Source organism: Chryseobacterium sp. C2(2020), from assembly GCF_014218915.1.
Lineage (GTDB): Bacteria > Bacteroidota > Bacteroidia > Flavobacteriales > Weeksellaceae > Chryseobacterium > Chryseobacterium mucoviscidosis.
This window is the reverse complement of the sequence record NZ_JACLCT010000001.1, coordinates 57,672-277,111: the sequence shown is the minus strand read 5'-3', so window position 1 is coordinate 277,111 and position 219,440 is coordinate 57,672. Positions and strand designations below refer to the sequence as shown.

At 36.0% G+C, this 219,440-nt stretch carries 209 protein-coding genes, 1 tRNA gene, 2 pseudogenes and 1 riboswitch (1 of these 213 only partly in view); of the genes and pseudogenes, 129 read left to right on the top strand and 83 right to left on the bottom strand.

Going from position 1 to position 219,440, the window contains the following annotated elements; genetic code table 11:
• Window positions 1–493: 493 nt before the first annotated feature.
• The 5 genes from H6W52_RS01285 (at window position 494) to kbl (ending at window position 9,640) form a co-directional block, all read left to right on the top strand.
• Window positions 494–1,408 (top strand): AEC family transporter, encoded by a 915-nt coding sequence (locus H6W52_RS01285; protein ID WP_116097918.1) that lies wholly within the window; start codon window positions 494–496, stop codon window positions 1,406–1,408.
• An 858-nt stretch (window positions 1,409–2,266) separates the two neighbouring features.
• On the top strand, window positions 2,267–4,714 hold the full coding sequence (gene priA, locus H6W52_RS01280) for a primosomal protein N' (protein WP_116097920.1): 2,448 nt from the start codon (window positions 2,267–2,269) through the stop codon (window positions 4,712–4,714).
• 159 nt (window positions 4,715–4,873) lie between these two features.
• The gene (dacB, locus tag H6W52_RS01275; RefSeq protein ID WP_116097922.1) at window positions 4,874–6,346 is read left to right on the top strand and encodes a D-alanyl-D-alanine carboxypeptidase/D-alanyl-D-alanine-endopeptidase; all 1,473 of its coding nucleotides are present in this window, start codon (window positions 4,874–4,876) and stop codon (window positions 6,344–6,346) included.
• An 87-nt stretch (window positions 6,347–6,433) separates the two neighbouring features.
• Window positions 6,434–8,356 (top strand): M1 family aminopeptidase, encoded by a 1,923-nt coding sequence (locus H6W52_RS01270; RefSeq protein WP_116097924.1) that lies wholly within the window; start codon window positions 6,434–6,436, stop codon window positions 8,354–8,356.
• Between the two features lie 87 nt (window positions 8,357–8,443).
• Window positions 8,444–9,640 (top strand): glycine C-acetyltransferase, encoded by a 1,197-nt coding sequence (kbl, locus tag H6W52_RS01265; RefSeq protein WP_116097926.1) that lies wholly within the window; start codon window positions 8,444–8,446, stop codon window positions 9,638–9,640.
• A gap of 65 nt (window positions 9,641–9,705) precedes the next feature.
• Here kbl and H6W52_RS01260 read toward each other — a convergent pair whose 3' ends face one another.
• Genes H6W52_RS01260 through H6W52_RS01250 form a run of 3 tightly spaced genes read right to left on the bottom strand, consistent with a single transcriptional unit; the run spans window position 9,706 to window position 11,300 of the window.
• On the bottom strand, window positions 9,706–10,128 hold the full coding sequence (locus H6W52_RS01260; protein ID WP_116097928.1) for a DUF1573 domain-containing protein: 423 nt from the start codon (window positions 10,126–10,128) through the stop codon (window positions 9,706–9,708).
• 7 nt (window positions 10,129–10,135) lie between these two features.
• Complete coding sequence (locus H6W52_RS01255) at window positions 10,136–10,954, bottom strand: hypothetical protein (RefSeq protein ID WP_116097930.1); 819 nt, start codon at window positions 10,952–10,954, stop codon at window positions 10,136–10,138.
• Window positions 10,926–11,300 carry a hypothetical protein gene (locus tag H6W52_RS01250; protein ID WP_116097932.1) on the bottom strand — a complete coding sequence of 125 codons (375 nt, stop codon included), beginning with the start codon at window positions 11,298–11,300 and terminating at the stop codon, window positions 10,926–10,928. Before H6W52_RS01250 ends, H6W52_RS01255 begins: the two co-directional genes overlap by 29 nt.
• Window positions 11,301–11,408: 108 nt before the next feature.
• On the opposite strand from H6W52_RS01250, the gene H6W52_RS01245 reads away from it, so the two are divergent.
• The 5 genes from H6W52_RS01245 to gldG all read left to right on the top strand — a co-directional run bounded on the left by H6W52_RS01245 (window position 11,409) and on the right by gldG (window position 15,502).
• Complete coding sequence (locus H6W52_RS01245) at window positions 11,409–11,780, top strand: helix-turn-helix domain-containing protein (protein ID WP_116097934.1); 372 nt, start codon at window positions 11,409–11,411, stop codon at window positions 11,778–11,780.
• A 91-nt stretch (window positions 11,781–11,871) separates the two neighbouring features.
• Window positions 11,872–12,312: a hypothetical protein gene (locus H6W52_RS01240; RefSeq protein WP_116097936.1), complete on the top strand. Its 441-nt coding sequence runs from the start codon at window positions 11,872–11,874 to the stop codon at window positions 12,310–12,312.
• Between the two features lie 123 nt (window positions 12,313–12,435).
• Window positions 12,436–12,984, top strand: a complete 549-nt coding sequence (locus H6W52_RS01235) for a CopD family protein (RefSeq protein WP_116097938.1) — start codon at window positions 12,436–12,438, stop codon at window positions 12,982–12,984.
• Window positions 12,985–13,098: 114 nt separating this feature from the next.
• Window positions 13,099–13,827, top strand: coding sequence for an ABC transporter permease (locus tag H6W52_RS01230; protein WP_116097940.1), 729 nt, complete (start codon window positions 13,099–13,101; stop codon window positions 13,825–13,827).
• A gap of 4 nt (window positions 13,828–13,831) precedes the next feature.
• On the top strand, window positions 13,832–15,502 hold the full coding sequence (gene gldG, locus H6W52_RS01225; protein WP_116098071.1) for a gliding motility-associated ABC transporter substrate-binding protein GldG: 1,671 nt from the start codon (window positions 13,832–13,834) through the stop codon (window positions 15,500–15,502).
• Window positions 15,503–15,532: 30 nt separating this feature from the next.
• On the opposite strand, the gene H6W52_RS01220 is transcribed toward gldG, so the two are convergent.
• The 9 genes from H6W52_RS01220 to H6W52_RS01180 form a co-directional block, all read right to left on the bottom strand.
• A complete protein-coding gene (locus H6W52_RS01220) occupies window positions 15,533–15,850 on the bottom strand; it encodes a type II toxin-antitoxin system RelE/ParE family toxin (protein WP_116097942.1) in 318 nt (105 codons plus the stop codon).
• Between the two features lie 3 nt (window positions 15,851–15,853).
• Window positions 15,854–16,090, bottom strand: coding sequence for a hypothetical protein (locus H6W52_RS01215; protein WP_116097944.1), 237 nt, complete (start codon window positions 16,088–16,090; stop codon window positions 15,854–15,856).
• Window positions 16,091–16,273: 183 nt separating this feature from the next.
• Window positions 16,274–16,882 carry an HNH endonuclease gene (locus tag H6W52_RS01210; RefSeq protein ID WP_116097946.1) on the bottom strand — a complete coding sequence of 203 codons (609 nt, stop codon included), beginning with the start codon at window positions 16,880–16,882 and terminating at the stop codon, window positions 16,274–16,276.
• Between the two features lies 1 nt (window position 16,883).
• Window positions 16,884–18,026 (bottom strand): AAA family ATPase, encoded by a 1,143-nt coding sequence (locus tag H6W52_RS01205; RefSeq protein WP_116097948.1) that lies wholly within the window; start codon window positions 18,024–18,026, stop codon window positions 16,884–16,886.
• A gap of 165 nt (window positions 18,027–18,191) precedes the next feature.
• Complete coding sequence (locus H6W52_RS01200; RefSeq protein ID WP_116097950.1) at window positions 18,192–19,013, bottom strand: DUF2314 domain-containing protein; 822 nt, start codon at window positions 19,011–19,013, stop codon at window positions 18,192–18,194.
• 1,071 nt (window positions 19,014–20,084) lie between these two features.
• The gene (locus H6W52_RS21415; protein ID WP_194304367.1) at window positions 20,085–20,159 is read right to left on the bottom strand and encodes a zinc-ribbon domain-containing protein; all 75 of its coding nucleotides are present in this window, start codon (window positions 20,157–20,159) and stop codon (window positions 20,085–20,087) included.
• A gap of 141 nt (window positions 20,160–20,300) precedes the next feature.
• Complete coding sequence (locus H6W52_RS21410; RefSeq protein WP_194304367.1) at window positions 20,301–20,375, bottom strand: zinc-ribbon domain-containing protein; 75 nt, start codon at window positions 20,373–20,375, stop codon at window positions 20,301–20,303.
• A gap of 139 nt (window positions 20,376–20,514) precedes the next feature.
• Entirely contained in the window at window positions 20,515–20,829 is a 315-nt protein-coding gene (locus tag H6W52_RS01185; protein ID WP_116097952.1) for a hypothetical protein, read from the bottom strand.
• 30 nt (window positions 20,830–20,859) lie between these two features.
• Window positions 20,860–21,288 (bottom strand): DUF4268 domain-containing protein, encoded by a 429-nt coding sequence (locus tag H6W52_RS01180; protein WP_116097954.1) that lies wholly within the window; start codon window positions 21,286–21,288, stop codon window positions 20,860–20,862.
• Between the two features lie 140 nt (window positions 21,289–21,428).
• On the opposite strand from H6W52_RS01180, the gene H6W52_RS01175 reads away from it, so the two are divergent.
• From H6W52_RS01175 to H6W52_RS01150, 7 genes are all read left to right on the top strand, one after another.
• A complete protein-coding gene (locus H6W52_RS01175; RefSeq protein ID WP_087711044.1) occupies window positions 21,429–21,836 on the top strand; it encodes an RrF2 family transcriptional regulator in 408 nt (135 codons plus the stop codon).
• Between the two features lie 89 nt (window positions 21,837–21,925).
• Entirely contained in the window at window positions 21,926–22,618 is a 693-nt protein-coding gene (locus H6W52_RS01170; protein WP_116097956.1) for a phosphoadenylyl-sulfate reductase, read from the top strand.
• 16 nt (window positions 22,619–22,634) lie between these two features.
• The gene (gene cysD, locus H6W52_RS01165; RefSeq protein ID WP_116097958.1) at window positions 22,635–23,543 is read left to right on the top strand and encodes a sulfate adenylyltransferase subunit CysD; all 909 of its coding nucleotides are present in this window, start codon (window positions 22,635–22,637) and stop codon (window positions 23,541–23,543) included.
• An 8-nt stretch (window positions 23,544–23,551) separates the two neighbouring features.
• Window positions 23,552–23,683 carry a hypothetical protein gene (locus H6W52_RS21300; RefSeq protein ID WP_262889717.1) on the top strand — a complete coding sequence of 44 codons (132 nt, stop codon included), beginning with the start codon at window positions 23,552–23,554 and terminating at the stop codon, window positions 23,681–23,683.
• A 128-nt stretch (window positions 23,684–23,811) separates the two neighbouring features.
• A complete protein-coding gene (locus tag H6W52_RS01160) occupies window positions 23,812–25,053 on the top strand; it encodes a sulfate adenylyltransferase subunit 1 (protein ID WP_116097960.1) in 1,242 nt (413 codons plus the stop codon).
• 120 nt (window positions 25,054–25,173) lie between these two features.
• Window positions 25,174–26,058: a sulfite exporter TauE/SafE family protein gene (locus H6W52_RS01155; protein WP_116097962.1), complete on the top strand. Its 885-nt coding sequence runs from the start codon at window positions 25,174–25,176 to the stop codon at window positions 26,056–26,058.
• A 92-nt stretch (window positions 26,059–26,150) separates the two neighbouring features.
• Entirely contained in the window at window positions 26,151–26,441 is a 291-nt protein-coding gene (locus H6W52_RS01150) for a putative quinol monooxygenase (RefSeq protein WP_087711034.1), read from the top strand.
• Window positions 26,442–26,600: 159 nt separating this feature from the next.
• Here the strand turns inward: H6W52_RS01150 and H6W52_RS01145 are convergent, their stop codons facing one another.
• Window positions 26,601–27,401, bottom strand: coding sequence for a T9SS type A sorting domain-containing protein (locus H6W52_RS01145; RefSeq protein WP_116097964.1), 801 nt, complete (start codon window positions 27,399–27,401; stop codon window positions 26,601–26,603).
• 96 nt (window positions 27,402–27,497) lie between these two features.
• On the opposite strand from H6W52_RS01145, the gene H6W52_RS01140 reads away from it, so the two are divergent.
• The 9 genes from H6W52_RS01140 (at window position 27,498) to H6W52_RS01100 (ending at window position 37,357) form a co-directional block, all read left to right on the top strand.
• Complete coding sequence (locus H6W52_RS01140; RefSeq protein ID WP_116097966.1) at window positions 27,498–29,615, top strand: TonB-dependent receptor plug domain-containing protein; 2,118 nt, start codon at window positions 27,498–27,500, stop codon at window positions 29,613–29,615.
• A gap of 14 nt (window positions 29,616–29,629) precedes the next feature.
• Window positions 29,630–30,718, top strand: a complete 1,089-nt coding sequence (locus tag H6W52_RS01135; RefSeq protein WP_116097968.1) for an HmuY family protein — start codon at window positions 29,630–29,632, stop codon at window positions 30,716–30,718.
• 26 nt (window positions 30,719–30,744) lie between these two features.
• The gene (locus tag H6W52_RS01130) at window positions 30,745–31,620 is read left to right on the top strand and encodes a hemin ABC transporter substrate-binding protein (protein ID WP_116097970.1); all 876 of its coding nucleotides are present in this window, start codon (window positions 30,745–30,747) and stop codon (window positions 31,618–31,620) included.
• Complete coding sequence (locus H6W52_RS01125; protein WP_116097972.1) at window positions 31,604–32,647, top strand: FecCD family ABC transporter permease; 1,044 nt, start codon at window positions 31,604–31,606, stop codon at window positions 32,645–32,647. Before H6W52_RS01130 ends, H6W52_RS01125 begins: the two co-directional genes overlap by 17 nt.
• Window positions 32,644–33,414, top strand: a complete 771-nt coding sequence (locus H6W52_RS01120; protein ID WP_108410348.1) for a heme ABC transporter ATP-binding protein — start codon at window positions 32,644–32,646, stop codon at window positions 33,412–33,414. Before H6W52_RS01125 ends, H6W52_RS01120 begins: the two co-directional genes overlap by 4 nt.
• Before the next feature lies 1 nt (window position 33,415).
• Window positions 33,416–34,066: a class I SAM-dependent methyltransferase gene (locus H6W52_RS01115; protein ID WP_116097974.1), complete on the top strand. Its 651-nt coding sequence runs from the start codon at window positions 33,416–33,418 to the stop codon at window positions 34,064–34,066.
• A gap of 4 nt (window positions 34,067–34,070) precedes the next feature.
• Window positions 34,071–35,099 carry a hemin-degrading factor gene (locus tag H6W52_RS01110; RefSeq protein WP_116097976.1) on the top strand — a complete coding sequence of 343 codons (1,029 nt, stop codon included), beginning with the start codon at window positions 34,071–34,073 and terminating at the stop codon, window positions 35,097–35,099.
• Between the two features lie 528 nt (window positions 35,100–35,627).
• On the top strand, window positions 35,628–36,500 hold the full coding sequence (locus H6W52_RS01105; RefSeq protein WP_116097978.1) for a ChaN family lipoprotein: 873 nt from the start codon (window positions 35,628–35,630) through the stop codon (window positions 36,498–36,500).
• 227 nt (window positions 36,501–36,727) lie between these two features.
• Window positions 36,728–37,357, top strand: coding sequence for a peptide deformylase (locus H6W52_RS01100; protein WP_116097980.1), 630 nt, complete (start codon window positions 36,728–36,730; stop codon window positions 37,355–37,357).
• 11 nt (window positions 37,358–37,368) lie between these two features.
• Here the strand turns inward: H6W52_RS01100 and H6W52_RS01095 are convergent, their stop codons facing one another.
• From H6W52_RS01095 to H6W52_RS01075, 5 genes are all read right to left on the bottom strand, one after another.
• Entirely contained in the window at window positions 37,369–38,241 is an 873-nt protein-coding gene (locus H6W52_RS01095) for a hypothetical protein (protein WP_116097982.1), read from the bottom strand.
• A 410-nt stretch (window positions 38,242–38,651) separates the two neighbouring features.
• A complete protein-coding gene (locus H6W52_RS01090; RefSeq protein WP_116098075.1) occupies window positions 38,652–39,773 on the bottom strand; it encodes a lactonase family protein in 1,122 nt (373 codons plus the stop codon).
• Between the two features lie 335 nt (window positions 39,774–40,108).
• Window positions 40,109–40,531, bottom strand: coding sequence for an organic hydroperoxide resistance protein (locus H6W52_RS01085; RefSeq protein ID WP_116097987.1), 423 nt, complete (start codon window positions 40,529–40,531; stop codon window positions 40,109–40,111).
• Complete coding sequence (locus H6W52_RS01080) at window positions 40,532–40,966, bottom strand: MarR family winged helix-turn-helix transcriptional regulator (RefSeq protein ID WP_076393251.1); 435 nt, start codon at window positions 40,964–40,966, stop codon at window positions 40,532–40,534.
• A gap of 23 nt (window positions 40,967–40,989) precedes the next feature.
• Window positions 40,990–41,622, bottom strand: coding sequence for an NAD(P)H-dependent oxidoreductase (locus tag H6W52_RS01075; RefSeq protein ID WP_087711009.1), 633 nt, complete (start codon window positions 41,620–41,622; stop codon window positions 40,990–40,992).
• 182 nt (window positions 41,623–41,804) lie between these two features.
• Here H6W52_RS01075 and H6W52_RS01070 point away from each other — a divergent pair, with 182 nt between their 5' ends.
• Complete coding sequence (locus tag H6W52_RS01070) at window positions 41,805–42,557, top strand: SDR family oxidoreductase (RefSeq protein WP_116097989.1); 753 nt, start codon at window positions 41,805–41,807, stop codon at window positions 42,555–42,557.
• 16 nt (window positions 42,558–42,573) lie between these two features.
• Here the strand turns inward: H6W52_RS01070 and H6W52_RS01065 are convergent, their stop codons facing one another.
• From H6W52_RS01065 to H6W52_RS01015, 11 genes are all read right to left on the bottom strand, one after another.
• Window positions 42,574–42,885, bottom strand: a complete 312-nt coding sequence (locus H6W52_RS01065) for a hypothetical protein (protein ID WP_123891957.1) — start codon at window positions 42,883–42,885, stop codon at window positions 42,574–42,576.
• Window positions 42,886–42,950: 65 nt separating this feature from the next.
• Entirely contained in the window at window positions 42,951–43,910 is a 960-nt protein-coding gene (locus tag H6W52_RS01060) for a protein-glutamine glutaminase (protein ID WP_087711003.1), read from the bottom strand.
• A 797-nt stretch (window positions 43,911–44,707) separates the two neighbouring features.
• Entirely contained in the window at window positions 44,708–45,436 is a 729-nt protein-coding gene (lipB, locus tag H6W52_RS01055) for a lipoyl(octanoyl) transferase LipB (protein ID WP_116097993.1), read from the bottom strand.
• Between the two features lie 32 nt (window positions 45,437–45,468).
• On the bottom strand, window positions 45,469–46,203 hold the full coding sequence (trpA, locus tag H6W52_RS01050) for a tryptophan synthase subunit alpha (protein ID WP_116097995.1): 735 nt from the start codon (window positions 46,201–46,203) through the stop codon (window positions 45,469–45,471).
• A 363-nt stretch (window positions 46,204–46,566) separates the two neighbouring features.
• Window positions 46,567–47,745 (bottom strand): tryptophan synthase subunit beta, encoded by a 1,179-nt coding sequence (gene trpB, locus H6W52_RS01045; protein ID WP_076393265.1) that lies wholly within the window; start codon window positions 47,743–47,745, stop codon window positions 46,567–46,569.
• Window positions 47,735–48,298 carry a hypothetical protein gene (locus H6W52_RS01040; protein ID WP_185216378.1) on the bottom strand — a complete coding sequence of 188 codons (564 nt, stop codon included), beginning with the start codon at window positions 48,296–48,298 and terminating at the stop codon, window positions 47,735–47,737. The genes trpB and H6W52_RS01040 overlap by 11 nt, the downstream gene beginning before the upstream one ends.
• Window positions 48,299–48,492: 194 nt before the next feature.
• Window positions 48,493–49,167: a phosphoribosylanthranilate isomerase gene (locus tag H6W52_RS01035; RefSeq protein WP_116097999.1), complete on the bottom strand. Its 675-nt coding sequence runs from the start codon at window positions 49,165–49,167 to the stop codon at window positions 48,493–48,495.
• Window positions 49,168–49,176: 9 nt separating this feature from the next.
• Entirely contained in the window at window positions 49,177–49,956 is a 780-nt protein-coding gene (trpC, locus tag H6W52_RS01030) for an indole-3-glycerol phosphate synthase TrpC (protein WP_116098077.1), read from the bottom strand.
• A gap of 180 nt (window positions 49,957–50,136) precedes the next feature.
• The gene (gene trpD / locus H6W52_RS01025) at window positions 50,137–51,123 is read right to left on the bottom strand and encodes an anthranilate phosphoribosyltransferase (RefSeq protein ID WP_116098079.1); all 987 of its coding nucleotides are present in this window, start codon (window positions 51,121–51,123) and stop codon (window positions 50,137–50,139) included.
• 38 nt (window positions 51,124–51,161) lie between these two features.
• Complete coding sequence (locus tag H6W52_RS01020) at window positions 51,162–51,773, bottom strand: anthranilate synthase component II (RefSeq protein WP_116098001.1); 612 nt, start codon at window positions 51,771–51,773, stop codon at window positions 51,162–51,164.
• Between the two features lie 157 nt (window positions 51,774–51,930).
• A complete protein-coding gene (locus H6W52_RS01015) occupies window positions 51,931–53,355 on the bottom strand; it encodes an anthranilate synthase component I family protein (RefSeq protein WP_116098003.1) in 1,425 nt (474 codons plus the stop codon).
• Window positions 53,356–53,894: 539 nt separating this feature from the next.
• On the opposite strand from H6W52_RS01015, the gene H6W52_RS01010 reads away from it, so the two are divergent.
• From H6W52_RS01010 to rlmF, 3 genes are read left to right on the top strand one after another with little or no spacing between them, the layout of a single operon-like run.
• On the top strand, window positions 53,895–54,116 hold the full coding sequence (locus H6W52_RS01010) for a hypothetical protein (RefSeq protein ID WP_116098005.1): 222 nt from the start codon (window positions 53,895–53,897) through the stop codon (window positions 54,114–54,116).
• Window positions 54,116–54,490 carry a c-type cytochrome gene (locus H6W52_RS01005; protein ID WP_076393273.1) on the top strand — a complete coding sequence of 125 codons (375 nt, stop codon included), beginning with the start codon at window positions 54,116–54,118 and terminating at the stop codon, window positions 54,488–54,490. The genes H6W52_RS01010 and H6W52_RS01005 overlap by 1 nt, the downstream gene beginning before the upstream one ends.
• Window positions 54,491–54,493: 3 nt before the next feature.
• Window positions 54,494–55,405: a 23S rRNA (adenine(1618)-N(6))-methyltransferase RlmF gene (gene rlmF / locus H6W52_RS01000; RefSeq protein WP_185144407.1), complete on the top strand. Its 912-nt coding sequence runs from the start codon at window positions 54,494–54,496 to the stop codon at window positions 55,403–55,405.
• Between the two features lie 69 nt (window positions 55,406–55,474).
• Here rlmF and H6W52_RS00995 read toward each other — a convergent pair whose 3' ends face one another.
• Window positions 55,475–57,181, bottom strand: a complete 1,707-nt coding sequence (locus H6W52_RS00995) for a beta strand repeat-containing protein (RefSeq protein WP_185216376.1) — start codon at window positions 57,179–57,181, stop codon at window positions 55,475–55,477.
• Window positions 57,182–57,411: 230 nt separating this feature from the next.
• On the opposite strand from H6W52_RS00995, the gene lysS reads away from it, so the two are divergent.
• From lysS to H6W52_RS00980, 3 genes are all read left to right on the top strand, one after another.
• A complete protein-coding gene (gene lysS, locus H6W52_RS00990) occupies window positions 57,412–59,109 on the top strand; it encodes a lysine--tRNA ligase (protein WP_116098011.1) in 1,698 nt (565 codons plus the stop codon).
• Window positions 59,110–59,194: 85 nt separating this feature from the next.
• A complete protein-coding gene (locus tag H6W52_RS00985) occupies window positions 59,195–59,935 on the top strand; it encodes a hypothetical protein (RefSeq protein WP_116098013.1) in 741 nt (246 codons plus the stop codon).
• Window positions 59,936–59,993: 58 nt separating this feature from the next.
• Window positions 59,994–60,812, top strand: a complete 819-nt coding sequence (locus H6W52_RS00980; protein ID WP_116098015.1) for an OmpA family protein — start codon at window positions 59,994–59,996, stop codon at window positions 60,810–60,812.
• A 54-nt stretch (window positions 60,813–60,866) separates the two neighbouring features.
• On the opposite strand, the gene H6W52_RS00975 is transcribed toward H6W52_RS00980, so the two are convergent.
• Together H6W52_RS00975 and H6W52_RS00970 are read right to left on the bottom strand one after the other, a co-directional pair.
• Complete coding sequence (locus tag H6W52_RS00975; protein WP_116098017.1) at window positions 60,867–61,871, bottom strand: cytochrome d ubiquinol oxidase subunit II; 1,005 nt, start codon at window positions 61,869–61,871, stop codon at window positions 60,867–60,869.
• Entirely contained in the window at window positions 61,868–63,211 is a 1,344-nt protein-coding gene (locus H6W52_RS00970; RefSeq protein ID WP_116098019.1) for a cytochrome ubiquinol oxidase subunit I, read from the bottom strand. Before H6W52_RS00970 ends, H6W52_RS00975 begins: the two co-directional genes overlap by 4 nt.
• A 232-nt stretch (window positions 63,212–63,443) precedes the next feature.
• Between H6W52_RS00970 and gyrB the strand changes: the two genes are divergently transcribed.
• From gyrB to H6W52_RS00945, 5 genes are all read left to right on the top strand, one after another.
• Window positions 63,444–65,378 (top strand): DNA topoisomerase (ATP-hydrolyzing) subunit B, encoded by a 1,935-nt coding sequence (gene gyrB, locus H6W52_RS00965; protein WP_087710974.1) that lies wholly within the window; start codon window positions 63,444–63,446, stop codon window positions 65,376–65,378.
• Window positions 65,379–65,514: 136 nt separating this feature from the next.
• Window positions 65,515–67,407, top strand: a complete 1,893-nt coding sequence (locus tag H6W52_RS00960; RefSeq protein WP_116098021.1) for a DUF3857 domain-containing protein — start codon at window positions 65,515–65,517, stop codon at window positions 67,405–67,407.
• Window position 67,408: 1 nt separating this feature from the next.
• Window positions 67,409–69,343, top strand: coding sequence for a transglutaminase-like domain-containing protein (locus tag H6W52_RS00955; RefSeq protein ID WP_116098023.1), 1,935 nt, complete (start codon window positions 67,409–67,411; stop codon window positions 69,341–69,343).
• A 78-nt stretch (window positions 69,344–69,421) separates the two neighbouring features.
• Complete coding sequence (locus H6W52_RS00950) at window positions 69,422–70,243, top strand: RsiV family protein (protein ID WP_116098025.1); 822 nt, start codon at window positions 69,422–69,424, stop codon at window positions 70,241–70,243.
• A gap of 43 nt (window positions 70,244–70,286) precedes the next feature.
• Complete coding sequence (locus tag H6W52_RS00945) at window positions 70,287–71,138, top strand: diacylglycerol/lipid kinase family protein (RefSeq protein WP_116098027.1); 852 nt, start codon at window positions 70,287–70,289, stop codon at window positions 71,136–71,138.
• 202 nt (window positions 71,139–71,340) lie between these two features.
• Here the strand turns inward: H6W52_RS00945 and H6W52_RS00940 are convergent, their stop codons facing one another.
• Both H6W52_RS00940 and ggt read right to left on the bottom strand, forming a co-directional pair.
• A complete protein-coding gene (locus tag H6W52_RS00940; RefSeq protein WP_185216375.1) occupies window positions 71,341–72,621 on the bottom strand; it encodes a dicarboxylate/amino acid:cation symporter in 1,281 nt (426 codons plus the stop codon).
• Window positions 72,622–72,891: 270 nt separating this feature from the next.
• The gene (ggt, locus tag H6W52_RS00935; protein ID WP_116098031.1) at window positions 72,892–74,577 is read right to left on the bottom strand and encodes a gamma-glutamyltransferase; all 1,686 of its coding nucleotides are present in this window, start codon (window positions 74,575–74,577) and stop codon (window positions 72,892–72,894) included.
• Between the two features lie 91 nt (window positions 74,578–74,668).
• Here ggt and H6W52_RS00930 point away from each other — a divergent pair, with 91 nt between their 5' ends.
• Together H6W52_RS00930 and H6W52_RS00925 are read left to right on the top strand one after the other, a co-directional pair.
• Window positions 74,669–75,634 carry an NAD-dependent epimerase/dehydratase family protein gene (locus tag H6W52_RS00930; RefSeq protein ID WP_076393298.1) on the top strand — a complete coding sequence of 322 codons (966 nt, stop codon included), beginning with the start codon at window positions 74,669–74,671 and terminating at the stop codon, window positions 75,632–75,634.
• An 85-nt stretch (window positions 75,635–75,719) separates the two neighbouring features.
• Window positions 75,720–76,472 carry a polysaccharide deacetylase gene (locus tag H6W52_RS00925; RefSeq protein WP_116098033.1) on the top strand — a complete coding sequence of 251 codons (753 nt, stop codon included), beginning with the start codon at window positions 75,720–75,722 and terminating at the stop codon, window positions 76,470–76,472.
• Window positions 76,473–76,538: 66 nt separating this feature from the next.
• Here H6W52_RS00925 and H6W52_RS00920 read toward each other — a convergent pair whose 3' ends face one another.
• Complete coding sequence (locus H6W52_RS00920; RefSeq protein ID WP_116098035.1) at window positions 76,539–77,744, bottom strand: metallophosphoesterase; 1,206 nt, start codon at window positions 77,742–77,744, stop codon at window positions 76,539–76,541.
• A 68-nt stretch (window positions 77,745–77,812) separates the two neighbouring features.
• Window positions 77,813–78,880, bottom strand: coding sequence for a 3-oxoacyl-ACP synthase III family protein (locus tag H6W52_RS00915; protein ID WP_116098037.1), 1,068 nt, complete (start codon window positions 78,878–78,880; stop codon window positions 77,813–77,815).
• A gap of 103 nt (window positions 78,881–78,983) precedes the next feature.
• On the opposite strand from H6W52_RS00915, the gene H6W52_RS00910 reads away from it, so the two are divergent.
• The 8 genes from H6W52_RS00910 to H6W52_RS00875 all read left to right on the top strand — a co-directional run bounded on the left by H6W52_RS00910 (window position 78,984) and on the right by H6W52_RS00875 (window position 85,507).
• Complete coding sequence (locus H6W52_RS00910) at window positions 78,984–79,553, top strand: hypothetical protein (RefSeq protein ID WP_087710953.1); 570 nt, start codon at window positions 78,984–78,986, stop codon at window positions 79,551–79,553.
• Between the two features lie 3 nt (window positions 79,554–79,556).
• On the top strand, window positions 79,557–80,288 hold the full coding sequence (ubiE, locus tag H6W52_RS00905; protein ID WP_076393308.1) for a bifunctional demethylmenaquinone methyltransferase/2-methoxy-6-polyprenyl-1,4-benzoquinol methylase UbiE: 732 nt from the start codon (window positions 79,557–79,559) through the stop codon (window positions 80,286–80,288).
• 3 nt (window positions 80,289–80,291) lie between these two features.
• Entirely contained in the window at window positions 80,292–81,074 is a 783-nt protein-coding gene (locus H6W52_RS00900; RefSeq protein ID WP_087710951.1) for a porin family protein, read from the top strand.
• A gap of 138 nt (window positions 81,075–81,212) precedes the next feature.
• A complete protein-coding gene (locus tag H6W52_RS00895; protein WP_076393320.1) occupies window positions 81,213–81,515 on the top strand; it encodes a hypothetical protein in 303 nt (100 codons plus the stop codon).
• Window positions 81,515–81,805, top strand: a complete 291-nt coding sequence (locus tag H6W52_RS00890; protein ID WP_076393322.1) for a cell division protein ZapA — start codon at window positions 81,515–81,517, stop codon at window positions 81,803–81,805. Before H6W52_RS00895 ends, H6W52_RS00890 begins: the two co-directional genes overlap by 1 nt.
• Before the next feature lie 240 nt (window positions 81,806–82,045).
• Entirely contained in the window at window positions 82,046–83,611 is a 1,566-nt protein-coding gene (rny, locus tag H6W52_RS00885) for a ribonuclease Y (protein ID WP_185144408.1), read from the top strand.
• Window positions 83,612–83,905: 294 nt separating this feature from the next.
• On the top strand, window positions 83,906–85,147 hold the full coding sequence (locus H6W52_RS00880; RefSeq protein WP_116098041.1) for an MFS transporter: 1,242 nt from the start codon (window positions 83,906–83,908) through the stop codon (window positions 85,145–85,147).
• A 171-nt stretch (window positions 85,148–85,318) separates the two neighbouring features.
• Window positions 85,319–85,507, top strand: a complete 189-nt coding sequence (locus H6W52_RS00875) for a hypothetical protein (protein WP_087710944.1) — start codon at window positions 85,319–85,321, stop codon at window positions 85,505–85,507.
• A gap of 254 nt (window positions 85,508–85,761) precedes the next feature.
• Here H6W52_RS00875 and H6W52_RS00870 read toward each other — a convergent pair whose 3' ends face one another.
• The 4 genes from H6W52_RS00870 to H6W52_RS00855 form a co-directional block, all read right to left on the bottom strand.
• Entirely contained in the window at window positions 85,762–86,703 is a 942-nt protein-coding gene (locus tag H6W52_RS00870) for a YeiH family protein (RefSeq protein WP_116098043.1), read from the bottom strand.
• Window positions 86,704–87,165: 462 nt separating this feature from the next.
• Entirely contained in the window at window positions 87,166–88,047 is an 882-nt protein-coding gene (locus H6W52_RS00865) for a LysR family transcriptional regulator (RefSeq protein WP_116098045.1), read from the bottom strand.
• A 90-nt stretch (window positions 88,048–88,137) separates the two neighbouring features.
• The gene (locus tag H6W52_RS00860; RefSeq protein ID WP_116098047.1) at window positions 88,138–89,442 is read right to left on the bottom strand and encodes a voltage-gated chloride channel family protein; all 1,305 of its coding nucleotides are present in this window, start codon (window positions 89,440–89,442) and stop codon (window positions 88,138–88,140) included.
• A gap of 30 nt (window positions 89,443–89,472) precedes the next feature.
• Window positions 89,473–89,540: riboswitch (Fluoride riboswitch) on the bottom strand.
• Between the two features lie 78 nt (window positions 89,541–89,618).
• On the bottom strand, window positions 89,619–90,086 hold the full coding sequence (locus H6W52_RS00855; RefSeq protein ID WP_116098049.1) for an acyl-CoA thioesterase: 468 nt from the start codon (window positions 90,084–90,086) through the stop codon (window positions 89,619–89,621).
• Between the two features lie 114 nt (window positions 90,087–90,200).
• On the opposite strand from H6W52_RS00855, the gene H6W52_RS00850 reads away from it, so the two are divergent.
• Window positions 90,201–90,554, top strand: a complete 354-nt coding sequence (locus H6W52_RS00850) for an arsenate reductase family protein (RefSeq protein WP_116098051.1) — start codon at window positions 90,201–90,203, stop codon at window positions 90,552–90,554.
• 645 nt (window positions 90,555–91,199) lie between these two features.
• Here the strand turns inward: H6W52_RS00850 and H6W52_RS00845 are convergent.
• The 4 genes from H6W52_RS00845 to idi all read right to left on the bottom strand — a co-directional run bounded on the left by H6W52_RS00845 (window position 91,200) and on the right by idi (window position 93,996).
• The gene (locus H6W52_RS00845) at window positions 91,200–91,709 is read right to left on the bottom strand and encodes a hypothetical protein (RefSeq protein WP_116098053.1); all 510 of its coding nucleotides are present in this window, start codon (window positions 91,707–91,709) and stop codon (window positions 91,200–91,202) included.
• A 206-nt stretch (window positions 91,710–91,915) separates the two neighbouring features.
• Window positions 91,916–92,992, bottom strand: a complete 1,077-nt coding sequence (gcvT, locus tag H6W52_RS00840) for a glycine cleavage system aminomethyltransferase GcvT (RefSeq protein WP_116098055.1) — start codon at window positions 92,990–92,992, stop codon at window positions 91,916–91,918.
• A gap of 15 nt (window positions 92,993–93,007) precedes the next feature.
• Window positions 93,008–93,484, bottom strand: coding sequence for a hypothetical protein (locus H6W52_RS00835; RefSeq protein WP_116098057.1), 477 nt, complete (start codon window positions 93,482–93,484; stop codon window positions 93,008–93,010).
• Window positions 93,484–93,996, bottom strand: a complete 513-nt coding sequence (idi, locus tag H6W52_RS00830; protein WP_116098059.1) for an isopentenyl-diphosphate Delta-isomerase — start codon at window positions 93,994–93,996, stop codon at window positions 93,484–93,486. The genes H6W52_RS00835 and idi overlap by 1 nt, the downstream gene beginning before the upstream one ends.
• 286 nt (window positions 93,997–94,282) lie before the next feature.
• On the opposite strand from idi, the gene H6W52_RS00825 reads away from it, so the two are divergent.
• Both H6W52_RS00825 and H6W52_RS00820 read left to right on the top strand, forming a co-directional pair.
• Window positions 94,283–94,690, top strand: coding sequence for a phosphoheptose isomerase (locus H6W52_RS00825; RefSeq protein WP_076393358.1), 408 nt, complete (start codon window positions 94,283–94,285; stop codon window positions 94,688–94,690).
• A gap of 92 nt (window positions 94,691–94,782) precedes the next feature.
• A complete protein-coding gene (locus tag H6W52_RS00820; protein WP_116098061.1) occupies window positions 94,783–95,742 on the top strand; it encodes a D-2-hydroxyacid dehydrogenase in 960 nt (319 codons plus the stop codon).
• A gap of 71 nt (window positions 95,743–95,813) precedes the next feature.
• On the opposite strand, the gene mscL is transcribed toward H6W52_RS00820, so the two are convergent.
• A complete protein-coding gene (gene mscL / locus H6W52_RS00815; RefSeq protein ID WP_116098063.1) occupies window positions 95,814–96,260 on the bottom strand; it encodes a large conductance mechanosensitive channel protein MscL in 447 nt (148 codons plus the stop codon).
• 206 nt (window positions 96,261–96,466) lie between these two features.
• On the opposite strand from mscL, the gene H6W52_RS00810 reads away from it, so the two are divergent.
• Window positions 96,467–97,981 (top strand): NAD(P)H-hydrate dehydratase, encoded by a 1,515-nt coding sequence (locus H6W52_RS00810; RefSeq protein ID WP_116098065.1) that lies wholly within the window; start codon window positions 96,467–96,469, stop codon window positions 97,979–97,981.
• Between the two features lie 272 nt (window positions 97,982–98,253).
• Here H6W52_RS00810 and lgt read toward each other — a convergent pair whose 3' ends face one another.
• The 6 genes from lgt to H6W52_RS00780 all read right to left on the bottom strand — a co-directional run bounded on the left by lgt (window position 98,254) and on the right by H6W52_RS00780 (window position 104,041).
• A complete protein-coding gene (gene lgt, locus H6W52_RS00805) occupies window positions 98,254–99,120 on the bottom strand; it encodes a prolipoprotein diacylglyceryl transferase (protein ID WP_116098081.1) in 867 nt (288 codons plus the stop codon).
• A 436-nt stretch (window positions 99,121–99,556) separates the two neighbouring features.
• Window positions 99,557–99,799: a membrane protein insertion efficiency factor YidD gene (gene yidD / locus H6W52_RS00800; RefSeq protein WP_185144409.1), complete on the bottom strand. Its 243-nt coding sequence runs from the start codon at window positions 99,797–99,799 to the stop codon at window positions 99,557–99,559.
• A gap of 283 nt (window positions 99,800–100,082) precedes the next feature.
• Entirely contained in the window at window positions 100,083–101,240 is a 1,158-nt protein-coding gene (locus H6W52_RS00795) for a hypothetical protein (protein ID WP_116098067.1), read from the bottom strand.
• 42 nt (window positions 101,241–101,282) lie between these two features.
• Window positions 101,283–101,852, bottom strand: coding sequence for a DUF6705 family protein (locus tag H6W52_RS00790; protein WP_185216372.1), 570 nt, complete (start codon window positions 101,850–101,852; stop codon window positions 101,283–101,285).
• 46 nt (window positions 101,853–101,898) lie between these two features.
• On the bottom strand, window positions 101,899–102,465 hold the full coding sequence (locus tag H6W52_RS00785; RefSeq protein ID WP_116098214.1) for a DUF6705 family protein: 567 nt from the start codon (window positions 102,463–102,465) through the stop codon (window positions 101,899–101,901).
• Window positions 102,466–102,490: 25 nt separating this feature from the next.
• Window positions 102,491–104,041 carry a hypothetical protein gene (locus H6W52_RS00780; RefSeq protein WP_123891962.1) on the bottom strand — a complete coding sequence of 517 codons (1,551 nt, stop codon included), beginning with the start codon at window positions 104,039–104,041 and terminating at the stop codon, window positions 102,491–102,493.
• 224 nt (window positions 104,042–104,265) lie between these two features.
• Between H6W52_RS00780 and H6W52_RS00775 the strand changes: the two genes are divergently transcribed.
• From H6W52_RS00775 to H6W52_RS00765, 3 genes are all read left to right on the top strand, one after another.
• Window positions 104,266–104,661, top strand: a complete 396-nt coding sequence (locus H6W52_RS00775; RefSeq protein WP_116098210.1) for a helix-turn-helix domain-containing protein — start codon at window positions 104,266–104,268, stop codon at window positions 104,659–104,661.
• A 207-nt stretch (window positions 104,662–104,868) separates the two neighbouring features.
• Window positions 104,869–105,543: a DUF6261 family protein gene (locus H6W52_RS00770; RefSeq protein ID WP_116098208.1), complete on the top strand. Its 675-nt coding sequence runs from the start codon at window positions 104,869–104,871 to the stop codon at window positions 105,541–105,543.
• A gap of 388 nt (window positions 105,544–105,931) precedes the next feature.
• Complete coding sequence (locus H6W52_RS00765) at window positions 105,932–107,209, top strand: replication-associated recombination protein A (protein WP_116098206.1); 1,278 nt, start codon at window positions 105,932–105,934, stop codon at window positions 107,207–107,209.
• A gap of 412 nt (window positions 107,210–107,621) precedes the next feature.
• Here H6W52_RS00765 and H6W52_RS00760 read toward each other — a convergent pair whose 3' ends face one another.
• From H6W52_RS00760 to H6W52_RS00740, 5 genes are all read right to left on the bottom strand, one after another.
• A complete protein-coding gene (locus tag H6W52_RS00760) occupies window positions 107,622–108,062 on the bottom strand; it encodes a hypothetical protein (protein ID WP_116098204.1) in 441 nt (146 codons plus the stop codon).
• Between the two features lie 117 nt (window positions 108,063–108,179).
• On the bottom strand, window positions 108,180–110,378 hold the full coding sequence (locus H6W52_RS00755) for a DUF2339 domain-containing protein (RefSeq protein ID WP_116098202.1): 2,199 nt from the start codon (window positions 110,376–110,378) through the stop codon (window positions 108,180–108,182).
• Window positions 110,379–110,494: 116 nt separating this feature from the next.
• Complete coding sequence (locus H6W52_RS00750; RefSeq protein ID WP_116098201.1) at window positions 110,495–111,229, bottom strand: hypothetical protein; 735 nt, start codon at window positions 111,227–111,229, stop codon at window positions 110,495–110,497.
• A 325-nt stretch (window positions 111,230–111,554) separates the two neighbouring features.
• Window positions 111,555–112,403 carry a prephenate dehydratase gene (pheA, locus tag H6W52_RS00745; protein ID WP_116098199.1) on the bottom strand — a complete coding sequence of 283 codons (849 nt, stop codon included), beginning with the start codon at window positions 112,401–112,403 and terminating at the stop codon, window positions 111,555–111,557.
• Between the two features lie 102 nt (window positions 112,404–112,505).
• Window positions 112,506–112,916, bottom strand: coding sequence for an acyl-CoA thioesterase (locus H6W52_RS00740; protein WP_116098197.1), 411 nt, complete (start codon window positions 112,914–112,916; stop codon window positions 112,506–112,508).
• Between the two features lie 138 nt (window positions 112,917–113,054).
• Between H6W52_RS00740 and dnaA the strand changes: the two genes are divergently transcribed.
• The 4 genes from dnaA (at window position 113,055) to H6W52_RS00720 (ending at window position 116,261) form a co-directional block, all read left to right on the top strand.
• Window positions 113,055–114,509, top strand: coding sequence for a chromosomal replication initiator protein DnaA (dnaA, locus tag H6W52_RS00735; RefSeq protein WP_076393394.1), 1,455 nt, complete (start codon window positions 113,055–113,057; stop codon window positions 114,507–114,509).
• A gap of 96 nt (window positions 114,510–114,605) precedes the next feature.
• Window positions 114,606–115,055 carry a low molecular weight protein-tyrosine-phosphatase gene (locus H6W52_RS00730; protein ID WP_116098195.1) on the top strand — a complete coding sequence of 150 codons (450 nt, stop codon included), beginning with the start codon at window positions 114,606–114,608 and terminating at the stop codon, window positions 115,053–115,055.
• A 2-nt stretch (window positions 115,056–115,057) separates the two neighbouring features.
• Window positions 115,058–115,558 carry a nuclear transport factor 2 family protein gene (locus H6W52_RS00725; protein ID WP_116098193.1) on the top strand — a complete coding sequence of 167 codons (501 nt, stop codon included), beginning with the start codon at window positions 115,058–115,060 and terminating at the stop codon, window positions 115,556–115,558.
• A 4-nt stretch (window positions 115,559–115,562) separates the two neighbouring features.
• Window positions 115,563–116,261 (top strand): SAM-dependent methyltransferase, encoded by a 699-nt coding sequence (locus tag H6W52_RS00720; protein ID WP_116098191.1) that lies wholly within the window; start codon window positions 115,563–115,565, stop codon window positions 116,259–116,261.
• A 97-nt stretch (window positions 116,262–116,358) separates the two neighbouring features.
• Here the strand turns inward: H6W52_RS00720 and H6W52_RS00715 are convergent.
• Window positions 116,359–116,502: pseudogene (locus H6W52_RS00715) on the bottom strand (GxxExxY protein); the annotation flags it as partial.
• Between the two features lie 175 nt (window positions 116,503–116,677).
• Here H6W52_RS00715 and H6W52_RS00710 point away from each other — a divergent pair.
• A complete protein-coding gene (locus H6W52_RS00710) occupies window positions 116,678–117,745 on the top strand; it encodes a DUF2891 domain-containing protein (protein ID WP_116098189.1) in 1,068 nt (355 codons plus the stop codon).
• A gap of 189 nt (window positions 117,746–117,934) precedes the next feature.
• On the opposite strand, the gene H6W52_RS00705 is transcribed toward H6W52_RS00710, so the two are convergent.
• Window positions 117,935–118,408, bottom strand: coding sequence for a DUF962 domain-containing protein (locus H6W52_RS00705; RefSeq protein WP_087710910.1), 474 nt, complete (start codon window positions 118,406–118,408; stop codon window positions 117,935–117,937).
• 70 nt (window positions 118,409–118,478) lie between these two features.
• Here H6W52_RS00705 and H6W52_RS00700 point away from each other — a divergent pair, with 70 nt between their 5' ends.
• The 5 genes from H6W52_RS00700 to H6W52_RS00680 all read left to right on the top strand — a co-directional run bounded on the left by H6W52_RS00700 (window position 118,479) and on the right by H6W52_RS00680 (window position 124,861).
• A complete protein-coding gene (locus H6W52_RS00700; RefSeq protein WP_116098187.1) occupies window positions 118,479–119,324 on the top strand; it encodes a helix-turn-helix domain-containing protein in 846 nt (281 codons plus the stop codon).
• An 89-nt stretch (window positions 119,325–119,413) separates the two neighbouring features.
• The gene (locus H6W52_RS00695; RefSeq protein ID WP_116098185.1) at window positions 119,414–120,724 is read left to right on the top strand and encodes a TolC family protein; all 1,311 of its coding nucleotides are present in this window, start codon (window positions 119,414–119,416) and stop codon (window positions 120,722–120,724) included.
• 22 nt (window positions 120,725–120,746) lie between these two features.
• Entirely contained in the window at window positions 120,747–121,853 is a 1,107-nt protein-coding gene (locus H6W52_RS00690; RefSeq protein WP_116098183.1) for an HlyD family secretion protein, read from the top strand.
• Between the two features lie 93 nt (window positions 121,854–121,946).
• Window positions 121,947–123,539 (top strand): MFS transporter, encoded by a 1,593-nt coding sequence (locus H6W52_RS00685; RefSeq protein WP_116098181.1) that lies wholly within the window; start codon window positions 121,947–121,949, stop codon window positions 123,537–123,539.
• A 617-nt stretch (window positions 123,540–124,156) separates the two neighbouring features.
• On the top strand, window positions 124,157–124,861 hold the full coding sequence (locus H6W52_RS00680; RefSeq protein WP_116098179.1) for a class I SAM-dependent methyltransferase: 705 nt from the start codon (window positions 124,157–124,159) through the stop codon (window positions 124,859–124,861).
• Window positions 124,862–125,107: 246 nt separating this feature from the next.
• Here H6W52_RS00680 and metG read toward each other — a convergent pair whose 3' ends face one another.
• Window positions 125,108–127,144, bottom strand: coding sequence for a methionine--tRNA ligase (gene metG, locus H6W52_RS00675; RefSeq protein WP_116098177.1), 2,037 nt, complete (start codon window positions 127,142–127,144; stop codon window positions 125,108–125,110).
• A gap of 332 nt (window positions 127,145–127,476) precedes the next feature.
• Between metG and H6W52_RS00670 the strand changes: the two genes are divergently transcribed.
• From H6W52_RS00670 to guaA, 23 genes are all read left to right on the top strand, one after another.
• Window positions 127,477–130,203: a SusC/RagA family TonB-linked outer membrane protein gene (locus H6W52_RS00670; protein WP_116098175.1), complete on the top strand. Its 2,727-nt coding sequence runs from the start codon at window positions 127,477–127,479 to the stop codon at window positions 130,201–130,203.
• A gap of 5 nt (window positions 130,204–130,208) precedes the next feature.
• Complete coding sequence (locus H6W52_RS00665; RefSeq protein WP_116098173.1) at window positions 130,209–131,792, top strand: RagB/SusD family nutrient uptake outer membrane protein; 1,584 nt, start codon at window positions 130,209–130,211, stop codon at window positions 131,790–131,792.
• A gap of 19 nt (window positions 131,793–131,811) precedes the next feature.
• Window positions 131,812–132,891 (top strand): SusE domain-containing protein, encoded by a 1,080-nt coding sequence (locus tag H6W52_RS00660; RefSeq protein WP_116098171.1) that lies wholly within the window; start codon window positions 131,812–131,814, stop codon window positions 132,889–132,891.
• Between the two features lie 102 nt (window positions 132,892–132,993).
• Window positions 132,994–135,153, top strand: a complete 2,160-nt coding sequence (locus H6W52_RS00655) for a glycoside hydrolase family 97 protein (RefSeq protein WP_116098169.1) — start codon at window positions 132,994–132,996, stop codon at window positions 135,151–135,153.
• 57 nt (window positions 135,154–135,210) lie between these two features.
• Window positions 135,211–135,690, top strand: coding sequence for a DoxX family protein (locus tag H6W52_RS00650; protein ID WP_076393441.1), 480 nt, complete (start codon window positions 135,211–135,213; stop codon window positions 135,688–135,690).
• The gene (locus tag H6W52_RS00645) at window positions 135,687–136,046 is read left to right on the top strand and encodes a hypothetical protein (protein ID WP_116098167.1); all 360 of its coding nucleotides are present in this window, start codon (window positions 135,687–135,689) and stop codon (window positions 136,044–136,046) included. Before H6W52_RS00650 ends, H6W52_RS00645 begins: the two co-directional genes overlap by 4 nt.
• Before the next feature lie 33 nt (window positions 136,047–136,079).
• Window positions 136,080–137,933, top strand: a complete 1,854-nt coding sequence (locus tag H6W52_RS00640) for a glycoside hydrolase family 13 protein (RefSeq protein WP_116098165.1) — start codon at window positions 136,080–136,082, stop codon at window positions 137,931–137,933.
• 99 nt (window positions 137,934–138,032) lie between these two features.
• A complete protein-coding gene (locus H6W52_RS00635; protein WP_116098163.1) occupies window positions 138,033–138,545 on the top strand; it encodes a nuclear transport factor 2 family protein in 513 nt (170 codons plus the stop codon).
• Entirely contained in the window at window positions 138,545–140,047 is a 1,503-nt protein-coding gene (locus tag H6W52_RS00630) for an MFS transporter (RefSeq protein ID WP_116098161.1), read from the top strand. The genes H6W52_RS00635 and H6W52_RS00630 overlap by 1 nt, the downstream gene beginning before the upstream one ends.
• A complete protein-coding gene (locus H6W52_RS00625; protein ID WP_116098159.1) occupies window positions 140,016–140,252 on the top strand; it encodes a hypothetical protein in 237 nt (78 codons plus the stop codon). Before H6W52_RS00630 ends, H6W52_RS00625 begins: the two co-directional genes overlap by 32 nt.
• A gap of 607 nt (window positions 140,253–140,859) precedes the next feature.
• Complete coding sequence (locus H6W52_RS00620) at window positions 140,860–141,762, top strand: branched-chain amino acid transaminase (protein ID WP_116098157.1); 903 nt, start codon at window positions 140,860–140,862, stop codon at window positions 141,760–141,762.
• Window positions 141,755–143,440, top strand: coding sequence for a dihydroxy-acid dehydratase (gene ilvD / locus H6W52_RS00615; protein WP_116098155.1), 1,686 nt, complete (start codon window positions 141,755–141,757; stop codon window positions 143,438–143,440). Before H6W52_RS00620 ends, ilvD begins: the two co-directional genes overlap by 8 nt.
• Before the next feature lie 22 nt (window positions 143,441–143,462).
• On the top strand, window positions 143,463–145,202 hold the full coding sequence (gene ilvB, locus H6W52_RS00610) for a biosynthetic-type acetolactate synthase large subunit (RefSeq protein ID WP_116098218.1): 1,740 nt from the start codon (window positions 143,463–143,465) through the stop codon (window positions 145,200–145,202).
• 10 nt (window positions 145,203–145,212) lie between these two features.
• A complete protein-coding gene (ilvN, locus tag H6W52_RS00605) occupies window positions 145,213–145,803 on the top strand; it encodes an acetolactate synthase small subunit (protein WP_076393459.1) in 591 nt (196 codons plus the stop codon).
• A 333-nt stretch (window positions 145,804–146,136) separates the two neighbouring features.
• Window positions 146,137–147,618, top strand: a complete 1,482-nt coding sequence (ilvC, locus tag H6W52_RS00600) for a ketol-acid reductoisomerase (RefSeq protein WP_116098153.1) — start codon at window positions 146,137–146,139, stop codon at window positions 147,616–147,618.
• 138 nt (window positions 147,619–147,756) lie between these two features.
• Complete coding sequence (gene ilvA / locus H6W52_RS00595) at window positions 147,757–149,025, top strand: threonine ammonia-lyase IlvA (RefSeq protein ID WP_116098151.1); 1,269 nt, start codon at window positions 147,757–147,759, stop codon at window positions 149,023–149,025.
• Window positions 149,026–149,137: 112 nt separating this feature from the next.
• Window positions 149,138–149,866 (top strand): pirin family protein, encoded by a 729-nt coding sequence (locus tag H6W52_RS00590; RefSeq protein ID WP_116098149.1) that lies wholly within the window; start codon window positions 149,138–149,140, stop codon window positions 149,864–149,866.
• 204 nt (window positions 149,867–150,070) lie between these two features.
• Window positions 150,071–150,622: an NADPH-dependent FMN reductase gene (locus H6W52_RS00585; protein ID WP_116098147.1), complete on the top strand. Its 552-nt coding sequence runs from the start codon at window positions 150,071–150,073 to the stop codon at window positions 150,620–150,622.
• Between the two features lie 281 nt (window positions 150,623–150,903).
• Window positions 150,904–151,896, top strand: coding sequence for a phosphoribosylformylglycinamidine cyclo-ligase (gene purM / locus H6W52_RS00580; protein WP_116098143.1), 993 nt, complete (start codon window positions 150,904–150,906; stop codon window positions 151,894–151,896).
• A gap of 62 nt (window positions 151,897–151,958) precedes the next feature.
• Window positions 151,959–152,525, top strand: coding sequence for a phosphoribosylglycinamide formyltransferase (gene purN / locus H6W52_RS00575; RefSeq protein WP_116098142.1), 567 nt, complete (start codon window positions 151,959–151,961; stop codon window positions 152,523–152,525).
• 412 nt (window positions 152,526–152,937) lie between these two features.
• Complete coding sequence (gene purH / locus H6W52_RS00570; protein WP_076393472.1) at window positions 152,938–154,455, top strand: bifunctional phosphoribosylaminoimidazolecarboxamide formyltransferase/IMP cyclohydrolase; 1,518 nt, start codon at window positions 152,938–152,940, stop codon at window positions 154,453–154,455.
• Window positions 154,456–154,572: 117 nt separating this feature from the next.
• A complete protein-coding gene (gene purD / locus H6W52_RS00565) occupies window positions 154,573–155,811 on the top strand; it encodes a phosphoribosylamine--glycine ligase (RefSeq protein ID WP_076393473.1) in 1,239 nt (412 codons plus the stop codon).
• Between the two features lie 209 nt (window positions 155,812–156,020).
• The gene (gene guaA / locus H6W52_RS00560) at window positions 156,021–157,550 is read left to right on the top strand and encodes a glutamine-hydrolyzing GMP synthase (RefSeq protein ID WP_116098141.1); all 1,530 of its coding nucleotides are present in this window, start codon (window positions 156,021–156,023) and stop codon (window positions 157,548–157,550) included.
• Window positions 157,551–157,840: 290 nt separating this feature from the next.
• On the opposite strand, the gene H6W52_RS00555 is transcribed toward guaA, so the two are convergent.
• Complete coding sequence (locus H6W52_RS00555; protein WP_123891961.1) at window positions 157,841–158,155, bottom strand: hypothetical protein; 315 nt, start codon at window positions 158,153–158,155, stop codon at window positions 157,841–157,843.
• A gap of 48 nt (window positions 158,156–158,203) precedes the next feature.
• Between H6W52_RS00555 and H6W52_RS00550 the strand changes: the two genes are divergently transcribed.
• A complete protein-coding gene (locus H6W52_RS00550; RefSeq protein ID WP_116098138.1) occupies window positions 158,204–159,703 on the top strand; it encodes a carbon-nitrogen hydrolase family protein in 1,500 nt (499 codons plus the stop codon).
• A 38-nt stretch (window positions 159,704–159,741) separates the two neighbouring features.
• Here the strand turns inward: H6W52_RS00550 and H6W52_RS00545 are convergent, their stop codons facing one another.
• Window positions 159,742–159,891: a bacteriocin-like protein gene (locus tag H6W52_RS00545; RefSeq protein WP_165763002.1), complete on the bottom strand. Its 150-nt coding sequence runs from the start codon at window positions 159,889–159,891 to the stop codon at window positions 159,742–159,744.
• Window positions 159,892–160,829: 938 nt separating this feature from the next.
• Here H6W52_RS00545 and H6W52_RS00540 point away from each other — a divergent pair.
• Window positions 160,830–162,476, top strand: coding sequence for an ABC1 kinase family protein (locus H6W52_RS00540; RefSeq protein WP_116098137.1), 1,647 nt, complete (start codon window positions 160,830–160,832; stop codon window positions 162,474–162,476).
• A gap of 89 nt (window positions 162,477–162,565) precedes the next feature.
• Here H6W52_RS00540 and H6W52_RS00535 read toward each other — a convergent pair whose 3' ends face one another.
• Together H6W52_RS00535 and H6W52_RS00530 are read right to left on the bottom strand one after the other, a co-directional pair.
• Window positions 162,566–165,205, bottom strand: coding sequence for a hypothetical protein (locus H6W52_RS00535; RefSeq protein WP_116098136.1), 2,640 nt, complete (start codon window positions 165,203–165,205; stop codon window positions 162,566–162,568).
• A gap of 52 nt (window positions 165,206–165,257) precedes the next feature.
• Window positions 165,258–165,437 carry a hypothetical protein gene (locus H6W52_RS00530; protein WP_116098135.1) on the bottom strand — a complete coding sequence of 60 codons (180 nt, stop codon included), beginning with the start codon at window positions 165,435–165,437 and terminating at the stop codon, window positions 165,258–165,260.
• 59 nt (window positions 165,438–165,496) lie between these two features.
• Between H6W52_RS00530 and H6W52_RS00525 the strand changes: the two genes are divergently transcribed.
• The 5 genes from H6W52_RS00525 to H6W52_RS00505 all read left to right on the top strand — a co-directional run bounded on the left by H6W52_RS00525 (window position 165,497) and on the right by H6W52_RS00505 (window position 170,359).
• Window positions 165,497–166,240, top strand: a complete 744-nt coding sequence (locus H6W52_RS00525; protein WP_116098134.1) for a helix-turn-helix transcriptional regulator — start codon at window positions 165,497–165,499, stop codon at window positions 166,238–166,240.
• A gap of 101 nt (window positions 166,241–166,341) precedes the next feature.
• Window positions 166,342–167,706: a flavin monoamine oxidase family protein gene (locus H6W52_RS00520; protein ID WP_116098133.1), complete on the top strand. Its 1,365-nt coding sequence runs from the start codon at window positions 166,342–166,344 to the stop codon at window positions 167,704–167,706.
• Window positions 167,707–167,757: 51 nt separating this feature from the next.
• Complete coding sequence (locus tag H6W52_RS00515; protein WP_116098132.1) at window positions 167,758–168,630, top strand: GyrI-like domain-containing protein; 873 nt, start codon at window positions 167,758–167,760, stop codon at window positions 168,628–168,630.
• A 57-nt stretch (window positions 168,631–168,687) separates the two neighbouring features.
• Window positions 168,688–169,992, top strand: a complete 1,305-nt coding sequence (locus H6W52_RS00510; RefSeq protein WP_228457500.1) for an agmatine deiminase family protein — start codon at window positions 168,688–168,690, stop codon at window positions 169,990–169,992.
• Between the two features lie 46 nt (window positions 169,993–170,038).
• Window positions 170,039–170,359: a hypothetical protein gene (locus tag H6W52_RS00505; RefSeq protein WP_116098129.1), complete on the top strand. Its 321-nt coding sequence runs from the start codon at window positions 170,039–170,041 to the stop codon at window positions 170,357–170,359.
• Here H6W52_RS00505 and H6W52_RS00500 read toward each other — a convergent pair whose 3' ends face one another.
• Complete coding sequence (locus H6W52_RS00500; RefSeq protein WP_116098127.1) at window positions 170,360–170,707, bottom strand: winged helix-turn-helix transcriptional regulator; 348 nt, start codon at window positions 170,705–170,707, stop codon at window positions 170,360–170,362.
• A 112-nt stretch (window positions 170,708–170,819) separates the two neighbouring features.
• On the opposite strand from H6W52_RS00500, the gene H6W52_RS00495 reads away from it, so the two are divergent.
• The 3 genes from H6W52_RS00495 to H6W52_RS00485 all read left to right on the top strand — a co-directional run bounded on the left by H6W52_RS00495 (window position 170,820) and on the right by H6W52_RS00485 (window position 173,653).
• Window positions 170,820–171,584, top strand: a complete 765-nt coding sequence (locus tag H6W52_RS00495; RefSeq protein ID WP_116098125.1) for a type 1 glutamine amidotransferase domain-containing protein — start codon at window positions 170,820–170,822, stop codon at window positions 171,582–171,584.
• Window positions 171,585–171,614: 30 nt separating this feature from the next.
• Complete coding sequence (locus tag H6W52_RS00490) at window positions 171,615–172,229, top strand: NADPH-dependent F420 reductase (RefSeq protein WP_116098123.1); 615 nt, start codon at window positions 171,615–171,617, stop codon at window positions 172,227–172,229.
• Between the two features lie 71 nt (window positions 172,230–172,300).
• Window positions 172,301–173,653, top strand: coding sequence for a DEAD/DEAH box helicase (locus H6W52_RS00485; RefSeq protein WP_116098121.1), 1,353 nt, complete (start codon window positions 172,301–172,303; stop codon window positions 173,651–173,653).
• Window positions 173,654–173,686: 33 nt separating this feature from the next.
• On the opposite strand, the gene H6W52_RS00480 is transcribed toward H6W52_RS00485, so the two are convergent.
• From H6W52_RS00480 to H6W52_RS00445, 8 genes are all read right to left on the bottom strand, one after another.
• Window positions 173,687–174,121 (bottom strand): lipocalin family protein, encoded by a 435-nt coding sequence (locus H6W52_RS00480; RefSeq protein ID WP_116098119.1) that lies wholly within the window; start codon window positions 174,119–174,121, stop codon window positions 173,687–173,689.
• A gap of 106 nt (window positions 174,122–174,227) precedes the next feature.
• Window positions 174,228–175,193 (bottom strand): tetratricopeptide repeat protein, encoded by a 966-nt coding sequence (locus H6W52_RS00475; protein ID WP_185144410.1) that lies wholly within the window; start codon window positions 175,191–175,193, stop codon window positions 174,228–174,230.
• Window positions 175,194–175,213: 20 nt separating this feature from the next.
• Entirely contained in the window at window positions 175,214–175,867 is a 654-nt protein-coding gene (locus H6W52_RS00470; protein WP_116098115.1) for a GDSL-type esterase/lipase family protein, read from the bottom strand.
• A 77-nt stretch (window positions 175,868–175,944) separates the two neighbouring features.
• Complete coding sequence (locus H6W52_RS00465) at window positions 175,945–176,406, bottom strand: lipocalin family protein (RefSeq protein ID WP_087710843.1); 462 nt, start codon at window positions 176,404–176,406, stop codon at window positions 175,945–175,947.
• Window positions 176,407–176,600: 194 nt separating this feature from the next.
• Complete coding sequence (locus H6W52_RS00460) at window positions 176,601–177,764, bottom strand: iron-containing alcohol dehydrogenase (RefSeq protein ID WP_116098113.1); 1,164 nt, start codon at window positions 177,762–177,764, stop codon at window positions 176,601–176,603.
• A gap of 368 nt (window positions 177,765–178,132) precedes the next feature.
• On the bottom strand, window positions 178,133–178,711 hold the full coding sequence (locus H6W52_RS00455; protein WP_116098111.1) for a hypothetical protein: 579 nt from the start codon (window positions 178,709–178,711) through the stop codon (window positions 178,133–178,135).
• A gap of 33 nt (window positions 178,712–178,744) precedes the next feature.
• Window positions 178,745–179,149 carry a hypothetical protein gene (locus H6W52_RS00450; protein WP_087710837.1) on the bottom strand — a complete coding sequence of 135 codons (405 nt, stop codon included), beginning with the start codon at window positions 179,147–179,149 and terminating at the stop codon, window positions 178,745–178,747.
• A gap of 114 nt (window positions 179,150–179,263) precedes the next feature.
• Window positions 179,264–179,794, bottom strand: coding sequence for a hypothetical protein (locus H6W52_RS00445; RefSeq protein ID WP_116098109.1), 531 nt, complete (start codon window positions 179,792–179,794; stop codon window positions 179,264–179,266).
• 92 nt (window positions 179,795–179,886) lie between these two features.
• On the opposite strand from H6W52_RS00445, the gene H6W52_RS00440 reads away from it, so the two are divergent.
• On the top strand, window positions 179,887–182,421 hold the full coding sequence (locus tag H6W52_RS00440) for a phosphoenolpyruvate carboxylase (protein ID WP_116098107.1): 2,535 nt from the start codon (window positions 179,887–179,889) through the stop codon (window positions 182,419–182,421).
• Between the two features lie 108 nt (window positions 182,422–182,529).
• Window positions 182,530–183,030: a hypothetical protein gene (locus H6W52_RS00435; protein WP_076394544.1), complete on the top strand. Its 501-nt coding sequence runs from the start codon at window positions 182,530–182,532 to the stop codon at window positions 183,028–183,030.
• A 134-nt stretch (window positions 183,031–183,164) separates the two neighbouring features.
• Here H6W52_RS00435 and H6W52_RS00430 read toward each other — a convergent pair whose 3' ends face one another.
• Both H6W52_RS00430 and H6W52_RS00425 read right to left on the bottom strand, forming a co-directional pair.
• Window positions 183,165–183,434, bottom strand: a complete 270-nt coding sequence (locus H6W52_RS00430; RefSeq protein ID WP_123891960.1) for a hypothetical protein — start codon at window positions 183,432–183,434, stop codon at window positions 183,165–183,167.
• Window positions 183,435–183,439: 5 nt separating this feature from the next.
• Window positions 183,440–184,210: a hypothetical protein gene (locus tag H6W52_RS00425; RefSeq protein ID WP_116098103.1), complete on the bottom strand. Its 771-nt coding sequence runs from the start codon at window positions 184,208–184,210 to the stop codon at window positions 183,440–183,442.
• A gap of 573 nt (window positions 184,211–184,783) precedes the next feature.
• On the opposite strand from H6W52_RS00425, the gene H6W52_RS00420 reads away from it, so the two are divergent.
• On the top strand, window positions 184,784–186,412 hold the full coding sequence (locus H6W52_RS00420; RefSeq protein WP_116098101.1) for an NADP-dependent glyceraldehyde-3-phosphate dehydrogenase: 1,629 nt from the start codon (window positions 184,784–184,786) through the stop codon (window positions 186,410–186,412).
• 301 nt (window positions 186,413–186,713) lie between these two features.
• Here H6W52_RS00420 and H6W52_RS00415 read toward each other — a convergent pair whose 3' ends face one another.
• Complete coding sequence (locus tag H6W52_RS00415; RefSeq protein WP_116098099.1) at window positions 186,714–187,544, bottom strand: alpha/beta fold hydrolase; 831 nt, start codon at window positions 187,542–187,544, stop codon at window positions 186,714–186,716.
• Between the two features lie 130 nt (window positions 187,545–187,674).
• Here H6W52_RS00415 and H6W52_RS00410 point away from each other — a divergent pair, with 130 nt between their 5' ends.
• The 5 genes from H6W52_RS00410 to H6W52_RS00390 all read left to right on the top strand — a co-directional run bounded on the left by H6W52_RS00410 (window position 187,675) and on the right by H6W52_RS00390 (window position 192,421).
• Complete coding sequence (locus tag H6W52_RS00410; protein WP_076394552.1) at window positions 187,675–188,178, top strand: RNA polymerase sigma factor; 504 nt, start codon at window positions 187,675–187,677, stop codon at window positions 188,176–188,178.
• A gap of 10 nt (window positions 188,179–188,188) precedes the next feature.
• The gene (locus H6W52_RS00405) at window positions 188,189–189,007 is read left to right on the top strand and encodes a hypothetical protein (protein ID WP_116098097.1); all 819 of its coding nucleotides are present in this window, start codon (window positions 188,189–188,191) and stop codon (window positions 189,005–189,007) included.
• 97 nt (window positions 189,008–189,104) lie between these two features.
• A complete protein-coding gene (locus tag H6W52_RS00400) occupies window positions 189,105–191,117 on the top strand; it encodes a M4 family metallopeptidase (protein ID WP_116098095.1) in 2,013 nt (670 codons plus the stop codon).
• Between the two features lie 189 nt (window positions 191,118–191,306).
• On the top strand, window positions 191,307–191,807 hold the full coding sequence (locus H6W52_RS00395) for an RNA polymerase sigma factor (RefSeq protein ID WP_108409771.1): 501 nt from the start codon (window positions 191,307–191,309) through the stop codon (window positions 191,805–191,807).
• A gap of 17 nt (window positions 191,808–191,824) precedes the next feature.
• A complete protein-coding gene (locus H6W52_RS00390; protein ID WP_087710821.1) occupies window positions 191,825–192,421 on the top strand; it encodes a hypothetical protein in 597 nt (198 codons plus the stop codon).
• A 48-nt stretch (window positions 192,422–192,469) separates the two neighbouring features.
• Here the strand turns inward: H6W52_RS00390 and H6W52_RS00385 are convergent, their stop codons facing one another.
• Both H6W52_RS00385 and H6W52_RS00380 read right to left on the bottom strand, forming a co-directional pair.
• Window positions 192,470–193,033, bottom strand: coding sequence for a YdcF family protein (locus tag H6W52_RS00385; protein WP_116098093.1), 564 nt, complete (start codon window positions 193,031–193,033; stop codon window positions 192,470–192,472).
• A 3-nt stretch (window positions 193,034–193,036) separates the two neighbouring features.
• The gene (locus tag H6W52_RS00380; RefSeq protein ID WP_241277891.1) at window positions 193,037–194,518 is read right to left on the bottom strand and encodes a S41 family peptidase; all 1,482 of its coding nucleotides are present in this window, start codon (window positions 194,516–194,518) and stop codon (window positions 193,037–193,039) included.
• Between the two features lie 844 nt (window positions 194,519–195,362).
• Here H6W52_RS00380 and H6W52_RS00375 point away from each other — a divergent pair.
• Window positions 195,363–196,460, top strand: a complete 1,098-nt coding sequence (locus H6W52_RS00375) for an MBL fold metallo-hydrolase (protein WP_116098089.1) — start codon at window positions 195,363–195,365, stop codon at window positions 196,458–196,460.
• Between the two features lies 1 nt (window position 196,461).
• On the opposite strand, the gene H6W52_RS00370 is transcribed toward H6W52_RS00375, so the two are convergent.
• Complete coding sequence (locus tag H6W52_RS00370) at window positions 196,462–196,749, bottom strand: GNAT family N-acetyltransferase (RefSeq protein ID WP_087710810.1); 288 nt, start codon at window positions 196,747–196,749, stop codon at window positions 196,462–196,464.
• A 268-nt stretch (window positions 196,750–197,017) separates the two neighbouring features.
• On the opposite strand from H6W52_RS00370, the gene H6W52_RS21140 reads away from it, so the two are divergent.
• The 5 genes and pseudogenes from H6W52_RS21140 to H6W52_RS00350 all read left to right on the top strand — a co-directional run bounded on the left by H6W52_RS21140 (window position 197,018) and on the right by H6W52_RS00350 (window position 200,781).
• Complete coding sequence (locus H6W52_RS21140) at window positions 197,018–197,224, top strand: hypothetical protein (protein ID WP_194304365.1); 207 nt, start codon at window positions 197,018–197,020, stop codon at window positions 197,222–197,224.
• A gap of 24 nt (window positions 197,225–197,248) precedes the next feature.
• Window positions 197,249–197,419, top strand: coding sequence for a hypothetical protein (locus H6W52_RS21135; RefSeq protein WP_194304364.1), 171 nt, complete (start codon window positions 197,249–197,251; stop codon window positions 197,417–197,419).
• A gap of 119 nt (window positions 197,420–197,538) precedes the next feature.
• Entirely contained in the window at window positions 197,539–198,432 is an 894-nt protein-coding gene (locus H6W52_RS00360; protein ID WP_116098087.1) for a helix-turn-helix domain-containing protein, read from the top strand.
• Window positions 198,433–198,520: 88 nt separating this feature from the next.
• A pseudogene (locus H6W52_RS00355) lies at window positions 198,521–199,515 on the top strand (aldo/keto reductase).
• Window positions 199,516–199,590: 75 nt separating this feature from the next.
• Window positions 199,591–200,781, top strand: coding sequence for an MFS transporter (locus tag H6W52_RS00350; protein ID WP_108408941.1), 1,191 nt, complete (start codon window positions 199,591–199,593; stop codon window positions 200,779–200,781).
• Window positions 200,782–201,160: 379 nt separating this feature from the next.
• On the opposite strand, the gene H6W52_RS00345 is transcribed toward H6W52_RS00350, so the two are convergent.
• Both H6W52_RS00345 and H6W52_RS00340 read right to left on the bottom strand, forming a co-directional pair.
• Complete coding sequence (locus tag H6W52_RS00345) at window positions 201,161–202,258, bottom strand: hypothetical protein (RefSeq protein ID WP_185216370.1); 1,098 nt, start codon at window positions 202,256–202,258, stop codon at window positions 201,161–201,163.
• Between the two features lie 15 nt (window positions 202,259–202,273).
• Window positions 202,274–202,726: a T9SS type A sorting domain-containing protein gene (locus H6W52_RS00340; RefSeq protein ID WP_185216368.1), complete on the bottom strand. Its 453-nt coding sequence runs from the start codon at window positions 202,724–202,726 to the stop codon at window positions 202,274–202,276.
• Window positions 202,727–202,888: 162 nt separating this feature from the next.
• Here H6W52_RS00340 and tpx point away from each other — a divergent pair, with 162 nt between their 5' ends.
• From tpx to H6W52_RS00260, 16 genes are all read left to right on the top strand, one after another.
• On the top strand, window positions 202,889–203,386 hold the full coding sequence (gene tpx / locus H6W52_RS00335) for a thiol peroxidase (RefSeq protein WP_087710793.1): 498 nt from the start codon (window positions 202,889–202,891) through the stop codon (window positions 203,384–203,386).
• A gap of 120 nt (window positions 203,387–203,506) precedes the next feature.
• The gene (locus H6W52_RS00330) at window positions 203,507–204,718 is read left to right on the top strand and encodes a DUF763 domain-containing protein (RefSeq protein ID WP_116098844.1); all 1,212 of its coding nucleotides are present in this window, start codon (window positions 203,507–203,509) and stop codon (window positions 204,716–204,718) included.
• Window positions 204,719–204,881: 163 nt separating this feature from the next.
• Window positions 204,882–205,472, top strand: coding sequence for a Crp/Fnr family transcriptional regulator (locus H6W52_RS00325; RefSeq protein ID WP_116098843.1), 591 nt, complete (start codon window positions 204,882–204,884; stop codon window positions 205,470–205,472).
• Between the two features lie 76 nt (window positions 205,473–205,548).
• On the top strand, window positions 205,549–205,956 hold the full coding sequence (locus H6W52_RS00320; protein WP_116098842.1) for a VOC family protein: 408 nt from the start codon (window positions 205,549–205,551) through the stop codon (window positions 205,954–205,956).
• 357 nt (window positions 205,957–206,313) lie between these two features.
• Window positions 206,314–206,745 carry a VOC family protein gene (locus H6W52_RS00315; RefSeq protein WP_116098841.1) on the top strand — a complete coding sequence of 144 codons (432 nt, stop codon included), beginning with the start codon at window positions 206,314–206,316 and terminating at the stop codon, window positions 206,743–206,745.
• A 75-nt stretch (window positions 206,746–206,820) separates the two neighbouring features.
• Window positions 206,821–207,234, top strand: coding sequence for an SRPBCC family protein (locus tag H6W52_RS00310; RefSeq protein WP_116098840.1), 414 nt, complete (start codon window positions 206,821–206,823; stop codon window positions 207,232–207,234).
• Window positions 207,235–207,275: 41 nt separating this feature from the next.
• Window positions 207,276–207,521, top strand: a complete 246-nt coding sequence (locus H6W52_RS00305; protein ID WP_228457498.1) for a hypothetical protein — start codon at window positions 207,276–207,278, stop codon at window positions 207,519–207,521.
• 148 nt (window positions 207,522–207,669) lie between these two features.
• Window positions 207,670–208,536, top strand: a complete 867-nt coding sequence (locus tag H6W52_RS00300) for a VOC family protein (protein WP_116098838.1) — start codon at window positions 207,670–207,672, stop codon at window positions 208,534–208,536.
• Window positions 208,537–208,651: 115 nt separating this feature from the next.
• Window positions 208,652–209,485, top strand: coding sequence for an SDR family oxidoreductase (locus tag H6W52_RS00295; protein WP_116098837.1), 834 nt, complete (start codon window positions 208,652–208,654; stop codon window positions 209,483–209,485).
• 39 nt (window positions 209,486–209,524) lie between these two features.
• Window positions 209,525–209,953, top strand: a complete 429-nt coding sequence (locus H6W52_RS00290) for an SRPBCC domain-containing protein (protein WP_116098836.1) — start codon at window positions 209,525–209,527, stop codon at window positions 209,951–209,953.
• Window positions 209,954–209,971: 18 nt separating this feature from the next.
• Window positions 209,972–210,418, top strand: a complete 447-nt coding sequence (locus H6W52_RS00285; protein ID WP_116098835.1) for an SRPBCC family protein — start codon at window positions 209,972–209,974, stop codon at window positions 210,416–210,418.
• Window positions 210,419–210,520: 102 nt separating this feature from the next.
• The gene (locus H6W52_RS00280; protein WP_116098834.1) at window positions 210,521–210,979 is read left to right on the top strand and encodes a hypothetical protein; all 459 of its coding nucleotides are present in this window, start codon (window positions 210,521–210,523) and stop codon (window positions 210,977–210,979) included.
• Between the two features lie 274 nt (window positions 210,980–211,253).
• Complete coding sequence (locus tag H6W52_RS00275) at window positions 211,254–211,808, top strand: RNA polymerase sigma factor (protein ID WP_228408211.1); 555 nt, start codon at window positions 211,254–211,256, stop codon at window positions 211,806–211,808.
• Between the two features lie 13 nt (window positions 211,809–211,821).
• Entirely contained in the window at window positions 211,822–212,163 is a 342-nt protein-coding gene (locus H6W52_RS00270; protein WP_116098833.1) for a hypothetical protein, read from the top strand.
• A gap of 86 nt (window positions 212,164–212,249) precedes the next feature.
• Complete coding sequence (locus H6W52_RS00265; protein ID WP_116098832.1) at window positions 212,250–212,522, top strand: hypothetical protein; 273 nt, start codon at window positions 212,250–212,252, stop codon at window positions 212,520–212,522.
• 420 nt (window positions 212,523–212,942) lie between these two features.
• On the top strand, window positions 212,943–213,590 hold the full coding sequence (locus tag H6W52_RS00260) for a J domain-containing protein (protein WP_116098831.1): 648 nt from the start codon (window positions 212,943–212,945) through the stop codon (window positions 213,588–213,590).
• Window positions 213,591–213,880: 290 nt separating this feature from the next.
• Here H6W52_RS00260 and H6W52_RS00255 read toward each other — a convergent pair.
• The 3 genes from H6W52_RS00255 to H6W52_RS00245 form a co-directional block, all read right to left on the bottom strand.
• Window positions 213,881–213,952 (bottom strand) — tRNA-Arg (locus H6W52_RS00255).
• An 88-nt stretch (window positions 213,953–214,040) separates the two neighbouring features.
• Window positions 214,041–215,807: a TonB-dependent receptor gene (locus tag H6W52_RS00250; RefSeq protein WP_116098830.1), complete on the bottom strand. Its 1,767-nt coding sequence runs from the start codon at window positions 215,805–215,807 to the stop codon at window positions 214,041–214,043.
• A gap of 106 nt (window positions 215,808–215,913) precedes the next feature.
• Window positions 215,914–218,877 (bottom strand): tetratricopeptide repeat protein, encoded by a 2,964-nt coding sequence (locus H6W52_RS00245; protein WP_116098829.1) that lies wholly within the window; start codon window positions 218,875–218,877, stop codon window positions 215,914–215,916.
• Between the two features lie 249 nt (window positions 218,878–219,126).
• Between H6W52_RS00245 and H6W52_RS00240 the strand changes: the two genes are divergently transcribed.
• Window positions 219,127–219,440, top strand: the 5' portion of a protein-coding gene (locus H6W52_RS00240) for an APC family permease (protein WP_116098828.1). It continues 1,357 nt past the right edge of the window; 314 of the gene's 1,671 nt are visible here — the first part of the coding sequence; the start codon lies at window positions 219,127–219,129; the stop codon falls past the right edge of the window.

The window sequence follows — 219,440 nt, the reverse complement described above, 5'->3', positions numbered from 1 at the left end:
GTCATCAGCTTTGATGAAGATTTCTATCAATAGATTTTCGTCAAAAAGCATATCTTTGTTTTTCATGAGGTGTTTTAGTATTTGTTCAATTCTAAAATATTAATTTTAGACATTAAGCACCTCATGTTTTTCTCCGAATTCACGTTAATATTACCAGAAGTTTTACTATTTATTCTCATAATAATTACGATAAGAAATTTGTGGTATATAACAGGAAATATGACGAAACAAAAAATCCAAATAGATTTTTCTTCACCCAAAAAGCTAAATTTGAAAATTTAGGCACTTTTTATCCATCGATCTGGAAATTGTCGGGTAAAAAACAAAAAATAATAGAACAAAATTTCATTTTAAAACTTCTGAGTTTGCCTACAACGGTTATTATTATACCCATCTTTTTATTTTTGAAATTTTTACCTTTTATTTCAAAAAAATTATTTCGAAACGATTATTAATCATTATCAACCGTAAATTTGCACAATAATTCAAAACTATGGTAAATTTTGTTCTGATTGCAGTGTGCATTATCGCGGGAATGGTTTTCAAAGCAACAAAATCCATCCATCCCGATGCGCATAAAGGAATCAACACCTGGATTCTCTATCTTGCACTTCCGGCGGTTTCATTCAAATATTTACCGAAAGTTCACTGGTCGGCAGAAATGCTGTTTCCGGTGGTGGCGACTTTTCTTACGGCAGTTTTTTGCTTTTTCTTTATGATGTTTTACAGCAAAAGCAAAGGCTATTCACGGCGTTCCCGAAGTACTCTGGAACTCGTAAGCGGCTACAGCAATACTTCGTTTATCGGTTTTCCGCTCATTTCGGCTTTTTACGGAGAAAGTTTACTGAGTATTGCCATTATCTGTGATCAGACCATGTTTTTTGCACTTTCAACATTAGGAATTATTGCCGCTTTAAAAGGCGGAAGCAAATCCGGAAAGATCAGCGCAGCATTTATTCTGAAAAGATTGGTTACATTTCCGCCATTAATTGGCTGTATTGCTGCATTGATTCTGTCTCAATTCGTCGATTTCACTCCTGCAGAACCTTTTTTCGATAAATTAGCAGCCACAGTTAGTCCGTTGGCTTTATTTTCAGTCGGATTACAACTGAAATTCAATGGCTGGAAAAAACTGATTCCCCAAATGTCGGTTTCCATGTTTTACAAACTTATTCTGGCTCCGGCAATAACGCTCGGATTAGCACTTTTACTCGGAATAAAAGGAAATATTGCCAGAATTACCATCTTCGAATCGGCAATGCCTACAGTCGTTACCTCAAGCATTATTGCGGAGCAGTACCGATTAAATACAAAACTTACCAATTTAACGATCGGCTTCAGCATTATTGCAGCTTTTTTTACTTCCGCAGTCTGGTTTTACATTATCGATTATTTTTTTAGTGGATAATAGCAACTATTGTTTTAATGTAAAAACTATACAAAAAGATAAGTAGCAATTTAGCCAAAACGTATGCTGAATTTCAGTTAAAATTAATTTTGATTAGCAATCTTTACATTGAACTAAAGCTTAACTTTCTTAAACTCTCAAACTCTCAAACCCTCAAACTCTTAAACCCTTCAACATTTTTTTGGAGCTTTTTCCGGCTTTCCACTGTATCTTTTGGGTTACGGGCTCCGCTTCGCTCCGCCCGCAACCCAAAAGGATGCCGTTGCAATCCGGGCTAAATAAAAGTCATATCGACGAATAGCGCGACGAAACAATCTCCAATTGAACCGATAAATTTTAAAAATTTTGTATGGTTTAGATTCTTTCAGAACGACAAACTTGATGTTCATTTTTATAAAAATTGTTTAAAGTAAAATGGTAGAAAACTCTATAGAGTTTTATCTGTGTAGACATCATATTCGGAAGATATTCAGCGTTCCGTAGGAACAACGCTATCTTTAGACTATTTATCGTATTTACAGATATCAATCCTACGGATTGATGGATAGATTCATTCTTATTTCCACACAGATTCAGCTCCCAAAGAATCAAAACTCCTTTTGATAATAAGCTTTAAATATATCATCTCATTTGCTGAGTCAAACGCCTTTGCGAACGAAAAATATGCTCAACCAGATAAGGAAGTTTTGTGATCATTTCATTCGCTGAGTGAAACGCCTTAGCGAACGAAAAATATACATAATCATTTAAAGAAAATCTTAGCGGTCATTGCGCTTAAAAGGATCCCATAAAAACACACCATCAAAAAAATTGCAGTTCACAAAAGAAAAAATTAATTTTACACTTTAAATTTTTCCCTTGAACTACGCCCAGATTGTTTTACCGTTAAACCTAAAAGGATCTTTCACTTATAAAGTTCCTGAAGAACTGCAAACAGGAATTCAGACAGGAATGAGGGTTTTGGTTCCTTTTGGCGGCAAAAAAATCTATACGGGAATTGTTTTTGAACTTCACAACAATGCGCCTGAAACTTTCGTAGCAAAAGAAGTCATCAGTCTTCTCGACGATCAGCCGATTGTTCCGCAGGAGCAGATTAACTTCTGGAACTGGCTTTCCGACTATTACTTGTGCGGTTTGGGAGAAATTTACCGTTTTGCGTTTCCTTCGTCTTTGAAACTTGAGAGTGAAACCTACCTGAAACTGAAACCGAATGTGAAAGTTGACTTTGAAAACCTCGATGTTAACGAAATGTATCTCATTCAGGCTTTGGAAGTAAGGCAATTGATTAATCTGACTGATATTGAAGCATTTATTCCTAAAAAAGATATCATTAAAACTGTCAATTCTTTAATTGATTTGCAGTATATTGAAATCGACGAAAAAATTGCCGAAAAATACAGAGCGAAAGAAGTTGCCTACGTAAAAATCAATGATGAGGTTTTACAGCGGCAAAATCTTACGGAAATACTTTTATCCTTAAAAAGAGCGCAAAAGCAGAAAGACCTTTTCCTCCATATTTTAGAAAAGCAAACCGAAAATCCTGATTTACCCATCAAAAAATCAGAACTTTTTGAAGACGGATATTTCGGAAGTTCGCACTTTAAGGCTTTGGCAGATAAAAATCTGGTCGAAGAATATTATATGCAGAAAGACCGCATCGAAAGCTATGAAGGTGAAATAGAAGAGATCGAAGAACTTTCGGAAGCCCAGAAAGAAGCGAAAAATGAAGTGGATGATGCCTTTGAAGAAGGGAAAAATGTCCTGCTTCACGGGGTAACTTCTTCCGGAAAAACACATATTTATTTAGAAAAGATCGAAGAATGCATCAGCGAAGGAAAAAATGTACTGTTTTTACTTCCCGAAGTTTCTTTAACTAAACAGATCACTCAGCGATTAGAAAAAAAATACGGAAGACAACTTGGGTTTTACCATCAGAAACTTACAGATTTTGAGAGGGTGGAAGTCTGGAGAAGAATCAGACAGAATGATATTAAAGTTTTAATCGGAACACGGAATTCTCTGTTTTTACCTTTCCAGAATGTTGGGTTGGTTATTGTGGATGAAGAACACGATTCTGCGTACCGTCCGAGAGAAGTTTCTCCTTATTTCAATGCAAAAGATGCGGCGTTGGTTTTTGGGAATTTTTATGGAGCAAAAGTCATTTTAGGCTCTGCAACACCTTCTGTGGAAAGCTATTACAACGCCAGAAAAGATAAAATGAAATATGTTTTTCTGGAAGAGCGCTTTGGAAATGTCAATCTTCCTGAATATGAACTGATTAATTTCAAAGAAGCTCAGGAATCCCAAAAAGTTTCCGGAAATTTTTCTTTACAGCTTATTGACGAAATTAAAAAAGTGTTGGAAGAAAAAAATCAGGCAATTGTTCTTCACAACCGCCGTGGTTACGCCAATGTTGTGGAATGCGAAACCTGCGGTTACGTAAATTACTGTTCCAACTGCGATGTGGTGATGACGTATCATAAAGCTGCCAACGAAATGAAATGCCATTACTGCGGACAGAGAGCCTCAAAACCCAAAGTTTGCCCGAAATGTCATTCGGAAAATCTAAACGAAAGAGGAGTAGGAGTAGAGCAGATCCATGAAGAAGTATCTAAATTATTTCCCGATCAGGAAGTAGACAGAATGGATGTGGATTCCATGAGAAAGAAATTTGCCTACGAGAAATTATATGAAAAAATTGAAGATCGGGAGACCGATATCGTTGTCGGGACACAGATGATCTCAAAAGGTCTGGATTTTGATCACATCGAGCTGGTTGCCATTCCGAAAGCGGATTCCTTATTATATGTTCAGGATTTCAGAGCCGAAGAAAGAGCTTATCAACTCATTACTCAGGTTTCCGGAAGAGCGGGAAGAGTTTCCGGAAAAGGAAAAGTGTTAATACAGACTTTTAATCCGGATCATTCTGTTTTTCAGTTAATTAAAATGAATAGCCCGGCAAAAATTTACAAATATATTTTAACGGAACGCCAGAAATTCCATTATCCGCCTTTTACAAAGCTTATTATGATAGAACTGAAGCACAGGAGAGAGGATAAAGCCAACCGCGCTTCCCAGTTTTTAGGATCCATCCTTAGAAAATATCTTCCCGAAGATTGTGTTCTGGGTCCGGAAAAAGCTCAGATTGCGCGACTTAACAATCTTTATCAGTTCCAGATCATGCTGAAACTTCCCAAAGGAAAAAAGTATGATGAGTATAAAAAGAGAGTTTTAACAAGTCTGAAAGAATTCGATGAAATTACAGCGTACCACAGCATCAGAAAAGACGTTTTTGTAGATTTTTAACAATTTTTAACAAACTTTATACTCTTTTTATAATAGTCTACTGAACTGCCATACAACAATATTTTCTACATTTGATCGTTGATTATATGTTTGGTGTTTTACATTTCAATTTAACCCGTTGATTTTTAAACCATCCAAACTATAGCAAAAGAAAAATAGATGGTAAATTTCAGAAAGTATATTTCAGGTGTTGCGGTGCTGGCTTCAGGATTTTTTCTTGCACAGTCTACCGTTTCTACAGTTCTGTATTCTCCGGCTTACGACAATCAGAAGAGCAGTTTAAACTTACCTTCTCCCATCACTTCCATGGTGGAAAAAACTATTTTGTCGCCGAAAGAACTTGTAGACATTAATGTAAACACTATGATGACCGATCCTGTGCTGAAAAATGCAACTTGGGGATTCGTAGTGTACGACCCGAAAACGAAGAAAGTAATTTCTTCGTATAACGAAAATACTCCTTTGGTTCCAGCTTCCACAACGAAATTATTAACTACCGAAACAGCAATGAACATGCTGGGCGAAAGTTATCGTTGGAATACCCAATTAGAGTATTCAGGAACAGTGGACGAAAACGGAGTGTTAAACGGAAATCTTTACATCGTCGGAAGTGGAGACCCTTCTTTAGGAACCAATAAAGGCGGAGCTTGGGCTTACAGAGACATTATTACAGATTTCAAAGAAGGACTTTCTCGTGAGGGAATCAAAAAGGTAAATGGAGACATTATTATCCAGACAGCGCTTTTCAAAGGCAATATTTCGAAGCTTCCGGAAAATGTTGTGTGGTTGGAAAACAATAATTACTATTTGCCGGTTGGTACAACGAAAGAGATCAATCCTGCCAATGAAAAACTGATTGTAAAGAAAGGAAACAACTTTTCAACCGATAAGAAATTTTTCTACGTTTCTCCGTACAACAACCAGATGGTGTATGCAGATAAATACGAAGGCGACGGAATTTTAACAACAAAATTACCCGATGCTCCGGCTTATCTTGCAAACTCTTTCAAAACAACTCTCGTAAAAAGCGGAATTCCGGTAACAGGAAAAGTGACTCCGAAAATGACGGATGCGAATCCTGAAGCCAGAAAATTAGTTTCGGTTTACAAATCTCCTACTTTAGCGGACATTATTTATTATACCAATCAGCACAGCGATAACGGTCTTGCTGAAGCATTGTTAAAAACGGTTGGTTTTCAGAGTCTTGGAGACCAGACCACAGAATCCGGAAGAAAAGTAGTAACGGAACATCTTAAAAATGAAGGTTTCGATATGCTTGGTTTAAATTATATCGACGGAAGCGGACTTTCGAGAAGCAATAACGTAACGCCGATTGCACAGGCAAAATTCTTAACCTCTTTAATGGATGAAAAATATTACAAAACATATTTAAATTCATTGCCGATTGGAGGACAGTCCGGAACGTTGAAAAGAATGTTCAACGGACTTGGAAACGGACAGGTTTTTGCAAAAACAGGAACGCTGAATAAAGTAAAAACATTAGCAGGATACATGAAAACGAATACAGGAAAAACGCTGGTTTTCTCTTTAATGGTGAACAACTACGCAGGATCTGTAGACATGGTAAAGAAAAGAATGGAAAAAATTCTTGAACCTGCTTTAGATTTATAGAATTGTTAAAATTTAACGAATAATAAAACCTTTTAATCATCGATTGGAAGGTTTTTTTATATCTTTGATATATTTTTTAAATTCAATATGAAAAAGTTTTACTTTTTAGTTTTGTGTATGCTTACTTTTCAGCAAATAAGTGCTCAAAACGATAATGTCGAAAGAAAAGTGATGATGGCGAAAGAAATGAAATCTTTCGCTCACAAAATGGCAGTCGGAAATGTCAACCCGAATACCCTGAATTACGATCTCCAGTATCAGAGGCTGGATCTTACCATTAATCCGGCGGTGTATAATGTTTCGGGTTCCGTCACTTCTCATTTTAAACCGAATCAGAGTGTAAGCTCTATTTATTTTGATCTGGATAATCAGATGACGGTTTCGGGAGTGCAGTATCACGGAACGCCGCTTACTTTTCAGCAGTTGTCTACCAAAGAACTGAAAATCAACTTTCAGTCTGCTCTTGCGGCGAATGTTCTGGATTCTTTAACAGTTACGTATTCAGGAGCGCCTTCAACAACCAACAACGCTTTTTTTAACGGAACACAGGGTGGAACTGCGGTTTTATCCACTTTAAATGAACCTTACGGAGCGCAGGACTGGTTTCCTACAAAACAAAGTCTGAACGACAAAATCGAAAGAGTAGATATAAAAGTAACCACCCCTTCACAATACAGCGTTGCTTCCAACGGAAAGCCCATGTCTGAAACCATTTTAGGAAATGGTCAGAAACTGACGTTCTGGAGAACACAATATCCGACTGCAGCATATCTTATCGCTCTTTCCATCACCAATTTCGTAAAATTAACAGATACAATGGGAAATCCTCCTTTTCCGTTCATTAATTATATCTTTCCGGCAACGTCTACGAATACAACAAGTATGAATAACATCAACTGGACAAAAACGGTGATGAATACTTTTGAAACCTACTTCGGACCTTATCCTTTCAGAAATGAAAAATACGGACACATGGAATTTCAGGCGGGTGGCGGAATGGAACATCAGACCATGTCTTCCATGGCTGGATGGAGCAGAAGTCTCATTGCCCATGAGTTGGCTCACCAGTGGTTTGGCGACAAAGTAACCTGCGGTGCGTGGAACGACATCTGGCTGAATGAAGGTTTTGCCACTTTTGGAGAACATGTGGCGAATGAAAAATTGCTGATGACAAATACAGATTTTTTAAATTATCTGCTGACTCAGAAAAACTTTGTTACAGGTTCGCCAACAGGAAGTGTATATGTTGCTGATGCCAATCTTACCAGTGTAGGAACTATTTTCAGCAGCAGACTGTCTTATTCAAAAGGGGCTTATGTACTGAGAATGCTGAAATGGATTTTGGGAGATGCCGTATTTTATCAGGCAATTCAGGATTACCATTCCAGACCTAATTTGGCTTATAACTATGTAAGAACTCAGGATCTGAATGCGTCTTTATTAACGTCTACCGGAAAGGATTTTACAGAATTCTTCAACGACTGGATTTACGGACAGGGGTATCCTACGTATGACATCCGTTGGAAGCAGGTAGGAAATACCGTTACTTTCAGAGCATCTCAAACCCAGAGCAGTTCAACGGTAAGTTTCTTCGAAATGCCTTTACCGATCAAAGTAAACGGAACAGGAGGGCAGGTTGCTTATTTTGCGTTGAATAATACAAACAACAACCAATATTTTACGCAGTCGGTAACATTTCCGGTGGCAAGTGTAGAATTTAATTATGAATATCAGATTCTGGACAGAAATTCTACGATAACTCAGGATAATACATTGGGAACTGCAGATTTAGTTAAAGAAGAATTTGCTTTATATCCGAATCCGGCTAAAAATGAACTGAACTTAAAAGGCATTACAAAACCTACAGATTTCACTATTTACTTCACAGACGGTAAATTAGTGAGACAGGGAATTTATCAGCCGGAGAAATCAATCAATATTTCAGAACTGTTTCCGGGAATGTATATTTTTAAAATCAACGATAAGAACGTGAAGTTTTTAAAGAAGTAAAAATATAAGGCAATAAATAACAAAGCTGTTTCATCATGGTGAAACGGCTTTTTTTATTAAATTAGCACATCCTAAAAATTATTAGAAATGATCTCTAAAAAGTATCTTGAAAATTTACAGAACGAACTTCAGAATATTGAAAACGACGGACTTTACAAAAGAGAAAGAATCATCACTTCTCAGCAGAGTGCCGAAATAGAAGCCAACGGAAAAAAGCTGCTGAACTTCTGTGCGAACAATTATCTGGGATTATCCAACCATCCTGAAGTGATGAAAGCTTCACAGGAAATGATAGAATCTCACGGTTACGGAATGTCTTCGGTTCGTTTTATCTGCGGAACTCAGGATATCCATAAACAACTGGAGCAGAAAATTGCAGACTTTTTAGGCCTTGAAGATACCATTTTGTATGCTGCCTGTTTTGATGCGAACGGTGGAGTTTTCGAACCTTTATTTACGGAAGAAGACGCGATTATTTCAGATGAACTGAACCACGCTTCCATTATTGATGGTGTTCGTCTGTGTAAAGCAGCGAGATACCGTTACAAAAACAATAATATGGAAGATCTGGAAGCTCAGTTAATTGCAGCTTCCGAAAAAAATCACCGTTTTAAAATCATCGTTACAGACGGCGTTTTCTCAATGGACGGAATTGTTGCAGATCTGAAAGGAGTTTGTGATCTTGCCGACAAATACGATGCTTTGGTAATGGTAGATGATTCTCACGCAACAGGTTTCATCGGAAAAACAGGTCGCGGAACGCACGAAGCCAACGAAGTGATGGGTAGAGTAGACATCATTACTTCTACACTTGGAAAAGCTTTAGGCGGTGCTTTAGGAGGATTTACTTCCGGTAAAAAAGAAATCATTGATATGCTGAGACAGCGTTCAAGACCGTATTTGTTTTCAAACTCTTTGGCTCCGGGAATCGTGGGAGCAGCTTTGAAGGTTTTGGACATGATTTCTGAAGATACTTCTCTTCGCGATAAAGTAATGGAAAATGCAAAATATTTCAGAGCGGAAATGAAATCTAAAGGTTTCGATATTCCGGATGGTGATGCTGCCATTGTTCCCGTAATGCTGTACGATGCTCCTTTGGCTCAGAAAATGGCTGAAAAGTTAATGGACGAAGGAATCTATGTCATCGGATTTTTCTATCCTGTGGTTCCGAAAGGAAAAGCGAGAATCAGAGTTCAGCTTTCTGCAGCACATACGAGAGAACATCTTGATAAGGCAATTGCTGCGTTTGAAAAAGTTGGAAAAGAATTAGGCGTAATTTCTTAAAAGTAGGCATAATACTGAAAAATACAGTTGGCAAAAACAAATTTCAGTTTTTGCCAACTTAAATTTTAACTTTTTCTATATCCTTCTACATAGAAAACTCTTTTAAAAGGGTAAAATGTACCATAAACTGTTATTGGCAAATAAAAGTTTCCAATTTCATTAATAGCCATATTTACAGTGATTTTTTGTTCCTTATTAGGCTGTAAAACACTGTCGTACTTCGGCATTTGTATGCATGAGCATGGAGGTTTTATAAATAATGATTTTAGGATTTTGTTCCCTGTATTTTTAATTATAAAATCTATTGTCTTATGATTTCCTTCTATTGTGTCTAAATCTATATTCGAAGGAAGTTCTATCTTCGTAAGTTCACTTGTTGGAGTCTTCCAAACTTTTGTAAAGTGAAGATCTGGAATTATGTTCTTATTTTCAGAAGTTTTATTGCAGGAAACTAAATAAAATAAAAACAAAGCGATTATTTTTTTCATTTTTGTGTTATTGTAAAATTTTTAATTCATAATAATATCCATTAAGATTAAGACTTTTCCAGCCTTCATTCGGATAATATTCCAGCAGATCACTGTCTTTATTTATTTGGAAAAAAGTACTGTCTTCCAAGGATTTTTGAAAAAATACCACAAAAAAACCTTCTTTAGGATATTTTATTGTCTTGGGCAAAACAAATTCCCACCGAACAACTTTATCTTTTTTCTTTATTTTAAGATCTGATATTTTACTTTCGAAAGCTATCAGTTCTTCATTATTGTCTGGCAATCCATTTTTGTTACCTAAAAGTTTTACTTTTATAGTAATATTATCATTATGAGGTCTTAAATTCGGATCAGCTACAGGAAAAATACTAAAAGACTTAATATAAGTTTTTTTCTTTGTATTAATTTTTACAAATGTTGCAATCTCGTTATTTGGGAAAATTACCGCATAAGCATTTTTTTTCGTACTCTTTAGCGCTTTTTCTTTTTTAGCGGAGGTGTTTTCATAGCTTACCTTTACCTCTTCAATAGTTTTTGTATTATCAAAGAAAATCAAAGAGTCAGGATTAGAGTAAAAGTCTAAAAGTTTATTATCATAGAAAATCTTATCATTTTTTTTAAATTTAAATGACTTAAGAGCATTTGATTTTAACGATGTATTTTTCCCATCTCTTGATATCGTAACAGAATCAAATTTTTTATAGTCAGAATTTCTAAGAATAATCTGTGCCTTTCCTGAAAAAAGGATAAAAAACATAACAGAGAAAAATAATTTCTCTGTCATTGCTTTTATTTTAGCAAAAATGGTTTGCTGATGTTTCATGGAATTCATGTTCTACAGTTCCTACACCTATCCAAAACACATGGTATTCATAAGTTCCTACACAATCACATTGAAAAGTACCATCTGCTTGTTGTTGTCCTCTTGTACAGCTGTAGCTAATCAAATCTCCTGTTCCCCAAAATGGTCTTCTGTCCGTTTCAGATGAAGAACTATCTCCTGTGTTTTGCGCAAAAGCAAATACAGATGCTAATGCCAATGCTCCGATAATTATTTTTTGTTTCATGATTTCTAAATTTAAAGTTAATAATTTTGTTTTAGAAAACATTTGTGCACTTGTGTTTTTCTGATGTAAATATGAAATGATTTTTTCAAATAGTAAAATCATATTTCGGGTTTTTTGTGAAAAAATATTTAATTGACTTCCAATTGATTATGCATAAATGCTCTTTTTTTGAATAGAAAAACACTAATTTTGTTACAAACCACACATTTTATGAACCAGGAAATAACAGAGAAGATAAAAAAAATAAGAATTTCTAAAGGCTATAATCATCAGGATATGGCTGATAAACTGAACATTACCAGATCTGCTTATCAAAGGTTAGAATCTGGTGAAACGTATTCTTGGGCTAAGTATTTTGAAGAAATAATGGGTGTTCTGGAGACGAATCCAAAAGAGTTTTTTTCAGATATTGGAAAGAAAATTTTTAATCAGACGAATGAAAGTGGTTCTATCGGGTATGTAGAAACTTTGCATCAAGAAAATAAAGAAATTTCAGACAAATTGCTTCAAGCAAAAGATGAGCAGATTGCATTACTGAAAGAACAGGTTGAGTTCCTGAAAAATCAGCTTTTGAAGCAGTAATAAATTATAATAAATTTGTTAAAAAATAAAACGCCTCTACAATTGTAGAATAAAAACAGAATTTCTATATTTACGGAAATTCTGTTTTTTTATGCAAAAAATATCCCTCATTTCACTGATTGTTTTATTATTGGCTTCCTGCAACACCAAGATGAATCAGTACATCAAAGACGAAAAGAATGTAAGTAAACGACATGGCAAATGGAAGGAAGAATATTCTTCGGATGAAGGAACGCTGATTGCCATCGGAAAATATAAGAACGGTGAAAAAGTCGGGATCTGGAAAACCACATTGAATAATAAGCTTTTTCAGAAAGATAAAATAAAAAAGAACATTACAAAGACCAAAATATACCATCAGAACGGAAACCTGATGCAAAGCGGACAGTCTAAAATGGATGTCTCTAAAAATGAACGCCACTGGTATTACTTCGGAGACTGGAAATTTTACAACGAAAAAGGAAATCTCCAATACATAAAGAAGTATGAAGATGGTAAAAAAGTAGACAGTATTTCATTCGAAAAACACTAAGCCTGAAAATCCCTCAGCTTTTTAATATAAAATAATGAACATAACAGAATAAAAGCAAGATTTATTCTGTTTTCTAATAGATATTTTTGTCATTAACATTATATTTGCCATTAATTTTTCAGAATGCTTTACACTATAATAAAAGCGCTTCATATTATCTTCATGGTAAGCTATTTTGCGGGAATTTTTTATCTCGTAAGAATTTTTGTGTACTATAAAGATACCGATGAATTTGCGGAAGAAAAGAAGAAAATCCTCAGAGAACAATATACGTTTATGGCCCGAAGGCTCTGGAACATCATCACCGTTCCTGCCGGAGTAATTATGACGGTTTGCGGACTGACAATGATTTTTCTGAATCTCGGATTGATGAAAATGCCATGGTTTCATTTAAAACTAACCTTCCTGATCGGTTTGGCAGTCTATCATTACTGGTGCTGGAAAAAAGTTTTAAAACTGAAAGAACTCAATGGAAGTACACTTGAAACCGCCAATATAAAACTGAGACAGGCAAATGAAATCGCTACTTTCATTTTGTTCCTTGTCGTTTTCACCGTGATTTTAAAAGCTCAGGTTATTGAATACTGGTGGCAATTAATCGCCGGATTTTTCGTTCTGGTATTTTTAATCATGATGACGGTGAAGCTGGTAAATAAGAATAAGAAAAAATAATGATTCGGTTGATGGTTGTTTGTTTATAGTTGCTGAATAGATTTTTACATCAAAAAAAGTCAGCTAAAACAATCAACAATCAACTAAAAACAATCAACATTTGACAATAAAACTATGATTGCAATTTTAAAAAAAGAACTTTGGAGCTACTTCGGAAACTGGAGCGCGTGGGTAATCATCGCTGCTTTCAGTCTGATCGCGACGCTGTTTCTGTTTTTTTTCGACAACGACTCCAACATTTTTGAGATCGGAATGGCTTCTCTGCAAAGTTATTTCGTTCTGGTTCCGTGGTTACTGATGTTTATTATTCCCGCACTTTCCATGAAAACTTTTGCGGAAGAGCAGCAGACCGGAACCTTAAACTGGCTGTTTTCCCAACCGCTGAAAGTTTCAGATCTGGTTTTCGGTAAGTTTCTTTCGGTTTGGATCGTAGGAATTTTATGCCTGATTCCATCGTTAATTTACCTTTACACGGTTTATGTTTTGGGCGTTCCTGCCGGAAATGTAGATGTGGGAATGACGTTCGGAAGCTACATCGGCTTAATTATTTTAATTGCAACATTTTCCGGAGTGGGAATTTTGGCTTCTTCGCTTTCCCAAAACCAGATTATGGCTTATCTGTTGGGCGTTTTCATGTGTTTCATCATGTATTTCGGGATCGAGCAACTGGCAAGTTACAAATTGCTGGGAGGTGCAGATTTTATTTTACAGAATGTCGGTTTTTACCAGCACTTTTTAGGCTTTACAAGAGGTCTTATTGATTTTAAGGATGTGGCTTATTTTGCTTTAATCATCGGTGTTACATTAGTTTTGTCCAATCATTTCATTAATAAAAAGAAGTAGAATGATGAAGAAGATACAGTTCAAATCTCCGTTAGGAATTTTACTTTTCGTGGTGTTACCATTGGTTATTATTCTTGCTATTTCAGGAATAAGATTGGATTTAACCAAAGAAAAAAGATATACGCTTTCCGATAATACTGTTAAGGTTCTGGAATCGGTAAATAAACCTTTGGTAGTCGATGTTTATCTGGAAGGAGACTTTCCGGCAAGTTTCAAGCAGCTTCAGAGCGAAACGAAATTTATGCTGGAAGAATTCAGAAAAATTAATCCGAAGATCGATTTTAAATTCATTGATCCTATTAAAACCAAAATGTCTAAAGATACTTTGATGGCGATGGGAATGCAGCCTTCCATGCTTCCGGACATCAAAGACGGCAAAGTTTCTCAGATCATGCTCTTTCCTTATGCGGTTGTGAAATACGACAAAAGGGGAGTTTCCATTCCTTTGGTGGTTCAGCAGACAGGAATTGATGCCGATCAGCAGCTTACGAAATCCATTGAAAATTTAGAGTACAATCTGGTTTCGAACATTAAAAATATTGCGGCGCATAAAAGAAAGAAAATCGGGATTCTAGTGAATCAGGATGAGCTGAATCCAAGAGAATTTCAGGGGTTCATGCAACTGGCAACGGAAAGTTATGATGCAGGTCCTATTATTCCTAAAAATCAGACCGAACTTACCATCGCAGATATTCCGACCTTAAAGCAAATGAACGCTTTGGTGATCGCAAAACCGAGAAAAGCTTTCACGGACGGTGAAAAAGTAATTCTTGACCAATACATCATGAACGGCGGAAAAACATTGTGGATGATTGATGCCGTAAATGCGGAAATGGATACATTGATGAGGTCTCAAAAAGTGATGCCTTTTCCTGTAGACATTAACATGACGGATTTTTTCTTCAATTATGGAATCAGGATCAATCCGGCTTTGGTGAAAGATGTGAAGAAATTTGCGCTGTTGAGATTGGTAACGGGAGAAGTGAGCGGAAATCCGCAGTACACCAGTCTTCCGTGGCCGTATTTTCCTTTGGGAATCGCAGAAAACAACAATCCGATTACGAAAAATATCAATCCTGTAAAGTTTGAGTTCCCGACTTCTATCGATACATTGGGCGGAAGAAAAAATATCAAAACGAACGTTCTTTTTGAATCCAGTGAAAGAACTTTATTAAAGCAGGTTCCAAATTATGTGGATCTCAAAGAAATTTCCAGTGTCGACAGTCTCGGACAAATGGAGAAACCAAGCACACCGAAGATTTATGCAGTATCTTTAGAAGGAAAGTTCAATTCTGCATATGCTTCAAGAATCGAAAGAAAATCCTATCCGAATTTTAAAAGTTCGAGCCCTGAAAATAAAATGATCGTGATCGCCGACGGAGACGTAGGAAGAAATAAAGTTCTGAAAGGAGAACCGCTTCCTTTAGGCATAGATTTGCTTACTAACGAACAGTTTGGTAACGAACAGTTCCTGAGAAATGCATTAGATTATCTTCTGGACGACAGCAATCTTATGGATCTCAGAAACCGAAACATTGAAGAAAGGCTTCTTGACCGACAGAGAATTACGGAAGAGAAAAACAACTGGCAATGGTTTAATTTGCTGCTTCCTTTAGTGATTATCGGTATTTTGGGAGGGTTGTTCTTCTGGCTGAGAAAGAAGAAGTTTGGATAAAATAAAAAGAGAAGTTTTTGCTTCTCTTTTTTATTTTATATTCCGTTTTTCATTAATCATTGTAGTTGGATTTTGCCTTGCGTCAAATACATCATTTATGATTATATATTCGTGATTCAGTTTGTAAATGATTTTATAATTACCGCTTAGAATATATCTATGTTGTTGATTTAGCTTTTCCAAATGAAGTTCAAGTTGACCGGATTGTGGATTTTGAATTAATTGTTTTGTCGATTTAAAGATTTGTTTTCGAATTTTATGGGCTATATTTTTGTTGGCTTTGGAAGCATAATAGTCGAAAATGATTTTTAAATCTTCAATAGCAAATTCAGTCCAGATTATTTTCATATTCTACCATTTAGCTGACTGATTTTCCAAATCTTCCTGAGTCCTGAATCTTCCGTTTTTAAAATCTTCTTCAGATTTTTCAATACGGTTTATTAAAGTTTCAATACTAAAAGTGGAATCAGAATGATCTTCTTTTTCCAGCTTCGATAAAATATATTCTTCAATTTTGTCAAAAAAACTTTCATCCTGTAACTGAGCAAGATAAGTGATAAGATTTAATTTTCTGGTTTGAAGATCCATAACTGATGTATTTGAATCAAAATTACAAATTAAATTTTAATATTGAATTTCTAATTGACAACTGGCAATGGTTTAATTTGCTGCTTCTTTTAGCCATTATCGGTATTTTGGGAGGTTTGTTCTTCTGGCTGAGAAAGAAGAAGTTTGGATAAATGATATAAAAAAGAGAAGTTTTTTGTTTTTTTATACATCTTTTAAAATTTCATTTAATGATTCGAAAATATCTAAAGGAATACTATCTGTATTATCTTCTAGATTTTTATTAACTCCTTGAATTTCATTAAAGGTACTTCTTTCGATTCTATCTAACGAAAAATAAGTATATGTAAATTCTCCTTTAGGTGTTTTAGGAAGATACTTAATAAATTTTTTATCATCCAAAGTTGCATTCACATAATGCATATTAGCTTTATAAACATCAAAGTTAGGATGAATAAATTTATAATTTGTCTTGTCGGTGAAGTCTATCTTTGCGGTTAATATATCAATAATAAAATCTATTTTTTCTTTTTTTATTTTCATATTGCACCTTTTGCATGATAAGCTCAAATTCATATAATTAAAAGTTAAATCTCTAAATTTTGACTTAGGAAGAATATGTTCAATATCTATTATCATATCAAATTCATCTTCCATTCCTCTATTACAATAACAACATTGTTCTTGCCAAAATACTTTTAATGTATGTTTTATTTTATCACGGATGGGTTTAAGTTCATCATCTGACCAATCTAATATTTCTTTACTTAAATATTTTTGTATGATCTCTTTTTCTGTGCTATTAAAATTCATTTTATTCAAAATTTTGTTTTGCCAGCTTTTTTACTTCATTTAAAGCATTTTTTTGCTTTTGATCATACGAATTTGAAATATATCCATCAATCATTGATAGAAAATCATTTATTTTAATTTTATTTTCATTTAAAAGATTAAATTTAGTTATTATTAAATCCGAAAGAAAGCGATTTTCTGGAGTAGTAATTTCGTAATAATTTTCATAAATTTCTTCTACATTTTTTGTTTTATTATGTATCAGCTGAAAAGTGTTTTTTATATTTTTGAAGATATTGGTATGATTACTGTGAGTTAAAGCGCCATTTATAATTATAGGAGAGTGGGAAGCTATAATTATCTTCGGTTGAAAAAAATAAAATAAATCAAGTAGTTTCTTTGTATATTCGATTTGCCATTTTGGATGTAGACTATTTTCAGGTTCATCTATTAAAATTACAGTATTTTTATCAATATGAGCTGTAATATAAATTAAAGAAGTTAATAATGATAATTCTCCTGAGCTAGCTTTATCTAATTCAATTTCGTTATGTCCTTTATGTAAAAAAACTTTTATTTTTTTTAAAACTCCAATTTTTTTTAGAATTGATTCTTGATTTAGTAAGAAAAGAATGTATATATCGTTATTGATTTTATTATTAAGTTCTCTTAAATCTAGTGTGAATCGTTTGATAAAATGCATTTCGTTAAATAAATTTTCTATCTGAAAGCTTGATAAAAATCTATTATTTTGATAAAACTCAGAAGATCTCAATAATTCAAAGGAATTTTCATTAATACCGATGATTTCTAAAGATATTTTAGGATGGAATTTTATGTACTCAAAAGTATTTATCAAATTATATAATACTTTTGAGTCTGGTTCTGATTCTAATATTTTTACAACTTTTTTTATTGAATTTTTTGCTATTCTTTTACCCGATGCAAATTTTAAAGATTGAAAATTAGTGTGATTTATATCAAATTTATCAAAAATAGTATTTGCAATAGCAATAACATTTCTATCTTGTTTCAAATGTACTTTTGCTAAATTTTTTAGATATGTGCTTTTACCGCTTCCATTTTCTCCGACGAGAATATTTATATCCTCGTCAGACTGTGATTTTGAATTTAATATAGTTGGTCCATGAATGAGAAGTAACATAGTTTTAGTTTTATCCAAATATAAAAAAAAGATATAAACTTTTAATTATCAACTAAAAACTCCTAAAGTTCCCTGAAAATAATAACTCGTCTACCTAAACAATTTATGATACAACAGAAACGCTAAATCTTAATCCTAAAAAACTGATCTTAAAGAAAAATAAAATCAATCTTCCAAAACAGAAATAATATGTTCCCAATTCAGTTGTCGGGCAAAGTCCAAAGCTGTTTTTCCGGATTTTGTCTTTAAATTTTTATCCCCTCCTGCTGCAAGAATCACTTCCACAGAACTTAGATTTCCGGCAATTGTTTCCGCATGAAGCATAGAGTAGCCGTTAATATCCTGACCTGTAATCTCATCCGGATTTTCGCTGACGAATTTTACCAGCTCTTCCTTCATATTTCTGCTCATCGGATGCTCCACAAGATTTTCAGGATGCTCTTTCTGTTCGTAGACAATATCAATATCATTAAAATCTCCGAAATCCATTTGCCATGCATTGTCATGCGCTTTTCTTTCCGCCGGAGACATATCCGAACGCATTTTCTGGATCGTAAATCCGCCATAAGCTTTCGGAGGAAGAGATTCTGAAGAAGATGAAAACAGTTTTGAAAGTCCTTTCGTTTTTTTTGCGCGTTGCGGCATGGCAAAAAGCCAGTCGCTGATTTCGTTTACAGGAATTTCCACATAATCTCCGGCTTCAACATTGGTGAGTTTATTCGGTTTGTTGATGAGGTAGCCTTTGATAAGATCGCCATCGAAATGGATGTCATTGATCCACATATGTTCTACAATAGGTGAGTCTGAAGAAGGATCTTCCTGAGAAAAAGCCACTTTCACGCATGAAACACTCAGTGCCGGAATAATTCTTCTGTATTCCCAAGATTGCTCTCTCCAGAAATATTTAAAAGTTTCCTGCGCTTTTTTATAAGCTTTAGACATTTCAGGATCTGCTGCGTCTGCGAAAAATATTTTATTTTCTGACATTTTTGTTTTAATTATTAGTTTTTATTTTGACCAAAATACAGAAAAATATAAGATAAGGTTGAATTTTATACAAAAATCTGTTTAAACTTTTTATTTAACCGCAAAAGCCGCAAAAGATGAACTAAACGTTTATTGAAAGTTGGTGATTATAAATAAGAAGATAACAACAGTTTTTAAAAATCTTTGATTTTTATTCTTTTAAGCGCTTTGATTATTCTTGAAATTCGCTTTATCATTATCTTTTGCATCTTTTGCGGTTAATTCTGAAATTAGTTTAACCACAATTTTAAAAATATTTAAGCGGCTTCCGATCCTGATTTGGATTAAAAATTCACGACTCACCTTCTTGACACAAAACTAGCCTTGAAATCTATTTTCAAGCTTCGCGAAGCAAATTTCATTTGCCTTTGCCTTCTCAAAATTATACTTATGAAAATATAATCTTTGCGTTGAAAAAGATCAAATTGAGAAAATTCCTTAAATTTTTCTTTTGTTACGCATTTCGGGCAGAATGTAGCGGTTTCCGTCCGGTAAGGTTTTCCGCAGTTCAGAATTTAAATAAGCTAATTTAAACTTAATAAGATCTATTTTCAAGCTTCGCGAAGCAAATTTCATTTGCCTTTGCCTTCTCAAAATGGTATTGATAAAAATAAATCTTTGCGTTGAAAAAATCAAATTGAAAAAAGTCCTTAAATTTTTCTTTTGTTACCACATTCAGGACAGAATATAGCTATTCTCTTTCTATAATGTTTTCGCATTTCAGAATCTAAATAGCTAATTTTAAATTAAATAAGATCTGTTTTCAAGCTTCGCGAGTCAAATTTCATTTGCCTTTGCCCTCTCAAAATTATACTGATAAAAATAATCTTTGCGTTAAAAAAATCAAATTAAGAAAAGTCTTTAAATTTTCCTTTTGTTACCGCATTTCAGAATCTAAATAAGCTAATCTTAATTTGATAAGACCTATTTTGATGCTTTGTGCAGCAAATTTCATTTGTCTTTGCCTTCTCAAGATTGTATTGGTAAAAAATAATCTTTGCGTTTAAAAAAAATCCAAATTGAGAAAAGTCCTTAAATTTTTCTTTTGTTACCGCATTTAGGACAGAATGTAGCGGTTTCCGTCCGGTAAGGTTTTCCGCAGTTCAGAATTTAAATAAGCTAATTTAAACTTAATAAGATCTATTTTCAAGCTTCGCGAGGCAAATTTCATTTGTCTTTGCCTTCTCAAGATTGTATTGGTAAAAAATAATCTTTGCGTTTAAAAAAAATCCAAATTGAGAAAAGTCCTTAAATTTTTCTTTTGTTACCGCATTTAGGACAGAATGTAGCGGTTTCCGTCCGGTAAGGTTTTCCGCAGTTCAGAATTTAAATAAGCTAATTTAAACTTAATAAGATCTATTTTCAAGCTTCGCGAGGCAAATTTCATTTGTCTTTGCCTTCTCAAGATTGTATTGGTAAAAAAATAATCTTTGCGTTGAAAAAATCAAATTGAGAAAAGTCCTTAAATTTTTCTTTTGTTACCGCATTTCGGACAGAATGTAGCGGTTTCCGTCCGGTAAGGTTTTCCGCAGTTTTCACAGTCAGGACCATACATATCAATGAAATGATGCATGATGGCATTAGGATTTGTTTCTTCAAAACCGGTTAAATTATTGTAATAATCCAGCAGTTTTTTGAAATTTTCGTTTAAAGGCGTTTTTCTGGCTGTTTTAACTTCCTGAAATCCTTCAGCTAATAATTTCGAAGCAATTTTTCCCTCTTCTTCATCAAGCATAGGAACATCCATTCTGCACCTCCAGCAATATCTTATTTTCATGATATGTTTTTTTTCTTTAGGAACTATTCACTAAACATCCTTTATAAAATCCTCATATTCATAATAAAACCGCTCGAAACCATCCATTTTTTCAACAAAAAATTCAAAAGCTTCCTGCCATGTATTTTTATTGAAAACAGAAATACCGTGCTTTTCAACCCAGATTCGGCTGATAACCTTTCCGTTTTCCAGCGTATAAAATTCTTCCTTGTGAAAATCGCCAATAAAATCCTTCAGAATATCTTCCAGTGACCATATTTTGTTGTAGTACGCATCTCTGAAAACTTCATCCTTCATTTCGATATCCAGAGAAACTTCCGCTTTTTTCTTATCCGCATAAAATTTAAACGACATATCCTTGATTTTGGTATCGTACAAAATCCATTTTCTTGGAAAAGACTTTCCGAAAGCCGTCCAAAACTCTTTCTTTAACTGCTGTGCTTCCTGTTTACTGAACATGAGGCAAAAATAGGGATTTTGGCCGGAAGAAGGAAGCGAGAAGAGGGAAGTAATACGATCCCTGAAAACTTCCAGCATCCATCTTCTAACTTCCGATCTCCTTATTATACATATCAAACAATTTTCTTATTTTTGTAGTAATGCTGTCTAAAAAATCTCAATACGCTTTCAAGGCACTGTCATATCTTGTAGAAAAGAGAAATGACGGACCAATTCTTATTTCCGAAATTGCCGAACACAAGAAAATTCCTTTAAAGTTTTTGGAAAATATCCTGCTTGAGCTTAAAAAAGCGGACATTCTCGATAGCAAAAAAGGAAAAGGAGGAGGCTATTTTTTCAAAGAAAAGCCGGAAAATGTAAAGCTGGCGAAAATTATTCGTCTCGTGAACGGACCCATCGCACTGCTTCCTTGTGTAAGTTTAAATTTTTACGAAAAATGCGACGACTGCAGTGAAGATCATTGCGGTTTGCACGACGTTCTGATCGAAGTTCGCGACGCTTCGCTGAATATTCTGGAGAAAAGAACGTTAATGGATTTGGTAGATTAATCAGATCCTTTTTTTTAAAATAATTAGTCTACTTTTTTGGTAGGATAATTATTTTATCTGATATTTGCATTACTTCAAATGAACAAAATATGATTTCAAAAGAAGATGCAGAGTTACTGAAACAGCTTTCCGCAGAAGAGGGACTGAAATTTATTTCTTCAAAAATTTCGGAAGGTATTGTTTTCTCCACATCGCTCGGTCAGGAAGATCAGGTAATCACGGATATGATTTTCAAAAATCATCTGCCGGTAAAAGTGTTCACGCTTGATACAGGAAGACTTTTTTACGAGCACTACGAGTTGCTTTCCCAGAACAATTCCCGATACAAAACAAAAACCGAAGTCTATTTTCCGGAAAGTTCAGACGTGGAAAAATATGTGAATGAAAAAGGAATCAACGCATTTTATCATTCCATAGAAAACAGAAAAGAATGCTGTTTTATCCGTAAGGTTAAACCTTTAAACCGCGCGTTGGAAAATGCAAAAGTCTGGATTACAGGATTGCGCTCCGAACAGTCTGAAAACAGAGAAAATATGCCGGTTATAGAATGGGATGAAGATCGTAAACTTTACAAATATAACCCCTTAATTCACTGGAATTACCAGAATGTTTTAGATTATCTGAAAGAAAATAAAGTTCAGGAATTGTCTTTACACAAAAAAGGATTCATCAGTGTAGGTTGCCAACCCTGTACAAGAGCAATCGAAGAAGGAGAAAATCCGCGCGCCGGACGATGGTGGTGGGAAAGTTCACAGAAAGAGTGCGGTCTGCATTCTCATTAATTCAAAAAAATAAAAAATGACGACACATACGTTAGATTATCTGGAGCAGTTGGAAGCAGAAAGTATCTACATTATGAGGGAAATTGCTGCTCAGTTTGAAAAACCTGCGCTGCTTTTCAGTGGCGGAAAAGATTCTATCACTTTGGTTCATCTGGCAAAAAAAGCTTTTGCTCCGATGAAAATACCTTTTCCGTTGGTGCATATCGATACAGGACATAACTTCCCTGAAGCCTTGCAGTTCAGAGATTATTTAGCAGAAAATATCGGCGCGGAACTGATTGTAAGAAAAGTGGAAGATACCATTAAAGCTAAAAATTTAACCGAACCGAAAGGAAAATTTGCTTCCAGAAACTGGCTGCAAACCCACACTTTATTAGATACAATTGAAGAATTCGGGTTTGATGCATGCATTGGCGGAGCGAGAAGAGATGAAGAAAAAGCAAGAGCCAAAGAACGTTTTTTCTCTGTGCGGGATGAATTCGGACAATGGGATCCGAAGCTGCAGCGTCCGGAATTGTGGAACATCTACAACGGAAGAATAAACAAAGGTGAAAACGTAAGAGTTTTCCCGATTTCGAACTGGACGGAACTTGATGTCTGGAATTATATTAAAAAAGAAAATATCCAGTTGCCATCCATTTACTTCGCACATGACCGTGAGGTGATTGAATATGACGGACAGTTAATTGCCGTATCAGATTTTATTCAGATTGATGAAAATGATACGATTGTTAGTAAAAAAGTACGTTACAGAACCGTCGGAGACATGACCTGTACCGCCGCAGTAGAAAGTGCTGCCGAAACCTTGGATGAGGTAGTGAATGAAATCACTGCATCCAGAATTTCCGAGCGCGGCGAAACCCGAATCGACGATAAAGTGACGGAAGCTGCAATGGAAGACAGGAAGAAAGGAGGTTATTTTTAGGCTGGAAGTTGGAGGCAGGAAGATGGAGGCTGGATGTTGGAAGATGGAAGATGGAAGATGGACGTTTTGTAATAAGTTTTCAGTCTCAGCCTGAATCCCAACCTTTATATTTAGGCAGGAAGTTGGAAGATGGAAGCTAGAAGTTGGAGGCTTGATGTTGGAAGATGGAAGTTTTTGTAGTAAGCCTTTAATCTTAATCTTAATCTTAGCCTAAACCTTAACCTCACTCTCAACCTCACTCAATTACTCATTATTAATAAAAACAAACGTGGACATATTAAGATTTATAACGGCAGGAAGCGTAGACGACGGGAAAAGTACCCTGATCGGAAGACTTCTGTACGACAGTAAAAATATATTGATCGATCAGCTTGAAGCGCTCGAAAAACAGTCAAAAAATAAAAACGAAAACGGAGTAGACCTTGCTATTTTAACGGATGGTTTAAGAGCAGAAAGAGAGCAGGGAATTACCATCGATGTTGCGTACCGCTACTTTTCGACGCCGAAAAGAAAATTTATTATTGCGGATGCACCGGGACATATTCAGTATACAAGAAATATGATTACGGGAGCTTCCAATTCACAACTGATTGTTATTCTGATTGATGCAAGACAAGGCGTGATTGAACAGACAAGAAGACACTCCATTATTGCGTCTTTATTAAAGATGAAAAATGTGGTGGTTGCCATCAATAAAATGGATCTCGTTGAGTATTCTGAAGAAGTTTTTAAAGATATAAAAGCTCAGTATGAATCGGTTGCAGAAAAACTAGGGTTAAAAAATGTAAATTATTTCCCGATTTCGGCATTTCATGGCGACAATATTGTTGAAAGATCAGAAAATATGGCTTGGTATGAAGGTTCTACGCTGTTAGATTTCCTCGAAACGGTTGAAATCAATTCAGATCAAAACTTTCAGAGTCCGAGATTTCAGGTTCAGTATGTCATTCGCCCGCAAACGGAGGATCTGCACGATTACAGAGGATACGCAGGAGAAGTTCTTTCGGGAATTTACAAAAAAGGTGACGAAATTACCGTGCTTCCTCAGAATATTCAGACCAAAATTTCAAAAATAGAAACAGGAGGCAAAGAAGTGGAATTTGTTTTTGCCAATCAGCCCGCTGTTTTGCATGTTGAAGATGATATCGATATCAGCAGAGGTGATTTTTTAGTAAAAACCGAAAGCCTTCCGAAGGTTGAAAATGAAATTGAAGCCGTTGTCTGCTGGCTGGATAAAAAGGAATTAAACGAAGGAAACAAATATTTCATTCAGCACAAAAGCAAACTTTTAAAAGCGATTATCAAAGAAATTGAATATAAAATAGACGTTAATACTTTAGAAAAAACGCCGGTTTCTGAAAGCATAAAATTAAACGAAGTCGTAAAAGTCCGTTTAAAAACAGCTTCACCCCTGGTTTTCGACAGCTTTGAAGAAAGCAATGCAACAGGCAACGCTATATTGATCGACGAGACAGGCAATTCAACGGTGGGAGCCGTAATGATTTTGTAAATTAAACAAACATAATCTGAGTCATTTAGGAAAGATTTAAAAAGGTAAGCTGATTTAAGTGAATTTTCTTAGCTGCATAAATATTTCAGTAATGGTTTAAAACGATAGAAAACAGAAAAAATGGTTATTTCAAGAAAAGTTCAGTTCAGGTTAAATGTATTTTTTGTGACGATCGCACTTCTGTCGGTTGTTGCCTTTACCATGTATGAACTGGGCTATCTGGATGATCTGTTCACTGTTTTAGCCAAAGACAATTACATTTTCTACTGGATGATGTTGGTGGGAGTTTTGGCAGAAATCGTTGCAGGATCAATGGGAATGGGATACGGCGTAATTTGTACGACCACGCTTTTGTTTCTCGGAATTCCGCCTCATGCGGTGAGCGCAAGTATTCATTCTGCGGAAAGCTTTACAACGGCAGCCGGAAGCATCAGTCATATCAGACTGAAAAACGTAAGCAAAAGTCTGGTGAAAAGACTCGCTATTCCTGCGGTTTTCGGAGCAGTGATCGGGGCGGTTTCACTCACATATCTCGGAGAATATTATTCAAAAATTACCAAAACAATTATTTCCTTCTACACATTATATCTGGGAATTCAGATTTTATCCAATGCTTTTAAAAATAAGCAGGACAAAAAATTAAAACGGAAAACAAATTTAACGCGTTTGGGAGTGATCGGTGGTTTTATCGATTCCTTTGCCGGAGGAGGATGGGGACCTTTGGTAACAGGAACTTTAATTAAAAATTCCTTTACGCCGAGATTTGCAGTGGGAAGTTCTACGGTAGCAAAATTTATTTTAACCTTAACGGCAGCCATTACTTTTATTTTCACATTGGGAATTCAGCACTGGAATATCATTCTCGGTCTTCTGATCGGAGGAATTTTTACCGCTCCTTTTTCTGCGATGTTAACGGCAAAACTTCCTGTGAAAAGTATGTTTCTCGTCATCGGAACTCTGGTCATCGTGATGAGCTCAATTACCATTTACAAATCTGTTTTTTAGTGATAAAATCTGTTAAATGTGGAAAAATAAAAGCATGAAATATCTTTTCGGTTTTGAAAATATTCTACATTTACACCACTAAAAAAATAACAATGAACATAAACGTAGTTGCGCTTTTCAGATTTAATGAGAATTATCTGATGGAAGCAGTTGAACTTTTTCAGATTCTGGTAAGAGAAACCAGAAAAGAAGAGGGATGTCTGCAGTATGACCTTATTGAAGACAAAGATAACAAAGGAACTTTTTTCATGGTGGAATTGTGGGAAAGTGAAGAACACCTGAACCGCCACAACGGGCAGGATCATTTGCTGAATTTCAGAAGAGACGTTTCTAAAATGCTGGAAAGTTCTACTCAGGTATTTAAAGGATTTAAAACTCTGTAAACTGTAAGAAGAAAGTTAGTCACTTAAAAATAACTTTACTCTTCCTGAGGGAAGCATAAAACTAAAAGGCTGTTCACTATTGCGGACAGCCTTTTATTAGAAAAAATAGAAAGTATTATCAATAAAGCTCCTGTGAACTTTTGTGATCCTGTGAAAAGTTTATTTTTTAATGAATTTTGATTTTACGATTTCTCCTTCCGCCGTTTCAATCAAGATGTAATAAACTCCGGTTTGAAGCGTACTGATGTCAAACGATCTTCCGGATAATTTTCCTTCGGCTGTTTTCTGACCTCCCGCTGAATAGATCTGAATTTTTTTCGGTTCTTTTTTAGCAACAAACTGCAAAACGGTATTGTCGGAATTTACGGCAAACTGTACACTTTCCTTTGATTTTGCCTGATCTGAAACCGTAAGTATCGAACTTACCGCGTAAGAAATATCATCCAGTTGAATCGCTGTGTGATTAAGACTTCCCACAATCTTAAATGCGATGTACTGCTTATTGGATGCAGGAATCGGTACGGAATACTGCGTGTCTGTTGAAGTAAGCGTAATCGTATTTCCAATCTTTGTAAAACTTGCCATATCTGCTGTTGTAACGCCGTCCACAAATCCAACTTCAATGGTTCCGGTGCTTCCTGCGGAAGATCCTGCTGTAAGGGAAGATTTAAACGTAAGTGTCTGACTTCCATTAGGTGCAACAATTTGCGGAGCAATAGCATAACCCGGTGTATTCGTTGTAAAAAAGCTGTAATACTGGATATGTTTGTCCGCAGCATTCGAATTGTCAACATATACCCACGGTCCGGAACCACTTTGTACACGGTTCCAGTTATTTTGTGGCCATGCTGCGCCTGTTCCTGCCGTAAAAGATTCAAAATTTTCATTAATCGTTGTTACCTGTGCATTTCCCGAAATCGCTGTAAGCAGTAAACCTCCAATAAGTAGTCCTAGTTTCATAACATTATTTTTATTTAGAATTATTCTACAAAATTATATAATTATTTTTAATTGTTCTAAATAAAATATTATATTTGTCAAAAATTTTTTGATCCTATGAAGAAGAAATTGCTTTCTGTTCTTGCTTTAACGATGATTTTGTGGATGGACGCGCAGAAAAAAGATTCTGTAAAGCTGGAAAAAATTGAAGAAGTTGTCCTTACCGGACAGTATACTCAGCAATCCATTAATAAATCAATTTATAAAGTGGAGGTCATCGATGCGCAGCAGATCAAAAATATGGCAGCAACCAATGTGGCAGATGTTTTAAACCAAAGCTTAAACATTCTGATTACTTCAGACCGCAATTCCGGAAATTCAACGGCGAGTTTACTGGGACTGGGTGGAGAATACACCAAGATCCTGATTGACAATATTCCTGTGGTGGGAGATGTAGGACTGGGAAACAATATAGATCTCACCAAGCTCAATATCAATAATGTAGAACGTATAGAAGTGGTAAGAGGTTCAATGGGAGTGGATTACGGAAGCAATGCCGTTGCCGGAGTCATCAATATCATTACCAAAAAAAGCACTCAGAAAAAATTAACGTTAAATGCTTCTGTTCAGGAAGAAACCGTAGGAAAAGAATACAACTGGTACAAAAAAGGAGAGGGAAGACATATCCAAACGCTGAATGCAGGATATAACTTAAATGAAAACTGGTACATCGGAGCCAATATCAATCATAACGATTTTCAAGGATTCAAAGGAACGCAGGAAGGGTATAAATATTTTGAACAGGACGGAAAAAGAGGATATCTGTGGCAGCCGAAAGATATTCTGAATATCGACGGAGTGATCCGATACAGTAAAAATAAAACTTCTGTTTTCTATAAGTTCGGCTTCGTTAATGAAAAGCTCAATTTCTACAGCCCGATTGTTTCAGAACTTTATTTAGGAGAGGGAAACAGAACCTATACTTCTGCCGACAGAGATTATCTCACCACAAGATACGTCAATCAGTTAAATGTTCAGACCAAATTAGGCAGCATCAATTATACCGGTGATTTTTCATATCAGACTCAGGACAGAAAATACAGAGATTTTACCTATGATATTCCGAACAGGAAAGTAATGGGAACGAAAGAAGCTTATCAGTCCTATAACAAAGCAGATGTCATCTATTCGCGAGGTGTTTTCAGCAATTTTCTTGATGATAAAAAAATAGATTTCCAGTTGGGTTATGAACTCGATCATACCAAAGGATACGCAGGTTTTATTGCAGGAGATTTTGCAGGAAATAATGTAGACCGAAAAATTTTCAACTACGCCAATTTTATTTCTGCGGAATGGAATCCTACAGACTGGCTTTCATTAAGACCCGGTTACCGTTTGGCGCTGAGTGATAAATTTGATACACAGCACAATTATTCCTTAACGGTAAGAGGTAAAATTGATGATTCCAGTAATATCCGACTCGTTGCAGGAAGCGCGAACCGGTTTCCGAATTTTGATGAACTCTACACCTACTTTGTCGACAGCAACCACGACATCAGAGGAAATGAAGATTTAAAACCGGAAGAAGGAATCACGATCTCTTTAAACGGAGACAAAAAATTCACCACCAGTTCAGGATGGAATGTTCAGGTAGGAGCAAGCGCAACGTACATGGATCTCAAAAACAGAATAGAAGTTCTGCAGATCAATCAGAGTCCGTTGCAGTACAAATACATCAATATCAACAAATTCAGATCATTACTTTTTGAAGCTAATTTTAAACTTCAGAAAAACCAGTTCAGCCTTGCAGCCAATGCCTCTTATTATGGCATCGGAAAAGAGCTCTTTTCGGGAACTCTGGTTTCTCCAGATGATTTCTTTTATACAGTCGAAGGAAATTTTGCTGCAAACTATACCCTCCCAAAAACCGGAACCAATGTTTCGTTGTTTTACAGACACGTTGGGAAACTTCAGATGTTTGTCTTAGACAGTCAGGATATTGCCCATCCTTTTTATTATGTGGGAGAGCGCGGCAACTTTAACATGATGGATTTCGTCGTAAGTCAGCCCTTTTTCAAAAATCATTTTGAACTCAGTGCAGGAATTAAGAACATTTTTGATGTTTCATCCGTAAGAGACACCACCGTTGCAGGAACCGCACACGGAACCACCGATCCGAACTCGAATCTTTTCTACGGCAGAAGCTATTTCACCAGACTAACCTACAACTTTTAAAAATAATCATTGAAATGAAAAAAATACTGCTTTACCTCTTCATCGGGACATCATTCATCACCCAGTCCTGTATTAATGATAATGAAGATCCGGTTGCCATATCAAAAATTGAAGGTTCCATCGTGAATCCTACCGTTGGCGGACCTACACAGCCCAATCAGGTCTGGTTTGATCTGGGAACGGATTCTGAAGTGCTGACCAAAAGAACCGATTGGGATCTCGCTTTGTATTCAGGAAGCAATTTTAAAGTCATTCTTAATTCTTCTCTGATGATGGCAGCAGGAAAAATCCCGAATGCTACAAATATCGATTTGGTCACAGAAGCTGAGGTTTCCGGTTTGCAGGATCTTGTACAGGTTGCGAATTTTAATCCTTCCAACACCATTTATATTGATGATGTGAAAGGAAACTTTCCTTCAGGCTATACCGCAATTGAAGAAATTAATCCCAATGAATCTGAAAATGCAGTATACCTTCTGAACATGGGAAAAGGAATTTACACAGGAAATGTTCCTGCGGGAAGCGTTACCACAGCCGGAGAAAGCAGAGGATGGATGAAAATTCAGATCTCGAGAACTTCAAACGGAGGATATAAAATAAAATACGCCCCATTAAATTCTGCCTCTCACAAGGAATTAACCATCAATAAAAACTCCGCTTACAACTATAATTTCGTCAGCCTGAAAAATGAAAAAGAACTCTTCATTCAGCCTGAAAAAAAGAAATGGGATCTTTGCTTTTCGGTGTTTACCAATACCATTGCAGGAGCAGGAAGTTATGTGTATGCAGACTTTATCACCATCAATAATTTAGGTGGAGCGGGAGCTTATGAAGTAAAAGCTTCAGGAACCACAACTGGGGTTGAAGCCTACAATAATTTTAAAGTTTCGGATATCGATCAGTCGAAATTCATTTATAACGATCAGCGCGTTATCGGAGGAAACTGGAGAGAAGTCGGACCTTCCGGATATCAGGTGAAAGGTGATGTATTTTATGTCATCAAAGATCCGGACGGATATTATTTTAAGCTGAGATTCACCAGACTTACGAGCAGCAGCGGCGAAAGAGGCTATCCGCAGTTCGAATACAAACCCTTGTTCTAAAAATTTAAATCAAATAAAAAGATATCATGAAAAAATTCATTCTTGCCGCATCTGTATTAATGGCAGTCTATTCCTGCAAAAAAGAAGGAGCTGCTACTGAAAATAAAACAGAACAAAGCTCTGAAGCTCCAAAATCTGCTCATAAAATCGTAACGCTGAACGGCGGAATCACTGAAATTGTAGCCGTTTTGGGTCACGAAAAAGAAATCGTGGGAACCGACGTGACAAGTACTTTTCCCGAATCTCTTAAATCGACAGCTAAAGATCTGGGACACGTAAGATCAATGACCATCGAGCCTATTATGGCGGTTTCTCCCACCTTAATTTTAGCTTCCGATAAAGACATCAATCCTGAACTGATGGGGAAAATTAAATCTTCCGGCATCAAAACAGAAATTTTTAAACAGGAATTTACCGTCGACGGAACTAAAAAGCTAATCGCAGAAGTGGCGAAAGCAGTCGGAAATACAGATTATCAGAAACTGAATGATAAAATTGATGCCGATCTGAAACAGATTCAGCCGATTGCCAAAAAACCAAAAGTCCTGTTCATCTACGCAAGAGGAAATATGCTTATGGTTTCAGGAAAAAATACACCGATGGCTTCTTTAATTGAAATTGCAGGCGGACAAAATGCCGTTAATGATTTTGAAGATTTCAAACCTTTAACGCCGGAAGCGGTTGTAAAAGCAAATCCCGATGTACTATTCTTCTTCACAAGCGGATTGCAGGGAGCGGGAGGAAACGAAGGCGCGCTAAAAATGCCGGGAGTTTCCCAAACCAATGCCGGAAAAAATAAAAAAATTATTGCCATGGACGGCGGTCTTGTTTCCGGTTTCGGACCAAGATTAGGACAGGCAGCAGTAGAATTAAACCAACTTCTGATTGAAAGCACCAGGTAAATTATCCGTTTACATCATCATAAGCACCGTACTGCTTTGCATCATCGCAGTATGGTCGCTTAACACCGGGGTTTACGATTTCGGAGGTCAGTCTGCATTCGCTGTTTTACAAAAAATAATGAACGGAGATCAGTCAATCTCAATGAGCGATAAATATGTAGTCTGGGACGTAAGAGCAGCCAGAATTGTGATGGCGATCCTTATTGGAAGTATGTTGGCGGTTTCCGGAACCGGTTTGCAGGGATTGTTCAGAAATCCTCTGGCAACGGGAGATTTAATCGGGCTCACTTCCGGAGCAACCCTGCTTGCCGCCATTACCATCGTTTTGGGAGGATATTTCAGAGAATTTCTTCCTGAAGCCGTACAGTTTTCATTGGTGGGCATTGCTGCTTTTATCGGATCTTTTATTTCCATGCTTCTGGTGTACAGAATTTCAACCAGCGGCGGTAAAACCAATGTCGTGATGATGTTATTATCGGGAGTTGCCATTACAGCGATCGGATTTTCCATTACAGGTTTCCTGATTTACATCTCGAAAGACGACCAGTTAAGAGATTTAACGTTCTGGAATTTAGGAAGTTTAGCCGCTGCAACATGGACGAAGAATATCATTTTGGGAATCGTATTGGTTATTTCATACACGGTTTTACTGCCAAAAGGTAAAGCGTTGAATGCAATGATGTTAGGCGAAAAAGATGCAGAGCATTTGGGAATTAATGTAGAAAGATTAAAAAAGCAGATCATCCTTATTACGGCTTTAATGGTGGGAAGCTGTGTGGCATTTTCAGGAACCATTGGTTTTGTAGGGCTTATCGTTCCATATATTTTAAGATTTTTGTTTAAATCAGACTATGCCGTTATTTTACCGTTATCCGCAGTTTGCGGAAGTATTTTGCTGTTGACGGCAGATACTTTCAGCAGAAGTATTGTGGAACCTTCAGAACTTCCGATCGGGATTTTAACTGCCTTAATGGGAGGTCCTGTTTTCATTGCGATTTTAATTAAATTTAAAAAATCACTGTTATGATAAAAGCGCATCAGATCAGTTATCAGCATAAAACCTTTCATATTCTGGATTCGGTGGACGTTCATCTGGAATATGGCGAATTTCTGGCAATTGTCGGTCCGAACGGAGCAGGAAAATCGAGCCTCCTGAGTATTCTTGCCAATGAAATTAAATCTGAACAGCAGATTGTATTTAAAAACAGACATATCAACGACTGGAATGTGAAAGAGCTTTCAAAACACAAAGCCAAATTTTCACAGCACAACAGCAACGATATTCCGCTGGAAGTAAAAGAGGTCGTGATGATGGGACGTTATCCGTACTTCGATGCACAGCCTAAAACAGAAGACCATGAATCGACAAACCGAATGATGAATGAAACGGATATTCTGCATTTAAAAGAAAGAGAATACAACACTTTATCGGGAGGCGAAAAACAGCGCGTTCATCTTTCGAGGGTTTTTGCGCAGCTTCAGAACGAAATTGCCCATAAACTTGTTTTTTTAGATGAACCTTTAAATAATTTAGACATTAAACATCAGTACAAAGCATTGGAAATCATTAAAAATTTCACCAAAAAAGCCAATTCTGCCATTGTTGTTCTTCATGATCTCAATCTTGCCGCACAATATGCCGATAAAGTTTTATTAATGAAATCAGGAAAAGTTGCCGCATACGGAACTCCGGAAGAGGTTTTCACCGCTGAAAATATCCGAGAAGCCTACAATTTTCCGTGTACGATCTGCAATCATCCGGTAACTTCGCACCCAATGATTATTTTTGGATAATATGGATACAGAAAAACTGAAAATATTAGCACAGAATCTCGCCCATCCTCAAGGAGAAAAAGGAATCGAGATCGGCGAAATGATGAATGAAACCAACATCGGAATGACGTTGGAAAGCATACAGACCCTTTTAATAGAAGACAACGAACACATTCTGGAAATAGGTCATGGAAATGCGGGGCATGTCAGAAATATTTTAAACAAAGCCATTGATGTAAAATATACCGGAATTGATATTTCGGAAACCATGCATCACGAAGCCTTAAAACTGAATAAAAATTTTGAAAATCAGGCTGAATTTATCCTGTATGAAGGAACAGAACTGCCTTTTGAAGACAAAACATTCGATAAAATATTTACCGTAAACACTGTTTATTTCTGGGAAAAACCAACAGATTTCCTCAATGAAATTTACAGAGTTCTGAAAGACAGCGGAACATTTGTTCTCACTTTCGGACAGCGGGATTTCATGGAAAAACTTCCTTTTACGCAGTTCGGTTTTACGTTGTACAATACCGATGAAATGGAGGAAACCGTTTCCAAAAGTTATTTTAAAAGAATGAAAATTTCCGAACGGCAGGAAGAAGTAAAAAGCAAAACCGGAGAAGAAACCATCACAAGAAATTATACAATTTTAACCATTAAAAAATAAATAAATGAGCACATTAGTAAACGATCTGAAGGAAAAATGGGAAGCTCTTAAAGCTGAAAATCCGCATCTGAGAATCCGAAATGCCGCAGCAGAACTGGGAGTAAGCGAAGCGGAACTGTTGGCAACCAGCGTAGGAGAAGGCGTAACCGTTCTGAAGCCGGAATTCCAGAATATTTTAGCGGAAGTGGAGCAGTTAGGAAAAGTAATGGCGCTTACACGCAACGAAGAGTGCGTTCACGAAAGAAAAGGAGTGTATCTGAACGGCGATTTCAGCAGTCCTCATGCACAGCTTTTCGTGGGAGAAGATATTGATTTAAGAATTTTCCTGAATCACTGGAAATTAGCTTTCGCAGTGGTGGAAGGAGATAAAAAAAGCCTTCAGTTTTTCGGAAAAGACGGTTTGGCGCTGCATAAAATTTACCTTACCAAAGACAGCAACGAAGCTGCATTCGATGAAATGGCAGAAAAATATAAAGCAGAAGAGCAGAACGGATCTTTCGATTTTGAAAAAGCAGCTCCGAAAGCAGAAGAAAAACCGGATGCCGAAATTGATGTGGAAGGCTTTCAAAAAGCATGGACAAATCTGAAAGATACCCACGATTTCTTTATGATGACCCGAAAATTCGGAGTGAGCAGAACGCAGGCGTTGAGACTGGCTCCTGAAGGTTTTGCAAAGAAAATTGAAAGCTCAAAAGTCGTAAACGTACTGGAAGACGCATCGGAAAAAGAACTTCCGATCATGATTTTTGTCGGAAACAGAGGAATCATCCAGATTCATACAGGAAACGTGAAAAAAACACTTTGGCATCAGCAATGGTTCAACGTGATGGATCCCGATTTCAATCTGCATCTGGACGTAACCAAAATTGCAGAAGCATGGATCGTGAAAAAACCGACGGAAGACGGAGAAGTGACCGCCATTGAAGTTTTCAATAAAGAGGGCGATTTTATCGTTCAGTTTTTCGGAAAAAGAAAACCCGGAATCCCGGAATTGCAGGAATGGAAAGACCTCGTTGCCGATCTTGAAAAATAAATTGAAATAGTTAGATAGTTTCTTTAAGCCGTTTTGTTTTTTACAGGCGGCTTTTTTTAATTTAAACGCAAATGGCACGAATGGTTTCACAAATGATACGATATTTAACGCGAAGAACGCGAAGTCTTTTTGATCTAATTGAGCATATTTTTCGTTCGCAAGGGCACTTCGTTCAGCAAATGATAGAACTAGCCACTCAGCTAAGACATTGCCAAATGCAATCATAAAACGTTCGCTTAATAACAGATGAAATCTGAATAACCTTGCTTACTTTAAAATATTTACCTTAAAATATCTACTTTGCGTTAAAATAAATCAACGTTACATTGTGTCATTCGTGAAACAATTTGTGTAATTCGTGTTTAAAAAAAGCTTCGCGCTAAAATAAACAATAGATCATTAAAAAATTAAAGTTTTATAGCGATATTAGTGATGCCATTTGTGTCATTCGTGTTTAAAAAAACAACAAAAAATTAAAATTATATCGTGATATTTGTAAAGCCATTCGTGTTTAAAAACAAAATTAAAATGAAAAACCTTTTCACTGCCTTTTTTCTTACTGTTTTCTGTTCATTTCAGGCACAGCAATTTAAAGCCTATCAGTTTTACGACAAAAAAGGAAAATCAGTAAAGCCCGAAAAACTCATCAGACAACTGGCTGATTACGACGTGGTTTTCTTTGGTGAAAATCATAATAATTCCATCAACCACTGGTTACAGCTTAAAGTGACGGAAGGTTTGTATACTCAGAAAAACGGACAGCTTATTTTAGGTGCTGAAATGTTCGAAAGGGACAATCAGCCACAACTGAATCAATATCTCAACGGGAAAATAGACGCGAAAATACTGAAAGATTCCGCAAGACTCTGGAATAATTTCACGACCGATTATAAACCTTTGGTTGATTTTGCCAAAGCAAAAAAACTGAATTTCATCGCAACGAATATTCCCAGAAAATACGCTTCCCAAACCGCCAAAGAAGGTCTGGAATCTCTGAATAATTTATCTGAAAAAGAAAAATCTTATATCGCACAACTTCCCATAAAAGTAACACTAGAAACGCCGGGTTACCCTGAAATGAAAGCGATGATGGGCGATCACGCAGACGGAACCAAAGTGATGAATTTTATTTCCGCTCAGGCAATAAAAGACGCGACTATGGCAGAATCTATCCTGAAAAATCTGCAATCCGGAAAAACATTCATCCATTACAACGGAAACTACCACAGCAAGGAATTTGGCGGAATTTACTGGTACATTAAACAAAAAAATCCGAACCTGAAAATGGCGGTGATTTCTGTTTTTGAATCGGATGATCCTGAATTAAAAGTTCCTGAGAAAGATTACATTCCCACCGATTTTAATCTTATCATTCCCAGTGATATGACGAAAACGTATTGAGAAAGAGCCAGGTAAAAAGTGAAAAGTAAAAAGCTATGTTTTCATTTAGATTAAAAGTGTGTGAGAATTTAAACAGATTCTTCCTTCGTCAGAATGACAATGAGTCGTTTAAAAGACAATGAGGTCTGCATATTTTTTATTGCTTTTTATCAAAAATTCAATTGGGTTTTAACCAAAATATACAAAACTTAGCCTGCAATATTTATCTTTGCAAAACATTCAGAAAAATGAAAAAAATATCCCTTCTTTTCATCCTTTTCATCGGTTTGATGAATGCTCAAAAACTGACACCAAGCGAAATTTCCATGATCAATCAGGGAGATAAAAATTCTGCATTGCCGATTTATCAGACCACAGACGAAAATCAGCACAAAACATTATTAAACCTTTCCGCAGAAATCGATCCGTTGGATAAAAACACGGCAGTTTTGGTCAGCAGAATGAAAGAATCTTTACTTTCCACCGATGGCGGAGTGGGAATTGCCGCACCACAGGTCGGAATCAACAGAAAAGTAATCTGGGTTCAGCGTTTTGATAAAAAAGGTGAACCGTTGGAATATTTCATCAATCCTGTCATTGTGTGGAGATCAGAATTACAGAATTTAGGTCCCGAAGGCGATCTTTCGATTCCCGATTTCAGAGATCAGTTTTACCGAAGCAAAGTCATTCAGCTTGAATATGTCGATTTAAAAGGTCAGAAATATTCAGAAATTGTGGAAGGTTTTACAGCCGTTATTTTCCAGCACGAAATCGATCATCTTTTCGGAATTTTAATTTCAGACAAAAAAGAAAAAGAGAAAAACGACTCTTATCAGAAAGTAGATGCTTTTAAGAAGAGCGATTCAGGGATGAGGTAATTTTACTGATATTATTCTATCTTATAAGTATAATTTTTATGTAAATCGACTTTAAAATTTTTACCATTTAAAATTCCTGAAATTGTTTCCATATTATCCTCCTGAATTTCTTTTATTCCCAAATCAAATTCTTTGTGATGATTAGGACAAAAAACAATTAAGTTTCCTAAAATACTTTTCCCTCCTTTAAAAACCAGTTTTATATGAGCAACTTCAACATAATTCACGCCTTTTTTGGTAGGAATAGTTGAATTACATTCTGGAAATTGACACTTATAATCAACAAGTTTTTTTAATGATTCTACTATTTTTTTATCTTTTCGTAATATTTTATCAATTTCCTGTACTTTTCTTTCTGGATTAATAAAAAGCATTTTACTGTTTAATTCTCTAATTTCTTTATAATGAGATATCTTCGGATTAGCTTGAGAAAAAATTCCTTTGTTGTCTTTGATGTATGAAAATAATTTTAGCGAGAAATCATTCTTAGTAATATTTTGAAATCCGATTCCAAAATTCCCGCAAAATTTTTTAAAGCTTATAAAATCAGGAAGATTATTGAGCAAAATTGGTTTTTTTAAATCTTGACCTGTTCCGATAACAATTATTCTGTCTAAATTTTCTTCATAATCTTCGATTTTAAAGCAACTCCATAAATAATAATTTTTAATTTTATTTTCAGTTTTTCCTACAATTAGAAAACAAATTCCATTAGTTGCTTTTTTAGCTGTCTTCTTTTTGGTATAAATCCAAGAATCATGTTCTTTTATATCATCATTAAGAGTAATTTCTGAGATTAAAGAATTAAAATCTGTCTTTTCAGTTGGAAAACATCTCAGTTTATCAGCATTATGATATTGAATGTAAAAGTTATTCTGGTTCATTAGTTTTTAAATTTTGTTGTTATCTAAATTTACAGAGTTTTTTTGTTATGAAGTCTGTTTAAACTTTTATTTAACCGCAAAAGCAACAAAAGATGAACTAAACTTTTATTTAAAGCTTTGATTATTACTTTGTATTGATTCTTCGAAACAAAATACTGAAGTTTAAAAAGAACTTATCTGCAAAAGATTCTTCATTTCATAATGCTTCGCAAAATTTCATTCTGAATGACAGTTCTGAAACTAAAATTATAAGTTGGTTTAAACTAATTTTAAAATCCTGCAAAGAGAAAAAATCTTTGATTTTTTTAACTTATGTGCTCTTTTTTTTCATTTAAGTAGTAAACTTAAACAACTAAAGTATTAAAATCTTTTGCATCTTTTGTGGTAAAAAAGCTTAAACAAGTTTATGATCAATATCTTCTGATCTGCACATTAGAAACATTTCTGATCTTAATTTTTCTTCCGGCTTTTTTCAGCAAACCGGTTTCAGGATTTCTTTTAAAAACCGTAACATTATTTGTTGCCGTATTGGCGGTGATTAAAAATTGTCCGCTTGGATCGAGATTAAATGTTCTCGGATGTTTCCCTTTTACAGACTGATAGCCGATTGTTTTCAGGCTTCCATCGTCCTGAATCGAAAAAATAGCAATATTATTTTCTTTTCCTCGGTTGGAAGCATACAAGAACTTTCCGTCCGACGAAATATGAACATCAGAACTTTCAAAATCTTCTTTATACATTTTAGGATGGGTAAAAATCCTCTGAAACGGTTTCAGGTTTCCGTTTTCGTAAGCATAAACACTGACTGCACCGCCCATTTCTTCAATACAGTACGCGAATTTTCCATTCGGATGAAAGGTAAAATGTCTCGGTCCCGCTCCTAAAGTTGTTTTTACAAAAGGAATTTCAGCTTCCTGCAAAGGTGTATTTTTTTCATTGTTAAAACGATAAGCGCGAATTTTATCCGCTCCGAGATCAGGCAGAAATAGATAATCAGAATCCGGAGAAAAAACGGTGGAGTGGATGTGCGCACGATCCTGTCTGTCGGGATTTACACTTCCTTCTGAAAATGGGATATTCTGCACAAAAGATTTAAGAGTTCCGTTTTCTGAGATCGGGTAAACAGAAACACTTCCTTCCGTATAATTTCCGTTAACGAGCCATTTTCCGCTTGGATGAACCGTCAGGTAAACCGGATTTTCACTACCGCTGATTTGTTTACTGATGAACTGTAAAGTCTTTTTATCGGGATTAAATTCAAAACTGCTTACACTTCCGCCGTTCTTTGTTTTGCTTTCCGTACACGCAAAAAGATATTTTCCGTCTGGTGACAAAGCTAGAAAAGACGGATTTGAAATCCCCGAAACAGAAGCAATTTTTGATAATTTTCCGTTTTGCGTGTTCAATTCGTACACATAAATTCCCTCCGTTTCTTTTTCCCAGTTAAAAGAACCGAAAAAAACATACGTATGTTGAGCATACAACTGAAGACAGCTAACAATTGTGATGAATAAGATGAAAAGCTTTTTCAAATGATGATGGTTTTTAAAGAAATTCTGTTTAAACTTTTTTACCGCAAAAGATGCAAAAGATTGTAACACTTTAGTTGTTTAAGTTTACTACTTAAATGGGAAAAAGATAACATAAGTTTAAAAAAATCAAAGATTTTTTCTCTTTGCAGACTTTTGAAATACCTTGAATAAATCCAATAAGTACCTTTTGCGGTTAAATTTAAAATTAGTTTACAACAAACATATAAACGTTTTTCGGATGAAACAAATTTCTGTTTAAAGTTTCTTATCCTACTAAACAAAAAAATCTGCTTCCAAAGAAACAGATTCTGATATTTATACCGTAAAACGCTGAATTAGTTGTTTGTAACTGAAAGTTTTACTTCGATATTATTTCTTGTCGCATTAGAGTACGGACAGATTTGGTGCGCTTTTTCTGTTAAAGCCTGTGCTTCCTCAATAGAAACTTCAGGAATATTCACATCAAGCTGAACCGCCAATCCGAAACCGCCGTTTTCCAATTGTCCGATGCTTACTTCCGCCGTTACTGTAGTTTCTCCGGTTTTTGCTTTAGACAAAGAAATTACTCGGTTCAGTGCGCTGTCGAAGCATGCAGAATATCCTGCTGCGAAAAGCATTTCCGGGTTGGTAAAATCGTCATTGGCTCCGCCTAAAGCTTTAGGCATTTTCACGTCCAGATCAAGAACTCCGTTTTCACTTTTTACGTGTCCGTTTCTTCCTCCTGTTGCAGTTACTTTTGTTGTATACAAAGTTTTCATTTATTTTTCTATTTTAGTTAATATTTTTTGAACATTTTCTTTCAGAGCTTTCCAGTCTTCTGGCGATGCTCCGATTTTCTGAAATAATTTTTCCGGAATTCCGCAGGCTTTTTCCTGTAAATTTCTGCCGGATTCTGTGATGAAAACTTCCACCACACGTTCATCTTCTTTTTTTCTTTTTCTTTCGATAAATCCTTTATTTTCAAGTCTTTTAAGAAGCGGAGTAAGCGTTCCGCTGTCCAGATACAGCTTTTCTCCGATGCTGTTCACCGGAAGTCCGTCATGTTCCCAAAGCACCATCATCACAAGATACTGCGGATAGGTAATATCCAGCTCATCGAGAAAAGGACGGTAAAGCCCCGTAATTTCTTTCGCAATAACATATAAAGGAAAGCAGAGCTGGTTTTCTAATTTTAAAAATTCGGGATTTTCCATGATTTCTGAAAAATGAAGAGGTTTTATTTTTTGATGATGAATTCTTCCATCGGAATTCTTACTTTTTTCATGTGCGACAGCCAGTCGTTTTTCTCGTCTCTGTATCCTAAATACAGTAAGCTCACACTTTTTAAGCCTAAATCTCTCAAGCCCAGAATTTCATCCACCACTTCATTGCTGAAACCTTCTGCAGGAGTGCTGTCTACTTTAAGTTCCGCAGCCTGAGCCATAGCAAGTCCTAAAGCAATATACGTTTGTCTTGCGGTATGCGCGAAGTGTTCTTCTGGAGTCTGCGCACCGTAGATTTCTTTAATTTTATCGGTGTAGCTTGAAAATCTTCCTCTCGGCAAATCTCTTACATCGGTGTGATGATCGTACACTTTATCGATTTTCTCATCGGAATAGCTGTCCCATGCCGCGAAAACCAAAACATGAGAAGAATCTCTCATCACTTCAGGATTCAATGCTCCCTGAACCATTTTTTCTTTTAATTCCTGATTTTCCACTACGATCACACGGAAAGGCTGTAATCCTGAAGAAGTAGGAGCGAGTCTTGCGGCTTCTAAAATTTTATTTAAATCTTCTTCTGATACTTTTTTTGTTGGATCGTATGCTTTTACAGCGTGTCTCCAGTTTAAATCTTCTATTAATGACATTTTGTTAATTTTTTAATTTGAATACTATGATGCAAAAATATTGCCAAATTAAATTGCGTGCAATTTAATTTTGTTAAATTTAATTTAAAAATTTTTAAAACCTTCTTAAAACATCGCAGGAATCGGATTTTTTCTGAAGACTGAACTTTCCATTTTTGCTGAAGAATTTTAAACCAAAAACAATGCAGAGATTTAAAAACAAAACCACTCTGATTACAGGCGGAACCAACGGAATGGGATTCGCAACAGCACAACAGTTTATAGAAGAAGGCGGAAAGGCAATCATCACCGGAAGAAGTGAAGAAAATGTAAAAAATGCCGTAAATAAACTAGGCGAAAATGCTTTCGGAATTGTTTCGGATGCCGGAAAAATAAGCGATCTGATGAATCTTAGAAATGAAGCTGAAAAATTAACGGAACATATTGATCTGGTGTTTGTAAATGCAGGATACGGAAGATTTTCTTCGATTGAAAATGTGGATGAACATCATTTTGATGAGCTTTTCAATATGCTGGTAAAAGGCAGCTTTTTTACTGTTCAGCAGATGCTTCCTTTAATGAAAGAGGGGAGTTCGGTTGTGTTTAATACTTCTTTTGTCACAGAATTCGGAATGTCCAATTTTTCGGTGTATTCTGCGGCAAAAGCGGCTGTGCAGTCTTTTATTAAAACTTTCGCAACTGAATTGACGACTAAAGGGATCCGCGTAAACGGAATCAGTCCGGGACATATTAAAACCAATATTTTTAATAATACGGGTTTAAATTCAAAACAGATTGATGAAGCCGTACAAAATATTATTCCTGCCATTCCTTTTAAAAGACAGGGAGAACCTTCGGAAATTGCAAAAGCGGTACTTTTTCTTGCTTCTGATGAAGCATCTTATATTCACGGAGCGGAACTGAGGATTGATGCCGGAATATCTGTAATCAAATGATAATGAGATGAAAAGATTATTTTGCGTCTTTGATCTGTCTGATAATATTGGTTTTATTTTCAATGCCAATATCATATTTTTTACTTTTCTTAAGACTTAAAGTTGCCTTTTCGATAAGATGGATATAATCCTGAGATTTTTTTGAAAGATAGAAAACCTGCGCGCTGATTCCTATGGAAACACGGGCAAATTCCTGTGGTCGATCCGGATCATCCGTAATATCACTAATCACCGAATTGTTGTACCATGTAAGATTCTGTGAACTTTGATTGCCGGAGCAGGAAATGATCATCATTATTATGAAGAGGATATAGGTTAAGATTTTCATGAAAATATAATTTAAAAAAGCTCCTGCAAAGTAACAAATAATTGCAGGAGCTATATAAAGATTTGTTAGAATCCGCAGCTTGCTACACTTGGAGCCGGAACAGGAGAGCATCCGGACAATGTTGAAAATGTTGTCAGTACACAATTTGTATTTATATAATTGTTGTCATAAAGCAGCGAACCGGACGGGCTTCTGTAATATACATTTCCTGCCGTATTGGCATAAGACGAAACAGAGGCTGAACCACAGCTTGTATTTACGCAGGCATTTCTCCATGTAATATCGGTTACCGGACCGGATGTGAAAAGGGAAGGATCTATAATTCTTTTCTCCACCACACCGGAAGCATTTTTAAAGCTTACCAAGATGGCTACGTGATATCCCCACGAAACACAGCATGTTCCAGTAGAAGCTTTCAGGTTTCCGTAGACGAATTGTTTTTCGCAGTCATAACCTGCATTCAGAAGGATCTGTCTCATTTTATGAGCTCTTGCATAACATCCGTCCACCGCATATCTGAACGTGATGCATGGTGAAGAAGCTGTAGAAGTTCCGCAGGACTGATTTTTGATCTGTGTGAAAAGATTGTTCAGAGTCGCCAGATTCGGAATTACACTTACTGCTTTGCTCGTTTCGCTTTGAGTTTCTTTGGTGAAGATGGATTTGAAGTAAGTAACATCTTCATCGGTTGCTTTTTCAACTTTGGCAATTTCGTTGGAATTTTTTTTCAGAAAAACATGAACCGGAGTTTCATTTTCGACCGCTGATTGAATCATTGAGATGAAGGCTTCATTTTCTTTGCTGTCTTTAATTTCATAGAACTGCGCAGAAATGATGAAAGAAACTTTCAGGACATTGCCTTCTTTTTGAATCCCTACCGGAATAGTGCTGCCAAAGTCTCTCATGGCATTTTCATTGGTTTCTTTTACAACAAGATTCGGATCCTGATTGGCACTGGAATCTGAACAGGCATTAGAGGAAAGTACCATCACAAATGCCATTGCGGATAGCAGAAATTTTTTCATAGTTTTAATTTTTGTGGTTAATGATGTGCAGTTTTGTTGTTAATAGTTCACTGCGTTGTGATTTTAAAAGTAATAAAAAATTGAATATAAAATTCAAAATTTTTAAGAAATTTTATTAGGCATTCAGATTACCGATGAATACTGGAAAAATTAAATTGGGCGAAAGTATTTAACGTGAGTTCGATGAAATTAATGGGTCATAAATTGATCATGTTTTATCAATCTCATGGAACTTTAGTCTGATGTGAAGATTACAGTCAAGGTTAGGTTGGGCAAAATTGATGATAAGCTTTGTCTGAAGCCTGTTTGTTTTTCTATTTAAGGTGAGTTCGGGATAAGTCTTCTTAACCGCAATAAACAAAGAGATTCAATTATCAGGAATTCAGCTTTTAAGATATACAAAGGCGTAAAACTTATCAAAGTAATACCATTTTTGTCTTTTTTACATAAACGAAGTGCCTTTGTTTAGATTGCAAACTTTCAATAAGTAGAAAAATCTTTTGTTTTTCTTTGCGATAAATCAATACAATACTAAATCTATTATCTAAATTTATTTCTTATTCCGAACTCAGGTTATTTAAGTTCTTTATAGTAAAGTCTTTGCTCCTTTAGGAGCAGAATCTGTGTAGAAATAAGAATCAGTTCATCAATCAATCCGTAGGATTGATATCTGTAATTCTCAATAAATTTTCTAAAGATAGCGTTCCTACGGAACGCCGAACGTACGTCTAATATTGATTTTTTAATTAAAAATCCCTGCACATCGCAATATGCAGGGAAATGTTATTTAGTAAAAATTACTTAGCAATAAGTTCCGCTTCGAAAACCTCCGTAAAATGCTTTCTTATTTTAGCCTTAATATCTTCCATTTCTTCAGGAGTGAGTTCTCTTTCCAGTTCTCTTTTTAAGGAAGTTACCTGTTTGTCTTTAATTCCGCACGGAATGATGTATTCAAAATAACGCATATCCGTATTAACATTTAAGGCAAATCCGTGTAAAGTTACCCAGCGGGAAGCTTTTACCCCCATAGCGCAGATCTTTCTTGCATAAGGTTTTCCCACATCCAGCCAGACTCCGGTTTCTCCTGGAGAACGTTCGCCTTTCAATCCGTATTCGGCAATGGTTCTGATGATGACTTCTTCCAGATTTCTCATGTATTTATGAATATCCGTGAAGAAATTTTCAAGGTCTAAAATAGGATAGCCTACAATCTGTCCGTAACCGTGATACGTAATATCTCCACCGCGGTTTACCTTTACGAAAATGGCATCGATTTCTTTCAGTTTATCAATTCCGGCAAGCATATTTTCTTCATGTCCGCTTTTTCCCAGCGTATACACATGAGGATGTTCCACGAGAAGAAAATGATTTGGCGTTTCGCTGTGCTGTTCCGCAGGAAGATCGCGGTTTTTAATTTTCAGATCTATGATGTTTTTCATCAGAGATTCCTGATAATCCCACGCCGACTGATATTCCCGCGTTCCTAAGTCTTCAAATTCTACTACTTTATTCTGAATTGTATTCATATCATTTTTTGAATACACAAATTTAGTGATTTTTAGGCTTTAATGGAATGGATGAAATCTATAGCTTTGGTCTTCCAGTCTCTATTTTGAAGTAAAATGTTGACGAAAGCAGTTCCGATGATTCCGCCATCCGCTTTTTCGGTTACATTTTCGAAGTCTTCTTTTGATTTGATTCCAAAACCGATCATCACCGGATTTTGTAAAGGAAGTGAAGCTAATCTTGAAAGATATTCCTCGTTTTTGAGAACAGCCTGATCGTTTCCGGTGGTTGAAGACGAACTTACCGCATACAAAAATCCGGAACTTAAGGAATCGAGGTATAAAATTCTTTCGTCCGAAGTTTCGGGAGTCACCAGAAAGGTGAAATTCAGATGGTATTTTGCTAAAACTTTCTGATAGTTTTTCTCGAATTCAATGGGAGGGAGATCGGGAATAATTAATCCTGAAACTCCGCTTTCCGAACATGCTGCACAGAATTCTTCAAATCCGAAACGCAGCACCGGATTGATGTAGCCCATCAAAATTAAAGGAACTTTTATTTCGTTTTTAATGGATTTCAATTGTGAGAACAGTTTTTCGATGGTCATTCCGTTTTTCAGGGCTAATTCATGAGCCTGCTGAATAACGGGGCCGTCTGCAACTGGATCTGAATACGGCATCCCGATTTCGATCATCTCTGCGCCGGAATCCTGAATTACCTGTATGATTTCAGCAGTATTTTCCAGTTCGGGAATTCCTGCGGTGAAGTATATATTTAGTTTTTTCATTTAAAAATGCTTTTTAATGATGTCATTTCGTAAAATCTGCTTAAAATGTTTTTTATTTTAACCGCAAAAGGTGCAAAAGATATTTATGATGTATGATTATAATATATTTTAAGCTTTCAAAAGTGTAAAAAATCAAAGATTTTTTGAAAGCTGTTGTGATCTTTTTATTGATAAACACTAATCATTTAGTTTATCTTTTATGACTTTTATGGTTAAATAAAGTGTAAGTTCATCAGTTCTTTTTAATGACAAAAATTATTTTTGATGTTGACGATGCGATCCGGCTTGAACGGAGCTCTTTTTGTGCAGCAAAGCGGAACAAAAAAGCGGGAGTGGAAGACGGAAATTATCGCCCGAATTATTTTACAAATGTTTCAAATATGTTTCCATATCTTTATCTCCGCGACCGCTGAGACAAATGACTACAATATCGTCTTCGTTGAATTTCTTTTTGTCGAAAACTGCGAGCGCGTGAGAACTTTCCAGAGCGGGAATGATGCCTTCGAGTTTGGTGAGCTCAAATGCTGATTTCAGGGCTTCATCGTCGTTGATGCTGAAAAATTCTGCTCTTTGTTCCCTGAACAAATTGGCGTGAAAAGGTCCGATTCCGGGGTAATCCAGTCCTGCGGAAATGGAGTGGGGCTCGATAACCTGTCCGTCATTGGTCTGCATCACAAGGCTTTTGCTTCCGTGAAGAATGCCTAAAGTTCCCAGAAAAGTCGTTGCGGCAGATTTTCCGGATTCTACACCGAAACCTCCTGCTTCAGCAGCAATAATTTTCACGTCTTTTTCGTTTACAAAATGGTAAAAAGCGCCTGCTGCATTGCTTCCGCCGCCAACACAGGCAATGATGTAATCCGGATTTTCTCTTCCGGTCTGTTCCAGAAGCTGTTCTTTTATCTCTTTTGAAATCACACTCTGAAATCTCGCCACAAGATCCGGAAAAGGATGCGGACCGACCACACTTCCGATCACGTAATGAGTGGTCACGGGATTGTTGATCCAGTCTCTTAAGGCTTCATTTACAGCGTCTTTCAGGGTTTTGGAACCTGAAGTTGCGGGAACGACTTTTGCGCCGAGCATTTTCATTCTTGCGACATTGGGAGCCTGTCTTTGGATATCGACTTCACCCATGTAAACAATGCATTCCAGTCCTAAAAGCGCGCAGGCTGTAGCGGTGGCAACGCCGTGCTGTCCGGCTCCGGTTTCGGCAATAATTCTGTTTTTACCAAGACGTTTTGCCAACAAAACCTGTCCTAAAGCGTTATTGATTTTGTGCGCTCCGGTGTGGTTGAGATCTTCTCTTTTTAAATAAATTTTGGTGTTGTATTTCCGGCTTAAATTTTTCGCAAAATACAATGGCGTTGCACGACCAACGTAATTTTTTAACAAATCCTGATATTCCTGTTGAAAATCTTCAGATTCAATGATGTCAAGATAGTTTTTTTGAAGTTCCTCTACATTCGGGTAGAGCATTTCCGGGATGAAAGCGCCTCCGAATTCTCCATAATATCCGTGTTCGTCGGGGTTTCTATAATTCATTTTGTAATGTATTTATTAATGAAAGGTTATAATCAAACTGCTGTTTGCTGATCTGTTTGTTTTGGTGCAGCAAATGCAGTTTTGCGGTTAAATCTATTAAAATATTTAAATTCAGTTTCGAGTTGTACATGGTAATCGCAATTTCAAGATTATCAATGAGATAATAAGAATCGAATTTCTCATACAGGCAGAAAATTTTACAGTAAACGATTCCGAAATCATATTTTACACTGGCTTTTACGTTGCTGTCGAGCAATTTATCGGCAATCACGACCAAATGATAGCTGTCCCAGAAATGAATGGTTTTAAAGAAATATTCAACATCTTCTTTGTGAAAATTTTTAATGATTTCGATGAAATCACTTAATAATCCTCCGATGTACCAATATTCTGTATTACTGTCATTTTCAGAGACAAAATTATGCAGTCTTTCTACTTTTTCATTTTCAAATTTTTGAGAAAACAGGACTCTGTGAACGGATTTTCCGATCTCTTCAAGATTTAATTTCTTAAATTTCAAAAGCTTCAGTTTTCTCGAATAATATTTTTTCAATGTTTTTTGTTTTTTTATTATTGATTATCCGTTATTGATCATAATGCTTAATTTTAACGCAAAGAATCGCTAAGATTCTTTTATATACCAACTGTTTTTAAGTTCGCAAAGGCGTTTCACTCAGCAAAGAACTCAAAGGTTTTCTAATTATGACAAATTACGGACAATCATTTTTATTGTGTTTTAATTGATGATCAGATCAGTTTTTCTTTAAATATTTTTATCTGATTGATGTTTTTAACTCCGGGTTCTGTTTCAAACCTCGAATTGATGTCCAGAGCAAAAGGCTTTTGTTTTAAAATGCTTATGTTTTCTGTATTTTCTTCTGAAATTCCGCCACTTAAAAAATAGGGAAGGGGAATTTCAATGTCGTTTAACAGATTCCAGTCGAAGGTTTTTCCTGTTCCTCCAAATGATTTTGAATCGGTGTCGAAAAGAATATAATCGTTTGTTTGCGCATATTGATTGATTGTTTTCTGAAGCTCATCAGAGTTTTGGTTTCCGATTCGGATTACTTTGATGATTTTGATTTCAGAATTTAATTTTTTTCTTAATTCTGTAATAAAATATTCATCTTCATCGCCGTGAAGCTGTATGAAATTCAGTTTTGCTTTTTCTGCTGTTTCAACTATTTTTTCTAAGTTTTCATTTACGAAAACGCCGACTTTCCCTGAATGTTTAATTTCTGAAATCTGTTCTGGATTCAAATGTTTCAAAACATACCTGAGCGATTTTTCATAAAAGATAAAACCAAGAAAGTCTGTCTGTAAAGATATTAACTTCTGAATCTGATCAGATTGCGTTAATCCGCAGACTTTTAGCTTCGGAGCAGTTTTATTCGTCAATAGATTGTTGTCTGTTGATTTCATACCAGATTTTTAAATTCCTGTATTCGTAATAAATTCAGCCAGCTTTTTTCCGGGATTTTCATGTTTCATAAAATATTCGCCCATCAGAAATCCGTCGAAACCTTCATTTTTTAAGTATCTGAAATCTTCTTCGTTGTAGATTCCGCTTTCGGCAACAGACAGAATGTCTTTCGGAAGCTGATTTTTCAAATTAACCGAATGTTGAAGATCTACTTTAAAATCTTTTAAATTTCTGTTGTTAATTCCCACAAGATCAATGTTTTTGTGGATGTGTTTCAGCTCTTCTTCGGTATGAATTTCCAGTAAAACTTCCAATCCCAACTCGTGAGAAAGTTCTGTAAATTCTGAAACCTGCTGCGGTGAAAGACAGGCTGCAATCAATAAAATAACATCTGCACCGATGCTTTTGGCTTCATAAAACTGATATTCATCGATCATGAAATCTTTTCGCAGAATAGGAATATTTACAGAATTTCTTACATTCAGAATATCCTCAGAACTTCCTCCGAAAAAATCACGATCCGTTAAAACAGAAATTCCGCTCGCCCCGAACTTTTCATATGCGGAAACCACTTCTAAAGGTGAAACTGTATCATTAATAATTCCTTTTGAGGGTGACTGTCTTTTGTATTCAGCAATGATTCCGCTTCTCTTTTTTAAGCTTTCTTTCAGTGAAAAATTTTCTCTTCCGAAAAATTCAGATTCCTTCAATGCTGAGACTGAAGTATTTGATTTCGAGAAGGAAACCTCTTCTTTTTTTCTTTGTATGATTTTATCTAAAATATTCATCTTTCTTTTTAATTTACTATTCATTGTCATTTCGAACGTAATGAAATGAAGTGAGAAATCTGTTTTTAAATGTAGTTATGTGTACCTAAAGTTTTCAGCATATTCTGTGTTTTTATAGATTCTTCACTTCACTGCGTTTCGCTCTGAATGACAAAAGACCGATAATGAAATGAAAAAGTATTATTCCAAAAGAAGTTGTAGACTTCTTAATGCTTTTCCTCCATGTAAACTTTCTTTCGCCATCAAAAGACAATCTTCATAGCTTCCGAATTTATCGGTATGATAAAGGGCGACGGCTGCATTTGCCAATACAACGGCATTCTGTTGTTCCGTTCCTTTTCCCTGAAGAATATTTCTGAAAATTTTTGCCGTTTCCTGAGGCGTTTCTCCTGCTTTTATGCTTTCATGCGTAATAGAATCAAAACCAAGATCTTCCGTGGAATAGACTTCTTCTCCTTTTTTGGTAATAATTTTACTGTCGTGGGTAAGGCTGATCTCGTCGTAGCCGTCCATCCCGTGAACCAGAGTAAAGTGACGGTTATCTTTTTGCAATAAATACTGGTAAATTCTGGCAATTTCCAGATTGTAAACGCCAATCATGGAAAACTGAGGTTTTGCCGGATTTACAAGAGGGCCGAGGAGGTTGAAAAAAGTTCTTAGACCTAAAGCTCTTCGCAGCGCACCAACCGATTGCAGTGCCGGATGAAAATAGGGGGCATGTAAAAAACAGATGTTGGCTTTTTCAAGATCTTCCTGAAGTTTTTCCGAACTGTTTTTGAATTCGTAGCCTAGCTCTTCCAGTACATTGGAAGATCCGGTGATGGTAGAAGCTCCGTAATTTCCGTGTTTCGTTACTTTCTGTCCCGCTCCTGCAACTACAAAACTTGCTAAAGTTGAGATATTGATGGTGTTTTTTCCGTCACCGCCCGTTCCAACAATATCGATGGCGTCTCCGGAATCTATGTTTACGGGAACTGCCATTTGCAGAAGGGCTTCACGAAAGCCTTCGAGCTCTTTAAGCGTGATATTTCGCATGAGGAAAACACTTATAAAAGCCGTAACTTCGGTTGCATTGAATTTATTCTGGGCAATCTCAATCATAATCGCCTTTGCCTCAGATTTGGACAAGGTATGATGATTAAAAAGGTATTGCAGGATCTCTTTCATTTGTGGAGGTTTTATGGTTGAGGGAATTTGTGCTGTTTTCAATTGAGTAGAAAGTTTTTGATGATAATTTCTCCCTGCGGAGTAAGAATGCTTTCCGGATGAAACTGTACGCCGTGAACATCATATTTTTTGTGCTGTAACGCCATAATCATTCCATCTTTGTCTACTGCGGTAATTTCCAGTTCTTCCGGCAGATCTTCGCGGTTAACAACCCAACTATGATATCTTCCGACTTCAATTCCGCTGGATAGATTTTTAAAAATTTTGGTGTCTTCTTTTACAAAATCTGCGGAAGTTGCCACTCCATGAAAAATTTCGGAAAGATTGGTTAAACTTCCTCCAAAAGCTTCTGCAATCGCCTGCTGACCGAGGCAAACGCCTAAAATGCTTTTTTTAGGAGCGTATTCTTTGATCAGATCCAGTAAAATTCCGGCTTCTTCTGGAATTCCGGGACCGGGTGAAAGCACGATTTTATCGTACTGATCGATTTCTTCCAGACTGATCTGGTCATTCTTTACCACATCTACTTTGGTATCCAAAACTCTCTCGATAATCTGAACCAGATTGTAGGTAAAGCTGTCGTAGTTATCGAATACAAGAACTTTAGCTGATGGCTTTTGGTTGTTTGTTGATGGTTCTGTATTATTCATTTTTATTTTTTTCTGTAATAATTAATAAATCCGTTTAGCAATTTTTTGCAAAGAATTAAAACTTCTTCTTTTAGACAATTTTTAATTGCATCATAAATTAAATTTGATAGTTTTCTGGATTCAGTCCAGACATCTAAATTCTGTCAACTAGACTCAATCAACTATTCACTAATTTCTCCGCTTTTTCCACTGCTTTTTTTAGGGCATTCAGTTTATTGTTTACTTCCTGAAGCTCACTTTCGGGGTTGGATTTTGCCACAAGTCCGGCTCCTGCCTGATAATACAGCGTATTGTTTTTACTTAAAAAAGTACGGATCATAATTGCCTGATTGCAGTCTCCGTTCAGTCCAATCATTCCGATGCATCCGCCATAATATCCTCTGGAATCTTTTTCATATTGGTTAATTAACTGCAACGCTCTGTGTTTCGGGGCTCCGCTTAAAGTTCCCTGCGGAAAAGTTGTTGCCACCATTTCGAAAGGATTTATATTTTCCTGCAGATCCGCGGTTACTTCGCTTACCATATGTATAACGTGAGAGAAAAGCTGTATTTCCTTTAATTTGGTTACCGTTACGTTTTTTCCGAGTTTTCCAAGATCATTTCTTGCGAGATCCACAAGCATGGTGTGTTCTGCATTTTCTTTTTCATCGTTTTTTAAATTTTCGATAGACTGGAGATCCGTTTCAAAATGTCCTGTTCGTTTGAATGTTCCGGCAATCGGATGAATAACGGCTTTGTTGTTTTTGATGATTAACTGGCTTTCAGGGCTTGAACCGAAGAGTTTGTAGTTGCCATAATCGAAGAAAAATAAATAAGGGGAAGGATTGATGTTTCTTAATGCACGGTAGACATTGAATTCATCTCCTTTAAATTTCTGCTGAAATCTTCTGCTTAAAACCAATTGAAAAACATCGCCTCTCATGCAGTGTTTCTGGGCTGTTTTTACGAGTTCAATATATTCTTCATCCGTAATATTAGAAGTTTCTGCTCCTTCTTTTTCGAAAGGATAAATCACGGAATTCAGATTCTTGATTAAGCTTTCAAGAAGGTAAAATTCAGATTTTACACCTTCCATCTGATTTTCAATAATATGCATTTCATCATTGTAATGATTGATGGCAATAACATATTGATATAATCGGTATCGAAGAATCGGGATTTCAACTTCGGGACTCTGTGCTTTGAACTGAATATTTTCAAAAAACTGAACCGCCTCGAAACTGGTATATCCGAAAAGACTTTGTGCCGTCTGTTCTATAGGATCTGCCGTTTTTTCGCATTCGAAAAGATCTGAGAAATTCTGAAAAACATCTTCAATTTTATTTTCAATGATAAATTGTTTTACAGGTTCCTGTCCCGGAAGCTTTATTTCAAAATCATTTAAATTTTTAATTTCAATTCCGGCAATCGCATTGATGGCAATGAAAGAGAAGTTATTATCGATATTTTTAGAATCTGAGCTTTCCAGAAGAATAGTATCCCTGAATTTGTCGCGAATCTGCAGATAGATATTCATCGGAGTCTGAAGATCTCCGAGTGTTTTTTTGGAAATGGTTTTTATTTTTATCTTTTTACTGAACATTGCAGTTGAATTTTAAAATGGATGAAACAAAAAAAGACTTCAACGGATTACGTCAAAGTCTTTATTATTTGTTATAAATTATTTCTGTTGGTTGTTTAGCATTAACAACATGACAATAACATCAGACCCGACGAAGAGTTTGAATGCCACCACCACATATTTTTGTTGTTAACCATAGTACAAATGTATATAATTTTTTTAATATGAAAACAAAAAAATTATGAAATTAAAAAAAACTTTTATGGTTGTCCGCAATTTGTCATCATTAAAAAACCTTTGAGTTCTTTGCTGAGTGAAACGCCTTTGCGAACCCAAAAACAGTTGGCATATAAAAGAATCTTAGCGAAATCTTTGCGTTAAAAAGGAATATGATTAATAACAGATCATCAAAAAACTTAATCTGAAAACTGATGGCTTTCACTAATCAGAAAAATCTTTTAGCAGAAAAAATTTAATGAAATATCTTTAAAAATGGAGGTTTATCATAAGCTTGAAAGTTTATTTTTTATATTTTTGTCTAAATTTTTATAGGAAAAATAATGAAAAAAGTATTAGCAATCGCGTTTATCGGTAGTTTATTTGCAGCTAGCTGCTCTAAAAAGCCAAATCATGACTTACAGGACAGCAACACGATGTTGCCAGAGCCGGATGCTCCAACTGTGGTGGATTCTACTGCCAAAAAAACTGAAGCAGCAAAAGTAAATGCCGCAGAATCTCTTCCTGCAGCTGAAGCTAAAGCAGATACTCTTACAAAAAAATAATGAAAAATCTGTTTTTGACAGGATGTCTGGCAATGCTGATGTTTTCCTGTTCCAAAAAAGAAAATACACCTGTTGATGCGGCTTCTCCCGAAGCTACATCAATGAATGAACCGGCGAAAAGTAATCTTTCCGGCGACAAAATTATTGAAACGCTGGATTGTTCCGGATGTCATGCGGTGAATGAAAGAATGATAGGACCTTCTTATCAGGAAATAGCAGATAAGTATTCTGAAAAGGATGCAGAAATGCTGGCTTCCAAGATTATAGAAGGCGGAAGCGGAGTTTGGGGAGGTGTTCCGATGTCTCCACATCCACAGGTGTCGAAAGAAGATGCCAAAAAAATGGTACAGTATATTTTAAGTCTGAAAAAATAATTGATGACTGAAAAGTCTGCTTTACACCCAAGAAATCTGCATCGTGATCCTTATGATTTCGAAAAGCTGATTTCCTGTGTACCGGAACTAAAACATTATGTTTTTGTGAACGCTTATCAAAGTGTAACAATTAATTTCAGTCTTCCGAAGGCTGTAAAATTGCTGAACAAAGCTTTGCTGTTACACTTTTATAAGGTTCAGGATTGGGATATTCCCGATGGTAATCTCTGTCCTCCGATTCCCGGAAGAGCAGATTACATTCATTATATTGCCGATTTAATCGGTGAAAAAGATCCTCAGAATTCTGATATTAAAGGACTGGATATCGGGACAGGAGCAAATCTTGTCTATCCTTTAATTGCCCATCGTTCTTACGGGTGGAAAATGCTTGGAACTGATATTAACGACATTTCCCTGAAAAATGCAAAATGTATTTTAAGTCAGAATCCGGATTTATTCCCTTTTATACATCTGAAAAAACAGCCGGAACCTGAACATATTTTCAAAAATATTATTGATAAAGAAGATCGTTTCAGGTTTTCCATGTGCAATCCGCCTTTTCATGATTCTGAAGAATCTGCCATGAAAGGGAATTTCAGAAAGACAAAAAATCTTAAAAAATCTACGGTTAAAAAACCATTACTGAACTTTGGCGGACAACAGTCGGAATTATGGTGTGAAGGCGGAGAACTGGCTTTCATCACAAAAATGATTCGCGAAAGCGCTCTGTATTCCTCTCAGGTTTTATGGTTTACCTGTCTTGTTTCCAAAAAAGAGAACCTCAGTAAATTAACATTCCTTTTAAAGAAAATAAAAGCAGTCGATTTCAGGATTATCGAAATGTCTCAGGGACAGAAAATCAGCCGTATATTGGCGTGGACTTTTGTTTCTCCCGACAAACATAAAAAATGGTGATCTATTTTAAAAAAACGTCCTACAAATATTTGTAAGACGTTATGAATTATTGTGTTTTAGAATCGTATTTTAGAAATAATCTGCTTTCACATACAAATTGTCGTTTCCTGTACCGTATGTAGCACGAACCGACTGCCCACTCGAACATCCCGTTAATGCAAAAATATCAAGTCTGTAAGTTCCCGCAGGCAAACTCAGCATAGGATTGGAAGCCGACTGATAATTTCCGGTGACATTTGTTGTAGCACCTGTTAAAGAATTGACGTGTGAAACGGATGACAGTCCCATATTATCCTGAATAATTGTTGCGCCTGTAGAATCTGAAATCCTGATCCAGCTAATTGAAATACGCGGAGAACCATCTGTAATTACTCCTCCTGCAGCATTGGCAAATGACGTGGTGACCGATGAAAATATAGAAACAATGGCAGGTCTTGCTAAAGTAAATGTGGTATTATAAACAGACTGTGTTGCCGTTCCAATGGCTGAAGCTGTCGCTGTCGCATTAAGCACAACGGGAGAAGCATTAGGAATAACATTCGTATTGAAAATCAGCATTTCCGAAGCTTTACCCTGATAAATATCTCCTGTTGCGGTATCCAGTATTAAAGGAACCGTTGTGGTAGGACTTCCTGTTGCAATTGCCTGTAAGTTGCTTATTCTGATGGGGGCTGTTGCGGCATTCACTTCAAGTCTTCTTGCAGGAGTGCTCGTTCCGATCCCGATATTTCCCGCCGGAGCGGCGAGAGTTCCGGTCATTCCTGTTCCGAAAATTGCATTCCCGATATTCATCTGGTTACTTGTGGTTGCAGACTGGATCTGTGTATTGTTTCCAATCGCGATATTGGTGCCGCCTGTTGTAATATTGGTTCCTGCAGAAGCTCCCAAGATTAAGTTGTTGCTTCCCGTGGTTAATCCCGAACCGGCAATGCTTCCCAAAACAGTATTGCTTGCTCCGGTTGTTAAAGATACACCGCCCGCCGTATCTCCCAGAAGAACATTATTAGATCCGGAACTGATTGCGGTTCCGGTATTAACACCAATAGCTATATTTGAATTTCCTCCATTATTAGAAATTAAAGCATTGTCACCGATGGCAATATTTCTCTGTATGGAAGCTGCTGTTGTACTGGATAAAGCATTTCCGCCAATAGCGATGTTGGTAGATCCTGTTGTGATCCCCCGTCCTGTATTTAAACCAATTCCGACATTTCTTGCCCCTGTTGTCACTGTATTTAAGGAAGTCGATCCGAATGCGGTGTTTCCGGTTCCGGTCACAGCGATGGGAATGGAATTATTTCCAAAAGATGTATTGGTTGTTCCCAAAATTCCGGACTGGATATTATTTCTTTTGAAGATAATATCCTGATTGTCTGTGGTTCCCATAAAGTTGGTTCCGGATGCTGTTCCGGAGTTTCCTGTAAGTCCCCAATTCTGCGCATTAACTGCCGAAGGAGTAGTAAGTCTCTGCCAAACCCCTCCTTCAAAATAATAATAACCAGTAGCTGTGATATTGACAGCCTGTCCTGTGGCGGATCCCGTTGCAACATCATTTACATAAATAAGTGTACCGGAAGGAACGGAAGTCATATTTAGGGCTCTTTCGCGATCCAGACGTGGAGCGAGAAGTCCGTCTACGGTGTTTGAGGTTCCTGTGGCATTTTTTGCAACAACGTCAAATGTAGCTGTAGGAGTAGTTGTATTTATCCCTACTTGTGCTTTAGTAATTGCTCCCATTGATAAAAGGGAGGATAATAGGATAATCCTTTTTTTCATAAGTAAATTATTTTATGATTAGTGGTAAACCAAAGATAATAAATAAAACTCATTTATAATTCATCATGTAGTGATTATTAATATTTAATTTAAATTAATCGTTTAAATATAGTTTTATAAGAATTATTTACATTGAAAATAAAGTATTATGGTATAAAATATTTACCTTAAGTTTAAGGTGAAATTTTGTAAATAATCACTAAATTTGTACGCTTTTAGAAAAATAAGAAATGCAATTATCAGAACAAGAAATCATTAGAAGAGAAAAGCTGAATAAGCTTGTTGAAATGGGGATTAATGCATTCCCGGCGGATGAATACATCATTACAGATACTACAGAATCTATAAAACAGGATTTCGCAGAAAGTAAACAGGTGAAGATCGCGGGAAGACTGATGTCGCGAAGAATTCAGGGGAAAGCTTCTTTTGCTGAGTTGCAGGATTCTACAGGAAGAATTCAGGTGTATTTTAACAGGGATGAGATCTGTACAGGAGAAGATAAAACGTTATACAATGAAGTGTACAAACACCTTTTAGATATTGGAGATATTATCGGAATTGAAGGTGAACTGTTTACAACACAGGTAGGAGAGAAGACGGTTTTGGTGAAAAATTTCACCCTGTTAACGAAATCTCTAAGACCGCTTCCACAGGCAAAAACTGATGAAAACGGTGTTGTTCACGATGCGTTCAATGATCCGGAACTAAGATACAGACAGCGTTATGTAGATTTAACGGTAAATCCTCAGATTAAGGAAGTTTTCGTAAAAAGAACAAAACTGTTCAATGCAATGAGAACATTCTTTAATGATGCAGGATATTTTGAGGTGGAAACTCCGATCTTACAGGCGATTCCGGGAGGAGCTGCGGCAAGACCTTTCATTACGCATCACAATGCTTTGGATATTCCTTTATATTTAAGAATTGCCAACGAGTTATATCTTAAAAGATTAATCGTAGGTGGTTTTGACGGGGTTTATGAATTCTCCAAAAACTTCAGAAATGAAGGAATGGACAGAACCCACAACCCTGAATTTACCGCAATGGAAATTTATGTAGCATACAAAGACTACAACTGGATGATGGATTTCACAGAGAAATTATTAGAATTCTGTGCTATTCAGGTAAACGGAACAACAAAAGCTACTTTCGGAGAACATGAAGTGGATTTCAAAGCGCCTTACCAGAGAATTTCCATGACGGATGCGATTCTTAAATTTACAGGATTCGATATCACCGGAAAAACAGAACAGGAATTATTCGATTTTGCGAAATCTATCGGAATTGATGTGAATGAAACGATGGGGAAAGGAAAATTAATTGATGAAATTTTTGGTGAAAAGTGTGAAGGGAACTTCATTCAGCCAACTTTCATTACAGATTATCCGATCGAAATGTCACCGCTTACGAAAAAACACAGAAGCAAAGAAGGCTTAACCGAGCGTTTCGAGCTGATGGTTTGCGGAAAAGAAATCGCCAATGCTTATTCTGAGCTTAATGATCCTATTGATCAGAGAGAGCGTTTTGAGGAGCAGTTAAAATTATCAGAAAAAGGAGACGACGAAGCAGGACAGTTTATTGATGAAGATTTCTTACGAGCGCTGGAATACGGAATGCCGCCAACTTCAGGTTTAGGAATCGGAATGGACAGATTAATTATGTTCCTTACGAATAATGCATCTATTCAGGAAGTTTTATTCTTCCCTCAAATGAGACCTGAGAAAGCGGTTCCTCAAATTGAACTGGGTGAAGATGAAAAAGTAATTCTTGAAATCTTAAAATCAGGAGAACAGATTGCTTTGGCAGAAGTGAAAGAGCAATCTCAACTTTCAGGAAAGAAATGGGACAAAGCCTCAAAAACTTTGACGAAAAATAATCTCGTGAAAGTGGAGAAGATTGATGAGGTTCTTTTAATAAAACTGGTTTAAGATTTTACCGTTTAAAATAATATAAGGTCGTCTCAGGACGATCTTTTTTATTATATTCAAAAACTTTTTTAAAAAATTAAAACTAATGATTAAAAAAATTAAAGTTAATCAGAAGATTCCTATATATTCTAGCCATGATAAAAACTCAAAAACCGAAAGTTTTTTGCAAGAGGGAGATATTGTTGAATTTAATCGCGAAAAAAGAAGGGACGGTATTGATTGGATTGAGATTATTTTGAACAGAAAAAATTACTTCATAAAAAAAGATTCTTCAAAGTTTTCTTTATTAAAAAGAGTCAAACTTATTGATAATGCTTGTACCATTGTATTCTTTGAATCGAAAGCCGGAGAAAAATATACTTTTGGTGAAGTATTTACGGTTCATTCGCTTGAAGGTATGAATCAGGGGTGTATTAAAGTGAAAAGAATTTTTGATCATGCGCAACAAGAGAAATGCATTAATCTGTATTATGATATAAACAAGGTTAATATTTCTAAAAGGATTTTTGCAAAAGGAGAAGAAATCATAATTACCAATAAGATAGGAGTGTTTACTGAGGTTTTATATGGCAAAAAGACAGGATATATTTTGTCTGATATTGCTTATTATGAACCGAAAAATTGGTGGATGGTAGCTGTTGTTTCTGTAGTTGGTTTATTTATGATGGTTGGCTTAATATACGGTGCTATATCTTCAGGCTGGGTTGTTAAAGGGGCTTTCTTAGCCATTCCGGTAATCATTGTATCTGCAATTATTATTGTTTTTATAAAAGGAATTTTGACAATTATTAATCTTGTTGTTGAAAATATTAGAAAAAGATTGTAATTTTTTACTGTAAAAACTATTTCTGTACAATTTCCGTTATTCATAAAAACTAAATGAGATGAGAATTCTGATCGTCCTTATTTTTCTGTTCGTCAATGTGAAAGCTCAGATGCTTAGTTCTGTTTATTTCGAGTACAATAGTTCTAAACTGACGAAAGAATCGCAGAGAAAACTTGACAGTCTGGCGCAACTTAGATATAATCTGAAATTCAGAATTTTTGGAAATTGTGATATTTCCGGAACTTCGGAATACAATAAAAAGCTGTCTGAAAATCGTGCTAATGCGGTTAATCAATATTTACAATCAAAAATCGGAAACAATATCAAACTGGAAAGTGTGGTAGGATTGGGAAAAGAAAAACCCATCAATGACAACAGTACCGAAGAACTGCGCGGTAAAAACAGAAGAGTAGACGTATTTATTGATCGGGTGATGATTGCCGGAGAAATACATTCCGGGAAAACCTTTGAGAGTTTTTTCAGCAAAAAAGTTTCAGAAATGAAAATCGGAGAAACTTTTTCTTTGCCGAATGTTAATTTTATCGGAGGTCGCCACGTATGGCTGCCAAAAGGAAATAGTGTATTGATGCAGTTAGCGGAAATTTTAAAAAATAATCCGACAATCGAAGTAGAATTGCAGGGACATATCTGCTGTGATTATGACAATTTCGATGGTGAAGATTTAGATTTGAAAACATTTAACCTATCTTGGACGAGAGCCAATGCCATCAAAGAATTTCTGGAAAAACAGGGAATTGCTTCCACGCGCATCAAAGCAACCGGAATGGGACATCTCAATCCTGTTGTTTATCCCGAAAGAAAGGAAGAGGATTTTATGAAGAACAGGAGGGTGGAAATTGTTTTGCTTAAAAAATAGATGATAAGGTTTCGGCGCAGCAAAGCTGCGCCGAAACCCTTTATACATATAAAATTATCTTCTCTGTTTACTGAACGAAGCCATCAGATAAAATAGAAAAGGAAGGATGAATAACGATCCCAGCATTAAAGCCCATCCCAAAGCGGAAATAGTCTTTGGTGCTGCAACGTGTTCTAATAACGAAAGATGTTGCCCGTTTCCGAATAAAATAATATTCGGATTATGCTGATAAGTTGCGGCAACCAGAATCATAATCACCTGAAATCCGGCTAAAGCTCTTACAGGTAAAAGTTTACGGCGATTCATTGCTCTCAGAATCAGGAACAGGCAAATCGTGGCAAAAACCGTTGCCATAATTCCCAAAGGTTTTGAGAAAACCCACATCAGTAAAGGAATATCGGAAAAATAAGCCGTGATAAAAACCAGAAGTCCTGCGATAACAACAAAGATCATGGTCTGTTTGGATTTTCTGATCATCATACCCAGTTCAAAACGGTCGGAAGTCTCTCTCAAAGCAAAAACGGAAGCAAGATAAGCACAGATGGAAACGGTAAATAAACCTACTGCAACACCAAACCAGTTCAGCCAACTGAAAATATACAAATCTAAAAAGTTAGTAGCCTCCGGATTAATGGAATGAGAGATTGTAGCTGCAGCCGTTAATCCCAGAAAAAAAGGAGTCAGTAAACTTGCAAAGTAAAAAATCTGTGTGTAAATGCGTTGCCAACTGTCTTCTACTGCATCATAATGTCGAAAAGTAAAGGCTGTACCGCGCGCAATAATTCCCACCAGCATTAAAACCAAAGGAATATGAAGGTACGTGGAAAGCGTAGTGTAAATCTCCGGAAAACCGACAAAAAGAATAACAATCGCAATAATCAGCCACATATGATTGGCTTCCCAAACCGGAGCAATAGAAGTGTACATCAAAGTCTGCGTTTTGGGTCTGTTCTTTTTTCTGGTGAACTGTTCCACAATTCCCGCTCCGAAATCGGCTCCGCCTAAAATAACATACAGACAGATTGATAGCCAGAGAAATCCTATAACAACGTAAATCATGACTTCTTATTTTTAGAGTTAAACTGTGGATCGGTAGGATCATATAATTGGGGAACCATTTTAATCTGTCTTGTTAAAAGGAAAATAATAACCAAAGAGAGTGACGCGAAAATCGCGGTAAAAAAGTAAAAAGAATACTGAATTCCTGGCATTGGTGTCACGGCATCGACTGTTTTCATAATTCCGTAAATAATCCACGGCTGTCTTCCCACTTCAGTTACTGTCCATCCCGCTTCCAGAGCAATATATCCGAAAGGAGTTGCATATAAAAATGTTTTCAGAAGCCAGTTTCTGGAAAGCCATTCTTTCCTGAAAAACGTTGCATACAGAAAAACGCTTCCAATAATAATCATCACAACACCAAAGAAAATCATGATCTGAAAAGAATAATGCACAACCGCAATCGGAGGCCATTCTTCTTTTGGAAAATCTTTCAGTCCTTTTACTTCCGCGTTAAAATCATTAGCTACTAAAAAACTCAGAACTTTCGGAATTTTTATGGCATATTTTATCTCTTCTTTTTTCTCATCCGGAATTCCGCCAATAACAAATGAAGCCCCTTTTTCCGTTTCAAAATGGGCTTCCATGGCAGCTAATTTTATTGGCTGTCTTTCTGCGACGGATTTTGCGGCAACATCACCACTTAAGGGTGCTCCGAATGCTCCGATCAAAGCAAATCCTGCTGCAATTCTGAAGGCTTTGGTATGAAATTCAACATTTTTTTTCTTTAGAATCAAGAAAGCATGAACTCCGGCAACTGCAAATCCGGTTGCACAAAACGCAGCAACCGTCATGTGTAAAGCCTGAGGAAACCACGCGTCATTGAACATGGCTTTAATAGGATCTATATTTAAATATTGTCCGTTCACATAATCAAATCCTGCCGGAGAATTCATCCATGCGTTTGCGGCAACCACTAAAATTCCCGAAGCTAAACCGCTTAATCCTACCAAAAATCCACAGAACCAATGAAACCATTTGTTAAAACGATCCCATCCGTACAGAAAAAATCCGATTGCGATGGCTTCAATAAAAAATGCAGTTCCTTCCAGTGAAAAAGGCATTCCGAAGATGGGTCCTGCGTGTTTCATAAATTCAGGCCACAGAAGTCCCAGTTCAAAAGAAAGCATCGTTCCGGAAACGGCACCGGTTGCAAAAAGGATTGCCACACCCTTGCTCCAGGCTTTCGTAAGACCTTTATAAACTTCGTTTTTTGTTTTTAAGTATTTCCAGTGTGCAAAAGCCATAAGAAAAGGCATAACCATACCCACACAGGAAAAAATAATGTGGAAGCCGAGTGACATTGCCATCTGTGCACGAGCTGCAAGAAAGTCGTCCATAAACCATTCATTTTGAGTAAATAAATTTACGCATAAATTATAGATCGTCATTATGATTTACAACAGCATTTGTTTGAGAAATAGGTTTTAACTTTGATATTTTTTAAGAGAAAATAATCTTTGCTTTTTGTGGAAAAATCAATACTTTTTTGACACTTTTTAACTTTCGTACCTCGAAAAAAATCACGATATTTGTAAGTCTTTGCATTTAGCAGGATTTTTTAATATTTATATGAGTCAGAAACAATATACAGCTAGTAGTATTCAGGCATTGGAAGGAATGGAACACGTGCGTATGCGTCCTTCAATGTACATTGGTGATGTGGGAGTAAGAGGTCTCCATCATTTGGTTTATGAAGTAGTAGATAACTCTATCGACGAAGCGTTGGCAGGATACTGCGACACAATCTTTGTCAGCATTAAAGAAGGAAACGGGATCGAGGTTAGCGATAACGGTAGAGGTATTCCTGTGGATTTCCACGAAAAAGAACAGAAATCCGCTCTTGAGGTTGTAATGACGAAAATCGGGGCAGGAGGTAAGTTTGATAAAGATTCTTATAAAGTTTCCGGAGGTCTTCACGGAGTTGGAGTTTCGTGTGTGAACGCACTTTCCAACGAAATGGTAACCACAGTTTACAGAGACGGAAACGTTTATCAGCAGATATATTCAAGAGGTAAAGCTCAGACCGGAGTAGAGGAAATCGGACACAGTGATCAGAGAGGAACCAAACAGTTCTTCCAGCCGGATGATTCTATCTTTACAGAACTGGTGTATAATTATGATACTTTAGCAAGCCGTTTAAGAGAGCTTTCTTATTTAAATAAAGGAATTACCATTACCCTTACCGACGAAAGAGAAAAACTGGAAGACGGTTCTTTCAGATCAGAAGTTTTCCATTCTGAAGGTGGTTTGAAGGAATTTGTTGCATTCATCGACGGAAACCGTGAATCGATCATGGAAAACGTAATTTTCATGGAAGGTGAAAGAGACGATATTCCTGTGGAAGTGGCAATGCGTTACAATACTTCATTTAATGAAAATCTTCATTCTTACGTTAATAACATCAATACTCATGAAGGAGGAACTCACTTAGCGGGTTTCAGACGTGCTTTAACGAGAACTCTGAAGAAATATGCGGATGATTTAGGAATTCCTCAAAAAGAAAAAGTAGAAATTACAGGAGACGATTTCCGTGAAGGACTTACGGCTGTAGTTTCTGTAAAAGTAATGGAACCTCAGTTTGAAGGACAGACCAAAACAAAATTAGGAAACTCTGAAGTTTCGGGAGCTGTTGATAAAATTGTTGGGGAAATGCTGACTAACTTTTTAGAAGAAAATCCCAACGAAGCAAAAATTATCGTTCAGAAGGTTGTTTTAGCTGCAAAAGCAAGACAGGCTGCGAAAAAAGCCCGTGAAATGGTTCAGAGAAAATCTCCGATGGGAGGTTCCGGGCTTCCCGGGAAATTATCCGACTGTTCTTCAAAAGATCCGGCAGAATCAGAAATTTTCTTGGTTGAGGGAGATTCCGCGGGTGGAACGGCAAAGCAGGGACGTGACAGATTCTTTCAGGCAATTCTTCCGTTAAGAGGTAAAATTCTGAATGTTGAGAAATCAATGCTTCACAAAGTATATGATAATGAAGAGATTAAAAATATTTATACCGCTTTAGGAGTTTCCGTTGGTACGGAAGAAGACAGCAAAGCGTTGAATATGGCGAAGCTAAGATATCATAAAATCGTAATCATGACCGATGCCGATATTGATGGTTCTCACATTTCAACGTTGATCTTAACCTTCTTCTTCAGATACATGAAAGAATTGATTGAGAACGGCTATATTTACATTGCTCAGCCGCCTTTGTATTTATTGAAAAAAGGAAACAAAAAAGTATATGCTTATAACGAAAAAGAGCGTGAAGAATTTACTTTGGAAATGTCTCCGGATGGAAAAGGCGTTGAAGTTCAGCGTTATAAAGGTCTTGGAGAGATGAATCCTGAACAGCTTTGGGAAACCACTCTGAATCCTGAACACAGAATTCTGAAGCAGGTAACCATCGACAATGCAGTAGAAGCTGACAGTGTATTTTCTATGTTGATGGGAGATGAGGTTCCGCCAAGAAGAGAATTTATAGAGAAGAATGCTAAATATGCGAAAATTGATGCATAATTGAATTTAAAAAATACGATTATATAAGACTTCAGCAATGAAGTCTTTTTTTATTTCCATTATAAAGTCTTCAATACAATAAAAAATAATTTTGCCAGTTATAAGATTTCATTATTTTTGCTAAATTTTAATAACCATGATTAAAATACTTTGTATTGGAGCACTTTCGATGGCTTCTTTTTACTACTCACAAAACTTTCCGGTTTCTGCCATTCCTGAGAATCTGAAGAAAAACGCAGATGCGGTGATCAGGAAAGATCTTACGACGATTCAGGTTAATAAAATTGATGATATCAGATATCAGTATTACACGGTGACCTCTGTTTTAAACAAAGACGGCGATTCCGATGCGCAGATTTATATTCCTTATGAAAAAGGCAATAGTATTTCAGACATCAAGGTGAATATTTACGATGAATCCGGAAAGAAAATCAAGTCATTTTCCAAATCAGATTTTGGAGATTTTGCTAATAACAATCAAGGAACGTTCTATTCGGATAACCGAGTGATGGCTTTGTCTTATACGCCTACGCAATATCCTTACACCGTGGAATTTTCCTATCAGATCGCAGATGAAAACACAGTTTTCCTGCCGGATTTTATTCCATTCAGATCAACCAATATTTCACTGGAAGAAGCTCAGATGAAGATCATCAACAAATCAGGCATCGAGCTTAAAACAAAAACATATCCTTCGGTTTATAACTATACTTCAGTTACAGAAAGCGATAATGCAGGAGAAAAAATATATTCTTATAAAAATGTTCCGGCTATTGATGATGCTTTTTTGCTTCCCCAACCGATAAAAATTTTGCCAAAAGTAAGTTTTGCGTTAACGAAATTCAATCTTGAAGGAAAACAGGGGAGTATAAACAACTGGAGTGAGTTCGGATCTTGGTATTACAACAGCATTTTACAGCCGGTTTCTTTATCAACGCCTGCAATTAAAGCGGAAGTTGCAGCACTGAATTTACAGGGAACAACCGAAGAAAAGGTAAAAAAACTGTATCAGTATATGCAGAGCAAGACAAGGTATATTTTTGTAGCCTTGGGAATCGGCGGTTGGCAGCCGATGCTTCCGGATGAAGTTCAGAAAAAGGGATATGGCGATTGTAAAGGATTAACAAATTACATGAAAACTTTACTGGATGAAGCCGGAATTCCGTCTTATTATTCGGTGATCAATTCCGGTTCCTCTCCGGTTTCGTTTGATAAAGATTTTCCTAAAATGGGAGGAAACCATGTTATTCTGATGGTTCCTGCTGAAAAAGGAAATATCTGGCTTGAAAATACATCTCAGCAAATAGCTTTTAATCATCTAAGTTACGGAACCACAGAAAGAAATGTGCTTTCCATCAGAAAAAACGGAATTGAATTAATTGATACTCCGGTTTATTCGGCAGACCAAAGCAAAGAAAAACAGCTTTTAAAAATAAAGCTTAATGAAGACAACAGTATTTCCGGCGAAGGTAATTTTGCGTACACGGGAATTCAGTATGATAACAATCTAGTTCTGGCAACAATGTCACCAAAAGAAAGAAACGAAGCCATAAAAAATCTTCTGGATATTCTTCATTTTGAAAAGATTGAGATGAAAAATTTTCTGAACGATAAAGACAATGCCGTTGCAAAGTTTGATCTTGATTTTAAAGCCAATAATTATTCTAAAAACGCAGGAAGCAGCATCATTTTCAGAGCAGTACCTATTTATTCAGACAATGTTTACAAAACAGACGAAAACAGGGAATTGCCTTTCGAATTAAGACAGTCTTTTCAGGATGAATACGAAATCAGCTTTGCGCTTCCTAAAAACTATAGAATAGAGGAACTTCCTGAGAATGTGACGTTAAATTCAGAATTCGGAACCTACAAATTAAGTTTTGTGAAAAATGGCGAAGAACTGAAAGTCAGCCGAACCATAAGAATCAATAAAGGGCTTTATCCTAAAGAAAAATATAACGATTACGTTAATTTCAGAAAAAAAACCATTAACATTGACAACTCAAAAATTTTAATTTCTAAAATTTAACATGAAAAAAATATTTCTAGTGGCTTTCTGCTCAATGAATTTGATATTTATTGAAGCTCAGAAGCATGAATTTCTTAATTATCCTAAATTTAATGATGCAGATCTTTCAAAGCAGAAATCAGCGTTGGATGAAAATGCACCTGCCGAAATTTTATTCAAATCGCTGCATTTCAGCATTGATAACAATACCGGAAATCTTGTGAAAAAAGCTTTTTACAGGGTGAAAATCTATGATAAAGACAAAGCAGAAGACTGGTTGAATCTTGAAATTCCGTTATACCAAAGCGGAAGCGATCAGGAAACCATTTCGAAGGTAAAAGCTTTCACGTACAATCTGGAAAACGGAACTTCCGTATCTACAAAAGTTGATAAAAGCTCTAAATACAAAAGTAAGGAAAGCAAATATGTCTCCATTACAAAATTTGCTTTTCCAAATGTGAAAAATGGCTCTGTCATTGAATATCAGTATGAAGTAACTTCTCCCTTTCTCTATGTGGTTCCGGAAATCATGATCGAAACAGACACACCTTCGTTATACACGGAATATGTTTTAGATAGTCCTTCAAATATTGCCTATAATGTGAATTACACCGGTTTTTTGTCCCCGAAATACAGAGAAGTGGAAGAAAGATTGATGTACGGAATGAATTACAGAACCTACCGCTTTGGATATGAAAATGTGAAAGGCTTTAAAACAGAAAAATTTGTAAACAACGACCGTAATTACAGAACAAAAATAAGTGCAGAACTTCACTCAACAAACTTCAGAGAACTTAAATTGTATTCTTCGTCGTGGGAAAAGATCAAAGACAGATTGTATGAAAATGAAGATTTCGGAGGGGAATTGAAGAAAACAAAACTGGCAAAAGACAATATGCCTGCAAATATTTCAGGTATTTCGGGAGAAATAGAAAAAGCCAATGCTGTTTTTGATTATGTAAAAAATACCTTTACATGGAACAAAGACAGAGGAATTTATACAGAAGACGGTATCAAAAAAATGCTGGAAACAAAAACCGGAAATGCGGCAGAAATCAATCTTTTTCTGGTCATGATGCTTCGTGAAGCAGGAATAAAAGCAGATCCGCTTACGATTTCTACGGTGAGCAATGGTTTTATTAACATTGCTTCACCCAATGTTTCCAATATGAATTTTGTAATTGCCGCTATTCAGACAAAAGATGGTTTTCATTTGTATGATGCCACTTCCAAGCAGTCTTCGATCGATCAGTTACCGCCAAGAGACTGGAACCAGTTCGGAATTTTGATGAATAAAGACAAAGTTCAGCAATTATCCATGATCAATGCAAAAACAAGTTTTACCTATCTTACGGCGGAGGCAAAAATTAATCCAGACGGAAGCATTTCGGGAACCTATTCCGATAAAGACACAGGAACGTATGCTATTTTTGCAAAAGAGAGTTATGACGATAATGCAGAGAAATACAAAAAGCAGTATAAAGATAATTTTGCGATAGACTTTACCAATATCGATTCAAAAGTACATGAAAATGGTGATTTTGAAAGCACCATGAAGTTTTCTTCCGAAAATTTAATCGACAGGATCGGAAAGAAAATGATTATCAATCCAATGTTGTTTTTAAATAAAAACTCTAATGAATTCGATCAGACCGAAGAAAGAAAATACCTTATCGATTTTACTTCGCCGTTCACAAGAATTAAGAAAATAGTCTTGGAAATTCCGGAAGGATATGCCATTGAAGAAATGCCGAAAAACAAAAAAATTGTAACCGACGATAAAGAAATCGAGTACAGTTATATTGCTGAACAAAAAGGAAATAAGATTGAGGTAATTTCTACCACCAAAGTTAAGAGTCCCACTTATGAGAAAGAATATTACCCTGCCTTTAAGCAGATTTGGGGAGTGGCTTCTAAACAGGAAAATCAGGTCATCAGTCTTGTAAAGAAGCAGTAACTAAATTTTTTTTCAAAAATAATCTCAAACCATTCATTATTTGAATGGTTTTTGCATTGAAGAAGGAAAATCAGAATTATGAAAAATACCATTGCGGTCTTGGCACTTTCTTCTTTCTTTGTTTTTTCAGCCTGTAAAAAGACGGAAAGCAATAATATAAATGAAACAGAAGCAACAGCTCCCGAAAAGTTTACAGTAGATTCCGTGAAAATTAGCGATTCCACGAAATTAAGCGATTCTTTAACCGTTAAATATACTTCCAAAATGTTGCTGTTCCCGACAGTTAAGGATAAAAAATTATTAGACAGCATTTATTTTACAGAAAAAAATATTGGCGACTTTTCCAGAGAAGGAGTGCTGAATTACCTTCAGAAAAGCAAAAACGAATATTTCAATAACATCAGAAAAGATTCAAAAGACTGGATTTCAGATATTTCATTCTCTCAGGAATGGTATTCGGATACAGGAATGAAAGTGAAATCCAATACAAATGATTATCTCCAGATAGAATACTTTTGGGCTTCTTATGAAGGAGGTGCACACGATAATTATGGATATGCAGAAAGAGTTTTTGATTTAAAAAACAACAAAAAGCTTGAATTAAAAGACATTACTTCCATGCCGAAAGAAAAACTGGAAGCCCTTTTAATGAAAAATATCAATAAAACCAACAGCGGAACAACAGATGATAAAGGAGAAGTTAATAACTCCGAAATGCTTCTGGTAGATAAAATTCCGGCAACGGAAAATTTTTATTTTGATGACAAAAACCTGTATTTCCATTACAGTCCGTATGAAATTACAGCTTTTGCAGCAGGAGATATTATAATCCCTGTTTCTTGGACAGAGCTTAAAGGAACTCTTACTCCAGAATTTATGAAAAGAATGAAAATTAAATAACAATCATGCTTCCACATCGGGAGCATTTTTTATTTTTGCACTAATGGAAAAAGTCGCTTTCATCATCAATCCTTTTTCGGCGAAAAAAAATTATCAGCCGTTTCTCAACGAACTGAAAGCAAAGGTGAAAAATCCTTTGTATTACATCTCGGAATCTATTCCCGGAACCGATCAGTTTATTCAGGATCATTTTAATGACGTTGATATTTTTGTAGCCATCGGAGGCGACGGAACCATTTCTACCGTAGCCAGAAATCTCATCAACACAGAAAAAATTCTTGCGATTTTTCCGGCAGGTTCCGGAAACGGATTTTCCAACGAAACCCAGTTCAGCAAAAATCTGGACGAACTTCTGGAAAAGATCAAAACCAAAAATTCCAGAAAGATTGATACGTTCACTGTAAATGAAAGACTTTCCATCAATGTTTCCGGAACAGGGTTCGACGGTAAAGTCGTAAAGGAATTTGAAAAAACCACAAGAGGATTTAAAAATTATATCAAAGTCTCTTTTAAAACCTTTTTCAGCTACAAGCCAATCAAGCTTAAGTTTTTTGACGAAAAATACAAGCAGTACAACGGGAAATATTTAATGGTGAACATCGCCAACACACGACAGTTTGGAAACAACGCCTACATCGCACCTCATGCAAGTAAAAGTGACGGTTTGGTAGATATGGTTCTGGTCAAAAAATTCCCTTTCTTCTATTCCATGCTTTTTGCGTTCAGAATGTTTACCAAAAAACTGAAACAGGATGATTACATTACATATCTTCCGGTTTCTGAAATAGAATTTAAAGTAAATACTAAAAACTGGCATCTCGACGGAGAATTCAACAAAATAAAATCTCCGGTTCGTGTAAAAGTTCAGCCTTCGAGTTTAAGGATTTTAATCTAAAAACGGTCATTCCTGTAAAAAAGAAATTGTTATCTATTTAATTTTAGGAGCTGTTTCGCGCTTTCGCTACTCGCTTTTTTTTGGATTCGGCGGCTGCTTAGCAGCCGCCGAATCCAAAAAAAAGCTCAGACAGGCCGCTCAATCGCGGCTAAAATGGCAGTCATTGTAAAACTAAATCTGTTTCAGATTAAACAATGTCAAGCTAAACCTCCAGTTTTTTTTCCACTTCATTCGGATGATCCAGACAATAGTGCAGTTGCTCTTTATCCAGTTGCTTTTCCCAGTTGGCAACCACCACCGTTGCTACAGAATTTCCGATAACGTTGGTTAAAGCACGGCATTCACTCATAAACTTATCGATTCCTAAAATCAGCGTCATTCCGGCAATCGGAATTTCAGGAACAACCGCTAATGTTGCCGCTAAAGTCACAAATCCTGCTCCCGTAACTCCGGCTGCACCTTTAGAACTCAGCATGGCAACCAAAAGAAGAATGATCTGTTTCTCGATCGGAAGATGAATATTTAAAGCCTGTGCAATAAAAAGCGAAGCCAGCGTCATATAAATATTGGTTCCGTCGAGATTGAAAGAATATCCTGTAGGAACCACCAAACCGACAATCGCTCTTGAACAGCCTGCTTTTTCAAGCTTTTCCATAATTCCGGGAAGTGCAGATTCTGAAGAACTCGTTCCTAAAACCAGCAAAAGCTCCGCCTTCAGGTAATACATCAACTTAAAAATATTAAAACCGTTGTACCAGGCGACAGCGCCTAAAACCAAAACCACAAATAATGCAGAAGTTATATAAAACGTTCCCACCAAAAAAATCAGATTCAAAACCGAATGAAGTCCGTATTTTCCAATGGTAAAAGCCATCGCTCCGAAGGCTCCGATCGGTGCCAGTTTCATCAGCATATGCACAATTTTGAAGACCGGAGTGGAAAGATCCTGTAAAAAATCCGTTACTTTCTGGCTCTTTTCTTTCGTTAAAACCAAAGCTATGCCCATTAAAATGGCAACAAGAAGAACCTGCAGAATATTATCTCCAACCAACGGACTGAAAAGCGTTTCCGGAATAATATTCATAATAAAACCGGTTAAAGTCGTTTCATGAGCTTTTTGCTGATACTGAGAAACATCGCCCGAAAGGGTAGAAGGATCAATATTAAGACCATGACCCGGCTGTAAGATATTTCCTACCACCAAACCGATAACCAATGCCAACGTTGAAAACGTAAAGAAATAAATCATCGCTTTAACCGCAATTCTGCCCACTTTTTTAAGGTCAGTCATGTGCGCGATTCCTAAGGTGAGGGTAATGAAAATCACCGGAGCAATAATCATTTTCACGAGTTTGATGAATCCGTCGCCCAAAGGTTTCATTTTTTCACCAAGTTCCGGATAAAATCTTCCTAAAAGAATTCCCGCAACAATCGCAATAATAACCTGAAAATAAAGCTGGTGGTAAATTTTTTTTGCTTTCAAAAGAATATTGATTTTAAAAACCGAAAATTAATGAAATTTGCTCTAAAATAATGACAAATGTCATGAATAGTTTCGGCTCGGGCAAAGCCCGAGCCGAAACCAGATTACTTTAAATCTTTCTCTAATTTTTGATGAAGAAAGAATCTTAAAAAGCTATCTCAAAATCCAGATTATTTCACTCTTATCATTTTGACGAATAAAAACATTTGATAATCAATTAATTAATATGTTTCTGAGTCAGCTTTTTTTAATTAACTACAAAAACTTCACCTATTCCACTGCAACAGAATCGTCACCACGACCATCTGCAACTGCATGAATATTTCCGTTGTCATCAATCAGAATCATTTCTGTTCTTCCGATCTGGTTCCATTTTTCAGACTTATATCCTAATTTTTCCAGATCCTTAATCGTGGTTTCAGGAAAATTCTTTTCAAAAGCAACCGTTTCGGGAAGCCATTGATGGTGAAATTTCGGAGCATTGACAGAAATATTAGCATTCTGCTTAAAATCGATCACATCAACAATAGCCTGATAAACAGAAGTAGGAATCGTCGTTCCTCCCGGAGTTCCGACTACCATGTAAGGTTTTCCGTTTTTCAGAACAATCGTTGGAGTCATCGAAGAAAGCATTCTTTTATTCGGCTGAATGGAATTGGCTTCTCCGCCGACCGCTCCAAACATATTCGGAACACCCGGTTTTATGGAAAAATCGTCCATTTCATTATTTAAGAAAAATCCCGCACCGGAAACAACAACTTTACTTCCGTAATAACCATTCAAAGTAGTGGTTACCGCTGCTGCATTTCCATCCTTGTCAATCACTGAAATATGGGTCGTTTCTGTAGATTCTTTAGGTTGTTTGGTTATTTTCCCCACTTCCGCACTCGGTGTTGCTTTGCTGAAACTGAAGCTTTTCCAGCGGTTTTTCAGATATTCGTCAGAAATCAGATAAGACGTTTTATCCTGAATAAAATCCGGATCGCCCATATATTCTGCTCTGTCTGCATATGCTCTTCTTTCGGCTTCCACCATCACCTGAACAGCCTGTGTAGAATTTTGCTGATATTTCTCCAGATTTTCATAACCTGCCATTTTCAGCATTTGCGCAAGAAGAAGTCCGCCGCTAGAAGGCAAAGGCATAGAAACCACCTGATTTCCTTTGTAATCAAATTCAAGTGCTTTTCTTTCGGCAACTTTATAATTTTTAAGATCTTCAGAAGTAATAATTCCGTTTCCTCTTTTCATTTCAGAAGCCAGAAGTTCCGCTGTTTTTCCTTCGTAAAAACCTTTTAGACCTTGTTTCTGAATCAACTTTAACGTTTCAGCCAAATCCTTCTGAACTAAAAGATCTCCGGCTTTCCAGGGAATATCCTTAACAAAAACAATGGAAGACTGATTGTGCTTCTGGAAATTCTGTTTATTGTTATTCAGTAAGTTAGCTTCCTGTTCGGTAATCGCAAAGCCTTTTTCAGCAAGATCAATGGCGGGCTGAATTAGTTTCTCCATCGGAAGTTTACAGTATTTTAAAGTAGCAAAAAAACCAGCCACACTTCCCGGAATTCCAACAGCTAATCTTCCGTTTTGGGAAAGATCGGTATTGGCTTTACCGTTTTTATCGACATACATATCATGACTTGCCTTTTTAGGTGCCGTTTCACGATAATCGATTGTGAATTTTTCGCCATTGTTTTTTACGCCAACTAAAAATCCGCCTCCGCCGATATTTCCCGCCTGCGGATAAACAACAGCAAGTGCATATTGCGTAGCAACAATTGCATCATACGCATTTCCTCCCATTTTCATCACTTTTGCTCCTGCTTCGCTTGCTAACGGATGTGCAGAAACAACCACTCCTTTATTTTTAACTTTCACCTCCTTCACAATAGTAATATCTGTGTATTGTGCTGAAATTGTGGTAGAAAATAAAATAAGTGAAACAATAATCTTTTTCATTTACAAAATTTATATTCGAATTTACGATTTTGTTTTAAGATAGGGTCTAAAATATTTACTTTTGCTTTCGATCAACAAATAAAAGTTAAAAATGAAATCCCACACGGAAAGAATACTTATTACAGGTGCTTTAGGACAGATCGGCACCGAGCTTACAAACAGACTTGTTGAAATTCACGGAGCTGAAAATGTTGTGGCTTCGGGGCTTGACAGATGGCAAAAGGGAATTACTGCGGCAGGTCATTACGAAAGAATGGATGTTACCAATACCCAATTGGTAAGACAGGTAATTAAAGACTACGATATTACTACCGTTTATCATTTGGCTTCATTATTGTCGGGTACTTCAGAAAAGCAGCCGATTTTCGCATGGAAATTAAATCTGGAGCCCCTGCTTCATTTTTGTGAAATGGCAAAAGAAGGACTTATCCAAAAGATTTTCTGGCCGAGTTCCATTGCGGTTTTTGGAAAAGGAATTCCTAAAGAAAATGTAGAGCAGGATGTGGTTCTAAATCCTACAACGGTTTACGGAATTTCTAAAATGGCGGGTGAGAAATGGTGCGAGTATTATTTTGATAAGCATGGAGTAGATGTAAGAAGCATCCGTTATCCGGGATTGATTTCATGGAAAACTCCTGCAGGTGGTGGAACTACAGATTATGCTGTTGAGATTTTTTATGAAGCCATCGAAGAAGGAAAATACACAAGTTTTATTTCCGAAAACACAGGAATGCCGATGTTGTATATGGATGATGCCATTAACGCAACCCTGAAATTAATGGATGCTCCAAAAGAAAATCTTACCGTAAGATCTTCTTATAATTTGGGCGGAATGTCTTTCACTCCAAAAGAACTGGCGGAAGAAATTAAGAAAGAAATTCCGGAATTCGAGATCGATTATAAACCGGATTTCAGACAGGCAATTGCAGATTCATGGCCAGCATCAATTGATGACTCCGTAGCGAAAAAAGACTGGGGATTAAGCTACGATTTCGGGATTTCTGAGATGACTAAAGACATGATTAAAAATTTGAAAATCAAATTAGCTAAAAATTAATGTATTTCAAGTTTTAATTTAAATAAGAATTATTTTAACATCTGATTTTTAATTTATTATAAAAATTATCTAAAATTTAGTTTAAATGATATTGTTCACATTTAACATTCTGAATATTGAAGCTGACTGCAAAAAACAGCAGTCTGTTTCCGATGAAGAAAGGCTGAAAATTTCAGAAGATAATACAAAAGCAATACTTAGAATTTTAGACATTCATGATGTTAAAGCAAGTTTCTTTGTAGAGATTTCGATCGCTCAAAAACTTCAGAATTTAATAAAAGCAATTTCATTCCAAGGGCATGAAATTGCTTTTTATAATAAAAATTCTACCCTTCCGGAAATTGAAAATGCTAAAAAATTTACTCAGGAATTTTTAGAAAAACAGATTCGCGGAATTCGTCAGAAAGACATCAAAGTTCCTCAGGAAGATTTAAAGTTGCTGGAATTTAATTACGTTTCCAATATTGATAATGCTGATATTCTTTTCCCTTTCAAACGTCTGAAAAGAGACACGCAGATTAATGAAGAAAACGGATTGAGCATTGTTCCGGAAAGTATTTCTCCTTACAGCCAGTTGCCGTATAACGATTTTGTATTTCAGATGCTTCCGATGAAATATTATCAGAGCATGGTTTTTGAAACCCTGAAAAAAGATGATTTTGTTCTGATTTATCTTAATTCATGGCAGTTTACAGATTTTCAGAAGTATCCGTTTGATATTCCCTTTTACAGAAGGCTGAATTCAGGCAAAAAAATGGAGGACAAATTAGATGCCCTCCTCAGTTGGATCAACGAGAAAGAAATGGCTACTTCCCGTATGAAAGATTATATTTTTTAGCTTGCAGGAATTAGGTTGTACAGTTTACTAAAAACCTTAAACCAAAAACGCTAAACTCTAAATTTTTTATGCCAGCTCAAAAAGCGTAATTTCCGGTAAAACGCCGACTCTTCCGGGATATCCCAAAACTCCGAAACCTCTGTTTACGTACAGCATTTTTCCTTCGCTTTCGTATAAATCAGCCCATTTCGGGTATTTGTACTGAACAGGAGACCATTTTACGTTTTTCAGATCCAAACCAAACTGCATTCCGTGGGTATGTCCTGAAAGCGTTAAATGAACATTTGCAGGGTGTTTTTTCACCACATAATCAAAATGGGTAGGATCGTGGCTCATTAAGATTTTAACGGCAGATTCAGGAACACCTTTTAAGGCATCATCCAATCTTCCAAATTGCGGAAAAGGTTTCAGTCCCCAGTTTTCAACTCCTAAAATGTATATTTTTTCTCCGTTTTTTTCAATGATTCTGTGTTCGTTCCGAAGCATATCAAAACCGGCCTGTCTTTCGTAATCAATTAAGGTATCAAGATTTTTCTTTTTGGCTTCCGGAGACTCCCAGCTTACATAATCTGCGTAATCGTGGTTTCCAAGGACGGCAAATTTTCCGTCTTTTGCTTTGATTTTTGAAAATAAGGGAATGAATGGTTTGAATTCTTCCGCTACATTATTCACCATATCTCCGGTAAAAAGAACCAGATCAGGATTCTGTTCGTTAATTAAATCAATCGCATGCTGAAGTTTACCCGGATCCGTAAAACTACCACTGTGAACATCTGAAATCTGTACGATTTTATATCCTTTAAAGCTTTTGGGAAGATTCGCAAAATTCATTCTTACCCTTCTTACTTTGTAGCGGTATTTTCCAAATGTAATTCCATCGATAAAAAGAGCTGAAAGAACACCTCCCAAACCTAATCCCATGATGCTTAAAAACTTTCTTCTTTCCGGGAAAAAGTTTTCCGATGGTCTCGTAAGTCCGATAAGATAGCTTCCGGTTCTGAAAATATCATCGATTAATAAAAATAAAACGATGAAAACTTTGGGCAGGATAAAAACGAGAAACAGGGAGATCATAATCTGTGCGCGCATCATGCTTCGGTCGGCTCTGCTGAAGTGGGAAACCTCGTAAGCGAAAAAAACATAAACCGCTAAAGATATGATGCAATAGCCTATTTTGATCCAGTTATTGTCTGTTAAAGTCCGGATTGCCTGGTAAATATAAATTTCCAGAAAAAGAAAAATTGCCGCAATGATAAAAAAGTTTCTTTGCATAACTAAGTGTAAAAAAAGCACAAAGAATTAATTTCCCTGTGCTTTTTTATATTTTAAATTAAATATTGTTAAGGAAATCTGTAAACGATAGCATTGATGTTCATTCCGGCACCTACCGAAGTCATTACAATGTTACCTTTTTCTTTAAACGATTGACCTTCCATTTTTCCTTTAATTATTAAATCAAACATGGTAGGAATTGTGGCTACGGAAGAATTTCCGAAATCCTGAATCGTCATTGGAGAGATAGAATGGTCATACTCTTTCACATTATAAAGCTTGTGAAGTCTTTCAATCATCGCATAATCCATTTTCGCATTTGCCTGATGGATTAATATTTTGTTGATATCTTCAATGGAAAGACCTGCATCTTCAATGGTTTCTTTAATCGCAGCAGGAACGTTTTTCAACGCATATTCGTAGATTTTTCTTCCCTGCATTCTTACAAACAGACGAGTCTGGTCAGAATCTTTGTTGATGGACGGTCCGTTGGCAAGATAATCCAGTTCCAAACCGTTATCACAAATGGTGTTATGAGCGATGATTCCTACATTTTCCTGATCTGTAGCCTGTACTACAACAGCTCCGGCTCCGTCTGCGAAGATCATTCTGTTTCTGTCATGCGGATCTGTTACTCTGCTCAACGTTTCAGCGCCGATTACCAAAATGGTTTTAGCTACTTTAGCTTTAATTAAATTATCTGCTAAAATCATTGCTTCCACCCAACCCGGACATCCGAAAAGCATATCGTAAGTAACACATTTTCTGTTCTTAATGCCCAGTTTGTTCTTTACTCTCGCTGCCATTGTCGGCATGAAATCTGCGTATCCGTTTACGGTAACTTCTCCAAAATTACTCGCGTAAATGATATAATCCAGTTCCTCCTGATCTATTTTTGCATCTGCAATAGCAATTTTTGCAGCTTCGTAACCGATTTTTGAGTTGGAAAGATCATCTTCTATGAATCTTCTGTTTTCTATCTCTGTAATTTCTACAAATTTTGAGATCGTTTCCTCAGCAGGCTTGTCAATCTTCACCCCGTCTTCTGAATAAAACTCTGAATCTAGAAAAAAGTCTCTTCCGATAATTCTGCTGGGAAGGTAAGATCCAGAACCAATAATGATCGTATTCGGCATTCGTTTATATGATTTTTTTTAAAGATGCAAAGTTAATAATTAATATTAATAACAGAGAATTAAAAATATTACTAAATTTGCAAAAATTGTACTTTACAATCTTATGAAAAACAATCCTTCTTTAAAAGGCTTACTTATTGCAGTTGTGGCGTTTATCGTAGCTTTTGGGATTTATTTCCTTTTTTTAGCCAAAAAAAATTACTACGTAGTAGACAATCCTACGCCAGACACATTTTATTACAAAATCAATAACGGTTCGGAAGGTGTAATCGCCGGAGGACAGACGGTTTCTGTAGATCTCAATCAGGGAAAAAATTCTATAAAAGTCTTCGACAGAAATAAAAAACTTTTGTTTGATTCAGCTTTTGAAGTAAAAAAAATAAGAGGTCTTATTAATATTGCTCATCAGGATTATTATATTAACGATCAGTATTATGGATATAATCTTAAAAAAGATTCATTACTTTTGGCATTGGATAAAACAATCATCGACGGAAAACCTTACTTTGGAGGCGCAAGACGTTTCAGTAAGCTGTTTACCGATGATTTTTATTATAATGTAGACGAAGATTATGATAAGATTATCAAAAATATCCAGAAGGTAGAATCCAGATCGAAGATATTCAGAAAGCAGGATTACCTTAATTATTATAACGAATATTACAAGTTTTAAGTTTTGACAAAAGATATTACCAAAATTACGCCTTATAATACCGACGCTACTAAAAAGAGTCAGGTAGAAGATATGTTCGACAATATTGCACCGAAGTATGATCTTCTGAATCGTGTTTTATCCATGAAAATTGATGTCATGTGGAGAAATACACTGGTGAAATGGATGAAAAAAGATAATCCGCAGGAAGTGCTGGATGTGGCTACAGGAACGGGCGATCTGGCGATTGCCGTAGAAAAAGGAACCGGCTCTAAAGTAATTGGTTTAGATTTATCGCAACAAATGTTAAATGTTGGCGTTATTAAAATAAAAAAACTTAAATTAGACGGCAAAATTTCCATGCAAAAAGGAGATGCGGAGAAGTTACTCTATGAAGATAACAGATTCGACGCAGTTTCCGTTGCATTCGGAGTAAGGAATTTTGAAAACCTTACCAAAGGTTTGGCAGAATTAAGAAGAGTAGTTAAAGATAACAAGAGTGTTTATATACTGGAGTTTTCAAAGGTTGAAGGGTTTATGGGACCATTGTATATGTTTTACTTTAAAAACATTTTACCTGCAATTGGCAGACTGGTTTCCAAAGATAACAGGGCGTATACATACCTTCCGGATTCTGTAAATGCTTTTCCTTATGGGGAAAAGATGAGACAAATTCTTTTAGATACAGGATTTAAAAAAGTTGAATATAAAAAACTAAGTTTAGGTATAGCCACAATTTATAAAGCAACAAAGTAACCTATGAATAAATTTTTATTAAGAGCACTGGTTTTAGCCTCAGTAAATGTTGCAGTTTTAGCAAACGCGCAATTCAGAACCCGAAACAGAATGGATAAGTTGGAAGACTTTGACGAGCAGAAATTCAGTTGGGGTTTTTATTTAAGTGGTAACAGACTAGACTACCGTATTGTTCTCAATCCAAGATATGGGATGTATAACAATCAGAATCTTGTTACATCTAAAGAAAGCTACAGTTTCGGTGCAGGTTTAATTGCAAAATGGAGGCTGAATGATTTCCTGGACGTAAGATTGGAACCGGGGTTACAATTTGGGCAGAGACAGCTTACTTTCAATACGCAGACCAACGACCAGTATGCTGCAGGTACTTTGACGAACGATCCTTTCATTCCGATGAAATTAACGGATAAAGACAGAATAAGAGATATTAAAACGACTTTAATAGACATTCCTGTATTATTGGAATTCCACGGAAACAGATGGTACAATTCCAGACCTTACGTTGCAACCGGGGTAAACTATATCGTAAACCTTCAGTCTAATGCAACTTCTACTGACGACAATATGCAGCAGGTTTTCAGATCTACTACGCACAACTTTGCATGGTCTGCAGAAATGGGAATTCAGTTTTATTTCAATAAATTTAAACTGACTCCTGCTGTAAGAGGAACTTTCATCATGAACAATGAGATTGTAGCAGATAATGCAACAACACCGCCTTACTGGACGTCTGCAATGTCTACTTTACAGACAAGAGCAATCTTCTTTGTACTGAAATTCGAATAAAAATTTACTATAAAATAGATCAGGGAGATGCATTTTGCGTCTCCTTTTTTGTTTCTGGGCAAAATATAGACCGTTTTATTTTTGTTAGTATTAATATTTTGTTATTTTTGCTAATAGTTAGAATATACAAAACCTGAAATGCTTCAAGATTTAGAAAACAATTTTTCAGAATTAGAAAAAAAGATTTTGCAGTTACAGAAAAATTACAAAAATCTTAGTGAAAGATTCTCGGAATTAAATGTTGAGCATGACGAACTGAAGAAGAAATATGATGAAGAAAGAAGAAAAAATCAGGTATTAGCAGAAGAACAAAAAAATATAAAACTTTATTCAGCAATATCAGGAAATCCTGAACATAACCGACTGATGAAAAACCACATCAACAGGTTGGTAAAAGAAATAGATTTCTGCATTGCGCAGCTTCAAAACAGTGGATTATAATGGAAGTAAGAAGAATTACCATTAATATAGCCGGAAGAGTATATCCGCTGAATGTACCGGCAGCAGAGGAAGAAACTCTGCGTAAAGTCGGGAAGCAGATAGAGAATATGATTAAAGATTTTGAACAGAATTTCGATGTGAGAGACAAACAGGATGCTTTAGCTATGTGTGCCCTGAAACTGGGAACCAATGCCGAAGTAGTGTCTGCGAACTACGATAAAACAATACAATCTACCAACGAAAGATTAGCAAAAATTAATCAGTCGTTGAACAATGAAACAGGGAAATAGATTTTTTTTCCCGAAAAAGCTGCCTACAATAATTCTAACACATTAAAGGTAAACTCAACGCTAAACAATTACCGAACAAATGTCCATTGAATGGCGTGCCGGTTCTCCGGATTACAGACAGTGGAAATCAGTTCAAATCGTGTTGATTAGGAGTTTACTCTCAATCTCTGGATTATTGTGGGCTTTTTTTATGTAAAATAATTAAAAGAATATGAATACAATTAAAACTCAATATAAATTATGATAGAAGTTATAATCGGCGTTGTTTGTTTATTAATCGGTGCTGCTGCAGGGATGTTTTTCTCCAAAAGCTCATTGAATACCAAAGCAAAATTTATTATAGATGATGCACAGAAAAATGCCGAAAACCTTATAGAAAAAGCCAATGTACAGGCTGAATCCATAAAGAAAGAAAAGAACCTTCAGGCGAAAGAAAAATTTCTTGAACTGAAATCTCAGCACGATGCAGACATTCAGGCAAGAGAAAAGAAAATGCAGGAAGTTGAAAAAAGAATCAAGGATAAGGAGCACAAGCTGAATGATGAGCTTAGCAAAACAGGAAAACTTGAAAAAGATCTGGACAAGCAGATTGCTGATTATGCTAAAAAAACAGAAATCTTAGAAAGAAAACAGCAGGAACTGGATGTTGCAACCGCTAAAAAAGTTGAAATTTTAGAAAAAATTGCCAACTACACTGCGGAAGAAGCAAAAGCAGAATTGGTAGAAACCATGAAGGCGGAAGCGAAAACAAGAGCTCAGGCGCACGTTCAGAGCATCATGGAAGAAGCGCAGCTTAATGCAAAAAGCGAAGCGAGAAAAATCGTTATCCAGACCATTCAGAGAATCGGAACAGAACAGGCAATCGAAAATTCAGTTTCTGTATTCAATATCGAATCGGACGAAGTTAAAGGAAGAATCATTGGTAGAGAAGGTAGAAATATTCGTGCTTTGGAAGCCGTTACAGGAGTGGAAATTATTGTGGACGATACTCCGGAAGCAATTCTTCTTTCATGCTTCGATCCGGTAAGAAGAGAAATCGCAAGATTATCCCTTCACAGATTGGTAACAGACGGAAGAATTCACCCGGCAAGAATCGAAGAAGTTGTTGAAAAAACAAGAAAGCAAATCGAGGAGGAAATTATTGAAGTAGGAAAAAGAACGATTATCGATTTAGGAATCCACGGATTACACCCTGAATTAATTAAAATCGTTGGTAGAATGAAATACCGTTCTTCTTACGGACAAAACCTGTTACAGCACTCAAGAGAAGTGGCGAATATCGCGGCGACAATGGCGGCTGAATTAGGCTTAAATGTAAAATTAGCAAAAAGAGCAGGTCTGTTACACGATATCGGTAAAGTTCCGGAGCAGGAATCTGAACTTCCTCACGCTTTATTAGGTATGCAATGGGCGGAAAAATACGGTGAAAATGCAGAAGTTGTAAATGCCATCGGAGCACACCACGACGAAGTGGAAATGACTTCATTACTGTCTCCGATCATTCAGGTTGCTGATGCAATCTCAGGAGCAAGACCGGGAGCAAGAAGACAGGTTCTTGAATCATATATCCAAAGATTAAAAGACCTTGAATCTGCAGCATTAAGTTTCGATGGAGTTTCTTCGGCTTATGCCATTCAGGCAGGGAGAGAGTTAAGAGTAATGGTAGAAAGCGGAAAAGTAAATGATGAAGTAGCTTCTCAGTTATCGTACGACATCTCAGAAAAAATTCAAAACGAACTTACTTATCCGGGACAGGTAAAAGTAACAGTAATCAGAGAAACGAGAGCTGTGAATATTGCGAGATAAGAATCAGAAAAAGATAATTCATAAAAACCTTTCAAGAAATTGGAAGGTTTTTTATTTTTAGCAAAAAAAAATTAAACTATTTACAGAATAAACCGCAAAAGAGGCAAAAGATAATAATAAAGCAAATTTCCAAAATGATCAAAGTGCCCAAAAGAATAAAAATCAAAGATTTTTATAAACTATTGTGATCTTTTTCATTTATAATCAACACTTTGAATAAAAGTTTAGTTCATCTTTTGCTACTTTTGCGGTTAAATAAAAAGTTTAAACAGACTTAAAATTTAAAACTCCAAAATGCAAGAACTTTCCACATCTTCAAAACTGAAGTACATTTTTTCCATTCCTGTTATCATTTCTGCGTTAGGCTACTTTGTAGATATCTACGACTTACTTTTATTTGGGATCGTAAGAATTCCAAGTTTAAAAGCTTTAGGGCTGAATCCTGATGTCGACGGAACGTTTATTCTTAATGCACAGATGATTGGTTTACTGCTGGGCGGAATTTTCTGGGGAATTTTCGGAGACAAAAAAGGGAGACTTTCCGTTTTATTCGGTTCTATTTTAGTTTATTCTTTGGCGAATATTGCGTGTGGATTTTTACCGTACTTCCCCAAAGAACATTTGGTGTATCAATATGCGGGTTTAAGATTTATCGCAGGGATTGGACTAGCCGGAGAACTCGGAGCAGGAATTACCCTTGTTTCTGAAAGCCTGCCGAAGAATTTAAGAGCAATCGGAACGTCCGTTGTTGCTGGTTTCGGGTTAATGGGAGCCGTTGTAGCTCAGTTAACGGTAGAATTAGCAGGAGGATGGAATATTTCTTACATCATTGGAGGAATTCTCGGAATTTTACTTTTATTTCTCAGAATCAGCGTTTCCGAATCCGGAATTTATAAAACCATTGAACATCAGTCGGTTTCCAAAGGAAATTTCCTGTCGTTTTTCACCAATAAAGACCGTTTGATACGATATTTAAAATGCATAGCAATTGGATTGCCCACCTGGTTTTGTATCGGTATTCTGGCGGTTTTAGCCAATCAGTTTGCGCCTGAACTCGGAATTAAGGATCTTAATCCCGGAAAAGCAATAATGTGGGCTTATGTTGGGATTTCTGCCGGAGATTTGGCGAGCGGTTTTATCTCTCATTTTTTAAAATCCAGAAAAATGGCGATCTTTTATATGTTGGTTTTTACGATTGTCGGAGTTGCACTGATGCTTTTCGGAAATACCGATACCGAAACAAAATATTACATCTTCTGCGTATGGCTCGGATTGGGAACAGGATATTGGGCAATGTTCGTTACATTGGCTGCGGAACAGTTCGGAACCAATATCAGAAACACGGCAACCACCACCGTTCCGAACATGGTTCGAGGATTGGTTCCTGTAATGATTTTTGCATTTGATCTTTTCAAAAAAGATTTTTCGGTCATTATAAGCGCAGCAATTGTCGGACTCATTGTTTTCGGGCTGGCTTTTTATGCTTCATTAACGGTCTCCGAAACTCACGATAAAGATCTGGAATTTACAGAATAATTTCTGCTGTTTAAGAAATAATAATCTCAAATTTTCGTTATCAGTTTTAATAAGCTTAAGAGAATAAATAAATTATCAAAAATAATAGTAAATTATGCTTTGAATAATGAATATTTGTTTAACTTTGGCACGCAACTAAAACTAACGTTTAACATCAAAAATCACATTACAATGCAAAATTTTTTGAAAAAAGCAACAAAATTAAAAAAAGCCGATCTTAAAAACATTACTGGAGGCGTAAGCGGAACACCGGATCTTTCAAAATGCGGATGCAGTTGTTCAGGATCTGTAACAGGACCGTTTTATTGCGTTCAGTACATTGCTTGTCCACAGGTTTATACCTGCTACGAAGCTATATAAGAACTTATTTCAATTAGAAATAAACATTTCCACATTTAATACGCAAAAGCCTTTTGGGACCTTCCAAAAGGTTTTTGTAATTAATAGATGTCTTGTTATGAAGCAAAAAATATTTTGGAGCTTTATCTCGCTTTCCGCACTCGCTATTTTCATTATTTGGGCTGCGGCAGCGAAGCTGCCGCAGCCCAAATAATGAAAATGAGCTCAGACAATTGCTCCAATCGAGGCTAGGATTTCAGGATTTCTCATCAATATCAGTCAAAATTTAAAATATACAGCAGACTTCCGGTACTGATGAAAATCCACAGAAATACAGCCAAAGCAAGAGGTTTGAAACCGATGGTTCTCAGAGTTTGTAAAGAAAGGGTAGAACCGATAAAAAACAACGTTAAGTTTAATCCAGACTTCGCTAAAACAGTAATGGAAGAACTAAGTTCACCAACAAAAGGAAAATAAGTGTTCAGCAGAATGGTCAGTATAAAATAACCGATAAACCATGGAACTTTCACTTTAGAACCCTTGCTTTTAAAAATAAACATCGTAATCACAGAAACCGGAATAATCCATAATGCTCTGGCTAATTTTACCGTTGTGGCAATTTCCAGCGCTTCATTTCCATATTTTCCTGCGGCTCCTACTACAGAACTTGTATCATGAATTCCGATGGCACACCATAAACCGAACTGTTCCTGTGTGAGATTCAGCAAATGACCGATGGGCGGATAAATAAACAGAGCAACAGAATTCAATGTAAATACAATCGCAAGAGCCAGTGAAATCTGGTTCGTATTGGGTTTAATGATGGGAGAAATTGCTGCAATCGCACTTCCGCCACAGATGGCGGTTCCCGCAGAAATAAGATAAGACAAAGGTCTTTCAAGCTTAAGGAATTTTCCGGCAAAATATCCTAAAATCATCACAGTAAAAATGCTCATAACCGTTAAAATAAATCCGGATTTTCCGGCCTCCAAAGCTTCATCAAGTTTTAGCCCGAATCCCAAACCTACAATGGAAATCTGCAATAATAAATGAATATACTGATGCAGACTCTTTTCAAAAGGATTTCCGAGAAAAACCGCCAGTACAAATCCCAAAAGCAATGCAACAGGCGAAGAAACAATAGGAGTGAGGCATACAACTGCCAGTAATATGAAGATTATTTTCTTTGATCTTTCATTGGAGATAAAGCTTTTCATTGATAGGAATTTTAAATTGATGGTTCAAAATTCCGACAATTATCATTACAAAGTAAATCATATTTTGTTATTCTGTATAACATTAAGTTATAGTGTTTGTTCTAACTAATCTTGAATTTAACCGCAAAAGGTACAAAAGGCTGTAGTGGGATATTTAAAATATTTCAAAGTCTGCAAAGAAAAAAATCAAAGATTTTTTTTACTTATGTGTTCTTTTTTCATTAAGTATTATGATTGTCCGTAATTTGTCATAACTGGAAAAATCTTTGAGTTCTTTGCTGAGTGAAACGCCCTTGCGAACTTAAAAACAGTTAGTATAAAAAGAATCTTTGCGAGTTCTTTGCGTTAAAAAAACAGTATGATTAATAGCGGATAATCAATTTAAGTATTAAACTTAAATGACTAAAGTGTTAAAATCTTTTGCGGTAAAAAATTGTAAACAGTTTTATAATTGGAAGCCGTTTAAATCTGATGGGTAAATTTTAAAAACAGGCGGATCAATTCAGATTGTTCACCTTTTGGAAGAATAAAATGAAAATTTCGCTCGATACTGAAATTTTTAACATCAATAATTGTTAACTGATTGCTTTTCAATTCATTTAAAGCCGTGCTGATCGAAAGGAAAGCCAAAGCATCTGAATGCAAAAGATATTGTTTAATACTTTCGCTGCTTCCCAATTGCATTACAACATTCAGATTTTCAATAACAATCCCTTTTTCCTTCAATCTGTTTTGGATAAACTCCAGAGAACCGGAACCCTTTTCTCGTAGGATCAATTCCACATAATATAAATTTTTAAGATGGATCGTTTTATTAGCTAAAAAATGATTTGCTTTTGCAACCAGAACAATTTCATCCGCTTTAAACTTCTGATAATCAAAATAATTAGACTGAGATTCCCCTTCAATAATTCCGAGATCAATTTTCCCGTTTTTCAGCAGTTCGGAAATCATTTCTGTGTTGTACGTAGTCAGTTCAATTTTAATGTCTTTATAATAAGATTTGAATTTGGCTAAAATCTCCGGTAAAATATATTGGGCAACGGTTGTACTCGCTCCGATAATCAGTTTTCCCCGATGTTTCTGATTGATCTGATGGATTTCAAATTCCAAATCACGGTAAATATTTCTGATCTTTTCGGCATATTCAAACAAAATTTTTCCGCTTTGCGTCAGTTGAATAGAAGTTCCTTTTCTGTCAAATAGTTTAGTATTTAATTGATTTTCAATTTCTTTAATATGCTTTGTGACGGCAGGCTGCGAAATATTCAGTTCTTCCGAAGCTTTGGTAAAGCTTGATCTTGATGCTACGGTATGAAAAACTTTTAATCTGTAATCAAACATTGTGATTGTTGGCTTTTAGTTGACGGTTGATCGCTTAATTATAATAAAATTACAGCATTAATAGCTGACAAATATCAACTATAAACGACTCTACAAATCCGAGAAATTTTTATCCTCAAGATGCTCAAATCTGCTGTTTTTAGCTTCACCAATCTTTTGTTTTGTGTAAATACTGTTATTTCCTGAAAATAAATAAGATACAATGCATGCAATCGCAACATAGATTCCGCATTCTGCTCCAAAAAGTTCAATTCCCATAAGCATACACGCAAGCGGAGTATTGGTAGCGCCTGCAAAAACAGCCACAAATCCCATTCCGGCAAGTAAACCGAACGGAAGCGGAATAAATAATGACAATGCACTTCCCAATGTCGCTCCGATAAAGAAAAGGGGAGTGACTTCACCGCCTTTAAATCCTGCCGAAAGGGTAACAACAGTAAAAATCATTTTAAAGGCAAAATCATAAAGCGGAAGCTGTTTTTCGAAAGATTCTACAATGGTTGGAATTCCAAGACCGATGTATCTTGTGGTTCCCATTGCGAAAACGGCAACAGCAACAAGAATTCCGCCGACAACCGGACGAAACGGAGGATATTTTATATTAGATTTGAAGACAGAACCCGTAAAATGAATCATCCTGCTGAAAGCCGCAGCGCAGATTCCAAATAAAATTCCTGCCAAAACACTGTATAAAATCGGTAAAAATTCAAGTTTTGGAATAAGTTCGATATGATAGTGTGTATGTTTTGCTTTCCAGAGATTGGTAACAAGATCAGCCAGAACTGCAGAAGTAAACGCGGGAAAAATAGCATTGTAACGAATTCGTCCCATCAGGAAAACTTCAAGTCCGAAAACCGCTCCGGCTAAAGGAGTTCCGAAAACCGAACCAAAACCTGCCGCAATAGCTGAAATTAGTAAAATTTTTCTGTCGTTTTTATCAAGTTTCAGGATTTTCGTCAGTTGATCGGAAATTGCTCCCGCCATTTGAAGCGCCGTTCCTTCACGACCTGCAGAACCTCCAAAAAAATGGGTGACCATCGTTCCTAAATAAACAAAAGGTGCCATTTTTAAAGGAATAATTTCCTTCGGTTCCTGAATATTTTCCAGAAGCAAATTGTTTCCTGCTTCCACATCTTTTCCGAAATAATGATACAAAAGTCCCGTTAAAAATCCACCAACAGGTAAAAGAGCAATCAGCCAGAGATGATTTTCCCGGAAATCGGTTGCCCATTGCAGTGATGTTAAAAATCCAGCAGAAGCACTTCCTACCAAAATCCCGATAATACTACTGATAAAAAGCCATTTCAGAATATAAGGGAAAGCTGGGTATTTTCTAAAGAAAAAACCAGTGTGAAATTTTATTGTACGGTTTAAATTTCTTTGATGTTGAGACATATTTTTCCTGATCAATTACTGTTAATAATCTTTTAATCAGGCGTCATCAGCTTTTGGAAAGCGGTTGGGTAAGGAAGAACACCATTTCCTTGTGTACTGCAAAGATAAAAATTATAAATCATTTTTCAGAAGATATTTCTGCTTTTAAATCTTTGTTTACAGAACCGTTAAAAATTCTAAAGAAAAGGCTTCATTTCATCCTCAATCTGAGTTCTCAGTTCCATTAGACGAATCGCATACTTTTCTTGCTGTTTTTCCTCTTCTGTTTCCGGAATCCATTTCGGAACGGGAAGTTTTTTTCCGTTTTCGTCTACGGCAACAAATACAATGATACAGTGTGTTTTTTTATCAAAATTCGGTTGTTTCAGGTTTCTGGAAAATACATTGATGGAAATATGCATACTCGATGAACCTGTGTAAATAACCTGCGCTTCCACTTTTACAATTTCCCCGATTTTGATGGGTTCGTAGAAACGGATTCCGCCAACATATACTGTTACGGAGTAATTTCCGCTCCAAGTTGTTGCACAGGCATAACCAGCCTGATCAATCCATTTCATGACGCTCCCTCCATGTACATTTCCGCCATAGTTGACGTCTGAAGGTTCTGAAATAAACTGAAAAGTGATCGGTTTGTTGTCCATTCTTTTTAAAATTTGAATAAAGGTATTTATAATTTTTAAAATTTTGGATTAAATCTTACTTTTGAAGAATGAAAATGTTAAAATTTTCTCTTAACTATCAAAAAAAATCTCTCAATGAAAAAAGTATTTTACCTGAATACGTGTGGTACGTGTAAAAAAATAATGGCTGAGTTTGATCTTAAAGACTGGGAACTTCGGGAAATAAAAAAAACTCCTGTTACCAAAGAAGAGCTTGCAGAAATGTATGAAAAAACAAATTCTTATGAAGCACTGTTCAGTAAAAAGTCTACCCAGATCAAACAAAGGGATATAGATGTAAAATCTCTTTCGGAAGATGGTTTTAAAGATTTGCTGCTTGATCATTATTCTTTTTTGAAACGTCCCGTTTTCATTACCGATGATAACATTTTTGTTGGAAATGAAAAGAAGAATGTGGAAGCTTTGCGGGAGTTTTTTGGAGTAGAGTAGTAAGATATACTTAATGAAAAACCTTAATTTCCTGTAATTATAACGACTATTTTAAATATTTTTAAGGTTCAAACCTCACAGGTTTTTAAAACCTGTGAGGTTTTTTGGGCATGAAAAAGAGTAGACTTATGGATAAAAAGTTAAATTTTTCCGGTAATAACTACAGTTGTTTTAAATGCATTTATATTAATCGGAGCCGGTCATGGCTTAGGAATTCTGCTCATTTATGAAATCTTAAGTCCGCAATTTATTTTGTCGGACTCGGATGCTTTTAGCTTAGATCATTATGGTGGAAGATTAGTACCTGCAGCATTCTTTTCTCTCATTTTTCAGGTATTACTTTTAATTAGTTTAAAGATTAAAAGGCGGCAATTACAGAAAATCCTGATTAATACTTTTTGTATAATTTTGATGTTGATATTTTTTGTATTGGTTAAAGACTTTTCAAAGTCTAATGTCGACAACCTGTCTTTAATAAGCGGAATTCCATTTTTAATATCATCTCTGTTTCTATTATTGAAAGTTAATTTCTAATAAAGCTTCAAAATCTATAAGCAAATAGGCTCAAACCTAACAGGTTTTCAAAACCTGTTAGGTTTTTATAATAACCAAAAAGTTTTTGATGGAGGTTCCAAGCAATTTATATCATTTTAGAAATAAATTCCTTTTTTTCAGGCCATGATTGTTCGTTATTTGTAATTCAGAGTTTTGATGAAACGGAAGTTTGTCGGAAAGCTGTTCCGTAAATTTTTCAATTCCTTTACAGTATTCGTCTAGAAATTCATACTTTTTATCGACTGTAATTAATTCAATGCCGGACTGAGTTTCTCTATACAAAAAACGAATGGTGAAGGAATTAACTTCCAAAATGTCTGAATATTTAATGTATTGCTTCGGTTCTGATTCTTTTTTGAAATAAAAACCTTCTGCTGTATAACTGAAAATTCCGTCTTCTGAATAAAGTCTGTTCATCTCTTTTTCTGTTGATTCATAATCTGTTGGAAAATTTCCCGTCATTATTTTTGCAATGGTAAAACAGAGCGTTACAAAACAGCAGAAAATAATGAGATAAGAAATTCCTTCACTTTCAAAAACAGGATAGAAAATATAAACTGCAATAAGTATGATGATACAGAGGAATACCATTTTTTTCATCAGGAAAAATTTTTGTAATAGTACGAAAAAATGTATTGCAATATAATTATTTTAGCCCGGATAGAAACGGCATCCTTTAGTTTTTTGCCGGAGCGAAGCTCCGGCAAAAAACTAAAGATAGAGTGGATAGCCGGAAACAGCTCCAAAAAATAACCGCCTCACAAATTCTGCAAGGCGGTTTTTATGGTTGTTAAAAAAACAATCAATTATACAAAAGGAGCTTTCACCACTTTTGCAGGAATGTTTTTATTTCTTACCTGAATGAAAATTTCAGAACCTAATTTGAAGTGAGGTTTATCTACGTACGCAAGACCTAAACCTACTTTTTTCATCGGAGACTGCGTTCCCGAAGTTACTTTTCCGATAACGTTTCCTTCTGCGTCTACAACAGGGTAGTCGTGTCTTGGAACCCCTTTATCCGTTAATTCAAAACCTACTAATTTTCTGGTAACGCCTTCTTCTTTTTGCTTGGCAAATGTCTCTTTAGACACAAAATCTTTATCAAATTTTGTAATCCATCCCAAACCTGCCTCAATAGGAGAAGTGGTATCATCGATATCGTTTCCGTAAAGGCAGAATCCTTTTTCCAGTCTCAAAGTATCTCTTGCAGCCAGTCCGCAGGGAACAATTCCTTCTTCTGCACCTGCTTCAATAATTGCATCCCAAAGTTTTTCGGCAGATTCATTTTTAAAATAGATCTCAAAACCTCCGCTTCCGGTGTAGCCTGTATTGGAGATGATCACCTCATTTACTCCTGCAACGGAACCTAACGTAAAATGATAGTAAGGAATTTCTGAAAGGTTGGTTTCTGTTAATTTCTGAAGAATTTCAGTCGCTTTCGGTCCCTGAACTGCCAATAAAGACATTTCATCCGAAGCATTCGTCATTTGAGCTCCGAAAGTATTATATTTCGAGATATGATCCCAGTCTTTATCAATGTTTGAAGCATTTACAACTACGAAATATTTGTCGTCTTCCATTTTATAAACGATAAGATCGTCTACAATTCCTCCGTTTTCGTTAGGAAGACAAGAGTACTGTGCTTTTCCATTTTCCAGAGCGTCTACATTGTTGGTGGTTACATACTGCAAAAGCTCTTTGGAACCTGCTCCCTCAATGAAAAACTGTCCCATGTGAGACACATCAAACAAACCTGCCTTTTCTCTTACGGCAAAGTGTTCTTCAGTAACTCCGGAATATTGTACAGGCATTTCAAAACCTGCGAAAGGTACGATTTTAGCTCCCAAAGAAACGTGTTTGTCGTACAATGCTGTTTTCTTCATATTTAATTTTTATTTCTATTTCTTTATTTTAAAACTGTCGAAAGCCTCGTTAAAAAGCTTCATATAATTTCCGTTCCAGTACTTTTGTGTACAATTGATGGTCACCAGAAACAAATCTTTGTCTTTCTGAAAAACTCTGGTGATCCAGTGGAGTTTTTCGTGTTCATCATCATATTCGTAAAAATATTCTGTGTAGCCTTTTTTTCCGTTTTTGCTTTTTATTTTCTTCTCGTCATCCGAAGATTTATAAAGCGCAAGAATGAATTTTTTGGTTTCCGTTTTCGGAAGATTAAGATCGTGATATTCTGAAATCGTAATGGCTCCAATCTCATTGCCCGGAAAAATATTGATGATATCGCTGTCGTTGGTTACTTTCCAGCCTTCCGGAAGCGTGATGGAATAATTGTCGTTTTCGTACACTTTTGTTGGAACAGACTGTGCAGAAAATAAAGATGCGGTTACCAAAGAAATGATAAGAAAAAACTTTTTCATCAGTGCAGATTGTGTTTATATTCTTCGAGAATGATTTTAAACCATTCTGTAAAGTTATCAGGATTTTCAGAAATTTCTTGGTTGAGATTTTCGAGGGAAATGTAGCGTACTTCTTCCACTTCCTCTTTGTTTAAATAGAATTCACCTTCAAAAGTTCCTGTAAAAACATGATCAAGTTCGTGTTCCCAAAGTCCGTTTCCCACATCGGCTTTATAGATGAAATTAAATTTTTCTGAAAGTTCCACATCAATTCCCAACTCTTCTTTCACTCTTCTTTTGGCTCCTTCAAGATAGGTTTCCTCATTTCTCGGGTGTGAACAGACTGCATTGGTCCATTTCAGAGGAGAATGATATTTTCCGGAAGCCCTTTTCTGCAGAAGCATTTCGCCATTGCTGTTGAATAAAAAAACTGAAAAAGCGCGATGCAGTAAGCCGTTGATGTGCGCCTGCTGCTTTTCCATCAAGCCAAGAACTTTGTCTTCAGGATTTACTAAAACTACGAATTCTTCCATTCCTACAAATGTAAGTGTAATAAATGTATTTTGGAAATTTTTGGTGAAACATCATATTTTTTGATTTTTAACCTGATGTGTTTTCTTTATATTTAAGATTTTGAATGAAATACAAAGATTCAGATTTTATAAAAGAGAAAAATTTTAATTAAAATTGTAGTAAAAGCAAATTAATTATTGATATTATTCATTAAATAAATGTTTTTAACGTAAAAATTTAATATAAAGCAAGTTTAACAAGCCTTTTTGATGCAAAAAATGTAACTTTGCAGTTCAAATTTTTATGATGGAATTAGAGTACATAGAACACATTAGTCCGATTCTTAAGGACGGCGTAAAAAACTATTTAATTGATATTGACGGAACCATTACAGAAGACGTTCCGAACGAAGAGCCTGAAAGAATGGTTACCTGTGAGCCTTTTCCTGATGCTCTGGAAACCATCAACAAATGGTATGACGAAGGTCACCAGATTTGTTTTTTCACGTCAAGAACAGAAAACTTAAAGCAAATTACCATAGACTGGCTGGATAAGCACGGATTTAAATATCACAGTGTTTTATGCGGAAAACCAAGAGGCGGAAATTACCACTGGATCGACAATCATCTGGTACGAGCAACAAGATATAAAGGAAGATTTACAGACTTGGTTGAAAAACAGGTTACGATTGAAGTTTTCAAAGAAGACGAGTAAAAAAATAAGGAAAAAGATTAAACGATTAAATATTATGATAAATAGTTTTTAATTGTATTGATTTTCTCAAATATTAAATCTATAAAAGTTTTATGAAAGTTTTAGCAAACGACGGTTTGGATCAATCCGGTATTGATGCATTGAAAGAAAAAGGTTTTGAAGTAATTACAACAAAAGTTCCGCAGGAACAATTGGTAGATTACATTAATGAACACCAGATCCGTACAATTTTGGTACGGAGCGCAACACAGGTGAGAAAAGATATTATCGATAACTGTCCTTCCATCGAAATCATCGGAAGAGGTGGAGTAGGAATGGATAATATTGATGTGGATTATGCAAGAGAAAAAGGAATTCATGTGATCAATACTCCTTCTGCATCTTCAGAATCGGTTGCTGAGCTGGTTTTTGCACACCTGTTCTCAGGAGCAAGATTTTTACAGGATTCCAACAGAAAAATGCCTTTGGTGGGAGATACTGAGTTTGCCGGTCTTAAAAAAGCGTATGCAGCAGGAATTGAGCTGAAAGGTAAAACCATCGGAATTGTCGGAATGGGAAGAATAGGGCAGGAAGTTGCTAAAATCGCTTTAGGTCTTGGAATGAGAGTCATTGCCGCAGATAATAATGTAGGAAAAGCAAGTATTAAGGTTAAGTTTTACAACAATCAGTTCATTAATGTGGATATTGAAACAGAACCGCTTCAGGATGTTCTGAAACATTCAGATTTTATTACGCTTCACGTTCCGGCTCAGAAAGACGGTTATATGATCGGAAAAAATGAATTTGAAATGATGAAAGACGGAGTAGCCATTGTGAACTGTTCAAGAGGGGGAGTAATTGACGAAGCCGCTTTAATTGAAGCTTTGAATTCCGGAAAAGTGAAGTTTGCAGGTTTGGATGTATTCATTAACGAACCGACTCCTTCAAAAGAAATTTTAAATCATCCGAAAATCTCCATGACGCCGCATACAGGTGCATCTACACTGGAAGCGCAGGACAGAATCGGGCTTTCTTTGGCAGAGCAGATTTCAAGTATTTTACAGATTCAGTAATTTTTTTGATAAAATATAAAAACTCCGGCGCAACTTTGTTGCGCCGGAGTCTTGTTTTATAACGAATTTTTTTAATTCTTCTTTTTCAGCTCATCACGGATTTCCGCAAGCAATTGTTCTGTTGCAGTAGGTGCAGCAGGAGCCCCCGGAGCGGCAGCTTCTTCTTTCTTCATTTTGTTGATTGCTTTTACCATGACAAATACAACAAGTGCCAGTAAAAGGAAATTAATGGCAACGGTTATAAAATTACCATACGCAAAAATAGCGGCATCAGGCGCAATCTCTTTCGCTTTGGCTAGAGTAGCTCCAGCCGGAATATTTTCAGCTCCTTTTCCCATTGCAAAATAGATACTGCTGAAATCAGGTTTTCCTACAATGGCAGCAACAATTGGCATAATTAAATCATCGATAACGCTGGTTACAATTTTTCCGAAAGCTCCACCGATGATGACACCGACAGCAAGATCGAAAGCATTACCCTTAATCGCAAACTCTTTAAATTCTTTTACAAATCCCATAATTTATATTTTTTTAAGTATTATTTTCATAAAATATGGGTTTAAATTACAAAAAAAAATATAAATTTTGCCTTTTCATAACTAAATATTAATCAAATATGATAAAATGTGAAAGTTTCTTAATTAAGAGATCCACATAATTCTTTTCAGAGCATTTAAAAATTCTTTTTCGTAAATTGCTTTTAATACAAAATACAATATTAAATATGAAAATTTTTACAGCGGAACAGATTCGAAACGGGGATGAATATACGATAAAAAATGAGCCTGTCTCTTCTGGTCAGCTAATGGAAAGAGCAGCACAATCCTGCGTTGACTGGATTTTTGAGAATTGTAAAAATCATAGAAATTTTGCAGTCTTTTGTGGTAAAGGAAACAACGGAGGCGATGGTTTCGCCATTGCGAGAATGCTTCATCTCAAAGGTTTTGATGTAGATGTTTTTACCAATACCAAAGCAAAATTTTCTTCGGATGCAGGAAATAATTTCAGGGAACTAAAAGAATTTTCGGGTGTTTTCATCAGAGAATTTAAAGAAGCAAAAGAATATAGGTTTGATAACCGGACAGTTATTATCGATGCCCTTTTCGGAACCGGCTTATCAAAAAACATCGAAGGAGAATTTAAAGAACTGATCGATTTTCTGAACCTGAAAAGTAATCTTAAAATTTCTGTTGATATGCCTTCCGGACTTTTTGCAGATACTGTTTCTGCTGAAAATACCACTATTTTTAAGGCAGATTATACATTAAGTTTTCAGTTCTGGAAAAGAACTTTTCTTCATCCCGAATCCGGAAAATATGCGGGGAAAGTAAAAGTTCTGGATATTAATATAAGTGATGACTATATTGCAGAAACAAAAACAGAAGATTTTGTTATTAATGAAGATATAATCAAAGATATATTCAGACCGAGAAACGAGTTTTCTCACAAAGGGACTTACGGAAAAGTAATTATTGCAGGTGGAAGTTACGGAAAAATAGGTGCGGTGGTTCTTTCTGCAAAATCTGCCCTGAAATCAGGAGCCGGACTTACTTTTACACTGGCTCCAAAATGCGGATATGAAATTTTACAGACCTCGAATCCGGAAGCCATGTTTATCGAAGGCGGAAATGATTTCATAGATCATTTTGAAAAGGATGATAATGCAGTTTACGGAATTGGTCCCGGTTTAGGAACAAACGAAAAGACCGTAAAAAGTTTTCTTACCTTTTTAAAAAATCATTCTAAGCCTTTGATTTTGGATGCAGATGCATTGAATATCATTTCACAGGATCAGAAAAATCTAAGCATCATTCCGAAAAACTCGATCATAACACCTCATCCGAAAGAGTTTGAAAGATTATTCGGAACTACCGAAAATTCTTTTGAAAGAGTAAAACTGGCTAAAAGTAAAGCCAAAGAACTTGGAATTTATATTGTTTTGAAAGATCATCATACACAGGTCATCACGCCAGAAGGAGATGTTTTTTACAATATTACAGGAAACTCAGGACTGGCGAAAGGCGGAAGCGGAGATATCTTAACCGGAATTTTAACCTCCTTTTTAGCACAGCATTACTCAGAAAAAGAAGCTGCAATTTTAGGAGTCTGGTTTCACGGCAGAGCTGCAGAATTTGCTTCTGAAAAGCACTCTAAAGAATCTGTTCTTCCCACCAATATTATTGATGAATTCGGAACTGTTTTCAAAGAACTGAATGCAAAAGTGGAAAGAGCATTATAACAGTTACTATTGAATATTGATAAAATAAAGGCAAGTCTGGATTACAAACTTGCCTTTTTATATTAAATCTGTTTAAAGTTTTTATTTAACCTCAAAAGATGCAAAAGATGAACAAAACGTTTATTTAAAGTTGGTGATTATAAGTAATAAGATCACCACAGTTTTTAAAAATCTTTAATTTTTATTCTTTTGAGCACTTTGATTACTCTTGAAATCCTCTTTATCATTATCTTTTGCATCTTTTGCGGTTAATTCTGAAATTATTTAAAAGCTTATTCAGGTTTTTCGTTTTCAGCCTGAGTAATTTTGAACTTTTTAGAAACGATCATAATAATTACTCCTGCAATCATGAACGGAATAGATAAAACCTGACCGGTGTTTAATCCTCCAAACTGGATGAATTCGTCACCTTGCGGCTCTTTCAGGAATTCTACAAAGAATCTGATTGCCCAAAGAATAATAAAGAACAATCCGAATAACCATCCCTGCTGATATTTTTTGTTGGTTTTTCTGTACAGAATCCACAGTAAAACGAAAAGGCAAACATATCCGAAAGCTTCAAATAACTGCGAAGGATAGCGTGGAACAGTTACACCATATTCACTGCTCTGTTGTGGGAAAAGCAATGCAAAAGGAGAGTTGGGATCAACAGGTTTTCCGATGATTTCAGAGTTGAAAAAATTTCCCATTCTCACAAAAGCACCTCCCAAAGCAACCACAATTCCCAATCTGTCGTACACCCAGAAAGGATTTTTTCTGATGATTTTAAATGAATAATATAGAGTGGTGAAAATTAGCGCGATCGTTGCGCCGTGACTCGCCAGTCCTGAAAATCCGGTGAACTTCAAACCGTTTTTAGTACTGATTGGTAAAAATACACTCCAGAAATCTTCTTTGAAAAGTTCGGGCTGATAAAAAATAACGTGCCCCATTCTTGCTCCCAAAATGGTTCCCAATAAAGTCCATGTGAAAAGCGGTTCTAAATATTTCTGGTTTACATTATCGATTTTAAAGATTCTGTTCATTAAAATATATCCGAAACCGAATGCAAAAATGAACATCAGACTGTAAAAATGAAGTGTAACAGGTCCCAACTGAATTCCTTTTGTAGGATCCCAGATCTTAAAAGGAGTTTCCAGACTGATGTTGTCTGATTCTGTAAGAGGTTTTGCTGTTTTTACTGCATATTTAAAGCTTCCGAGATTTTCTTTGGTTGCCGCAACATCAATCACTTTAAAATCTTTGTCTAAAAGCTGATAATGAACAAGCTTGTATTTCGCCAGTGTCGCAATGCTGTAATTTACATAAACAGGCTCGAAATTAGACTCATTCAGAATAACAAGCACATTTTCTTTAATAGGTTTGTCTGCAAATTCATTCAGATCCTGAACTTCGGTGGTCGAATAAATTTTTACCGGAACATTGGTAGAGTTTACTTTTAAAGTTCCGTCGGACATTCCATCCGGATAATTCTGCGCAACAAGACACTGGGTAATGAACGCAAAAATGACGAGATACATTCTGAAAAAAATATTACTCATTGTTATTTTTTTAGTAGTTTGTTTATTTTAAATTTTACTTTTTTGGTGGTACGGGATCATATCCGCTTCCTCCCCACGGATGACATCTTGAAATTCTCTTTGCACCCATCCAGAATCCTTTAAAAATACCGTGAACCTGAAGCGCTTTCACCATGTAATGCGAACAGGTAGGCTCATAACGGCAGTTTTTGGGAAGCAGGGGCGAAATAAACCACTGGTAAAATCTGATGAGAATTACCAAAGGAAAAGTGATGATTTTATTGAATGTAAGTTTCAAAACAATGCAAAAATAGGGTAAAAAATTGAAAATTAGTTTAAATTTGTTAGAAGTTTCGGGACGGTAAAAGTCTGTTCGGTGGATAAAACGGTATGTTTATCGATTTGCAGTTTTTACTGTTTTTAAAATTAAGAAAAGAATAGATGATCTGTATAACAAAAGCAAAAAACCACCAAAGAAAGGTGGTTTTCGTTTGCTATTGTTTATTTCCTTTATAGGCAAATAAAGTTCTTTAATAAAACATATAACCTAAAAAAGAGGATGTCTCATTTTAAAACAGCTTCTATTCATAGTATTTAATTTCTCTTACCCATTTATAGAGGTCTTTTCCATTTATGTTTTTAATAATTTCCGTCCAGTTCTTTTGTTTATCGAATTTGTATTTGAAAATGATTTCAGTTGGTTTTAAGTCGTTTTTATCTTTTCCCCAAGTATCTAAGTAAAAAAGCTTTTCTATTCGATTATTTTTATATATAAAGTGAATTCTATTTGAAATATTTCCTTGGTAAAAGTGTGTTCTTGTTTTAAGGTTGCCATCATCATAATACTCGTAAGCCATTGCCGATGTACTTGCATAACCTCCATCTTTTATTTCCTCACGATATTTTCCGTTCTTTTCCGGTACAAAATAATGATACTTGTCATCCTGAATTTGTGTTTCTTTTTTAATTCTTCCTAATGAATCACGTTCGTATTTTGTGTACCCGCTTTGAAAAAGTTTTTTATTATAATGGTCAATTCTATAATTAAAGAACTTAGATTCTTTAATTTGGAAGTCGTCATCATAAAAATTAACCTGACACAGTTTTTTTCGGAAGATAGAATCATTCCCTTCTTGAAAAGAATTTTCTCCTACCTTCTTCCATACGAAATCGGTTACGGCAAAAACACTGTCGGTTTTCGATAAAGTATCAAATCTTGTGACTGTAAATGGAGCATTATATTCACGATTATTAAAATAGGTTTTCTCCGGTTCATTTTCCCATTTTGAACGATATTCTGTAAATTTTAATTTTTTACTTGAACCTTTATAAATATATTTTTTATTGGTTGTAGAGTATTTGTCAGTGGAATTTTCATTCATTAATCTTCCCAAACTATCGTATGTATATGTATAATCATCAACAATTTCCTCCGATTTATAATACCATGTTTCTTTTGTAATATTACGGTTTTTATCATAATAAGTTTCATTATTAATATATCTGCAAAAATCAGATTCAAACCAGGATCTCGACATACTTTTCCTTAAATTATCTGGTCTCATTATAGTAGCATGGCCATATTCATTATCACCTTTCATAAAAGTAAACGGACCGGAATCATTTAGAAAAACTACATATTCTTTTACATATTTTGGATTTCCTAAAACACTGTCTTTTATAACTTGAGACTGTAAAAGAGAAGATGTGAGAATTAAAAAATATAATAATTGTTGCATTATGATTTGTGTTTAGAAATAAAACCTCCGAAGAGGCTTTTATTATTGTTTTGTAAATATTAAATCTTTTGTCTCAGGTAGATAAATAGTAGTATCTAAAGTTGGAGGACATTTAGAGGCTGTTGTCACAATATCATTTGGTCTGTATTCCCAAGAGATTTGAGTAGCATTAACTTTCTTTAAATAAACATCACCCCATCCTACGTTACAATTAGTTCCACTATAAAAAAATATTACTGAATTTTGAGTAGATTTGATCTTCGTACTATGAAAATCAATATCAAGGTTGTTATTCTTAGTGTCCTGTAAAATTGTTCCAGTAGAATTTTTAACTATATACTTTATTACCAAGGCATCTCTATAGAATTGTTTGTTTGAACGTGCTTCTAATCTGTCATCTTCCTTTGTGATGTATAGTGTGATTTCCTTTCCCTCATAATTTGCTTTATAAATACCTATGTATGGTGAAAGTTCATTATTGGTATTTTTAACATGAGCATTATTGGGAATACTTGCCAATGCAGTATTTAGAGGAAGAGTTTGTGCAGAACATGATATAAAGCTAATAAATAAACTTAAAACTGTTAATGTTTTTCTGTATACTATTTTCATATTTTCATCATTGTGGAAAAGACTGTCATTGAGACAGTCTTTATCGTTATTGTTTTGTGAAGATTAAATCTTTTGTCTCAGGTAGATAAATTGTAGTATCTAAAGTTGGAGGGCATTTTGCAGCTGTTGTAATAATATCATCAGGTCTATATTCCCAAGATATTTGTGTAGCATTTATTTTTTTTAAATAAATATCTCCCCATCCAACATGACAATTTGTACCAGTATAAATAAACTGTAAAGCATTTTTTGCAGGTCTCACTTTGAAACTATAGAATTCAATGTCTGAGCTATTATTCTGAGTATCTTGTAAAATTACTCCTGAAGAATTTTTAACAATATATTTTACAATTAAAGCATCCATATAATAACTTTTTTGAGCACTATTTTCTAATTTATTTTCTTGCTTAGTAATAAACAGTGTGATTTCTTTACCATCAAAAGTACCTTTATAAGTGCCTATGTAAGGCGTTAATTCATTATTTGTGTCCTTTATATATGCTCCATTTGGAATACTCGCGAATGGAGTGTTTAGAGGAAGATTTTGTGCGGAACAAGATAATGTGCTAATCATTAAACATATCATTGAGGCTTTTAAATATACTGCTTTCATATTTATTATTATTCTAAAATTAATATTATGGACATGGTGTTACGGTAATTGCTCCAGAGCTGTCTTTTGTTACATTATATACTGCTCCGCTATTCTCAATACGCTGAAGGATTACTTTGTTGTCAAGCCCCATATTTGTCAAAGTATCTAAAAATAATTTTTCCAATCCTTTTTCATTTAAATCGCCTGAACTGTTACTATAAGATGTACCACTTATATATGGGTCACTTAAATCACTTGCTGTCTTTCGATAGTCATTTATAATTTGGGTCATTTGTGCAGGTGAATATACAAAATTTGCTAATTCCGCACCTGTTCCTGCAAAACGTATCACATAGTTTATATATTTTACCCCATCAGGACAACTGCTACAGGCTTCCGCAGCTATCATTCCCAAATAAGCATTTCCAACTCCGTCACTTATACTTTGAGCTGCTGCAAATCCAAACAATGCGTCTGTAATATCTGGAGGAGAAACCATATGGATACCCGTAGCTGTATGATTATGGTAACCTCCATAGCCATCAGTAACATTATTAAACACAACTTGATGTGCTGTACTAATATCTGCAGGAACTACTGTACCATCCTTTTTTTCTTTAAAGCCAATTTCACCTGTTTTAGGATTTGTTAATGTTTGTTTTGCCTGTGCTTTTACAGTGGTTATTCCTGCCTGTACATTGGGTCTGTTGAGCATACTTTTCGTTTTCTCGCAGGGGTTACTTAAATTCGGGATATTCGGAGAAGTAGGAACTCCTATTGGGCAAGGATTATATACTGCAACAGGATCAAGAGGATTTTGAAATACTTCGGTGATACAATTGTCATTTCCTGCATTGCCTCCTCCGGTTCCGTCATCAGATCCTGTATTTCCGGAACCTCCTTCATTTCCTCCGCCACCACCAGACGAACAAGACCAGTAGCCTATAGTATATACCTGTGGCTTAATCTCTGCTGTGCAGTTTACCCAGTCGCTTATATTGCTTTGGTTATGGATATGCTGGCTGCAATCTTGCCAGATGGTTTCTTGGACGTAAGAACATTCCTGTACTTTAGATAAGGTAATATTGGTACCTGCTTCTGTAATCGTTGTTTTTCCTTTAGTATCCACCGGTATCCCCTCCATAATATTCTGTTTTTCCTGTTGGGTAAAATTATAACGGAATAATAATCCTTTGTAAGTTCCATCGGGAAGTGGCGTTAATACCAGATTTTCAACAGGTGCGTCTATGGAAGCATTCTCCCTTACAATATTAAAAGTGTAGGTATGGTAATTCGGTCCGTTTTCGATGTAGATTACATCATTTGTATTAATGGTAACTCCGCTTCCGGCATTTACGGTTTTTCCCGATACATTGTATTGTGAAGATCTCAGCAAAGTCTGGGCTTCTGAGATTTCTGGCATAAGCTTCAGCCTGTGTTTACTTTCAGCCAGAGACATTCTTCTGGAGGTTAGCTGAAACTGGCTGCTGTTTTCAAAAATTTCTTTTTCAGGAAGCATATCATTCCTGCAGGAATACAGGAGACTCAGAAAGACTATCAGTACCGATAGCCTGAGAATAATTTTTCTTCTCATGATCATGTTGTTTTTTATGGGTTAAATATAATTCTTTTTATTATAAGATGCATTTTTTTGTTTTGGTTGCACAAGATATATTAAAAAAATCGATCTATATATGAACAGCAACAAAACTAAGGGGTTATTTCACTTCTGCCCACAACTAAAGTTTTAAAATCCACTACAAAAGTTTTAATTTTGAAATATAAAAAACAGTAAATTAGCTGAAAAATTATTAGAATATGTCTTTAGGAACCAAACTGAGAGCGCTGAGAACAGAAAGAAATTTATCGCAGACACAAGTCGCCATGGAGCTTGATATTTCGCAGACTGCATACTGCAAATGGGAAAGCGACCAGACCAAACCGGGAATTGACAATCTGCTGAAAATCTCTGAATTCTATGAAACGGATATTTATGATTTACTGAAAGACGAAGGATATACACAAATAAATAAGGAGAATAGTGTTAATGAAAATTCTAGTAATAATATGATTCAAAATCAGACCAATAATTATAATACTTCAGAAAAACTCATCGAGCAATATGAAGAGCGCATCAAAGAGCTTCAGGAAAGAAATCAGGAGTTGAAAGACCAAATTGAATTCTGGAAAAGTAAAGGAGAAAGCAAAACGTAGTCTTTTTTCCGAAAGTATACTGCGGCAGGCAGCCATGCTACGGAGCAATCCGAAAACCCGCTGCACCCTGCACGGAGCTTTCGGAAGCATCCGAAAACCTCCTGCACTGTGCAGGAAACTTTCGGGAACCCCCGAAAAAATAGATCTGCCCCCTCAGCAGATTTTACGATAAAGAACAATATTTTATCTTAATAGAAATAAATACAAATGAATTCTATTGACCTTCCAAAACTAAGGAATGCAGAATACCTGCAATATGCCAAAGATTTTACCGCTATTATTAACCTTAATAATCCTGCTGCCTTACAGATAGATACCAAGCTTTCTGTTTTTACATCCAAAATTGCAGAGCTGGAAGCACTCTTCAAAAAAGCACTCGCCAGTGAAACTACCGCAGAAATTATGCTGCTGGACGAGAGGAGGGATAACGCTATTATAGGAATAAACTATTTTCTGCAATCGCAGTCTTATCATTATGAAGCAGATAAAAAGCAGAAGGCCAGACTGCTTTTAGATAATATGGCTTTGTACGGAAGCGGTATTGCCAGACTCAATTATCAGGCAGAAACGGCTACTCTTAATAACATGATCCGGGATTGGGAAAATAAACCGGAGCTTACAGATGCTGTTGCATTCTTTTCCCTTTCAGCATGGGTAAATGAGCTGAAAACAGCTAATGAACTCTTCAATACAAAGTATCTTGCCCGTACACAGGAATACGGAGACGCCAGTCCTGAAACCATTAAAGGAAAAAGAGAAGAAACCAATGCTGCTTATTATACTTTAAGAGACAGGATCGATGCGCTTCATCTTTTGGTAGAAACTCCGCCATCGCCTTATATTACGGTCATTAATCAGCTCAATGCGCTTACGGATCAGTAAAATATACTTCTTGTGAACAGAAAAGAAACCGGAGCTGTACCGCAAAAAAATGAAAATCCTCCTTTACAATAATTTTAGCCCGTCTATACCGACGGGTTTTTTATTGAGAAAACATATCCTTATCTTTACGTTGTATTAAACTTTAAACTAATTTCAGAATTAACCACAAAACGCACAAAAGACAATGTTAAAGTGTTTTCTATTATAATGAAAGCGCTCAAAAGAATAAAAATCAAAGATTTTCAAAAACTATGGTGAACTTTTTCATTGATAATGACCCGCTTTAAATAAAAGTTTAGTCATTTTTTGTGACTTTTGCCGTTAAATAAAAAGTTTAAACAGACTTAATATTTACTAAAAGAAGTTGATATAAACAATACATTAAATTTTGAACCAAAATATCCCATTAGCTGAAAAATTAAGACCCAAAACACTGGATGATGTTCTCGGGCAGGAACATTTAACCGGAGAAAAAGGCACGATCCGGAAAATGCTGGAAAACAATTCCCTGAATTCTCTTATTTTCTGGGGACCTCCCGGAACCGGAAAAACCACTCTGGCGGAAATCATTTCTGAAAAATCGGGAAGGAAATTCTATAAACTTTCTGCGGTTTCTTCGGGAGTGAAAGATGTAAGAGATGTGATTGAAGATGCCAAAAAGCAGAATCTTTTTTCCGGAAAATCGCCGATTTTGTTTATTGATGAAATTCACCGTTTCAATAAATCTCAGCAGGATTCTCTTCTTCATGCTGTAGAAAAAGGCTGGATTGTTCTGATTGGTGCGACAACTGAAAACCCGAGCTTTGAAGTGGTTTCGGCTTTGCTTTCCAGAAGTCAGGTCTACGTTTTAAAAGCATTAACCTATGAAAAACTGGAAGAACTGATTGATACAGCTTCCGAAAAATTCAATCAGGATGAAAAAACATCGTTCAAAATCATTGAAAAAGAAGCTTTTATTCAATATTCCGGTGGTGATGCAAGAAAGCTGATTAATTCTGTAGAGTTGGTTTTAAATCAATATAAAAATTCCAAAAAATCAGAAATTAAAAATGAAGATGTGCTTGAAGTTTTGCAGGAAACGATGGCGCTTTACGATAAAAACGGAGAACAGCATTATGATATAATTTCGGCTTTCATTAAATCCATGCGCGGAAGCGATCCGAACGGTGCGGTGTATTGGCTGGCAAGAATGATTGCAGGAGGAGAAGACATTAAATTCATTGCAAGAAGAATGCTGATTCTGGCTTCCGAAGATATCGGTCTTGCCAATCCGAATGCATTGGTGATTGCCAACAACTGTTTTCAGGCGGTGAACGTGATCGGAAATCCTGAAGCACGAATTATCCTTAGTGAAACGGCGGTTTATCTTGCGGTATCGCCAAAGAGCAATTCAACGTACATGGCGATTAATGAAGCTTTGGCATTGGTTAAAAAAACGGGAAATCTTCCTGTTCCTTTACACTTAAGAAATGCACCCACAAAACTCATGAAAGATCTGGACTATGGGAAAGAATACAAGTATGCCCATTCGTATGAAGGCAACTTTGTAGATCAGAGTTTTCTGCCGGAAGAAATTAAAGAGGTAAAATTATATGAGCCGGGAAACAACGCGACTGAAAAGAAGATCTACGAAGAATTAAAGAAAAAATGGAACAATAAATACTGAAACTCTTCATTAACCACAAAAGTTCCAAAAGAAAAACATCATAAATAACCTCAGTTCGGGATAATAAATAAATTTAAAAAAATTGATTTATAGCATTGTATTAATTTATCGCAAAGAAAAACAAAAGATTTTTTTACTTATTGAAAGTTGGTAAGCTAAACAAAGGCACTTCGTTTATTTAGAAAACACAAAAATGGTATTACTTTGATAAGTTTTACGCCTTTGTATATCTTAAAAGTTGAATTCTTGATAATTGAATCTCTTTGTTTAACCTTGCGGTTAAGAAGACTTATCCCGAACTTAGGTTAAATAATAAGAATATTTAAAGTTCTCAAAAGAAAAGCTTTAAGCAATATTACTGAAAAAGGATGCTCAAATTGGGCATCCTTTTCTTTAAATATGATCTGAGAAATTACTTTTTAGAAGTCGTTACCGATACCATTTTCTTACCGTTGCTGGTAACAACCTGTGCATTGTTGATGATGTCTCCGTATACTATCGTTTTTGTATTGGTAAACTCGTATCCGTCAATAAGTACCGGTGTATCTGCAGGAAGCCCGAACTGCGCATTCAGTTCGTTTACAGGCATTCTGTCTAATACAGGCTGATTGCTTTTCAGCTTGTATTCTACCAATCCGTTATCTGCAATATAATCGAATTTTTTAAGGTTTTGCGGAAGTTCTGTTGAAGATTTGTAAGCTTTAGAGCTTTGTACAGAACTTTTATAATGAGTATTAAACATATCTACCGTTCCTACAATATCATTTGCCACTGCAAATTTTGTAGCTGTATTCTTCTGAGCAAACAGCGTAGCAGAAGATAATAATAAAAAAGAGTAGAGAATTTTTTTCATAATGTTTCTTGAATAAATGACTATTAAAAACTTGATAAATATAGGTATTTTTTACAAAATGTAAATAAAAATTCATAATATTTTAACGATTGTTTATCGATAAAAGTTTTTGTAAAACTATAAATTTTCAGTTTCCGGCTTATCTTCTTTCGTTTCCACCAGATTTTTAATTATTTTCTTAAGCCTTTGAAACAGAAATGAACTTAATAATAATATGACGCCCAGAATAATAAAAGCTATAATTCTGGATACATTATCCATTTCCCAGACATCATAAAGATACAGTTTCAGGATGGTAACGGCAACCAGTGCAAAACCGATTTTGTTGTATTCTGAAATATTATTCTTCAATCCTCTGTAAATAAAAATACAGGAAAGAACTGCCCAGATAATCGGAAGATAAAGAAGACCGAAGTGTTTTCTTAAAGCTTGGATGTCTGATATTTTTTCGGCATTCAGCAAAATATAAATGTTGTACAATTCGAAGCTTAATGTAGTGATAACAGCAAGAGAAATCATCCAGTAAGATAATTTTACAGTAAAGAAGTGAGATCGTGGCAACACTTTCACCATAATATAAATGAATGGAACCCAATAGAGAAGATAAAGTCCGTAAAAGCCAGACGATATTTTATGCAGCAAAAAATTGGAGACAATTCCCGGACCTGAAATTACTGTATCCAATATAATCAATATGCAGAAAAGATAAATAAGATTGGTTTCCGCAGGTTTCGGGATTTCCAGTTTTTTTCTGAACAGCAAAATGGTAAAAATATAGTACAGCGAAAAAATGATTCCGACACTGAAAATTACAATCCACGGTTGTGCAGAAAGATGATACATGATCTCCAGAAGGATTGCAAAATAGATAACACCGTAGCTTAATATTAAAAACAGATATTCAAAAAAATCATTGATTTTATCATCATGACCGGGATGTTTTCTCAGTAAAAATAAATTGAAAAATGTGGTAACCAACGTCACAGAACTTGTAAGAAATACAGGATTAAAAACGATATTCAGGCTTTTTGCATCGATATATTCTGTCCAGGTGATGATCTGTGCAATGATGACCAAAGGAAAGAGAACATTAAAACATTTTCTGAAAATTTCAAGGTTTGTTTTCTTCCATATATATAAAAGGAGTGTTGCTTCAATAGCCCAAACACTCGTTATAAGATGGGTTTTAAACTGCAATGCAACGGCTAAAGTTAAAAGACTTACCGTAACTGCGGCGAATACAGAATAATTTATTCCGAAATTCTTCTGAGAATATTCCCTGAACAGTAAAATGGAATTCACCAAAGCAAAAATCAGCGGAAAAATAATCACCGGTTCATAGCCAAGCTGATTAAAAATATAAGCGAGTCCGATGATGTTGGTAAAGTTAATTAAAATAAGCATCAGAATATCCGATGAAGACATAACTTCTTTCCTGAAGTAATTTTTTAAGGCAAAAAGATAGAAAATAAGATACCCTGAAATATAGAAATAGATGCTAGTAAATTGTGTGGTTTCAAAAGTCCAGTAGAAAAGATAAACATAAGTAAAGATAAAAGCGATCCATCCGATACTCTTCCAGTTTTTAAGAAAAGCAACGGCAAGCATTCCAAGATTAAGAACGGTAATGTAGGTAAACAGAAATAGATAGTTGCTGTGTCCGGAACTTACCATTAATGGAGCTAAAAATCCTCCGAATAAAGAGAAAATAATAAGAATCTCACTTTTATAATAATAGGAGAGTGCAATACTCATTAATGTAATCAGACAGGTTACGGAAAATGCAGTATTCTGGGAAAACAGATGATATTCGCGGAAAGCGATCGTTACCGTAAAGTACAGCACTGCAATTCCGCCTCCGGTAATAATGGAAGAAAATACAGAATAGCTTTTCCTCAAAAAATGACCAAGCGAAATGATGACAGCTCCTAAAAAGAATCCGATTCCCACTCTCAGCGTTTCTCCGATCCAGTTTTTATCAATCGCATATTTTACGAAATAGCCGATTCCTAAAACCAATGTAAAGATCCCGATAATCGTTAAAGCATTTTGTTTCAGAAATTCGAAAATGATATTCATCCAGTCCTTTCCTTCCTGTTCAGGAATAATATCCTGCTCTGCATGAAGTGTAGGTTCTGCATTCTGTACAGCCAAAGAAATTTTCTCGTGGTTTTCTTCTTTTACTTCCGGCTTTTCAGCATTTAATTTTGAACTCAGTTCCGAAACTCTTTCCTCCAGTCTGCTGATTTTGCTGTTCAGATGAGTAAAGATGATCAGAATACATAAAATGAGGAGAATAACGATCGAATAAATCATTTTTAGACTTTTGGTTATATCAAATATAACAATAAACTTAATACCATATAATTAATCCGCCATCAACAGATGATATGGCGGATTAATTCTAAAGTAATATTTGAACTATAAAAAAATTAATTGGATACTTTATAAATATAGAATGAACCAGTGCTTGAACCTAATAAACCTAAATCCAGCACAGAATTATTTGTAAGTCCGAAAGATATTTTATCTCCTGCCTGAAGAGGGTATAAAGAATTAATGCTTCCTTCAGAAATTGTTAAGCTCACCAATCCCAGATTGATCCCGCTGAATTCTCTAGTATCGATAATTGTTCCTGTTCCGGCTCTGTTTCTTAAAATCGCAATACTTGGTGGTGTGGTAAGAACTCCGGACTGAAGCCCTGTTCCGTATCTGAAAGTAAAGCCAATGGCATAGATTCCCGCAGATGGAGCAGTATAACTACCATCGGAATCTGAGAAAAGAGATGAGGTTCCCGTTGTTTTTTCTGCCACTAAAAAGTTAACCGGTCTGAAACCGTTAGGCAGGATTCCGATATTAATAAGAGTAATTCCTGAAGTTTTTTTCGCTGAATATACCGAAGTATTTATTCCCGAATTAATAACATACTCTGAAATAACCTGTGGGGAAACCTGTACGACCTGAGCGTCTCCACCGGTATTCTGATTGACAGCAAGAACCTGATAACCCGGAAGAGTGGGAGCAGCAGGTGTTTGTCTGATTTTCATTGTTCCGTTAACATCAAGACTAGCCTGAGGATTCGGAGTACCAATACCAACCCATCCACTTTGAGAAAAAGCTAAAGTTGACATCGTCGCTAAAAGTAAGCTGTAGATTTTAGTTTTCATGCTATAAAATTTAAATTAGTTAATGGTTTTAGTCTCAGTTAGTTATTTTCAATTTACATCAAATAGTATGCAATAAATATGTTAAATGTTATTTTTTTTCAACAATTGATGAAAAATTATTAAAAAAACGCATTTATAACCCTGTTGTATTGCTTTTTTTGAAGATAAATTTCAATTATATTACATTATGAAAAATATGAAAATCAATATTTTATGAACATAATTATAGTAAAGTTAGTTTTTTTTCTGCTTACAACCAAAAATAACTTATTAAATCTCTTTAATATGAAATATTTTAAAAAATTTACAAATATGTACTTATAAATTAACTCGTTAGAATATATTCTCTGTAATTTCCTAAGAAATCTACCTCTACATTCAGTGCTTTAAGCTCTTCCAAAGCGTTTTTGTAAAGTGCTGATTCCCAGATTCCGGATACATTGATGTAAAAAAAGTAATTTCCCAGACCTGTTTTCAGCGTTCTGGATTCTATCTTGCTGAGGTTCATCTTTCTCCATGCAAAAACAGACAACACCTGATGAAGACCTCCCGCATGATCTTCCGGAAGGGTAATCAGCAATCCGGATTTTTCTCCTAAAATTTCCAAATCTTTATTGTCATAAGTTTCCTGCTTTTTTGAAATAACAATAAATCTCGTATGGTTTTGTTCAAAATCCTGTATGTTCCGGTGGATAATTTTCAGACCGTATAAATTGGCTGCAAACTGATTCGCGACCGCGGCAAGATTTCTGTCCGGATGTTCAGAAACGTGTTTTGCAGCAGCAGCAGTGGAAGAAAACTCCTGTTTCGGGATTTCCTTACATGTTTTATCCAGAAAATGAAAACTCTGCGCTAAAGCCTGCGGATGAGAATATATTTTTTCAATATCTGCTTCATCACAGTTAGGATGAATCATCAGATGATGCGCAATAGGCATTACGGCTTCAGCCTGTATTTTTATATCCGGTGTTTTATAAAGATAATCCAGCGTCATGGAAACCGTTCCTTCGATGGAGTTTTCCAGCGGAACAACGGCTTTTTCAACCTCTCCGGCTTCTACCGCAGTAAAGCAGTCTAAAATATTGGTTTGTGGTAAAAGTTCTTCATTCGGGAAAAGCTGGGTGGCTGCAAGCTGTGTAAAACTTGCCTGCGGTCCCAAAAATGCAATCTTCATTATATCTCTGTTATTATTTATTTAAATATAGCGAAATTTATATAAGCCGCTCAATTTGTATTTTTAAAAGTTTAATCTTCTGTGTATGTGCTTTTGTTTGTGTTATTCCTTCCAGTTTTCCTCAATCAGTTTCATCAGATAATCCGGACACTTCACCACTTTGTTGGTTTTGGCATCCAAAAAGAATAGAGTAGTAGAAGCTTCTGTGATCTTTATATTTTCTTCGTTGAAGATTTCATATTCAAATTCAATTCTCACTCCCGGAATTTTTTTTACGTACGTATGAATTTCTAATTTTTCATCATAAAAAGCAGGTCGTAAATACTTAATTTTATACTCGGAAACAGGCAGCCAAATTCCTTGATTCTCAATCTCATTATAAGACATTCCTATGCTTCGGAAAAGCTCCACTCTTCCAACTTCCAGATACTCGGCGTAGTTGCCGTAATAAACGTATTTCATAGGGTCTGTTTCTCCGTAACGTACTCTTAATGAGTGTGTTGTGTGTATCATTTTAAGCTTCTTTATATACATACAAATATATTTTTAAATAATCAATATCCACAATATTTTTTTTTAAGATAAAAAAATTAGACCTTTGTCGTCCTTCCAAAAAGTACTAACAACTAAGAATTAATCAGGGCATCAATTATGGATGAAAATTTAATGATGATATGGCAGAAGTGCCTTCAGTTCATGCGCGATAATCTCAACGCAGCTGAAGATAATTCTGATCTGAAAAAACTTGAAAAATCTTTCGATTTACTATTCGATAAGGTTCAGCCGATCTCATTGGTTGAAAATAACCTTACGCTTATGGTACCGAGTGATTTTTACAAGGAATATATTGAGGATAATTACCTGTCCTTGCTTTCGGCTGCCCTGAAGAAAAACATAGGAAAAGGAGTGAAATTATGGTATTCTGTAATGGAAAACAAGCCTGCCGGTTTGGAAAGACCCGTTACCATGAATATGAAAGGTAAATCTGTACCTACTCCGAAAGTACAGGAAACTATGCCGCAAGGTTTTTCTGCCAATATCGTGAATCCATTTGTGGTTCCGGGAATCCGAAAAGTAAATATTGATTCCAACTTAAAATCTGACTTCTCTTTCGATAATTATGTAGAAGGAGAAAGCAATAAATTTGCAGCTACCGTTGCAAGATCTATCGCTAAAAGACCGGGTGCAACGGCATTCAACCCATTATTTTTATACGGTGGTTACGGTGTAGGTAAAACACACTTAGGACAGGCTGTAGGTCTGGAAGTAAAAAGCCAGTTTCCGGATAAAGTAGTATTATATCTTTCTTCCGAAAAATTCATTCAGCAGTTTATTTCGGCGGCAAAAGCACATAAGCAGACTGAATTTGCGAATTTTTATCAGATGGTTGATGTTTTAATCATTGATGATATTCAGTTCCTTTCCGGTAAATCTGCAACACAGGATAGTTTCTTCCACATTTTCGATCATTTGCATCAGAACGGAAAGCAGATTATCTTAACTTCAGATAAAGCTCCGGCAGATATTCTGGATATTCAGGACAGGATTGTTTCCCGATTCAAATGGGGACTTTCTGCAGAGATCAAATCTCCGGATATTTCAACAAGAAAGCAGATCATTATCGATAAATTAAGCAGAGACGGAATCGTTCTTCCGGATGATATGCTGGATTTCCTTGCTGCGGAAGCAAAAACAAACGTAAGAGAGCTTATCGGAATCATCAATTCGGTTATTGCTTACTCTACCATTTATAAGCAGGATCTGAGCTTAACTTTACTGAAGGATACCATTAATAAGATTGCATCCAACCAGAAAAAAGTCATCAACATTCCTTATATTCAGGAAGTGGTTTGCGATTATTTCGGAATCAAAAAAGAACAGCTTTTATCCAAAACAAGAAAAAGAGAAATTGCACTTCCAAGACAATTGGCGATGTATTTTTCTAAAGAGCTAACCAATGCCACTTTCACAAAGATCGGTGAGGAAATGGGCGGAAAAGACCATTCTACGGTAATGTACGCTTGTGATACCATCAAAGATGTTTCCAAGATCGACAAAGAAGTTAAAAAGTATGTGAAGGAATTGGGAGAAAGAATTAAACAGTAAGAAATAATTTAAATTAAATAAAGAAAATGGAGAATAATTTTATTCTTCATTTTTTATTTAGTTTTGTTACCTGAAACATTAAAAACTGAGACTGAGATGAAAATATTAATGGTATGTCTGGGAAACATTTGCAGAAGTCCTTTAGCAGAAGGAATTATGAAAGCAAAGGCTCCTGAATATTTTGTAATAGATTCTGCCGGAACCATTTCTATGCACGAAGGAAATCATCCCGACAAAAGAGCCATTAAAACCGCTTCAAACCACGGAATTGATATTTCGAAACAGAGATCCAGACCAATAACGTCTGCAGATTTTGAAACATTTGATAAAATCTACTGCATGGATGTGGATGTTTTGGCTGATGTGGTTTCTAAAGCTAAAAATGAAGAACAGCGAAAAAAAGTGTCTTTATTTCTTGAAGTTTTGGGCGATCATGAAAATGCTGAAGTTCCCGATCCTTATTGGGGAGATATGCAGGAATTTGAAGACGTCTATCATTTGCTGGATCGTGGCTGCGATGCTGTTTTAAATAAAATTTCAAAATAATTATGAAGAAATTTTTCGTCCTTTTTATTTTTTGCAGCAGTTTTGTTTTTGCCCAGACAAAAGATGAAATCGCCATCCGTACCATGATGGATGATTTTATGAACTGCATTAAAACCAGAGATGAGGCAAAGTTTGTATCGCTTTTTCAGGATCCGGTTCTCTGGACGGGAGTATATACAGATCGTACCTACAAAAAAGTGATAACAGAATATCCCGACGAAAAAATTTATTTTACAGATAATTACAAAGCCTTCATTAAAAGTTTTAAAGACAATAAATCTGAGGAAAAATTTGATAATGTGAAAATTATCGAAGACGGATCTATTGCTTCCGCTAATTTCGATTACAGTTTCTGGCATGACGGCAAAATGCTGAACTGGGGAAAAGAAATCTGGACTTTAATGAAAACCGACGGCAAATGGAAAATTACTTCCGTTTCTTTTTCCATGGATCTTACAAAATATTACCCACAACCTTCTTTAAAAGAAAGAACAAAAAAATAAAATCATGCTTTTTTTACTTCCTGCTTATCTTTCGGAAAACACCTCTATTACGCATTTTTCACCAGTGATTAAAGAGTATATCATGCAGACCGATTACTTCTTCGTGGAAAATGAAAAAACTGCCAGAAAAGTGGTTAAATTTTTCGCTCCCGAAAAAAAACAGTCGGAGCTGAAATTTTTTTTGCTGGATAAATACACAGAAAATGCAGATATTAAAGAAGCGCAGCAACTGATGTTAAAAGGTCAGGATTTCGGATTGCTTTCCGAAGCAGGACTTCCGTGCATTGCAGATCCTGGAAACCTCATGGTAAAATGGTGTCATGAGAAAAACATCCGTGTTATCCCGATTTCAGGACCTTCATCGATTATTTTAGCACTAATTTCCAGTGGCTTTAACGGTCAGGAATTCACCTTCAACGGCTATCTTCCGATTGATAAAAGTGAAAAGAAGAAGCAGATTCTTCAGCTAGAAAGTCTGGTTCAGAAGACAGGATATTCGCAGATTTTTATGGAAACGCCTTACAGAAACAACGCCCTTTTTGAAGATCTGACTAAGTTTTTATCACCAAACACAAAGCTTTGCATCGCCGCCAATATCAACGATGCTGAACAGGAATTTATTAAAACAAAAACCATAAAAGAGTGGCAGAAGCAAAAACCGGAACTCCATAAAATTCCGGCAGTGTTTGTTTTGGGAAAATAGAGAAGGTTTTTATAATCTTTCGCAGATTTTACTGATCATGCAGATTTTTTAGTATAAACTTGATCTGTTTAATTTGCAAAATCTGCGGGAGAGAAAATTATAACTTATTGACTACTCTTTTAATTCCATCTAAAATATTCGTAGTATTAAAATTAATTAATAATCCGAGTCTTTTATCTGAAAGTTTCAAATAAGTCTGCAATTGCTTATAATGAATTTCTTCAAGATTTTTTACAGATTTTAAGCTTAAAAGCGTTAAGTATTTGTAAACTTTGCGTTAAAATTTAGCACTAGAATTATGAAGGATAAGTAAAAAGCTTTTAATAAATATTTAAAATAATTGAAGATAATTTGTGAATTTCTATTTTTAGCCTGATCGCAAATGAAAAATTGAATTTATTTTATATTTTTAATGAATGAAAAAGAGTCTTTTAGCCATCATTTTTTTACCGTTTATGATGTTTGGTCAGGAAATTCCGAAACTTACCGATGAAATGGCGGTGAGATTATCTGAAAAGCCGCTTCACTGCATCAATCAGGAATATCCGAACAAAACAGCTCATATTATCAATAACGAAAAAGAAGTTTCTTTAAGTCCTAAAGATCTTCATCCCAGTTTTTATGGCTGCTTCGACTGGCACAGCTCTGTTCACGGACACTGGATGCTGCTTCGGCTGCTGAAAACAAAACCGGATCTTTCGGTGGCAAAAGACATTGAAAACATTCTCGACAATTCATTTACAAAAGAAAATTTACAGACAGAAGCCGATTATTTCACCAAATATCAGCTAACCGGAACTTTCGAAAGAACGTACGGATGGGCTTGGTTATTGAAATTAGACGAAGAACTGGCAACATGGAATCATCCCAAAGCAAAAGTATGGCATGAGAATCTAAAGCCTCTTACCGATAAAATTTTAGCTTCTTGGAAGACTTTTTTGCCTAAACAAACCTATCCTAACAGAACGGGAGTTCATCCCAATACCGCTTTTGCAATGGTTTTTGCACTCGATTGGGCAAGAGCGACCGGAGATAAAGATTTTGAAAATCAGCTCATTGAAAAGGCAAAGTATTTTTATCTGAACAATACCAAAACGCCTGCTTATCTTGAGCCGGACGGATCGGATTTCTTTTCGCCAAGTCTCGAAATTGCAGATCTGATGCGACGCTTTTTACCCCAAAAAGAATTTGTCCTGTGGTTAAATAATTTCTATGAAAAACGAAGTCTGGAAAATATTGAAAAAATTCCGGTGGTGAGTGATCTTTCAGATTATCAGACGGTTCATTTGGTTGGTTTATCTTTTTCGAAGGCGTGGTGCATGAAAGGAATTGCTAAATCACTTCCCGCAAATCATCCTTTAAAACAGAAATTTGAAAAAACAGCCAATGTATTTTTAAACAACGGATTGCCATTGCTTTTTCAGGGGAATTACGGGGGAGATCATTGGTTGGCAAGTTTTGCCGTTTATGCTCTTGAAGATTAATAAGGTTAGAAGTTTGATGCCGTAAGAGGGAAGCTTCATATGCGCGACTTCAACGGTTGAAATAATTCTTGCTGGAAACACAATACAGTAAGAGGGAAGTTGTATAGCCTGAAAACCAACTTCCATCTTCAATCATTCGTTCCAGTTATCAATCATCAATCATCAATCATCAATCATCAATCATTACAATTAATATCTGATTCCCAGTTTTTTAAGAATAAAACTCAACAGCCAGATCGGTCCTACCAAAAGGAACTGTAAATCTTTCAGGAATGAAGGTTTTTTGCCTTCAATCTTGTGTCCTACAAACTGAAAAATCCACGTTATTACAAAAACAGCGAGATAAACCATCCACGATTTTTCTTCAAAACGGATATTGATTCCATAAGCGAAACTTTCCATTAAAATCATCACGAAAAACATAATCAGACCGATTAAAAAAGAAAGTCTGGTGTAAAAAATAGTCACTAAAGCGATGGCTGCAAAGCTTATATAGCTGATTTCGCCGATGTACCTGAAGCCAATTGATTTTGAAGGAATGATAGAAATAAAACCTAAAATTGTCCAGAAAATTAAAGGAACACAGATCCAGTGGATCAGCTTATTGGTCGAGTTTCTGTGGCTTTCGGCGTATTCTGCAAATAGTAAATCAATTTTTCTCATATCATTAATTTGGAAAACACTAAAATAATAAATTTTTGTGATCGCTCAAGAGATTGCTTACATTTGTACTATGTCTGTCTTAGAAAAATTCGGGGTTGAAATTTTTACGCAACATAATATTTTCGAGAGAATTTCTGTCGATAAACCGTTCCGTCCTGATAATCCGGCGTTTATCTTTGTGAAAACAGGAAGTATTAAGCTGAAACAGCATTTTCGAGATCTTGAGCTTTCCGCCAATATGTTTATGGTAACAGATCCTCAGACGGTGTATGAAATGATCTCCATCAGCGATGATTTCCAGTCGAGAATGGTTTCGTACAAGCGTGAATTTATCTCCGCTTTATCTTTGAAATTCAACAGATTAATTACATACCGTTATTTCAGGCAGCAGATGAACATCGGTGTTCCTTTCGAGCCGGATGAATTGGAAGTCGTCTGGAAAAGTGTTAATTTCCTGAAATATATTCTCGATTCTGAGACAGAAATGACCTACAAGAAAGAAATTGTTGAACATCTTTTTTCCGTTTTCTGTTATCAGATGGCGGGAATTATTTCCAAGGAAGACAGCAATTCCATGAGCCAGATGTCCAGACAGGAGGAAATTGTTTTTATTTTCCTGAATGATCTCACACAACATCATACCCATGAGCGAAGCGTGGAGTTCTATGCGCAGCGCCAGTCGATTACAACCAGACATCTTTCGGCGGTGGTGAAAGACATCACGGGAAAGTCGGCAAGCCAGATTATTTCACTGATTGTGATGAATGAAGCAAAAGTGCTACTGAACTCTTCAAATAAGCCGGTTTCGGAGATTTCCGGTATTCTCGGGTTTAGTGATCCCTATTCTTTTTCACACTTTTTTAAAAAACATCTGGGCGAAAGTCCTTCCCAGTACAGAAATCAGTTCGAAAACTAAAATCTTACATTTGAACATCTTTTTCCAATTCTTAAACATTTTTTTGAGTTTGTTGCTGCCGTACCTTTGTATCCGTAAAACAAGGTAAAATGGTTAAGAACATAAAAACAGCGCTATCACTCGTGATAGCCTTATTTCCTGCGCTGTTTTTTTCACAGGAAATAAAGCAGCTCACTGCAGACGAAGTTGCCGAACTCGCGGTGCAGAATCATCAGCAACTGAAAGTTTCGGCACAGAATATCGACATTGCCAGACAGAACACGGAAGTGGTAAAACTACAGAAACTGCCGAACATTACGGCTTCTACCAGTCAGTTCTACTTAGGCGATGCCGTTGCTATCGACAAAGATTTCTCAAATTCCACAAATGTTCCGATGCCGCACTACGGAAGTTCGTATGCGGTTCAGGCAACACAGCTTATTTTTAAAGGTGGATTGGTGAACAAGTCTATTGAAATGGCGGGACTTCGTGAGCAGCTTTCCAAACTGGATCTGGAAAAGAACAAACAAGACGTGAAACTTCTGGTCATTTCAAATTATCTGGATATTTATAAAATTTTAAATCAGGAAGCAGTTTTTCAGAACAATAAAAAACTGGCTCAGGAAAGACTGAAAAATATTCAGAAATTTTATCAGCAGGGAATGGTGACGAGAAATGAGGTCATTCGTGGTGAACTGGCAATCAAAAATTTAGATCAGGGTATTTTAACGTTAAAAAACAATAAAAAAATTCTGAATTATAATTTAAGCATTGCTTTAGGATTACCCACTGATACGGAAATTGTTCCTGTAGAAAGTTTGCAGAACAAAGAATCGGGAATCGGGATCGAGTATTATGTAAATCTCGCTCATGACAGCAATCCTTTGCTGAAATCTGCGAAAACAAATATTGATGTTGCCGACAAAAATATTGAAATTATTAAAACCGACAGAATGCCTACGATTTCAGGTTTCGGAGGATATTCTCTGCAAAGACCGATTACTACAAGAAATCCTGTTCTGGATATGTATTCCGGTGGTTGGCAAACGGGGATTTCATTAAGTTACAATATTGATAATCTTTTTAAAACCAAAAAAAAAGTGAAGCTGGGAGAGCTGCAGAAAACGCAGGCAAATGATGCGATGACTTTAACGCAGCAGAATATTGATATGGCTGTAAATGCGGCATATACCAAATATCAGGAATCGATTCAGCAGGCGGAAATTTTAAATGATGCTAAAAAATTAGCAGAAGAAAACTACAAAATTACCGAAGCTAAATATCTGAATCAGTTGGCGGTACAGGCGGAAATGATCGACGCGCAAAATCAGAAATTACAGTCGGAGCTTGATTATGCGAATGGAGAAATCAATGTGCTGTATCAGTATTACAATCTTTTAAAATCTACCGGAACACTTTAATATTTAAAATTTGAAAAACAAAATGGAAAACAAGGAACAAAATACAACTCAGGCTTCTGCCAATTCAGGAGCAGCAGCCAATAAAAAAGAACGAAAGAAAAACAGAATCAAAGCTGTCATTTCCAATATCGTGGTTTTTGCCGTGATTGGTTTTGGATTGTACTGGCTGATTGCGCAATATTTTCACATCGGTGATAAAACCTATACGGAAGCGGCTCAGGTTGAGGAATTTATCAACCCTATCAATACAAGAGTTTCAGCTTACATCAAAGAGATAAAATTCATTGAGCATCAAAAGGTTAAAAAAGGAGATACGCTTGTTGTATTGGATGACCGCGAAATTTTAACCCAGATCGGACAGGCGGAAGCAGCGTATCAGAATGCTTTGGCGCAAAGAGCGGCAACTAGTTCGTCTGTGAATACGGTTTCTAATAACGTGAATGTAATGGAATCTAATATTGCCGGAGCAAAAGCAAGACTCTGGAATGCAGAGCAGAATTTAAACCGTTACAAAAATCTTCTGGCTTCCGAGGCGGTGACGAGACAGCAGTACGATCAGGTAAAAACGGAGTATGATGCACAAAAAGCGGCGTATCAGACTTTAATCAACCAGAAACAGTCGGCGAATCTTTCTACTGTGGAAGTGAAAAGTAAATTCGGGATTATTGATGCGGAAATTAAACGAACAAAATCTGCGCTGGATATGGCGAAAATTAATCTTTCTTATACGGTAATTACCGCGCCTTATGATGGAGTGATGGGAAGAAGAACGATTTCTGAAGGACAGTTGATTCAGCCGGGACAACAGGTGGCAACGATTGTTTTGAACGGTCAGAAATGGGTGACTGCCAATTTTCTGGAAAGTCAGATGCCGAATGTAAAAACAGGAGAAAAAATGATGATGACAGCCGATGCGTTGGGCGGAAAACAATTTGAAGGAGTGGTTACAGCGATTTCTGCGGCTACAGGTTCAAGATATTCTAATATTCCGACGGATAATTCTACCGGAAACTTCATTAAAGTTCAGCAGAGAATTCCTGTAAGAATTGAGTTTACGCCTTCCAATAAAAAAGAAGACATCGAAAAGCTGAGCGCAGGAATGAATATGAATATTGTGATTAAAAAATAAGGAGAGTAGAAAGAAGGATGAGGAAAACCGAGGTTAATGTATTTTAAAATCATACATCTTCAGACTTTCAGCCTTCAAATCAAATTTTAAAATATGTACAACAAAGGATTATACCGAGATTGGGTACCGAAACCTGTCCAGCTTTTACTGATCGTGCTTTTACTGGCGATCGTAATGCCTTTGGGCGGTGTTTACACAGGAAACATCAGTTATATGGTGGGCGGAACCGGTGCGCTTTCGGAAAATTATATTTTTGCAAATTATGCTTCCACGATCGGAATGGGAGCGGCAATGCCGATTGTTTTGAGGCTGAAAATGCGGTTTAAGATCAGGGATAAAATTACGGTTGTTCTGGTTCTTTTGGGAATTTTAAATTACATTAATGCAACCACACTTCAGCCTTCTGTAATCATCGGAAGTTCTCTTCTGATCGGTTTCTTTAAAATGATTGTTGCGATCGAATTATTTTTACCTGTTATGGCAATGATCGGGAACCGTGGTGTTTTTTACGGTGTTTTTTATTCATTTATCCTGATTATGAACCAGATTGCGGGGTATTATGCCGTAGAAGTTTCGGTTTTGTATAACTGGCAGCAGTTTTTCGTGCTGATTTCGATTTTGTGTTTCGGACTTGCCATTTTACAGTGGATTTTTATGCACGATCAGTATTTTGCTTTAAAAGTCCCGCTTCATTATATTGACTGGCTGAGTATTCTGCTTTTTGTGGCAACGTTTATGTTTTCGGCGTATGTTTTTGCTTTCGGAAAGCAGCAGGATTGGCTGAATTCTAAAAATATTATTAATGCATCGATTGGCGCTTTTGTAAGTTTTGCGCTTCTGGTGATCAGACAGACGCATCTAAAGAGACCTTATTTATCTTTCAAGGTTTTTTCAAAAAGCAATGTTCTTCACGGATTGTTTATGCTTCTTTGTCTGGGAATGTTTATGGCAACGGCAACGTTACAGAATATTTTTGCCGTCGGAGTTTTGGGATACGACCAATTAACCAATGCGAAGCTGAATCTTATGATGATTCCCGGAATAGTAGCTGCCGGAATTGTGGCGATTATCTGGTTTAAAAGGGACAAACCTGTGAAAATGTATATTTTTTCCGGATTTGCAGCGATGTTGGGATATTCAGTTATTATGTATTTCTCGATGGTTTTGGAGTTTAATTATGACAACTGGTATCTTCCTTTATTCCTGAAAGGTTTTGGGATGACGGTACTTTTTATTTCCGTTTGGTATTACACGCTTGATAAGCTTGAACTTGATGATATGATGGCTGCCATCGGATTGGCTTTGGTCTGGAGAACTTTTCTTACGATCGGTTTCTTTTCGGCGGTATTTTCATGGTTTCAGTACCGTTTTCAGGTGGAAAGTTTAGGAAATCTGGCGGTTTATATGGATGGATTAACGGTGAGTTCACAAAGTGTGGCTGCCAATCTGAAAGGTATTCAGCTCAATGCCATTATTGCTGCCAATAAAAAGATTTTCGGATATATCGTTATTGCAGGTTTCGGAATTTTAGGATATATTCTTACGCATCATTTTGGAAGAGAGCGTTTTGTATCGACAAGATTTATAAAAGTGTTAAGCGGAAAATCTGTAATTGCCAGAAGAAGACTTTTGGAAAGAAAAAGATTATCCGAAGAAATAAAAGACGCAGCAGGTCCTGCGATGTAAAGAACCTTGTTTTTCATTTACTGAGTCAAAGCTCCATTTTAATTGTAAAGTGGGGCTTTGCGTTTTGAGAATGAAACTTGTTTAAACTAATTTCAGAATTAACCGCAAAAGGGACAAATGATAATGTTAAAGAGAATTTCCAGAATAATCAAAGTGCTCAAAAGAATAAAAATCAAAGATTTTTAAAAACTATTGTGACCTTTTTCATCAACTTGAAATAAAAAATTTAGTAGATCTTTTGCACCTTTTGCGGTTAAATAAAGTTTAAACAGACTTATGGTTTAAAAATTTAAAGTCAAAAATTTCGAATGTTAATTTTAGAATTAAAACTTGTGATAAACTAATTTCAGAATTAACCACAAAAGGGACAAAAGATAATGTTAAAGCGAATTTCCAGAATAATCAAAGTGCTCAAAAAAATAAAAATCAAAGATTTTTAAAAACTATTGTGACCCTTTTCATTTATAATGATCAACTTTAAATAAAAAATTTAGTAGATCTTTTGCACCTTTTGCGGTTAAATAAAAGTTTAAACAGACTTATGGTTAAGTGCGTTTTTCACAACAGATGTTCATTTAAAAATTTCAAAAACTTATCTTTGTACCATATATCAAACTATGAAAGATTTAATGGGGAAAGCCATTTGGGATTTTTATCACAACGAAAATCCTGAAGATCTGCAGACCGAAACTTCTATTTCCGAACTGGATGAACTTCCTGTAAAATATCTGTTCCGCGATTTTGACGGAATGAATGCAATCGAGCAAAAAGCTCTGCAACTTGCAAAAGGAAAAACATTAGACATTGGAGCAGGAGCGGGTTCTCATGCTTTATATCTTCAGAATGAAAAAAATCTGGATGTTACCGCATTGGATATTTCTCCGAAATCCATTGAAGTCTGCCAATTACGAGGTATAAAGAAAGCAGTTGCTGAAAATATGCTTCATTTTTCCGGAGAAACATTTGATACGATTCTTTTGCTGATGAACGGAACGGGAGTTTTCCAAAGTCTTCATGTGATTGATATTTATCTGAAAAAGCTTTATTCGCTTTTAAATCCGAACGGTCAGATTTTAATCGACAGTACAGATATTCTGTATATGTTTGATGAAGATGAGGACGGCGGTGTTTACATTCCTGCGGAAGGATATTACGGCGAACTGGATTATATTGTTCATTATAAAGGAGAATCTGAAGATCCTATAAAATGGCTGTATCTGGATTTCAATACCTTAAAAAATGCAGCAGAGAATAATGGTTTTAAAATAGAAAAAGTGTTGCAGGAAGAGGATTCTTATTTAGCTAAACTGACTAAAAAATAATTAGTTTTTGTCATTGTGAGGAGCAAGCGACGAAGCAATCTCAAACTTAAAAAAAATAACATTCAGACTTAACTTTTCTTAAAGCCTTAACAGAATCTTAATGGTTAAAATTTGTAACATTAAGATTTATTTATATCGTTAAGATTAATAAAAGATTGCTTCGTCGCTTTGCTCCTCGCAATGACAAATAAAAAATCCACATGATTTTTAGTTCATGTGGATTTATTTTTTTATCTCAATATCGGATTATCCAATCTCAATACCGTTTTCAACATTGCTGTCATCCGGCGTTACGAAAGATAATTTTCCGTCCGGTTTTGTGGTTAAAAGCAACATTCCCTGAGATTCAATTCCTCTGATTTTTCTTGGGGCAAGATTCAATAAAATCATAACCTGCTTTCCAACAACTTCTTCCGGCGTGAAGCTCTCTGCAATCCCGGAAACTACAGTTCTTACGTCCACTCCTGTATCAACAGTTAGTTTCAGTAATTTATCTGCTTTCTCAACTTTTTCAGCTTCTAAAATAGTGGCTGTTCTTAAGTCGATTTTCATAAAATCATCAAAAGTGATTTCTTCTTTCATAGGTTTTGCGTTAGGGTTTGTTTTTTTATTGTTTTGCTTGGTGTCTTCCAATTTCTGGATTTGAGCTTCGATAACATTATCTTCAATTTTTGAGAAAAGAAGAGATGCTTCGTTGATTTTATGACCTGTTTCAATTAAAACAGATTTAGTTTCAATAGTATTCCAATCAGATTTTTGAACATTAAACATATTCAACAATTTCTCAGAGCTGAAAGGCATAAACGGTTCACACAACTGTGCTAAAGCAACTGCAATCTGAGCTCCTACAAATAAAGAATGTGCTGCTTTTTCAGGGTTATCTTTTATTGTTTTCCATGGCTCTTCTGTCTGAAGATACTGGTTTCCGAAACGTGCCAAATTCATTAAAGCTGTTAAAGAATTTCTGAATTCATAGTTTTCTAAAAATCCTGAAATTTCTTTTGCTGATTTGTTAATTTCTTTTAGCTCAGGAGTGTTTACATCACCTTGAGGAACAACCCCATCATAATATTTATGAATTAACACAGCAACTCTGTTGATGAAATTTCCGAAAATTCCAACCAGTTCAGAATTATTTTTCGTCTGGAAATCCTTCCACGTAAAATTATTATCTTTTGTTTCAGGAGCGGATGAAAGCAAGGCATATCTTAATACATCCTGCTGTCCCGGAAAATCTTCTACATATTCGTGCGCCCAAACCGCCCAGTTTCTCGAGGTGGAAATTTTATCATTCTCAAGATTAAGGAATTCAAAAGCAGGAACATTTTTAGGCATGATATAATCTCCGTGAGCCTTCATCATCGCCGGGAAAATAATACAGTGGAATACAATATTATCCTTTCCAATAAAGTGAACCAGATCACTTTCCTCGCTTTGCCAGTAATCTTTCCAGTTTTTTCCGTTTTTCTCCGTCCATTCTTTCGTGAAAGAGATATATCCGATTGGCGCATCGAACCAAACGTACAATACCTTTCCTTCCGCATTCGGAAGAGGAACCGGAACACCCCAGTTCAGGTCTCGGGTCATGGCGCGAGGTTTTAACCCATCATTTAACCATGATTTTACCTGTCCGTAAACGTTGGGTTTCCAATCGTCTTTATGACCTTCAATAATCCATTCGTTCAGGAAATCTTCGTATTCATTTAATGGTAAATACCAGTTTTTTGTTTCTTTCAAAATAGGAACGTTTCCACTTAGCATGGATTTCGGATTAATCAATTCCGAAGGTGAAAGGGTAGTACCGCATTTTTCACACTGATCTCCGTAAGCATTCTCATTACCGCAGTTCGGGCAGGTTCCGACGATGTATCGGTCTGCCAAGAATTCTCCTGCCTGTTTGTCAAAATACTGTTCAGACATTTCTTCGGTGAATTTTCCTTTTTCATAAAGAACCTTAAAGAAATCCTGACTAGTCTCGTAGTGTTTCGGAGAGGTTGTTCTGGAATATTCATCAAAAGAAATCCCCAAATCTGAAAAAGATTTTTTAATGATTTCGTGGTATTTGTCTACAATATCCTGTGGTGTAACCCCTTCTTTTTTAGCTCTTATGGTAATGGGAATTCCGTGTTCATCGCTTCCGCAGATAAACGCTACATCTTTCCCCAATCTTCTCTGAAATCTCGCATATACATCCGCAGGAATATAAACACCTGCCAAATGCCCTATATGAACCGGTCCGTTTGCGTAAGGCAATGCCGCCGTAATCATCTTTCTGTTTGACATTTATAGTAAAGTTTTAGGGTGCAAAGATAAGGATTATCCTTGAAAATCTGATATTGTCAGTATTTTGAAGCTTTTCGGGCAATTTAAGGATGTCAAATATTACATTTAGTTAAACGAATGTTTAACTTTTTGTTAATTTTAAACCAGTGTTATGTATTGCATATTTTAATTTAACAGTTTGAAAAATAATAGTTTAACTTAAATGGATCGTTTAATATACATAAATTTATGTTAATTTTAAATAAATTTATCATAATTATAATTTTTTTATAAATTGCAACGCAAGCAGTAATGCTTATTTAACAAGAACGAAACTATATAAAAGAAATATTGTGAAAAACTTTACAACGGTATTAAAAATTGCACCTGCATTTTTATTAGCAAGTACAATGATTCATGCTCAAACAAAAGACTCTGCTACGAAAGAAAAAAAGATAGAAGAGGTTGTTTTGATTGGGTATGGTAAACAGAAGAAAACGGATCTTACAGGAGCAATTACTTCTGTTACAGCGAAAGATTTTAATGGAGGAGCCACTTCTCCGGGACAGCTTATTCAAGGTAAAACACCGGGTGTTCAAATTACAAGTAATAGTGGAGCTCCAGGTGCAGGAACGTCAATTCGTGTACGTGGTATTTCCTCATTAACAGGTAATAATACTCCTTTGATTGTTATTGATGGTGTACCTCAGGATTTTGTAGGAATAAGTGGAGCTTCTGATCCTCTATCCCTCATAAATCCAAATGATATTCAGAGCTTCGATATCTTAAAAGATGCATCTTCTACTGCAATTTATGGTAACAGAGCTTCGAATGGTGTTATTTTAATTACAACAAAGCAAGGTTCTGCAGGAAAATTAAAAATTAACTTCTCAACCCTAGCTTCTGTATCTGAAAAGATGGGGAATGTAGATGTTTTAGATGCGGATGCTTTTAGAAATTTTGTAAATACTTATGCACCTAACAGTTATAAATCTCGATTAGGGAGTGCTAATACAAACTGGCAGGATCAGATATACAGACAAGGATGGGGAACAGATAATAATCTTTCTCTTACAGGAGGAATTAAAGGATTGCCTTATCGTCTATCTGTCGGTTACAATGAACAGAATGGTATTGTAAGAACAAATTCATTTAGAAGAACATCATTAGGTATAAATTTAAATCCTAAATTTCTTGATAATCATTTAACGGTAAATGTAAATGCAAAAGGAACATTTACAGATAATCAATTTCCTGCCGGAGGAGTAATTGGTGATGCAACTTATTTTGACCCAACCCAGCCTGTTTATTCGGGCAATTCTAATTATGGGGGATATTATGAATGGTTATTAAATGGGGCTTTAAATGTGAACGGAACTCCAAATCCTTTAGCAAAGCTTGAAGCAACAAGAGATATATCGTCTGTTGTGAGAGGTTTAGGAAATATTCAGCTTGATTATAAGTTACATTTTCTACCAGATTTGCATTTTAATGTAAACGCGGGCTACGATTATAGTAAAAGTAATGGGTCAACTACAATAAACCCATTATATAAAGTAGGTTTTGCAAATAAAGGATCTTACAGAGAATATAGTCAGGAGAAAAAGAACAGTTTATTAGAAACTTTCCTAAGCTATACTAAAAATATTACTGCCATAGATACTAATGTGGATATTGTTGGTGGATATTCTTATCAGGATTTTAGAAATTATGTACCTTTTGCACCAACATTTACAGGGGTAAATCCTCCAACGGTGGGAAATAACTATGAAGACAGAAAAGTTCTGGTTTCTTTTTATGGTCGTGGAATTTTTACTATTGCTAATAAGTATATTATTTCGGCTTCTGTAAGAAGAGATGGTTCTTCAAGATTCTATAATGGATCAACAGATAATCTTTGGGGTGTTTTTCCAGGTGTTTCTGTAGCTTGGAAAATTAATGAAGAAGGTTTCTTAAAAAATATTTCTGCAATTTCTAATTTAAAGTTGAGAGCAGGATGGGGAAAAACGGGTAATCAGGAAATCACAGGTGGTACATATCCTGCATATGCCGCATATAATCCAAGCCAGAGTGGAGCCTCCTATCAATTTGGCAATCAATATTATTTCATGTATAGACCTAATATTTATAATCCCAATCTAAAATGGGAAACCACAACAACAAAAAGTTTAGGTTTAGATTTTGGGTTTGCAAAAAACAGAATATATGGTTCTTTTGATGTATATCAGAAAAAGACTGAAGATCTGATTTTGGATTCTCCTATCGCTGCAGGAGATTTAAGTAACCATAATATTCTGAATGTAGGAAATATGAAAACAAATGGTATTGAAGGTTCAATAACTTTTGTTCCGGTAAAAACTGAGAAAACAACTTGGGAATTTTCTTTTAATGCAACACATTATGATTCAAAAATTACAAAGCTGGTAAATGGTGCTGATGATAGTTTTAACTTACCTGTAGGAGGAATTACAGGAGGAGTAGGTAATACAATTCAAGCTCATGCAGTAGGTTATCAGCCATACTCTTTTTATGTGTATCAACAGGTTTATGACAATAATGGAAAACCTTTAGATGGTGTGTATGTAGATAGAAACGGAGATGGTGTTATTAACGCAAAAGATATGTATTATTACAAATCAACACAACCGGATGCTATTTTAGGGTTTAATACAAAATTAACACATAATAACTGGGATTTTGGGTTTAGCGCAAGAGCTGTTTTAGGAAATTATGTTTACAATAATGCTGCATCTAACAGTTCATTACAATCTGCTGCAACAAATGATTATTTACAAAATGTATACTCTACAACTCCTGATTATAAATTCTCTCTTCCAAGATATCTTTCGGATATTTTTATAGAGAATGCATCTTTCTTCCGATTGGATAATGTAAATGTCGGATATAATTTTAAAGACTTTATGTACAAAGGAAGTAATTTAAGAATATATGGAATGGCGCAAAATGTTTTTGTGATTACCAAATATTCTGGGGTAGATCCTGAGATTTTTGGAAATATTGATAATGGATATTATCAGATGCCAAAAGTGTATTCATTAGGTCTTAATTTTCAATTTTAATAAGTATGAAAAGAATAAAATTTAACAAAATAAATACAGCAGTAGTACTTTTTGGTCTACTTACTACAACTTCGTGTGTTAATGATCTTGAACAGTCTCCTATTACAGATGTAACCTCTGTAAGTGTCTTTAAGGATTTTGCAAATTACCCTAATGCCTTAGCAAAAGTGTATGGAGGCTTTGCAAATGGAGGTCAGGAATCAGGTGGAGGAAATGCCGATATCAATGGTATTGATGGGAATTTTTCTCAATACACCAGACAGCTTTTTACAATGCAAAACTTGCCAACAGATGAAGCTGTTATCGCATGGAATGATGGTACTTTGCAAACAATTCATAAGATGACTTGGGACTCTCAAAATGAATTTATCAGTGCTTTATACTATAGAATATATACTGAAATTGCATTTTGTAATGAATTTTTGAGAAATGTTACCGATGAAAAACTGGCTTCAAATAATATTACAGGAGCTAATCTTACGGAAGCAAAATATATGAGAGCTGAAGTACGTTATCTTAGAGCATTATCTTATTATCATGCACTTGATCTATTTGGTAATGTTCCATTTGTAAAAGAAGATTACCTACCTGGATCAATAAGTCCGCCACCAAGAATTACGAGAGCAGAACTTTTCAATTTTGTAGAATCTGAATTAAAAGATGTAGAAGGTCAACTTAAAGATCCAAAAACAAATGCATACGCAAGAGCTGATAAAGCGGCTGCATGGTCTTTATTAGCCAGATTATATTTAAATTCTGGAGTTTATAATGGTTCAAATCATTATACAGATTGTATTACTTATTGTAATAAAGTTATTCAGGCTGGATATTCTTTAAAAACCAAATACGGAGATTTATTTTTAGCTGATAACGACAAAAATAATCCTGAAGTAATTTTGCCTATTGCATTTGACGGACAGAGAATTCAAACATATGGAGGAACTACTTATATGGTACATGCTGCAGTAGGAGGTAGTATGCCTGCTTCACAGTTTGGAATCAATGGCGGTTGGGGAGGTCTTAGAACTACAAAGGCTTTCGTAAATTTATTTGCCGGCAACAGTTCCGATCAAAGAGGTAATTTTTATACAAACGGTCAAAATCTGGAAATTAATGATCTGGGAACCTTTACAGACGGATATGGTTTTATTAAATATAAAAATGTAACCAGTAGTGGTGTTGCAGGATCTGATAATGCAGGTAACTTTGTAGATTCAGATATTGCAGTTTTTAGATTAGCAGATATCTATCTAATGTATGCGGAAGCAACATTAAGAGGTGGTTCTGGCGGAAATCTTACTACGGCAATTGGATATGTTAATGCACTTAGAACCAGAGCAGGAGCAAGCACTGTAGGATCTATCAATACAGATTATATACTTGATGAAAGAGGAAGAGAGCTTTCATGGGAATTTACCAGAAGAACAGATTTAATCAGATACGGTAAATTTACAACAGCTTCATATTTATGGCCTTGGAAAGGTGGGGTAAAAGATGGTAAAGCGGTAGAAGATTTTAGAAATCTTTATCCTATTCCGGCTAAAGATATTATTGCGAATCCAAATTTAATTCAGAATCCTGGATATTAACAAAAAACACTTTTTAAAAATGAGACATTTATTTAAAATATTCACACTGTTTGCAGTAGCATTTATTATTTCTTCTTGTGAAAAAGATGAAGATTTAGCTGTTGTAAACGATGGGACGGATCCAACAGTTTCTGCAAATAAAACTTCAGTTGTTTTAATCAATAATCAGTCTGCCAATGAGGCTGTTGCATTTAATTGGGTAAACTCAGATTTTGGGGTTCCTATTCAAATTACTAATCAATTGCAGTTTGCGCTTAAGGGAACTAATTTTGCAGCTCCAAAAATTGTTGAGCTTTCAGCAGGAGCTAAATCCTACAGTATGATTGGAAACGATCTTAACAATATAATTTTAGGATTAGGAGTAACTTCTGTCACAGCTACAGATATTGAGGTTAGGATAAAGTCAACGGCTGTTGGTAAAACTCACTATTCAAATGTAATTTCATTAAAAGTTACACCATTTATTAATGGTCCTATTTATACTTATACAGATCTATACTTAATAGGTGATGCTACAGCAGGAGCATGGGACAACGTGGCGACAAATGCAAAAATTTATCCGTTACTAAAATCATCAGACCCAAATATCTATACTTACACAGGCTATTTTGCACAGGGAGGATTTAAAATTATTAAAACTCCAGGAGCTTGGGATCCACAGTACGGAATGGGTTCGTCTGCAGGAGTATTAAGTACAAGTGGTGGTTCTGGAAATATTACTATTACTGGTTCAGGATATTATAAAGTTACTATCAATATTTCTTCTTTAACATATACCGTTACGGCTGTAACACCTTCAACAACTACATATACATCTATTTCTTTAATTGGTCCTGCAGCCGGAGGATGGTCTACAGATTTAGATTTAGAAAAGTCTACTTTTGATCCTCATGTATGGGTGAAGAAAAATGTAATGCTAAGTTCTGGAGAATTTAAATTCAGAGCTAATCATGATTGGGGAACAAACTGGGGATTATCTCAGCAGTACTTTGGAACAGCGTTATTGGGTGGAGGAAATATCCCTTTAGCAACAACATTTAATTATAATGTCTATTTTAATGATATGACAGGTGATTTCTCTGTAATTCCAGCGAACTAATTAAATCATGTTTCCAATAATAATTTTAAATTGAATTTTACATAGCAAAGTGTTGCTTTTCGGCAACACTTTCTTTATTTTTAAAGTCTATAAATAGTCATTATGAAGAAAATTACAGCAGGAGCAATCATGCTCTCTATGATGTTTGCGGGTGTTAATGCACAATCTTTAAAATCGCCGGATGGGAAATTCGAAATGGATTTCCAGTTGAAACAGGGCGTACCTTATTACAATCTTAAATATAACGGGAAAACGATCGTCGAAGATTCCAAATTGGGACTCAGATTATTTAAAGATACTTCAATAAAATTTGCCTCAGAAATTGCAAAACCGGAAGATGTAAAATTCGATCTCAACAACGGTTTTACCAAAGTGGATGAAAAACGTGATGCTAAAAACGAAACGTGGCAGCCGGTTTTAGGAGAAAAGAAAAACTATATCAATCATTACAATGAATTGGCGGTGACGCTTAATCAGACTTCCACAGACAGAAATATCGTGGTGAAATTCAGACTGTTTAATGATGGTTTAGGTTTCAGATATGAATTTCCTCAGCAGAAAAATCTCAACTATTTCGTAATCAGAGAAGAAGATTCTGAAATTGATTTTCCGACAGATATGAAATCCTGGTGGATTGTTGCAGATTATGATTCTCAGGAATACCAGTATCAGGAAACAAAACTTTCTGAAATCCCTGCAAGATGGCCGAAAGCTGCAGATGCAAACGCTTCTCAGACTTTAATTAAAAATGCGGTTCAGTCTCCGGTAATGTTGAAGCAGGAAGGAAAAGAACCATTGTACATCAACGTTGCGGAAGCTGCTGTTTTAGACTATCCTGCCTCTCATCTTGAAGTAGATGCCCAGAATTTTAAATTCAAAACACATCTTACAGCAGACCGACAGGGTGCGAAAGGTTACATTCAGACTCCTTCCGTAACTCCCTGGAGAACCATTATCGTTGCTCCGAAAGCGGAAGATGTGATGGATTCAAAAATGCTATTTAACCTTAACGAGCCAACAAAATATACCGATACTTCTTACATCCACCCAACAAAATACATGGGAGTATGGTGGGAAATGATCATCGGAAAATCTCAGTGGGCTTACGGACAGCCGGAATCTAATGTACGTCTTGGTGTAACAGATTTTTCTAAACTTACACCTAACGGAAAACACGGCGCCAACAATACAAAAGTGAAAGAATATATAGATTTCGCAGCAGAAAATGGTTTTCAGGGACTTTTAATTGAAGGCTGGAATGTTGGTTGGGAAGACTGGTTCGGTCACTCAAAAGAATTTGTTTTCGATTTCATCACTCCTTATCCTGACTTCGACATCAAGATGTTAAACGATTACGCACATTCCAAAGGCATCAAACTGATCATGCACCACGAAACTTCAGGTTCTGCAACGAACTACGAAAGATGGGCAGACAAAGCATATCAGTTAATGAACAAGTACGGTTATGATGCCGTGAAAACTGGGTACGTAGGAGACATGATTCCAAGAGGAGAACATCATTATTCTCAATGGACAATCAACCATTTTTACAGAATTGCTGAAAAAGCAAATGAATATAAGATTATGGTAAACTCCCATGAATCTGTTCGTCCGACAGGAGAAAGCAGAACATATCCAAACTATATCTCTGCGGAAGCAGCGCGTGGAACGGAATATGAAGCTTTCGGAGGAAACAATCCGGATCATCAGACCATTCTTCCGTTTACAAGATGGATGGGAGGTTCGATGGATTATACCCCGGGAATTTTCCAGACAAAACTGGATTACTATTTCCCTGGAGACAAGCGTTTCGTAAAAACAACTTTAGTAAAACAGTTAGCGCTTTATGTGGTAATGTATATGCCTCTTCAGATGGCGGCAGATTTGCCTGAAAATTACAAAAAGCATATGGACGCCTTCCAGTTTATCAAAGATGTTGCAGCAGACTGGGACGATACAAAAATTTTATCGGCAGAACCGGGAGATTACATCATCACGGCAAGAAAAGCAAAAGGAACTGAAAACTGGTTCGTGGGCGGAATTACCGATGAAAACAAACGTGATTACACTGTAGATTTTTCTTTCTTAGACAAAGGAAAAAAATATGAAGCTACGATTTACGAAGATGGAAAAGATGCGGATTACATCAACAATCCTCAAAGCTATAACATCTACAAAAAAGAAATCACAAGCAAATCTAAAATTAATTTTAAAATGGTACGAAGCGGAGGTTTTGCCATCTCTATCAAACCTGTAAAATAATTTTAATAAACTAAAAACCTTACAGATTTTCTGTAGGGTTTTTTAACACCTGTTCCTATGATAAAGAGAATTTTTACCCCCATTCAGATGCCATTTTGGTGGCAGGATCTGCTGTTTGCTGTTCCAAGAATAGTTTGCGGATATTTACTGACGAGCGACTTCGGTGCAGCAAAATTCGGTTTGCCGTGGTCTCCCGCAGACAATAATTTGAAATTTTTTGAAGTGGCTTTCTGGTTTCCGAATGATGTCGCAGAATATGGTGGTATTTTCGCCATGTTTCCTGCGTTTTTTGCTTGGATGGGAGCATTCAGTGAAGCAGTGGGCGGAATTTTTTTATTGTTAGGATTATTAACAAGACCTTTTGCAGTGCTTATTTTCATTACCATGTTTGTCGCTGCATTTTTTCAGCAGATGAATCAGGGAGTCTGGAATATGCTTCCTGCAATGGGAATGATGTGGGTGAGCTTATTTTATAGTATTTTAGGCTCCGGAAGATTTGGGTTAGATTATATAATTGCTAAAAAAATGATCCGATGAAAAAATTAGTATTTCTTATAACCTCCTGTTTTCTGATGTTCAGTTGTGTTCAGAAAGCCTATAAGCAGACTGTAATTTATACAATTGAGATTCCGGATTCTGAAGGAGTTACCTTTGTAGGAATCAGAGGGAATGACCAACCTTTGAATTGGGATCAGGATATGGAGCTTAAAAAAATTAATAATAAAGGTTTTTATCAGGTAAAAGTCACTTATCTTACAGGATATAAATTTACTGAAGTAAAATTTACCCGCAACGGAGAATATGAACTTCAGAATATGCCTAATCGGAGAATTGAGTTTAATCCTTCTGGAGTTACCCAATACAAAGCCGTTTTTAATCAGCCACTAAAATAAACACTAAAATCACTCATATTATATTAAAAAAATATGCATCATAAACTTTTTTACGTAACAACGCTTTGTGCATCGTCTTTATTTTTTTCACAGATTCAGAAAGTAGAACCTGCATTCTGGTGGAAAGGAATGAAAAATCCGGAACTTCAGATTCTGGTATACGGAAAAGATATTGCCAAAAACGAAATTGAACTTTCAGACGGAGTTCAGATCAAAGATGTCCAGAAAGTTGAAAATCCAAACTATATTTTCGTAACCGTTAATACCAATGAAATTAACGTTCCGAAATTTAACATCAACGTAAAAAGCGGAAAGAAAAAGTTAGGTTCTTACACGTATGAACTGAAGCAGAGAAATCCAAATTCAGCAAACAGAGAATCATACTCTTCCAAAGACGTGATGTACCTCATCATGCCTGATCGTTTCGCAAATGGCGATGAAAAAAACGACTCCAGCTCCAATTTAACCGAAAAAGCAAACCGAAATCTTCCTAACGGCAGACACGGAGGAGATCTGCGCGGAATCATCAACAATTTAGATTATATTCAGAACCTTGGAGCAACAGCAGTCTGGCTTACTCCCGTTAATGAGGACAACGAAAAAGTATATTCCTACCACGGATATGCACAGACCGATTTATACAAGATCGATGAACGTTACGGAACCAACGAAGAGTATAAAGAACTTTCCCAAAAACTGAATCAGAGAAAAATGAAACTCGTGATGGATTATGTAACCAATCATTGGGGAGTTTCGCACTGGATGATCAAAGATTTGCCTACAAAAGACTGGATTCACTGGTTCAGTGATGGAGAAAATGGTTTTAAACGTTCCAACTATAAAACAACCACTCAGTTTGATACAAACGCTTCTGAGGTAGATAAAAAATTAGCTTTAGACGGATGGTTTGATACGACAATGCCGGATATTAATCAGAAAAATCCATTGGTTTTAAAATATTTGACTCAGAATGCAATCTGGTGGATCGAGTATGCCGAATTGGGCGGTTTTCGGGTAGATACCTATCCTTACAATGACAAAGATGCCATGGCAAAATGGGCAAAAGCCATTACAGATGAATATCCTAATTTCAATATTGTAGGAGAAGCATGGCTGTATTCCAGCGCACATATCGCAGCATGGCAAAAAGATTCTAAAATAGGAGAGGCAGCAAATTATAATTCAAATCTTCCTTCCGTAATGGATTTTACATTATATTCTGATCTGCCGAAAGCCTTGAAAGAAAAAGACGGTTGGGATTCCGGAATGGTAAAATTATACAATGTGTTTACCAGCGATTTCCTGTATCCGAACATCAACAACCTTTTGGTGTTTTTTGAAAATCACGATACCGAAAGATTCAACGAAGTTTTCAACGGAAATCCTTCGGAATATAAACTGGCAATGACCTTAATATCAACAGTTCGCGGAATTCCACAGCTGTATTACGGTTCTGAAGTGGGAATGCGCGGCGACAAAAACAAAGGGGGCGATGCAGACATCAGAAGAGATTTTCCGGGCGGCTGGAAATCAGATAAGATCAATGCTTTCAATCCTTCGTCTCAGACTCCTGAACAAAAAGAATTTTACGATTTTACCCAGAAGTTGCTCAACTGGAGAAAAGGCAAAGAAGTCATTCATACAGGAAAAACAAAGAATTTTGTTCCGCAGAATAATGTTTTTGTGTATTTTAGATACAACGAAAAAGAAAGCGTAATGGTCATTTTAAATAATAATGATGCGGAACAAACGATAGACGTGAAGCATTTCGCAGAATCTCTGAACGGTTTTTCAAAAGGGAAAGACATCATTTCCGGCAAAGAATTTCCGGTAAAGGACAATTTTAAAATTCCTGCAAAATCATCAATGGTTATTGAATTGAATTAAAACACGGATAACCCAAATTTTTCACAAATTTCATACTAAAATCATTAGTGTCATTCGTGAAAAAATTAGTGTCGCTTGTGTTTAAAAATAAAATTATACATGAAAAAAACAACAATATTCTTTACATTCATCCTATTTGTATTGAGTTTTACATCCATTTCTGCTCAGTCAAAATTCGGTAAGGAAAAAACAGAAATCGGAACCATGCTCGACGGATTTAATGTCGCGGCAGCAAAAGCAGATTTTAACACTTACTTTAATTATTTTGCCGACGAATCTGTTTTTATCGGGACAGATGCTACAGAAGTCTGGGACAAAAAAGCCTTTATGGTTTGGGCTAAACCCTATTTCGATAAAAAGAAAACATGGAATTTTACTTCCCTGAAAAGAAATATTTACTTCAGCAAAGACGGAAAACTGGCTTGGTTTGATGAATTACTAGATACCCAGATGAAAATCTGCCGCGGTTCAGGAGTAGTGGAAAAAATCAACGGAATCTGGAAAGTAAAACAGTACGTACTCTCTGTAACCGTTCCAAATGAAGTTGTAGACAAAGTTGTCGCTGAAAAAGCACCAATCGAAGAGATGTTAATCCAAAAACTGAAGAAATAATGGCAGAAATGGTAGGAAAAGCAGATGCAGGAAAATTTGGAAAAGTAAAAAAGCCGAATTTATCCATGGCTCAGATCATCAATATGAGCATGGGATTCTTGGGAATCCAGATGGCTTTTGGTCTGCAAAACGGAAACGCAAGCCGGATTTTGGCAAATTTCGGAGCCGATGTACATGAATTATCATGGTTTTGGCTCGTAGCACCGGTAACAGGATTAATCGTTCAGCCAATTATTGGTCACATGGGAGACAATACATGGAGTCCGCTGGGAAGAAGAAAACCTTACTTTTTAATAGGAGCCGTTTTATGCGCCATCGGATTGGTAATGCTTCCCAATGCCGCTTCTGCAACACAAATGATGGCTGCAAACGTTTTACTGATGGCGGTTATTTTTCTGGCCATGATGGATGCTTCTATCAATGTGGCAATGGAACCTTTCCGTGCTTTGGTGGGAGATATGCTGCCAAAACATCAGGCGACGATTGGTTTTTCTGTTCAGACAATTTTGATAGGAATTGGAGCGGTGATCGGTTCAGATTTACCAAATTGGTTGAGAAATTTAGATATGTATAAAATTATATTAAATGGCTTTTTAAAACAGTATTTTTCTTTTGGTTTTCCTCAATGGATCATAGATTTACATTTAAGTGTTTCTGGTGTTGCACCAAAAGGATTTGTTGCAGATAATGTCATCTATTCTTTTTACATCGGAGCAGCCGTCCTTATAATATCAATTTTATATACAATTATTACCACCAAAGAATATTCTCCTGAAGAATTTGCTTCATTTGAAGGCGGAAAAGAAATCGCAGAAGAAAAATCCAAAATGTCGGATATTTTCAAAGATTTTACCAATGCACCCTCACAGATGAAAAAACTGGGAATTGTTCAGTTTTTCTCATGGTTTGCATTATTTACCATGTGGGTTTTTACAACGAGTGCTTTGGCGACGCATCATTTCGGGCTTTCCCCGGAAGATACCCATTCAGCGGAATTTAATAAAGCCGGAGATTTAACGGGAAGCCTGTTCGGAAGTTATAATTTCTACGCCATTTTCTTTGCGTTTGCATTAACACCGATTGCTAAATTTATCGGTAAAAAACAGACTCACGCGCTGGCTTTGGCAAGTGGAGGTTTCGGGCTGATTTCCATGTACTTTATAAAAGACATAAATTACCTCTGGATTTCCATGGTCGGATTAGGTTTTGCATGGGCAAGTATTCTGGCAATGCCTTATGCGATGCTTATTGACTCAATTCCACAAAAGAAAATGGGCGTTTACATGGGAATTTTCAACTTTTTTATTGTAATTCCTCAAATCATTAACGGAGTTTTTGGAGGACCAATTGTTAGCAGAATTTTCGGTAAAATGGCAATAGATTATATTGTAGTGGGCGGAATCTGTATGGTTTTAGGAGCCGTTCTCACTCTTATTTTCGTTAAATCTGAACAAGACACCCCAAAAGAAATTGAAAAAGAAATTCAGCAGGTGCATTTCTGATAAAAAGAGATATACTTTAGTTGATTTTCTAAAATTACCCAAGTGCGGAATAAAGATTGTAAAAAACTTGTTTAAACTAATTTCAGAATTAACCGCAAAAGGGACAAAAGATAATGTTAAAGCGAATTTTCAGAATAATCAAAGCGCTCAAAAGAATAAAAATCAAAGATTTTTAAAAAACTATGGTGAGCTTTCTCATTTATAATCACCAACTTTAAATAAAAAAAATTGTAGATCTTTTGTGACTTTTGTGGTTAAATAAATTAAAATATAAAAGCAATAGCTTAACTCATTCACGTTAAATTAAGAATAATCAAAATTTAAACACTTTTTATCCCGAATTCAGTTTAAAATATAACTCTAAATCTACCGGATCCGGTAGATTTTTTTATTGATGACGGTAAAAATCAGGAAAACTTTAAAAATATAATCCCGATACACTGTCTTTAGGCAAATTTTAGACGTCGTATTTTTATTCCGCTTTACACTTTAACAATCAGTTGGTTATGAATTATTATGTTTTGATGAATATCGTAAAAAAGATCGGTTTTTATGGATTTTTGATAATTTTAGGGTAGAATTTTTACGAAAAAGTAAATATGTCTCAAAATTAGTTTATACATTTGTATCGTTAAATACAAGCAAAATGAATAACTCAATTATTATTCTTGTCATTCTTGTCATTATCGGGTTTCGGTGATGGGCAATGGGTTGTGATAATTTTTGAAATTGAAATAATACAGACCATTCTCATCACGAGGATGGTTTTTTGTTTAAAAGATACACCAAAATAAAAATTAAAACGATATAGAATGTATTACAATGACGACAGTGTTCTCTTCTTTGATGGAGAATATGTGAAAGCAAAAGAAGCAAAGACCGATTTGTACGGTCAATCATTACACTACGGATATGCGGTTTTTGAAGGCATTAAATCCTACAAAACAGCCAATGGAACCAAAATTTTTAAAGCAGAAGAACATTATGACAGACTGAGAAAATCAGCAGAAGCAATGCATATGCCTTTCCATTATTCTACTGAGGAAATGGTAGAGGCTACTTATAAACTATTGGAAATTAATAATTTGAGCAATGCCTATATCCGTCCTTTAGTTATTTGTTCTCCCAATATGTCCCTTTCAAAAGGACAGAAAAGCTACCTTGTCATTGAAGTATGGAATTGGGATAATGGTTATCTGGCAAACAAACTGAGAATTATGACCTCTTCCTTTCAGCGTCCTAACCCGAAAGCATTTAAAATAGAGGCTAAAGTAAGCGGACATTACGTAAATTCTATTCTGGCAAGTCAGGAAGCGAAAGATAAAGGATTTGATGAGGCTCTCGTTCTGGATGAAAAAGGAAATGTAGCAGAAAGCTCCGGCGCAAATGTATTCTATGAAAAAGACGGAAAACTATATACTCCTCAAAAAGGAAACATCTTGCCCGGTATTACAAGAGCCACAGTTTTCGAAATATGTAATCAGTTAGGGATTTCGTATGAAGAAAAATTATTTACACCGCAGGAAATGCAGGGTGCAGATGCGGCATTTTTCTGTGGAACAGCAGCAGAAATTGTCGCTGTGGAGTCTTTGAATGATATTCCTTTCAGAATGAATTGGGAAGACAGTTTATCAGCTAAAATTCAGCAGGCTTACCGTCATTTGGTCGTAGAAGAAAATTATTCATACCTGAAATTAAACCTGCAAAATGTGTAATACAGAACTGAACAAATACTCCAAAACCCTTACAAAAGACCCGACGCAGCCCGCAACTCAGGCAATGTTTTACGGTATTGGTTTTCAGAAAGAAGACTTCGACAAAGCACAGATCGGAATTGCAAGCATGGGTTATGATGGCAATACCTGCAATATGCATCTTAACAGCCTCGCTGAAATCGTGAAAAAAGGAGTGAAAGAACAGGATTTGGTGGGTTTAATGTTTCATACCATAGGAATAAGCGACGGAATGACCAATGGTACAGACGGAATGCGCTATTCCCTTGTAAGCCGTGATATTATTGCAGACTCCATAGAAACTGTATGCGCAGGACAGTATTACGACGGGCTCATCACCGTTCCCGGATGCGACAAAAATATGCCCGGTTCCCTCATTGCTATGGCAAGACTGAACCGACCTTCCATAATGGTCTATGGCGGAAGTATTGCTCCCGGACATTACAAAGGTCAGGATCTGAATATTGTTTCGGCTTTTGAGGCTTTGGGAAATAAAATTGCCGGAAAAATTTCAGAAGAAGACTTTCAGGGAGTCATTCAAAATTCCTGTCCGAGTGCAGGAGCTTGTGGCGGAATGTACACCGCAAATACCATGGCTTCTGCTATTGAAGCTCTGGGAATGAGTCTTCCGTATTCTTCTTCCTATCCGGCGCTCAGTCGCGAGAAGAAAGAAGAATGTCAATTTGCGGGACATTACATCAGAATTCTTTTGGAAAAAGACATCAAACCTTCCGATATCATGACACCAAAAGCCTTTGAAAATGCTTTGAGACTGATTATGATTTTAGGCGGAAGCACCAATGCTGTACTGCATTTTATTGCCATTGCAAAATCAATAGGATACAATTTGACTTTGGATGATTTTCAGCGGATCAGCGATGAAACACCGTTTCTGGCAGACCTCAAACCCAGCGGAAAATATCTTATGGAAGACCTTCACAAAGTAGGGGGAGTGCCTGCTGTAATGAAATATCTGCTGGATCTGGGATTGCTACACGGCGACTGTCTTACTGTAACAGGCAAAACCATTGCAGAAAATCTCGAACATGTCACCTCCATTATTGAAAGAGATCAGCATATTATTCACGATATCAGAAATCCCATCAAAGAAACAGGACATATCAGAATATTATATGGAAATCTTGCTGAGAAAGGATCAGTAGCCAAAATCACAGGTAAAGAAGGAAACTATTTCAGGGGAACAGCCATTGTATTTGATGGCGAAAAAGAATTCATCAAAGGAATTGAAGACAAAAAAATCAAAGAAGGAAACGTTGTCGTTATCAAAAACGAAGGTCCGAAAGGCGCTCCCGGAATGCCCGAAATGCTGAAGCCAACTTCCGCTTTAATGGGTTCCGGCTTAGGAAAAAATGTAGCACTGATAACAGACGGAAGATTCTCCGGAGGAACCCACGGTTTTGTTGTAGGACACATCACACCGGAAGCATTTGAAGGAGGACTGATTGGTCTTATACAGGACGGAGACCTCATCGAACTCGATGCAGAGAAAAATACCATCAATGCATTGTTGTCGGATGAAGAAATTACAAAAAGAAAAGCCGGTTTTCATCAGCCTGAATACAAAGTGAAAAGCGGAGTTCTTTATAAATATGCCAAATCTGTGGCAGATGCATCGCAGGGCTGCGTAACCGACCTGTAATCACAATTAAAATTGAAACATGATGAATACACTTGAAATAAATGAACAGAAAGATACCCGAAGTGCGGAAGCCATCGAAATATCAGGTTCCAAAGCAGTTTTAGAAGCTTTATTGCAGGAAAATGTAGACACTGTTTTCGGATATCCCGGAGGAGCAATCATGCCTATTTATGATGCTTTATACGATTATTCCGAAAAACTGAAACACATTCTCGTTCGTCACGAACAAGGCGCAATCCATGCAGCGCAGGGATTTGCAAGAGTATCAGGAAAAACAGGCGTTGTCTTTGCAACAAGTGGTCCCGGAGCCACCAATCTGGTGACAGGACTTGCAGATGCCATGATCGACAGTAACCCTGTAGTTTGCATTACAGGGCAGGTTTATGCTTCCTTGTTGGGAACAGATGCATTTCAGGAAACCGATGTTATCAATATCACCACACCGGTTACCAAATGGAACTATCAGGTTACCGATGCCACAGAAATTCCTGAAGCCATTGCCAAAGCATTTTACATTGCAGGCACCGGTCGTCCCGGTCCTGTTTTAATTGATATTACCAAAAATGCACAACTTCAGTTATTCGATTATTTGGGCTATAAAAAATGCACTCACATCCGAAGTTATCGTCCCGAACCCGAGATAAGAAAAGAATATATTGAAAAAGCAGCACAGCTCATTAATCAGGCCAAAAAGCCATTTGTTCTTTTCGGACAGGGAGTAATTCTGGGGAAAGCGGAAGAAGAATTAAAATCTTTTATTGAGAAAATTAATCTTCCGGCAGCAGCTACCGTAATGGGACTGAGCGCGTTGCCTACCCATCATAAATTGCACGTAGGAATGTTGGGAATGCATGGAAATTATGCCCCCAACGTAATGACGAATGAATGCGATGTATTGATCGCTGTAGGAATGCGTTTTGATGACCGCGTTACCGGACGTCTCGATAAATATGCAAAACAGGCAAAAGTAATTCACCTTGATATTGATCCCGCAGAAATTGATAAAAATGTAAAAACAACAGTTCCTGTTTGGGGCGACTGTAAAAAAACGCTCCCTTTATTGACAGCACTTCTCAAAGAAAACGACCACTCAGAATGGGTAGAGAAATTCCGTGAACTGGAAAAAGAAGAAATAAAAGAAGTCATACATAATGAACTGAATCCCACTACAGATGCCATGACGATGGGAGAAGTTATCAGAGTATTAAACGAGCTTACCAACGGAGAAGCCATTATCACAACAGACGTCGGTCAGCATCAGATGGTTGCTTGTCGATACGCCCAGTATAACCATTCAAAATCTAGTGTGACTTCCGGAGGACTGGGAACAATGGGATTTGGTTTGCCGGCTGCTATCGGAGCATGGTATGGCGCTCCCGAAAAAACAGTCGTGGCAATCATCGGGGATGGCGGATTTCAGATGACACTTCAGGAATTGGGAACGATTATGCAGTTTGGGGCAAAAGTGAAAATTCTCATCCTCAATAACGAGTTTTTGGGAATGGTGAGACAATGGCAGCAATTATTCCACGACAGACGTTACTCATTCGTAAATATTACAAGCCCCGATTTTGTGGCAGTTGCCAAAGGATATTACATTGAAGGTGAAAAAATATCCGAAAGAAAAGATTTAAAAGCTGCCCTCGAAAAAATGCTCAGTCATGATGGAGCATACCTTCTGGAAGTGATGGTGGGAAAAGAAAACAATGTATTTCCGATGGTAGCGCAGGGAACCTCAGTTTCGGAGATCAGACTAAAATAAAAAAAAGAAAATGGAAAAACAGGAATTTACCATCACATTATACACCGAAAATTCAGTGGGATTAATCGGCAGAATATCGGGAATATTCTCACGGAGAAAAATCAATATTGAGAGTCTGAATACCTCACCTTCAGAAGTAGAAGGCATTCACAGATTCACCATCGTTATCCAGGAGAACGAAGAAGTAGTGAGGAAACTCTGCCGGCAATTGGAAAAACAGATCGATGTAATGAAAGCCTATTACAATACAGACGATGAAATTGTATGGCAGGAACAGGCACTTTACAAAGTACCCGCAGATGTGGTTACCGAAAAAGTATATGTAGAGCGGCTGCTTCGGCAGTATGGCGCATCAACCGTAGTCATCCGTCAGGATTATATCGTTTTTGAAACAGCAGGACATCGTGAAGAAATAGACAGATTAACCGAAGAACTTAACAAATACGGTCTTATAGAATTTGTTCGCGGTGCCAGAATCGCCATCATTAAAAACAGCGCGGGAATCCACCAAAAAGTACTTCAGTTTGAAAATCGTGAACCCTCTCCGCATATCGTAGAAAATGAATATCTCGATAAGCGGGATGATGTTTTTACCATGTAACAGATCAGTCAAAAACATTTAAATCCTGAATTGAATTTGAATACAATGTTTTATTGTTTCAAAACATTCTTTCATTGTCCGTTTATTAACCTAAAGCTTCGACAGGCTCAGCTTGACATAGTTAAAAATCAAGCGTTTAGTATTAGAGGTGTCACACTGAGCTTGTCGAAGTGCCTGTTATAAATAATTGATTTTTATATCAGTGCATAGTAATAGGTTGTTTAACGGATATTCAAAAAACATTCAAAACAAAACCTAAAATAAAAATATTAATCCTGAAAAGTAGTTACAGTAAACATTTTACTTAATACTTTTTACATTTTACCCAAAAATATGGCAAATTACTTCAATACCTTATCACTAAGAGAAAAATTGCATCAGCTTGGACAGGCAGAATTTATGGACAGTACAGAATTTTCCGATGGTGTAGCAGCTTTAAAAGGAAAAAAAATAGTAATCGTCGGATGTGGCGCTCAGGGACTTAATCAGGGGCTTAACTTAAGAGACAGCGGACTAGATGTTTCCTACGCCCTCAGAAAAGAAGCCATCGACGAAAAAAGAGACTCATGGAAAAATGCCACAGAAAACAGCTTTCACATAGGAACTTATCAGGAACTTATTCCCACGGCAGATTTAGTCATCAATTTAACCCCCGATAAACAGCATACTTCCGTAATCAACACCGTACAGCCACTCATGAAAGAAGGAGCTACATTGTCCTATTCCCACGGATTCAACATCGTAGAAGAAGGAATGCAGATCCGTAAAGACCTCACCGTAATCATGGTTGCCCCAAAATGTCCCGGTTCCGAAGTCCGTGCAGAATACCTTCGAGGTTTTGGAGTACCCACACTTATTGCCGTACATCCCGAAAATGATCCTCAGGGAAAAGGATGGGCAGAAGCAAAAGCCTATTGTGTGGCAACTGGCGGACATAAAGCAGGAGTATTAAAATCATCCTTTGTGGCAGAAGTAAAATCAGATTTAATGGGAGAACAGACCATTTTATGCGGACTTTTGCAGACTGGCTCCATTCTTTCCTTTGACAAAATGGTAGAAAAAGGTATTGATGCAGGTTATGCTTCCAAGCTCGTTCAATACGGCGTTGAGGTGATCACAGAAGCACTGAAACACGGCGGTGTGAGCGGAATGTTAGACCGACTTTCCAATCCTGCAAAAATCAAAGCATTTGAACTTTCCGAAGAATTGAAACACATCATGCGCCCGCTTTTCCAGAAACATCAGGATGATATCATCTCCGGAGAATTCTCCAAAACCATGATGCAGGACTGGGAAAACGGAGATGCCAACCTTTTGAAATGGCGTGCGGAAACCGGCGAAACAGCCTTTGAAAAAACTCCGGCGGGAGACGTTAAAATCTCCGAACAGGAATATTTCGATCATTATCTCCTCATGTCCGCATTCATAAGAGCAGGCGTAGAACTCGCTTTCGAAACCATGGTGGAAGCAGGAATAAAACCGGAATCTGCCTATTACGAATCCCTGCACGAAGCTCCCCTCATTGCCAATACCATCGCCAGAAAAAAACTATTCGAGATGAACCGCGTGATTTCCGATACCGCAGAATATGGCTGTTACCTCTTCGATCAGGCTTGTAAACCCCTTTTGGCAGACTTCATGAAAAAAGTAGATACAGACCTCGCAGGAAAAAACTTCAACGAAGGAAAAGACGCGTCCGTAGACAATGCGCAATTGGTTCACGTTAACGACACCCTCAGAAACCATCCGGTAGAAACGGTCGGCAGAAAACTTCGTCAGGCAATGACGGCAATGAAATCCATAAAAACCGTATAAAAATTTTTTGGGGCAGCTATTTCCGCCCTCCGTTCCCGCTTTTTTCTTTTCTCGAAAAAGAAAAAGAGCTCCACTCAGGTCGGGCTGCGAGACATTTCCGCTTTCAGGAAATAAAGACCATAAAAACCGGTAAAATAAATGAAGATAAATAAAACACGCACACTTCCCACACTCGAATCCGTCATACTGGCAAGAAAAAGAATCGAAAACGTGGTGAATTACACCCCTTTGCAATACAACGCCCGTTTGTCGGAAAAATTTGATGCGCATATTTACCTTAAAAGAGAAGACTTACAGCCGGTAAGATCCTACAAATTAAGAGGCGCTTATCATAAAATAAAAACCCTTTTCAACGAAGGCAGAACTTCAGAAGGAATAGTTTGTGCAAGTGCAGGAAATCATGCTCAGGGAGTTGCTTTTTCATGTAAGCAGCTCCAGATAAAGGGAACCATTTTCATGCCCGTAACCACACCAAAACAAAAGCTGGAACAGGTAGAAATGTTTGGCGGTCATTTTGTAGACATTAAACTCTTCGGAGACACCTTTGATGCATCCAAAAAAGCCGCTTTGGATTTTGCAGAAACTTCCGGCGCTGCCTTTATTCATCCTTTTGATGACGTTCAGATCATTGAAGGACAGGCAACAGTCGCACTCGAAATTTTAGAACAGAAAAAAGAAGCAACAGACTTTGTTTTTATTCCGATTGGTGGAGGAGGACTCGCCTCCGGAATTTCCACCGTATTTAAAGAACTTTCCGCAGAAACCCAACTTATAGGCGTAGAACCGAAAGGAGCGCCTTCCATGAAAACATCCATAGAAAACAAAATCAATACCGAGCTTACTGAAATTGATAGCTTTGTAGACGGAGCAGCCGTGAAAAAAGTAGGAGATTTAACATTTGAAATTTGCAGGAACACACTCTCAGATTGCATTTCCGTAGACGAGGGAAAAATTTGTGAAACCATTCTTAAGCTTTACAATAAAGACGCTATCGTACTGGAACCTGCCGGAGCATTATCAATCTCTGCATTGGAGCAGTATAAAACGCAGATTAGAGGAAAAAATGTAGTGTGCATAGTCAGCGGAAGCAATAACGATATTACCAGAATGGAGGAAATTAAAGAACGCGCTTTGCTCTACAACGGTCTTAAGCACTACTTTATGGTAAAATTTCCGCAGCGTCCCGGTGCTCTTAAAGATTTTGTCCTCAATGTATTGGGAACAAACGATGATATCACCCATTTTGAATACACCAAGAAAAACTCCAGAGAAACAGCTTTGGCAATTGTCGGAATCGAGCTTTCCGATCCATCAGACTTCGAAGGACTCAGACAGAGAATGCAGAGTCTGGATTATTTTGAATCGTATCTCAATGAAAACCCCGATGTTCTCAATATGCTTGTGTAATATCAAAAACAAACAATAAATCCGCTGAAAAGGCGGATTTTGTCGTTCTTATCTTACATCAACAGTTTAGCCGTTTATCTCCTGTATATTTGTATCATAAAATAAAAACATTATGAAAACAGTATATCATAAAGCAGACACAAGAGGTCACGCCAATCACGGATGGTTAAACTCTTATCACACATTCAGTTTTGCCAATTACCAGAATCCTGAAAGAACACACTTCGGAGTATTGAGAGTGTTAAATGACGATACCGTCACTCAGGGAATGGGTTTCGGAACGCACCCACACAGAGACATGGAAATTATTTCCATTCCGTTGGAAGGAGATCTGGAACATAAAGATTCTATGGGAACTACAGCAGTCATTAAAAAAGGAGAAATTCAGGTAATGAGTGCCGGAACCGGAGTAATGCACAGCGAATACAACAAAAATAAAGATCAGGCAGTAAAATTCTTACAGATCTGGGTATTCCCGAGAGAAGTCGGAGTAGAACCAAGATACGATCAGCAAAGCATTAAAGAAGGCGAAAAAATAAACGGCTTCCAGCAGATCTTATCTCCCGATAAAAATGACAACGGCGTTTGGATTCATCAGGATGCATGGTTCAATCTTGCCAATTTTACCAAAGGAAACGGCAAAAACTACACGCTGAACAAAAAAGGAAACGGAGTCTATGCTTTTGTACTGAAAGGAAGCGCAAAAATCGGAGACCGTATTTTAAATGAAAGAGACGGCTTAGGAATCTGGGATACTCAAAGTTTCAACATTGAAGCCGTAGAAGACACAGAAATATTATTAATGGAAGTTCCAATGGAATTACCTTCATATCTCAAATAAACCCTTAATTTTGCATCGCCCAATCGATATCATTAAAAAGTTAAATAGCAAAGATATGATTTCGGTCAGGGAACCACGAAGTGATTCAATATGAGTAGCCGTGGGTGAAACTCATGGTAAAAACGACAAAAGATCAACAAACCACGAAGTGGTTCAATATAAATAACAAGGGCTAAACCCATTAAGAAAACAAAAATTAGAACAATGAAAGTTTTAGCAATAGCAGGAAGCAATTCCGATACATCAATCAATAAAATGCTGGTAACTTACGCAGCTTCATTAATTCCAAACGCAGACGTGGAAATCGTAGACATGAACGCATTTGAAATGCCGATCTACAAACACCAGCGTGAAGTGGAAAGCGGAGTTCCGCAGGAAGCAAAAGACTTTGCCTCAAAAATCGACGGAGCAGATGTTTTACTGGTTTCTCTGGCAGAACATAACGGAACCTACTCTTCAGCATTCAAAAATGTATTCGACTGGACATCAAGAATCAAAGACAGAGCAGTCTGGAACGAGAAACCAATGCTGTTAATGGCAACAGCTCCGGGAGCAAGAGGCGGATTAGGCGTTTTGGAAGCTTCAGGAAAACGTTTTCCTCTTCATGGCGGAAATATTGTAGATACCTTCACACTGCCTTTCTTTAATGATAATTTTGATAAAGCGGCTCAGAAAATTTCTAACGAAGAGAAAGACAGCGAATTAAAAGAAAAAATTCAGAAAATTTCTGCCTTGGAATCTATTCTTGAAAAATAGATTTGAAAATTAATATAAAATTAATATCTTTGCAAAAAGGAAAAAAGATGAAAATTCAGACCACTTTTAAAGAATGTTTCTCCAAGAAAGGGAATATTGTGGACTCTGAAATTCTGAGATAAAACAACGGCCGATAATCTACCAAGATTGTCGGCTTTTTTGTTTTCTGAATTTGAATAAAAAGTAAAAATAAAATGTACCAATTCAGTAATGCAGAAATTTACCAATTCAAAACATTGTTACATTGCTAAACTGATACATTGTTAGATTATTAAAATATTATGAGCAACACGTACAAATCAGCAGGAGTAGACAAAGAAGAAGGATACAAAACCGTTGATAAGATCAAAAAAGCGGTGGGCGAAACGCACAATTCCAATGTACTCAATCATTTGGGGAGCTTTGGAGCGTTCTATGAGATCGGAGGATACAAAAATCCGGTTCTGGTTTCCGGAACAGACGGAGTAGGAACAAAGCTGAAAGTCGCATTAGACTCAAAAAAATATGATTCTATCGGGGTAGACTGCTTCGCAATGTGTGCCAATGATATTCTTTGTCACGGGGCAAAACCATTATTTTTCCTTGATTATCTGGCTTGTGGAAAATTAGACTCCGAAATTGCCGCTGAAATCGTTTTAGGAATGGTAGAAGCCTGCAAAGACAATAACTGTGCATTAATCGGCGGAGAAACCGCAGAAATGCCGGGAATGTACCAACCTGGAGATTACGATGTTGCAGGATTCTGCGTAGGAATCGTTGAAAAAGATCAGATTATTGATGGTTCAAAAATCAAAGCAGGAGACAAAATTATTGCGTTGCCAAGTTCAGGATTCCATTCAAACGGATTCTCTCTGGTAAGAAAAGTGTTCCCGGATTTCAACGAAGAATTCGAAGGAAAGCCTTTGTACGAAACGCTTTTGGTTCCAACAAGACTATATTACAAAGATATTCATAAAATTCTTGAAGAAGTAGAAGTTTCAGGGATCGCGCATATCACAGGAGGTGGTTTGTACGAAAATATTCCAAGAATTATTGGCGACGGACTTTGCGCATCGATTGATGCTTCAAAAATCCAGATTCCAACAGTTATGTTAGAACTGGAAAAAAGAGGAGGAGTTGCGCGTGAAGAAATGTTCGGAACATTCAACATGGGAGTCGGAATGATCGTTGTAGTGGATGCACAACACGCCGAAAAAGTATTGCACCTTTTAGACGATGCTTACGAAATCGGAGAAATTACAGAAGAAAGCGAAAAAATCAATTTGAAAATTTGAAAATTTACCAATTAGATAATGTATTCCATTTTCAAATTAACTAATTTTCAAATTGACTAATCATGAAGAATCTTGTCATACTCGTTTCAGGTTCAGGAACCAATCTTCAGAGAATCATCGATACCATTGATAATGGAGAAATCCGCAATACAAAAGTATCGTTAGTGATTGCCGACAGAGAATGTTACGGACTGGAAAGAGCAAAAAACCATAACATAGAAAATATTCTGATTCCGAGAGGGAAAAACTTCAGTAAAGAACTGGCTGAAAAAATTCCTCAAAATACAGACTTAATCGTTTTAGCAGGATTTTTATCCATTCTGAAACCCGAGTTCTGTGAAAAATGGAACGGAAAAATAATCAATATTCATCCGGCTTTGCTTCCGAAATTCGGAGGAAAAGGAATGTGGGGACATCATGTTCACAATGCCGTGATCGAAGCAAAAGAAAAAGAAAGCGGAGCAACCGTACACTTTGTAACTTCAGGAATCGATGAAGGAGAAGCCATCCTTCAGAAATCATTCGAAATTACAGAAGACGATACTCCCGAAAGCGTAGCGGAAAAAGTTCACCTAATAGAATATGAAATTTTCCCAATTGCGATAAACAAAGTATTAAATAATAATTAGACATTAATTATTAGCGATACAAAAAATTCCCCTCTTTTGGAGGGGTGGCAAAAATTCAAAGAATTTTTGACGGGGTGGTTAAAAAACTAACAACAATGAAAGGCTTGGACAAGCTCAGCCTGACAATGCAAAATCTAGCCACTTAGTTTGTCATTCTGTAGGAATCTAAGCTTAGTTGAGATGCTTTCAGCATGATAAACAGAACGGAAAAATAGTTAGTATTAGAGATGTAACGCTGAGCCAAGAGTTTATCCTGAGCTTGTCGAAGGAAATCATCTCTTTAATGAAAAACACATTTAGATTTTATTATTTCGAAAAACAAGAAAAATCTAAGTAAAAATAAAAAGACCGGAGGTGAAAGAACCGGTCTACAGTTTGAAATAGCTGTAAAAAGTAAAAAATCGAAAGTAAAATGAGCAAAAAAAGAGTTTTAATCAGTGTTTCTGACAAAAGCGGATTAACCGAATTCGCGCAGTTTTTGGAAGCCCAAAATTATGAATTGATTTCTACAGGAGGGACGTTCAAACATTTGAAAGACGCTGGTTTAAATCCGATTCAGATTGATGAGGTTACCAATTTTCCTGAGATGTTGGATGGAAGAGTGAAAACATTACACCCGAAAGTTCACGGTGGTTTGTTGGCGGTTCGTTCCAACGAAGAACACATGAATACTGTTCAGGAACACGGAATTGGACTGATTGACATGGTAATTGTAAATCTTTATCCTTTCTTCGAAAATGTAAACAAAAACATTTCTCTTCACGAAAAGGTAGAATTCATCGACATCGGAGGACCTTCAATGCTACGTTCTGCAGCGAAAAACTTCGATTCGGTTACGGTAATCACGGATGTTGAAGATTATGCAACCGTAAAAATCGAAATGGAACAAAACGGCGATACATATATCGAAACACGTAAAAAACTGGCAGGAAAAGTATTCAACCTTACTTCGGCTTATGATGCAGCGATTTCAAGAATGCTTTTAGAAGAAGAATATCCAACCTATCTTAATGCTTCTTACAAAAAAGTTTCTGACTTAAGATATGGAGAAAACCCGCATCAGACAGCAGCTTACTACGTTTCTACTTTCGAAAACGGAGCAATGAAAGATTTCGAACAGTTGGGAGGTAAAGAATTGTCTTTCAACAACCTTCGGGATATGGATCTTTGCTGGAAAGTAGTGACCGAGTTCAAAGAAGAAATGGCTTGTTGTGCAGTAAAACACTCTACACCTTGCGGAGTGGCGATCGGAACTTCAGCTCTGGAAACCTATCAGAAAACTTTCGAGTGCGATCCGGTTTCCATCTTTGGCGGAATTGTTGCTATGAACTACAAAATCGATGCAGCAACCGCAGAAGAATTAAATAAAACCTTCCTTGAAATTGTAATGGCTCCTGAATTTGATGAAGAAGCACTTGAAATTTTAAGAAAGAAAAAGAACTTAAGAATTATAAAAATTGTCAATCCGGTTTCAGACAAACAGACCTGGGTGAAAATCGACGGAGGAATTCTGGTTCAGGACAACGACAGCATCTTTTCGGATGACATCAAAGTTGTCACAGAAACTCAGCCCACAGAAGAGCAGAAAAAAGCATTATTATTCTCTCAGAGAGTGGTAAAATATGTAAAATCCAATGCGATTGTCGTTTCCAACGGAATTCAGGCTTTCGGAATCGGAGGAGGACAGGTAAACAGAATCTGGGCAACTCAACAGGCGATCGAAAGAGCCAAAGAAAAATTCTCCGGCGACTTAGTATTGGCTTCAGATGCGTTTTTCCCGTTCCGTGACGTAGTAGATTTCTGCGCTCAGGAAGGAATTACAGCAATCATCCAGCCGGGAGGAAGTGTAAAAGATCAGGACAGCATTGATGCCGCCAATGAACACAAAATCCCGATGATGTTTACCGGAATTAGACATTTTTTACATTAATAGTAAAGCAATTCGCCATTGGCTATTAGCGATTGGCTAAAATTATATTTTGAGATTGTATTTATAGCATCCAAAATTATATATTTGTAAATTATAGACTAGTTAATTAAATAAAGTATGAGAATATTAATCATAGGTGAAGGTGGAAGAGAATCTGCTTTGGCAGCAAAACTTCAGAATGACCCGAGAATTTCTAAAATGTTTTTTGCCAACGGAAACGCTACCACTGATGTTATTGGAAAAAATGTTCATTTATCAGAGATTAAAGAACTTAGAGATTTTGCCATCAAAGAAAAGGTAGACTTAACGATTGTTGGTCCCGAAGCTCCGCTTGTAGCAGGTTTGAAGGACGAATTCAAAAAACACGATCTTAAAGTTTTTGGTCCGAATCAGAAAGTTGCAAGTTTGGAAGGAAGTAAGGCTTTCTCTAAGAAATTCATGCAGACCTATGATATCAAAACGGCAAAAGCAGTAGTATTCGATTCCTATAATGAAGCTAAAGAATATGTGCAGACGCAGAAGTTTCCATTGGTTGTTAAAGCAAGTGGTTTAGCAGGCGGAAAAGGAGTGGTAATCTGCGATACATTGGAAGAAGCTGAAGCAACGATTCATGATTTTATGATCAGAAGAATCTATGGAGATGCAGGAATCCGTTTGGTGATCGAAGAATATTTAGAAGGATTTGAAGCCTCTATCATCGCATTCTCAAACGGGGAAAAATTATTCCCTTGTATTGCGGCGAAAGATTATAAAAAAGCCGGAAATGGCGATACAGGACCCAATACAGGAGGTATGGGAACCGTAGCTCCAAGCCCCGAATTTACTCAGGAACACTACGCAGATTTCGAAAAAAATATCTTAGAACCTACCATTAAAGGTCTTAAAGGAGAAGGTTTCAGCTTCAAAGGAATCATTTTCTTCGGATTAATGGTAACGAAAAACGGAACCTATCTTTTAGAATACAACATGAGATTCGGAGATCCTGAAACGCAGGTTTTAATGGCTTTGATGGAAAATAATCTTCTGGATGTTATTCAGGATTGTATGGACGGAAAAGACATCGAGCTTAAATTTAAAGACGAAAAAGCAGTTTGTCTTGTCATGTGTTCAGGAGGTTACCCAAGAAACATCGAAACCGGTTTCGAAATCGTGGGCGAAGATAAACTGAAATACAGCAAACTTTTATACGCAGGAGCCATCAGAAAAGGAGATAAAGTAGTTTCTAACGGTGGAAGAGTACTGAACATCGTGGCTACAGGAGCAACGTATGAAGATGCCCGCAAAAAAGTGTATGAAGATGCAAGTCATGTACATTTCGATTACGGCTTCTACAGAGAAGACATCGGAAAGTTTTAAAATAATGCCCTGATTTTTCGGGGCTTTTTTTGTTAGAAGCTATTTCCCGCTTTCCGCTGTATCTTTTTTGTCATTGCGAACAAAGTGAAGCAATATTTGGAACTTCTCAGCAATCGCAATAACAAAAAAGGATGCCGCTGCAATCGGGGCTATAATTTCAGACAATTTTATAAAATCATTTATCAATCATTATTCATCAATTATAAAAAATGAACAACGGTATTATCATATTAGATTTCGGATCACAGTACAACCAGCTTATCGGAAGAAGAATCCGTGAGATGGGCGTATATTCTGAAATTTTACCATTCAATACACCCTTAGAAACCATTTTAGAAAAACAGCCAAGAGGAATTATCCTTTCCGGCGGACCAAGTTCTGTAAATGCAGAAAATGCCCATTTGGTTGAAAAAGAATTATATGAACAAGGAATTCCTGTTCTGGGAATTTGCTACGGAATGCAGTTAACAGCACACCTTTTAGGCGGAAAAGTTCATAAAGGCGTAAAAGGTGAGTACGGAAAAGCACACCTTGAAATTATAAAAGAATCGTCTTTATTAAAAGGCGTTACCAACAATTCTATAGTTTGGATGAGCCATTTCGACGAAGTGGGAGAATTGCCTGAAGGTTTTGAATTAAATGCAAAATCCGGCGTAATCGCTTCCATCTCTAATGAAGATAAAAAAATCTACTGTGTACAGTTCCACCCGGAAGTTTCCCACACCGAAGAAGGAGGAAAAATGCTGGAAAATTTCGTTTTCGGAATCTGTAATGCAGAGAAAAACTGGAAACTAACCAATTATATCGAAAAAACCGTTGCAGAAATCCGTGAAAAAGTGGGAGATCAGAAAGTAATTCTTGGACTTTCAGGAGGAGTAGATTCTTCTGTAGCGGCAGTGTTAATTCACCGTGCAATTGGCGACCAGTTGACTTGCATCTTCGTAGACACAGGTTTACTGAGAAAAGATGAAGGTAAAAAAGTAATGGATAATTATGGAGAACATTTCCATATGAACATTAAATTAGTGGATGCTTCCGAAAGATTTTTATCGAAATTAGCCGGAGTAGATGATCCTGAAGCCAAAAGAAAAATCATCGGAAACGAATTTATTCACGTTTTTGATGAAGAATCTCATAAAATTGAAGGTGCTAAATTCTTAGCACAGGGAACGATTTATCCGGATGTAATTGAAAGTCAGTCGGTAAACGGTCCTTCTGCGGTAATTAAATCGCATCATAACGTTGGCGGACTTCCTGAAGATATGGAATTCGAATTGCTTGAGCCTCTGAGAGAATTATTCAAAGATGAAGTAAGAAAAGTGGGCGAAGAATTGGGAATTCCTCATCATCTGGTTCACAGACATCCTTTCCCGGGTCCAGGATTGGGAATCAGGGTTTTAGGAGCAGTTGATGCAGAAAAAGTAAGAATTTTGCAGGAAGCAGATGATATTTTCATTGAAGAACTGTACAAAAATGATCTGTATGAAAAAGTTTCTCAGGCTTTCGTGGTGCTTCTTCCGGTAAAATCTGTAGGAGTAATGGGCGATGAGAGAACATACGAATACACAGCAGTAGTTCGTTCCGCAAACACGATCGACTTCATGACCGCAACATGGAGCAGACTTCCTTACGAGTTTTTAGATACCGTTTCAAGCAGAATCATCAACGAAGTAAGAGGAATCAACAGAGTAGCGTACGATATTTCAAGCAAACCACCTGCAACCATCGAGTGGGAATAATTTTGTCTTGAATTTTACATATAAATCCTGCCTTTTGGCGGGATTTTTTGTCTACCAATCCTGTCTCAGGAAAATTAATAGGCTTAAAAGATAAATCAGAATAAGAAAAACAATTCCATTTAAGATATAAAGTAGAACTTTCCGATGATGCTGATGAATAATGTAAAAGTTAATAATTAGAATTAGTAAAATAACGGGAATAAATTCAAGGAAAAACTCAACTTGAATACATATTGATAAAATTAGATAGATCCATGATATCAATAAAATAACTACAGAAATAGTTTTCATTAGTTTAATTTTTCAAATATAAAATCAGAAAAAATTTTAGAGTAATCTTCACTGAAAAAGAACATTCTGCTTATTCCATCATATCTAGCTACCACAAACTTGATGTACTTGTAAGATTGTTTTTGTATTAAATAAAAGTCATTTAAAATCTGCTTTGTATTTTTTTTGGTATTTTCGTTTTTCGCAATATGATTTCTAAGTTCGTATAAACTAATCAGCTCATTTATAGGCAATAGATGATCGGTAAATGAAATATTAAAAGTTTTCATCTTTGAATCATACTTTTGGATTTTGCTATAAATTAATTCCTTCATTTTTTTAATACTAACTTTTTTCACTAAATTTAAGTAAAATTACATCAAATGCAAATAGAAACACGACCACTGACGGTACAGGATTACGATGAATTAGTAATAACAATGAAACGTGCATATCCGCAAATGTCCGAGTCAATCTGGTCTAAAAAAAGTATAGAAAAACTCACAAGAATATTTCCAAAAGGACAGATCTGCATTACAGTAGATGGTAAATTAGCTGCGGTGGCGCTTTCCATTGTTGTAAATTATAATGAATTTGGTGATGATCATACATACAGTGATATCACAGGAAATTATACCTTCAACACCCATTCCGAGACAGGCGATGTTTTGTACGGAATTGAAGTCTTTGTAGATCCCGAATACCGCGAACTCCGTTTAGGCAGAAGATTGTACGATGCAAGAAAAGAACTTTGTGAACTTCTGAATCTGAAATCGATCGTTTTAGGAGGGAGAATTCCCAATTACCATAAACACAGTGATCTGTCACCAAGAGAATACATCAGAAGAGTAAGAGATAAAGAAATTTATGATCCGGTTCTGTCTTTTCAGTTGTCCAATAACTTTTTACCCATCAGAGTTTTAAAAAAATATCTTCCGGAAGACGAATCGTCCAAAGAAAACGCAGTTTTACTCCAATGGAACAATATTTATTACAGCAAAAAACCAAACACCATGCAGGACAGCATCATTCGTTTGGGATTGGTTCAATGGCAGATGAGACATTTTAAAGATGTGAATGCTTTTTATGAACAGGTTGAGTTCTTTGTTAACGTAATGGGCGATTATAAGTCGGATTTTGTATTATTTCCTGAACTGTTCAATACCCCTTTGTTAGCTCCATTCAATAAACTTTCTGAAAGAGACAGTATGATTGAGCTGGCGAAATTAACCGAAGAGATCAAGATGAAAATCTCAGATCTGGCGATCAGTTATAATGTCAATATCATTTCCGGAAGTATGCCGGTTTTCGAAAATAATGATTTGTATAATGTAAGTTATCTTCTTCACAGAGACGGCAGAGTAGACGAATACAGGAAGATCCACATCACTCCCAACGAGAAAAAATATTACGGAATGAAAGGCGGAAACGAAATCCGTGTTTTCGATACCGACTGCGGAAAAATAGGTCTGGTAATTTGCTACGATGTTGAATTTCCGGAGCTTCCGAGAATTTTAGCCGATCAGGGAATGAAAATTCTTTTTGTACCTTATCTTACAGACACCCAAAATGCGTATATGAGAGTTCGTCATTGCGCGGCAGCGAGAGCAATTGAGAACGAATGTTACGTAGCGATTGCAGGTTGCGTAGGAAACCTTCCCGGAGTCAATAATATGGATATTCAGTTTGGTCAGGCGGCGGTTTTTACCCCTTCGGATTTTGCGTTTCCATCCAATGCGGTGAAAGGAGAAGCCACCCCGAATACAGAAATGACTTTAATTGTAGACGTAGACCTCAATTTATTGAAAGATCTTCACCATCACGGTTCAGTTCAGGTCATGAAAGATCGGAGAAAAGATTTATACGAAACCTATCTTAAATAAAAAAAACGGGATGCTTTTACAGCATCCCGTTTTAAATTTTAGTTCGGACATAAAACAGCCAGACAGATCAATCCGGGACATCTTGGTCTTCCGTCATCCGGACAGCATTTGTTCGAGCAGTTTCTGACTAATTCGCCACCTGCGATACTTTTCATTTGTTCTCTTGAAACTTTTTTTAAATTTTTCATTTTAATAATTTTTAGAGTTGGTTTTAAATATTTTGTCATGGTAAAGTTAAAGAAAAAAATGTAATAAATTCATTTAGAGCTTTTTCCCGCTATCCACTGTATCTTTTTTGTTACGGCTTCCTGAACTACGTTCGTAAACCTCCGGTTTATACTCTAGCCGCAACAAAAAAGGATGTCGTTTCTATCGGGGCTATGGTTGGAAGCTCCTTCATTAACAGTAGAAAATAACCACAGAGTTTGTCAATCCTTAGAAATCTGAGCGCAAATCTTTCAGTTTTATATTTCTAATACTAAGTTCAGGTTCATGCAGAAAAACAAACTATATTGAAAAGATTGAACAGTTTTATTATTATTTCCTGAATGAAATCGAAAATTCGAAGTAGCCAAACACCATTGCGAACGAAAAAAATTTTCAACCTTTTTAAATAAAATCCTCGCGATCTTTGTTTTAGGAAATAGATTCTTCAATCTGCTACGTTTCTTTCTAACATATTCAAAATTTGCGATAAGAAAAAACTTGCATTACACTGCTATCATTTGCTGAGTGTAACGCCATTGCGAACGAAAAATATTTTCAATCCTTTTAAATAAAATCTTCACGATCTTTGCATTTAATATAGATTCTTCAATCCGCTGCGCTTCTTTCAGTATGACAAATCGTATTTAATGAAATTTAATTCAAAAATTTGCGATAATAAAAACTTGACATTACACTGCTATCATTTGCTGAGTAAAACGCCATTGCGAACGAAAAATATTTTCAATCTTTTTAAATAAAATCTTCGCGATCTTTGTTTTAGGAAATAGATTCTTTAATGCATTGCGCTTCGATCAGAACAAACCGAAAGGGAAAATTATAAAAAAGCGATTTAAAATAGAAAATTAATTATTATCAATAGGAACAATTTTTGAATTAAATTGCAACTACATTTCAGATTATGTTCGATAAACAGCAAAGAAAATTAAAAAGATCTGCCCGGTTAATTTCTGTGTTAAGCAAATATGGCTTCAAAGATCTGTTGGCAAGAATGAATGGCGGAACTAAAGACGAAATTCCCTCCAATTCCGACGAAGTAGTTTCAAAAGGAACTGTTTACGAAAGAATCCGGCTCGTTTTGGAAGAACTGGGACCTACTTTTGTGAAGCTCGGACAGTCCTTCAGCAACAGGGAAGACCTTCTTCCGCCGGAACTTATTCAGGAACTGCAAAAACTTCAGGATAAAGTGGAAACGGTTGAAATGAACGTGGAAGAAATATTGGAAAACGAATTCAGTATTTCGGTGAAAGATCATTTTGCGGATATTCAGAATATTCCTCTCGCAACAGCATCCATTGCTCAGGTTTATAAAGCAACATTAATAGATGGTACGGAAATTATTCTGAAAATCAAAAAAGCGGATGTTCAGTCTGTGATCGAGGACGATTTACTGCTTATCAAAGATCTGGAAAAGCTTGTTTCTTCCTATTCCGAAATAGGAGAGAAGCTCAATCTGAAACAGGCGATTTCCACCTTTGAAAAATCTTTACTGGAAGAAGTTTCCCTGATTAATGAGAAGGAAAATATCCTGCAGTTCAGAAGAAATTTTAAAAACAGCAAAGAAACCTACGTTCCGAAGGTTTATGAAGAATTTTCCAACAATAATGTTCTTTGTATGGAATTTATTGATGGGATTAAAGTAACGGATACTGCATCTCTTTTACAATACGATATTGATCCTGTAAACATTTCCGAAACAGGCCTCCGACTTTTTGTTTCCCAGATTTTAGACTATGGATTTTTCCATGCAGATCCTCACGCAGGAAATATTTTGGTGAAAAAAGACGGAAAAGTAGTTTTTATAGATTTCGGTGCGGTCGGAAAAATTCCGCCGAATGATAAAGAAGTCCTTGAAAATCTTATTGTAAGTTTTGTTGCCAAAAATCCGCATAAAATTGTCCGCTACCTGAAAAAAATGGCGATCAGTTATGAGATTCCGGATGAAAGAAGATTTGAAAATGATGTGGAAGATATTCTGAATTTCGTTCACAGCACCTCTCTGAAAGAAATTAATGCACAGGTCATCATCAATAAAATGAAAGATGTGCTGAAAGATAACCGTCTTCATATGCCGGATTACTTTTATCTTTTATTCAAAGGAATCAGTCTTATTGAAGGAGTGGGAAGAACGATAAATCCTGATCTGGATGTGGTAAAAAGCCTTTATCCTTACACCAAAAAAATATTTACCAAAAAAATAAGTCCGAAAAATATTGTAAAAACAGGAATGGACAGAATGCTCATGTTTACAGACAGTGTAGACGAAATTCCCAAAGAGCTGCGTTCCGTTTTACAGAAATTAGACGAAAACAAATTCACTGTTTCCAGTGAAATCAAAAATATAGAAAAGACGAACCAACTGATAAAATCAAGCATCATTAATCTTATTCTGGCAATGGTTTTAGGCGCAAATATCATTGCAACGGCTATTGTATTTACTTCAGAATCGGGACCGAGAATCGGGGAGTTGTCTTTGGTGGCAGTTTTAGGATTTATCTTTTCAATATTTCTGGTAATTGTTATTTTACTGAGGGTTACGAGAAAGTAAAACTTTCAGTTCTAAATCAAAATCCTGCAAGTTCAGTATTTAGTTTGCACTTGCAGGATAATATGATTTTAATAATTTAAATTTTGAAATTAGTTATAGACTCTGAATTCAAATGATCCGGCTTCTCCGTAAACATCGTAGTTTGATCCGTAAGAATCTACAATATCTACGTAAATAGTATCATTATCTATTCTACCGCTTAAGCAAAATCTCTGATCTTTTCCTACTGTTTTTTGGTTTATTACACTTACCGACCAAATTTTTCCGGAAGGAAAGGCTCCGTTTAAAGTACCGATAAATTCTCCTGTATCTTTCTTACTCCACACAATATCTCCAACGGTATTTTCAAACACGGTGAATTTTGGCTGTGCTGTAGATTCATCAAATACCAAAGATCCTGAATAAATTTTGTATGGCTTAACCTCTTGTAAATGCTTTCTCTGAACAAAATCTGTATCACTATTGGCCGGAAATACATTAATTCCTGAAATACCTGTTCTACGGTCTATTTTAGCAATATTTGAAAGATATACAGAGCTGATGTTTGAATTACCAATCGTTGCAGTATTGTCACCGTTTCCTGTTGTTGCTGCACCTAGTACAATTTCATTAGTTGATGTGTTTCGATCTTTGAAACCACTTCTGTTACCTACAACAACACTTTGAAAAACATTTTTGGAGTTTCCGGTTGCCTCACCTATGAAAATACTTTTCTGTGCTTCTTCTACGTTTATCCCTGCCCCAGTTCCAATAGCGATCAATTCGTTCCATATATTAATATCATAGAAATTTCCTTTGAAACTTTGTAGTGCATAACAGCCTAGTATAACTGATGATCTTAAATTTAAAGAATTTTGAGCGATATCCTGACCAACGGCTACTATTCTGTCAACAATATTACTTGCATTTTTGAAGTTGTTGTGTCCGAGTATGGTGTTGATTCTTGATTTTCTTATATTTTGAAGATTATTATTACCAAAAACAAATGTTGTTGCAATAGAGTTTGCTTTTGATAAGGAATTGGTCCCAAAAACAGCATTATCAATACCTACTGCATATTTGGACGCAGAATTTTTACCGAAAGCGATATGATTGTCATTGCTGTTTGCTGTTCTCAGCTCAAATGTTACTCCATTGTTAAAATCTCTGACTTCATAAATGGACAATTGATTTTCATTATTTTTAATATGTTGTAAGGAAACAATTATCTCTCCGGTAATACTTGTTCCTTCTAAAGAGATATCGAAAAAATTATTGATATTATCCGTTATTTCAGTTAAATGGTTGTTTACTACCCATGAGTCATCATTTCCGCTGTCAAATATAAAACCAGTTTTGTATCCCCATGTTCCGGTATTACCAATATTTGAGTTGATGCTAAACAGGTAAGATTCTCCTGGAGTTAAACCTTCAAAAAGTCTGTAATTTCCGGCGGGAGAATTTTTCAGGATTAACTTTTTTGTTTTTACATCATATGATGCATTGGAATTTGGCGGTGAAGAAACTAAAGAAAGATTTACATTCTCAGCAGGAACTTTATTCAATTCGTCTTGAATATGATTAATAGATTTTCCCTGAATTCCAAAATATTTTTCTTTAAAATTCCCTTCTACTAAAGGTCTGTAATTGAAGTCTGGGCTTCCGTTTCCGTAATGCTCGTGAGAACCGATTAACAGGTTGTGACTTGCAGGATGTCTTTTCGGGTCTTTATAAAATCCAAAACCTAACATGACATCATTATCTAAATAGGAATCATGCGTTTCGCCGGGATATTTTCCACTTGCATCGTAAATATTTCCTCCCATCACCAGGGAATTAAATATATAACGGTAATTTCTTACATTATATCCTGTAATTACAGAACTATGTATATCGCCTGCCCAGATTAGATTTCCGATAGTGACGTTATTAGTCATCATTTGTCTTAAATTAAAACCATTGGAGGCTATTGCAGTTCTGTTTTGGTTGCCATAAATTCCTTTAGCATTGGCAATATTGTTACCAAAGGCTGTTATTGAATCGCCAATCGGAATATCATTCAATTCATACAAACCAGTACCGAATAAACTGTAATTTGTTCCATCAACAAAACCTTTCCCTAGTTTTGAACCGTAGGCGATTAATGAATCATGTGCAGGGTGTTCAGGTCTGTACTCTGTATTTCCTTTAAAATCAGAGAGAATATCGGTTCCCTGTAAAATGTATCTTGAAGAATATAATTTTTCGCTCTCATCTTTTCCAATATAATTCGGTAAGACATTCCATCCTGCAATAAAAGCGTCATACATTGTTTTGTTTTCATGATCTTTGTTGTTTGTAATAACCCTTCTGCCAGAGTTTGTTGTATACTGCAAATAATGATCGTTGATGTATTGTTTTGAATAGACATTTCCTGTTAATCCACTTTCAGAATTGTCTATCGTGGCAATATTTGAAGGTAACTGATTAACATTTAATTTATTTTTCCAATTTTGGACGTTCTCACTGCTTAAATTGGAAGCGTCTAATTTGGCTAAACTGTTTTCATGAGCATTAGAAGAATTAAGGTGACTATTGAACGCTTCTAAACTTGCTGTTTGATGAAAAAGTGCAGAAAGTCCTTCAATTGATGAAAGCGGAATAGATTCACTTTTGTGAAAAAAAGAAGACCAGGATGCTGCAAATTCCTCTTCCGTAGGTGTTTTTCCTGTCTGAAACCAATATAGAATTGTATTTAAAGGTGTTGCCATTTTTTTAATATTTTGTTAGTATTTGGTTGATAGATTTTAATTTGTGATAATATTAGTAAGTGATTTTAAATTTCGGGAACATGTAATCGTCCTTTCGGATCTCAGGATAATAATTTTGTTCATCAGATAAATCGATCTTATAATTTGATTTCGAATAGAAATCTTTTGCTGTTTTTTGACAAGTGGCGAGAATTTCAGCAATTTCTTGTAACTTAGTTATTAATATTTCCATATTTTTGGTTGATTTAAAAAAGCAAATATAAACGATTTATTTCGTATAAAAAAATAAATATGCATCAAATTTCGCCTATAAAAAATAAAATTTTACAATACATTGAATATAAGGGTATTAGTAAATATAAATTTTATCAGGAAAGTGGTATTACAAGAGGGGTTTTGGATAAAGAAAATGGAATAAGCGAAGATAATATAGCGAAATTTATCGCTTACGCGCCGGAAGTTGATCTGTCATGGCTTTTTTTAGATCAGGGAAAAATGCTTAAAAATAAAGAAATCGAAAAAACGTTTGAAATCGGTGATTTTAGAGATGATAAAAAACTCCAGCCTGAAATGGGAGACATTTCCGGAGATAAGCAATATGAAAAAGTTTTTAGTAAGCTGAAATTTGATGATGAAATAAAGATTGTTGAAAATGGAATTCCTTTTTACAGCTTGCCAGTAAGCGCAGGAAAACTTAATGAACTGCTGGAATTAACGGAAACACCTACTGGATATATCAATTTGCCCGGAGTTCACTGCGATGCATTTTTTCCTATTGTTGGCGCTTCATTTGAGCCCTATATTAAAGCAGGAGACATAATAGGAATCAATTTTATAGATAAATGGGAAAATCTCGATCCGGATTGTATTTATTTAATTATTACTTATGATCAGAGAATGATTAAAAGATTAATGCATCATCCTGATGATAGTACATTGCTGATATGTATTTCTCCAAACTATAAAGAATTTACTATTGATAAATTTACTATCCGATATATTCATAAAGTAACATTTTGCGGACGTCCAATCTGATTTTCATAAACCGTTGGACTTAATATTTTGTTTTTAAAAGTTTTATTGAATTTATAGACAAATTGAAAAATAAATTATATTTGTTCTTCAAAAAAATACAAATGCAACGCAGAAAATTTATTAAGAATACTTTAGCAGGTTTTCCCCTGATATTTTTAGCGCCTTCTTTACTGGCTAACTCATGTTCTTCGGAAGATGAAACTGAAACTTCTAACGGAAAATCTGTCATCGTTATTGGTGCGGGAATTTCCGGTCTTGCTGCAGCCAAAAGATTGAAAGAGAAAGGCTTTGAGGTTACAGTTTTAGAAGCTCAGGAAAAAGTTGGAGGCAGACTGAGAACCAACCGAAGTCTGGGTGTTGCTTTTGATGAGGGAGCAAGCTGGATTCACGGAATCAATGGAAATCCGATAACAACTCTGGCTCAACAGGCAGGAATGCAGACTTTTGAAACGCTTGATGACAGCAGAAAATCCTATGATATTGGGGGAATTCTGCGTAGCGATACTGTATTTGACAATACAGAAACCGAATATTACAATATTCTTGCTGCTTTAAAAAATAACGGTAACTCTGCGCAAAGCTTTCAGACCGTTTTCCAAAATTTATATCCGGCTAAATTCAACGACAGGTTATGGAAATTTTTCCTGTCTACCTATTTCACGTTCGACAGGGGCGATCTGGATAAAGTTTCATCATTGCTGTATGATGAAGGAGAAGAATTCGGAGGGGCAGAAAAAATAGCAACTAATGGTTATGATACGATTGCCAATTTCTTAGCTTCCGGACTTAATGTTAAATTTAACGAAAGGGTCACCAAAATAGATTACAGCAATACCAAAATAAAAATAACGCACAACGGAATCATTTCGGAGGCAGATTATGTGATTGTAAGTGTTCCGCTGGGTGTTTTAAAAGCCAATAAAATTGAATTTCTTCCTTCACTTCCCGCTGCAAAGCAAAACGCTATCCAAAAAGTGGGAATGAACTGTGTAAATAAATTTCTTTTAACATGGAACACCGCTTTCTGGGATGATGTACAGTATATTTCTTACACACCGGAAATTAGAGATAAGTTTAATTATTTTGTAAATGTAAAAAAATTCAGTCCCAATGCAAATGCTTTAATGACTTTTGCCTACGCAGATTATGCAAGACAAACAGAGACAATGTCAGATTCTCAGGTTATCTCAGAAATTATGAGCCATCTGAAAGATGTTTACGGAAACAGCATTCCGAATCCTTCAAATTTGCTTCGTACCAAATGGCAGAATAATGAAAATTCTTTCGGTTCCTATTCCTATACGGAAGTTGGTACAGAAATGTCCCATTTCGATGATTTGGCAGAAGAGGTAAACGACAGACTTTTCTTTGCCGGAGAGCACACGGAAGCAGATTATTTTTCAACGGCTCACGGTGCTTACTTGAGCGGAATTCGGGAAGCTGACAAAATTATAGCATTGCTTTAAATGAAGTTATATAAAAATTTATAGAAGAATAATTTATAAAAATAAAAGCTGATGTACCAACTATACCAAGTTCAGAAGATTGTTTTATTAATAGAAAACAACTTCGATAATGAAATTACCCAATCTGAACTTGAAAAAATCTCTAATTATTCTTATAGAAATATTCAACGGATTTTTAAGAGCATATTTGGAGAGAATATAAAGTCATTTCAGCGAAGACTAAGACTGGAAAGAGCATATAAAAGAATAGTTTACACAAAAGATTGTATTACGGATATTGCAATACAGGTAGGATATAGCAATTTACAAGCATTTTCTAAGGCATTTTTTAAACAATTTCATATTTCACCTTCTGAAGCTAGAATAGATAAAAAAAAGATTTTTGAAGCATTTATTGCCAATACAACTATGGATTTAAATGTGGAAAAAATATATATGGAGCAACAATTATTATATTGTAAAACCATTAAAACCGAAAATTATGATAATGCCAAAATTAATAAGCTATGGAGAGAAATAGATTTTTGTAATCAAAAGCTGAGACCTTACGAAAGCTACGGAATTATAGTAGATCAACCGTTAATTACGGAGCATAAAAACTGTATATATGAATTTGCAATAGATAAGATTCCTGAACAATCCGTAGGATTTATCTCGAAGAAAATTTTTGGGAAAAAATACTTGAGGTTTATTCATTATGGTACTCATGATAATATAGAAGAGACCTATAAGAATTTCTATAAATTTTGGTTATCATCACCAAATTTAGAACTAGACCATTCTCCTGTGATAGAGCATTACCTGATTTCTGATAAAGAAGAAGAAAAAGAAGAAAACTATATAACACACATTTATTTTCCCTTAAAAAAATTAGACTGTCATTTTTGGACAATACTTGAGGTAAAAAATGTAATACATTTGTAAAAATACTATATGAAACACATTTTTTTACTACTTCTATTTGTAAATCTTAATTTTTGTATGTCTCAAACCTATACTTTCCCTGAAGAATCGGGACAGCATGAAGGAACTTGGCTTCAATGGCCCCATCAGTATCAGTTCGGTACAACATATAGAAACAGACTTGATGCAACTTGGGTTGCAATGACAAATGCACTTCAGACTAATGAAAAAGTACACATCATCGCTTATGATAATACTGAGAAAACTAGAATCATTGGTTTACTAAACGCAGCAAGTGTTCCTTTAACCAATATTGATTTTAAAATCTATCCTACAGATGATATTTGGGTAAGAGATAATGGACCCATTTTTGTGAAAAATTCTAGCAATCAAATTGTGATACAAGATTGGGGATTTAATGGATGGGGAGGAAAATTTAATTTCTCTAATTGTAACCAAATTCCCACAAAAATAGGAACAGACTTAGGAATTCCAGTTGTGAATCTCAATTCCGTAATGGTAAATGAAGGAGGTTCAGTAGAATTAGACGGAAGTGGAGTTTTAATGGTTTGTAGAAGCTCTGTGATCAGCCAAAGCCCTGCTAATACAGTGAGAAACTCGGGAATGAGTGAAGCTACTGCCACTAATAGTTTTAAACAATACTATGGCGTTTCAAAAGTAATTTGGCTTAACGGAGTTACAGGTCTAGAAGTTACAGATATGCATATTGATGGATTTATGAAATTTGTAAATTCTACTACAATGGTAACCATGAATAACGCAGATTTGTTAAACTGGGGAGTTACACAGGCAGATATTAATACACTTTATGCAGCAACTAATGCGAATGGGCAAACATATAACAAAGTGTACATTCCTTTAACGCAAAATAATGTAGTAACTACCTATGGAACCAATTTAGGATACAAAGGTTCTTATGCAAACTATTATGTAGCGAATGGTGTGGTTTTAGTGCCCAATTATAATGACCCAAATGACAGTATAGCTAACCAAATTATAGGAAATCTTTATCCGGGGAGAACAGTTATAGGAATTGATGTAAGAAATCTTTATGCAAATGGAGGAATGGTACATTGCGTAACGCAGCAACAGCCTTCTGCAAGTACAAGTCTTTCTACCAAAGAAAAAACTTCTTTCAAAAAAGTTTCCATTTTACCTAATCCTACCACTGGAGAAATCAGAATTAATGCAGATAAAAAAATAAAATTTTCAGAACTGTATTCTTCAGCAGGACAAAAATTAAAAACGATTAATGAAAATTTTAATAAGATAGAAATTCAGAATTTTGCCAAAGGAAATTATCTGCTCAAAATAAATTTTGAAGATGGTACTTCTGAAACGCAGAAAATAATCAAAAAATAAAGTATTTTTGAACCGACTTAGGCCGGTTTTTTTAATTGATATCAGAATGGAAGACAAAATACAATCTTACAGACAGCCTTTAGTAACTGCTACCGGTATTATTCTTGGTTTTATACTGAATTTTGCTTCATCCTATGTGAAAAATGAAAGTACTTTACCTGTTTTTTTAGATTATTTGGTGGGAGCTTGTATATTAATAGGTATTATCTGTTTAATTATTGTTTTGAAGCGGATTTTACAAATGAATTATCCTAAAGAAAAATCTGAAAAATACTATCAAAAAACACTCAATTATTTTATTTTTGGGGTAAGTATTTCTTTTATCGGAGTTTTAATTGATTTATTTGCAAACTTCATGATGGATTAATTATTTCTCTCCAATCCCAAAATCTTTCATCAGCTCAAATCCGTAATTTCTTAAAGTTGAAATAATTTCGACAGCTTTTTTACCGCGTTCTGTAATGTTGTATTCAGTTCTTGGAGGAACTTCCGGAAATATTTCCTTGGAAATAAAGCCGTCTTCCAGCAGTTCTTTTAAACTTTTAGAAAGCATCCTGTCTGAAATGTGGGGAATGCTGTTAGCCAATTCCGAATAACGCCATGCCTTATCCTTCAGACGCCAGAGAATAGGCATTTTATAGGTTCCGCCTATTTTGCTCATGACAAATTCTACAGGATTGTGAAAAAGGTGCTTATCCGATACAAAATCAGGCATACTTACATTTTTGTTAGTTTCTTACAAAGATAGCCATTATTGATTTTCATTTCTACTCATAATTATCTTTGTTTCATCAAAATTAGAAATTTTAAAATCAAAAAAACAAAAAATGGAAAAAGTAAAAGAAGTAAACAGCTATGTTCATTTTCACGGTGTTCCCGTAAAAGGTAAAATTCTGTTGGTGGCAAGCTCGCCGAGTGTGAGTAAACAAACCAATTGGCCAATCGGTTTCTGGGCTGCAGAACTTACACATCCTTTAAGAGTTTTTCAGGAAGCAGGTTACGAAGTGGAACTGGTTTCAACAGAAGGCGGAAAACTGGAAATGGACGGTTATTCCAATCCTTTGGATGAAAGCGGTTATTCTGCACACGATGTAATTTCTTTAGGATATATGCAGCAATCTGACTTTAAAGCAATGCTTGAAAATACAAAAAAACTAACCGAAGTTGATGCAAAAAACTATGATGCGGTTTTTCTGGTTGGCGGACAGGGACCAATGTATACTTTCAGAGGAAATAAAGATCTGGAACAATTATTTGTGAGTTTTTACGAAAGCGGAAAGCCAAGCGCAGCGGTTTGCCATTCAACCACTTTATTACTGGAAGCTAAAAAATCAAACGGTGAATTGCTTGTAAAAGGAAAAACCTGGACCGGTTTTGCAGATGCTGAAGAAGAGTTTGCAGATCAGGCAGTCGGAATGAAAATTCAGCCGTACAGAATTGAAGAAGAAGCTAAAAAATTACAGGAAACAACATTTAAAGTAGCAGCTCCATTTAGTTCATATGCTATTCAGGATGGTAATTTAATTACAGGACAGCAGCAAAATTCAGGGGCAGCAGTTGCAGAACTGGTTGTAGAACTATTAAATAAATAATGAGGTAAATTTCACTTTAAACTAAAAAAAATGAATATAGCAATCATCGGCTCCGGAAATGTTGGCGGAGCTTTGGCTCAACAATGGATAAAAGCGGGGCATACTGTTTTGATAGGTGCACAATTTCCTTTGAGTGAAAAAAATATTTCCCTTGCAACAAAAATAGGGGAAGATCGCTTTGCCGTGATCGAAAATGCAGTAAAACAATGTGATGTGATTCTTATTGCAACACCTCCGACTGCTATTTTTGAAGTAATTGAACAGTTAGGCGATGTATCGGGAAAAGTAATTATTGATGCTACCAACGCTGTAATGAATTCTCCTGAACCTTATAAAACGGTGTATCATGCTTTAGCAGATAAGACCAATGCGGAAATAGTAAAATGTTTCAATACAACAGGTTTTGAAAATATGCTTGATCCAATTTATAACAACGAAGGAATTGATATGTTTATGGCGGGAGACAGTGAAAAAGCAAAAGATATTGCCAAAAAACTGGCTTTGGATTGTGGTTTCGGTTCCTGTATAGATTTTGGAAAATCTGATAAAGTAGAACTTTTGGAAAAATTTGCACTTTCGTGGATCAATCTCGCCATTATGCAGGGTTATGGAAGAGATTTGGCTTTTAAGATTATTAGAAGGTAATATCTGGAAATAATTTAAGCATGAAAGTTTAGGCTTATTTTTCTCAAAAATTAATTGTCTATCTTTGCAAAATGGAAAAACTCACTTTTGCAGATTTTGACCTTCCGGTTAAAATTCTTGATGTTTTAGCGGATCTTAATTTATTTGAACCTACCCCGATTCAGGAAAAGAGCTTAAAGCCAATACTTTCCGGACGTGATGTAATGGGGATTGCGCAGACGGGAACAGGAAAAACACTGGCGTATCTTTTACCGGTTCTTAAGACTTGGAAATACAATAAATCGGGAAATCCAACCGTTTTGGTGCTTGTTCCTACCAGAGAACTGGTGGTGCAGGTTTCTGAAATTGTAGAAAAGCTGACGGAAAATACTACTGCAAGAGTAATCGGGATTTACGGAGGAAAAAATATCAATACCCAGAAATTATTATTTGATAACGGATGTGATATTTTGGTAGGAACTCCCGGAAGAGTAATGGATTTGGCAATCGATAATGCCATTTCTTTAAAAGAAGTCCAGAAGCTGATTATTGATGAGTTTGACGAAATGCTGAACCTTGGTTTCAGACCACAGTTGACGCATATTTTCGAAATGATGAAGGAAAAAAGACAGAATATTCTTTTTTCTGCAACCATGACGGAATCTGTTGACGAAATGTTGGATGAGTACTTTGCGAGTCCGGTTGAAATTTCACTGGCAAAATCCGGAACGCCGCTTGAAAAAATTGAGCAGACTGCTTACAAAGTAGAGAATTTTAATACCAAGATCAATCTATTGGAGCATTTGCTGAAAACCGATACCGATATGTCGAAAGTATTGATTTTCACAAACAATAAAAGAAATGCAGATCTTTTATTCACAAAAATTGATGAGCTTTTCCCTGAGCAGTTTGATGTGATCCATTCCAATAAATCTCAGAATTACAGGCTAAAAGCAATGAAAAGCTTTGAAAATGAAGAGATCAAAGGGTTGATTACTACGGATGTTATGGCAAGAGGTCTTGATATTTCAGACATTACCCACGTTATCAATTTTGAAACGCCCGATATTCCGGAGCAGTATATTCACAGAATCGGTAGAACGGGTAGAGCGGACAAAGATGGTAAAGCCATAACTTTCGTTACCAAAAAAGAAGAAACTTTAGCTCTTGACATCGAATTACTGATGGACAAGGAACTGAAATACATTGATTTCCCAGACGGAGTGAAAATAAATCCTAAAAAGATTGCTTCTGAAGAGGAAACTGTGATCATGAAAAATCCTGTGAAGGTAAAATTAAATGAAGGAGGAGGAGCTTTTCACGAAAAGAAAGCGAAAAATACCAAAGAAAACTGGGGCGGACCTTCCAAAAGAAAAGCACCTAAAAAGTTTGGGGCGAACAGAGCACAGCAGAAATCAATATCTAAATCCAAAAGAAAGAAATAAAAAAACTCCCGAATTTTTCGGGAGTTTGCTTTTTTATCGGGTTAAAACCAGAACTATTTTGTCATCGATTCCGTCTCCGTCTTCATCACTGTAATCCGAAACAATATGCATTTCATTATTCGTAAGCTTCTGAACTTCACTGGATTCGCCGTCTATAATGATCTGTTTGTTCAGCGGGTCGTAAGAATAAGAAGAAGTATCTGTTCCCAGATTTTCACAATTTCCGCTCATTCCATCATCAAAAATGTTGCTTACCATTGTATTGTTCGATTTAAAATCAAATGTACTTTTTTTGTAGCAGCTTGAAGAAGGATCATTGTAAATAGTACTTCCGTTTTTTCCGGAAACTGCCATTTCTCTGGAAGGCTTCCAGACTCCTACAACAGATGCATAAACATCGTCATCATCACTTTTGCAGGCTGTGAAAAGAAAACCTGCTGAAATAGCAAGAAATAAGATTTTTTTCATGGTTTAAACTAATTTTTAAGGCTGCAAAGAAAAGGAAAAAAATTATTATACCGAAAAATTATTAAAAAATTTACCAATAATAATGTGTTTCATGATGTTTCTTTTTTTACTTAAATTCGATCTTATTTTTATTTAAAATCTCCTTGAATTTTTCAAGTTTACCCTCTTCCTGCATTTTTTTATAGATATAACTTATCATAGTTTCTGCATCTGTTCTGTAAGGAGATTTTTGATTGTCATAAATTCTAAGAGCTTTTGCCATGTAATCTAAAGCTTTTTCATTTTCTTTTAAAGCATTAAAATAGATGTTACCCATTCCATAATATACTTCCGGATCTTCTGGATACATCTTATCCAGATCTTTATAAGCGTCAATAGCTTTCTGATATTCCTTTTTATAAATATAAGCTATAGGAATATTTTGTAAAGCCATTTTTCCTTTAGGATCCACTTCCAATGATTTTTTATAAGCTTCTAGAGCTTTGTCATAATCGCCTACTTTTCTGTACGTAATACCTAAATTATCCCAAGCATAAGTAAATTCAGGATCAATTTTTACAGCATTTTCATAATTCTTTATAGTTTCTTTCCAATCCTCCTTTTTTGACGCTGAAATTGCCATATTGTAAAATTCCAAAGCTTTATCATTTTTTGATAGTTTTTCAGACCTACTTTCTGCAATATTTATAGCCTTTTTCAGACTTGAACAGTTTTTCATCAGGCTTCTTTCAATGGAGTTATAGTTTTCTCTATATTTCTCAGAATCCTTATTAGTGTCTAAATTAAGGGTTATATTCTTTTTAGTATCTGAATTTTTATTCTTTTTTGAAGATTCCTCCACTTCAGATAGTAAAATTCCAAGTTGCAGTGCAAGTGTATTTTTATCGATACATTCATGAATATCTTTAATTATAGATTTTTTTTCTTTATCAAAAAGACTTATTGAATCTACGCATTTACAAGTGTTTTCAGAGAGTTCATCGATCAGCTTTTGTTTTGTAGATTTTTCCTGTGCAGAAACAGATATGCAGAAAAGCATCGAAATTAAAACGGTTACTTGTTTTTTTATCATGGTTATAGTGTTTAAAAAAATTATTTCATATAAGGATTCATCACAGAAGTCCATAATCTGTAGCCTTCCGGAGTCATGTGAAGCATATCTTCCACAAACAGATCTTTTCTTACATTTCCGTTTTCATCCTGCATTACCTTTGTGATATCAATAAACGCTGCATTCGGTTGCTTTTTCATGAAATCGGCAATCTTTTTATTGGCTTCCTTCATTTGTGGCCACAGCTTTTCGCGGCTCGGAGAATATTTAATGGAAATATAATCTACTTCAATTTTCGGGAATTTTGTGCGGATTTTTTTATAGAATGCTTTAAATCTTTCCACTACAACATCAGCTTTCAATTTATCGTTGTCAGCAAAATCATTCTCACCACAGTAAATGATGATCTGTTTGGGCTGATAAGGATTTAAAAGATCCTCTGCATAATCATTAAGATCCGTTAATCTTGATCCTCCAAAACCTCTGTTGATGATGGTTTTATCCGGAAAATAATTCGCAACATCCGTCCATTTCGTAAAAGACGAGCTTCCTACTAAAAGAATTGCGTTTTTAGCCGGAGGATTTTCCAGATCCAGTTTCTTAAAATTTTGGATGTCCTGCCAGAACATCGGTTTTTCCTGTGCAAAAAACAGGGCAAAAGTCAGCATTAGAAATGCCGAAAAAATCTTCTTCATTGTTTTAATAATTTTAGTTGAATATTAAAATTTTCTTTTCAAGAAAAAACTCCCGAATTTTTCGAGAGTTTTCTTTTTTATCTTTTGTAGGTAATATATTCCGCATCCGGTATCGTATCGCCGTCTTGATCTATATTGCCGGACAATTGCTTTATTCTCATTTCAGAGCTTGTAAGAACTACGATTCTGTACTTCACAGCACTGTTTCCTGTGTAGGTAACGGTTAAATCCTTTGTTTCAGAATTGTACTCATATTTTCCTTCTACTTTTGCCACTACATTACAGTTTGTTCCTGTTCCTCCATAAGTAGTAAACGAGGTGTAGTAATCTGTTCTGAACTCCAGTTTGTCATTTACGGAACATCCTGTTGGTGTTGTAGTACCGATTACAAATTTATCGTCTTTTCCTGATATCGTTTCTTTTTTACTGATCTTCCAATCACCTTTCATCATATCCATTTCATAACCCTGGATATCATCATCGTTACATGAAGTAAGCGCTAACGCTGAAAAGGCAAATAAAAGTAATTGTTTTTTCATTTTTACAAATTTAAGAATATGCTAAAATATAAATAAATTTGAAATATCTCTAATGAAATTAAGGTTTTTTAAACGATTGATTACAGAAAAAGCAAATTGGAATAAAAGTTGTAAGAGGAAAGTTTATCCCTGTCTGCTTTATTTTCAGCAGCATAAGAATAAACTTCCATCTTTAATTCTGATACTTTCAGTCTTTAATAGCTCATTTCCACAATTTTAGAAGCATCTTGAGGAGTCAGTTTTTTATATTCTCCCAAACCAAGCCAGTTTCTCTCAGTGAATGCTTTTTCCACTCTTTCAGCCGTTCCTTTATAATCCTCCGTATATTCAGAAAGCTTCGTATCAATATTCAAGCTGTGGAAGAATTCTTCCAGCTTTTTGATTCCCAGTTCTGCTTTTTCATCAACCGTTCCGTCTTTAATTCCCCAGACTCTTTCCGCATACTGAGCCAGTTTACCTTTTTTGGTTTCGAAATTATAACGGTAATGAGACGGAGCAATAATGGCTAAAGTTCTTGCATGATCGATCCCGAAATAAGCCGTAAGTTCATGTCCCATTGCGTGAACCGCCCAGTCTGTAATCACACCCTTCTGAATCAGTCCGTTAAGAGCCATTGTACAGCACCACATGAAATTTCCGGCTGCGTCATAATCAAATTCCTCCGCCAGAACTTTCGGAGCCGTTTCCTGTATACTGATCAGAATACTTTCTGCAATTCTTTCCTGAAGATCTGCCGAAGAAGGAGCCGTCATATATTGTTCCAAAACGTGAGTATAAGCATCCGTTAAACCATTAACGATCTGTCTTTGCGGAATAGATCTCACCACTTCCGGATCTAGAACCGAGAATTGAGGAAATAATCCCGGACCTCCCGAAGACAATTTTTCGTTGGTTTCTCTTCTGGAAATCACGTAACCCGAATTCATCTCAGAGCCCGTTGCAGGAAGTGTAAGAACAGTCCCGAAAGGCATTCCTTCGCCTTCAAAAGTTCTTACAGGTTTCGTAAGGATTTCCCACGGTTCTCCACCGTAATTTGCAGCAGCGGAAAGAAACTTTGTTCCGTCGATTACAGATCCGCCTCCGACAGCCAAGAGAAAAGTAATATTATTTTCTTTGATAAAGCGTAAAGCATTAATTAATACTTCATATTCCGGATTGGCAGGAACGCCTCCGAATTCATGCACTTCATGATCTTTTAAAGCTTCTTTTACCTGATCGTAAACACCATTGTTTTTGATGCTTCCGCCTCCGTAAATCATTAAAATTTTGGCATCTGCAGGAATTTCTTTTGAAATTTTAGCAATTTCACCTTTTCCGAAAAGTATTTTGGTTGGATTTTTTAGTTCGAAATTAAGCATTGTTCTTAAATTTATTTGAATTCAAAATTACGCAATACCACACAAAAACTAAGTTAATAAAGTTTTAAAATTTTAATGATTCTCTTTTATTAAAACTATTGAATTTTGTTGAATAATCATTAAAAGATCACATAAGAAGAAAATCAAAGATTTTCAAAAACTAATGTGTTCTGATATAAAGCTTAGAAATTATTTTAAATCTTATGTGACTTTGTGTTTAAAAAACTCTTTCATTCAATCTACAACACTGTCATTTTGAGCGCAACAAAGTGGAGTCGAAAATCTCAAAAAACTTCATATAAATAGATTCTTCATTGCAAATTGCTTCATAAAATTCCATTCAGAATGACAAAAAAACAAAAAAAACTTTAATAAGCTCCGTTACTTTTTACCTCTAATTTTCCGGTTTTTCTATTGATTTTAATGAAAAAAGATTCTTTAGTTTCAGAACCATTTTTAGATTTTGAAAGATACAGCGAAATGTGCTGATCTTCAATTTTATAAGAACTTCCCAATTGATTGGCGCTGTCAACCGTATATTCGAAAGTATTGGCAATTAAAATAGCTTCCGGAAGATTGTCTACAAATCCGATAAAATCTCTTAGCTGCTGTTCGTTTGAAAAATATTTCGACCGGCTTTTTTCACAGACTAAAATGTAGGAAAAGCAATTTTCTCCGATACATTTCTGAAAAAATCCTTTTTCCGGTGCAGGATCATTCAACGTCATCAAATCCGGCATCTGGCTTTCGTAAATAATGGCTTTATCAGGATCGGGATTATTTCTGAGAACACTCCAGTATTCGTATTTTTTATCCGGAACGATAAAAGGGTAGAGTAGTTCTGTATTATCAAGGATTTCCGGAATTTTTTTGAAGTCTGCAGGAACGGTTTTCTGGCTGAATATCCAACCTGAGCAAAGCAGTAAAACCGGAAATAATACTTTCATTCTTTTGTTTTTGCAAATGTAGCGAACAGAAATTTACTGGAAAATAATTTTGTAGTAGCCGTTCTCGTCTTTCACATCAATTCCAATGCCAGTAAACGTGAGTTTGTTGATCTGAAAACCATCGCAGCCTCCTTTAAATTCCGACGACTGGATGGTAAAAGTGAAATTTTTAATATTGGAAGTAAACGTATAATTTTTCGTTCCGTTGTAAGCACCCACATTTTCCAGAATAACCATATCATCATTGGTTTTCGTAAGCTGAATATTAGTCTGGTTTTCTTCTTTCACCGAATAATTGGTAAGCGTTCCGTCCGTTATTAGATTCACATCGTTGGAATCCACAAATTTAAAAGCAATCGGTTGTGGCGCATTGTAGCAGTCTTCGCCGCAGGCGGAGAAAAGGAGAAGGGGAAGTAGGAATAGGAGTATTTTTTTCATGGGATTATGGATTGATGGTTGGTGTAGAATAGGTATTTAAATTTTTATTTCAAAATTATTTCCTAACATCTTTGAATCTTAGTATAGTAATAAGTTTTTAAATAAATATAAAATTTATAGAGTGTTTTTTTCTAAATAATTCAAAATATTGTTTTTGATTGCTAACGGTAAGCATTCGGTACTTCCGCGAAAATTTAAAAAAGGTTTATAAGTAATACTCTTATATTTTAATTTTATATTTTGCTCAATTGACATTGCTAATTCTCCGCTTAATTTTTTTTCAAAAAGTGTGGTATAGGAGTATGGAATTTCGCCTCTTGTAACTCTATCATCAACACCTTTTATTGTAACTCCAAATTTTAAAAATCTTTCACTATTTCCATAAAGCTCTAATAAATAAACAAATTTTATTTTATCTGCCCATTCACTTTTGTGAAATCCACTTTTTCCTGTTTTATCACATTCGTCACATCCTCTTCTATCTGAATAATGAGCACGAGGTCTTAATTGAAAATCTCCATGTATTTTACATACAATAGTTACTCTAGTTTCTGTTGTTTTATATACAACTTTTGAATAATCATATTTGTCACCATGTACTTCAATTGAACGTTTTAAAAAATCTTCTAAAGTTGTTCTAGCCATAATTAATATTATCTTGGTTATTGAAAACAAATTTATATAATTTTCAACTAAACACCATTTGAATTCCACTCAAAATCCCCTACATTTGTTATATGATACACGACCAACGCGCAGAAAAATTCAGGCAGATCGTGGAAAATAAGTTCCAGATCTACAATTCATTGTTTATGAGCCTGCCTTATGATAAAATGACGAATATCGGGATGCTGCTTCCGTTCCTTTGTGAAGAAAGCAAAATCGGCTATGAAGCCGGAAAAACGCCTGAAGAAATCGTTGAAGAATTCTTTAAAAATCATACCGATCTGCAGACTGAAGAACAGAAAACAGAACTTCTTTTCAAAATCATTCAATACATTGAAAGACAGGTGGTTTTGTTTGACAGTATTGAAGATGCTGCATTTCCGAACCTGCATTCCGAAAGTGATAACGGAACGGTAACCAATATGTACGAACGTTCGCTTCAGGATCATAAATTGGAAAAAGTGCGTGAAAAACTGAAAGATTTTGCCATTAAAATTGTGTTTACGGCGCACCCGACACAGTTTTACCCGAATTCTGTACAGAGAATCCTTCACGACCTCAGAAATGCCATTACAACCGATTCTATCACGAATATCGATATGCTTTTGCAGCAGTTGGGGAAAACGCCGTTCGTTAATAAAGAAAAACCAACTCCGATTGATGAAGCGTTGAGCATCATTTATTATTTGAGATATGTGTATTACGATACCATCGGAGAACTTTTCACGAAAATAAAAACAACATTCGAAAACGATCATTTTCACTTACATGAAGATCTGATCCAGCTTGGTTTCTGGCCGGGAGGAGACCGCGACGGAAATCCTTTTGTAACGGCAGAAGTCACGAAAAGAGTAGCAGAAGAACTGCATACTGCAATTTTAAAAGCCTATTACAACAACCTGAAATCGGTTCGGAGAAGGTTGAGTTTCAGAGGCGTTTCAGAGGTTTTAACAAAACTGAGCAACGAACTGTATTCCGCGATTTTCAGAAATGAAAAAATTACGGCAGATGATATTATCAAAAGACTGGAAGAAGCCGAAAAAATCCTCGTGGAGCAGCACAATTCATTGTTCCTTGATCAGTTGGTGAATTTCAAAGACCGTGTGAAGATTTTCGGGACGCATTTTGCGACTCTGGATGTTCGGCAGGACAGCAGAATCCATCAGAAAGTGATTGATGAGGTTTTTGCTAAAGTATTCGGAGCCATTGATGCTACGCACGAAGAAAAATTCAATAAGCTAATTCAGGTTAGTGAAAAAGTAAATCCGGATGATTTTGAAGATATTGTAAAAGATACTTTGCTTACGGTTTCCCAAATTTCAGAAATCCAGCAACTGAACGGATTGAGAGGAATGAACCGTTATATTATTTCCAATTCCGATGCGGTAAAAGATGTGATGAATGTGTATGCATTTTTCAAAGTCTGCAGTTATCAGGAAGAAGAAATCAATATGGATATCGTTCCGCTTTTCGAAACAATGGAAGGTCTTGCCAATGCAGAAAATGTAATGAACGAATTGTACCAAAATCCTGTTTATAAAAAGCATCTGGAAAAAAGAGGAAATCAGCAGACCATTATGTTAGGTTTCTCGGACGGAACGAAAGATGGTGGTTATCTGAAAGCGAATTGGGAAATTTACAAAGCCAAAGAAGTGTTAACGAAACTTTCCGAGCAAAACGGAATTAAAGTCGTGTTCTTCGACGGGCGAGGCGGTCCTCCTGCAAGAGGGGGCGGAAAAACCCACGATTTCTATGCTTCACAAGGGAAAACCATTGCGAATAATAAAATTGAATTAACGATTCAGGGACAGACGATTACGAGTATTTTCGGAAATAAAGAACAGGCAAAATATAATTTCGAGCAACTTTTAACAGCCGGAGTGGAAAATGATGTTTTCAAAAATTCGAAAAAAGAATTAACCGAAAAAGAAAGGGCGTTAATCATCGAACTGGCTGAAATCAGTTATAAAAAATATTCAGATCTGAAAGCGCATCCTATGTTTGTACCCTACCTTCAGGAAATGAGTACGCTCGAATATTACGGAAAAACAAATATCGGAAGCCGTCCGTCAAAAAGAGGAGGTGGAAGTGAGCTGAAATTTGAGGATTTAAGAGCGATTCCGTTTGTAGGATCATGGTCGCAGCTAAAACAGAATGTTCCGGGATTCTTCGGATTTGGTTTTGCGATGCAGCAGTTGAAAGAACAGGGGAGATTTGATGAGGTAAGAGAATTGTACAGAGGTTCGGATTTCTTTAAAACGTTGGTTTTAAACTCGATGATGAGTATGAACAAGACCTATTTTCCCTTGACGTATTATATTAAAAACAACCCGAAATTCGGTGCATTCTGGAATGTTCTGTTTGATGAATACAATCTTTCCAAAAATATTATGCTGGAATTAACAGGCTTTAAAATGCTTCAGGAAGAAGATCCGCTTTCCAGAAAATCGGTGAAAATCCGCGAGAGAATCGTTTTGCCTTTGCTGAGCATTCAGCAATATGCATTAATGAAAATTCAGAAAGGAGAAGGCGATCTGGAAGCATATGGAAAACTGGTGACGCGTTCTTTATTCGGAAATATTAATGCAAGCAGAAATTCGGCTTAGTAGAAAATAATACCAATTAGTCATTACTTAATTTAGGATACAATTAAAAAATTTCACGATAATTCTGGTCGTAAAAACAGGACAATTATTTATTGATTTTTAATTACCATGAAGGAAGAAAATATAGAACGGCTCAATTCTCTGTTTTCCAATTTAAAAACGGAAGAACAAAAACTGCAGGAAAGTCTTGCCAAGAAGAAAAGCGAGGAAGATATGTTTATTGAAGGGTTCAGAACACTGAGTAAAAACCTCATTGAACCCAAAATGCAGGAATTCAGAAGGATGTTGAGAGAAAACGGATTTGGCTGTAAAGTAACTTTTAATGAAGAAAATAAAAACGGTTTGGGCGTCAATTCACAAACCCATATGAAACTTCAGATTTCCAGAAATGTGGAATCTAATTTTTATGCGAATGATAAATTTCCGCACATCATGTTCGTTGCCGATAAAAATCTGAAACGCATCGGAATTCATCAGGACACAATTTTTCAGAACGGAACGGGAACCGCTGCTTTCAAAGAACAGAAATACACTCTTGAAACAATTACCGAAGAAAATATTGAAAAAGAAATTTTAGAATCGATTGAAAACATATTGATGAACAGATAGAATAAATTACCTGTCAATTATTTTATCATAAGCCTTCTACAGGCTCAGTGTTACACCGTTGAAAATAACAGTCTGCACCGGAGAAGTCATACTGAGCTTGTGGAAGGATCTTTTTTACTTTAAAATTTAAAGCTCTAAAAATTTTTGGTATACCAGAAAACAAGTGCCGTAAACATAAAGGTGAGAATAAACCAGACAAAAGCCGTCACTACAATTCCTGCTGCACCATACAGAATAATACTGAAGGTTTTGTTCGCGGTTCCTGAATTTTTCAACAGGGTATAAGTTTCGCCTTTAAAGAAACGAACTGCTAAAAATATCAGAAATCCAATACAGCTAACCGTAGAAAACAGCACCCCCATTAAAGGCTCAAAAATAGGTCCGCAAGATAAAACAGTCATCATTTTTATTAATTATTTACATTCAGGTGAAAATATCTCGGATCGGGATATTGAAATTCAAAATTCAGCTCTTCCATTAATTTTGCAGGGGAAATTATTCTTCCGCTTCTTCTTCTCTCCCCTTCATAAGTCAGACCTTTCTGCGCATTGATTATTTCTTCTTTGTTGGGATGAATCGGCGCAACAACATTATAAACTTTAGTCTGAGATTTCTGGTCTAACATCTTTTCAACAACCGAACAGATGTCTGCATAATGAATATGATTCACCAACTGATCCAGATGAGATATATTGTAGTTTTTCAGCAGTCTTTCACCACCCATTAAACCGCCCAGTCTCAGAATATTGGTTTGAGGGAATTTCTCCAGCATAAAGTTTTCACTTTCCACTTCCGCTGCTGGAAGATCATCCTCCGAAAACTCTTTTTCGATATCCGGGTAAACGCCTGTGGAACTTGTATAAAAAATCTGACGGTTAAAATCTCCGATAAAACGAAGCAGGTTTTCTCTTTTTCCCGTCATAAGAATTCTGGAACCTCTTAATCCTGAAAAAGGAACGGCAAAAATAATGGTGTCCAGTTCAGAAGCTATTTTCCACGGTTTCATGTCAGCATCAGTTTCATCTGGAAATTTTACAAGATCCGCATGATATCCTTTAGATTTCAAAACATCCAGTTTTGCTTCCGTTGTGGTGGTAGAAAAAATTTCATAGTTTTTCGACAGACGTTCCGCCAAATGGTTTCCCAACCAGCCACAGCCGATGATCCCGAGTTTCTTCATATTTTTTATTTCCTGAAAATTACAATTTTATTATGGTTTTTCAGCGCTGAAAATTGTAAAAAACAAGCTAAATATAATCGCTTTTTTTAACCGCAAAAGATAATGAGAAAGCCCAGTTTCAGAATAATTAAAGCCCTTAAAAGCATAAAAATCAAAGATTTTTAAAACTGTTGTGTTCTTTTTATTCTTATGCTTATTATCTTTTATAAATGCATCAAAATCTTTTGTGGCTTTTGTGGTTAAAAAAAAGTGCTTACATTTTCAACTCGTAAATCTTTAATTTTTAACAGATTCTTCACTGCATCACGCTTCGCAAAATTCCATTCTGAATAATGGAGTAACTCTACTGTTTCAAGGTGTAACACATCAATCACATGAGTTTTTGTTTATTTTCAATACTTAGAAGATCACAGAAGAAGAAAATGATAGGTTTCTTTAATCTGGAAACGGAATGTTAATTTTTGTTTTAAATAGAGCAAATCTATTACGAAGGTCTTTTTAAAATCGATTTTTAGGTCTACCTTTAGTATAGACAAATTTTAACCTTACCAATATTAAAAAAATAAAAGATTTATGAGTTCAGCAAACAGTCCGTCATTTCATGAAATATTCAAATCCGAAAACGAAATTCCCGAAGAATATAAAGTTCCCGAAATTCATCAGCGGGAATACCTTCTCAATGGCGAATTGGTAGAATGGAACGGAGAGATGCAGAATATTTATTCTCCGGTCTGTATCCGTACAGAAAATGGTCTGGAGAGAAAACTGTTGGGAAGCATCCCGAATATCGGTCCCGATGAAGCCATGAAAGTTTTGGATGCCTGCGTAAAAGCGTATGACAACGGACTGGGAGAGTGGCCAACAATGTCTGTGGAAGGAAGAATAAAATGTATGCAGAAATTTGTATACTTAATGATTCAGCAGAGAGATCTTGTGATCAGATTGCTGATGTGGGAAATCGGAAAAACATTAGCAGATTCCACGAAAGAATTCGACAGAACGGTGGATTACATCAACCAGACGATTGATGCACTGAAAGATCTCGACAGAGAATCTTCCCGTTTTCAGCAGGCGGAAGGTACGATTGCCCAAATCAGAAGAGCTCCGCTTGGTGTGGTGTTAAGCATGGGACCTTTCAATTATCCTTTAAATGAAATCTTCACGACGCTGATTCCGGCGTTGATTATGGGAAATACGATTCTGTTTAAACTTCCAAAACATGGTGTTTTAGCACATTACCCTTTATTAAGTGCTTTTAAAGAAGCTTTCCCGAAAGGAACGGTAAATACGTTGTACGGAAAAGGTTCTGAAATTATTACGCCGATCATGGAAAGCGGAAAAGTGAATGTTCTTGCGTTCATCGGATCGAGTAAAGTTGCGAATGGGCTGAAAAAACTGCATCCAAAAGTTAATCGTTTAAGAGCGATTTTAAGTTTAGATGCTAAGAATGCGGCTATCGTTACAAAACACGCCAATCTGGATGTTGCCGTGAGCGAATGTATTTTGGGATCTCTGTCTTTTAACGGACAACGATGTACCGCTTTGAAATTGATTTTTGTTCAGAAAGAGGTGGCAGAAGAATTTACCAGCAAATTGACAGAAGCCGTTTCTGCCATGAAACCGGGACTTCCTTGGGAAAAAGACGTGAAAATCACTCCGCTTCCGGAAGTGAATAAGCCTTCTTATCTGAAAGAATGTATAGATGATGCGCTGTCGAAAGGTGCTAAAGTTTTAAATGAAAACGGTGGTTTTACAGAAGAATCTTTTGTTTTTCCGGCAGTGGTTTATCCGGTAAATCATGAAATGAAGTTGTATCATGAAGAGCAGTTCGGTTCTGTAATTCCGGTGGTTCCTTTTGATGATATCGAGGAACCCATCGAGTATCAGGTTCATGCAGATCATGGAATGCAGGTGAGTATTTTCAGTGAAGATGCGATGGAAGTTTCAAAATTAATCGATCCTTTTGTGAATCTGGTAAGCCGAGTGAATATCAATTGTCAGGCTCAGCGCGGACCGGACGTTTTCCCGTTCACCGGAAGAAAAGACAGTGCGGAAGGAACACTTTCTGTTTTTGATGCGCTTCGTTCGTTTTCAATCCGCTCTTTGGTGGCTGCAAAAGTTACAGATTCCAATAAAAATCTCCTGAACACGATTGTAAGAGATCATGATTCTAATTTCCTGAGTACAGATTATATTTTTTAATTAATGATCTTTTAATATGATTTTGATACTTTATTAAAAGTTAACATGAGTAAGAGTTTTTTTTAAACATATTAGTCACATAAGATTTTATAATAATTTTAAGCATTATTAGAACACATTAGTTTATAAAAATCTTCGATTTTCTTCTTTTAAGCAATTTGATTATTCTTAAGCCTAGCTTTATTTTTTGCGGCTTAATTTGAAATTAGTTAAATAACGACCATAAAACAAAATCCGCAATCTGAAAGGACTGCGGATTATTTGATTAGTAAAAATCAAAAACATATATTTGGAAGAAAAGTTATTTTTCCGTTAAAAATCTGCTGATAATACTGTTTAAATCATCTGCGTGGGTTACATTTAAACCGTGAGGCGCACCTTCAATGATAACAAATTCATTATTGGCAATTCCCTGTGCAGCCTGTTTTCCCGCAGTATCAATCGGAACAATATTATCCGAGTCTCCATGAACAATCAGTGTTCTTACGTTAACGTTGGCTAATTCGGGACGGAAATCTGTATTTGCCCAGCTTTCAGCACATTTTATGGTGGCAATAGGATTCGCGAAAGAAGCAATTGCCCAGTCGAAATCCAGTTGTTTCTGGCTTACAGGCTTTGAAAGCATTCCGAAATTATAAAAATCTTTGTGGAAAGATTCAAGGAAAGTGATTCGGTCTGTTTTCAGCGCATTCATTATCTCGTCCAGTTTTTCCTTAGGAACTCCGTCCGGATTGTCTTCTTTCTGTTTTACAATCGGAATGATGGATGAAATTAAAGCGACTTTGTCTACATTTTCTGAACCATAATTCGTTAAATAACGCACGACTTCTCCACCTCCCATAGAAAATCCGAAGAGGATAACATTTTTAAGGTCTAACTGTGAGATGATTTCATAAAGATCTTTTGCCAGTCCGTCATAATCGTATCCGTCATAAGTTGGTGAAGATTTTCCGAAACCTTTTCTGTCGTATGCGATCACGCGGTATCCTAAATTTAAAAGTACCGGAATCTGCATTTCCCACGATTTTCCGCTTAAAGGCCATCCGTGGATTAAAATAATGGGTTGTCCGGATCCGAAATCTTCATAGTAAAGCTGAACGTTCTGATCGTCCTGTTTTGTAATGTAAGGCATATTTATATTTTTGGTGTTACTGATGAATTTCAAATATTAAGCCATAAATAACAATGTGGTATGTAAAAATTTAAAACAATTATTGTAACAAAATGCAGCATTTCCTACTAACTGAAGCATAGCCTAAAAAATGTCTTTACTGGAAAAGGAATTCTTAGAGAAAATTGAAAAGCATAAAGGAGTGATTTTCAAGATCTCGAAGATGTACATGGATAATCCCGACGATCAGAATGATCTCTATCAGGAGATCATCTATCAGGCGTGGAAATCCTACAGCGATTTTCAGAAAAAAAGTGAATTTTCCACATGGCTGTACAGAACCGCCCTTAATACCGCCATTGTCTTTCTCCGAAGCGAAAAAAAACGTAGTTTTATACAGAATCAGAGTATAGAAAATCTCCGTGTTCAGCAGGAATCTTATAATGATGCAGAGGATAGGAATATGAAAATGATGTATGAAGCGATCCATCAGCTAAGTCCTATTGACAAAGCGTTGATTTTTTTCTATCTGGAAGATTTTCCGGGAAAGGAGATAGCCAGACAACTGGGAATAACGGAGGTAAATGCAAGAGTGAAGCTGAACCGGGCGAAAACAAAACTGAAAGAAATTATCGAAAAACAAACGGCTCTCTAAACTATAAGGTATGAAATTAGAAAATTTTAAAGAACTCTGGGAAAAAGATCATCAGGAGCTTCCGGAAATTTCTTTGGAAAAGCAGAACGAAATACATTCGCCACTGGAAATGATCAGAATCAACATGAAAACTGAATTCTGGCTGATGATTCTCACGCTTCCTATGCTTTTAATAGGATTTCCTTTTGCAACGGAAGATTTTAATGTAAAGACAATTTCGATATTAGTCGCTGTTCTTACGTTAGTGATTATCATCTATTTTTATTCAAGATTCATTAAGCTGTATAAAATGCTGAAAAAGACAAGTATTAATACCAATTATGATCTTTTCAACCTCAAAACACAACTTTTGGTTTCTAAGGAAATTTATATTTCATACTACATCTCCTATATTCCTTTAGCCTTTGTTTCTTCTCTTGAGCAGATTGATTTTCAGTTTAATATAGATTACCATTTTGCTGTTTTTGTCGTCAGTTTTTTGATCGCCATTTTTGTTTTGTTTATTTTAATAAAGTACTGGATCTACTATATGTACGGAAAATACATTGAAGATGTTGTATGTCTTGTGGATGAACTTAATGGCGTTGAAGTAGAAATGAAACAAAGAAAAAATAGAGATAAAACGTGGTTTGAACGTTCCCGGAAATATTTCATCAAAAAATTCGGAATTAAAGGAAATATCCTGAACACAGTATTGTGGTTTACTTCCGCTTATGTTTTCATTATTGTATTTTTAACGATTGTCTTATTGGCGGTTATTCTAATCGGCGCAAAGCTTGATTTCATCGACTTGCATATCCTTCAAAAAGCTTTAAACAAAGGGAATTAAAAAATAAATATTCTTAATTTTAATAGAATTGCTGTCTTTTTTGTAACAAACTTTATCTTTTCCTACTAACTGTCAGATTTAATCAAAAAAGAATAATATGAAAAAGACAGTTACAATTGTTAAAGCATTGATTTTTTCATTTGCTATCGGTATTGCACCGCTTTCTCTGGTAAAGGCTCAGAAAAAAGAACGTACAGAGCTTTCTGTGAAAAATTTTCCTAAGCGTATTACTACTTCATCAATGGGAAATTTCAGTGCTGATTTCAGCGGGCAGAATATTCCTTCGGATTATCTTATTAATTATTTAGGGGAGTGGCTGGGAAGTAATGGAGATCATTCTTTTTCACTGGTAAAAACTGCTACGGATGAATTGGGAATTAAACATTCATCTTTTCAGCATTATTATAAAAATGTAAAGGTTGCAGATGAATTAATTCTGGTTCACGAGAAAAACGGGATTCTTACTTTTGTAAACGGAGAATTTACAGACAATATAGATTTACAGATCTCACAGCCGCTTACGAAATCCGAGACAGAAAATATCGTAAGTAATGATATGAAGGCTCCGAATCTCTCCTTTACCGATTTTGAGCAGGTTATCACAAAAGTAAATTCTGCTAAAGGGGTAAAGCTATATTTTGCATCTCAGATTAATGCACTTTCCCTGAAGGCTCTGAAGAGTTATTTGTACTATGTAGATAATGCAACCAAGCAGGTTGTTAAAAAGTTAGAAAAGATTCATCAGCACAATAATGAAATCATAAACATCGCAAAACCTTTTGCAGATACTTCTTCTACAAGTGCCACTTTCTATAAGGGAAATCAGCAGATAACTGTGGATTCTTACAGCGGATCTTACCGATTGAAAGATAATGCGAGAAATATCCATACTTTGAACGGTACCAACTGGGACGGAAACGGAAATACTGCAACCGGTGAGCTTACAGGTGCGATTACTGAATATACGAGTACAACACCTAACTTCACGACAGCAGATACAAAACCTCCTGTTGAAGTTCACTGGGCAATGGCAAAGGCTCATGATTACTATGTGAGCAGACATAACAGGAATTCTTATGATGGCAACGGATCCATTGTAAGAAATTATTACAATATCAATTTTGCAAGTGCAGGACAACCTGCGAACGGAGTAAATGCTGCCGCAATCGATACACAGGGGATTGTAGCGATGGTTTATGGAAACGGCGTTTATCAGGGTTTATCAGGATATTTTAGCCCGTTTGTGGGAATAGATGTTGCAGGTCATGAATACTCTCATTTAATGGTGAGCCGAACAGCAAATCTTGCTTATCAGGGCGAATCAGGAGCTTTAAACGAATCTTTTGCAGATATATTTGGAGCATCAATAGAATTTTATTCTAATATCAGTCCGAACTGGACGATTGGTGAGGGGATTCCGAACCCGGCTCTGGGCTTTACATTTTTAAGAAGCATGTCGAATCCGAACTCGGGTCCTGCAGCATTGGGGTCGCAGCAACCGGATACTTATCAGGGAACTTATTGGGTAGATCCCACAAGTGCTACGGATAATGGGGGAGTTCATACAAACAGCGGGGTAGGAAACTATTGGTTTTATCTTTTATCAGCAGGAGGTTCCGGAACAAATGATATTGGAAATGCATTTAACGTAACAGGAATTACGATCCAAAAAGCCGAAAAAATAGCGTACCGAACACTTGCGAACTATCTTACTGCAAACAGCCAGTTTATAGATGCTTATACAGCCAGTAAACAGGCGGTTACAGATCTTTATGGAGCAACAGGTAACGAGCAGCAGCAAAACGTGAAAGCATGGTATGCAGTAGGCATTGGCAATGGGCTTCTTTCGACCAATGAAGTTAAAAATAATTTAGAGAGTCAATTTAATGTTTATCCAAATCCTGTTAAAAACGGAGTGTTCACCATTGAAAATACTAAGAATGATGCAACCTTCGAAATTTATGATGTTTCAGGAAAACTGGTAAAACAGGATGAAAAATTAAATAAAGGAACCAATAAAATTAATATTTCTGGGTTCCAAAAAGGAATTTACATCATTAAAATTAGTGTAAATGGTACTGCTGTTTCTAAAAAGATAGTAGTAGAATAAGTTTTCAGCATCAAAAAAAACACAATGAATGCCCGGCGGAATATTTCTGCCGGGTTTTTTGTTAAAAAAAATCTTTAAATGTTCTATGTTACCCTGCAACTAGAATTCTACGAAATGTTTAAACAGATTTAAATAAAAAAACTGTAACATTTTTATAAAGGGCAAACTAATTCTATAGAGCGTAAAATTATGACCTCATTAGAACACGAATTTTTAAGAGAAATAGAAAAACATAAAGGAATCATTTTTAAGATTTCTAAAATGTACATGGACGAAAAAGAAGACCGCGATGATCTTTTTCAGGAGATCACCTATCAGGTCTGGAAAGCGTATCCCAAGTTTAAAGGAGAAAGCGAATTTTCGACCTGGCTGTACAGAATTGCCCTGAATACAGCCATTATTTTCCTTAAAAACGAAAAAAGAAGAAGCTTTATAGGAAATGAAGATTTTTCGGAATATAAAATCATTCAGGAAGAATTTGATCATGAAAAAGAAGAAAAACTGAATGCCATGTACAAAGCCATTCATCAGTTGAATCCTATTGACAAAGCTTTTATTTTCTATTATCTCGAAGATTTTTCCGGAAAGCAGATTGCCGAACAGATGGGGATTTCCGAAGGAAATGTAAGGGTAAAAATGAACCGCGCCAAAAACAAGCTGAAAGATATCTTAAACGCAAATACACAATAACATTTAAATCAGACATCATGAATATAGACGACCTTAAAAATACATGGAATGAAGATCATTCTTTCGACGAAACCCCTGAAATAAGCATTGAGCAGAAAAACAGAATCCATCTTCCGCTGGAAAAAATCCGTAAAAATATGCGGATGGAATTTTGGTCTACCGTGGCTATTTTCGTTTTTGCTTTTGCCTTAATTGCCGTCTGTGCAGGATCTTTTAAGTTTAAATTTTACATCACGATTCTTATAGGATCCATGGTTTTTGTAACCTTTTTCTTCTACAGTCAGTTTTTTAAGCTGTATAAAAACATGAGCGAGACGATGATGAAAACGTATGACAGTTTGCAGGATCTTTTGCATCAGTTTAACCTGAATAAGCAGTACTATCTTTCTTTTTATCTGTCTTTTGTGCCGTTCTTGGTCTGTGAACTTATTATCGTCCTCGAATTTATTCCGCGACCGGTTCCTTTAACGGATATGCAAATTGCCATCGCGCTGATTTCTACCATGATCATCACCATGCCTTTGCTGTTTTTACTGGGGAAAGTCTGGTTCAATGGTTTCTACGGAAAATATATTAAACAGATTGAAACGCTTTTCTCTGAACTGAAAAAATAAATTTTTCTTGGTTTTCGGCGGCGAAGCCGCCGAAAACCAAGAAAACCTTTACTGCGTATAATAAGCCGGAAATTCACGCAAAATCGAATACAGATCCCGCCATTCAAAATAAGCCGGACTTGCTGAACTTACATTTTCAAAACCTTGATCTTCAAACAGTTTTTTGGTTCGGGTAACATGAAAATATTGGGAAACAACGATAATACTCTTAAAATGTAACTGAGGCTCAAGATTAAGCGTGTTTTCAACGGTTAATCTTGTGTTATCTCCTTTATTGTCAACGATAATTACAGAATCAGGAATTCCTTTACGAATTAGAAATCCTTTCATTTTATCGCCTTCATAGAAACCCTCTTTTCCCAATCCGCCACTCACGAGAATCTTTTGGATTCTGTGTTGCTGATACAACGCGATTCCGGTTTCCAGACGTTTTTCAAGCCTTGTTGATAAAGTCCCGTCTTCATTCACTTTATTTCCCAGAATAACGGCAAGATCGGCACGTTTTCCCTGATCAGAAAGACCATCGGTAACAATATAAATGGAGTGAATGATAAACCATAAAAACAGAGCAGTAGCTATGATTTTTAAGATTTTTAAAATACTTTTTTGCATTAGTTATGGGTTTTTTTCTTTTTCAATTTCAGTCATGATCCAATCCAATTGAGGATCTTTTTTCTCAAGAATATCCTCCATGGTTTCAGAAACTTTTACATCCGGAACAACCCCCTTTTTAGTATCAGTAAACGTAATATTGGGCTGTACCAGAAGAACTCCAATGGGCAGATCGATCTTGGAATTAGGCAGTGTCTGATAAGAGTAAAATCCGGCAACCGTACCGTCATTGGCTCCGCCGGTTTCCTCACCCACAAGAACTGCTTTCTTATCATTTTTAAGCTTTGAGGTTAAAATAGAAGATGCTGAAAAACTCGAGCCATTAATCAGCACAAAAACTTTCCCTTTAAAAACATCATTTTTGGGTTTGGATACTTTGTCGGCTCTTGTTTTGTAATAAAATTTGCCGTCTTTTTTATAAGTGCTGAAAGTCTGTCCGAAGAAAAATGCAGGATACATCAATGTTTTGAAAGCATACTGCAAAAAACCGGATTTTCTGAAATAATTGGTTTTCAGAGGCGACGATTTCGAGATTACCTGTGACGGTTTTATCAAAGTATAAGGTTCAGAACTCAGGTAAGAATACAGATTATTAATTTCTTCAAGCGAACCGCCGTAATTGTTCCGAATATCAATAATTAAATATTTTGCATCTGCTTTTTTAATCTTTCTGAACGTTTCTTTATAAAACTTTGAAGAAAAAACACCCGAAAAACTTTTCACCTGAATGTAAGCAACCGTACTGTCCTGATCTAAAAATTTAAAATTCCGGTTATAAGAATTGCTCAAAGCAACGTAATCATTCACTTTTTTCTCCTGCGTCCGCTTTTTGTTTTCCTTGTCTTTCTTAAGATCCTCGTCAGATTTTGATTCCCTTGTGAGTTCATATGTCCTCTTTTCCCCATGATAAACCGTTTCCAGAGTTGCGTGGTCTTCGTAGCCTTTTTCTGCAACATAATAATTGAAGAAAACATCCTTCAGGAAATAAGGCTGAAAAGTCGTGTTGAAACCATCACTGCTGATGAGTTTTTTATACCGTTTAATATATTCAGAAACAGGAACCTTATCGATCGAGAGAATTTCTGTTCCCGGCTTTATATTTTGGATCGAATCTTTATTTTCGATAATGTAAAGCCTGTCGTTTTTCACATAATATTCAAAACGGCTGAACATTCCTTTCTTTCCTTCCAGCGTTTTAATTTCCTTTTTGCTAATTCTCTTGGACGGAATTCTCAGCGAAAGATGACCTTCACGGATTTCCGCAATCACAGGCTGCAATTTAAAATAAAACTGAAGCGGCGTAAGCGGTTCCTGAATCGTTTGTTTAAGACTGTCAAACTTAAAATCAAGTGTTTCCCTGGTGATGTACCAGTACAGATTTGGGTGCGTTCCCTTCAGTTTAGAATAGGCAAAATCAACATCCTCTTTCAGTTTTTCGGGGGAAATACATACTTTCTGCTGCTCATTATGCTTTTTTACAGACACACAAGAGCATAGCGAGACAATTAATACTAATATGAAATAATTTCTGAGGCGCATTTTCAATTTTACCAATGCTAAAATAATTACTTTACCCCAATGAATTGTTGATGTTTACCATAAACAACTAAAATACTTAAAATTTTAACATATTTCAAATTAAATAAAGCATTTTGGATTTCGCCAGTTTGTATTAAACTTGTTTAAACTAATTTCAGAATTAACCGCAAAAGGGACAAAAGATGATGTTAAAGCGAATTTCCAAGATAATCAAAGCGCTCAAAAGAATAAAAATCAAAGATTTTTAAAAACTATTGTGTTCTTTTTCATTTATAATGATCAGCTTTAAATAAAAAATTTAGTAGATCTTTTGTGACTTTTGCGGTTAAATAAAAGTTTAAACAGACTTATTATTAAAATGAAGTCGTTTAAATTCATTTTAAATTTAACCTCAAAAGGTATGTTAATATGCAAATTATTTTTTAAATTTGTTTAAACTATTTTTTGGGAAAGCTATTGTTTATCCCGTTCAGACAGGCGAAACCCTGTCTGTATTTTTATTTTCTTCATAATTGATATTGAATTCTTCCTCTTTTTTCCATTTAAGTATTCAGCTTAAACAACTAAAGTGTTACAATCTTTTGCATCTTTTGCGGTAAAAAAGTTTAGACAAGTTTAATAAATGAAACGCAATTGCGAACAAAAAACATTCACAAAAACTCCGAAAAAAAACTTTGTGAAACTGACGTTAAAAATAATCGCTAAAAATTGTTCAGATAAAAAATAAAGGAATTTCAGTTTTAAATCGTCATAGCTTATAAAGTCATACATTTGACAATTATTTTAAGAAATGGTTTATACAATTATTGCAGTCGCAGTTTTAGTGGTTTTATTATATTTTGTAATAACAGGACAGGAAGTCTTTGGCGCGGAAGCAAAAGGAGAAAGATTGAAAAGAATGCAGCAGTCCGCTCATTACAGAGACGGTCAGTTTCAGAACCTCAGCGAAACACCTTCTCTTGCAGAAGGATATTCCATGCCGAAAGTAGTGTTCGATTTCTTTTTTGCTAAAAAAAATCCGCTTTTAAAGCCACTGAAAAATATTCCATCCATTCATACAGATTTAAAAAACCTTCCTAAAAATGAAGATATTTTTGTGTGGCTGGGACATTCTTCGTATTACATTCAGACCGATGGCGTTTCATTTCTTATTGATCCGGTGTTAAGTTCTTACGGTTCGCCGTTTAAGTTTTTTAATAAGGCCTTTTCCGGAGCCGATATTTTTAAGCCCGAAGATATTCCGGAGCTTGATTATCTGTTGATTACCCACGATCATTACGACCATCTGGATTATCCTACGGTAAAAGCCATTAAAAATAAAGTAAAAAAAGTCATTTTACCATTGGGAGTCGGTTCACATCTGGAAAGATGGGGTTATGAACCGGAACAGCTCATCGAAGACGAGTGGGGAAGTGAAGTTGTTTTAAAGAATGATCTTAAAATAATTTATACCCCTGCAAGACATTTTTCAGGAAGAAAAGTAAAACGAAATGTCACACTCTGGACTTCCTATGTTCTGGAAACTCCAACAAAGAAACTGTTTTTAGGCGGAGACAGCGGCTACGACACCCATTTCAAAATGATCGGTGAAAAATATGGATCTTTCGATTATGCGTTTATGGAAAACGGGCAGTATAATGAAGCATGGAAATACATCCATGCGTTGCCGGAAGATGTTATTCAGGCAAGTATTGAGGTAAAAGCAAAAAACATCATTCCGGTGCATTCGTCCAAATTCGCATTGGCACTTCACGCGTGGAACGAACCACTGGAAAAAGTAACGAAGCTCGGAAAAGATAACAATCTTAATATTTTAACACCCATGATCGGCGAACCTGTTGATCTGAATGCTTCAGATAATAAGTTCAGAGTTTGGTGGAAAGATTAATTTACGCGTGCCAAATGTCTTTGTATCGGGCAGGATGATTTTCAAACTGCTGTCTTACAAAATCACATTCAGGATCTACCAGAAGATCTTTTTCTTCGGCATAGCGAACAAGTTCATCCAAAAGCATTTTGGCGTAGCCTTTTCCTTCATGCTCCTCTTCAAGTTTGGTGTAGTAGACAATTAAAAGTCTGCCGTCGATCTCAATGGACATATAGCCCGACTTTTTTCCGTCAATAAGTATCTGCAATTCATCCTGATACGGAGATACTTCAAATTTTATATTTTCCATACGATTGAGATTTTTCGGTGATTGAAAAAGATTGGAGAACTTTTCTCCTTTTAAAATTACAAATTAAAACTGAAATCTGCTAAAATTTTAAGAATTTTTAAAACCGTTAAGAAAAATTTATGAATAGATTATAAATGTTAGTAAATCAATGATTTATATATGGTTTGATGATCTTTAAAAATGATTAAAAATATTTTGGCATTCAAATTGAAAATTTCTGTACAGTAGAATTTAAATTGAATGAAAGATAAAAAAGTTAATCATAATAATGATGTTGGTAGGAACCTTTGGTTTATCCTACGCACAGACAGATTATTATAGCGATTACAGAAGAAGCATCTCAGATGTGAACTGGCAGAGCGTAATTTCAGATCTGGTGCTTTCAACAACACAGGCAAACCAGATTTATGCACTGAACAATCGTTACAAAGATTATGATTCCTGGAACAGAGTATATGATAATAATCCTGATTGATGGAGAAATGACCGTTATGTAGAGTTGGAAAGGATTTTAGGAAGGGATAAATATGCTAAACTTAAAAACAGATATTATAAAGGACAAAATCCTGTAGCAGTTTACAATAGAAATAAAAATAATGACAAACGCTATAAACACATGGATAAAAAAGCCAAAGCTTACAGGTACAAACACGGAAAAGGTCATCATTAAAACCAATTAATCAATTATATTTAATCTTAAATGGCTGGTCGAAAGATCAGTCGTTTTTATTTTATCTATAATGATTATTTCATCATCATATTTATGTTTGAATTTTATAATTTTGAAGCATGGAATCTAATGAAACTGTAAAAGGATTTTATCAACGCGTCGGTCTGGAGTGCATCAAAACTCCCGGAGTTGGACATTTTAATGTTTTTTCACGCGAAAACTGCTCACTCATTACGCCGTACAGCAGAAGAGATTATTATAAAATTTCGTTAATCATAGGGAAAGGAAAACTGCATTATGCCGACAAATGGATCTATGTGGATAGGCCTGCTTTGCTTTTTTCGAATCCGGTAATTCCTTATTCTTGGGAAGCAGAAGACAATGATCAGAAAGGTTTCTTCTGCCTATTTACAGATCATTTTGTGCATGACGGAAACCGTCTGGGAAATCTTCAGGATTCCCAGCTCTTCAAAATTGGCGGAACTCCCGTCTTCTTTATCAATGAAGAACAGCAGAAAACCGTTGCCGATATCTTTATTAAAATGATGAACGAAATTCAGTCCGATTATCTTCATAAATATGATATGCTGCGTGCTTACCTTCATCTTCTGATCCACGAAACAATGAAAATGCATCCTGCGGAAAATTTTGAACCTTATCAGAATGCTTCGCAAAGAGTAGCTTCCTTATTCATGGAATTGCTGGAAAGACAATTTCCGATTGACAGTCCCGAAAGATTTTTAAAACTTAAAAGTCCGGTAGATTATGCCGAAAGTCTTTCCATTCACGTCAATTCATTAAACCGTTCCGTAAAGGAAATTACGGGAAAAACGACAAGTCAGCAGATTGCGGCAAGAATTATTCAGGAAGCTCATGCCTTATTAAAACATACCGACTGGAATGTCTCTGAAATTGCCTACGGATTAGGCTTTGAAGAACCTGCCTATTTTACCAATTATTTTAAAAAACAAACCGGAATGACCCCCAATGCAGTAAGAACTGCGCTTGTTTGAATTTTATAATTCTTCGTTTGAATTCTATATTGAAATCATTCTTTAGCTGTTATAATTTTGTACTGTAAATTTAAAATCACAAGCTATCATGAAATTTAGAAAATTAGGAAACACCGGAAAAGAATTATCAGCCATCGGTTTGGGATGTATGGGAATGCTTACGGACCCACAGATGAACAGGAAAGCATCAAAACCCTTCATAAATCGCTAGATCTGGGGATCAACTTTTGGGATACAGCCGATATGTATGCCAACGGAGAAAATGAAAAATTAATTTCAAAAGTTTTGGTTCCGAACCGTGACAAAATTTTTATCGCAACCAAATTCGGATTCCGTTTTAAAGACGGACAAGCCGGTCACAGCGACGCTTCGGGAACGTATTTTGACGGTTCGCCGGAATGGATTAAAAAGGCAGTAGATTTAAGCCTTCAGCGCCTCAAAATTGATGAAATCGATTTGTATTATGCGCACAGAGTAGACCCGAACATTCCTGTGGAAGAAACGGTAGGTGCAATGGCAGATTTGGTAGAGGCTGGAAAAGTAAAATATTTAGGTTTATCCGAAGCTTCTGCGGAGTCGATCAGAAAAGCACATAAAATTCATCCGATTACCGCGCTGCAGTCAGAATATTCCCTGCTTACGAAAGATGTCGAGCGTGAAATTCTGCCTGTAATCCGTGAACTGGGAATCACTTTAATTCCTTATTCACCTTTAGCAAGAGGACTTTTTTCAAATATTAACGAAGCTCAGAACTTTACGGATGGAGACTTCAGAAAGTCTTTACCGCGTTATCAGGAAAAATATCTTGAAAATAACAGAAATTTAGCTCAGGAGATCAATGATTTTGCGGCTTCAAAAGGCGTAAAAGGAACTCAGCTTGCTTTAGCATGGGTTCTGAATCAGGGAGAGGACATCATTCCGATTCCGGGAACGAAACGCATTCAATATCTCGAAGAAAATATTGAAGCAGCCAAAATTGAGTTTTCAGAATCCGACCTGAAAACTATAGATTCTATATTAAAAAAATATCCCGACATTGGTGAAAGATACAGCGAAGGATCAATGAAATTAGTCAATAATTAAAATTGCATGAATTCAGATTTTCAGGATCTTTTTCCGGAAATCTGGATTTTCAATTGATAATTTTTAACATCAGCAATGGTTACCCTTAAAGAAAAAAACAAATTTATTGCTACGGTTTTAGCATTTGCCGTTATTCCGATGTCCGGACTGGCAACGGATATTTATCTGCCTTCTATGCCGAGTATGGCAACGGAACTGCATCAGACGGAAAGCAATATCCAGCTTACTTTATCCATATTTTTAATCAGCTACGGTCTTACCCAGTTTTTCGCCGGAAGTATTGTAGATTCTTTCGGAAGATATAAAGTTTCCATGATTTCTCTGGCACTTTTTGTCGCCTCTTTTTTAATTACCGCTACAACGCAGAACATTTTTGTGATCTATGCAATGCGTGTTTTGCAGGGTGTTTTGTCGGGTTTCGCTGTCGTTGCCAAAAGAGCTTTTTTTGTGGATGTTTATGAAGGAGAAGAGCGGAAACATTATCTCAGCATCATGACCATTGTATGGTCGGTAGGACCTATTGTTGCTCCGTTTATCGGAGGATATCTGCAGAAAAACTTCGGATGGCAGTCAAATTTTTACGTTTTGGCAGGATATAGTTTACTGCTGCTGATTCTGGAATTTATTTTTTCCGGTGAAACCCTGAAGAAAAGAAATCCATTTCATTTGGAATTTCTGATTAAAGAATATAATTCCATGTTTAAAGCTAAAGATTTTTTCTACGGAATGATTATGTGCGGTTTGAGCTACTCGATGATTATGTTTTTTAACCTTTGTGGTTCCTTTATTATTGAGCATAAAATGGGCTATTCCGAAGTTGTGGCAGGATATGTTTCTCTCATTCTGGGTTTTGCATGGATGACCGGAGGATTTTTAGGAAAAGCATTAATTAACAAAGCTTTTTTACCGAAAATAAGAAACGCTAACTTTATTCAACTGCTTCTGATTGCTGTTATGTTTGCAGCTTCGTATTTCTCCAATAATATTTACAGTCTGGTTGCTTTTGCTTTTTTAATTCACGTAACAGCAGGATTTATTTTCAACAATTATTTTTCCTACTGTATCGGAAGATTTCCCAATTCTGCCGGAATTGCAGGTGGTTTAACGGGTGGAGTAGCCTTCATTATTACTTCAGCATTAAGCTATGGAATTGCCGCATTCATAAAACCTCAGATTCAGCTTCAGGTTGCGGAAGGCTATTTTATTCTGGGACTTTTAGGACTGTTTATTTTAAGCATGATTAAATTCAGAAAAGCTCATGCTTAAAAGTTTATATTTAAACTTGTTTAAACTAATTTCAGAATTAACCGCAAAAGGGACAAAAGATAATTTAAAACGAATTTCCAGAGTAATCAAAGCGCTCAAAAGAATAAAAATCAAAGATTTTTAAAAACTATTGTGAGCTTTTTCATTTATAATGATCAGCTTTAAATAAAAAAATAGTAGATCTTTTGTGACTTTTGCGGTTAAATAAAAGTTTAAACAGACTTTTTATTTAAATTTTCTACGACATAGTTTTCATAATAAATCCTCTCATTTTCGGGAGGATTTGTTTTTACCTTTCATATTTTAAAGTAATTTTTAAATAGAAAAAACCCCTTTATGAAAGGAGCTTCTGTTAAATTATGAATAGATAATTTCTTGCTTATATTTGTGTGATTGTGTATGTTCCTGTTGCATCGAAATTGATACTGAATTCCATTTTGAAATTTTTAGGTGTTAACGTTAAATTTGGAATTGTTATACTGCTTCCATTTACATCAAAACTTCCATCACTAAGATTATCGCCTAATTGTTCACCATTATTTAAAGTAATTACAAATCCTGAGAAATTTGATGAAGTAACTCCGGAAAATGTTATGGTAAATTTATTTGTTGCTACATTGTAAGTAGTGTTAGATACAATTATAGACGAACTGAGATTACTCGTTGAAGGATTTATATTCTCTGTTGAGACGATAGAATACATTCCATAATTAGAAAGACCTATTCTATAAAATCCATTAGAGGTGATATTAAAACTGCTTCCATTCGCTATTAAATTATTTTGATTATCTGATCCATAAACCTGCGCAGAAGAATTTTGTCCAGCTATGAATTTAATTTGTGTATTTGCTGGAAAATATTTGTATCCTGTTTTCTGATTAGAAGAACTATTTCTAAGTAATTCAGCAGAAGAGGCGTTAAAATTATTATAAGTTCCGAACATATAAAGATTTGCAGGAAATGTAGTATTTGATGATCCAGACGCAACAGGTAAATTTAAATTACCGGAGTTATCAACTCCCAAAATATAAGTTGTTCCATTAGGAGAAGTTAGCGTAATTCCCTGTCCTGCTCCTGTTACAACTGTTTTACTCACCTGTGCATAAGGCACACTCATCAACTGATTTACCCCGACATTCGTATAGTTAGAGCCTCCTGCAGGATCCATTTCCACTTTTACAAATTTGGCGTTGGTTCCCCAGTTGATTGCTCCGAAATTTCCTGTCGTAGCCGTTCCCTGTCCTATGTTCAGGTTTACCAGACCTTTGGCGTTGGTAGTTTTGTTTTGAGTTTCTGTATATAAAACCGTTCCGTTGGCTGCATTATCCAGAATGCTGATTCTCAAAGAAACGTTTCCGTTAGCAATCGGAGCTCCTGCTGCATTGAAAGCAATCGTCTGATAGCTGAAAGCCTGCGGAACCTGTGCGCTTACTAAACTTGCTAAAAATAATCCTATAGTTGCGTAAAGCTTTTTCATGTTCAAATAGTTTTTTTAAGGTTTTTTAATAATTTTAATAGGCTTGATGTCGGAGTTTTTGAAAACGATCATATAAACTCCCTGTTGAAGCGATCTGAGATCCAGTTGCTCAGAATCTAATTTAGTTTTGAAAACAAGCTTTCCGGAAAGATCATAGATTTCAGCACCTTCAATTTTTGATTTTGAATTCAGTTTAACGTAAATGAAATCAGCAGTAGGGTTGGGATAAATTTTCACATGGTCTTTTTCAAGTTCTGAAACTCCTAAAACCTGCAAAACAGACTGGTAAAACATTCCCATAGTTCCGGAATTTGCTTTGTCCGGATCTGTCGGAATCACGTAGATTTCTCCCACCGAATGCGTAAAGTTATCCGCAGAAACCGCTCCCGAGTTCATATTCCCGATCACAGACTGGGCAAAACCAAAAAAAGGAACTCCGAATAAGAATAGAGTAATTTTTTTTCTCATGGTCAATAATTTTAAGGACTTCGAATATAAATAAATTTTTGGTTATAAAGATGATTTTAAGATTTATGTCATTTTATTTTTTGTTTAAGTATTTTTAATCATTATTTGGATAGATAATTTTTCTTTTTTAGTTAAATTTGAAAAACAATAAAAAAATAAATTATGTCAAGTATTACATTAAAAGGAAACCCGGTAAATACAATAGGAAATCTTCCGTCAGTAGGAAGTACAATCAAAGATTTTGCTCTTTTAGATGCAGGACTGAATGTGAAAACTCTGGAAACTTTTGAAGGAAAGAAAAAAGTGTTCAACATTTTCCCGAGTATTGATACTCCGACTTGCGCATCATCCGCAAGAAAATTCAATGAAGAAGCTTCAGCTTTAGATAATACTGTTGTGATCAACGTATCTAAAGATTTGCCTTTTGCTTTGGGAAGATTCTGTGCTGCGGAAGGTCTGAACAATGTAGAAACCCTTTCCGATTTCAGAAGCAGTTTTGGAGACGATTACGAAGTAACCATTACAGATTCCCCAATGAAAGGTCTTTTGAGCCGTGCTGTCATTGTAGCGGATGAAAACAATAAAGTGGTTTATACAGAACAGGTTTCAGAAATTGCAGATGAACCGGATTATCAGGCTGCTTTGGCTGCGTTGAAATAAAATCGATCCATAAAAAATAGGAGTCCTGCACAGTCTGCAGGACTTTTTTCTTTCCTATTTTCCATAAAATTACTGATCACAATCATTAAAAATTAAAAACTTTCCGCTTACCTTTACACAATGAAACGTTCCGGAACCGCAGATTTACCCCTTCACTATGGCAAAGTACCGCCTTGGTTATATGAACGGATGTCGATTCTCGGGCTTTCTATTGTTGAGGTAATTCTCATGGAGTATGGAAAAGACGAAGTTCTCCGCCGACTGGCAGATCCTTTCTGGTTTCAGAGTTTTGGCGCGGTGATGGGAATGGACTGGCATTCTTCAGGAATTACAACTTCCGTAATGGGCGCTTTGAAGCGTTCCATCAATCCGAATTCTCAGTCGTTGGGATTGTATATTTGTGGCGGAAAAGGAAAATTTTCCCGCGAAACACCTTCAGAACTCCTTCAGATTGCCGATAAAACGGGTTTAAACGGAAATGATCTTGTAAAAGCCAGCAAACTTTCGGCGAAAGTAGATAACACCGCAATTCAGGATGGATATCAACTCTATCTGCATAATTTTATTCTGTCGGATAACGGAAACTGGAGTGTTGTTCAGCAGGGAATGCATGAATCGGACGGAACAGCAAGACGCTATCATTGGCATTCAGAAAATATTAAATCCTTTGTGGAAGAACCTCACACCGGAATCAATGGAATTTCAAGAGGAACTATTTTAAATCTTACAGATGCGGAAGCTTCCGGAAACAGAAAAGGAATTCTGGAAATTTCCCATACCGATTCTGCAGAAATCATGAGCGATTTTTCAAGATTAATTCTTCCCAATCATCACGATGTTCAGGCTTCTGATGTAGATTTGAAACGGCTTGGAGCACTTTTATACGTAACAAGAGAACAGCAGCCGCAAAATTTCGAAGATTTACTCATGCTCGAAGGTGTCGGTCCGCGAACCATGCAGTCTTTGGCTTTGGTAAGCGAAGTGATTCACGGTGCGCCGTCAAGATTCAAAGATCCTGCGAGATTTTCGTTTGCTCATGGCGGAAAAGACGGTCATCCGTTTCCGGTTCCTACCAAAGTGTATGATGAAAGTTTGCAGATTTTAAAATCAGGAATCGAAAAATCCAAACTGGGAAATTCCGACAAGTTAAAAACCTTAAACAAACTACACCAGATTATTGAATCAACTGAAAAGGATTTTACTCCCGATTTTGATATTCAGGAAGTAATTGAAGACGAAAGACAGAATTCATGGCGTTTCGGAGGGAAAACTGTTTTCGGTGATGCTCAAAAACCTTCGAATCCAAAACCTATTCAGCTTTCGTTGTTTTAAAATCTTTTAGTAATCTTTACGTTTTTTATTCTGAGTTAAATGAAAACATTGAAATTCAGTGTTTGATTTAGTAGATCATCCCACAAAATGTTATTTTCTTAGAGATTTACTTCATCATTTCCAATAAAAATTTTATTTTTAAAGCTTTGAAAACATTCACTTGATGAGCAATAAAGCCTTAGAAATCTGCTACGATTTTCCTTTTTTTCTCGATGATGAGCTTGAGGAAATATTTCAGGCACATGAAAAAGTTTCTTTTCATAAAGGAGATTTTATACTGAAAGAAGGAAAAACCGCCAACGAATATTATATTCTGGAGAAAGGTCTTGCCCGCTCATTTGTCAACGATTTTAACGGAAATGATGTAACGATTAATTTTTTTGTCGAAAATGAAATCATCATTGAAGTTTCTTCACTGTTTCAGAGAATTCCCACTCAGGAAAATATTGTCTGCATTACAGACTGCGAATGCTGGAAGTTTGATTTTGAAACTTTTCAGGAACTGTTTCATAAAATTCCGAATCTCAGAGAATGGGGGAGAGCATGGATGTCTCAGCAGCTTTTTATTGGTAAACAGCGTTCTGTAGAGATGTTTACCCTTTCCGCAACCAAACGTTATCTCAATCTTTTAGAGCAGAAGCCGCATGTAGTACAGTTTGCTCCCTTAAAGCAGATTGCCTCATTTCTGGGAATTACAGATACTTCCTTAAGCAGAATCCGTAAAGAGCTGGTTTCCCATCCGAAGAAAATTTAAATCTTGTCTTATGGCAAGTTGATTTTTATTTTAACTTGATAACTTTGAGTATAAGTTTAACAGAAAAAACAACAAAATGAAAATCAATCAGATTTACGTGAATCTTCCGGTGAAAGATGTACAGAAAACCAAAGAATTCTGGACAAAATTAGGCTTCCCAACTAATGATGAAATGTCAAACGACAAATCCGTTTGTGTTGTTATGAACGAAAATACCTATGTGATGTTTTTAACGGAAGAGTTTTTTCAGACTTTTTCAGAAAGGCCGATTCCGAAAGGAGATACAACGCAGGTTTTGGTCGCCATCAGTTTAGATACCCGCGAACAGGTAGATCAGATGGTAAGTACCGCTGTGGCGAATGGTGCAACACAGCATGAAGAACCGCAGGATTACGGATGGATGTATCACAATTCCTTTTGGGATATCAACGGACATGGCTGGAATGTAATGTTTGCAGATCCGTCCCAAATGCCTAAAGAGTAAAATTTAAATCAATACCATTAATTCTAACATAAATTTTGGTAAAATAAAATTTGTGCGGATATTTCTTTGTCATTTTTAAAAGAAATTTTCTTGAATCGTATGAGTTTAAAAAATCAATAAGATAGATTCTTCCTTCGTCAGAATGACAAACGATCTGTTCAATCTTTGCTGATTAAAATACTAATCACACAAATTTCAAAAATAATATTAGTGGTATTCGTGAAAAAATTAGTGCTATCTGTGTTTAAAAAAACTAATCACAAAAATGGGCTACACAAATTCCACAAATATTATTAGTGTTATTCGTGAAAAATATTAGAGCTATTTGTGTTTAAATCTAAAAAAAATAAAAAAATTATGGCTAAATTAAATCCTTACTTAAATTTTGATGGGAAAGCGGAAGAAGCTTTCAATTTTTATAAATCTGTTTTCGGCGGAGAATTCGTTGGTGAAATTTACAGAATGGGCAATGCTCCCGGAACTGAACATTTATCGGAAGAAGAGAAAAACAGAGTGATGCATATTGCACTTCCTGTTGGCGGAGATTTGCTCATGGCTTCAGACATCGTTCCAAGTTTCGGACAACAACTGAATGTGGGAAATAATAATTATGTTTCTGTTTTTCCGGATTCCAGAGATGAGGCCGACCGACTTTTTAAAGGGCTTTCTGAGGCCGGAAATGTAGAAATGCCGATTGAAGACCAATTCTGGGGAGACTATTTCGGAAGCTTTCAGGACAAATATGGTGTACACTGGATGATCAATTATAATGAAGAATACGTAAAATAGACTTATCTTTAAACTGAATTATATTGAAAGGGCAACTGAACTTTGGTTGCCTTTTACACCTTTAAAAATAATAATATGGAACCAATTCACATCGATATTACAATTCTGGCGCCTGTTCAGAAAGTTTGGGACTATTACAACGAACCTGAACATATTACCAAATGGAATTTTGCCCACGAATCTTGGGAATGCCCGAGTTCGGAAAACGATCTCAGAGTCGGAGGGCAGTTTAAAAACAGAATGGAAGCCAAAGATAAAAGCTTCGGATTCGATTTTGTGGGAACTTATGATGAAGTGATTCCGTATGAGAAGATCAGATATCATATTGAAGACGGAAGAAACGCAGAAGTAACTTTTGATAAAATGGACGAAAATACAACCAGCGTACAGATTATTTTCGATCCGGAAACACAGAATCCTGTCGAAATGCAGCGAGAAGGATGGTACGCAATTCTGAACAATTTTCATAAGTATGTAGAAAACAATTAAGAACAATTTTAATTTTCAGAATCATGATCAATTTAGTGATAATGGCAAAATGTTTAAGTTCCATTTGCGCGGTGAGTCATGTTGTGAGCGGAACTTTTTTACAGGGAATTCTTGCCGCTCCTGCGCAAAGAGCATTGGCAAAGGAAAAGATTGATTCTCTTGAAAAACTTTCAGATTATTCTGAAAAGGAAATCATGCAGCTTCACGGTTTCGGAAAAAATGCAATGCAGAAACTGAAAGCTTATATGAAAGAAAACCACGTTTCTTTTAAAATTGATACTGAATAGAAATTATACCGGGATCTACAAAATTTTCACTCTAAATTTTGATTAAATGCTTCATCGATAGTACAGATTCTGTTGAACTATGGATGATTATTCGTGAAAAAAAATTGTGGCTATTAGTGTTTAAAGCAAAAAAATAAAATTTAAAATTATGAACAACAATATTTTCCCGTGTCTCTGGTATGACGGAGACGCAAAAGAATCCGCAGATTTTTACTGCAAAATATTTGACGGAAAAATTACCACAGATACTCCGATGGTAATGAACATCGAACTTTTTGGTCAGAAAATGATGCTTCTGAACGGTGGTCCGCATTTCAGGAAAAATGCTTCGGTTTCTTTTATGGTCATTTGCGAAACGGAAGATGAGGTACAACGATACTGGGATCAGTTATTGGAAGGCGGAATCGCTTTAATGCCTTTGGATTCTTATTCCTGGAGCAAAAAATATGGCTGGCTGAAAGATAAATATGACGTAACCTGGCAAATATTTTTAGGAGAAAAACAAAGCGACCAAAAGATTATTCCTACTTTGATGTTTATCCACGAAAATAAAGGAAAAGCAATGGAAGCGATGGAATTGTACACTAAAGTTTTCCCGAATTCTAAAATCGGAAATATTTTAAGATACGGTGATGGAAGTGAAGGACATCCGACTCCCGAACCTGCTGAAAATATTCAGCATGCCCATTTTGAAATTGATGGCTACAGTTTCTTCTGTATGGACAATTCTTACGATCATCAGTTCGATTTCAATGAAGGAATTTCAATGGTTGTAATGACGGATGATCAGGAACAAACCGATCATTACTGGAATGCTTTAACGGCAGATGGAGGAAGGGAAAGTATGTGTGGCTGGCTAAAAGATAAGTTTGGCTTCAGTTGGCAGATTGTTCCCAAAAAGTTACTTGAGCTGATGAACGGATCAGATCCGTTAAAAGGGCAGAAAGTGTTTCAGGCAATGATGGGAATGCAGAAAATTGTCATTCAGGATCTCGAAGACGCTTATCATTCTTAATTTGACCGAAAGGAGGAAAATAAGGACTGAAATAATTTTAACCGTTCAGAACTTCCTGCTTCAGGCTTTTTCTTTTCGGCTTGCTGTTTGATGAGTATTCATAAAAGATTTGCTTATGAAGACACAGAACAAGTCAGACTCAAAATCTAAAGTTCCTAAAGACGGACTTTATCCCGAAATTATACGGAAAAGCTATTTGGGAAGCAAAAAACTTCAAAATAAAAAAGCGATAATTTCCGGAGGAGACAGTGGGATAGGACAGGCAGTTGCGGTTCATTTTGCGAGAGAAGGAGCCGATGTTGCAGTTATTTATAAAGAAAGTGATAAGGATGCGAAAGAAACACAAAAACTCGTAGAAAAAGAAGGTCGAAAATGTATTTTGCTGAAAGGGGATGTTTCAAAAAAAGCTTTCAGAACAAAATGTCTAGAGAAGATCAAAAAAGACTGGAAAACATTGGATATTCTTGTAAACAATGCGGGAATTCAGTTCCCTAAAAATGATATTGAAAAGATTTCAGACGATCAGATCCGGAAAACCTTTGATACCAATATTGTTTCTATGATTGCTTTCACCAGAGATTTTTTACCATTGCTGAAAAAAGGAAGCAGGATTATCTGTACTACATCCGTAACGGCATACCGCGGAAGCGATCATTTAATTGATTACTCGGCTACGAAAGGAGCGATTGCCACTTTCATCCGTTCTCTGGCGGTAAATATTGCTGAAAAAGGAATTTTGGTAAACGGCATTGCTCCGGGTCCAATCTGGACTCCTCTTGTAAAGGAAACTTTCGACGATCTGTCAATTTTTGGAAAAGACAATCCGTTAAAAAGAGCAGGGCAGCCATCGGAAGTTGCTCCCGCTTATGTTTTTCTGGCTTCGGAAGATTCCAGTTTTATAACGGGAGAAATCATTCATATTAATGGCGGAGACTTTGTAGGAGGATAAAATCTTAATTAAAATAACAGCTAGTTTATACAGTTTTTTATGGAAAAATTACATTTTGATATTCAGATCAATGCGGAAGCGGAAAAAGTGTGGAGTGTACTCTGGGACGATTTTTCTTTCAGGCAATGGACTTCTGCATTTACGGAAGGCTCTTTTTATCAGGGAAATTTAAAAGAAAATGAGATCATTAAATTTCTGGATCCCCAAAACAACGGGATGTTCAGTAAAATTGTTGCATTAATTCCCAATCAGGAAATTAAATTTCTCCATCTCGGTGAGATTTACAATGGAGTAGAAGCGCCGCAGAATTGGGGTGAAGCCACGGAAAGATATATTTTGACTGAAGATGAAAATACAACTCATCTGAAAGTGGAAATTCAGACTTTAGAACAGTTTAAAAGTTTTTTCGAAGAAAAATTTCCGGATGCCCTTTCCAATGTGAAGCATTTATCCGAAAACCAACTCTAAACATTTAATAAAAACAATATGGAAACTTTATCTTACGAAATCATCATCAACGCTCCCAAAGAAAAAGTCTGGGATGTTTTGTGGAATGAAAATACATACAGTGAGTGGACAAAATTTTTTAATCCCAACTCTTCATCTTTCATGAAATCTGACTGGAAAGTAAACGGGAAAACCTATTTTACAAATGCAGAAGGAGCAGGAATGGTTTCTACAATAGACAGTCTGGAAAAGCCGGATCAGATTGTTTTTAAACATTTGGGAATGCGAGATGAAGCAGGTAACGAAGATACAGAAAGCATGGAAGTGAAACAGTGGAGTGGCTGCTTTGAAAAATATTTTTTAATTGATTTTGATGGCAAAACAAAACTTCATGCCGAAGTACAGACTGAAAAAGATTGGGAAGAGCATATGAATACAGGCTTTACAAAAGGGCTGCAAATTGTAAAAGAACTTGCTGAAAAATAATTATTTTCGATGATTGTCTAATTATTTTAAGTTATATTTACTGGCTATAAAATTACGATTAATCATAGTCTAAATTATCTACTGAAAACAAAAAGACATCTTATGAAATTACTCACCATTCTTTTTACAACATTCGTTTTGTCTTTAGTAGCAACCAAAATTTTTCAGGGCGACTGGAATTTTCTGTTTTCAGGAAATTTGGGAATGGCTGTTTTCATCATATTTACAGGATTTTCTCATTTTAAGTTCCAGAAAGGAATGGCAATGATGATTCCTGATTTTATCCCGGCAAAACTATTTTGGGTTTATTTTACAGGTATTATTGAAGTTGCAGCCGGAATCGGATTGATGATTCCTTCCATTCGTGAACTGACTGCCATTTTATTGATAGTTTTTTACGTTTTGGTATTCATTGCCAATATCAATTCATCCCGAAAAAAGATCAATATTTTTAAAGCGGATTTCACAGGTCCTGGAATGACTTATCTGTATAAAGAAAGAATTCCGATGCAGATTATTTTAATTCTCTGGACTTGGTACTTCGGAATTTATCTGAATTAAAACATATCATTTAAAATAGAAACGGAAGGTTTAGCTTTCCGTTTTTTTGTTTAAATATAAATGGGATATAGATCTTTCAAAAATTTCATCATTAAAAATTAAACATAATAAAAGGATTTGTGTTACAAACGAAAAAAATATTGGTGTTATTCGTATTTCAAAATACGGATGAATAAAACAAAATCTTAATTTCTTAAAAATTATTTTAAATTTATTAAAGTAAAACAAAATTTTCAATCGTCATAGCAATATGGAGATTGTCGAAAAAATAACAATGCCACAGAAGGAGAAGGAAAATATTATCTCACAGACCGTTTCAAAGTACGGAGGAAAGCTGATGTCGTACATTCGTCCGAAAGTGAAAAATACGGAGGATGCGGAAGATATTCTGCAGGAAGTGTGGTATCAGTTCAGTAGTCTTACCAATCTTTCTGAGATTGTGAATGTTGGCGGTTGGCTGTACAGAGTAACGGCAAATAAAATCACGGACAAATACCGCAAGAAGAAAACCGAGAATCTTGAAGATTTCGTGTACGAAGATGAAGACGGCGATTTTTCCATTAAAGATATTCTGCTCATGGATGAAAGCGCAGGTCCCGAAATTAAAATGTTTCAGGATGAGATCTGGAAAAAACTTTTCGAAGCTCTGGATGAACTGCCGGAAAAGCAAAGACTGGTCTACGTGGAAAACGAACTCAATGACAAAACCCTTCAGGAAATTGCGGATGAGCATGGCGAAAACATTAAAACGATTATCAGCCGTAAAAATTACGCCGTAAAACATTTAAGAAACCGATTGAAAAAATTATACGAAGATTTAAACAGTTAGTAAATAAAAAGATATGAATCATAAACATAAAAAAGGCTGGATTTTTCTGATTCTTTGTCCGCCATTGATTTTTTTAGGCGTTACATGGATCGTGATGGCGCTCTGGAATTGCCTTCTCCCTGAAATTTTGGGCGTAAAATCTATTACTTTCTGGCAGGCAATGGGAATTCTTATTCTTAGTAAAATTCTTTTCGGAGGTTTCCATTTCGGAAAAGGGATGAGAGATTTTAAAGAAAAGAAAATGAGAGAAAAAATGATGCATCTTACACCCGAAGAAAGAGAAAAATTCAAAGAAGTCTGGAGAGACCGTTGTTCAGCAGGGTTTTTCAACAGGCACAACAGAACCAACGAATAGTAAAAATTTTAGAAGTAGTAAAGTAAAATGGAAATCTATTCGTCTATATAAAAAACAAGAAGTAGTAAAATTTAAAATTTTGAAAAATGAAAAATTCAGTATTAAAAGGCGCTTTGGCAGCTTTAGCCGTAGTAGGAGTTGCAGCAGTTGTTAAAAAAGCAGCGCAGAGAAAAAGATTTGTAAAGGGTATTTTTGATGAATACGGAATCAAAGAAAAATCTCCTTTCGGATTGGCGGATAAAATCAGAGAAATGAACGACGAGCAATATCAGGAGCTGAAAGGTAAGTTTAAAAAAGAATTCGCTTCAAGATGCCGCCACAGATGTTTCGAAAGAAAAGAAAACGTTGCAGAAGCATAATAAAAGTAACTCAATTGAAATTGTTTAATTCCGGCTCGGGAAGCTTCGCTTCCCGAGCCGGAATTTTTTACCGTCAGTGTGATAAGCGAAGCGAAGAAGCAATCTCGGAAATAGGATTTCGGTTCAGGCGGCGAAGCCGCCTGAACCGAAACATCAAAAAGATTTAAACAAACAAGCTTGAGATATTTTGATAAATGTTCTAAAGATAGCGTTCCTACGGAACGCCGAACGTTCTCTTAATATGACTTCTACACAGATAAAACTCCAAAGAGTTTTTAGGAATTTTACTTTATACGACTTTTTGTTTTTTAAAGAAAAAAATTAAAAGCATTAACACAACATTATTCGAGCTATTTGTGAAATTATACGTGCCATTTGCGTTTAAAAAAGAAAATAAAATCCTTATTTTTGCATAGTTTAATGAAAGATTACTACTATTTTCTCGGGATTTCTCACGATGCTTCGGAAGAAGACATCAAAAAAGCCTATCGGAAACTATCCTTAAAATATCACCCTGACAAAAATGATAACGATGACTTTTTTGCAGACCGATTCCGTGAAATTCAGGAAGCTTACGAAACATTGAGCGACAAAAGCAGAAGACATTCTTACGATCAGAATTTAGAAAGTCATCAGAAAAGCTTCAGGTACAATATTCCGCCTTCTATTAAAACTTTTACGGCAAACAAAATTCATGCGAAAAAAGGGGAGGAGATCATCATTAATTGGCAGACTCAAAATGCCGATGTGGTGAAAGTTTTACCTTTCGGACTGGAAAAACCTTATGGAGAAAGAGTTTTTAAAATAACAGAATTTAAAGACGGAAAATTCCAGATTTTGCTTCACGCTACGAATTCACTACTGCACAAAACAGCCGTTCAGGGCATTACGATTACCGAAGTTTTCGAAAACAATTCGGAAAAATTTAAAGATAAGGCAGAGGAATTATTTAAGTCACAGCCAAGAACTGTTGCAAATCCTCATGGACAGCCAAAAATCGCAAGAATTATTATCGGGGTAGTCTTACTAATTCTGGCGGTCTATTTCCTGTTAAAAAGCTTTAATTAAGCCATTTTCTTTCTTCCCGGGCACTTTTTACATCTTTTTCCCTTTTTAAATTTTTTGCAGCATGATTTCTTATCGCCGCAATACATTTCTTCGGTATTCATTGAAAAAGCAGGAGCTAATGGAGCTACTTTGAAAGGAACGATCATATTCATGATGCAAATATATTAATTTAGAATAAATCCAGATAATAAATTTTTAAAAAAATTAATGATATATATCAAAGTGATTTAAATGATTAGCAATGATGACTAATAAAAAAAGGACAAACATCAAATGTCTGTCCTTAAAAGTGACCGCAGAAGGATTCGAACCCTCACTGTCGGAGCCGAAATCCGAAGTTCTATCCATTAAACTATGCAGCCTATTTGAGTTGTAGGGTTTGAGACTAAGAGAGTTTTATAATCTGAATAAATAAACACTCAAACACAAAAACTCTCCCACCCTAAGACTCTAGAACGTAATCTTCACACCTCCCAAAATCTGTGCACCCAGAACTTTATAGCCTTGGTACGTCTGATATTTTGAGCTCAGAAGATTGTTTCCAAGCGCGAAAATACTGAAATTTTTGTGAATTTTATACTCTGCCGATAAATTTAAATCTGCATAACCTCCCACTTTATCGTTGGTGTTCTCTGTTGACTGATAGAATAGAGGACTTCCAACTCCCTGAATCATAAATGAATTCGTGGTTCTGTCGCTGGCAAAAATCCCTTTAAAACCTAACAATAATTTTTGATCCAACATCGTATATTTTGCTCCGATTGTTGCCGTAACCAAAGGTACGTTGTAGATATTTTCGTAGTTTTTAAGATCAAACTTGGTAAATTTTACTTCTCCGTCCAATACTAAATTTGCCAGAGGAAAATACTGTAAACTACCTTTGATATCTCCTACATTTCCGTCATCATACACCGCAGAAAAAGTATTAGCGAAGTTATAGGCAGAACGGTTCAGGGTAAAATTCGTGTCAAAAAGATCATTGGCTTTAAAGAACATAATGTCTCTCATTTTTCCGTACCCTGCAGAAACATCATACTTAAAAGTTTCATCAATATCTCCTCTTAAACCTACATAAAAATGATATTTTGTTTCAGTTGGTCTTAAATATTGGTCAGAAACAATGAAAGGATTCTGCTGTAGTAAATCCGAATACGTATTCAGCTTTAAACCTCCGTCAACTCCTCCGTAAAATTTAAACTCCTGTGCGGCAGCAACCTGAAATTCAGCTTCCGGAAACCAATAGGTCTTGTTGTTTTTCATTTGCTCAGCCATCAGATCATTCTGGTTTTTACCATTCAGAAACGCGAACTGAGATCCTAATTTCAGGTAAGAATCACCTTTTCTGAAAGTAACTTTCGGGCTCAGACTTGTATTAAAAAAGTTGGACGAATTTTTATCTCTGATTGAAAATTCAGTTTTTACCGTTTCCAGACCGACGCCTAAATCAGCATTTAAGCTGATACCTGATTTGCCGATTTCAACGCCATGTTTCGAGAAATTCGCCAAAACGGAAGCCTGATTTTCCTGAGCATCAAAATGATCTTTTAAGAAGGAAGACTTCACCCTCACATCATTCAGAATTTCGTTCGAATAAAAGTCATAATAACCGTTTACTTTAAACTGATTGACTCTCTGATCCAGATCAACATCATTGCTCGGAGTCAGGGCATAAATCCCGTAGTAATTATAGCTGTTCAAACCATATTCTGCATTCAGATTGAATTTTCCTTTATCTCCGTAAGAATTCAGGAAAGCTCCTAAAGTGGTCGAACTTTGCTTAGAATCCCAGTCGTATTCCTTTTTTAAACCCTGCGTTGAAAGAAAATGAGCATCCACTCCAACCTCAATTTTATTTTCCAGCGTTTTCGAAATATTTGCATCGCCCAGAATTTTACCGAAATTTCCCATTCCGAACTGGATATAGTTATTCTGAGCCGAACCTTCGAATTTCGGGGTTACATCTGCTCCCTGAATGGTTGATGTTTTAAAGTCCGAAACCGCAGGAACATCTGTAATGTTGTATTGTACAGGATTCTGAGATTTTTCTTCCGGCGGATAATTTTTAATGGTTTCTACCGAAGTTTTCTTTTTTTCGATCTTTTTTACTTCCGGTTCCCTTTTTTTATTGAGAATCAGTTTTTCTTCTTTGATCTGGGAAAACGCTACCGACGAAACCCCTAAAAATATGATGGATAATAATTGAATTCTTTTATTCATTACTTTTTGTATTAATAATGTACCAATTTATCAATGCAGCAATCTGGCAATGTATAGTTTGATTGATAAACTGTTACATTGATAAATTGATACATTAAATATATTTTTACTTTTTAATCTGCTTTTTAACTTCCTTCGCTTCTGCAACAATCTCAGGGAAATCCTTGTAGTTCTCAATGATTTGATCACAGGTATAACTTGCCTGATAATTGTCTTTCAGACCAACATAGTTTTTCGCCATCAGAACAAGTGCTTTTGCACCCCAATATTCTTCGGAAGCATAATTATTGGCTAATTTAAAGATCGTTTCATTAGAGGATTTAAACGCTTTTCCTTTGTTTTGATAATAAGCTTTCGCGTGGAGAGATTCTGCGGCAACCGAGGTATTTGATGATTTTTCAAGCGAAGCGTAAGCCGACTGTGCGTCTTTGTCTTTTCCTGAATTCATCAGACTTCTTGCCTTAATTACTTTTGCCGTCTCAATAACCGCCGCGGAGTTTTTATTGTTTGCAATCACCGCATCGGCTAATTTTTCGGCCTGAGAGAAGTTCTTTTCATCGGCATAAACTTTCATCAGTTCAACATTGGCGTAATTTTTAATGTTGACGTCTGATGAGTTTTTAATATTTTCAAGATATTTTTTAGCTTCAGCCGTATTCCCTTGATTGACAAAGATTTGTGCTAAACGGGTTTGTGCATCATCCTGATAATCGTTCTGAACATTGGCAACTTCCTGTAAAACCAACAGAGCTTTTGTAGTGTCTTTGGTCTGATAATAACTTTCACCAAGCTCATATTTTGCCTGATAAAGCCCTTCTCCGGTAGGATTCTGCGTTAAATATTTTTCGTAGTAAGAAATCGCGTTTTTATAATCTTTTTTCGTGAAATACTGTTTTGCAGTCGATAAATTAATTTCATCAATTTCTGATGCATCAATATTAACCCCTAAATTTCTTGCGAAAGTTTCATAGCCTGAAACATCCCCGTTTTTCGTGAAGATTGGTTTCGCCGCCTGAACAATTTTTTCAGCATAGGCTGTATTTTTGTACTGTTCGCCAAGCGATCTCAGTTCAGATAAAGCCTTATCACTCTGGTTCTGGTCAATGTAGTTTTGTGCTCTGTAAATCGATGCATTGGCAACCAAATCTTTATCAGATGAAGTTTTAATCACTTTATTAAAGTAATCATTTGAATTACTGAAATCGTCCTGTGCTGCGTAAGCTGTACCTATTTCGTATTGTGCATCGTCATAATAATCAGAATCCGGATATTTGGATAAAAGGTTTTTCAGGTTGGTAATTTTCGCCTGAGTATCACCTTTAAATCCTAAAGCCATTGCTTTCTGATACAGTGTATAATCTGTTGCGTCTTCGTTTTTATCATAAATGGCAATCGCTTCGTTCAGGTTATTATTCGCATAATTAATATCTGCCAAACGAAGTTCTGCATCATTTTTAAATTCAGGTTTCGGATTTGCTAAATATTGCTTAAAATACGTTTCCGCCTGATCGAATTTTTTAGATTTGAAATAAGCATAGCCTAAATCATAAGGAAGCTGCTGCTTTTCAGGGAAATTTTCGCCTAATAATTTTTCATAGCGGGCGATTGCGGAAGGGTAGTTTCCTTTCTGATAATACACCTGTCCTAACCAGTATAATGCTCTGTTGTTGAATTCTTTATTGATGTTGAATCCTAAACTTCTTAAGAAATAATTTTCCGCTTCATCATAATTTCCTTTGTTGAATTCTTCCGTTCCCAAAAGATAAGAAACTTCCTGATCGATTTTATTGATTTCCGGCGTTGAGCTTTGTAAACGGTCAATCGCGTTCAGTGTTTCCTTATAATTTCCGGAATATAAATAGGATTTCACCAAAAGCGATCTCATTTCCGAAGCATTCGCGCCGTTTTGGTTTTCATTAATATAATTCTGGATTACCGTCGAAGCACTTTCAAACGGATTTCCGATGTCGTAGCTTAATTTAGCGTACTGTTCATGCGCAAGCTTTTTTACATTCTTATCATAATTCATCTGATACGCAGAACGGAAAGCAGAAAGTGCTTCCTGTTTTTTACCAACCGCCAGATAAGCATTTCCAAGCTGATAATAAGCATTCTGAGCCAATGCAGAATTGCTGTTCAGTAATTGATTGTAATAAGAAACTGCTTCGTCATACTTTTTAAGCTGAGCCGCTACAAATCCCATCTCATAAAGATCGTTTTCAGACGGATTTTGCTGAACGCTCAGATAATCTTTCAAATGTGGGTACGCCGAAGTGTAATCATCTTTCATGAAATAACTTTCACCGATGATCTTATGAACTTCTGCTTTGTAAGATTCCGAAATATCTTCATTCAGTAAAGCAGTTCCTTCGGAAATCGCTTTATCGTAATCTTTGTCATTGTAGTACATCTGAACATAGTAAGGACGCACCAGTTTAGAATATTTCGGTTCTTCTTTAATGGAATCAAAATAACGGAACGCCTTGTCATTCTGTCTGTTGGAATAATACAAATGTCCCAACATATAAGCAATATCGCCTTTTTGGGACTGGTCTGCTGTTTTATAAGCTTCTTCCAGTGCATCTGTTGCGCCTTTGGAATCGCCCATCATGAATTTGGCATAGCCCAGTTTCAGAATGTACTGTGTATTTTCTTCTTTTGAAAGCTGATATTGGTTTACTTTTTTCAGCGTTTCCAGAGCTTTGGCGAAATCTTTTTTAGCCAAATAATAATCAGCCAACGGTAAATTTGCCTGTGCAAAATAAGCAGAGTTCGGATATTCTTTCATGAAAGCGGTTAATCCTTCTTCCGCATGATTTTTCTGAAGAATAACGCCGATCACGTTATCAAAAAACTGCGCAGCTTCTTTCCTCGAACGCGACAAATGCTGATTGTAGAAATATTGTCTGGCGTATTCGTATTGTGAAGCGTTGTATATTTTGGTCTGATAAAGATTTTCAGCGAGATTGAATCTGTAGTTTTCTTTTTGGGTAAAGTACTGAGACTGTTGCGCATCGGAGATCCCGAAATACATTACAGCAGCCGCTAAAAGTATTTTTTTCGATTTCATTAATTTTAAATTTTAGCATGAAGAAGCCTGAAAATCAGGTTCAGATATTTAAAATTACGGGAATTTTTATCCACAATTTATCAACGAAAATATTGAAAAGATATTGTATAAGCAAGCGTTTTAACACATTGTTAGTAACCAAATTTTTTTTTAAGACTTCTTAACTTTTTAATAAGAAACCTTAAGAAAATAAAAATTATTTCAGAGAAATAATTACATTTGCTTTTTTCGAATCAAATATAGAATTGAATGAATCAACTTTTTAGAAGAAAAATCTATTCAGAGACAGACACATCTACGAGTTTATTGAGGGTTTTGGGTGTTTGGGACATCGTATTTTTTGGTATTGCCGCCATCATCGGAGCCGGAAGTTTCAGCAGTTTGGGAGAAGCCGTCTTCAGAGGAGGTCCCGGTGTGATCTTACTATATTTGATTTGTGGTTTTGCGTGCGGTTTTACAGCACTTTGCTATGCAGAATTTGCGAGCAGAATTCCTACTGCGGGTTCCGCGTATACTTATGCCTATGCAAGTTTCGGGGAATTAATTGCCTGGATCATCGGCTG

What these genes read in the sequence shown, in the direction of transcription:
- H6W52_RS01285 (WP_116097918.1), top strand. Translation starts at nt 494, where the DNA reads ATGGTAAATTTTGTTCTGATTGCAGTGTGCATTATCGCGGGAATGGTT.
- dacB (WP_116097922.1), top strand. Translation starts at nt 4,874, where the DNA reads ATGGTAAATTTCAGAAAGTATATTTCAGGTGTTGCGGTGCTGGCTTCA.
- H6W52_RS01270 (WP_116097924.1), top strand. Translation starts at nt 6,434, where the DNA reads ATGAAAAAGTTTTACTTTTTAGTTTTGTGTATGCTTACTTTTCAGCAA.
- kbl (WP_116097926.1), top strand. Translation starts at nt 8,444, where the DNA reads ATGATCTCTAAAAAGTATCTTGAAAATTTACAGAACGAACTTCAGAAT.
- H6W52_RS01260 (WP_116097928.1), bottom strand. Translation starts at nt 10,128, where the DNA reads ATGAAAAAAATAATCGCTTTGTTTTTATTTTATTTAGTTTCCTGCAAT.
- H6W52_RS01255 (WP_116097930.1), bottom strand. Translation starts at nt 10,954, where the DNA reads ATGAAACATCAGCAAACCATTTTTGCTAAAATAAAAGCAATGACAGAG.
- H6W52_RS01250 (WP_116097932.1), bottom strand. Translation starts at nt 11,300, where the DNA reads ATGATTTTACTATTTGAAAAAATCATTTCATATTTACATCAGAAAAAC.
- H6W52_RS01245 (WP_116097934.1), top strand. Translation starts at nt 11,409, where the DNA reads ATGAACCAGGAAATAACAGAGAAGATAAAAAAAATAAGAATTTCTAAA.
- H6W52_RS01240 (WP_116097936.1), top strand. Translation starts at nt 11,872, where the DNA reads ATGCAAAAAATATCCCTCATTTCACTGATTGTTTTATTATTGGCTTCC.
- H6W52_RS01235 (WP_116097938.1), top strand. Translation starts at nt 12,436, where the DNA reads ATGCTTTACACTATAATAAAAGCGCTTCATATTATCTTCATGGTAAGC.
- H6W52_RS01230 (WP_116097940.1), top strand. Translation starts at nt 13,099, where the DNA reads ATGATTGCAATTTTAAAAAAAGAACTTTGGAGCTACTTCGGAAACTGG.
- gldG (WP_116098071.1), top strand. Translation starts at nt 13,832, where the DNA reads ATGAAGAAGATACAGTTCAAATCTCCGTTAGGAATTTTACTTTTCGTG.
- H6W52_RS01220 (WP_116097942.1), bottom strand. Translation starts at nt 15,850, where the DNA reads ATGAAAATAATCTGGACTGAATTTGCTATTGAAGATTTAAAAATCATT.
- H6W52_RS01215 (WP_116097944.1), bottom strand. Translation starts at nt 16,090, where the DNA reads ATGGATCTTCAAACCAGAAAATTAAATCTTATCACTTATCTTGCTCAG.
- H6W52_RS01210 (WP_116097946.1), bottom strand. Translation starts at nt 16,882, where the DNA reads ATGAATTTTAATAGCACAGAAAAAGAGATCATACAAAAATATTTAAGT.
- H6W52_RS01205 (WP_116097948.1), bottom strand. Translation starts at nt 18,026, where the DNA reads ATGTTACTTCTCATTCATGGACCAACTATATTAAATTCAAAATCACAG.
- H6W52_RS01200 (WP_116097950.1), bottom strand. Translation starts at nt 19,013, where the DNA reads ATGTCAGAAAATAAAATATTTTTCGCAGACGCAGCAGATCCTGAAATG.
- H6W52_RS01185 (WP_116097952.1), bottom strand. Translation starts at nt 20,829, where the DNA reads ATGAAAATAAGATATTGCTGGAGGTGCAGAATGGATGTTCCTATGCTT.
- H6W52_RS01180 (WP_116097954.1), bottom strand. Translation starts at nt 21,288, where the DNA reads ATGTTCAGTAAACAGGAAGCACAGCAGTTAAAGAAAGAGTTTTGGACG.
- H6W52_RS01175 (WP_087711044.1), top strand. Translation starts at nt 21,429, where the DNA reads ATGCTGTCTAAAAAATCTCAATACGCTTTCAAGGCACTGTCATATCTT.
- H6W52_RS01170 (WP_116097956.1), top strand. Translation starts at nt 21,926, where the DNA reads ATGATTTCAAAAGAAGATGCAGAGTTACTGAAACAGCTTTCCGCAGAA.
- cysD (WP_116097958.1), top strand. Translation starts at nt 22,635, where the DNA reads ATGACGACACATACGTTAGATTATCTGGAGCAGTTGGAAGCAGAAAGT.
- H6W52_RS01155 (WP_116097962.1), top strand. Translation starts at nt 25,174, where the DNA reads ATGGTTATTTCAAGAAAAGTTCAGTTCAGGTTAAATGTATTTTTTGTG.
- H6W52_RS01150 (WP_087711034.1), top strand. Translation starts at nt 26,151, where the DNA reads ATGAACATAAACGTAGTTGCGCTTTTCAGATTTAATGAGAATTATCTG.
- H6W52_RS01145 (WP_116097964.1), bottom strand. Translation starts at nt 27,401, where the DNA reads ATGAAACTAGGACTACTTATTGGAGGTTTACTGCTTACAGCGATTTCG.
- H6W52_RS01140 (WP_116097966.1), top strand. Translation starts at nt 27,498, where the DNA reads ATGAAGAAGAAATTGCTTTCTGTTCTTGCTTTAACGATGATTTTGTGG.
- H6W52_RS01135 (WP_116097968.1), top strand. Translation starts at nt 29,630, where the DNA reads ATGAAAAAAATACTGCTTTACCTCTTCATCGGGACATCATTCATCACC.
- H6W52_RS01130 (WP_116097970.1), top strand. Translation starts at nt 30,745, where the DNA reads ATGAAAAAATTCATTCTTGCCGCATCTGTATTAATGGCAGTCTATTCC.
- H6W52_RS01120 (WP_108410348.1), top strand. Translation starts at nt 32,644, where the DNA reads ATGATAAAAGCGCATCAGATCAGTTATCAGCATAAAACCTTTCATATT.
- H6W52_RS01115 (WP_116097974.1), top strand. Translation starts at nt 33,416, where the DNA reads ATGGATACAGAAAAACTGAAAATATTAGCACAGAATCTCGCCCATCCT.
- H6W52_RS01110 (WP_116097976.1), top strand. Translation starts at nt 34,071, where the DNA reads ATGAGCACATTAGTAAACGATCTGAAGGAAAAATGGGAAGCTCTTAAA.
- H6W52_RS01105 (WP_116097978.1), top strand. Translation starts at nt 35,628, where the DNA reads ATGAAAAACCTTTTCACTGCCTTTTTTCTTACTGTTTTCTGTTCATTT.
- H6W52_RS01100 (WP_116097980.1), top strand. Translation starts at nt 36,728, where the DNA reads ATGAAAAAAATATCCCTTCTTTTCATCCTTTTCATCGGTTTGATGAAT.
- H6W52_RS01095 (WP_116097982.1), bottom strand. Translation starts at nt 38,241, where the DNA reads ATGAACCAGAATAACTTTTACATTCAATATCATAATGCTGATAAACTG.
- H6W52_RS01085 (WP_116097987.1), bottom strand. Translation starts at nt 40,531, where the DNA reads ATGAAAACTTTGTATACAACAAAAGTAACTGCAACAGGAGGAAGAAAC.
- H6W52_RS01080 (WP_076393251.1), bottom strand. Translation starts at nt 40,966, where the DNA reads ATGGAAAATCCCGAATTTTTAAAATTAGAAAACCAGCTCTGCTTTCCT.
- H6W52_RS01075 (WP_087711009.1), bottom strand. Translation starts at nt 41,622, where the DNA reads ATGTCATTAATAGAAGATTTAAACTGGAGACACGCTGTAAAAGCATAC.
- H6W52_RS01070 (WP_116097989.1), top strand. Translation starts at nt 41,805, where the DNA reads ATGCAGAGATTTAAAAACAAAACCACTCTGATTACAGGCGGAACCAAC.
- H6W52_RS01065 (WP_123891957.1), bottom strand. Translation starts at nt 42,885, where the DNA reads ATGAAAATCTTAACCTATATCCTCTTCATAATAATGATGATCATTTCC.
- H6W52_RS01060 (WP_087711003.1), bottom strand. Translation starts at nt 43,910, where the DNA reads ATGAAAAAATTTCTGCTATCCGCAATGGCATTTGTGATGGTACTTTCC.
- lipB (WP_116097993.1), bottom strand. Translation starts at nt 45,436, where the DNA reads ATGAATACAATTCAGAATAAAGTAGTAGAATTTGAAGACTTAGGAACG.
- trpA (WP_116097995.1), bottom strand. Translation starts at nt 46,203, where the DNA reads ATGAAAAAACTAAATATATACTTCACCGCAGGAATTCCCGAACTGGAA.
- trpB (WP_076393265.1), bottom strand. Translation starts at nt 47,745, where the DNA reads ATGAATTATAGAAACCCCGACGAACACGGATATTATGGAGAATTCGGA.
- H6W52_RS01035 (WP_116097999.1), bottom strand. Translation starts at nt 49,167, where the DNA reads ATGAAATCAACAGACAACAATCTATTGACGAATAAAACTGCTCCGAAG.
- trpC (WP_116098077.1), bottom strand. Translation starts at nt 49,956, where the DNA reads ATGAATATTTTAGATAAAATCATACAAAGAAAAAAAGAAGAGGTTTCC.
- trpD (WP_116098079.1), bottom strand. Translation starts at nt 51,123, where the DNA reads ATGAAAGAGATCCTGCAATACCTTTTTAATCATCATACCTTGTCCAAA.
- H6W52_RS01020 (WP_116098001.1), bottom strand. Translation starts at nt 51,773, where the DNA reads ATGAATAATACAGAACCATCAACAAACAACCAAAAGCCATCAGCTAAA.
- H6W52_RS01015 (WP_116098003.1), bottom strand. Translation starts at nt 53,355, where the DNA reads ATGTTCAGTAAAAAGATAAAAATAAAAACCATTTCCAAAAAAACACTC.
- H6W52_RS01010 (WP_116098005.1), top strand. Translation starts at nt 53,895, where the DNA reads ATGAAAAAAGTATTAGCAATCGCGTTTATCGGTAGTTTATTTGCAGCT.
- H6W52_RS01005 (WP_076393273.1), top strand. Translation starts at nt 54,116, where the DNA reads ATGAAAAATCTGTTTTTGACAGGATGTCTGGCAATGCTGATGTTTTCC.
- rlmF (WP_185144407.1), top strand. Translation starts at nt 54,494, where the DNA reads ATGACTGAAAAGTCTGCTTTACACCCAAGAAATCTGCATCGTGATCCT.
- H6W52_RS00995 (WP_185216376.1), bottom strand. Translation starts at nt 57,181, where the DNA reads ATGAAAAAAAGGATTATCCTATTATCCTCCCTTTTATCAATGGGAGCA.
- lysS (WP_116098011.1), top strand. Translation starts at nt 57,412, where the DNA reads ATGCAATTATCAGAACAAGAAATCATTAGAAGAGAAAAGCTGAATAAG.
- H6W52_RS00985 (WP_116098013.1), top strand. Translation starts at nt 59,195, where the DNA reads ATGATTAAAAAAATTAAAGTTAATCAGAAGATTCCTATATATTCTAGC.
- H6W52_RS00980 (WP_116098015.1), top strand. Translation starts at nt 59,994, where the DNA reads ATGAGAATTCTGATCGTCCTTATTTTTCTGTTCGTCAATGTGAAAGCT.
- H6W52_RS00975 (WP_116098017.1), bottom strand. Translation starts at nt 61,871, where the DNA reads ATGATTTACGTTGTTATAGGATTTCTCTGGCTATCAATCTGTCTGTAT.
- H6W52_RS00970 (WP_116098019.1), bottom strand. Translation starts at nt 63,211, where the DNA reads ATGGACGACTTTCTTGCAGCTCGTGCACAGATGGCAATGTCACTCGGC.
- gyrB (WP_087710974.1), top strand. Translation starts at nt 63,444, where the DNA reads ATGAGTCAGAAACAATATACAGCTAGTAGTATTCAGGCATTGGAAGGA.
- H6W52_RS00960 (WP_116098021.1), top strand. Translation starts at nt 65,515, where the DNA reads ATGATTAAAATACTTTGTATTGGAGCACTTTCGATGGCTTCTTTTTAC.
- H6W52_RS00955 (WP_116098023.1), top strand. Translation starts at nt 67,409, where the DNA reads ATGAAAAAAATATTTCTAGTGGCTTTCTGCTCAATGAATTTGATATTT.
- H6W52_RS00950 (WP_116098025.1), top strand. Translation starts at nt 69,422, where the DNA reads ATGAAAAATACCATTGCGGTCTTGGCACTTTCTTCTTTCTTTGTTTTT.
- H6W52_RS00945 (WP_116098027.1), top strand. Translation starts at nt 70,287, where the DNA reads ATGGAAAAAGTCGCTTTCATCATCAATCCTTTTTCGGCGAAAAAAAAT.
- ggt (WP_116098031.1), bottom strand. Translation starts at nt 74,577, where the DNA reads ATGAAAAAGATTATTGTTTCACTTATTTTATTTTCTACCACAATTTCA.
- H6W52_RS00930 (WP_076393298.1), top strand. Translation starts at nt 74,669, where the DNA reads ATGAAATCCCACACGGAAAGAATACTTATTACAGGTGCTTTAGGACAG.
- H6W52_RS00925 (WP_116098033.1), top strand. Translation starts at nt 75,720, where the DNA reads ATGATATTGTTCACATTTAACATTCTGAATATTGAAGCTGACTGCAAA.
- H6W52_RS00920 (WP_116098035.1), bottom strand. Translation starts at nt 77,744, where the DNA reads ATGCAAAGAAACTTTTTTATCATTGCGGCAATTTTTCTTTTTCTGGAA.
- H6W52_RS00915 (WP_116098037.1), bottom strand. Translation starts at nt 78,880, where the DNA reads ATGCCGAATACGATCATTATTGGTTCTGGATCTTACCTTCCCAGCAGA.
- H6W52_RS00910 (WP_087710953.1), top strand. Translation starts at nt 78,984, where the DNA reads ATGAAAAACAATCCTTCTTTAAAAGGCTTACTTATTGCAGTTGTGGCG.
- H6W52_RS00900 (WP_087710951.1), top strand. Translation starts at nt 80,292, where the DNA reads ATGAATAAATTTTTATTAAGAGCACTGGTTTTAGCCTCAGTAAATGTT.
- H6W52_RS00895 (WP_076393320.1), top strand. Translation starts at nt 81,213, where the DNA reads ATGCTTCAAGATTTAGAAAACAATTTTTCAGAATTAGAAAAAAAGATT.
- H6W52_RS00890 (WP_076393322.1), top strand. Translation starts at nt 81,515, where the DNA reads ATGGAAGTAAGAAGAATTACCATTAATATAGCCGGAAGAGTATATCCG.
- rny (WP_185144408.1), top strand. Translation starts at nt 82,046, where the DNA reads ATGATAGAAGTTATAATCGGCGTTGTTTGTTTATTAATCGGTGCTGCT.
- H6W52_RS00880 (WP_116098041.1), top strand. Translation starts at nt 83,906, where the DNA reads ATGCAAGAACTTTCCACATCTTCAAAACTGAAGTACATTTTTTCCATT.
- H6W52_RS00875 (WP_087710944.1), top strand. Translation starts at nt 85,319, where the DNA reads ATGCAAAATTTTTTGAAAAAAGCAACAAAATTAAAAAAAGCCGATCTT.
- H6W52_RS00870 (WP_116098043.1), bottom strand. Translation starts at nt 86,703, where the DNA reads ATGAAAAGCTTTATCTCCAATGAAAGATCAAAGAAAATAATCTTCATA.
- H6W52_RS00865 (WP_116098045.1), bottom strand. Translation starts at nt 88,047, where the DNA reads ATGTTTGATTACAGATTAAAAGTTTTTCATACCGTAGCATCAAGATCA.
- H6W52_RS00860 (WP_116098047.1), bottom strand. Translation starts at nt 89,442, where the DNA reads ATGTCTCAACATCAAAGAAATTTAAACCGTACAATAAAATTTCACACT.
- H6W52_RS00855 (WP_116098049.1), bottom strand. Translation starts at nt 90,086, where the DNA reads ATGGACAACAAACCGATCACTTTTCAGTTTATTTCAGAACCTTCAGAC.
- H6W52_RS00850 (WP_116098051.1), top strand. Translation starts at nt 90,201, where the DNA reads ATGAAAAAAGTATTTTACCTGAATACGTGTGGTACGTGTAAAAAAATA.
- H6W52_RS00845 (WP_116098053.1), bottom strand. Translation starts at nt 91,709, where the DNA reads ATGAAAAAAATGGTATTCCTCTGTATCATCATACTTATTGCAGTTTAT.
- gcvT (WP_116098055.1), bottom strand. Translation starts at nt 92,992, where the DNA reads ATGAAGAAAACAGCATTGTACGACAAACACGTTTCTTTGGGAGCTAAA.
- H6W52_RS00835 (WP_116098057.1), bottom strand. Translation starts at nt 93,484, where the DNA reads ATGAAAAAGTTTTTTCTTATCATTTCTTTGGTAACCGCATCTTTATTT.
- idi (WP_116098059.1), bottom strand. Translation starts at nt 93,996, where the DNA reads ATGGAAGAATTCGTAGTTTTAGTAAATCCTGAAGACAAAGTTCTTGGC.
- H6W52_RS00825 (WP_076393358.1), top strand. Translation starts at nt 94,283, where the DNA reads ATGGAATTAGAGTACATAGAACACATTAGTCCGATTCTTAAGGACGGC.
- H6W52_RS00820 (WP_116098061.1), top strand. Translation starts at nt 94,783, where the DNA reads ATGAAAGTTTTAGCAAACGACGGTTTGGATCAATCCGGTATTGATGCA.
- mscL (WP_116098063.1), bottom strand. Translation starts at nt 96,260, where the DNA reads ATGGGATTTGTAAAAGAATTTAAAGAGTTTGCGATTAAGGGTAATGCT.
- H6W52_RS00810 (WP_116098065.1), top strand. Translation starts at nt 96,467, where the DNA reads ATGAAAATTTTTACAGCGGAACAGATTCGAAACGGGGATGAATATACG.
- H6W52_RS00795 (WP_116098067.1), bottom strand. Translation starts at nt 101,240, where the DNA reads ATGCAACAATTATTATATTTTTTAATTCTCACATCTTCTCTTTTACAG.
- H6W52_RS00790 (WP_185216372.1), bottom strand. Translation starts at nt 101,852, where the DNA reads ATGAAAATAGTATACAGAAAAACATTAACAGTTTTAAGTTTATTTATT.
- H6W52_RS00785 (WP_116098214.1), bottom strand. Translation starts at nt 102,465, where the DNA reads ATGAAAGCAGTATATTTAAAAGCCTCAATGATATGTTTAATGATTAGC.
- H6W52_RS00780 (WP_123891962.1), bottom strand. Translation starts at nt 104,041, where the DNA reads ATGAGAAGAAAAATTATTCTCAGGCTATCGGTACTGATAGTCTTTCTG.
- H6W52_RS00775 (WP_116098210.1), top strand. Translation starts at nt 104,266, where the DNA reads ATGTCTTTAGGAACCAAACTGAGAGCGCTGAGAACAGAAAGAAATTTA.
- H6W52_RS00770 (WP_116098208.1), top strand. Translation starts at nt 104,869, where the DNA reads ATGAATTCTATTGACCTTCCAAAACTAAGGAATGCAGAATACCTGCAA.
- H6W52_RS00760 (WP_116098204.1), bottom strand. Translation starts at nt 108,062, where the DNA reads ATGAAAAAAATTCTCTACTCTTTTTTATTATTATCTTCTGCTACGCTG.
- H6W52_RS00755 (WP_116098202.1), bottom strand. Translation starts at nt 110,378, where the DNA reads ATGATTTATTCGATCGTTATTCTCCTCATTTTATGTATTCTGATCATC.
- H6W52_RS00750 (WP_116098201.1), bottom strand. Translation starts at nt 111,229, where the DNA reads ATGAAAACTAAAATCTACAGCTTACTTTTAGCGACGATGTCAACTTTA.
- pheA (WP_116098199.1), bottom strand. Translation starts at nt 112,403, where the DNA reads ATGAAGATTGCATTTTTGGGACCGCAGGCAAGTTTTACACAGCTTGCA.
- H6W52_RS00740 (WP_116098197.1), bottom strand. Translation starts at nt 112,916, where the DNA reads ATGATACACACAACACACTCATTAAGAGTACGTTACGGAGAAACAGAC.
- dnaA (WP_076393394.1), top strand. Translation starts at nt 113,055, where the DNA reads ATGGATGAAAATTTAATGATGATATGGCAGAAGTGCCTTCAGTTCATG.
- H6W52_RS00730 (WP_116098195.1), top strand. Translation starts at nt 114,606, where the DNA reads ATGAAAATATTAATGGTATGTCTGGGAAACATTTGCAGAAGTCCTTTA.
- H6W52_RS00725 (WP_116098193.1), top strand. Translation starts at nt 115,058, where the DNA reads ATGAAGAAATTTTTCGTCCTTTTTATTTTTTGCAGCAGTTTTGTTTTT.
- H6W52_RS00720 (WP_116098191.1), top strand. Translation starts at nt 115,563, where the DNA reads ATGCTTTTTTTACTTCCTGCTTATCTTTCGGAAAACACCTCTATTACG.
- H6W52_RS00710 (WP_116098189.1), top strand. Translation starts at nt 116,678, where the DNA reads ATGAAAAAGAGTCTTTTAGCCATCATTTTTTTACCGTTTATGATGTTT.
- H6W52_RS00705 (WP_087710910.1), bottom strand. Translation starts at nt 118,408, where the DNA reads ATGAGAAAAATTGATTTACTATTTGCAGAATACGCCGAAAGCCACAGA.
- H6W52_RS00700 (WP_116098187.1), top strand. Translation starts at nt 118,479, where the DNA reads ATGTCTGTCTTAGAAAAATTCGGGGTTGAAATTTTTACGCAACATAAT.
- H6W52_RS00695 (WP_116098185.1), top strand. Translation starts at nt 119,414, where the DNA reads ATGGTTAAGAACATAAAAACAGCGCTATCACTCGTGATAGCCTTATTT.
- H6W52_RS00690 (WP_116098183.1), top strand. Translation starts at nt 120,747, where the DNA reads ATGGAAAACAAGGAACAAAATACAACTCAGGCTTCTGCCAATTCAGGA.
- H6W52_RS00685 (WP_116098181.1), top strand. Translation starts at nt 121,947, where the DNA reads ATGTACAACAAAGGATTATACCGAGATTGGGTACCGAAACCTGTCCAG.
- H6W52_RS00680 (WP_116098179.1), top strand. Translation starts at nt 124,157, where the DNA reads ATGAAAGATTTAATGGGGAAAGCCATTTGGGATTTTTATCACAACGAA.
- metG (WP_116098177.1), bottom strand. Translation starts at nt 127,144, where the DNA reads ATGTCAAACAGAAAGATGATTACGGCGGCATTGCCTTACGCAAACGGA.
- H6W52_RS00665 (WP_116098173.1), top strand. Translation starts at nt 130,209, where the DNA reads ATGAAAAGAATAAAATTTAACAAAATAAATACAGCAGTAGTACTTTTT.
- H6W52_RS00660 (WP_116098171.1), top strand. Translation starts at nt 131,812, where the DNA reads ATGAGACATTTATTTAAAATATTCACACTGTTTGCAGTAGCATTTATT.
- H6W52_RS00655 (WP_116098169.1), top strand. Translation starts at nt 132,994, where the DNA reads ATGAAGAAAATTACAGCAGGAGCAATCATGCTCTCTATGATGTTTGCG.
- H6W52_RS00650 (WP_076393441.1), top strand. Translation starts at nt 135,211, where the DNA reads ATGATAAAGAGAATTTTTACCCCCATTCAGATGCCATTTTGGTGGCAG.
- H6W52_RS00645 (WP_116098167.1), top strand. Translation starts at nt 135,687, where the DNA reads ATGAAAAAATTAGTATTTCTTATAACCTCCTGTTTTCTGATGTTCAGT.
- H6W52_RS00640 (WP_116098165.1), top strand. Translation starts at nt 136,080, where the DNA reads ATGCATCATAAACTTTTTTACGTAACAACGCTTTGTGCATCGTCTTTA.
- H6W52_RS00635 (WP_116098163.1), top strand. Translation starts at nt 138,033, where the DNA reads ATGAAAAAAACAACAATATTCTTTACATTCATCCTATTTGTATTGAGT.
- H6W52_RS00630 (WP_116098161.1), top strand. Translation starts at nt 138,545, where the DNA reads ATGGCAGAAATGGTAGGAAAAGCAGATGCAGGAAAATTTGGAAAAGTA.
- H6W52_RS00620 (WP_116098157.1), top strand. Translation starts at nt 140,860, where the DNA reads ATGTATTACAATGACGACAGTGTTCTCTTCTTTGATGGAGAATATGTG.
- ilvD (WP_116098155.1), top strand. Translation starts at nt 141,755, where the DNA reads ATGTGTAATACAGAACTGAACAAATACTCCAAAACCCTTACAAAAGAC.
- ilvB (WP_116098218.1), top strand. Translation starts at nt 143,463, where the DNA reads ATGAATACACTTGAAATAAATGAACAGAAAGATACCCGAAGTGCGGAA.
- ilvN (WP_076393459.1), top strand. Translation starts at nt 145,213, where the DNA reads ATGGAAAAACAGGAATTTACCATCACATTATACACCGAAAATTCAGTG.
- ilvC (WP_116098153.1), top strand. Translation starts at nt 146,137, where the DNA reads ATGGCAAATTACTTCAATACCTTATCACTAAGAGAAAAATTGCATCAG.
- ilvA (WP_116098151.1), top strand. Translation starts at nt 147,757, where the DNA reads ATGAAGATAAATAAAACACGCACACTTCCCACACTCGAATCCGTCATA.
- H6W52_RS00590 (WP_116098149.1), top strand. Translation starts at nt 149,138, where the DNA reads ATGAAAACAGTATATCATAAAGCAGACACAAGAGGTCACGCCAATCAC.
- H6W52_RS00585 (WP_116098147.1), top strand. Translation starts at nt 150,071, where the DNA reads ATGAAAGTTTTAGCAATAGCAGGAAGCAATTCCGATACATCAATCAAT.
- purM (WP_116098143.1), top strand. Translation starts at nt 150,904, where the DNA reads ATGAGCAACACGTACAAATCAGCAGGAGTAGACAAAGAAGAAGGATAC.
- purN (WP_116098142.1), top strand. Translation starts at nt 151,959, where the DNA reads ATGAAGAATCTTGTCATACTCGTTTCAGGTTCAGGAACCAATCTTCAG.
- purH (WP_076393472.1), top strand. Translation starts at nt 152,938, where the DNA reads ATGAGCAAAAAAAGAGTTTTAATCAGTGTTTCTGACAAAAGCGGATTA.
- purD (WP_076393473.1), top strand. Translation starts at nt 154,573, where the DNA reads ATGAGAATATTAATCATAGGTGAAGGTGGAAGAGAATCTGCTTTGGCA.
- guaA (WP_116098141.1), top strand. Translation starts at nt 156,021, where the DNA reads ATGAACAACGGTATTATCATATTAGATTTCGGATCACAGTACAACCAG.
- H6W52_RS00555 (WP_123891961.1), bottom strand. Translation starts at nt 158,155, where the DNA reads ATGAAGGAATTAATTTATAGCAAAATCCAAAAGTATGATTCAAAGATG.
- H6W52_RS00550 (WP_116098138.1), top strand. Translation starts at nt 158,204, where the DNA reads ATGCAAATAGAAACACGACCACTGACGGTACAGGATTACGATGAATTA.
- H6W52_RS00545 (WP_165763002.1), bottom strand. Translation starts at nt 159,891, where the DNA reads ATGAAAAATTTAAAAAAAGTTTCAAGAGAACAAATGAAAAGTATCGCA.
- H6W52_RS00540 (WP_116098137.1), top strand. Translation starts at nt 160,830, where the DNA reads ATGTTCGATAAACAGCAAAGAAAATTAAAAAGATCTGCCCGGTTAATT.
- H6W52_RS00535 (WP_116098136.1), bottom strand. Translation starts at nt 165,205, where the DNA reads ATGGCAACACCTTTAAATACAATTCTATATTGGTTTCAGACAGGAAAA.
- H6W52_RS00530 (WP_116098135.1), bottom strand. Translation starts at nt 165,437, where the DNA reads ATGGAAATATTAATAACTAAGTTACAAGAAATTGCTGAAATTCTCGCC.
- H6W52_RS00525 (WP_116098134.1), top strand. Translation starts at nt 165,497, where the DNA reads ATGCATCAAATTTCGCCTATAAAAAATAAAATTTTACAATACATTGAA.
- H6W52_RS00520 (WP_116098133.1), top strand. Translation starts at nt 166,342, where the DNA reads ATGCAACGCAGAAAATTTATTAAGAATACTTTAGCAGGTTTTCCCCTG.
- H6W52_RS00515 (WP_116098132.1), top strand. Translation starts at nt 167,758, where the DNA reads ATGTACCAACTATACCAAGTTCAGAAGATTGTTTTATTAATAGAAAAC.
- H6W52_RS00510 (WP_228457500.1), top strand. Translation starts at nt 168,688, where the DNA reads ATGTCTCAAACCTATACTTTCCCTGAAGAATCGGGACAGCATGAAGGA.
- H6W52_RS00505 (WP_116098129.1), top strand. Translation starts at nt 170,039, where the DNA reads ATGGAAGACAAAATACAATCTTACAGACAGCCTTTAGTAACTGCTACC.
- H6W52_RS00500 (WP_116098127.1), bottom strand. Translation starts at nt 170,707, where the DNA reads ATGCCTGATTTTGTATCGGATAAGCACCTTTTTCACAATCCTGTAGAA.
- H6W52_RS00495 (WP_116098125.1), top strand. Translation starts at nt 170,820, where the DNA reads ATGGAAAAAGTAAAAGAAGTAAACAGCTATGTTCATTTTCACGGTGTT.
- H6W52_RS00490 (WP_116098123.1), top strand. Translation starts at nt 171,615, where the DNA reads ATGAATATAGCAATCATCGGCTCCGGAAATGTTGGCGGAGCTTTGGCT.
- H6W52_RS00485 (WP_116098121.1), top strand. Translation starts at nt 172,301, where the DNA reads ATGGAAAAACTCACTTTTGCAGATTTTGACCTTCCGGTTAAAATTCTT.
- H6W52_RS00480 (WP_116098119.1), bottom strand. Translation starts at nt 174,121, where the DNA reads ATGAAAAAAATCTTATTTCTTGCTATTTCAGCAGGTTTTCTTTTCACA.
- H6W52_RS00475 (WP_185144410.1), bottom strand. Translation starts at nt 175,193, where the DNA reads ATGATAAAAAAACAAGTAACCGTTTTAATTTCGATGCTTTTCTGCATA.
- H6W52_RS00470 (WP_116098115.1), bottom strand. Translation starts at nt 175,867, where the DNA reads ATGAAGAAGATTTTTTCGGCATTTCTAATGCTGACTTTTGCCCTGTTT.
- H6W52_RS00465 (WP_087710843.1), bottom strand. Translation starts at nt 176,406, where the DNA reads ATGAAAAAACAATTACTTTTATTTGCCTTTTCAGCGTTAGCGCTTACT.
- H6W52_RS00460 (WP_116098113.1), bottom strand. Translation starts at nt 177,764, where the DNA reads ATGCTTAATTTCGAACTAAAAAATCCAACCAAAATACTTTTCGGAAAA.
- H6W52_RS00455 (WP_116098111.1), bottom strand. Translation starts at nt 178,711, where the DNA reads ATGAAAGTATTATTTCCGGTTTTACTGCTTTGCTCAGGTTGGATATTC.
- H6W52_RS00450 (WP_087710837.1), bottom strand. Translation starts at nt 179,149, where the DNA reads ATGAAAAAAATACTCCTATTCCTACTTCCCCTTCTCCTTTTCTCCGCC.
- H6W52_RS00445 (WP_116098109.1), bottom strand. Translation starts at nt 179,794, where the DNA reads ATGGCTAGAACAACTTTAGAAGATTTTTTAAAACGTTCAATTGAAGTA.
- H6W52_RS00440 (WP_116098107.1), top strand. Translation starts at nt 179,887, where the DNA reads ATGATACACGACCAACGCGCAGAAAAATTCAGGCAGATCGTGGAAAAT.
- H6W52_RS00435 (WP_076394544.1), top strand. Translation starts at nt 182,530, where the DNA reads ATGAAGGAAGAAAATATAGAACGGCTCAATTCTCTGTTTTCCAATTTA.
- H6W52_RS00430 (WP_123891960.1), bottom strand. Translation starts at nt 183,434, where the DNA reads ATGATGACTGTTTTATCTTGCGGACCTATTTTTGAGCCTTTAATGGGG.
- H6W52_RS00425 (WP_116098103.1), bottom strand. Translation starts at nt 184,210, where the DNA reads ATGAAGAAACTCGGGATCATCGGCTGTGGCTGGTTGGGAAACCATTTG.
- H6W52_RS00420 (WP_116098101.1), top strand. Translation starts at nt 184,784, where the DNA reads ATGAGTTCAGCAAACAGTCCGTCATTTCATGAAATATTCAAATCCGAA.
- H6W52_RS00415 (WP_116098099.1), bottom strand. Translation starts at nt 187,544, where the DNA reads ATGCCTTACATTACAAAACAGGACGATCAGAACGTTCAGCTTTACTAT.
- H6W52_RS00410 (WP_076394552.1), top strand. Translation starts at nt 187,675, where the DNA reads ATGTCTTTACTGGAAAAGGAATTCTTAGAGAAAATTGAAAAGCATAAA.
- H6W52_RS00405 (WP_116098097.1), top strand. Translation starts at nt 188,189, where the DNA reads ATGAAATTAGAAAATTTTAAAGAACTCTGGGAAAAAGATCATCAGGAG.
- H6W52_RS00400 (WP_116098095.1), top strand. Translation starts at nt 189,105, where the DNA reads ATGAAAAAGACAGTTACAATTGTTAAAGCATTGATTTTTTCATTTGCT.
- H6W52_RS00395 (WP_108409771.1), top strand. Translation starts at nt 191,307, where the DNA reads ATGACCTCATTAGAACACGAATTTTTAAGAGAAATAGAAAAACATAAA.
- H6W52_RS00390 (WP_087710821.1), top strand. Translation starts at nt 191,825, where the DNA reads ATGAATATAGACGACCTTAAAAATACATGGAATGAAGATCATTCTTTC.
- H6W52_RS00385 (WP_116098093.1), bottom strand. Translation starts at nt 193,033, where the DNA reads ATGCAAAAAAGTATTTTAAAAATCTTAAAAATCATAGCTACTGCTCTG.
- H6W52_RS00375 (WP_116098089.1), top strand. Translation starts at nt 195,363, where the DNA reads ATGGTTTATACAATTATTGCAGTCGCAGTTTTAGTGGTTTTATTATAT.
- H6W52_RS00370 (WP_087710810.1), bottom strand. Translation starts at nt 196,749, where the DNA reads ATGGAAAATATAAAATTTGAAGTATCTCCGTATCAGGATGAATTGCAG.
- H6W52_RS21140 (WP_194304365.1), top strand. Translation starts at nt 197,018, where the DNA reads ATGATGTTGGTAGGAACCTTTGGTTTATCCTACGCACAGACAGATTAT.
- H6W52_RS00360 (WP_116098087.1), top strand. Translation starts at nt 197,539, where the DNA reads ATGGAATCTAATGAAACTGTAAAAGGATTTTATCAACGCGTCGGTCTG.
- H6W52_RS00350 (WP_108408941.1), top strand. Translation starts at nt 199,591, where the DNA reads ATGGTTACCCTTAAAGAAAAAAACAAATTTATTGCTACGGTTTTAGCA.
- H6W52_RS00345 (WP_185216370.1), bottom strand. Translation starts at nt 202,258, where the DNA reads ATGAAAAAGCTTTACGCAACTATAGGATTATTTTTAGCAAGTTTAGTA.
- H6W52_RS00340 (WP_185216368.1), bottom strand. Translation starts at nt 202,726, where the DNA reads ATGAGAAAAAAAATTACTCTATTCTTATTCGGAGTTCCTTTTTTTGGT.
- tpx (WP_087710793.1), top strand. Translation starts at nt 202,889, where the DNA reads ATGTCAAGTATTACATTAAAAGGAAACCCGGTAAATACAATAGGAAAT.
- H6W52_RS00330 (WP_116098844.1), top strand. Translation starts at nt 203,507, where the DNA reads ATGAAACGTTCCGGAACCGCAGATTTACCCCTTCACTATGGCAAAGTA.
- H6W52_RS00325 (WP_116098843.1), top strand. Translation starts at nt 204,882, where the DNA reads ATGAGCAATAAAGCCTTAGAAATCTGCTACGATTTTCCTTTTTTTCTC.
- H6W52_RS00320 (WP_116098842.1), top strand. Translation starts at nt 205,549, where the DNA reads ATGAAAATCAATCAGATTTACGTGAATCTTCCGGTGAAAGATGTACAG.
- H6W52_RS00315 (WP_116098841.1), top strand. Translation starts at nt 206,314, where the DNA reads ATGGCTAAATTAAATCCTTACTTAAATTTTGATGGGAAAGCGGAAGAA.
- H6W52_RS00310 (WP_116098840.1), top strand. Translation starts at nt 206,821, where the DNA reads ATGGAACCAATTCACATCGATATTACAATTCTGGCGCCTGTTCAGAAA.
- H6W52_RS00305 (WP_228457498.1), top strand. Translation starts at nt 207,276, where the DNA reads ATGGCAAAATGTTTAAGTTCCATTTGCGCGGTGAGTCATGTTGTGAGC.
- H6W52_RS00300 (WP_116098838.1), top strand. Translation starts at nt 207,670, where the DNA reads ATGAACAACAATATTTTCCCGTGTCTCTGGTATGACGGAGACGCAAAA.
- H6W52_RS00295 (WP_116098837.1), top strand. Translation starts at nt 208,652, where the DNA reads ATGAAGACACAGAACAAGTCAGACTCAAAATCTAAAGTTCCTAAAGAC.
- H6W52_RS00290 (WP_116098836.1), top strand. Translation starts at nt 209,525, where the DNA reads ATGGAAAAATTACATTTTGATATTCAGATCAATGCGGAAGCGGAAAAA.
- H6W52_RS00285 (WP_116098835.1), top strand. Translation starts at nt 209,972, where the DNA reads ATGGAAACTTTATCTTACGAAATCATCATCAACGCTCCCAAAGAAAAA.
- H6W52_RS00280 (WP_116098834.1), top strand. Translation starts at nt 210,521, where the DNA reads ATGAAATTACTCACCATTCTTTTTACAACATTCGTTTTGTCTTTAGTA.
- H6W52_RS00275 (WP_228408211.1), top strand. Translation starts at nt 211,254, where the DNA reads ATGCCACAGAAGGAGAAGGAAAATATTATCTCACAGACCGTTTCAAAG.
- H6W52_RS00270 (WP_116098833.1), top strand. Translation starts at nt 211,822, where the DNA reads ATGAATCATAAACATAAAAAAGGCTGGATTTTTCTGATTCTTTGTCCG.
- H6W52_RS00265 (WP_116098832.1), top strand. Translation starts at nt 212,250, where the DNA reads ATGAAAAATTCAGTATTAAAAGGCGCTTTGGCAGCTTTAGCCGTAGTA.
- H6W52_RS00260 (WP_116098831.1), top strand. Translation starts at nt 212,943, where the DNA reads ATGAAAGATTACTACTATTTTCTCGGGATTTCTCACGATGCTTCGGAA.
- H6W52_RS00250 (WP_116098830.1), bottom strand. Translation starts at nt 215,807, where the DNA reads ATGAATAAAAGAATTCAATTATTATCCATCATATTTTTAGGGGTTTCG.
- H6W52_RS00245 (WP_116098829.1), bottom strand. Translation starts at nt 218,877, where the DNA reads ATGAAATCGAAAAAAATACTTTTAGCGGCTGCTGTAATGTATTTCGGG.